Origin of the sequence: Xanthomonas sacchari (genome assembly GCF_024266585.1) — a bacterium.
In the GTDB taxonomy this organism is placed as follows: Bacteria; Pseudomonadota; Gammaproteobacteria; order Xanthomonadales; family Xanthomonadaceae; genus Xanthomonas_A; species Xanthomonas_A sacchari_C.
This window is the reverse complement of sequence record NZ_CP100647.1, coordinates 113,091-343,776: the sequence shown is the minus strand read 5'-3', so window position 1 is coordinate 343,776 and position 230,686 is coordinate 113,091. Positions and strand designations below refer to the sequence as shown.

General features: G+C 68.4%; 177 protein-coding genes and 3 pseudogenes (2 of these 180 only partly in view). 84 read left to right on the top strand and 96 right to left on the bottom strand.

The window, feature by feature from the left end:
• Together NKJ47_RS01385 and NKJ47_RS01380 are read right to left on the bottom strand one after the other, a co-directional pair.
• A protein-coding gene (locus NKJ47_RS01385; RefSeq protein WP_254459798.1) for a type II toxin-antitoxin system RelE/ParE family toxin crosses the window boundary here: on the bottom strand, positions 1–109 show its 5' end (the start). 263 nt of this gene lie to the left of the window's left edge; only the first 109 of its 372 coding nucleotides appear in the window; it begins with the start codon at positions 107–109; its stop codon lies off the left edge, out of view.
• A 3-nt stretch (positions 110–112) separates the two neighbouring features.
• Positions 113–457, bottom strand: a complete 345-nt coding sequence (locus NKJ47_RS01380) for a type II toxin-antitoxin system Phd/YefM family antitoxin (RefSeq protein ID WP_254459797.1) — start codon at positions 455–457, stop codon at positions 113–115.
• Between the two features lie 280 nt (positions 458–737).
• On the opposite strand from NKJ47_RS01380, the gene NKJ47_RS01375 reads away from it, so the two are divergent.
• Positions 738–1,070 carry a hypothetical protein gene (locus NKJ47_RS01375; protein WP_254459796.1) on the top strand — a complete coding sequence of 111 codons (333 nt, stop codon included), beginning with the start codon at positions 738–740 and terminating at the stop codon, positions 1,068–1,070.
• A gap of 47 nt (positions 1,071–1,117) precedes the next feature.
• On the opposite strand, the gene NKJ47_RS01370 is transcribed toward NKJ47_RS01375, so the two are convergent.
• The 4 genes from NKJ47_RS01370 to recC form a co-directional block, all read right to left on the bottom strand.
• Positions 1,118–1,648, bottom strand: a complete 531-nt coding sequence (locus tag NKJ47_RS01370; RefSeq protein WP_254459795.1) for a virulence RhuM family protein — start codon at positions 1,646–1,648, stop codon at positions 1,118–1,120.
• 21 nt (positions 1,649–1,669) lie between these two features.
• Positions 1,670–3,649 carry an exodeoxyribonuclease V subunit alpha gene (gene recD, locus NKJ47_RS01365; protein ID WP_254459794.1) on the bottom strand — a complete coding sequence of 660 codons (1,980 nt, stop codon included), beginning with the start codon at positions 3,647–3,649 and terminating at the stop codon, positions 1,670–1,672.
• A gap of 264 nt (positions 3,650–3,913) precedes the next feature.
• On the bottom strand, positions 3,914–7,750 hold the full coding sequence (gene recB / locus NKJ47_RS01360; protein ID WP_254459793.1) for an exodeoxyribonuclease V subunit beta: 3,837 nt from the start codon (positions 7,748–7,750) through the stop codon (positions 3,914–3,916).
• Positions 7,747–11,154 (bottom strand): exodeoxyribonuclease V subunit gamma, encoded by a 3,408-nt coding sequence (gene recC / locus NKJ47_RS01355; protein WP_254459792.1) that lies wholly within the window; start codon positions 11,152–11,154, stop codon positions 7,747–7,749. Before recC ends, recB begins: the two co-directional genes overlap by 4 nt.
• 231 nt (positions 11,155–11,385) lie before the next feature.
• Here recC and NKJ47_RS01350 point away from each other — a divergent pair, with 231 nt between their 5' ends.
• The 6 genes from NKJ47_RS01350 (at position 11,386) to NKJ47_RS01325 (ending at position 15,594) form a co-directional block, all read left to right on the top strand.
• The gene (locus NKJ47_RS01350) at positions 11,386–12,177 is read left to right on the top strand and encodes an ABC transporter ATP-binding protein (protein WP_254459791.1); all 792 of its coding nucleotides are present in this window, start codon (positions 11,386–11,388) and stop codon (positions 12,175–12,177) included.
• Positions 12,177–12,926, top strand: a complete 750-nt coding sequence (locus NKJ47_RS01345; RefSeq protein ID WP_010341089.1) for an MlaE family lipid ABC transporter permease subunit — start codon at positions 12,177–12,179, stop codon at positions 12,924–12,926. Before NKJ47_RS01350 ends, NKJ47_RS01345 begins: the two co-directional genes overlap by 1 nt.
• A gap of 103 nt (positions 12,927–13,029) precedes the next feature.
• A complete protein-coding gene (mlaD, locus tag NKJ47_RS01340) occupies positions 13,030–13,569 on the top strand; it encodes an outer membrane lipid asymmetry maintenance protein MlaD (protein WP_254459790.1) in 540 nt (179 codons plus the stop codon).
• A complete protein-coding gene (locus NKJ47_RS01335) occupies positions 13,566–14,234 on the top strand; it encodes an MlaC/ttg2D family ABC transporter substrate-binding protein (protein WP_043093983.1) in 669 nt (222 codons plus the stop codon). The genes mlaD and NKJ47_RS01335 overlap by 4 nt, the downstream gene beginning before the upstream one ends.
• Positions 14,224–14,538 carry an STAS domain-containing protein gene (locus tag NKJ47_RS01330; protein WP_254459789.1) on the top strand — a complete coding sequence of 105 codons (315 nt, stop codon included), beginning with the start codon at positions 14,224–14,226 and terminating at the stop codon, positions 14,536–14,538. Before NKJ47_RS01335 ends, NKJ47_RS01330 begins: the two co-directional genes overlap by 11 nt.
• 3 nt (positions 14,539–14,541) lie before the next feature.
• Positions 14,542–15,594, top strand: coding sequence for an MlaA family lipoprotein (locus NKJ47_RS01325; RefSeq protein ID WP_254459788.1), 1,053 nt, complete (start codon positions 14,542–14,544; stop codon positions 15,592–15,594).
• Here NKJ47_RS01325 and NKJ47_RS01320 read toward each other — a convergent pair.
• The 3 genes from NKJ47_RS01320 to rmuC form a co-directional block, all read right to left on the bottom strand.
• A complete protein-coding gene (locus NKJ47_RS01320; protein WP_254459787.1) occupies positions 15,516–15,998 on the bottom strand; it encodes a hypothetical protein in 483 nt (160 codons plus the stop codon). The genes NKJ47_RS01325 and NKJ47_RS01320 overlap by 79 nt on opposite strands.
• Positions 15,999–16,968: 970 nt before the next feature.
• Positions 16,969–17,511: a glutathione peroxidase gene (locus NKJ47_RS01315; protein ID WP_254459786.1), complete on the bottom strand. Its 543-nt coding sequence runs from the start codon at positions 17,509–17,511 to the stop codon at positions 16,969–16,971.
• Positions 17,512–17,678: 167 nt separating this feature from the next.
• The gene (rmuC, locus tag NKJ47_RS01310) at positions 17,679–19,268 is read right to left on the bottom strand and encodes a DNA recombination protein RmuC (protein WP_254461299.1); all 1,590 of its coding nucleotides are present in this window, start codon (positions 19,266–19,268) and stop codon (positions 17,679–17,681) included.
• Positions 19,269–19,657: 389 nt separating this feature from the next.
• Between rmuC and NKJ47_RS01305 the strand changes: the two genes are divergently transcribed.
• The 6 genes from NKJ47_RS01305 to NKJ47_RS01280 all read left to right on the top strand — a co-directional run bounded on the left by NKJ47_RS01305 (position 19,658) and on the right by NKJ47_RS01280 (position 25,452).
• Entirely contained in the window at positions 19,658–19,984 is a 327-nt protein-coding gene (locus NKJ47_RS01305; protein ID WP_254459785.1) for a hypothetical protein, read from the top strand.
• A 127-nt stretch (positions 19,985–20,111) separates the two neighbouring features.
• A complete protein-coding gene (locus tag NKJ47_RS01300) occupies positions 20,112–20,840 on the top strand; it encodes an MgtC/SapB family protein (protein WP_254459784.1) in 729 nt (242 codons plus the stop codon).
• 43 nt (positions 20,841–20,883) lie between these two features.
• Positions 20,884–21,954 (top strand): sensor histidine kinase, encoded by a 1,071-nt coding sequence (locus tag NKJ47_RS01295; RefSeq protein ID WP_254461298.1) that lies wholly within the window; start codon positions 20,884–20,886, stop codon positions 21,952–21,954.
• Positions 21,951–22,571, top strand: coding sequence for a response regulator transcription factor (locus NKJ47_RS01290; RefSeq protein ID WP_254459783.1), 621 nt, complete (start codon positions 21,951–21,953; stop codon positions 22,569–22,571). Before NKJ47_RS01295 ends, NKJ47_RS01290 begins: the two co-directional genes overlap by 4 nt.
• Positions 22,572–23,284: 713 nt before the next feature.
• Positions 23,285–24,727 carry an amino acid permease gene (locus NKJ47_RS01285; RefSeq protein WP_254459782.1) on the top strand — a complete coding sequence of 481 codons (1,443 nt, stop codon included), beginning with the start codon at positions 23,285–23,287 and terminating at the stop codon, positions 24,725–24,727.
• Positions 24,724–25,452: a DUF6882 domain-containing protein gene (locus tag NKJ47_RS01280; RefSeq protein WP_254459781.1), complete on the top strand. Its 729-nt coding sequence runs from the start codon at positions 24,724–24,726 to the stop codon at positions 25,450–25,452. Before NKJ47_RS01285 ends, NKJ47_RS01280 begins: the two co-directional genes overlap by 4 nt.
• A gap of 45 nt (positions 25,453–25,497) precedes the next feature.
• On the opposite strand, the gene NKJ47_RS01275 is transcribed toward NKJ47_RS01280, so the two are convergent.
• The 5 genes from NKJ47_RS01275 to NKJ47_RS01255 all read right to left on the bottom strand — a co-directional run bounded on the left by NKJ47_RS01275 (position 25,498) and on the right by NKJ47_RS01255 (position 30,104).
• Positions 25,498–25,899 (bottom strand): DUF2628 domain-containing protein, encoded by a 402-nt coding sequence (locus tag NKJ47_RS01275; protein ID WP_254459780.1) that lies wholly within the window; start codon positions 25,897–25,899, stop codon positions 25,498–25,500.
• 685 nt (positions 25,900–26,584) lie between these two features.
• Positions 26,585–27,742 (bottom strand): glycerate kinase, encoded by a 1,158-nt coding sequence (locus NKJ47_RS01270; RefSeq protein WP_254459779.1) that lies wholly within the window; start codon positions 27,740–27,742, stop codon positions 26,585–26,587.
• 121 nt (positions 27,743–27,863) lie between these two features.
• Positions 27,864–28,169 carry an antibiotic biosynthesis monooxygenase family protein gene (locus NKJ47_RS01265; protein ID WP_254459778.1) on the bottom strand — a complete coding sequence of 102 codons (306 nt, stop codon included), beginning with the start codon at positions 28,167–28,169 and terminating at the stop codon, positions 27,864–27,866.
• 59 nt (positions 28,170–28,228) lie between these two features.
• On the bottom strand, positions 28,229–28,912 hold the full coding sequence (locus tag NKJ47_RS01260; protein ID WP_254459777.1) for a helix-turn-helix transcriptional regulator: 684 nt from the start codon (positions 28,910–28,912) through the stop codon (positions 28,229–28,231).
• A 10-nt stretch (positions 28,913–28,922) separates the two neighbouring features.
• Positions 28,923–30,104: a class I SAM-dependent rRNA methyltransferase gene (locus NKJ47_RS01255; protein ID WP_254459776.1), complete on the bottom strand. Its 1,182-nt coding sequence runs from the start codon at positions 30,102–30,104 to the stop codon at positions 28,923–28,925.
• 258 nt (positions 30,105–30,362) lie between these two features.
• Between NKJ47_RS01255 and NKJ47_RS01250 the strand changes: the two genes are divergently transcribed.
• The 3 genes from NKJ47_RS01250 (at position 30,363) to NKJ47_RS01240 (ending at position 33,232) form a co-directional block, all read left to right on the top strand.
• Positions 30,363–31,316 carry a TerC family protein gene (locus NKJ47_RS01250; protein WP_254459775.1) on the top strand — a complete coding sequence of 318 codons (954 nt, stop codon included), beginning with the start codon at positions 30,363–30,365 and terminating at the stop codon, positions 31,314–31,316.
• A gap of 102 nt (positions 31,317–31,418) precedes the next feature.
• Complete coding sequence (locus NKJ47_RS01245; protein ID WP_254459774.1) at positions 31,419–32,201, top strand: rhomboid family intramembrane serine protease; 783 nt, start codon at positions 31,419–31,421, stop codon at positions 32,199–32,201.
• A gap of 197 nt (positions 32,202–32,398) precedes the next feature.
• Positions 32,399–33,232, top strand: a complete 834-nt coding sequence (locus NKJ47_RS01240; RefSeq protein ID WP_254459773.1) for an acid phosphatase — start codon at positions 32,399–32,401, stop codon at positions 33,230–33,232.
• Positions 33,233–33,284: 52 nt separating this feature from the next.
• Here NKJ47_RS01240 and NKJ47_RS01235 read toward each other — a convergent pair whose 3' ends face one another.
• Genes NKJ47_RS01235 through NKJ47_RS01225 form a run of 3 tightly spaced genes read right to left on the bottom strand, consistent with a single transcriptional unit; the run spans position 33,285 to position 37,090 of the window.
• Positions 33,285–35,468 (bottom strand): methyl-accepting chemotaxis protein, encoded by a 2,184-nt coding sequence (locus tag NKJ47_RS01235; RefSeq protein WP_254459772.1) that lies wholly within the window; start codon positions 35,466–35,468, stop codon positions 33,285–33,287.
• A gap of 19 nt (positions 35,469–35,487) precedes the next feature.
• Positions 35,488–35,910 carry a phosphate ABC transporter substrate-binding protein gene (locus NKJ47_RS01230; protein WP_254459771.1) on the bottom strand — a complete coding sequence of 141 codons (423 nt, stop codon included), beginning with the start codon at positions 35,908–35,910 and terminating at the stop codon, positions 35,488–35,490.
• 10 nt (positions 35,911–35,920) lie between these two features.
• Positions 35,921–37,090 (bottom strand): hypothetical protein, encoded by a 1,170-nt coding sequence (locus NKJ47_RS01225; protein WP_254459770.1) that lies wholly within the window; start codon positions 37,088–37,090, stop codon positions 35,921–35,923.
• A 281-nt stretch (positions 37,091–37,371) separates the two neighbouring features.
• Between NKJ47_RS01225 and NKJ47_RS01220 the strand changes: the two genes are divergently transcribed.
• Positions 37,372–38,385: a TIGR00266 family protein gene (locus NKJ47_RS01220; RefSeq protein ID WP_254459769.1), complete on the top strand. Its 1,014-nt coding sequence runs from the start codon at positions 37,372–37,374 to the stop codon at positions 38,383–38,385.
• Positions 38,386–38,586: 201 nt separating this feature from the next.
• A complete protein-coding gene (locus tag NKJ47_RS01215; protein ID WP_254459768.1) occupies positions 38,587–39,615 on the top strand; it encodes a patatin-like phospholipase family protein in 1,029 nt (342 codons plus the stop codon).
• A gap of 102 nt (positions 39,616–39,717) precedes the next feature.
• Here the strand turns inward: NKJ47_RS01215 and NKJ47_RS01210 are convergent, their stop codons facing one another.
• Together NKJ47_RS01210 and NKJ47_RS01205 are read right to left on the bottom strand one after the other, a co-directional pair.
• Positions 39,718–41,916, bottom strand: coding sequence for a TonB-dependent siderophore receptor (locus tag NKJ47_RS01210; protein ID WP_254459767.1), 2,199 nt, complete (start codon positions 41,914–41,916; stop codon positions 39,718–39,720).
• Positions 41,917–42,137: 221 nt separating this feature from the next.
• A complete protein-coding gene (locus NKJ47_RS01205; protein ID WP_254459766.1) occupies positions 42,138–42,617 on the bottom strand; it encodes an Lrp/AsnC family transcriptional regulator in 480 nt (159 codons plus the stop codon).
• Between the two features lie 126 nt (positions 42,618–42,743).
• Here NKJ47_RS01205 and phhA point away from each other — a divergent pair, with 126 nt between their 5' ends.
• Positions 42,744–43,634 (top strand): phenylalanine 4-monooxygenase, encoded by an 891-nt coding sequence (gene phhA, locus NKJ47_RS01200; protein ID WP_254459765.1) that lies wholly within the window; start codon positions 42,744–42,746, stop codon positions 43,632–43,634.
• Between the two features lie 63 nt (positions 43,635–43,697).
• Here the strand turns inward: phhA and NKJ47_RS01195 are convergent, their stop codons facing one another.
• The 10 genes from NKJ47_RS01195 to NKJ47_RS01150 all read right to left on the bottom strand — a co-directional run bounded on the left by NKJ47_RS01195 (position 43,698) and on the right by NKJ47_RS01150 (position 52,498).
• The gene (locus NKJ47_RS01195) at positions 43,698–43,901 is read right to left on the bottom strand and encodes a hypothetical protein (protein WP_254459764.1); all 204 of its coding nucleotides are present in this window, start codon (positions 43,899–43,901) and stop codon (positions 43,698–43,700) included.
• Between the two features lie 229 nt (positions 43,902–44,130).
• The gene (locus NKJ47_RS01190; RefSeq protein WP_254459763.1) at positions 44,131–44,787 is read right to left on the bottom strand and encodes an RpiB/LacA/LacB family sugar-phosphate isomerase; all 657 of its coding nucleotides are present in this window, start codon (positions 44,785–44,787) and stop codon (positions 44,131–44,133) included.
• 117 nt (positions 44,788–44,904) lie between these two features.
• Complete coding sequence (gene kduD, locus NKJ47_RS01185) at positions 44,905–45,660, bottom strand: 2-dehydro-3-deoxy-D-gluconate 5-dehydrogenase KduD (protein WP_254459762.1); 756 nt, start codon at positions 45,658–45,660, stop codon at positions 44,905–44,907.
• Between the two features lie 58 nt (positions 45,661–45,718).
• Entirely contained in the window at positions 45,719–46,573 is an 855-nt protein-coding gene (kduI, locus tag NKJ47_RS01180) for a 5-dehydro-4-deoxy-D-glucuronate isomerase (protein ID WP_254459761.1), read from the bottom strand.
• A 159-nt stretch (positions 46,574–46,732) separates the two neighbouring features.
• Positions 46,733–47,122 carry a glyoxalase superfamily protein gene (locus NKJ47_RS01175; protein WP_254459760.1) on the bottom strand — a complete coding sequence of 130 codons (390 nt, stop codon included), beginning with the start codon at positions 47,120–47,122 and terminating at the stop codon, positions 46,733–46,735.
• Positions 47,123–47,587: 465 nt separating this feature from the next.
• On the bottom strand, positions 47,588–48,646 hold the full coding sequence (locus tag NKJ47_RS01170; protein ID WP_254459759.1) for a LacI family DNA-binding transcriptional regulator: 1,059 nt from the start codon (positions 48,644–48,646) through the stop codon (positions 47,588–47,590).
• Positions 48,647–48,826: 180 nt separating this feature from the next.
• A complete protein-coding gene (locus tag NKJ47_RS01165) occupies positions 48,827–50,110 on the bottom strand; it encodes a TRAP transporter large permease (RefSeq protein WP_254459758.1) in 1,284 nt (427 codons plus the stop codon).
• 2 nt (positions 50,111–50,112) lie between these two features.
• Complete coding sequence (locus NKJ47_RS01160; protein ID WP_254459757.1) at positions 50,113–50,631, bottom strand: TRAP transporter small permease; 519 nt, start codon at positions 50,629–50,631, stop codon at positions 50,113–50,115.
• A 10-nt stretch (positions 50,632–50,641) separates the two neighbouring features.
• Positions 50,642–51,637, bottom strand: a complete 996-nt coding sequence (locus NKJ47_RS01155; RefSeq protein WP_254459756.1) for a TRAP transporter substrate-binding protein — start codon at positions 51,635–51,637, stop codon at positions 50,642–50,644.
• A 36-nt stretch (positions 51,638–51,673) separates the two neighbouring features.
• Positions 51,674–52,498 (bottom strand): 2-keto-4-pentenoate hydratase, encoded by an 825-nt coding sequence (locus NKJ47_RS01150; RefSeq protein WP_254459755.1) that lies wholly within the window; start codon positions 52,496–52,498, stop codon positions 51,674–51,676.
• Positions 52,499–52,938: 440 nt separating this feature from the next.
• Here NKJ47_RS01150 and NKJ47_RS01145 point away from each other — a divergent pair, with 440 nt between their 5' ends.
• From NKJ47_RS01145 to NKJ47_RS01135, 3 genes are all read left to right on the top strand, one after another.
• Positions 52,939–53,955 (top strand): alpha/beta hydrolase, encoded by a 1,017-nt coding sequence (locus NKJ47_RS01145; protein WP_254459754.1) that lies wholly within the window; start codon positions 52,939–52,941, stop codon positions 53,953–53,955.
• Positions 53,956–54,070: 115 nt separating this feature from the next.
• The gene (locus NKJ47_RS01140) at positions 54,071–55,726 is read left to right on the top strand and encodes a carboxylesterase/lipase family protein (RefSeq protein ID WP_254459753.1); all 1,656 of its coding nucleotides are present in this window, start codon (positions 54,071–54,073) and stop codon (positions 55,724–55,726) included.
• A 124-nt stretch (positions 55,727–55,850) separates the two neighbouring features.
• Positions 55,851–56,321 (top strand): MEKHLA domain-containing protein, encoded by a 471-nt coding sequence (locus NKJ47_RS01135; RefSeq protein WP_254459752.1) that lies wholly within the window; start codon positions 55,851–55,853, stop codon positions 56,319–56,321.
• Between the two features lie 327 nt (positions 56,322–56,648).
• Here NKJ47_RS01135 and NKJ47_RS01130 read toward each other — a convergent pair whose 3' ends face one another.
• From NKJ47_RS01130 to NKJ47_RS01085, 10 genes are all read right to left on the bottom strand, one after another.
• On the bottom strand, positions 56,649–57,827 hold the full coding sequence (locus tag NKJ47_RS01130) for a GGDEF domain-containing protein (RefSeq protein ID WP_254459751.1): 1,179 nt from the start codon (positions 57,825–57,827) through the stop codon (positions 56,649–56,651).
• A gap of 205 nt (positions 57,828–58,032) precedes the next feature.
• Positions 58,033–59,586, bottom strand: coding sequence for a PepSY-associated TM helix domain-containing protein (locus NKJ47_RS01125; protein WP_254459750.1), 1,554 nt, complete (start codon positions 59,584–59,586; stop codon positions 58,033–58,035).
• Complete coding sequence (locus NKJ47_RS01120) at positions 59,583–59,855, bottom strand: hypothetical protein (RefSeq protein ID WP_254459749.1); 273 nt, start codon at positions 59,853–59,855, stop codon at positions 59,583–59,585. The genes NKJ47_RS01125 and NKJ47_RS01120 overlap by 4 nt, the downstream gene beginning before the upstream one ends.
• Complete coding sequence (locus tag NKJ47_RS01115) at positions 59,845–60,135, bottom strand: hypothetical protein (RefSeq protein ID WP_254459748.1); 291 nt, start codon at positions 60,133–60,135, stop codon at positions 59,845–59,847. Before NKJ47_RS01115 ends, NKJ47_RS01120 begins: the two co-directional genes overlap by 11 nt.
• Positions 60,135–62,387, bottom strand: a complete 2,253-nt coding sequence (locus tag NKJ47_RS01110; RefSeq protein ID WP_254461297.1) for a TonB-dependent receptor — start codon at positions 62,385–62,387, stop codon at positions 60,135–60,137. Before NKJ47_RS01110 ends, NKJ47_RS01115 begins: the two co-directional genes overlap by 1 nt.
• A gap of 900 nt (positions 62,388–63,287) precedes the next feature.
• Complete coding sequence (locus NKJ47_RS01105) at positions 63,288–65,666, bottom strand: TonB-dependent receptor (RefSeq protein ID WP_254459747.1); 2,379 nt, start codon at positions 65,664–65,666, stop codon at positions 63,288–63,290.
• A 184-nt stretch (positions 65,667–65,850) separates the two neighbouring features.
• Positions 65,851–66,333, bottom strand: coding sequence for a nuclear transport factor 2 family protein (locus NKJ47_RS01100; protein WP_254459746.1), 483 nt, complete (start codon positions 66,331–66,333; stop codon positions 65,851–65,853).
• A 313-nt stretch (positions 66,334–66,646) separates the two neighbouring features.
• Positions 66,647–67,087, bottom strand: coding sequence for a hypothetical protein (locus NKJ47_RS01095; protein ID WP_254459745.1), 441 nt, complete (start codon positions 67,085–67,087; stop codon positions 66,647–66,649).
• A 111-nt stretch (positions 67,088–67,198) separates the two neighbouring features.
• Positions 67,199–67,591, bottom strand: a complete 393-nt coding sequence (locus tag NKJ47_RS01090) for a hypothetical protein (RefSeq protein ID WP_254459744.1) — start codon at positions 67,589–67,591, stop codon at positions 67,199–67,201.
• A 131-nt stretch (positions 67,592–67,722) separates the two neighbouring features.
• On the bottom strand, positions 67,723–68,049 hold the full coding sequence (locus NKJ47_RS01085; protein ID WP_254459743.1) for a hypothetical protein: 327 nt from the start codon (positions 68,047–68,049) through the stop codon (positions 67,723–67,725).
• Between the two features lie 541 nt (positions 68,050–68,590).
• Between NKJ47_RS01085 and NKJ47_RS01080 the strand changes: the two genes are divergently transcribed.
• Entirely contained in the window at positions 68,591–69,268 is a 678-nt protein-coding gene (locus NKJ47_RS01080) for a hypothetical protein (protein ID WP_254459742.1), read from the top strand.
• A gap of 107 nt (positions 69,269–69,375) precedes the next feature.
• Here the strand turns inward: NKJ47_RS01080 and NKJ47_RS01075 are convergent, their stop codons facing one another.
• The 6 genes from NKJ47_RS01075 to NKJ47_RS01050 all read right to left on the bottom strand — a co-directional run bounded on the left by NKJ47_RS01075 (position 69,376) and on the right by NKJ47_RS01050 (position 74,199).
• On the bottom strand, positions 69,376–69,834 hold the full coding sequence (locus NKJ47_RS01075; RefSeq protein ID WP_254459741.1) for a T6SS immunity protein Tdi1 domain-containing protein: 459 nt from the start codon (positions 69,832–69,834) through the stop codon (positions 69,376–69,378).
• A 342-nt stretch (positions 69,835–70,176) separates the two neighbouring features.
• Positions 70,177–70,569, bottom strand: coding sequence for a hypothetical protein (locus NKJ47_RS01070; protein WP_254459740.1), 393 nt, complete (start codon positions 70,567–70,569; stop codon positions 70,177–70,179).
• Between the two features lie 379 nt (positions 70,570–70,948).
• Positions 70,949–71,089, bottom strand: coding sequence for a hypothetical protein (locus tag NKJ47_RS01065; RefSeq protein ID WP_254459739.1), 141 nt, complete (start codon positions 71,087–71,089; stop codon positions 70,949–70,951).
• Between the two features lie 428 nt (positions 71,090–71,517).
• Positions 71,518–71,913 (bottom strand): hypothetical protein, encoded by a 396-nt coding sequence (locus tag NKJ47_RS01060; protein WP_254459738.1) that lies wholly within the window; start codon positions 71,911–71,913, stop codon positions 71,518–71,520.
• Between the two features lie 533 nt (positions 71,914–72,446).
• Positions 72,447–72,752, bottom strand: coding sequence for a hypothetical protein (locus tag NKJ47_RS01055; protein ID WP_254459737.1), 306 nt, complete (start codon positions 72,750–72,752; stop codon positions 72,447–72,449).
• A 292-nt stretch (positions 72,753–73,044) separates the two neighbouring features.
• On the bottom strand, positions 73,045–74,199 hold the full coding sequence (locus NKJ47_RS01050) for a hypothetical protein (protein ID WP_254459736.1): 1,155 nt from the start codon (positions 74,197–74,199) through the stop codon (positions 73,045–73,047).
• A gap of 242 nt (positions 74,200–74,441) precedes the next feature.
• Between NKJ47_RS01050 and NKJ47_RS01045 the strand changes: the two genes are divergently transcribed.
• Both NKJ47_RS01045 and NKJ47_RS01040 read left to right on the top strand, forming a co-directional pair.
• On the top strand, positions 74,442–75,143 hold the full coding sequence (locus NKJ47_RS01045; protein ID WP_254461296.1) for a transposase: 702 nt from the start codon (positions 74,442–74,444) through the stop codon (positions 75,141–75,143).
• A gap of 21 nt (positions 75,144–75,164) precedes the next feature.
• Positions 75,165–75,338, top strand: a pseudogene (locus tag NKJ47_RS01040) (IS30 family transposase); the annotation flags it as partial.
• 55 nt (positions 75,339–75,393) lie between these two features.
• Here NKJ47_RS01040 and NKJ47_RS01035 read toward each other — a convergent pair.
• From NKJ47_RS01035 to NKJ47_RS01015, 5 genes are all read right to left on the bottom strand, one after another.
• Positions 75,394–76,038, bottom strand: coding sequence for a hypothetical protein (locus NKJ47_RS01035; protein ID WP_254459735.1), 645 nt, complete (start codon positions 76,036–76,038; stop codon positions 75,394–75,396).
• An 83-nt stretch (positions 76,039–76,121) separates the two neighbouring features.
• Positions 76,122–76,502, bottom strand: a complete 381-nt coding sequence (locus NKJ47_RS01030; RefSeq protein WP_254459734.1) for a hypothetical protein — start codon at positions 76,500–76,502, stop codon at positions 76,122–76,124.
• Between the two features lie 164 nt (positions 76,503–76,666).
• On the bottom strand, positions 76,667–76,876 hold the full coding sequence (locus NKJ47_RS01025; protein ID WP_429002472.1) for a hypothetical protein: 210 nt from the start codon (positions 76,874–76,876) through the stop codon (positions 76,667–76,669).
• A gap of 257 nt (positions 76,877–77,133) precedes the next feature.
• Positions 77,134–80,922 carry a LamG domain-containing protein gene (locus NKJ47_RS01020; protein WP_254459733.1) on the bottom strand — a complete coding sequence of 1,263 codons (3,789 nt, stop codon included), beginning with the start codon at positions 80,920–80,922 and terminating at the stop codon, positions 77,134–77,136.
• A gap of 444 nt (positions 80,923–81,366) precedes the next feature.
• Entirely contained in the window at positions 81,367–84,141 is a 2,775-nt protein-coding gene (locus tag NKJ47_RS01015; RefSeq protein WP_254459732.1) for a TonB-dependent receptor, read from the bottom strand.
• A 297-nt stretch (positions 84,142–84,438) separates the two neighbouring features.
• Between NKJ47_RS01015 and NKJ47_RS01010 the strand changes: the two genes are divergently transcribed.
• Positions 84,439–85,461 carry a sugar kinase gene (locus NKJ47_RS01010; RefSeq protein WP_254459731.1) on the top strand — a complete coding sequence of 341 codons (1,023 nt, stop codon included), beginning with the start codon at positions 84,439–84,441 and terminating at the stop codon, positions 85,459–85,461.
• Positions 85,462–86,218: 757 nt separating this feature from the next.
• Here NKJ47_RS01010 and fabV read toward each other — a convergent pair.
• From fabV to NKJ47_RS00995, 3 genes are all read right to left on the bottom strand, one after another.
• A complete protein-coding gene (gene fabV / locus NKJ47_RS01005; protein WP_254459730.1) occupies positions 86,219–87,424 on the bottom strand; it encodes an enoyl-ACP reductase FabV in 1,206 nt (401 codons plus the stop codon).
• Positions 87,425–88,073: 649 nt separating this feature from the next.
• A complete protein-coding gene (locus NKJ47_RS01000) occupies positions 88,074–88,706 on the bottom strand; it encodes a response regulator transcription factor (RefSeq protein WP_254459729.1) in 633 nt (210 codons plus the stop codon).
• On the bottom strand, positions 88,703–89,800 hold the full coding sequence (locus NKJ47_RS00995; protein WP_254459728.1) for a sensor histidine kinase: 1,098 nt from the start codon (positions 89,798–89,800) through the stop codon (positions 88,703–88,705). Before NKJ47_RS00995 ends, NKJ47_RS01000 begins: the two co-directional genes overlap by 4 nt.
• Positions 89,801–90,023: 223 nt before the next feature.
• On the opposite strand from NKJ47_RS00995, the gene NKJ47_RS00990 reads away from it, so the two are divergent.
• The 3 genes from NKJ47_RS00990 (at position 90,024) to lldD (ending at position 92,712) form a co-directional block, all read left to right on the top strand.
• A complete protein-coding gene (locus tag NKJ47_RS00990; protein WP_254459727.1) occupies positions 90,024–90,605 on the top strand; it encodes a methyltransferase family protein in 582 nt (193 codons plus the stop codon).
• 128 nt (positions 90,606–90,733) lie between these two features.
• The gene (lldR, locus tag NKJ47_RS00985; protein ID WP_254459726.1) at positions 90,734–91,534 is read left to right on the top strand and encodes a transcriptional regulator LldR; all 801 of its coding nucleotides are present in this window, start codon (positions 90,734–90,736) and stop codon (positions 91,532–91,534) included.
• 14 nt (positions 91,535–91,548) lie between these two features.
• Entirely contained in the window at positions 91,549–92,712 is a 1,164-nt protein-coding gene (gene lldD / locus NKJ47_RS00980; protein WP_254459725.1) for an FMN-dependent L-lactate dehydrogenase LldD, read from the top strand.
• Positions 92,713–93,008: 296 nt separating this feature from the next.
• Here the strand turns inward: lldD and NKJ47_RS00975 are convergent, their stop codons facing one another.
• The gene (locus tag NKJ47_RS00975) at positions 93,009–93,986 is read right to left on the bottom strand and encodes a Ku protein (RefSeq protein WP_254459724.1); all 978 of its coding nucleotides are present in this window, start codon (positions 93,984–93,986) and stop codon (positions 93,009–93,011) included.
• Positions 93,986–94,381, bottom strand: a complete 396-nt coding sequence (locus tag NKJ47_RS00970; RefSeq protein ID WP_254459723.1) for a hypothetical protein — start codon at positions 94,379–94,381, stop codon at positions 93,986–93,988. The genes NKJ47_RS00975 and NKJ47_RS00970 overlap by 1 nt, the downstream gene beginning before the upstream one ends.
• Positions 94,382–94,542: 161 nt before the next feature.
• Here NKJ47_RS00970 and NKJ47_RS00965 point away from each other — a divergent pair, with 161 nt between their 5' ends.
• Entirely contained in the window at positions 94,543–94,839 is a 297-nt protein-coding gene (locus NKJ47_RS00965; RefSeq protein WP_254459722.1) for a hypothetical protein, read from the top strand.
• Positions 94,840–94,974: 135 nt separating this feature from the next.
• Here the strand turns inward: NKJ47_RS00965 and NKJ47_RS00960 are convergent, their stop codons facing one another.
• The 3 genes from NKJ47_RS00960 to adh form a co-directional block, all read right to left on the bottom strand.
• On the bottom strand, positions 94,975–95,364 hold the full coding sequence (locus NKJ47_RS00960; RefSeq protein ID WP_254459721.1) for a DUF779 domain-containing protein: 390 nt from the start codon (positions 95,362–95,364) through the stop codon (positions 94,975–94,977).
• Complete coding sequence (adhP, locus tag NKJ47_RS00955) at positions 95,364–96,392, bottom strand: alcohol dehydrogenase AdhP (protein ID WP_254459720.1); 1,029 nt, start codon at positions 96,390–96,392, stop codon at positions 95,364–95,366. Before adhP ends, NKJ47_RS00960 begins: the two co-directional genes overlap by 1 nt.
• Positions 96,393–96,520: 128 nt before the next feature.
• Positions 96,521–98,050, bottom strand: a complete 1,530-nt coding sequence (gene adh, locus NKJ47_RS00950) for an aldehyde dehydrogenase (protein WP_254459719.1) — start codon at positions 98,048–98,050, stop codon at positions 96,521–96,523.
• A 243-nt stretch (positions 98,051–98,293) separates the two neighbouring features.
• On the opposite strand from adh, the gene NKJ47_RS00945 reads away from it, so the two are divergent.
• Positions 98,294–100,189, top strand: a complete 1,896-nt coding sequence (locus tag NKJ47_RS00945) for a sigma-54-dependent Fis family transcriptional regulator (protein WP_254459718.1) — start codon at positions 98,294–98,296, stop codon at positions 100,187–100,189.
• 299 nt (positions 100,190–100,488) lie between these two features.
• Here the strand turns inward: NKJ47_RS00945 and NKJ47_RS00940 are convergent, their stop codons facing one another.
• Positions 100,489–102,615: a TonB-dependent receptor family protein gene (locus tag NKJ47_RS00940; RefSeq protein WP_254459717.1), complete on the bottom strand. Its 2,127-nt coding sequence runs from the start codon at positions 102,613–102,615 to the stop codon at positions 100,489–100,491.
• Positions 102,616–102,746: 131 nt separating this feature from the next.
• Here NKJ47_RS00940 and NKJ47_RS00935 point away from each other — a divergent pair, with 131 nt between their 5' ends.
• Positions 102,747–103,949, top strand: coding sequence for an aromatic amino acid transaminase (locus NKJ47_RS00935; protein WP_254459716.1), 1,203 nt, complete (start codon positions 102,747–102,749; stop codon positions 103,947–103,949).
• A gap of 210 nt (positions 103,950–104,159) precedes the next feature.
• On the opposite strand, the gene NKJ47_RS00930 is transcribed toward NKJ47_RS00935, so the two are convergent.
• Positions 104,160–105,644 (bottom strand): FAD-dependent oxidoreductase, encoded by a 1,485-nt coding sequence (locus NKJ47_RS00930; protein ID WP_254459715.1) that lies wholly within the window; start codon positions 105,642–105,644, stop codon positions 104,160–104,162.
• 50 nt (positions 105,645–105,694) lie between these two features.
• On the opposite strand from NKJ47_RS00930, the gene NKJ47_RS00925 reads away from it, so the two are divergent.
• From NKJ47_RS00925 to NKJ47_RS00910, 4 genes are all read left to right on the top strand, one after another.
• A complete protein-coding gene (locus tag NKJ47_RS00925) occupies positions 105,695–106,180 on the top strand; it encodes a MarR family winged helix-turn-helix transcriptional regulator (protein ID WP_254459714.1) in 486 nt (161 codons plus the stop codon).
• A gap of 119 nt (positions 106,181–106,299) precedes the next feature.
• On the top strand, positions 106,300–107,316 hold the full coding sequence (locus NKJ47_RS00920) for a class 1 fructose-bisphosphatase (protein ID WP_254459713.1): 1,017 nt from the start codon (positions 106,300–106,302) through the stop codon (positions 107,314–107,316).
• 330 nt (positions 107,317–107,646) lie between these two features.
• Complete coding sequence (locus NKJ47_RS00915; protein ID WP_254459712.1) at positions 107,647–107,910, top strand: hypothetical protein; 264 nt, start codon at positions 107,647–107,649, stop codon at positions 107,908–107,910.
• Between the two features lie 349 nt (positions 107,911–108,259).
• On the top strand, positions 108,260–108,967 hold the full coding sequence (locus tag NKJ47_RS00910) for a 2OG-Fe(II) oxygenase (RefSeq protein ID WP_254459711.1): 708 nt from the start codon (positions 108,260–108,262) through the stop codon (positions 108,965–108,967).
• A 113-nt stretch (positions 108,968–109,080) separates the two neighbouring features.
• Here the strand turns inward: NKJ47_RS00910 and NKJ47_RS00905 are convergent, their stop codons facing one another.
• Positions 109,081–110,166, bottom strand: a complete 1,086-nt coding sequence (locus NKJ47_RS00905) for a PA0069 family radical SAM protein (RefSeq protein ID WP_254459710.1) — start codon at positions 110,164–110,166, stop codon at positions 109,081–109,083.
• A 388-nt stretch (positions 110,167–110,554) separates the two neighbouring features.
• On the opposite strand from NKJ47_RS00905, the gene cls reads away from it, so the two are divergent.
• The 3 genes from cls to NKJ47_RS00890 all read left to right on the top strand — a co-directional run bounded on the left by cls (position 110,555) and on the right by NKJ47_RS00890 (position 113,158).
• Positions 110,555–112,027, top strand: coding sequence for a cardiolipin synthase (cls, locus tag NKJ47_RS00900; RefSeq protein ID WP_254459709.1), 1,473 nt, complete (start codon positions 110,555–110,557; stop codon positions 112,025–112,027).
• A 99-nt stretch (positions 112,028–112,126) separates the two neighbouring features.
• Positions 112,127–112,393, top strand: a complete 267-nt coding sequence (locus tag NKJ47_RS00895) for a hypothetical protein (protein WP_010340662.1) — start codon at positions 112,127–112,129, stop codon at positions 112,391–112,393.
• Positions 112,394–112,405: 12 nt separating this feature from the next.
• On the top strand, positions 112,406–113,158 hold the full coding sequence (locus NKJ47_RS00890; RefSeq protein WP_254459708.1) for a pyridoxine 5'-phosphate synthase: 753 nt from the start codon (positions 112,406–112,408) through the stop codon (positions 113,156–113,158).
• Positions 113,159–113,358: 200 nt separating this feature from the next.
• On the opposite strand, the gene NKJ47_RS00885 is transcribed toward NKJ47_RS00890, so the two are convergent.
• From NKJ47_RS00885 to dnaA, 12 genes are all read right to left on the bottom strand, one after another.
• Positions 113,359–113,766, bottom strand: coding sequence for an ExbD/TolR family protein (locus NKJ47_RS00885; protein WP_254459707.1), 408 nt, complete (start codon positions 113,764–113,766; stop codon positions 113,359–113,361).
• A gap of 312 nt (positions 113,767–114,078) precedes the next feature.
• Positions 114,079–114,492 (bottom strand): ExbD/TolR family protein, encoded by a 414-nt coding sequence (locus NKJ47_RS00880; protein ID WP_010340665.1) that lies wholly within the window; start codon positions 114,490–114,492, stop codon positions 114,079–114,081.
• Positions 114,493–114,495: 3 nt separating this feature from the next.
• Entirely contained in the window at positions 114,496–114,921 is a 426-nt protein-coding gene (locus NKJ47_RS00875) for an ExbD/TolR family protein (RefSeq protein ID WP_254459706.1), read from the bottom strand.
• Between the two features lie 40 nt (positions 114,922–114,961).
• On the bottom strand, positions 114,962–115,726 hold the full coding sequence (gene exbB, locus NKJ47_RS00870) for a TonB-system energizer ExbB (RefSeq protein WP_254459705.1): 765 nt from the start codon (positions 115,724–115,726) through the stop codon (positions 114,962–114,964).
• Positions 115,727–115,822: 96 nt separating this feature from the next.
• Positions 115,823–116,497 (bottom strand): energy transducer TonB, encoded by a 675-nt coding sequence (locus NKJ47_RS00865; protein WP_254459704.1) that lies wholly within the window; start codon positions 116,495–116,497, stop codon positions 115,823–115,825.
• A 152-nt stretch (positions 116,498–116,649) separates the two neighbouring features.
• Entirely contained in the window at positions 116,650–117,843 is a 1,194-nt protein-coding gene (locus NKJ47_RS00860; protein WP_254459703.1) for a tetratricopeptide repeat protein, read from the bottom strand.
• Positions 117,844–118,002: 159 nt separating this feature from the next.
• Positions 118,003–118,809: a M48 family metallopeptidase gene (locus tag NKJ47_RS00855; protein ID WP_254459702.1), complete on the bottom strand. Its 807-nt coding sequence runs from the start codon at positions 118,807–118,809 to the stop codon at positions 118,003–118,005.
• Between the two features lie 68 nt (positions 118,810–118,877).
• Positions 118,878–119,729, bottom strand: a complete 852-nt coding sequence (locus NKJ47_RS00850) for a CPBP family intramembrane glutamic endopeptidase (RefSeq protein WP_254459701.1) — start codon at positions 119,727–119,729, stop codon at positions 118,878–118,880.
• Between the two features lie 78 nt (positions 119,730–119,807).
• Complete coding sequence (gene gyrB, locus NKJ47_RS00845; RefSeq protein WP_254459700.1) at positions 119,808–122,270, bottom strand: DNA topoisomerase (ATP-hydrolyzing) subunit B; 2,463 nt, start codon at positions 122,268–122,270, stop codon at positions 119,808–119,810.
• A gap of 113 nt (positions 122,271–122,383) precedes the next feature.
• Positions 122,384–123,484: a DNA replication/repair protein RecF gene (recF, locus tag NKJ47_RS00840; RefSeq protein ID WP_254459699.1), complete on the bottom strand. Its 1,101-nt coding sequence runs from the start codon at positions 123,482–123,484 to the stop codon at positions 122,384–122,386.
• A 499-nt stretch (positions 123,485–123,983) separates the two neighbouring features.
• The gene (gene dnaN / locus NKJ47_RS00835) at positions 123,984–125,084 is read right to left on the bottom strand and encodes a DNA polymerase III subunit beta (RefSeq protein WP_254459698.1); all 1,101 of its coding nucleotides are present in this window, start codon (positions 125,082–125,084) and stop codon (positions 123,984–123,986) included.
• A gap of 274 nt (positions 125,085–125,358) precedes the next feature.
• Complete coding sequence (dnaA, locus tag NKJ47_RS00830) at positions 125,359–126,699, bottom strand: chromosomal replication initiator protein DnaA (protein ID WP_254459697.1); 1,341 nt, start codon at positions 126,697–126,699, stop codon at positions 125,359–125,361.
• A gap of 261 nt (positions 126,700–126,960) precedes the next feature.
• On the opposite strand from dnaA, the gene rpmH reads away from it, so the two are divergent.
• The 5 genes from rpmH to mnmE all read left to right on the top strand — a co-directional run bounded on the left by rpmH (position 126,961) and on the right by mnmE (position 133,541).
• Positions 126,961–127,101, top strand: a complete 141-nt coding sequence (gene rpmH, locus NKJ47_RS00825; RefSeq protein ID WP_003469983.1) for a 50S ribosomal protein L34 — start codon at positions 126,961–126,963, stop codon at positions 127,099–127,101.
• Positions 127,098–127,577: a ribonuclease P protein component gene (rnpA, locus tag NKJ47_RS00820; RefSeq protein WP_429002471.1), complete on the top strand. Its 480-nt coding sequence runs from the start codon at positions 127,098–127,100 to the stop codon at positions 127,575–127,577. Before rpmH ends, rnpA begins: the two co-directional genes overlap by 4 nt.
• 18 nt (positions 127,578–127,595) lie before the next feature.
• Positions 127,596–129,326: a membrane protein insertase YidC gene (gene yidC / locus NKJ47_RS00815; protein ID WP_254459695.1), complete on the top strand. Its 1,731-nt coding sequence runs from the start codon at positions 127,596–127,598 to the stop codon at positions 129,324–129,326.
• A gap of 98 nt (positions 129,327–129,424) precedes the next feature.
• Entirely contained in the window at positions 129,425–132,166 is a 2,742-nt protein-coding gene (locus tag NKJ47_RS00810; RefSeq protein WP_254459694.1) for a polysaccharide deacetylase family protein, read from the top strand.
• A gap of 31 nt (positions 132,167–132,197) precedes the next feature.
• Entirely contained in the window at positions 132,198–133,541 is a 1,344-nt protein-coding gene (mnmE, locus tag NKJ47_RS00805) for a tRNA uridine-5-carboxymethylaminomethyl(34) synthesis GTPase MnmE (protein ID WP_254459693.1), read from the top strand.
• Positions 133,542–133,723: 182 nt separating this feature from the next.
• On the opposite strand, the gene NKJ47_RS00800 is transcribed toward mnmE, so the two are convergent.
• Complete coding sequence (locus NKJ47_RS00800) at positions 133,724–134,566, bottom strand: ABC transporter ATP-binding protein (RefSeq protein WP_254459692.1); 843 nt, start codon at positions 134,564–134,566, stop codon at positions 133,724–133,726.
• A 133-nt stretch (positions 134,567–134,699) separates the two neighbouring features.
• On the opposite strand from NKJ47_RS00800, the gene NKJ47_RS00795 reads away from it, so the two are divergent.
• The 4 genes from NKJ47_RS00795 to NKJ47_RS00780 all read left to right on the top strand — a co-directional run bounded on the left by NKJ47_RS00795 (position 134,700) and on the right by NKJ47_RS00780 (position 139,219).
• A complete protein-coding gene (locus NKJ47_RS00795) occupies positions 134,700–135,896 on the top strand; it encodes a DesA family fatty acid desaturase (RefSeq protein WP_254459691.1) in 1,197 nt (398 codons plus the stop codon).
• A 71-nt stretch (positions 135,897–135,967) separates the two neighbouring features.
• Positions 135,968–136,300, top strand: coding sequence for an EF-hand domain-containing protein (locus NKJ47_RS00790; protein WP_254459690.1), 333 nt, complete (start codon positions 135,968–135,970; stop codon positions 136,298–136,300).
• 135 nt (positions 136,301–136,435) lie between these two features.
• Entirely contained in the window at positions 136,436–137,248 is an 813-nt protein-coding gene (gene mutM, locus NKJ47_RS00785; RefSeq protein ID WP_254459689.1) for a bifunctional DNA-formamidopyrimidine glycosylase/DNA-(apurinic or apyrimidinic site) lyase, read from the top strand.
• A gap of 366 nt (positions 137,249–137,614) precedes the next feature.
• Positions 137,615–139,219, top strand: coding sequence for a glucan biosynthesis protein (locus NKJ47_RS00780; RefSeq protein WP_254459688.1), 1,605 nt, complete (start codon positions 137,615–137,617; stop codon positions 139,217–139,219).
• Positions 139,220–139,412: 193 nt separating this feature from the next.
• On the opposite strand, the gene NKJ47_RS00775 is transcribed toward NKJ47_RS00780, so the two are convergent.
• Positions 139,413–140,177 carry a sel1 repeat family protein gene (locus tag NKJ47_RS00775; protein ID WP_254459687.1) on the bottom strand — a complete coding sequence of 255 codons (765 nt, stop codon included), beginning with the start codon at positions 140,175–140,177 and terminating at the stop codon, positions 139,413–139,415.
• A gap of 164 nt (positions 140,178–140,341) precedes the next feature.
• Positions 140,342–140,962 carry a thymidine kinase gene (locus NKJ47_RS00770; protein ID WP_010340794.1) on the bottom strand — a complete coding sequence of 207 codons (621 nt, stop codon included), beginning with the start codon at positions 140,960–140,962 and terminating at the stop codon, positions 140,342–140,344.
• A gap of 132 nt (positions 140,963–141,094) precedes the next feature.
• Between NKJ47_RS00770 and rep the strand changes: the two genes are divergently transcribed.
• Positions 141,095–143,071 (top strand): DNA helicase Rep, encoded by a 1,977-nt coding sequence (gene rep, locus NKJ47_RS00765; protein WP_254459686.1) that lies wholly within the window; start codon positions 141,095–141,097, stop codon positions 143,069–143,071.
• Positions 143,072–143,601: 530 nt separating this feature from the next.
• On the opposite strand, the pseudogene NKJ47_RS20785 reads toward rep, so the two are convergent.
• From NKJ47_RS20785 to glyQ, 3 genes and pseudogenes are all read right to left on the bottom strand, one after another.
• Positions 143,602–144,180: pseudogene (locus tag NKJ47_RS20785) on the bottom strand (DALR anticodon-binding domain-containing protein); the annotation flags it as partial.
• Positions 144,160–145,890 (bottom strand): annotated as a pseudogene (glyS, locus tag NKJ47_RS00760) (glycine--tRNA ligase subunit beta); the annotation flags it as partial. The pseudogenes NKJ47_RS20785 and glyS, both read right to left, overlap by 21 nt.
• Positions 145,891–146,045: 155 nt before the next feature.
• Positions 146,046–146,954 carry a glycine--tRNA ligase subunit alpha gene (gene glyQ, locus NKJ47_RS00755; protein WP_254459684.1) on the bottom strand — a complete coding sequence of 303 codons (909 nt, stop codon included), beginning with the start codon at positions 146,952–146,954 and terminating at the stop codon, positions 146,046–146,048.
• A gap of 75 nt (positions 146,955–147,029) precedes the next feature.
• Between glyQ and NKJ47_RS00750 the strand changes: the two genes are divergently transcribed.
• On the top strand, positions 147,030–148,850 hold the full coding sequence (locus NKJ47_RS00750) for a GspE/PulE family protein (RefSeq protein ID WP_254459683.1): 1,821 nt from the start codon (positions 147,030–147,032) through the stop codon (positions 148,848–148,850).
• Between the two features lie 261 nt (positions 148,851–149,111).
• Here the strand turns inward: NKJ47_RS00750 and NKJ47_RS00745 are convergent, their stop codons facing one another.
• Positions 149,112–149,918, bottom strand: a complete 807-nt coding sequence (locus tag NKJ47_RS00745; RefSeq protein WP_254459682.1) for a substrate-binding domain-containing protein — start codon at positions 149,916–149,918, stop codon at positions 149,112–149,114.
• Between the two features lie 259 nt (positions 149,919–150,177).
• On the opposite strand from NKJ47_RS00745, the gene NKJ47_RS00740 reads away from it, so the two are divergent.
• Positions 150,178–150,948 carry a glutamine amidotransferase gene (locus tag NKJ47_RS00740; protein ID WP_254459681.1) on the top strand — a complete coding sequence of 257 codons (771 nt, stop codon included), beginning with the start codon at positions 150,178–150,180 and terminating at the stop codon, positions 150,946–150,948.
• Between the two features lie 46 nt (positions 150,949–150,994).
• Positions 150,995–151,894: a BPSS1780 family membrane protein gene (locus NKJ47_RS00735; protein ID WP_254459680.1), complete on the top strand. Its 900-nt coding sequence runs from the start codon at positions 150,995–150,997 to the stop codon at positions 151,892–151,894.
• Positions 151,895–152,036: 142 nt separating this feature from the next.
• On the opposite strand, the gene tatC is transcribed toward NKJ47_RS00735, so the two are convergent.
• The 4 genes from tatC to NKJ47_RS00715 form a co-directional block, all read right to left on the bottom strand.
• Positions 152,037–152,777 (bottom strand): twin-arginine translocase subunit TatC, encoded by a 741-nt coding sequence (tatC, locus tag NKJ47_RS00730; protein ID WP_254459679.1) that lies wholly within the window; start codon positions 152,775–152,777, stop codon positions 152,037–152,039.
• On the bottom strand, positions 152,774–153,301 hold the full coding sequence (tatB, locus tag NKJ47_RS00725) for a Sec-independent protein translocase protein TatB (protein ID WP_254459678.1): 528 nt from the start codon (positions 153,299–153,301) through the stop codon (positions 152,774–152,776). The genes tatC and tatB overlap by 4 nt, the downstream gene beginning before the upstream one ends.
• Positions 153,302–153,316: 15 nt before the next feature.
• A complete protein-coding gene (tatA, locus tag NKJ47_RS00720; protein WP_019798768.1) occupies positions 153,317–153,547 on the bottom strand; it encodes a Sec-independent protein translocase subunit TatA in 231 nt (76 codons plus the stop codon).
• 125 nt (positions 153,548–153,672) lie between these two features.
• A complete protein-coding gene (locus NKJ47_RS00715; protein ID WP_254459677.1) occupies positions 153,673–154,572 on the bottom strand; it encodes a lipid-binding SYLF domain-containing protein in 900 nt (299 codons plus the stop codon).
• Positions 154,573–154,739: 167 nt separating this feature from the next.
• Here NKJ47_RS00715 and hemH point away from each other — a divergent pair, with 167 nt between their 5' ends.
• The 3 genes from hemH (at position 154,740) to NKJ47_RS00700 (ending at position 158,960) form a co-directional block, all read left to right on the top strand.
• The gene (gene hemH, locus NKJ47_RS00710; protein ID WP_254459676.1) at positions 154,740–155,699 is read left to right on the top strand and encodes a ferrochelatase; all 960 of its coding nucleotides are present in this window, start codon (positions 154,740–154,742) and stop codon (positions 155,697–155,699) included.
• Positions 155,696–156,538 (top strand): alpha/beta fold hydrolase, encoded by an 843-nt coding sequence (locus tag NKJ47_RS00705; protein ID WP_254459675.1) that lies wholly within the window; start codon positions 155,696–155,698, stop codon positions 156,536–156,538. The genes hemH and NKJ47_RS00705 overlap by 4 nt, the downstream gene beginning before the upstream one ends.
• Before the next feature lie 232 nt (positions 156,539–156,770).
• On the top strand, positions 156,771–158,960 hold the full coding sequence (locus NKJ47_RS00700) for a methyl-accepting chemotaxis protein (RefSeq protein WP_254459674.1): 2,190 nt from the start codon (positions 156,771–156,773) through the stop codon (positions 158,958–158,960).
• 696 nt (positions 158,961–159,656) lie between these two features.
• Here the strand turns inward: NKJ47_RS00700 and NKJ47_RS00695 are convergent.
• The 3 genes from NKJ47_RS00695 to ttcA form a co-directional block, all read right to left on the bottom strand.
• A complete protein-coding gene (locus tag NKJ47_RS00695) occupies positions 159,657–160,448 on the bottom strand; it encodes a SprT family zinc-dependent metalloprotease (protein WP_254459673.1) in 792 nt (263 codons plus the stop codon).
• 67 nt (positions 160,449–160,515) lie between these two features.
• Positions 160,516–161,421: a recombination-associated protein RdgC gene (locus NKJ47_RS00690; protein WP_242157565.1), complete on the bottom strand. Its 906-nt coding sequence runs from the start codon at positions 161,419–161,421 to the stop codon at positions 160,516–160,518.
• Positions 161,422–161,533: 112 nt separating this feature from the next.
• Positions 161,534–162,409 (bottom strand): tRNA 2-thiocytidine(32) synthetase TtcA, encoded by an 876-nt coding sequence (gene ttcA / locus NKJ47_RS00685; protein ID WP_254459672.1) that lies wholly within the window; start codon positions 162,407–162,409, stop codon positions 161,534–161,536.
• A gap of 133 nt (positions 162,410–162,542) precedes the next feature.
• Between ttcA and NKJ47_RS00680 the strand changes: the two genes are divergently transcribed.
• From NKJ47_RS00680 to NKJ47_RS00660, 5 genes are all read left to right on the top strand, one after another.
• Entirely contained in the window at positions 162,543–163,661 is a 1,119-nt protein-coding gene (locus tag NKJ47_RS00680; protein WP_254459671.1) for a hypothetical protein, read from the top strand.
• 161 nt (positions 163,662–163,822) lie between these two features.
• Entirely contained in the window at positions 163,823–164,185 is a 363-nt protein-coding gene (locus NKJ47_RS00675) for a hypothetical protein (RefSeq protein WP_254459670.1), read from the top strand.
• Positions 164,186–164,218: 33 nt separating this feature from the next.
• The gene (locus NKJ47_RS00670; protein ID WP_254459669.1) at positions 164,219–164,377 is read left to right on the top strand and encodes a DUF2256 domain-containing protein; all 159 of its coding nucleotides are present in this window, start codon (positions 164,219–164,221) and stop codon (positions 164,375–164,377) included.
• Positions 164,378–164,429: 52 nt separating this feature from the next.
• Complete coding sequence (locus NKJ47_RS00665; RefSeq protein ID WP_254459668.1) at positions 164,430–165,980, top strand: cryptochrome/photolyase family protein; 1,551 nt, start codon at positions 164,430–164,432, stop codon at positions 165,978–165,980.
• Between the two features lie 455 nt (positions 165,981–166,435).
• On the top strand, positions 166,436–168,640 hold the full coding sequence (locus tag NKJ47_RS00660; protein WP_343237522.1) for a methyl-accepting chemotaxis protein: 2,205 nt from the start codon (positions 166,436–166,438) through the stop codon (positions 168,638–168,640).
• A gap of 365 nt (positions 168,641–169,005) precedes the next feature.
• Here the strand turns inward: NKJ47_RS00660 and NKJ47_RS00655 are convergent, their stop codons facing one another.
• Entirely contained in the window at positions 169,006–169,584 is a 579-nt protein-coding gene (locus NKJ47_RS00655; protein WP_254459666.1) for a hypothetical protein, read from the bottom strand.
• 164 nt (positions 169,585–169,748) lie between these two features.
• Between NKJ47_RS00655 and NKJ47_RS00650 the strand changes: the two genes are divergently transcribed.
• Together NKJ47_RS00650 and NKJ47_RS00645 are read left to right on the top strand one after the other, a co-directional pair.
• A complete protein-coding gene (locus NKJ47_RS00650) occupies positions 169,749–169,952 on the top strand; it encodes a YdcH family protein (protein ID WP_010342388.1) in 204 nt (67 codons plus the stop codon).
• Positions 169,949–170,527, top strand: coding sequence for a DUF488 family protein (locus NKJ47_RS00645; protein WP_254459665.1), 579 nt, complete (start codon positions 169,949–169,951; stop codon positions 170,525–170,527). Before NKJ47_RS00650 ends, NKJ47_RS00645 begins: the two co-directional genes overlap by 4 nt.
• A gap of 72 nt (positions 170,528–170,599) precedes the next feature.
• Here the strand turns inward: NKJ47_RS00645 and NKJ47_RS00640 are convergent, their stop codons facing one another.
• Positions 170,600–170,848 carry a hypothetical protein gene (locus NKJ47_RS00640; protein ID WP_254459664.1) on the bottom strand — a complete coding sequence of 83 codons (249 nt, stop codon included), beginning with the start codon at positions 170,846–170,848 and terminating at the stop codon, positions 170,600–170,602.
• 202 nt (positions 170,849–171,050) lie between these two features.
• Entirely contained in the window at positions 171,051–172,208 is a 1,158-nt protein-coding gene (locus NKJ47_RS00635; protein WP_254459663.1) for a helix-turn-helix transcriptional regulator, read from the bottom strand.
• Positions 172,209–172,844: 636 nt separating this feature from the next.
• Between NKJ47_RS00635 and NKJ47_RS00630 the strand changes: the two genes are divergently transcribed.
• Complete coding sequence (locus tag NKJ47_RS00630) at positions 172,845–173,987, top strand: hypothetical protein (RefSeq protein ID WP_254459662.1); 1,143 nt, start codon at positions 172,845–172,847, stop codon at positions 173,985–173,987.
• 91 nt (positions 173,988–174,078) lie between these two features.
• On the opposite strand, the gene plsB is transcribed toward NKJ47_RS00630, so the two are convergent.
• Together plsB and NKJ47_RS00620 are read right to left on the bottom strand one after the other, a co-directional pair.
• Positions 174,079–176,751 (bottom strand): glycerol-3-phosphate 1-O-acyltransferase PlsB, encoded by a 2,673-nt coding sequence (plsB, locus tag NKJ47_RS00625; protein WP_254459661.1) that lies wholly within the window; start codon positions 176,749–176,751, stop codon positions 174,079–174,081.
• Positions 176,751–177,689: a hypothetical protein gene (locus tag NKJ47_RS00620; protein ID WP_254459660.1), complete on the bottom strand. Its 939-nt coding sequence runs from the start codon at positions 177,687–177,689 to the stop codon at positions 176,751–176,753. The genes plsB and NKJ47_RS00620 overlap by 1 nt, the downstream gene beginning before the upstream one ends.
• A 568-nt stretch (positions 177,690–178,257) precedes the next feature.
• On the opposite strand from NKJ47_RS00620, the gene NKJ47_RS00615 reads away from it, so the two are divergent.
• From NKJ47_RS00615 to NKJ47_RS00605, 3 genes are all read left to right on the top strand, one after another.
• On the top strand, positions 178,258–179,319 hold the full coding sequence (locus tag NKJ47_RS00615; RefSeq protein ID WP_254459659.1) for a LacI family DNA-binding transcriptional regulator: 1,062 nt from the start codon (positions 178,258–178,260) through the stop codon (positions 179,317–179,319).
• 91 nt (positions 179,320–179,410) lie between these two features.
• The gene (locus tag NKJ47_RS00610) at positions 179,411–182,440 is read left to right on the top strand and encodes a TonB-dependent receptor (RefSeq protein ID WP_254459658.1); all 3,030 of its coding nucleotides are present in this window, start codon (positions 179,411–179,413) and stop codon (positions 182,438–182,440) included.
• A gap of 118 nt (positions 182,441–182,558) precedes the next feature.
• The gene (locus NKJ47_RS00605; RefSeq protein WP_254459657.1) at positions 182,559–184,076 is read left to right on the top strand and encodes a tryptophan halogenase family protein; all 1,518 of its coding nucleotides are present in this window, start codon (positions 182,559–182,561) and stop codon (positions 184,074–184,076) included.
• A gap of 196 nt (positions 184,077–184,272) precedes the next feature.
• Here NKJ47_RS00605 and pyrF read toward each other — a convergent pair whose 3' ends face one another.
• Both pyrF and NKJ47_RS00595 read right to left on the bottom strand, forming a co-directional pair.
• Positions 184,273–185,007, bottom strand: a complete 735-nt coding sequence (pyrF, locus tag NKJ47_RS00600; RefSeq protein WP_254459656.1) for an orotidine-5'-phosphate decarboxylase — start codon at positions 185,005–185,007, stop codon at positions 184,273–184,275.
• Positions 185,004–185,915 (bottom strand): 5'-nucleotidase, lipoprotein e(P4) family, encoded by a 912-nt coding sequence (locus NKJ47_RS00595; protein WP_254459655.1) that lies wholly within the window; start codon positions 185,913–185,915, stop codon positions 185,004–185,006. The genes pyrF and NKJ47_RS00595 overlap by 4 nt, the downstream gene beginning before the upstream one ends.
• Before the next feature lie 563 nt (positions 185,916–186,478).
• On the opposite strand from NKJ47_RS00595, the gene NKJ47_RS00590 reads away from it, so the two are divergent.
• From NKJ47_RS00590 to NKJ47_RS00525, 11 genes are all read left to right on the top strand, one after another.
• A complete protein-coding gene (locus tag NKJ47_RS00590) occupies positions 186,479–188,134 on the top strand; it encodes a ShlB/FhaC/HecB family hemolysin secretion/activation protein (RefSeq protein ID WP_343237521.1) in 1,656 nt (551 codons plus the stop codon).
• Between the two features lie 73 nt (positions 188,135–188,207).
• Positions 188,208–204,506 (top strand): hemagglutinin repeat-containing protein, encoded by a 16,299-nt coding sequence (locus tag NKJ47_RS00585; protein ID WP_302329802.1) that lies wholly within the window; start codon positions 188,208–188,210, stop codon positions 204,504–204,506.
• On the top strand, positions 204,503–204,730 hold the full coding sequence (locus tag NKJ47_RS00575; RefSeq protein ID WP_254459653.1) for an Imm31 family immunity protein: 228 nt from the start codon (positions 204,503–204,505) through the stop codon (positions 204,728–204,730). Before NKJ47_RS00585 ends, NKJ47_RS00575 begins: the two co-directional genes overlap by 4 nt.
• A gap of 62 nt (positions 204,731–204,792) precedes the next feature.
• Entirely contained in the window at positions 204,793–208,065 is a 3,273-nt protein-coding gene (locus NKJ47_RS20690; RefSeq protein ID WP_302329801.1) for a polymorphic toxin type 17 domain-containing protein, read from the top strand.
• Positions 208,062–208,289, top strand: coding sequence for an Imm31 family immunity protein (locus NKJ47_RS00560; protein WP_254459653.1), 228 nt, complete (start codon positions 208,062–208,064; stop codon positions 208,287–208,289). The genes NKJ47_RS20690 and NKJ47_RS00560 overlap by 4 nt, the downstream gene beginning before the upstream one ends.
• A gap of 62 nt (positions 208,290–208,351) precedes the next feature.
• Positions 208,352–211,675, top strand: a complete 3,324-nt coding sequence (locus tag NKJ47_RS00555) for a hemagglutinin repeat-containing protein (RefSeq protein ID WP_254459652.1) — start codon at positions 208,352–208,354, stop codon at positions 211,673–211,675.
• A gap of 2 nt (positions 211,676–211,677) precedes the next feature.
• Positions 211,678–212,172 carry a contact-dependent growth inhibition system immunity protein gene (locus tag NKJ47_RS00550; protein ID WP_254459651.1) on the top strand — a complete coding sequence of 165 codons (495 nt, stop codon included), beginning with the start codon at positions 211,678–211,680 and terminating at the stop codon, positions 212,170–212,172.
• Positions 212,173–212,569: 397 nt separating this feature from the next.
• The gene (locus NKJ47_RS00545; RefSeq protein WP_254459650.1) at positions 212,570–214,297 is read left to right on the top strand and encodes a VENN motif pre-toxin domain-containing protein; all 1,728 of its coding nucleotides are present in this window, start codon (positions 212,570–212,572) and stop codon (positions 214,295–214,297) included.
• Positions 214,290–215,012, top strand: coding sequence for a hypothetical protein (locus NKJ47_RS00540; RefSeq protein ID WP_254459649.1), 723 nt, complete (start codon positions 214,290–214,292; stop codon positions 215,010–215,012). The genes NKJ47_RS00545 and NKJ47_RS00540 overlap by 8 nt, the downstream gene beginning before the upstream one ends.
• Before the next feature lie 350 nt (positions 215,013–215,362).
• On the top strand, positions 215,363–216,730 hold the full coding sequence (locus NKJ47_RS00535; protein WP_429002470.1) for a hemagglutinin repeat-containing protein: 1,368 nt from the start codon (positions 215,363–215,365) through the stop codon (positions 216,728–216,730).
• A gap of 162 nt (positions 216,731–216,892) precedes the next feature.
• Positions 216,893–217,543, top strand: a complete 651-nt coding sequence (locus NKJ47_RS00525; RefSeq protein WP_254459648.1) for a YceH family protein — start codon at positions 216,893–216,895, stop codon at positions 217,541–217,543.
• Between the two features lie 222 nt (positions 217,544–217,765).
• Here NKJ47_RS00525 and NKJ47_RS00520 read toward each other — a convergent pair whose 3' ends face one another.
• Positions 217,766–218,308, bottom strand: a complete 543-nt coding sequence (locus NKJ47_RS00520; RefSeq protein WP_254459647.1) for a DinB family protein — start codon at positions 218,306–218,308, stop codon at positions 217,766–217,768.
• Positions 218,309–218,310: 2 nt separating this feature from the next.
• The gene (locus NKJ47_RS00515; protein ID WP_254459646.1) at positions 218,311–218,847 is read right to left on the bottom strand and encodes a GNAT family N-acetyltransferase; all 537 of its coding nucleotides are present in this window, start codon (positions 218,845–218,847) and stop codon (positions 218,311–218,313) included.
• Between the two features lie 215 nt (positions 218,848–219,062).
• Between NKJ47_RS00515 and NKJ47_RS00510 the strand changes: the two genes are divergently transcribed.
• From NKJ47_RS00510 to NKJ47_RS00480, 7 genes are all read left to right on the top strand, one after another.
• Positions 219,063–220,844 (top strand): autotransporter assembly complex protein TamA, encoded by a 1,782-nt coding sequence (locus NKJ47_RS00510; RefSeq protein WP_254459645.1) that lies wholly within the window; start codon positions 219,063–219,065, stop codon positions 220,842–220,844.
• 8 nt (positions 220,845–220,852) lie between these two features.
• Positions 220,853–224,680 carry a translocation/assembly module TamB domain-containing protein gene (locus tag NKJ47_RS00505; RefSeq protein ID WP_429002512.1) on the top strand — a complete coding sequence of 1,276 codons (3,828 nt, stop codon included), beginning with the start codon at positions 220,853–220,855 and terminating at the stop codon, positions 224,678–224,680.
• Positions 224,681–224,896: 216 nt separating this feature from the next.
• Entirely contained in the window at positions 224,897–226,747 is a 1,851-nt protein-coding gene (locus NKJ47_RS00500) for a hypothetical protein (RefSeq protein ID WP_254459643.1), read from the top strand.
• A 25-nt stretch (positions 226,748–226,772) separates the two neighbouring features.
• Positions 226,773–229,277: an RHS repeat domain-containing protein gene (locus NKJ47_RS00495; protein WP_254459642.1), complete on the top strand. Its 2,505-nt coding sequence runs from the start codon at positions 226,773–226,775 to the stop codon at positions 229,275–229,277.
• Positions 229,278–229,504: 227 nt separating this feature from the next.
• Complete coding sequence (locus tag NKJ47_RS00490) at positions 229,505–229,717, top strand: hypothetical protein (RefSeq protein WP_254459641.1); 213 nt, start codon at positions 229,505–229,507, stop codon at positions 229,715–229,717.
• A 67-nt stretch (positions 229,718–229,784) separates the two neighbouring features.
• Entirely contained in the window at positions 229,785–230,096 is a 312-nt protein-coding gene (locus NKJ47_RS00485; RefSeq protein ID WP_254459640.1) for a hypothetical protein, read from the top strand.
• A gap of 87 nt (positions 230,097–230,183) precedes the next feature.
• A protein-coding gene (locus NKJ47_RS00480; RefSeq protein ID WP_254459639.1) for an RHS repeat domain-containing protein crosses the window boundary here: on the top strand, positions 230,184–230,686 show its 5' portion. 487 nt of this gene lie beyond the right edge of the window; 503 of the gene's 990 nt are visible here — the first part of the coding sequence; its start codon is at positions 230,184–230,186; the stop codon falls past the right edge of the window.

Below are 230,686 nucleotides of genomic sequence, written 5' to 3'. Positions count from 1 at the left end.
ATTCGGCGAGCAGGTCATCAAAGGCCGCAGCGGCATCGGCATCCAGCAGGAACGTTTCGATCGCGTCGAGGCACGCGAGGAAGCTCTCCGTCAGTTCGACGCGATGCAAGGGTCAACCCCGCTTCTTGGTCGCCCGCTTACCGGGGTCCGCGGGATTAGGCGCCTTGGTGGCCGCGCGCCGCTGCTGCAGTTGGTCGATAGCGGCATCGGCATCGACCGTGCGGCCGGCGGCGATGTCAGCCAAGCCGCGCTTCGCATCGTCGAGCAACAGCAGGTGGATGCGCTCGCGCTCGAGCCGGTGGTAGTAGTCCAGCCGGTCGGCGTCGATCAGCGCGACGTAGCTCTCGCCGTTCTTGGTGATGATTTTCTCGGCGCCGGCCTTCGCCTGGTCGGCCAGTTCGGAAAGATTGGCGCGCGCCAGGGTGAAAGGCACCACGTCGTTGACGGAAAAGCCCATGGCAAGCTCCTTTCACTATTGATTACAGGATTCTGTACAGGCTATCACCTGCATGGTGTTGCTGCCAGCGCACAGGAAAACTCCTGCGAACGTGGCAGATAAGTGCGGCTTGGCAATGAATGAGCCCGTGCCACCTCAGCCGACATCCTCCTCCTGAGTCCTACGGGCGCTCCAGCCCCGCCGGCCGGATTTCTGCAGGTCAGACCTTCCCCGCATTCTTGACCTCCCATACATCCAACCCACCGCATCCTCGCCCGATTCCAACACCGGAGGCGGGGACATGACGAAGTGGATGGGGGCGGCGCTGGCCACGGCGATGCTGGTGACCGGCTGTGCCCGGGTGAATGGCGAGAAGTTCGTCGGCCACTGGGTCAACGTGGAGTCGAAGGACGACACGATCGACATCGAGCGCAACGGGGAGTCGTTCATGGTGCGCAACACCACCCCCCGCTTCTTCACCCGCAAGCCCAAGACCGAGAGCTACCCGGCCATCTACAAGGACGGCGTGCTTCAGGTGACCAACGACGGCGAGACGGTGAACTTCGCCATCGACGAGGCCGATGGGCACCTCAACACCGGCAGCGACGAGTACCAGCGCGTGCCGGCCAAGTAGTCCTGCGACGTCGGGCCCGAACACCGGGCTCGCCTGGCCTGCCCGCATCAGCAGGTCGCTGGGGGCGTGGCATAGCTGTCCAGCACCTTGCGCCAGAACATCTTCTCCGACGAGCGGATGTCGCGGATGCGGCCCAGCAATTCTTCGAAATAGCCATCGTCGGGCCCGCGCTTGAGCCGTTCGTCGTCCAGCGCAAAGCCCTTGACCAGGTACTCGGACAGCCGCGCCGTCGCCCACTGGCGGAACTGCGTGCCGCGCGCGGAGCGAACCCGGTAGCCGACGGCGAGGATGGCGTCGAGGTTGTAGTGCCTGAGGTTCCGGCGCACCTCCCGAGTCCCCTCTTGGCGAACTTGTAAGTAATCCTTACATGTTGCCTCTTCACGCAGTTCGCCCTCCTCGTAGACCGTCCTGAGGTGCTGGGTGACGTTCTGCGGGGTCGTCTGATACAGCTCCGCGATCTGCGCCTGCGTCAACCACACCGACTCGCCTTCCAGCCGCACCTGGATCCGCGTCTGCGCACCCTCGCTGCGATACAGGATCAACTCCGAGGTGGAGGCTTCCTTGTCGTCGCTACGCATGCCGGCTCCTGATGCGGCTCGTCAAAACAGCGCGCCCTGGATCGGCGTGCCGGAAGGTTCGGGAAGAATATCGGCTGCAGGCGGTGGTTGCTGCTCCGCCCCACCCAACCGCCACGCCAGCCCCGAGATCCGCGCCGCATGCCGCGCCAGCGCGGCGCGCAGCACCGGTTCGCTGGCGGCGATGTGCAGCGCGCGGCGGGCGCGGGTGATGCCGGTGTAGACCAGTTCGCGGCTGAGCACGCGGGCGTCGCGGGCCGGCAGCTGCAGCCAGACTTCGTCGAATTCGCTGCCTTGGGCCTTGTGCACGGTCATGGCGAAGGCGCTCTCGTGCGCGGGCAGCGCGGCCGGGTGGAAGCCGCGGACCTGGCCGTCGCCGGCGCCGTCGAACCAGGCGACCAGGGTGCCCTGCGCGTCGCGCAGGCAGATGCCGACGTCGCCGTTGAACAGGCCATGGCGGTAGCTGTTTTCGGTGATCAGCAGCAGGCGGCCGTGGAACCAGGGCGCGGCGGCGCCGAGGCGGCGCGCGCCGCTGGCGGTCTCGGCTAGCAACTGTTCGATGCGTGCGTTGAGCCCGCGCGCGCCCTGCGGGCCGGCGCGCACGGCGGTGAGCAGGCGCAGGCGCGCGGCGGCGCGCAGGGCCTGCGCCGGATCGTCGGCGTCGCCGAGGGCGCGCCAGTGCGCGAGCAGGGCGTCGCCGCCGGCGGCGAGCGGGTCGTCGACGCCGTCGTGGAAGCGCACGCCGGCGAGCTGGCCGTCGCGCAGCAGGCGCAGCGCGCCGTCGGCATCGCCGCTGCGTACCGCGTCGGCCAGCGGCGCCAGGGCGAAGTCCTGGGCCTGGCGGTAGCCGCGCAGCAGGTGCACGCGGTGCCCGGCCAGGCCGCCGTGGTCGCGTGCGACCGCGCTGTTGCCGAGCAACGGCTGCAGCGCCTGGGCGTCGTCGGCCTGCAATGCGTCGCCGGGGCCGGCGGCCTGCAGGATCGCGGCGAGCACGTCGCCGGCTTCCACCGAGGGCAACTGGTCGGCGTCGCCGAGCAGGATCAGTTGCGCGCCGTCGGCCACGGCTTCGACCAGCTTGCACATCAGCGGCAGATCGACCATCGAGGCTTCGTCGATCACGATCAGGTCGAACGGCAGCGGGTTGTCGGCGTCGTGACGGAAGCGCGGCAGATCGGGGATGACGCCGAGCAGGCGATGCAGGGTGCTGGCGCCGGCCGGCAGCGCCTCGGCCAGGGCCGGGTCGATGCCATCGGCAAGCGCGCGCGCCACTGCGGCGCGCAGGCTCTCGGCCATGCGCTCGGCGGCGCGGCCGGTGGGCGCGGCCAGGGCGATGCGCGGCGGCGGCAGGCCGGCGGCGCGGGCCTGGGCCAGGCGCAGCAGCAGCAGGCGGGCGATGGTGGTGGTCTTGCCGGTGCCGGGGCCGCCGGTGACCAGCAGCAGGGCGCGGCGCAGGGCCAGGGCGGCGGCCTGGGCCTGGCGGTCTGATGGAGCGTTGGCGGTCGTCCCCTCACCCGCCCTGCGGGCACCCTCTCCCGGGGGGAGAGGGAAGAGCTGGGCGAACAGGGGGGCGAGGGCGGCGAGGTCGCTGTGCGGCAGCGGCTGCGCGGCCAGGCGGCGCAGGCCCAGGGCCAGGCGGCGCTCGTACTCGCGGTAGCGGCGCAGGTACAGCAGGCCGTGTTCCAGCACCAGCGGGCGGTCGGCGCTGGCGGCGTCCGCGGCGGCGGGCTGCGCGACCCAGCGCGAGGCGGCCAGCGCGCGGGTCCAGTCGTCCGCGGTGGGCAGCGCGGGGGCGGCGCCATCGCGGTTGTCGAGCAGGAGGCTGGCGCGGGCCGGGTCGAGGCCGGCGTGGCCGCTGGCGACGGCCAGCGAGGCCAGGGCGGCGGCGGCCAGGACCAGGTCGGGCGTGTCCGGGTCGAGGCGGGCCAGGCTGTGCGCGAAGGCGTGGTCCAGCGTGCGCAGGGTGCCGGTGCGGTGCAGGGCGGCGAGGAGGTTGGATTGGCTCACGGGGTGGCTCCGTGGGCGGACGGACCCTCACCCCAACCCCTCTCCCGGGGGGAGAGGGGCTTGCGCGGGGCGCCGGCGGACAGGGCGTGGTCTGGCGTGCGCAGGGCGGCGAGGAGGTGGGTGGATTGGCTCACGGGGTGGCTCCGTGGGCGGACGGACCCTCACCCCAACCCCTCTCCCGGGGGGAGAGGGGCTTGCGCGGGGCGCTGGCGGACAGGGCGTGGTCTGGCGTGCGCAGGGCGGCGAGGAGGTGGGTGGATTGGCTCACGGGGCGGCTCCGTGAGCGGACGTACCCTCACCCCAACCCCTCTCCCGAGGGGAGAGGGGCTCGAGCGGGGTGCCGGCGAACAGGGCGTCGACGCCTTCGATCAGGTCCGGGTCGAAGCGCCAGGCATGCACGCCCGGCGACGGGTCGCGGGCGGCGTCCAGGCCGCGGCAGAACAGGTAGCGCACGCCGCCGAAGTCGCGGGCGTAGTCATAGCCCTCGCCCAGGCGGAAGCGCAGCCAGCGGTGCAGGGCCACGGTGTAGATCAGCGCCTGCAGGGTGTATTCGCTGTGCGCCATCGCCCGCGCCAGCGCGTCGGGGTCGTAGGCCGGCAGGCGGTTGGACTTGTAGTCGAGCACGTACCAGCGGCCGTCGTGCTGGTAGGTGAGGTCGATCAGGCCGGTCATCAGCCCCTCCAGGCGCTGCCGCGCGCCGAATGCCTGGCGCTCGCCGGCCACGCCGAAGCGGTGCAGCAGCGCCAGCAACGCATCGACGCGGGTCGGGCGCATGGCGAAGTGGAATTCCATTTCGTTGCGCCGCTGCTCCTCCGGCACCGCGGCCAGGCAGGTGCCTTCGGGCAGCGCCACGGTGAGGGTGTTGCCGACCAGGGCGGTGAGCACGGCGGTGCCGTCTTCCAGTTCGTCCTCGGCGTAGCCGCCGCGCTGCAGGGCTTCGACGATGGCGCTGGCCTGCCCGGCCGGTGCCGGCGCGCCCGGGCGCCAGTCGCGCCAGGCGGCGAAGTCGCAGCGCTCGAACACGTCGTGCATGGCCACGCCGAAGCGGTTGCCGACGAAGCGGCGGTCGACCATGTCCACCTCCACCGCGGCGCTGACCGATTCGCTGGCGGCGGGTTCGTCGCTGCCGCCGCTGCTGGGCACGGTGGCGCTGGCCATCGGGTCGCTGCCGGCGTCGGCATTGGCGAGCTGGGTGAAGCTGTACACCCACCACTCCGGCAGCACGCGCCGCTGCGGCACGCGCGCCGGCGGCACCGGCGGCGCCGGCTCCGGCGGCAGGCGCGGCAACTGCGCCGGCGGCGGGGTGCTGTCGATGGCGATGGCGCCGGGACCGGCCGCAGCCTGCAAGGCGTCGAGATCGCGCAGCATCGGCGCCAGCGCGGTGCGCTCGTGCTGCGGGAACGCGCCGGTGGCGATCCACAGCGCGTGCTCGGCGCGGGTCAGGCCGACGTAGAGCAGGCGCGCGTCCTCGGCGCGCTGTTCCTGTTTCCACGCGGCTTCGGCGGTCTCCCAGGCCGGATCGGCGTCGCCGCCGCTGCGGCCGGTGTTCCACTGCAGCTGGCGGCCGCCCTGCGGCGCAGGCACCACGCAGTGGCGCCCGGGGCTGCGCTCGCTGCGGCCGATGCCGGCGTAGGGCAGGAACACCAGCGGATACTCCAGGCCCTTGCTCTTGTGCAGGGTGACGATCTGCACGCGGCGCGCGTCCGACTCCAGCCGCAGCTGCTGCGCTTCGTCGCTGTCGTCGGCATTGGCGATGCGCCGCGCCAGCCAGTCGACCAGACCATGCGGGCCGAGCGCGCGGGTGTCGGCTTCCTGCAGCAGTTCGGCCAGCTGCAGGTAGTTGGTGAGGCGGCGCTCGCCATCGACCAGGGCCAGCAGGCGTTGCCCGTGCGCGGCGCCGAGGTCGCCGATCAGGGCGAGCGGGCCGCCGCGCTGCCAGCGCTCGCGCCAGTCCAGCGCCTGCTGCTGCCAGCGGCGGTGCCGCTCGCCGTCGTGGTCGAGCGCGGCGATGGCGGCGGCGTCCTCGCCGATCAGCACGGTGGCCAGTGCCGCGCGCAGGCGGCCGTCGTCGCCGGGGTCGAGCAGGGCCTGCAGCAGCGCCAGCAGTTCCAGCGCCTCGTCGGTGGCGAACAGGCTGCGGCGGCCGGCGGCGACCGCGGGGATGCCGGCGGCGGCCAGCGCCTGCTGGATGCGCGTGGCCTCGCCGTGGCTGCGCACCAGCACGGCGATGTCGCCGGCCTGCACGGGGCGGCCGAGCAAGGTGGCAGTGCCGTCGCGGGCCTCGGCCAGCCAGCCGCGGATCGCCGCCACGCAGGCGGCGGTGCACAGCTCGCGGGCGCGGCCGGCGTTCCACGGCTTGGGCTTGCCCGGCTTGGCGGTGGCCGGCGGCGGCGGCGGTTCCGGTGCGCGCCACACGGTCAGCGCCGGGGCCGGCATGCCGCCGCGCTGCAGGTCGGCATCGACGCGCTTGCTGCCCGGCTGCACCGGGTGGAAGGCGATGCCGTCGGTGAGGAAGGCGTCGGCGTAGCCGGCCTGCGCGTACAGCGCGTCGATCGCAGCCAGCAGCGCCGGGCGCGAGCGGAAGTTGTGCGCCAGCGGCGGCGCGCGCTCGGCGTCCGCGGCGGCGGCCAGGTAGGTGCGCACGTCGCCGCCGCGGAAGCCGTAGATGGCCTGCTTGGGATCGCCGATCAGGGCCAACAATGGCGGCGTGTCGTCCGCTGTGGACAGCGATGGCGCGATCGCCGCATCGTCCTGTGCCGCGGCGGGGCCGGCCGTCTCCGCGGCGAACACCTTGCGGAAGATCGTCCACTGGCGGTCATCGGTGTCCTGGAACTCGTCGACCAGGGCCACCGCGTACTGCGCGCGCAGCCGCTGCGCCAAGGCGGCGCCGTGCGGGCCTTCCAGCGCGCGCGCCACGCCCTCGACCAGGTCGTCGTAGGTCTGCACGCGGCGCTGGCGCTTGAGATAGGCCAGGCGTTCCGCCGCGTCGGCGCGCAGCGCGTGCAGCAGGCGGATGCGGCGTTGCGTGCGCCAGTGCGCCAGCTGCGCCAGCGCGGCCAGGTAGCCGTCGATGGCGTGACCCAGCGGCGCGGCCGGGGTGCGCTCGGCGTGCTTCTTGTTGGTGCCGGCAGCCAGTTCGGCGGCGGTGAGCTTGACCAGCTTCGGGTGCGGCGGCGCGTCCGCCGACGGCGCTGCGGCGAAGGCGTCCAGCCAGTGCCACAACACGGTCAGCCAGTCGGGCTTGTAGCTGACCTTGCTCAGCACGCCGGCCTCGATCGCCGCGGCGATCGCCTCGAAACAGGCGGTGCCGTGGGTGCGGAACGCCTCGGCCAGCGCGCCGCCGGCGCGCTGCACGGCCTGCTGCAGCACGGCGCCGTCCTCGGCGGCGAAGACCGGCGCGGCCGGCAGCAGGGTCGGATGCCGCACCAGTTCGCGCAGATCGATGGCCATGCCGTCCGGCCCGCCCGGCCACAGCGCCACCAGGTCCTCGGCCATCGCCGCATCGGCGGCGCGTTGCCGCCACAGGTCGGCGGCGACGTCGCGCAACAACTCGCGGTCGTCGGCGAGCAACTGCGGCGCGGCGAAGGCCTGGCCGCTTTCCAGGGCGTGCTCGCGCAGCACGCGCGCGCAGAAGCCGTGGATGGTGAAGATGGCGGCGAGGTCGATGTCCTCGGCGGCCTGCTGCAGGCGGCGGCGCAGGGCGTTCGGGGTTTCGCTGCCGGTGGCCAGGTGCGCGGTCAGGATGGCGCGGGTCAGGGCGACGTCGGGTGGGTCTTGTTGCGGCGTTGGATGCGATGGGTCGGTCGCGGCTGATCCCGAAAAGGGGACAAGAGCCGCTCCTACGAGGCCTCCATCTGTGTCCGAGACCAGCGTCGCCGCCAGCGCCAGGCGCTCGCGGATGCGCCGGCGCAGTTCCTGGGTGGCGGCCTCGGTAAAGGTGACGGCGAGGAGTTGGCCCAGGCGCAGGCCGCGTTCGACCACCAGGCGGGTGAACAGGGTGGCCAGGGTGAAGGTCTTGCCGGTGCCGGCGCTGGCCTCGATCAGGCGCACGCCGTGCAGCGGCAGTTGCAGGTAGGGGTCGCGGTCGGACGTGGCGCTCATTCGGCGTCCTCCTGGGTACCGCGCCAGCGCTGCCAGCTTTCGGCCAGCCGTTCGGGATCGAGCGCGGGGCCGGCGTCGCCCTGTTCCAGCAGGCCGAACACGCGCTGGCTGGTGGCGGCGAACGCGGCGAAGCGCTGCGCATCGGCGAACGGGTCGCGGCCGCGGCCGACCAGGCGCAGTTCCGGACTGTCCGCCTCGCTCCAGCCGAAACCGGCCTGCCATTGCGCGGCGGCGTCCTTGATCGCCTTGTCGAGATCGCCGGTGCGCGCGGCCTGGTAGTACTTCCAGCTGCTGTACGGCGCGAACGCCAGCGGCGCCTGCCGGCCATGCCGATACAGCTGCAGCAACTCGCCCAGCGCATGCTGCGCCTGGGCGGCGGGCAACGGTTCGCGGTCCATCGGATGCGGACCGAGGCTGTCGTCATGGTCGAAGAAACGCACGTAGGGCGCGCGTTCGCCGGCGGCGCGCAGCAGCAGCCATTCCAGGCCGTGGCGGATCGCGCTGCGCCCGCTCAACGCGCCCACCTGCACGCGCGCCACGCCGGGCGCGTACCAGCCCGGCAGGCGGCCGTGCAGCGCGGTGCCGTCGAGGTCCACCTGCAGCCGCGGCGCCAGCGGCGGATCCTCGTTGCCACGCCACTGCCGGAACGCCTCGGCATACGGGCGCAACTGGCGCACGCGTTCGTCGAGCTGGCGCCGGCCCAGCGGCCCGGACGGCAGCAGCGCGCGCGCACGCAGGCGTTCGTACAGGGCCTCGGTGTCCTCGCGCAGCACCGCCTCGAACACCTGTTGCTGCAGGCCGTACTGGTCCAGCCCGCGGCTGGGCGCCAGCAGCGGTTCCAGGTCGCTGTCGGCCTGCGCCGGATCGGGCAGGCGCAGGCCCAGGCGCTGGCGCAGGAACTGCCCGGCCGGATCGGCCAGCAGCCGCCGCAGGTCGTCGATGGACAGCTGCGCCGGCAGCGCGTCGTCGGCCGCGGCCGGCAAGGCGTCGATCCACGGCGCCAGCGGCTGGCGCTGGCCGACCAGGCTGTCCACCGCCGGCCGCCATTGCCGGCGGTAGCTGAAACGGCGCGGATCGGCATCCTCGGCACCGGTGGCGCCGAACGCGGCGGCGGCGAACGGCTGCAGCGGATGCCGCACCACCAGCGCCGCGGCCGCGGCCGGGTCGGCGTGGTAGTGGGCAGCGCAGGCCAGCAGTTCGCCGACCAGCGGCGAGGGTTCGCGCACGCTGCCGTCGCGCGCGTCGGCGCCCAGGTAGCTCAGGTAGAACACCTCCTGCGCCGAGGCGAACAGCTGCAGGAACAGGAAGCGGTCGTCCTCGCGGGTGGAGCGGTCGCCGTGGCGGCGGCGCGTGGTGCCCAGCTCGGCGGTGAGGCGGTTGAGCCCGGCGGCCGGATCGCGGCGCGGGAAATCGCCGTCGTTCATGCCCAGCAGGCAGATGACCCGGAACGGCAGCAGCCGCATCGGCACCATGCGGCCGAAGCTGATGCCGCCGGTGAGCAGCGGCGCGCGCGTGTCCGATTCGCCCAGCACCGCAGCGAAGTGCGCGCGCACCACCTCGGCCGGCACCGCGGCGGCGTAGTCGGCGCGGGCGGCGTCGCGCGCGAACTGGTCGATCAGCGCGCGCAGCCGCTCCAGCGCGCGCTGCTGGCGCGGCGCCGACGGGCTCTGCGGCAGCAGCGCCTCGAGCAGGCCCAGCAGCACTTCGCGCCACTGCGCCGGCGGCATCGGCTCGGCCAGCGCGGCCTGGTGGCGGTCGAGCACGCGCAGCAGGCGCAGCAGCGTGTCCAGCGCGGCCAGCGCGCTGCCTTCCAGTTGCGGCCACGGCGCCACGCCGTCGATATCGTCCTCGGCGCCGCTGGCGTGGCCGAGCAGCAGCCGGTCCAGGGCGAAGCGCCAGGTATAGGCATCGTCGGCCGGCGCCTGGTGGCGCTGCCGGTGCGCCGCGTCCAGGCCCCAGCGCGCGCCGGCGGCGTGCAGCCAGCCGCGCAGGCGGTCCAGCCCGGCCTCGTCCAGGCCGGCGGCCTCGGCGATCGGCGCGCTGGCGATCAGGTCCAGGATCTCGTGCAGGCCGAAGCGCGCGATCGGCAGGCCGAGCAGCGCCAGGAAGACGTCGGCCAGCGGTTCGCTGGCCAGCGGGCTGGCGTCGGCCAGCGCATAGGGCAAGGCGTCGTCGCCGGCGTGGCCGCCGAACACCGCGTCCAGGTACGGCACGTAGGGGTCGATGTCCGGCGACAGCACCGCGATCTCGCGCGGCTGCAGCGGCGGCTCGAAACGCGGATCGTCGAGCAGCGCGCGCAGCTGGTCGTGCAGCACCTGCAGTTCGCGCAGGCGGGTGTGGCAGGCGTGCACCTGCAGACTGGGATCGTGCCGGTCCACCGCGGCCAGCGCTGTCGGCCGCGCCGGTGCGCGGCGATGGAACAGGTCGCTCTGCATGCGCCGCAGCAGGCTGTCGCCGAGGCCGCCGTCGGCCAGCGCGCGCCGGCCCGACTCCAGCGGATCGGCGTAGACCGCGATCTCGGTCAGCGGATGCACCACTTCGTAGTCGCCAATCAACGCCATGAAGTCGCGCCCGGCCGCGCCCCAGGCCTGCAGCAGCGGGTTCTCCTGCACCTGCTCGGCGAACAGGTCCACCGCCCCGCCATCGCGGCGGCGCTGCCACAGCGTCTGCAGATCGCCCCAATAGCCCTGCGTCGGCGTCGGCAGATAGAAGTGCAGCGTGCCGGCGCGCGCCTGCGTGGCCAGCACGCGCAGCACGTCCGGGGAAATGTTGAGCACGGCGAAGGCGAACAGGCGCCGCGGCAGGCCCTGCGGCAACGGCCCGTCGGGGCGCGCGTAGCGGTCCAGGTACTGGCCGATGCGCCGCGCGCGGTAGGCGCGGCCGCTGGCGATGCGCCGCCACAGCCGCGCCTGCGGATCGTCCGGGTCGGCGCCGCCTTCCCAGCGCAGCAGCCAGTCGCGGCGCCAGGCCTGGTACTTCTCGAACACGTTGCTCAGCTCGCCGGCCAGGCTCCACGGCTTGAGCGCATCGCCATCGGCCAGGTAGCCGGCCAGCGGCGCCAGCGCCGCGTCGTTGCCCAGGTCTCCCTGCAGCGCCGCGTACAGGCGCCAGTGCATGGTCGCCATGTCCAGGTCGTCGACCGCCGCGCCGAGATTGCGCTCCAGCGCGCGCGCGACGAACTCGCCGGGGGTGAGGAATTCCAGGTTCGCCGCCACCCCATGCACCGCGGCCAGGGTCGATTGCAGCCAGCGCCGCATCGCCACCTGCGGGATCAGCACCACCTCCGGCGCCAGCAAGGGCTGCTCCGGCGGCGGCCGGCGCAGTTCTTCGGCGAGCAAGGCGGCCAGGGTATCCAGCGCGTTGGACGGATACAGCCGGAAATCGGGCGCGGACGGGGCAGGCATGTGCCGGGCATTGTGCCGGATGCGCCCCACCTGCGCCGGCTCACCCACCTGGATCGCCTCGTTCGATGAGGCGGGAGCGCCGCTAAACGCGACACGCTGTTGCGTAGACGGGCATGGGTGACAGGTGCGCACACGGGCGTGAGCAGTGCCACAATACTGGACGGGCCAGTTCGGTTAAGTTCAGCCGAACGCATCAATCCTAAGCATGTTGTATTTTCGTTAAAGGTCGCGATGGCGTCTTCCGAACCCAATCTGGTGCAGTTGTCGGGCGTGCGCATCGATCGCGGCGGCCGGGCGATCCTGCGCGACGTCTCGCTGAGTGTGCCGCGCGGCAGCATCACCGCGGTGCTCGGCCCGTCCGGCAGCGGCAAGTCCACGCTGCTGGCGGCGCTGACCGGCGAACTGGTGCCGGTGGCGGGCACGCTGGACGTCTTCGGCAAGCCGCTGCCGCGCGGCAGCCGCGCGCTGCGCGAGACCCGCAAGAGCATCGGCGTGCTGCTGCAGGGCAATGGCCTGCTCACCGACCTGAGCGTGGCCGAGAACGTGGCGCTGCCGTTGCGCGCCCACACCCGCCTGCCCGAGCCGGTGTTGCAGCGGCTGGTGGCGCTGAAGCTGCACGCGGTGGGCTTGCTGGCCGCCGCCGATGCGTGGCCGCGCGAGCTGTCCGGCGGCATGGCGCGGCGCGTGGCGCTGGCGCGGGCGCTGGCCCTGGACCCGCCGCTGATGATCTACGACGAACCGCTGACCGGCCTGGACCCGATCGCCTCCGGCGTGATCATGAGCCTGATCCAGCGGCTCAACCACACCCTGGGCCTGACCAGCATCATCGTCAGCCACCATGTCCACGAGACCCTGCCGATCTGCGACCAGGCCGTGGCCATCGCCAACGGCGGCGTGGTCTTCGCCGGCACCCCGCAGGCGCTGCAGGCCAGCACCGATCCGCTGCTGCAGCAGTTCCTGCACGGCCGTCCCGACGGCCCGATCCCGTTCGATGCGCCGCAGCGCGCGCGGAGCGCCGCCTGATGGCCATCGTTGCCCCGATCCGTTCCCTGGGCCGTGCCGGGCTGTTCTTCCTCACCGTGCTGCGCGGCTCGCTGCCGACCCGGGACCTGCTGGCCGAGCTGATCCGCGAGATCTACAAGGTCGGCGCGCGCTCGCTGCCGATCATCGCGGTGGGCGGCGCCTTCGTCGGCCTGGTGCTGACCCTGCAGGGCTACCGCACGCTGCAGACCTACGGCGCCTCCGATGCGCTGTCGACCCTGCTCGGCCTTTCGCTGTACCGCGAGCTGGCGCCGGTGCTGACCGCGTTGCTGTTCATCGGCCGCGCCGGCAGTTCCATCGCCGCCGAGCTCGGCCTGATGCGCGCCACCGACCAGATCAAGGCGCTGGAGCTGATGGCGATCGACCCGGTGGCCAAGGCGGTGGCGCCACGCTTCTGGGCAGCGGTGCTGACCGTGCCGCTGCTGACCGGCATCTTCTGCTCGCTGGCGATCAGCGCCAGCTATTTCGAGGCGGTCGGCGCGCTCGGCCTGGATCGCGGCACGTTCTGGTCGGCGCTGTCGAGCAGCGTGGATTTCTGGGACGACTTCGGCGTGGCGATGCTCAAGTCGGCGGTGTTCGGCGGCACCGCGGCGCTGGTCGCGGCCTATGTCGGCTTCCATGCCGAGCCGACCATCGAGGGCACCTCGGTGGCCACCACCCGCGCCGTGGTCAACGCCTCACTGCTGGTGCTGATGTTCAATTTCGTCATGTCGGCGCTGCTGTTCCGCTGAGCGGCGCCAACGCGGGACCGGCCGGCGACGGCAGGCTCCGCGGCAACATCCCGGTCGCGGCACTGGCGCCGCGGCCACGCTGAATCAACAAGGTAGACACGTTATGGCTCTCCGTGGTCCCCGTCTCGAGTTCGCCGTCGGCGCCTTCCTGCTGCTGGGCCTGGCCTCGCTGCTGGTGCTGGCGCTGGCTTCCACCAACCGCCAGTGGGGCTTCGGCGGCCACCGCTACGACCTGATCGCGCGCTTCTCGCAGATCGGCCAGCTGCGTGCGCAGGCGCCGGTGAAGATCGGCGGCGTCATCATCGGCCAGGTCGCCAAGATCGACCTGGACCCGACCAAGTTCGATTCGGTGGTCACCCTGTCCATCGACGACAAGTACAAGGACCTGCCGGCCGACACCTCGGCGGCGATCCTGACCAGCGGCCTGCTGGGCGAGAGCTATGTCGGCCTGCAGCCTGGCGGCGACCCCGACACGCTCAAGCCCGGCCAGGAAATCGCCTTCACCCAGCCGGCGGTGGACCTGATCCAGCTGGTCGGCAAGTACATGTTCGGCGGCGGCAGCGCCAGCGGCGACAAGAACACAACGCCTGCTGCCGCACCCTCGGCCGACCCCACCACGCCCGCAACGGAACCCAAGCCATGACGATCAAATTGCTTTCCGCCGCTCTCGCCGCCGCGCTGGCCGTGGCCGCGCCCTCCGCCGCCCTGGCCCAGGCCGCCGCGCCGGCCGCCGCCGCCACCCAGGCCGGTTCGGCCAGCAAGGTGGTGCTCGAGAACAGCACCCGCATCCTGACCACGCTGGAACAGCGCCGCAGCGAGTTCAAGAGCAACCCCACCGCGCTGCGCCAGTTCATCGACAGCGAGATGAACAAATCCTTCGACCGCGACTACGCCGCCCGCCTGGTGCTGGGCGTGCACGGCCGCGGCGCCTCCGACGCCGACGTCAAGCTGTTCGGCGACGCGATGGCCGACAACCTGATGCAGCGCTACGGCACCTCGCTGCTGACCTTCGAAGGCAAGCCGCAGGTGCGGGTGAAGTCGGAAACCCCGCTGCCGGGCGGCCGCGGCGTCAAGGTCTCCACCGAGCTGCTGCGCAGCGGCGGCGACCCGGTGCCGGTGGACTACCTGCTGCGCAACACCGGCGCGGGCTGGAAGATCTTCGACGTGATGGTCGAGGGCGTGTCCTACGTGCAGACCTTCCGCAACCAGTTCGACACCCCGCTGCGCAACAAGTCGATCGCCGAGGTCGCGGCCGAGCTGCGCAACGGCACGCTGCAGGCGGCACCGGCGGGCAACAGTGGCAAGTGATGCGCAACTGCGCCGCGATGGCGACACGCTCGCGCTGAGCGGCGTGCTCGACCGTGCCGCGGCCACCGCGCTGTGGCCGGCGGCGCTGCGGCTGCTGCCGGGCGCGCGCGCGCTGGACCTGCAGGCGGTGTCGCGGGTGGACAGCGCCGGTCTGGCGCTGCTCGCCGAACTCGCCGCGCGCCTGCGCGCCCAGGGCCAGGCCGAGGTCGCCATCCACGGCGCCCCGGCCGGCCTGACCGACTTGAGCGCCGCCTACCGGCTGGCCTCGACCCTGGACTTCCACTCTCCCCCTGCGGCGAGCTGACACATGAACGTGCTGCGTATCCTCACTTCCCTGACCCTGGCCGCCGCCCTGGGCGCCTGCGCCGGTGCCCCCAAGCGCACGCCGCCTCCGCCGCCGGTGGCGGAAACCGCGCCGGCCACGTCCATCCAGGACCAGGCTGGCAGTGGCGCCGCCACGCCGGCTCCCGCACCGGCACCGGTGGACACGGCGGCCGACACCGCGCAGGCGGCTACGACTGCGCCGGCCACGACGACTACACAGGACCCGACCGATTCCGCCGATGCGGACTACGCCGCGATCTACGGCAGCGACCCGTACAACCCGGTCGCCGATCCGACCCTGCCGGAGGGCGTGCAGGCGCCGCAGAGCTACGATCCGTGGGAGAAGTTCAACCGCAAGGTGCATGCCTTCAACAACGTGGTCGACCGCGCCGTGGCGCGGCCGCTGGCACGCGCCTACGTCAACGTGGTGCCGCGGCCGGTGCGGCTGGGCGTGACCAACTTCTTCGACAACCTCAGTTCGCCGCTGACCATGGTCAACCAGTTGCTGCAGGGCCGTCCGCTGCAGGCGGGGCAGACCCTGAGCCGGTTCCTGATCAACAGCACGCTGGGCATCGGCGGCATCTTCGACCCGGCCACCGACGCCAACCTGCCGCGGCGCAGCGAGGACTTCGGCCAGACGCTGGGCGTGTGGGGCTGGCGCCGCTCGCGCTACCTGGAACTGCCGCTGTTCGGCCCGCGCACGGTACGCGATACGTTCGGCCTGGTCGGCGACGCGCCGCTGTCGCCGCTGCAGCAGATCGAGGAGGACCAGGTCCGCATCGGCCTGCAGGGCCTGCAGTTGGTCGACACGCGTGCGCAGCTGTTGTCGCTGGACAGTCTGCGCGACCAGGCGCCGGACGAGTATCAGCTGACCCGCGATGCCTGGTTGCAGCGGCGCAACTACCAGATCGAGAGCGACATGCGCGGGCACAAGCGCCAGGACGACGATCTGCCGGCCTATCTGCGCGAGGAAGAGACCAACCCGACGGTGCCGGTGGACGCGATGCCGGTGCCGGAGTGGCGCGGCGGGCGCTGAGTCGAGCGCACGATCCACCTACGAAAAGCCCGGCCTCGGCCGGGTTTTTTGTGTCTGAAGCTTTTGCTGGTATCGCCTGTGGACGCAGCGCGATGTGCGGGAATGACCGCTCGGTTTGCAGTGGGTGATCGAGGGTCGCGGCCGACGTCATTGTGCAGCCGGCTTCGCTGTTGCTCCTGCTCCTGCTCCTGCTTCTGCTCCTGCTCCTGCTTCTGCTCCTGCTTCTGCTTCTGCTCCTGCTTCTGCTCCTGCTTCTGCTCCTGCTTCTGCTTCTGCTTCTGCTCCTGCTTCTGCTCCTGCTGTTGCTCCTGCTGTTGCTGTTGCTGTTGCTGTTGCTGTTGATTTACCGGGGTCCCCTCGGCGCGGCAGCCACGGCGGGGAAAAACCCGAAGGGCGGCGCACATGGATGTGCGCCGTTCGCGGCAGGGGCAGGGCTCGCCGGAAAAAGGCGAAGCACTGCTTCGCCCCGGCGGGCGGGCTGGCGCCGTGAGGCGACTGCCCCGGACTTGGCTGCGAAGCAGACAAGCCCCTTCCGCGAATCCCCGTCGTGGCTGCGGACCCGGAGCGCGCAGCGCGGAGGGCGCGCTGCGGGGTGTGCTTTCTTTTGGTTACTTTTCTTTGCACAAGCAAAGAAAAGTAACTCGCCGTCAGGCGAAAGCTTTGCTCTTGCTACTGCTCTTGCTACTGCTCTTGCTACTGCTCTTGCTACTGCTCTTGCTACTGCTCTTGCTCTTGCGGCGGCGGCGGCGGCTGGATTGTAGAGCGGCTTCAGCCGCGACAGGCACTACCACCTGTGGGTCGTGGCTGAAGCCGCTCCTACAGCTCACTCCGTCTGATACATCAGTCAAAAGCAAAGGCTTTCGCCCTGACGGGCGAGTTACTTTTCTTTGCTCGCGCAAAGAAAAGGTAACCAAAAGAAAGCGCGCCCTGCCTTCGCGCCCTCCGCGCTGCGCGCTCCGGGTCCGCGTCCATCACGGGGATCCGCGGAAGGGGCATCCTGCCCCTGCCGCGGACGGCGCACATCCTTGTGCGCCGCCCCTTCGGGGTTTTTCCCCGCGCTGGCCGCCGCTTCGTAAGGGAACCCGGTAAGTCAAAAGCCGAAACAACAGCCACAGCCAAAGCACAGAAGCACAGCAACAGCCAAGGCAACGGCAACGGCAACGGCAACGGCAACGGCAACGGCAACGGCAACGGCAACGGCAACGGCAACGGCAACCGGTATGGTGCTGCAAACCTTGCGCAGGAGCGGCTTCAGCCGCGACAGGCGACGCCGGACACTACAACCCCGCCGGCAACCTGTTCCGCCTTAGACGCCCACAACAGCACCTTCAACTCGTCCAAGCACCGCCTCACGGCATCGAACGCCGCGAACCGTTACCCCAACGCGGCGTCGATCGCCGCACGCAGGCGCGGATCCTCGGCGGTGACGTCCGGGGCGAAACGCGCATGCACCTTACCGTCGCGGCCAATCAGGAACTTCTCGAAGTTCCACAGCACGCCCGGCGCCGGGTTCGGCTCGATGCCGTAGCCGGCCAGCTTCTCGCGCATCGGGCCCTCGCCCTCGGTCTGCGGCTGCGCGGCGATCAGCGCGCGATACAGCGGATGGGTCGCTTCGCCGGTGACCGCGATCTTGGCGAACATCGGGAAGGTGACATCGTAGGTGAGCTGGCAGAACTGCTGGATCTCCGCCTCGCTGCCCGGCTCCTGGCCCTTGAAATCGTTGGCCGGGAAACCGAGCACCTCCAACCCCGCCGCCTGCTTCTCGCGGTACAGCGCTTCCAGGCCCGCGTACTGCGCGGTGAGCCCGCACTTGGAAGCCACGTTGACGATCAGCAGTACCTTGCCGTCGAACTCGGCGAGGGTGGCCGGCTGGCCGTCGATGCGGGTCAGCGGAATGGCGGTCAGCGACGCGGACATGGGGCATTACCTCGATCGAAAGGGAATGCCAGCATAGTCGCTGCCGACGCGACGTGCGGAGCGCGGCGACCGCGTGACTCAGCGCACCGACAGCTCGCCTTCGCGCCGACGCAACCGCCATGCCCCTCACCCCAACTGACGACGCCCCGCCGCGCACCGCACGGGGCTCACTCCCGGTCGTCGCCCGCCACCTCGTCCGCCTCGGCCTCGTCCAGCGGCAGCGACAGGTCCAGCAGCGGCGCGGCCTGCGCATCGGCCAGGGTCTCGACCCCGCGCAGGCGGCGCTCGATGGTGCGGGTCTTGCGGCTGGCCTCGCCCAGGCTCTTGCCGACGGTGCTGATCTGCTTCTCGGCCTTTTCCAGGATGCCGGCGAACTTGCCGAACTCGCTCTTGACCGCCGCCAGCACCCCCCACACCTCGCTGGAACGTTTCTCGATGGCGAGGGTGCGAAAGCCCATCTGCAGGCTGTTGAGCAGGGCGGTGATGGTGGTCGGCCCGGCGACGACGATGCGGTGCTCGCGCTGCAGCAGGTCGGCCAGGCCGGGACGGCGCAGGGTCTCGGCGTACAGGCCTTCGGTGGGCAGGAACATCACCGCGAAGTCGGTGGTGTGCGGCGGGGCGATGTACTTGTCGCCGATCGACTTGGCCTGCACCCGGATCGCGCGTTCCAGTTGCGCACCCGTCGCCTGCACCAATTCCGGATCGCCCTGCTCCTGCGCGTCGAGCAGGCGCTCGTAGTCCTCGCGCGGGAACTTGGCGTCGATCGGCAGCCACACCGGCGTGTCCTCGTGGCCGCGGCCGGGCAGGCGCACGGCGAAATCGACCATTTCGTTGCGCTCCGGGCGCACCCGCACGCCGCGTGCGTACTGCTCCTGGGTCAGGGTCTGCTCGAGGATGTTCTCCAGCTGCACTTCGCCCCAGCCGCCGCGGTTCTTGACGTTGCTCAGCACGCGCTTGAGGTCGCCGACGCCGGTGGCCAGCTGCTGCATCTCGCCCAGGCCGCGCTGGACCTGCTCGAGCCGTTCGGAGACCAGCTTGAACGAGGCGTCCAGGCGCGTGTTGAGGGTGGTCTGCAGCTTCTCGTCGACGGTGCCGCGCATCTGCTCGAGCTTGGCCGCGTTGTCGGCCTGCAGTTCCTTCAGCCGCTCCTCCAGGGTGGCGCGCATCTCGCCCAGGCGCTGCTCGTTGCGCTGGACCAGCTCGCCCAGGCGCTGGCCGAGCGTGTCGGCGAAGCGCTGCTGCGCGTCGGCACCTTCCTGGCGGCCCTTGCGCGCATCCTCGAGCAGGGCCTCGCGCAGCGCGCCCAGTTGCGCGTCGATGCGCGCGATCAACTCGGCCTGCTGCTGGCCGAACTGGGCCATGCGCGCATCCTGCTGCTGGCCGAAGGCATCGAGCTGGCCGCGGATCTCGACCAGGCGCTGGCTCAGCAGCTCGGCCATGCGCTGCTGCGCTTCGCCGGCTTCGACCCGGCCGCGTCGCGCGTCCTCGGTCAGCGCTTCGCGCAGCAGGTCCAGGCGCTGGTCGGTGCGGGTGGACAGATCGGCCAGATGGCGGGCGAAGCCTTCGCTGCGCGCGTCCTGCTGGCGCGCCAGGCTGTCGAGCTGCTCGCGCAGTTCGCCACGGCCGCTGCGCTGCTCCTCGCGCAGGGCCGCCTCCAGCGCGGCATGGTTGCCCCGCCGCAGCAACACGGCCAGCAACAGGGCGATGACGGCGCACAACAGGCCGGCGAGGATCAGGAAATAGACATCGTTCTGCATGCGGCCAGTGTAGCCGGCCACGTCTCAATCGCTGCGCCACGCGCCAGCGGGCGGACAGCGCCGGATATACCTTGGTATCGCCGCCATGGCCTCATGCAGGCTGGTGCGGGCAGGGGCCGCGTGCCAAGCTTTGCGCCACCCGCTCCTGGCCCGGCCAGTGGGCGCTGCCGCGGCATCAGGCCGCACCAGGCCATCGCGCCCCGCGCGATCCGTTCCCCTGACACCGGAGGCGCGCATGGACCCCGATCCGCATCGACGCGGCGTCAGCGCCGCAGTCCCAGTCCCCCGCCATTCTCCCCGCCTGGTCGCTGCCCGGCGCTGAGCCGGAAGACGCCCGCCGCCCGCACGCTGCGACGTCCTTGCCGGCCACGCGCCGCAAGGAGGTCGTCATGTTCGCGTTCTCGCTGTTCTCCCGCCGTTTCCGTCTGCAGCGCGGCCTGCAGCGCGCGCTGCGCGCCGCCGTCGCCATGCGCCGTCCCGAGGCGCTGCGCCATCTGCTCGCCGCCCACGGCGCCCGCGCCTTCGCCCTGGCGCTGGCCGCGCAGTCGCCGCGGGTGATGGCCGACGCGCTGTCGCTGCTGTCCGTCGCCGACCGCATCCGGGTCCGCGCACGCTTGCCGCACGCGGCGCAGCGGCGCCTGCACGCCGCCGGGGAAAGCGCCCCGGCGGCGCATTGGCGGCATGCCGCGCTGGCCTGGTGGCCCGGGGTGCGCTGAAACCCGCACACCCACGCCCGTGGTGTCGAATGCCATCTCGCCCCGGCATCATGCGCACCCCACCTCCGCTCATTCCCTTTCCCGGAGCCGCCATGACCGCGCCCTTCGCCCACCGGAACGCCCCCTGATGGAAGCCCTGCGCCTGTTCAATCTCGGCTCGCTGCTCGACACGCTGGTGAGCCTGACCGCCGCCTTCGTGCTCGGCGCGATCATCGGTTTCGAGCGCCAGGTGCGCCAGCGCACCGCCGGGCTGCGTACCAACACCCTGGTCGCGGTCGGCGCGGCGATCTTCGTCTCGCTCGGCGACCGCCTGTTCGAGATCCACGGCGGCACCCAGGGCGCGGTGCAGGTGGTGGCCTACGTGGTCTCCGGCATCGGCTTTCTCGGCGCCGGCGCGATCATGAAGGAGGGCGCCAACGTCACCGGGCTCAACACCGCGGCCACGCTGTGGGGGTCGGGCGCGGTCGGCGCCTGCGCCGGCGCCGGGCTGGTCGCCGAGGCGGTGCTGGCGGCGATGTTCGTGCTGCTCAGCAACACCCTGCTGCGGCCGATGGTGAACCGCATCAACCGGCATCCGCTGAAGGAATCCTCGCTCGAAGCCACCTACATGTTCTATGCGATCTGCGCCCGCGAGGTGCACGGCGACGTGCGCGAGCGGCTGATCGAACTGCTGGAGGAGGCGCACTACCCGGCGCGCGAGGTCGAGCAGCATCCGTTCGGGCACCAGGACGTGGAGATCGCCGCCACCCTGTACGCCACCGCGGTGCGCGCCGAGGAACTGGATGCGGTGGTGCAGCGCCTGGAAGGCGAACCGGGTGTACAACAGGCGTTCTGGAACGCCGGCGCCGAAGCCTGAGCCGGCCATGCCCCGCCCCCCTCGCTCCCACCCCGCGCTGCCGATGATCGCCTGGTTCAAGCCGCTGCCGCCGCACCGCCGCCTGCTCGGCCTGGCCGCGCTGGGCCTGGCGCTGGGCGCGATCTTCGTCGCCGACACGGTCACCGACTACGCGGTGGCGGCGGCGTTGTTCTACACGGTGGCGATCCTCGGCGCCGTGCGCTTGCTGGCCCCGGCCGGGCTGGGCGTGCTGGCCGGCATCTGCGTGGTGCTGGTCGTGCTCAGCTTCCATCTGACCCATGCCGGTGCCTACCACGTGGGCGTGATCAACTCGGCGATCAGCATCGTGGTGGTCGCGGTCACCGCCTCGATCGCGGTGCGCATGGAGCGCGCCAAGGCCGCCGCGCACGCGGCGCAGGCGCAGTTGCTGCGGCTGGCGCGGGTGCGCAGCCTGGGCAGCCTGACCGCGTCGATCGCGCACGAGGTCAACCAGCCGCTGGCGGCCATCGTCACCAGCGGCAACGCCTGCCAGCGCTGGCTCGACCAGCAGCCACCGAACCTGGACAAGGCGCGCGCGGCGCTGGCGCGCATCCTCGCCGACGCCGAGCGCGCCGGCGAGGTGATCGCGCGGGTGCGCAGCCTGACCCGGGGCGAGGCGCCGCAGCAGCGCGCCTTCGACCTCAATGCCGCGGTGGCCGAGGTGCTGGCGTTGTCGCAGGGCGAACTGGAGCGCAGCGCGGTCAGCGTGCACACCGAACTGTCGGCGCTGCTGCCGCCGGTGTCGGCCGACCCGGTGCAGATCCAGCAGGTGATCGGCAACCTGCTGCTCAATGCGATCGAGGCGATGGCCGCCACGCCGCCGGCGCAGCGCACGCTGCGCATCGTCACCGCGCGCGAGGACGCGCGTTCGGTGCGGCTGAGCCTGGCCGACAGCGGCGAAGGCTTGTCCGCGCAGGCGCAGGCGCATCTGTTCGATGCGTTCTGGACCACCAAGCAGGGCGGCATCGGCATCGGCCTGAGCATCAGCCGCAGCATCGTCGAGGCCGGCAGCGGCCGCATCTGGGCCGAACCCGGGCGGCCGCGCGGTGCGGTGTTCCACGTCTGCCTGCCCACCGCCAGCGGGGCCCGGCCATGAACGCCGAGGCGACCGCGCGCCCGGTGGTGTACCTGATCGACGACGACGCCTCGATCCGCGCCGCGCTGGAAGACCTGTTCGCCTCGGTGGACCTGCAGGTGCACGCCTTCGCCTCGACCCGCGAGTTCCTGGCGCATCCGCGCACCGATGCGCCGAGTTGCCTGGTGCTGGACATCCGCATGCCCGGGCAGAGCGGCATGGATTTCCACCGCAACATGCACGAGGCCGGGCTGGCGCTGCCGACCATCTTCATCACCGGCCACGGCGACATCCCGATGAGCGTGGAGGCGATGAAGAACGGCGCGATCGAATTCCTGACCAAACCATTCCGCGACCAGGACCTGCTCGACGCGATCGGCCAGGGCATCGCCCGCGACCGCGCGCGCCGCGCCGCCGCTGCGGCCCAGGCCGACCTGCAGGCGCGCTGGGCGCGGCTCAGTGCCGGCGAACGCGAGGTGGTGGAGCTGGTGGTGCAGGGCCTGTTGAACAAGCAGGTGGCGGCACGGCTGCAGCTCAGCGAGATCACGGTGAAGGTGCGCCGCGGCAATGCGATGCGCAAGCTGGAGGTCGGCTCGCTGGCCGAACTGGTGCGGCTGGCGGAGCGGCTGGGGCTGTAGGGCGGCGCGGATCGTGCGCCGGTGCCGCGGCGGAGCAGGATGCGTCTCCCGGACAGGCGCGGCGCTAGTCCCCCGGAATCAGATGCGACCGAGCGCTATTGGGAACGCGCGTCGCAGCTGAAGCCGCATCGACCAGGCAGTAGTTCCTCCCGCAGGCTTTGCTTCTGCTGTTGCTTTGCTGTTGCTTTGCTGTTGATTTATGGGGATCCCCTCGGCGCGGCAGCCACGGCGGGGAAACACCCGAAGGGCGGCGCAGATGGATGTGCGCCGTTCGCGGCAGGGGCAGGGCTCGCCGGAAAAAGGCGAAGCACTGCTTCGCCCCGGCGGGCGGGCTGGCGCCGTGAGGCGACTGCCCCGGACTTGGCTGCGAAGCAGACAAGCCCCTTCCGCGAATCCCCGTCGTGGCTGCGAACCCGGAGCGCGTAGCGCGGAGGGCGCGCTGCGGGGTGTGCTTGACCAGCCTTCGGCTGTGGTGAAGCGCTTCTTTTGGTTACTTTTCTTTGCACAGGCAAAGAGGCGCTTCTCAGCAGCCGAAGGCTGATCAAAGTAACTCGCCGTCAGGCGAAAGCTTCTGCTTTCCGGCTCAACTGCACCGAACGCACGCTTTCGGCAGGCCTGCCCCCATCAGCGCAAGCGCCGCACCGCGGGCATAGCTTTGCTGCACTGCATTCGGCGACACTGCCGGGCTTGTCACTTCCGCACCCGAGGCCCGCATGTCGTTCCTGTTCCGGCGCAAGTCGCTCGACCTGGTCACCGTCCACGAGGCCGGCCGCCGGCTGGTGCCCTCGCTGAGCTGGCCGCACCTGGTGGCGCTGGGCATCGGCGCGATCGTCGGCACCGGCATCTACACCCTGATCGGGGTCGGCGCGCAGCTGGCCGGGCCGGCGGTGCTGGTGTCGTTCGCGGTGGCCGGGGCGATCTGCGCCTGCGCCGCGCTGGCCTATGCGGAGATGGCGACGATGATGCCGGCCGCCGGCAGCGCCTACACCTACAGCTACGTCGCGCTCGGCGAGGCGATCGCCTGGGTGGTGGGCTGGAGCCTGATCCTGGAGTACTCGCTGGTGGTCAGCACGGTGGCGGTGGGCTGGTCCGGGTACTTCGTCGGCTTCCTGCACTGGGCCAGCGCGCAGACCGGCATGGACCTGAACCTGCCGGCGGCGCTGACCGCCGGGCCGCATGCCGGCGGCATCGTCAACCTGCCGGCGGTGCTGATCACCTTCGCCGTGGCCGGCCTGCTGATGGCCGGCACCAAGGAGAGCGCCACGCTCAACGCGGTGCTGGTGGTGCTGAAGCTGATCGCCCTGGGCATCTTCGTGGCGGTGGCGCTGCCGGCGTTCCAGAGCGCCAACCTGCACCCGTTCATGCCCTACGGCTTCCCCAAGACGGTCGGCGCCGACGGCGTCGCGCACGGGGTGATGGCGGCGGCGGCGATCATCTTCTTCGCCTTCTACGGCTTCGACGCGATCTCCACCGCCGCCGAGGAGACCAAGAACCCCAAGCGCGACCTGGCGATCGGCATCGTCGGCTCGATGGTCGGCTGCACCCTGATCTACATCCTGGTGGCGCTGGCCGCGGTCGGGGCGATGCGCTACGACGTGTTCGGCGCCAGCACCGAGCCGCTGGCGCTGATCCTGCGCGAACTCGGCCACGCCAAGGCGGCGGCGGCGATCGGCGTGGTCGCGGTGATCGCGCTGCCGACCGTGCTGTTGGCGTTCCTGTACGGGCAGAGCCGGATCTTCTTCGTGATGTCGCGCGACGGCCTGCTGCCGCGCGGGCTGTCCAAGGTCAACGCGCGCACCGGCACGCCGGTGGCCACCACCCTGTTCACCGCGGTGCTGGTGGCGGCGCTGGCCGGCGTGGCGCGGCTGGACGAGATCGCCGCGCTGGCCAATGCCGGCACCCTGGCCGCTTTCATCGCCGTGGCCGCGTGCATGCTGGTCCTGCGCCGCCGCGAACCGGGCCGCGCCCGTACCTTCCGCACCCCGCTGGCGTGGGTGGTCGGGCCGCTGGCGATCGGCGGCTGCCTGTACCTGTTCTGGAGCCTGCCGCACACCACCCAGATCTGGTTTGGGCTGTGGAACCTGCTGGGCGTGATCGCCTACCTGCTGTACGGGCGCCGCAACAGCCTGCTGCAGCGCGCGCAGCCCGCGCGATGAGTCCGGCGTTCCAGGCGGCGCTGGCGCGCCACATCGGCAATGCTTACGCCCGCCAGCTGGCGCTGGCCGACGTGCTGGCCGAGCGTCGCTGGCAAGTGGACCTGGGCGAAGGGCGGGTGTCCTTCGGCGAGGATCTGTCGTTTCCGATGCAGCTGCTGGGCACCGCCGCCGAGGCCAGCGCCAGTTGGCGATGGGCCTGGGCCAACACCGCCAGCAAGCTGCCGCCGGCGCTGCTGACCGAAGCGAGCGCGCTGCGTGCGCACGGCGAACGCGAGGGCATCGAGGAACTGGTCGCGCCGTCCTCGGCGCTGGGCGAGGACGGCGGCCACCAGTTCGCGCTGCTCGCTGGCGCCCTGCGCGGGCGCTGCTACTACCGCGCGCCGTACGATGGCGGCGCGCTGTTCTTCCTGCTCGATGACGTGCCGGCCGCGGTGTTCGCGCCGTGCGACGACGCCCGCGTGCTGCGCCTGCTCGGGGAACTGCCGATGCAGTTCGCGCTCGACAACCGCGTCATGAGCGAAGGCTTTCTGGCCGACCAGGGCTTTGCGCTGCAGCGCGAACCCGCGCAGACGGTGGCGACCCGCGGCAACACCCGCATCGTCCTGGCGTTCGATGCTCAGGAACGGTTGACCGGCGTGCAGGGCCAGCTGGCCCCGGCGCAGGCCGCCGCCGCGGTCATGCCGACGCCGGTCCCGGCCTGGCAATTCTGGAAACGCAAGCGCTGAACACGGCGGCGGCGCGTCGCACCTGCACGCCGCCGTGCCCGGCCATTACCACCAACGCAGGCCTTCGAACGGGTTCCAGCTGACGCTGCCCTTGCGCTGGTCCAGGTAGTAGGCGTAGTTGGCGGTCATGCCGACCAGCAGCGAGTAGGCGATGCCCAGGCCGCGGCCGACCGCGTCGGGCAGGAACGCCGCGATCACGCCCAGCGCCAGCGAGATGCCGATCAGCGCCAGCGCCTTGCGCCACAGGCCGAGGATGAAGAAGTAGATGAAGCCGAAGAACAGGGCGAAGAAGTTCATGTTGATCTTCAACCGATCCATGAACGGCAGCGCCTTGAACGCCGCCTTGTACTCGGGCGTGGACGGTGCACCGTAACGGTCGAAGAAATCGAAGCGGAACTGCCACTTCGGGCTGAGCGGGGCATGTTGCGGGAGGTTTGGCGTTTCCATGAGGGCGAGCTTCCGTGTTGTAAACGTTTTCAGTTTAACTGAATGGACACTGCGCGCCAAATGGGGGCTTGTCGATGCACCAGCCTGGTGCGGGTTCGATCGCCGGGGATTGGGGATTGGGGATTGGGGATTGGTAACAGCGTGCGCCGCGCCTGGTCTCGGAACAGGCGCCCCTCCCCGCATTGCGACAGCCGCCGGTCATCGCGTCGGGACTGAAGTCCCTCCCACAAGGTTTGCCTGCGCGTGGCGCATCCGCTGGCGAGTCCCCACTTGTGGGAGCGGCTTCAGCCGCGACGCGCGGGGCAACGGCCTCGCGGGGTTCTGCGGCGACCATCGGTCAGCGCGTCGCGACTGAAGTCCCTCCCACAAGGCGTGCCTGCGCGTGGCGCATCCGCTGGCGAGTACCCACTTGTGGGAGCGGCTTCAGCCGCGACGCGCGGGGCAACGGCCTCGCGGGGTTCTGCGGCAACCATCGGTCAGCGCGTCGCGACTGAAGTCCCTCCCACAAGGCTTGCCTGCGCGTGGCGCATCCGCTGGCGAGTACCTACTTGTGGGAGCAGCTTGAGCCGCGACGCGCGGGGCAACGGCCTCGCGGGGTTCTGCGGCGACCATCGGTCAGCGCGTCGGGACTGAAGTCCCTCCCACAGGGGGCTTACCGACGCCGCGGAGCCGACGGCGCAGGCCGCTATTGCGCCCGGGCGCCGCCCAGCCGCTGGCCGAGCGCGAGCGTGGCGGCCACGTTGCGCGCCGCCTGGCGCAGGGCCTCCGTGGCGTCGGCCAGCGCGGCCTCGCGGGTGGAGATCCGCTGCACCGCGCCGAACAGCGCGTCGATCCCCTGCGCATGCAGGTCCGCCGCCCCCTCGCCCAGGCCGCCGGCGATGGCCAGCACCGGCACGCCATGGCGCCGGGCGATACGGGCCAGGCCGACCGGCACCTTGCCCTGCGCGCTCTGCCCGTCCAGGCGTCCCTCGCCGGTGACCAGCAGGTCGGCGCCGGCCAGGTGCGCTTCCAGCCGCAGCGCCTGCGCGACGATCTCCACGCCCGGACGCAGGCGCGCGCCGAGGAAGGCGACCAGGGCCGCGCCGATGCCGCCGCCGGCACCGGCGCCGGGCAGCTGCGCCACCGCCACGCCCAGGGTGCGTTCGATCGCCTCGGCGTAGTGCTGCAAGCCGGCGTCGAGCTGCGCCACCATCGCCGGCGTGGCGCCCTTCTGCGGCCCGAACACCGCCGAGGCGCCGGCCGGGCCGGTCAGCGGATTGTCGACATCGCAGGCGACCTCGATGGTGCAGCCACGCAGGCGCGGGTCCAATCCATCCATCTCGATGCGTGCCAGCACGCCCAGCGCCGCGCCGCCGGCGGCCAGGTCGCGGCCGTGCGCATCCAGCAGGCGCACGCCCAGCGCCTGCACCATGCCGGCGCCGCCATCGTTGCTGGCGCTGCCGCCGATGCCGATCAGCAAGCGGCGCGCGCCGGCGTCCAGGGCGGCCAGGATCAGTTCGCCGACGCCGCGGGTGCCGGTCAGGCGCGGGTCGCGCTGTGCCGGCGGCACCAGCATCAGCCCGCTGGCCGCGGCCATCTCGATCAGCGCTGTGCCGCCATCCTCGCTCAGGCCGAAGTGCGCGGCCACCGGCGCGCCCAGCGGCCCGGTCACCGTGCAGGCGACCCGGTGCCCCCCGCCGCCGGCGACCAGCGCCTCGACGGTGCCCTCGCCGCCGTCGGCGAACGGCAGCAGCACGTACTGCGCGTGCGGGAAAACGTCGCGGAAGCCGGCCGCGATCTGCGCAGCGGCCTGCGCCGCGGACAGGCTTTCCTTGAACGCGTCCGGGGCGATGACGATCTTCATGCAGCGTGCGCGGCGATCGACCGCCGCCTCGCACCGGGCGAGGCGGGCCGCTTCATGCGCGCGTTCGAGGAGACCATCGGTCGATCATAGTCGCGGCCGGCGTCACCGCGCACGCCGCGCTTCAGGCCGGCACCAGGTGCCGCATCACCTGCAACTCGGCGATGGCCGCGGCATAGGGCGCAAAGCGCGCATCGCCGTTGGCGAAGGCGTCGGCCGCCGCCTGCGCGCTGGCCAGGTCGCGCCAGTGCGCGAGATCGACGAACTGCTCGTCGCCGTCCAGCGGCGCATACGCGCGGTAATCGAGCAGACCGGGAAAATCGGCGAGCGCCGCACGCAGCTGCTGGCGCAGCGCCGGCATGCGCTGGCGGGCGTCGGGCTTGACGGTGAAGACGGCGAGTTCGAGAACGTAGGTGGCAGGGGTGGACATGCAGGTACTCCGTCGTGAAGGAGCCGGCAGTCTGCGGAGGTCCTGCTGACACCGGGGTGTCAGTGCCCGCGCTGCGCCCAGGCCGCGCGTTGGTGTTGCAGATAGGGCTCCAGCGCCACGTGGGCCGGCACCGGCAACGGCGTCGCGCAGGCGTGTACCGCCTCGATCCGATCCAGGCGGAAATCGCGATAGGCGGCGCGCAGCCCGCACCAGCTGCCCAGCGTCCAGTGCTGCCCCCAGTGGAACAGCCCCAGTGGCAGCACCGTGCGCTCGCTGGCCTCGCCCTGCAGGCTGCGATAGCGCAGTTGCACGCTGCGGCGCTGCACGGTGGCGGCATGCAGCGCCTGCCAGCACGGCAGCGCCACCGGCACGGCGCGCAGCGCGCGCGCCACCCGCGGCACCGCCGCCGGCATCGGCAAGGCCGCCTGCAGCTTGTGCAGCACGCTCCGCGCGGCCGGCTGCAACTGGCCGCCGCCACTGCAGGCGAGGATCTCCACCGCCAGTTGCAAGGCCTCGACTTCCTCGCCCGACAGCGCCAGCGGCGGCAGGGCGAACGCCGGGTCCAGGCGATAGCCGATGCCGGCCTCGCCGTAGACCGGAATGCCGCCGAGCGAAAGATCGTCGAGGTAGCGGTAGATGCTGCGGACCGACAGGCCCAGTTCGGCGGCGAGCACGGCGGCCGTCACCGGCTGGCGCACCCGGATCAAGTTGACCAGCTGGAACAGCCGCTCGGCCTTGCGCATGCGCGGCCGGTCAGTCCAGCACGCGGCAGAACACCGCCTTGAGGTAGCGCGATTCCTGCACGTGGGCCATGAACGGGTGGTCGGCGCCGGCGCCGGCCACCTTCAGGATCTGGATGGTGCGGCCGGAGAAATAGGCGGCGCGGCGCAGCATGTCCAGGAACTCGTGCTCGGCGACCAGGCCGGTGCAGGAGAAGGTGGCGAACAGGCCGCCCGGGGCGACCACGCCCAGCGCCAGCTTGTTCATGTCCAGGTACTTCTTCAGCGCCGGGATCACCTGGTCGCGGTCGCGGGTCATCTTGGCCGGGTCCAGGATCACCACGTCGTACCGGTCGCCGCGGGCGGCGGCATCGCGCAGGTACGGGAAGATGTCGGCCTGCACGAACTTGGGCCGCACCTCGTTGAGGCGGGCGTTGCCCTTGGCGATCTCGATCACGTCCTCGTCGATGTCCACGCCGACCACCTCGGTGGCGCCGCGGACCTTGGCGTAGACCGCGAAGCCGCCGGTGTTGCAGCACAGGTCGAGCACGCGCTTGCCCTCCACCTGCTGGCTCAGCCACTGCCGGTTCTCGCGCTGGTCGGCGAAGAAGCCGGTCTTGTGCGCGCCGGCCGGATCGGCACGGAAGCGCACGCCGTATTCGCTGATGATCGCCGGCTCCGGGCGTTCGCCGCTGCTGGACACCGGCCGGTAGTCGAAGCTCTCCTGCTTCTGCACGTGCTCTTCGGCGAAGCTGTAGAAGCGCGCACCCGGGAACTGCGCGCGCAGCGCGGCATAGATCCACTCGCGGTGGCGGAACATGCCGGCGCTGAAGAACTCCACCACCAGCAGGTCGCCGTAGCGGTCCACCACCAGGCCGGACAGGCCGTCGCCCTCGGCATGCACCACGCGCCAGGCGTCGCTGACCGCGTCGAGCTTGAGCACGTCACGGCGCAGCGACACCGCCTCGGCGATCTTGCGCGCGAACCAGTGCTCGTCGACGGCGATGTCGGGGTTGGTTTCGAGGATGCGCACGGCGATGCGCGAGTGGCCGTTGTAGAAGCCGCGGCCGATCCACTCGCCGTCCACCCCGACCACGTCCACCAGCGCGCCCGGCTTGGGCTTGGCGGCGGGTTTTTCGACCAGTTTCTGGAAGATCCAAGGATGGCTGGAGCGCCAGGCGTTCTTGAGACGGACAACGGGCAGGGGACTATTCATGAACGCCATTGTAGCCGCCCCGATTGACGGCACCGCCTGCAGCCGCAAGAATGCGCGCAGAAGGGGAGTAGCTCCCGACGTTGTCGCCGTCAATTCGAGCCCGCGGGCTCCGGTGCAACGGCAGCCGGTTCGCCGGCTGCGAGCGAGACCTTCGCCGCAGTGGCGAAGGCACCCTCTGGACGACATCCGTCGTCTCCGTCCGGAACGCCTCCGCCGCCGCGGCCCCGAGGTTCCCTGTTCACTGACGGAAGATTCCCAATGGAAACGATAGGCAACGTGTGGTTGTGGGGCGGTTTCGCGATCGTGGTGGTCGTGGCGCTGCTGGCGGACCTGGTGCTGATGCGCCACGGCGGTCCGCACAAGGTCACCTTCAAGGAAGCGCTGTGGTGGAGCATCGGCTGGATCGCGCTGGCGCTGGCATTCAACGCGGGCCTGTGGTGGTACCTGCGCGAGACCATCGACGTGGCCGCCGGCAACCGCCTGGGCCTTGAGTTCCTGACCGGCTACCTGGTCGAGAAGTCGCTGGCGGTCGACAACATCTTCGTGTTCCTGATGATCATGAGCTACTTCGCGGTGCCGGAGGAGCAGCGCCAGCGCGTGCTGGTGATCGGCGTGCTCGGCGCGATCGTGCTGCGCGCGGTGATGATCTTCGCCGGCTCGGTGCTGCTGACCAAGTTCCACTGGCTGCTGTACGTGTTCGGCGCGTTCCTGTTGCTGACCGGCATCAAGATGTGGTTCTCGGCGGGCAAGGAGCCGGACCTGGAGGCCAACCCGGTGCTGCGCTTCATGCGCAAGCACCTGCGCCTGACCCCGCAGTACCACGGCAACGCGCTGAGCGTGACCCAGGAGGGCAAGCGCTGGTTCACCCCGCTGTTCGCGGTGCTGATGCTGATCGCGATCACCGACGTGATCTTCGCGGTGGACAGCATCCCGGCGATCTTCGCGATCACCACCGACCCGTTCATCGTGCTGACCTCCAACGTGTTCGCGGTGCTGGGCCTGCGCGCGATGTTCTTCCTGCTGGCGGGCATGGCCGACCGCTTCCACCTGCTGCCTTACGGCCTGGCGATCGTGCTGGTGTTCATCGGCACCAAGATGCTGATCATCGACCTGTACAAGATCCCGGTGCTGGTGTCGCTGCTGGCGGTGGCGGTGGTGATCGGCGCCACCGTGGTGCTGAGCCTGCTGCGCCCGGCCAAGCCGGCGCACTGACCCGGCGCCTGCGCCGCGGCCGCGGATTGTCCCGCGGCCGCGGCCAGTCCCTCCCATCGGCGGCGCCTTGCCTTGGCGGCCGGGCGCCGCCATCCAGGGACCATGGACACTTCTTCGCTCCCCTCGCCCCCGCCCGTGCACGAGGCGCAGGGCCGCTTCGACCGCGCGCGCATCCTGCGTGCGTTCAACGCCAGCCTGGCGCTGGTGGCGCTGCTGGTGGCGGTGTTCGCCAGCCAGGGCCTGTTCGACTGGCGGCCCTGGGCGGTCGCCCCGCACACGGCGGCCGGCCTGCTCGGCGTGCTGACCGCGCCGCTGCTGCACGGATCGCTCGAACACCTGGGGGCCAACGCCGGCGCGCTGCTGATCCTGGGCACCCTGGCCGGCAGCGTGTATCCGCGCGCCACCCTGGCCGGGCTGCCGTTGCTGTGGCTGGGCTCGGGCCTGGGCGCGTGGCTGCTGGGCGACCCCGGCAGCCATCACCTGGGCGCCAGCGGCGTCGCCCACGGCCTGCTGTTCCTGGTGTTCGTGCTGGCCTTGCTGCGCCGCGACCGCGCCGCGATCGCCGCCAGCATGATCGCCTTCCTGTTCTACGGCGGCATGCTGGTGACGGTGCTGCCGCACGAGGACGGGGTGTCCTGGCAGTCGCACCTGGGCGGCGCGGTGGGCGGAGTGGTCGCGGCGCTGCTGCTGCGCCATCGCGATCCGCTGCCGCCGCGGCAGCGCTACAGTTGGGAGGACGAGGACGACGCCGACGACATCCGCGTCGCCGACGACGAACTGGAACCGCCGCCGCCGGCCCAGGTGCCGGCGCTATGGCAGCCGCCGCAGGCCTCACGCGGCGTGGTGCTGCGCTTCCCGCCGCGCGACGAGCAGGACCGGGGCTGAGACGGGCAGAGCAGTGCCCGGAATGCGCCGATCGGCATCTGCAGGAGCGGCTTCAGCCGCGACGGGCCTTCGCCAGAACGCCCGTCGCGGCTGAAGCCGCTCCTACGGCAATCGGGCGCCGTGGCAGGCCGCCATGGGCGACCTGCCGCTGCGTCGCGCCGTACACTGACCGGTCCACCCTCGCTGTCCGAGTTCGCATGTCCGTGCTGTCCGCCCGTCATTCCCGCTCCGCCGCCGCCGCCGCGCTGGCGCTCGCCCTGGCCGCCTGCAGCGGTCCCGCGCTGCGTGCGCCGGCGCCGGCGCCGACCAAGGCGGTGGGCTATCTGCCGGCCGCGGCGCTGCCGGACAGCCTGCAGTTGCTGCCGGCGCCGCCGGCGGCCGGCTCGCCGGGCGAGGCGCTGGATCTGGCGGTCAACCGCGAGGCGCTGGCCCTGCGCGGCAGCGCGCGCTGGCAGCAGGCCGCGCGCGATGCCGACCTGAGCTTCCCGAGCGGCGCCGGCCAGTTCGCCTGCGCGCTGGGCGTGGCGATCGACGCGCAGCACACCCCGCACCTGTACACCTTGCTGGAGCGCAGCCGCATCGACGCCAGCGCCGCGACCAAGGCGGCCAAGCGCCAGTACCAGCGCCCGCGGCCGTTCCTGCGCAACCAGCAGGCGGTCTGCACCCCGGGCGATCTCGACGACCTGCGCCAGAGCGGTTCCTATCCCTCAGGACACAGCGCCATCGGCTGGGCCTGGGCGCTGATCCTGAGCGAGATCGCGCCCGAACGCGCCGATGCGCTGATCGCGCGCGGCCGCAACTACGCCGAGAGCCGGCTGGTGTGCAACGTGCACTGGCAAAGCGACGTGCTCGCCGGCCGCTTCATGGGCGCGGCCACGGTGGCGCGGCTGCACGACGATCCGGCCTTCCGCACCGACCTGGCCGCGGCACGCGGCGAGATCGCCGCCGCGCGCGCCGCCGGGCGGATCCCGGGTCGCGACTGCACCGCGGAAGCCGACGTGCTGCAGGTCCACCCGGCCAGCGCGCTGTAGGGCCAGCGCGGCCCGCGGCCGCGCCAGCGGCCACGGGCGCGGTTCCGGCGGCTCACGCGTCGAGCGCGTCCTCCACGGCCGCGGCCGGCGACGCCGCCGCGGTCTCTTCCGCCACCGGTGCCGCGTGCGCCAGCTGCACCGGTGGCGGTGCCTGTACCGACCCGGGCGCGCCCAGGCGGAACAGCGCGACCAACTGGCTCAGCTGGCCTGCCTCCTCTTCCATCGCCCGCGCCGAGGCCGTGGCCTCTTCGACCAGCGCCGCGTTCTGCTGGGTGGCCTGATCCATCTGCGCCACCGTGGTGTTGACCTGCTCGATGCCCGCCGACTGCTCGCGCGAGGCAGCCGAGATCTCGCCCATGATGTCGGTGACGCGCTGCACCGAGGCCACGATCTCCTGCATGGTGGTGCCGGCCTGGCCGACCAGGGCCGAGCCATCGGCCACGCGGTCGACCGACTCCTCGATCAGGCCCTTGATCTCCTTGGCCGCATTGGCCGAGCGCTGCGCCAGCGTGCGCACCTCGCCGGCGACCACCGCGAAGCCGCGGCCCTGCTCGCCGGCACGCGCGGCTTCCACCGCGGCATTGAGCGCCAGGATGTTGGTCTGGAAGGCGATGCCGTCGATCACGCCGATGATGTCGCCGATGCGCCGGGACGAGGAGGCGATGCCCTCCATCGTGCTCACCACCTGACCGACCACGTTGCCGCCCTGCATGGCGACCGCGGCAGCGCCGGCGGCCAGGCGGTTGGCCTGCTGCGCGTACTCGGCGTTCTGCTTGACCGTGGAGGTCAGCTCTTCCATCGACGCGGCGGTCTCCTCCAGGCTCGCCGCCTGCTGCTCGGTGCGGCGCGACAGGTCGTCGTTGCCGGCGGCGATCTCGGCGGCGGCCGCGTCGATCGCGGCGGAGGAGTGCTGGATGCGGCCGACGATCTCGGTCAGGCGGGCGACGGTGGCGTTGGCGTCGTCGCGCATCCGCGCGAACACGCCCTCGAACTCGCCGTGCATGCGCCCGGTCAGGTCGCCGCTGGCCACCGCCTGCAGCAGCGAGGACAGCGCGTTGAGGTTGCGGTCGGCCGTGCTCATCAGTTGGTTGAGATCGACCAGGATCTGCCGGAAGTCGAAGTCGAAGGCGGCCTCGTCGCTGCGCGCGGTGAAGTCGCCGGCCGCCGCGGCCGCGGCCATCCGCTGGATCTCGCCGTTGATGCGCAGCAGGTTGCGGCGCACGTCGTTGAGCGACTGGGTGATCACCGCGCGTTCGCCCGGCAAGGTTTCCAGTTCCTGCGACAGGTCGCCGCGCGCATAGCGCTTGATCAGCTCGACCACGCGCAGGGTCACCGCGATGTGCCCCTCGACCAGGGCGTTGCTGGCCTGGACCATGCTGCCGAACTCGCCGGGGAAGTCACCGGCGGCGATGCGGTGGCTGGTGACGCCGGCCTCGTGCTGCGCCCCCATCTCGGTCTGCGCCTGGATCACCCGGCGCAGCTGGCGCTGCATGCTGTCCATGGCCTGCAGCAGCTGCCCGACCTCGTCGACGCTGTCGATCGCGATCGGGTTGTCCAGCTTGCCCTGCGACACCGCATGCGCGGTGCGGATGGCGCGGCGCAGCGGACGGGTGATGGCGCGCGCGACGATCCAGCCGAAGGCGATGCAGGCCAACGCGCCGAGCACGCCCACCACAAGACCGCCGACGCTGGCGGCGATCGAGCTGTCCACCGCGTTCTGCACCGTGGCGCGGAAGCGCGCGTCGGCGCTGTGGTGCATGGCGTTGAGGTGGGTGCGGTAGCGCTCCAGCGACGGCGCCATCGCCTCCAGTTCCGCCGCGTCGGGTTCGCGCTGCTGCGCGAACGCCGCGGCCACGGCCGAGGCGTGCGCGTAGTACGCGTCGAACTCCTTGCCCAGGCGCGCCAGCTCCGGGGCATTGCCCGGGTCGGTCTTCTGCAGCTTCAGGTAGGACGCGTGGATCTGCTCGGCGATCGGACGGGTCGCGTTGAGCATGTCCATGTCGCCGGCGGCCGCCGCGCCGTTCAGTCCGTTGATGATCTTGTCCAGCGCGGCGACATTGCGCGTCATGGTGTCCAGCACCGGGAAGTGCACGTCGCGGATCGCCTCCAGATGTCCGTTGTTGCGCTGGAACACCACGGTGCTGAAGCCGATGTAGCCCAGCAGGCACAGGATCGACACCGCCGCCGGCAGCAGGATCTTCCAGAACAACGGCAGAGAAAGCAGACGTCTCATCATGGAGGCTCTCCGGTGGCGGTCAGGGCTTGAAGACGACCTTGACGCTCGCGTCCTGCGTGCCGGCATCGATGTAGCCGATCGCGCCAGGCGACGCCGCGACCGCCTTCTTGACCGCATCGTCGCCGGCCACGTGCTTGGGACGCTGCGCCTTGCCGGTGAACATCAGCTGCGACCAGTACGACTTGAGCTGCGCCGCGTCGCGGCCGGTGACCTTCTTGTAGAACTCCTCGCGCGCCTTGGCGCCCTCTTCCTGGTCGATCGGCGTGGCCTGCGCGCCGCCCGGCAAGGCGTTGGACTTGGCCAGGAAGATCTGCGCCACCTGATCCTTGCTCAGGCTGTCCACCGGGCTCTTGGACGACATCACCACCACCACCTCGGCCTGCGCGGCGGTGGAGAACAGCAGGGCCAGCGCCGCAGCACCGGCAATCTTGTAAGCATTCATGGCGTCGTCCTCAGAACACGAAATCGAAGGAGGCCGACAGCAGGTTGTAGCTGCCGCCAGGACGGAAACCCGGCTGGATGTTGCCGAGGCTGCCGTACGAGCCGGCGTTGTTGACGATGTGGCTGGCCTGGAACTTGAAGGCCACGTTCTCGTACACGTCCCAGCGCAGCGAGGCGGTATAGCTGTGGCGGCCGTTCTCGGCGAGCGCGACGGCGCGGGTCATCAACCCCAGCGGATCGGCGCCCGGCGCGATCACCGGCGCCTTCTTGTCGACGTTGGCGTAGGTCAACGACGGGGTCAGCGCGCCGAAGCGGGCGCCGGCGCTCACGTAGCCGGCGGTGTTCTTGCCGTTGAGCGAGGGCGAGTAGTCGGCGCGGATGACTTCGGCGCGCGCGAACCACGGACCCGGATCGTAGCTGTAGCCGACGCTGGCGAAGCTGCCGGCGACGCCGACCGTGTCCAGGCGCTCGGCCAGGGCCGGGTTGATCCGGCGGTAGAGGCCGAACAGCCGGTCCAGGTCGGCGGTGCGGTAGTCGGCATTGCCCTTGATGTAGGCCACGCGGTAGGTGGAGGCGCCCTGGTCCAGCACCAGCGACAGGCCGCGCATCGCGTGCACTTCGGCCTTCTTGGAATCGATGCGGCCGTAGAAGCCCTGCACGCTGAGCACGCTCTGGCCGACGTTGCGCGTGTACACGCCTTCCACGCCGTCCATCGCCATCAGGTAGTTGTAGACCTCGTAGGGCGGACGCACCCACGGCGTGGCGTAGCCGACGCGCTGGTACTCCGAGAGCATGTACAGCGGCGCGGTGATGCGGCCGAGGCGGACCGCGAAGTCCGGGGCGAACTGGTACTTGACGTGGGCCAGGGTGACCTTGGGCGTGTACGAGGCGCGCTCGGCGTACTCGCTGGTGACCTGCAGCACGCCGCTGAACTTGTCGGTAAAGGTGGCGTTGACCTGGCCGGCGATGCGCGAGTCCGGGCGCGGCGAGGTGCGCTGGCTGGCGCCGGCGCCTTCGGTGGTCTGCAGGTCCGGCGTGAAGTCGGCGCGGTCCTCGGTGGAGTGCACCAGTCCCAGGGTGCCGAAGCCGCTGAAGGACAGCTCGGGGCCGTCCTGGGCTTGCACGCGGCCGGAACACGCGAGCGCGAGCGCGCCGCTCAACAGTAAAACATTGAATTTCATTGAATTTCCCCAAATCTATTGCGGGCTGGCGATGATGACTGCCCGGCCCCGCATCCCTTCCCGAAGGACACGGCCGTGGCGGCAGTGAGCTGAGTAGCGGCGATGCGCCTGCATTCTTGAGCACCGTCATGTTTTTTGCGACGAACGGTTTGCAAAACGCCGTCCCGCGCCCCGGCCTCGACGGCAACGGCCGCGCCGGCCGCCCCCTGCCGATGGGCAGGTGTCTGCCGTTGCGGCGGACCGTTAGACTCGCCGCGACTTCCCGCCAAGGACCCGCACCCATGAGCCAGTGGTATTTCCTGACCGGCAGCGAACAGACCCGCTCCGGCCCGTTCGACGATGCCGACGCGGTCGCCTTCGCCCGCAACAACCCCACCGCGCTGGCCTGGTGCCAGGGCCAGAGCGGCTGGCTTCCGGTGGCGCAGATCGCCGCCCTGCAGGGCGGCGCGTCCTTCCTGCCGCCGGGCCTGCCGCCGCCGCCCGCTGCCGGCGGCCGCGCCGACGAGATCGACTACCGCATCGTCGGCCACGAGATGCAATTCGTGGAGATCGAACTGGACCCGGGCGAGAGCGCGGTGGCCGAGGCCGGCGCGCTGATGTTCAAGGACGCGGCGGTGCAGATGGACACCGTGTTCGGCGACGGCTCCGGCGGCAACCAGAGCGGCCTGATGGGCAAGCTGCTGTCGGCCGGCAAGCGCCTGGTCACCGGCGAGAGCCTGTTCACCACCGTGTTCACCCACCAGGGCCAGGGCAAGGCCAAGGTCGCCTTCGCCGCGCCCTACCCCGGCACCGTGCTGGCGATGAAGCTGGACCAGCACGGCGGCCGCCTGATCTGCCAGAAGGACAGCTTCCTGGCCGGCGCGCGCGGGGTGTCGCTGGGCATCCACTTCCAGCGCAAGATCATGACCGGCCTGTTCGGCGGCGAAGGCTTCATCATGCAGAAGCTCGAGGGCGACGGCTGGGTGTTTGTGCACGCCGGCGGCTGCGTGGTCGAGCGCGAACTGGCCGCCGGCGAGCGGCTGGACGTGGACACCGGCTGCGTGGTCGCGTTCCACGCCTCGGTGGACATGGACGTGCGCCCAGTCAGCGGCATCAAGAGCATGTTCTTCGGCGGCGAGGGCATGTTCCTGGCCACCCTCACCGGCCCGGGCAAGGTGTGGCTGCAGTCGCTGCCGTTCTCGCGCCTGGCCGGGCGCATGTTCGCCGCCGCGCCGCAGGGCGGCGGGCAGAACCGCGGCGAAGGCTCGGTGCTCGGCGGCTTCGGCCGGATCCTGGACGGCGACAACAACTTCTGAGGCCGCGTGCTTTCGCCCCTCTCCCATCGGGAGAGGGGTTGGGGTGAGGGTACGGCGCGCAGCGCCTCACAGAAGCAGGCGCCCAAGCGGGGCCTCCGCTGAAGCGCCCGGACCACCCACGGCATGACCTCCGGTCGTGGGCGGTGCAGGAGGATGCGGCTATGCTCGCGCCGGCTCCTTCCACCTTTCCGCGACGCTGCCATGACCGTGTTCCGCTCCCCGCGCCTGCTGCTGTCCCTGTCCCTGTTCGGCCTGCTTGCCGCCTGCGGCGGCGAACCCAAGCCGGCGCCGCCGGCCCCGGTGGTGAACGGACCGGCCCCGACGCCGGCCGCCAAGCCGCTGCGCATCGGCATCGCCCTGGGCGGCGGCGCGGCCAAGGGCTTCGCCCACATCGGCGTGATCAAGATGCTGCAGGCCAACGGCCTGGAGCCGACGGTGGTGTCCGGCACCAGCGCCGGCAGCGTGGTCGGCGCGCTGTACGCCAGCGGCATGGACGCGTTCCAGATGCAGCAGGCGGCGGTGGCGCTGGACGAGAGCAGCATCCGCGACATGCGCCTGTTCTCCGGCGGCCTGGTGCAGGGCCAGGCGCTGCAGGACTACGTCAACGCCCAGCTCAAGGGCAAGCCGATCGAGAAGCTGGCCAAGCCGTTCGCCGCGGTCGCCACCCGGCTGGAAGACGGCGAGCGCACCGTGTTCGTACGCGGCAACGCCGGCCAGGCGGTGCGCGCGTCCAGCAGCATCCCCGGCGTGTTCGAGCCGGTCGCCATCGGCAAGTTCCACTACGTCGACGGCGGCGTGGTCAGCCCGGTGCCGGTGGACGCCGCGCGCCAGCTCGGCGCCGACTTCGTCATCGCCGTGGACATCTCCAGCAAGGCCAGCGGCAAGAACCCGGGCAGCATGCTCGGCACCGTCAACCAGTCGATCGCGATCATGGGCCAGCGCCTGGGCCAACAGGAACTGGGCCGGGCCGACATCGTGATCCGGCCCAAGGTCAACGATATCGGCGCGGCAGACTTCGCCCAGCGCAACGCCGCGATCCTGGAAGGCGAAAAGGCCGCGCTGGCGGCGATGCCGCAGATCAAGGCCAAGCTGGCGCAACTGCAGCAGCAGCGCGCGGAGGCCGCGGCGGCCGCCGCGAAGGCGGCGCAACCGGCGCGGCCGCCGTGCGAACCGCCATCGCGGCTGAGCCGCCTGCTGCGCCGCGACGATCCCTGCAAGCCGAAGGACTGAGGCTTCCCTCCCCTCTCCCACCGGGAGAGGGGCCGGGGGTGAGGGTCCGACCGCCAGCGCGCATTCCTGCTAGGCGCAACCCCACCGGCACCACACCGCAACTCAGTACCGCCAGCGCAGGGTGAAGCTGACGAAGCGCGGTTCGCCGTAGTTCTGGTAATCCAGGTTCGCCCAGTATTTCTTGTTCAGCGCATTGGTCACCGCCAGCGTCGCGGTCCATTGCGTGCTGAGCTGGTAGTTGGCGTTGAAGTGCACCAGCGCGTACGGGTCCTGCACCACGGTGACCGGGCGCGTGGCGGCGCTGCCGTCGCCGAGCGGGCGCTGGATGTTGTAGCCGCGCACCGCGCTCTGCCAGCTCACGCCGCCGCCCAGGCTCAGCCGCTGCCAGGCGCCGGGCAGGCGCACCTGGGTGGACAGCTGCAGATAGTCCTCCGGCAGGTTGGCGTAGATCGCATCGGTCGGCGCGCGGGTGACCTTGGCGCGGGTGTAGCCGGCGTTGAGCGTCCAGCCCGGGCGCAGTTCGCCGTTGTACTCCAGTTCCCAGCCGCGGCTCTTGGTGCCGTTGACGCCGATGTAGGCCGAGCTGCCGTCGGGCAGCGAGGCTTCGGGCTGGGTCATATCGCGCACCGCGTAGTTGTCCTGCTTGGCCTCGAACACCGCCGCGCTGAGCAGCCCGCGGCCGTCGGCCAGCTGCGCCTTGACGCCCGCTTCCAGGTTGGAGCCCTGCACCGGCGCCAGCAGGTTGTTGTCCTTGTCCTTGTAGTTCTGCGGATTGAAGATCTCGGTGTAGCTGGCGTAGGTGGAGATGTCCGGGGTGATGGCGTAGACCAGGCCGACGTAGGGCGTGACCTCGTCGCTGACCCGGTAGCGGCCGCTGGTGCCGGTGTAGGCGCCGTTGGCGGCGAAGGCCTGCGTGCGGGTCTGCCAGGAACTCAGCCGCGCGCCGGCGATCAGCGACAGCGGCTCGGCCAGGCGCAGCCGGGTGGAGGCGTACACGCCGCGCTGGGTGGTGCGCGCCTCGCGCCGCGCACCGGTGCGGGCGGCGCTGATCTGCGACACGTCGCCGTGCCAGTCGTAGACGTTGGGGATGTAGTAGCAGCGCTCGCGGCCGCAGCTGGCCCAGTCGCCCGGATAGCGCAGCACCAGGGTCTGCGTGGTCGACTGCAGGTCCTGCCAGCTGCCGCCCAGCACCAGGTCGTGGTCGCGGCCGAACAGCGGGAACGAACCGGACAGGTACACGTCCAGGCCGTCGCGGGTGTCGCTGGTCTGCCCGGCGGCGGCGCGCAGGTAGAGGCCGCTGCCGTCGCGCTTGGGATAGCCGCTGCCATAGACGCGCAGGTTGTCGACCGCGCCTTCGGTGCGCGCCAGGTTGACCTTCAGCAGCCAGTTCTCGCCGAAGCGCTGTTCCAGGTTGGCGAAGGTGGTGTGGGTGTTGCGCTGCCAGCGCGTCCACTTCGGCGCCAGGTTGGTGGACGTGGGCAGGTCGGCGAACGCGCCGTCGGCGAAGAAGTACGGCACCGTGCCCCAGGTCGCGCCGACCGGGTCGTTGTCCTGGCGCTGGTAGCCGACGGTGACCGTGGTGGCCTCGGTCAGGTCGCCTTCCAGCACCGCCATGCCGGACATCTTCTGGTCGCTGTAGTGGTCGTAGTAGTAGCCGCGGTCCTGCCAGGCGGCGACGAAGCGGCTGCGGAAGCGGCCGTCGGCGCTCAGCGGCGCGGTGACGTCGGCCTGGGTACGGCGGAAGTCCCAGCTGCCAAGCGAGGCCGCGAACGACGCATCGAAGGTCTTGCCGGGACGCTTGCGCAGCAGGTTGACCGTGGCCGAGGGGATGCCGGCGCCGCTGAGCAGGCCGTTGGCGCCACGGATCACCTCGACGCGGTCGTAGAAGACCATGTCGTATTCCTGATTGGTGGAGCCGCTGTAGGTGGGCAGGCCGTCGACCTGGAAGTCGGTGATCTGGAAGCCGCGCGCGAAGTACAGCGGCCGCTGGGTGTCGTAGAAGGACACGTTGACGCCGGTGACGTTGCGCATCACGTCGTTGATGCTGAACAGCGATTCCTCTTCCAGGCGCTGCTGGCCCAGCACGCTCACCGATTGCGGCGTTTCCTGCAGCGTCAGCGGCAGGCGGGTGGTGGTGGACGGCTGCGCGCGGCTCGGGCTGCCGCTGACCTCCACCTTGTCCAGCGTGGTCGGTTGATCGGCCGCGTCGGCCACCTCGGCGGCCAGCAACGGCGCCGGCGCGCCGGAGAGCGCGGACAGCAGGGCGAGGTAGAGCAGACGGTGGGAAACGGAAGGACGCATGGAGTGATCTCGCGGGGGTGGCGCGGCGGCGGCGACGCGGTGGAAGAAAGCGACAGGCGCAGCCAGCCCCCACGGCCGGGATCCGGCGCGGCTCGCCTATCGTGCTGGCGGAGGGGTTGTGGCCGTGGATGGCCGTCGCAGAATGCAAATGTAAATCGTTAGCAACAACTTAACAAGGGTTGTCACACACCGACACGCGGCGACACATCCGCGTCGGGCCGCTAGCCGCGCGGCAGCGGCAGGCCGGCGAAGTCCTTGACGGTGCGCAGCACGAAGCTGGAATTGACGTCGGCGACGCCGGCGGCGTTGAGCAGCTTGTCCAGCAGGAACGCGGAGAAGTGCGCCAGATCGCGGACGTAGACGTGCAGCAGGTAGTCCATGTCGCCGGTCAGCGCATGGCAGGCGACCACCTCGTCCCAGCCCTGCACGCTCTCGGCGAAATGGGCGATGCCGCTCTGGCCGTGCTTCTCCAACTGCACGCGGACGAAGGCCTGCAGGCCCAGGCCCAGCGCCGCCGGCACCAGCCGCGCGGCGTAGCCGGCGACCACGCCCTCGGCTTCCAGCCGCTGCACCCGGCGCAGGCAGGCCGAGGGCGACAGGTTCACCTGCGCCGCCAGTTCGGCGTTGCTGGCCCGGCCCTGCCGCTGCAGCAGGGCGAGCAGGCGCAGGTCGGTGCGGTCGAAGGTCGGCGATCCGGTCATTTATTGCTCTGCAACATGCGTTTGACGCAACAATGTTGCGCACAGCGCGCGGATCCGCGCAACTTCGCAAGCCCATTGCGCGCCGGCACGCCTACCATCGTGGCATCCCTTCCCGGAGCGTCGACCATGGACACCGCACCGCGCCGCGTCGAACACCAGCAGACCGACAAGGGCTACGTGCCGGTCTACACCACCGCCGTGGTGGCCCAGCCGTGGGACAGCTACAGCGCCGACGACCATGCCACCTGGGGCACGCTGTACAAGCGCCAGCGCGACCTGCTGGTCGGCCGGGCGTGCGACGAGTTCCTGCAGGCGCAGGACGCGATGGGCATGAGTCCGCAGGCGATCCCGCGCTTCGACCAGCTCAACGCGGTGCTGCAGGCGGCCACCGGCTGGACCCTGGTCGGTGTCGAGGGACTGCTGCCGGAACTGGACTTCTTCGATCACCTGGCCAACCGCCGCTTCCCGGTGACCTGGTGGATCCGCCGGCCCGAGCAGATCGACTACATCGCCGAGCCGGACCTGTTCCACGACCTGTTCGGCCACGTGCCGCTGCTGATGAACCCGCTGTTCGCCGACTACATGCAGGCCTACGGCCGCGGCGGAGTGAAGGCGCACGCGATCGGCCCGGAGGCGCTGCAGAACCTGACCCGGCTGTACTGGTACACGGTGGAGTTCGGCCTGATCGACACCGCCGACGGCCTGCGCATCTACGGCGCCGGCATCGTCTCCTCCAAGGGCGAGTCGCTGTATTCGCTGGAGTCTGACGCGCCCAACCGCATCGGCTTCGACCTGCAGCGGATCATGCGCACCCGCTACCGCATCGACACCTACCAGAAGACCTACTTCGTCATCGATAGCTTCGAACAGCTGATGCAGGCGACCTCGCCAGACTTCACTCCGCTCTACGCGGCGCTGGCCGACCAGGCGCACCTGCCGGCCGGCCAGGTACAGGCGCAGGACCGCGTGTTCCATGCCGGCAGCGGCGAAGGCTGGGCGGACGGCGGGGACGTGTGAGGTCCCCACGACGGCCGCGGCGGGCGTGCCCGCACGCGACCGTCGCCTGGCCGCACCGCGCGCTCAGTCATCGCCCATGACAGCGATGCCGGTCACGCTGGCCGGTTTCAGGTTGCAGCCGTTCAAGTAGTTGTAGAGGGCGCTGCCGCCGACCTCGCTCCCGCGAATCTGCGGCGTGGTCAGCTTGAACGGCCCCTGCGGACCCGCAGGCAGCCGGGTGCCGACGACGCTGCGCGCCGGCACGCAGCCGAGGATGTGGTTGCGCATGTTCGCGACGGTGGGCCGCCCCCCGGCGTTCTGGACCTCGAATTCGAGGTCCCAGATGTGCGACCGGACGATCTGGGCGGCTGGGCCTTTTGCATTTCGGACCGAAGCCGCTGCAGCGCGACGCCACAGGAGCGGCGCGCGCGGAAGCGTGATGCGCTCTGGTCGCTTCCTTCGGCGCTCGCCCTACCCCCTCTCCACCGGAGAGGGGCTCGAGCGGAGCACTATGCGATCAGGCCGCAGCCGCCTCGGCCTTGCCCAGCACCCCGGCGACGAAGGCGCGCAGCTCGGCGTCCTGGGCGTTGTCGAAGAAGCACTGCTGGAAGCGCGGGCCGCCCACGGCCTGCTTGACCAGTTCCGGATCCAGCGCGCGCAGGCCGTCCAGGTAGGACTTGGCCAGGGCCTGCTTGACCTGGGTCAGGATGCCGGCGTTGGCCTGCTGCGATTCTCGGCGCTCGGCCGGGTAGCCCATGCCGCGCTCGCCGCCGAAGGCCTTCTCGAAGATGTAGCGCACGTTGATCTCCGCGCCCCAGCCGTAGCCCTTGGCGAAGGCCAGCGCCAGCGCGTTGCCGTTGTTGACCTGGGCGAACAGGTAGGCGTCGGTCGGCTCGATGCAGTAGCCGCAGAACACGCCCGGGTGGGCGTTGAGCGACATCATCGCGCCCTGGCCGGTGCCGCAGCCGGCGACCACGAAATCCACCGCGCCGGCATTGAGCAGCAGGCCGGCGCAGATGCCCAGGTGGATGTAGGTCAGGCGGTGGTCGGCGTCGCCGTCCATGCCGACGTTGAACACGCTGTGGCCCTGGGCGGCGGCGACGTCGTTGAGCTGCTGCAGGATCACCGGGTTCTTGGCGGCCTGGCTGAACTCGTTCATTAGGGCGATTTTCATGGGGGGTCCTTTGGTGGGGGATTGGGTGATGGAAGGGTTTGGCTGGGATGGGTCGGCGGTGGGCGTACCCTCATCCGCCCTGCGGGCACCTTCTCCCGGGGGGAGAAGGGACGGCTGTTAGCGCGCGAGCCAGCCGCCGTCGACCGGGATCACGGTGCCGTTGACGTAGTCCGAGGCGCTGCTGGCCAGGAACACCGCGGTGCCGCCCAGGTCCTCCGGCACGCCCCAGCGGCCGGCCGGGATGCGCTCCAGGATCGCCTGGTTGCGCGCGGGGTCGGCGCGCAGCTGCGCGGTGTTGTCGGTGGCCATGTAGCCCGGGGCGATGGCGTTGATGTTGACGCCCTTGGCGCCCCACTCGTTGGCGAGCAGGCGGGTGATGCCGGCGATGCCGGACTTGCTGGCGGTGTACGAGGGCACGCGGATGCCGCCCTGGAACGACAGCATCGAGGCGATGTTGATGATCTTGCCGCTGCCCTGGGCGATGAAGTGGCGGCCGGCGGCCTGGCACATGAAGAACGCGGACTTGATGTTGACGTTCATGACGTCGTCCCAGTCCTGCTCGCTGAAGTCCACCGCGTCGGCGCGGCGGATCAGCCCGGCGTTGTTGACCAGGATGTCCAGGCGGCCGAGGCCGGCCAGGGTCTGGTCGAGGATGCGCTGCACCGGCTCGATGCTGATCAGGTTGGCCTCGATGGCGATGAAGCGCCGGCCCAGCGCGGTGACCTTGGCTTCGGTCTCGGTCGGCGCCTGGATGCCGGCGGCGGCGATGTCGGCGCCGGCCTGCGCCAGCGCCACGGCGATGCCTTGGCCGAGGCCGGTGTTGGCGCCGGTGACCAGGGCGACCTTGCCTTCGAGACTGAACGGATGGGGCATTGCGGGGGCTCCTAGAAGGGATGCGGACGGCGGGGACGGGGCACGGCGCGGACGGCGCCTACTTGAGCTGGCAGATGTCCAGCACGTGCATGTCGGTGTAGTCGAGGTTCTCGCCGCCCATCGCCCAGATGAAGGCGTAGTTGGCGGTGCCGGCGCCCATGTGGATCGACCACGGCGGCGACACCACCGCCTCGTTGTTGGCGACCACGATGTGGCGCTGCGCGTCCGGCTCGCCCATGAAGTGGTAGACGCGGTCGTTGGCGCCGAGGTCGAAGTAGAAGTAGACCTCGCTGCGGCGGTCGTGCAGGTGCGGCGGCATGGTGTTCCAGACGCTGCCCGGCTTGAGCACGGTCAGGCCCAGCAGCAACTGCGAAGACTGGCAGGTGGCCGGCACGATGTACTGGTAGATGGTGCGTTCATTGCTGGTCTCCAGCGCGCCGCGGTCCAGCGCCACCGCCTCGGCGATCGACAGGCGCTTGGTGGCAAAGCGCGCATGCGCCGGTGTGGAGGCCAGATAGAACTGCGCCGGCGTTGCCGCGTCGTCGGAGGCGAACAGCACCTCGGCGCTGCCCATCGCCACGTACAGGCCGTCCTTGGGACCGAGCGGATACGCGGTGCCGTCGACGGTGACGGTGCCGCTGCCGGCGCCGACGTTGATCACGCCCAGCTCGCGCCGCTCCAGGAACGGGCGACCGGCGGCGGAGGCCGGCTCGGTCTGCGCCGGCAGCCGCACCGGCCCGGTCAGCGGCGCGGCGCCGCCGAGCACGAAGCGCTCGTAGTGGGTGTACTTCAGGGTCACCGCGTCGTCCACGAACAGGCCGTCGAGCAGGTACAGGTCGCGCAGCTGGTCGTTGCTGGCGCCCTTGATCGCGTCGGGATGGGTGGCGTAGTGGGTCTTGCAGTACAGGGACATGGGCCTCTCCAGTGCAGGCGACGGCATGCGGCAGCCCGCCACGGAGGACAGTCTAGCGGGTCTGGTAAACCGGTGTCATTCCGCAGTGCACGAACGGCGGGGATTGGGGATTCGGGATTGGGGATGAAAGGCGCTGCGCCGCGGGGGCAGCGCAGCGGCTCAGCGCGGCAACGGCTGGCCGACGTCGATGCGGTTGCCGTCGGGGTCGGCGAAGACGAAGCAGCGCAGGCCGAAGTCCGCGTCGCGGATCGCCTTGACGATGCGCACGCCCTGCGCCTGCAGGCCGTCGTGCAGCGCCGCCGCGTCGTCGACCAGCAGGTGGGCGACGTTGCTGGTGCTGCCGCGGTGGCCCGGGCGCAGGGTCAGGTGCAGTTCGGCGGCGTCCTTCTTCAGGATCACGAAGCCGACCGGGCTGCCGTTCTGGAACACGCTGCGGAAGCCCAGGCGTTCGGTGTAGAAGGCGACGGCGCGGGCGATGTCGGCGACGGGCACGGTCGGCGCCAGGCGGCCGAAACGGACCGCGGTGGCGGCAGGGACAGGGGACGACATGGCGAAGGCTCCTCGCGGGAAGGCCGCGTGGGTCCGCCCGGGCGGTGCCGGAACGGAGCGGGCCTTCGATGGGCGGAGCGGTGTCCGCACGGTCTGACGCAGTGTAGAGGGTTTGCGGCGGGCCGGGAGGGGTGCGGTGGCAGGACACGTACCGTGCGGGCGCAATGCATGGATGGCATCGGAACGGGCAGGTCCCACGGCCAAGCGGGCGCCGCGTTGCGGCGCGGAGCGTTCCCGGTCCCTGGAGGATCCGCCGCCACGGCAGTTCCGTTCGTGCGCGTCGGGGCTGAAGCCCCTCCCGCAAATGCGCCCCACACCTGGATTGGAGATGCGCTGAAGCCGCTTCGGCAGCGGCGAATCTCGACCGACGGATCGCGCCGTTGCTTCGCAAGCGCATGGCAGGCCGCAAGCGCCGCTCGCCCCGACACGTCGCGCGCGCGCCGGTCGCCGGCCGCGCCGCCGCGCTCAGTCTTCCGGCGGCTGGCAGGAGTCGCGCACGATCAGGTGCGGGCGCACGCTGGCCACCGCCAGCGACGGCGTGCCCTCGGGCTGGATCAGCATCGCCGCGGCGGTGCGGCCGGTGTCGCGGGTATGCCGGCGCACCGAGGTCAGCGACGGCCACAGCCGCGAGGCCAGCGGGCTGTCGTCGTAACCGATGATCGAGAGCTGGCGCGGGATGTTGATGTTGGCGCGCAGCGCGACCTTGTACACGCCGGCGGCCATTTCGTCGTTGCCGGTGAAGATCGCGCTGGGCCGTTGCTTGCCCAGCAGCAGCTTTTCCGCCGCGGCCACGCCCGATTCGAAGGTGTAGCCGGCCTCGACGATGCGCGCCGGCGGCAGTTCGATGCCGCGCCGGGTCAGCGCGTCGATGAAGCCGGCGGTGCGCTCGTGCGCGGAGCGGTAGGCGCTGGGGCCGGTGATCAGGGCGATGTCGCGGTGGCCCAGCGACAGCAGGTAGTCGGCGGCCTCGGCGGCGCCGTCGCGGTCGTGGGTGACCACCATCTGCGAGGTGCTATCCAGCGGCAGCGAGGCGATGCGGGTGTAGCGCACGCCGATGCCGGCGAGCATGTCCGCCAGCGCCTGGTCCTCGGAGGCGCGTGGCACCAGGATCACCCCATGCAGCTTCTGCTGCTGCACGAAACGGCGCACGCCCTCGATGTAGCCGGGGCTGCGGCTGTCGCAGGGATGCACCACCAGTTCGAAGCTGGAGCCGCGCAGCGCGTCCAGCGCGCCGTACTGCATGTCCACGATGTACTGCGCGGTGGGGTTGTCGTAGACCATGCCGATCAGGAACGAGCGGCGGAACGCCAGCCCGCGCGCCAGCGGGTCCGGCGCGTAGCCGACCTCGCGCATCAGCGCCTCGACCTTCTCGCGGGTGTCTTTGCGCACCAGCGGCGAGTTGTTGATGATCCGCGACACGGTCTTCTTCGACACCCCGGACAGGCGCGCGATGTCGTTGATCGTCGCGGCCTTGCCGTGGGCGGAGGCGGGAGCATCGGCGGGACGGGGCTTGTTCGGCGCCATGGACGGAAAACCGGGCGAAAGAGAGGAGATTCTACTGGGTGTCATGTTGGCTCCCGCGCACGGTCACGCAAGCGGTGTAGACGCACCGCCCCGGCGCGGGCCGCTGGGCCACCGACGCCGGCAGCGGCGATCTGCGTGGACGGCCCGCGGTTGCGGCCTGTCGCACGCCGCCGGGCCGGCTCACGCGCGCAGCGCGCGCGGCAGCCACAGCGACAGTTCCGGGAAGAACGCCACGATCAGCAGCACGCACAGCGCCGCCAGCCAGAACGGCCAGATGGTGCGCATGCTCTGGGCGACGGTGATCTGCCCGATCGAGGTACCGATGAACAGCACCGAGCCCACCGGCGGAGTGATCAGGCCGATGCCGCCGGCCAGCACCATCACCAGGCCGAAATGGATCGGGTCGATGCCGTAGGCCTTGGCCACCGGCAGGAAGATCGGCGTGCAGATCAGGATCTTCGGCGCCAGGTCCAAGAACATGCCCAGCAACAGCAGCATCACCACGATCATCAGCAACACCGTGTGCTGGCTGTGGGCGATGGACTGCAGGAAGTGCACCGCCGCCGCCGGCACCTGCAGGTAGGCCAGCAGCCAGCCGAACACCGCCGCGGTGGCGATCACGAACAGGATCACCCCGGTGGTGCGCGCGGCATGCGTGACCGCGGCGAAGAACTCGGCCCAGCGCAGTTGCCGGTACAGCAACGCGGTGACCAGCAGCGCGTACACCACCGCGATCGCCGCGCTCTCCACCGCGGTGAAGATGCCGGCGCGGATGCCGACGAAGATCAGCGCGACCAGGCCCAGGCCCGGCAACGCCCCGACCAGCCGCAGCGCCACCGCGCGCCAGCCCGGGAACGCCTCGGTGCCGTAGCCGCGCGAGCGCGCCACCGCGTAGCCGGTGAGCATCATCGCCGCGGTCATCAGCAGCGCCGGGACGATGCCGGCGGCGAACAGGTCGGCGATCGACAGGCCACCGCCGGCCGCGGCCGAGAACAGGATCAGGTTGTGCGAGGGCGGCACCAGCAGCGCCACCAGCGCCGCGGTCATGCTGACGTTGACCGCGTAGTCGCGGTCGTAGCCGCGGTTGATCATCTGCGGAATCATGGTGCCGCCGACTGCCGAGACGTCGGCGATGGCCGAGCCGGACACGCCGCCGAAGAACAGCGAGGACAGCACGCTGACCTGGCCCAGGCCGCCGCGCATGCGCCCGACCAGCGACGACGCCAGCGCGATCAGGCGGTCGGAGATGCCGCCGCGCAGCATCAGTTCGCCGGCGAAGATGAACAACGGGATCGCGATCAGCGACGCCGAGCCGCTGCCGGCGGAGATCTGCTGCACCAGCACCACCGCCGGCAGGTCCAGGTACAGCAGCGTGGCCAGCGCCGCCGCGCCCAGCGCGTACGCCACCGGCACGCCGATCAGCAGCAGCACCACGAACAATCCCAACAGGATGGCGATGGCCATGCTCAGTTCCTCCCCACGGTGGTGCCCGGGCGCAGCACCCGCCAGGCCTGGTACAGCGCGAACACGCTCATCAGCGCGCCGCCGATCGACAGCGGCAGGTAATTGATGCTCTGCGGCATCCGCGCGCCGGCCATCTTGATGTCCAGCCCGTCCAGCAGCAGCACCGCGCCCCACCACGCGATCACCGCACCGATCGCGGCCACCAGCAGCGGGCGCAGCAGGTCGATGACCCGGCGCAGGGTGGCGTGCAGCGTCTCGGCCAGCAGGAAGAAGCCGAAGTGGCGGCGGGTGTGCACGCCGGCGGCGGCGCCCAGGCTCATCGCCGTGCTCAGCAGCAGCAGCGTCACCGGCTCGGTCCAGCTCGGCGAGTCGTTGAGCACGTAGCGGGTGAACACCTGCCAGCCCTGCACCACCACCAGCCCGAGCAGGGCCGCGGCGGCGATGCCGATGGCGAGGTGGGCGATGCGGTCCAGCAGCCGCTGCAGCGGCGACACCGGGGGGGCGAGGTCGTGGTCGGTCATCGGCATGGGCTCAGGCGAAATCGCGAATGCGGCGGTAGAGGGCTTCGATGTCCGGCTGCTGCCGGTACTCGGCCAGCAGCGGCGCGGCGGCCTTGCGGAAGGCCGGCATGTCGACCTCGTTGACGGCCACGCCGTAGTCGATCACCTGCTGCCGCGCCTGCGCCTCGGAGGCGTCCCACAGCCGGCGCATCACCGTCACCGATTGCCGTGCGGTCTCCAGCACCAGCGCGCGCTCGTCCGGCGCCAGCGTCTCGAAGCTGCGCCTGGACATCACCAGCACGTCCGGCGCGTAGGAGTGCTCGCTCTGCGACCAGTAGTGCGCGGCTTCGAAGTGGCGGCTGGACTGGAAGCTGCGCATGTTGTTCTCGGCGCCGTCGATCATGTGCGTCTCCATCGCCGAGAAGGTCTCGCCCAGCGACATCGGCGTCGGATTGGCGCCGAGCATACGCATCAGCTTGAGGAAGATGTCCGAGGACGCCACGCGCAGCTTGAGCCCGTGCAGGTCCTTGGGCTGCCGCAGCGGATGCTTGGTGTTGTAGAAGCAGCGCGCGCCGGAGTCGTAGATCGCCAGCCCGACCAGGTCGCGCTGTTCGAAGCTGCGCAGGATGCTGTCGCCGACGTGGCCGTCGATCGCGCGGCGCAGGTGCGCCACCGAGTCGAACACGTACGGCAGGCACAGCGCCTGGGTCAGCGGGAAGGTGTTGTTCAGCGCGCCGGAGTACACCCGGGTGATGTCGATGGCGCCGAAGCGCGCCATGTCGATCGCCTCCGCCTCGCGGCCGAGCTGGCCGGAGTGGTACTGGCGCAGGCGCAGGCGGCCGCCGGTCTGCTGCTCCAGGGTCTGCCCGAACCAGCGCACCGCCTCCACGGTGGGATAGTCGGCCACGTGCACGTCGGTGGCGGTGAGCAGGCGGGTGTCGCCGCGCTGCGCCAGCGCGCCCAGCGGCACGCTGGCCGCCGCCGCGGCGGTGATGCCGGCACCGAGGAATCGTCTACGAGTGATCATGCTGCGCCCTCCCGCGCGTCGTGGTCAGCGCGCAGCCTAGGCCGCGACCGCCCTGCAATGAAGTTCGCCGTAGCCGTCGAAGCGGATCGTCGCCTGCTGGCCGATGGCGATGTCGTGGATGCCGGTGGCGTTGCCGGTGGCGATCAGCTCGCCGCGGCGCAGCGGGCGCCCGCGCCGGGCCGATCGCGCCAGCGCGAACGCGAACGCCGCACGCAGCCCTCCTGGCAGCAGCGTGGCGCCGCCCGTGCCTACGCACTGGCCCTCGATCCAGGTCTCGGCGCGCAGCGCGGCCTCGTCCAGCGCGGTCCAGTCCGGCACCTGCGGCCCCAGCAGCAGGCCGTTGTTGTTGCCGAAATCGGAGATCACCACGCGCGGCCCGAGCTGGTTGATCGTGGCCAGCGGGCTGCTCGCCACCTCGACCCCGACGAACAGCGTCGCCGGCACCTGCGCGGCCTGCTGCGCGGTCCAGTGCAGCTGGTCGGCGGGCGCGTCCGCATCCAGGCGCAGCACGTACTCGGCCTCGACCGCGCCAAAGCCGCCGTCGAACACCGGGATGTCCGTTGTTCCACCGGTGGCATTCCACAGCGCAGCGGCGAAGATCGGGCCCAGCAGGCGCTCGTCCCCGGAATGGTCGCGGCGCTCGGGGGCGATGTAGCCGACCTTCCAGCCGACCACGCGGTCCGGCCATTGCGCGATCGCCAGGTCCTGCACGCGATAGGCGGTCTCCAGATCGTCCGGGATGACGCCGGGGAAATCGGGCAGTGCGCGCCCCTGGCGGCGGGCCTGGACGAAACGGGCCGCGATGTCGGCCAACGCGGGCGGTGGCGTCTGCGACGGGCCGGAAGGAAGGCTCAAGGGCATCTCCGCAAGGAAGGTGGAGGATCGGAATTGCTGCGCCGCGCATCGACAGCGCGCTGCGCCGTTGTATATGGTAAACCGGTGTCATTGGCAATGTGCGGTGCGGCATTGGGGCTGGGAATCGGGAATCGGGAATCGGGAATCGGGAATCGGGAATCGGGAATCGGGAATCGGGAATCGGGAATCGGGAATCGGGAATCGGGAGGCGGCAGCGGCAACAGCAACAGCAACAGCAACAGCAACAGCAATACAGCGTCATGCGTTGGCGCAGGCCGCGCGCACACTGGAGGCCACCGGCCGCGCCGGCCATGCGCGCCGCGCGGGCTTCTTCCACCCACCACGAGATCTCGACGATGTCGGCCCAACACCATCTCCTCCGCCTACGCCCCGCCGGCGCCCTGCCCACGCCCTGCGGCAGGCGCCGGTCCCGGCCTGGCATCGCCTTGCTGGCGGCGCTGGGGCTGTTGCTGGGTGCCCTCGGCCCGACCGCGGCGGCCGAGCGCCCGGCCAGCGAGAGCGCCGCCGAGCTGGCGGCGCGGCTGCCGCTGTGGTCCGGTCCGGCACCGGGGTCGGCGGCCGGCCCCGAGCAACCGCATCTGGTCGAACGCAGCGACGACCCGGCCCTGCCCGATCGTGCGCTCAGCGGCCGCTACCAGCCCTACTTGGTGGTGTACCGGCCGAAGCACCCGAACGGCAGCGCGCTGCTGGTGGCGCCCGGCGGCGGCTATGCACGCCTGGTACTGGACAAGGAAGGCACGGCGCTGGAACCGATCTTCGCCGAACAGGGGGGTATCACCCTGTTCCTGCTGCGCTACCGGCTACCGGACGCCGCTGCCGACGGCAACGCCGCGGCGCGCGACCAGCCGCTGGCCGACGCACAGCGCGCGCTGCGCCTGATCCGCGCGCATGCCGCCGACTACGGCGTGGACCCGCACCGCATCGGCGCGATCGGCTTCTCCGCCGGCGGCCACGTCGCCGCCAGCCTCGGCACCCGCTACGACGACCCGGTGTATCCGGCCCGCGATGCGGTCGACCGGGTCAGCGCGCGGCCGGACTTCCTGCTGCTGCTGTACCCGGTCATCGACATGGGCAGCGGCACCGCGGCGCACACCGGCTCGCGGCTGCGGCTGCTCGGCCGCCACCCGGATGCGGCGACCATGGCCGCCTACTCGCTGCAGAACCGCGTGCACGCCGGCATGCCGCCGACCTTCCTGGTGCAGGCGCAGGACGACCCGGTGGTGTCGGTGGAGAACAGCCTGCTGTTCTACCAGGCGCTGCGCCAGGCGGGGATACCGGCCGAGCTGCACCTGTTCGCGCACGGCGGCCATGGCTTCGGCGTCCGCGGCATCGCCGGCCTGCCGTTGGCGGCCTGGCCGCAGCTGGCGCTGAGCTGGATGCGCAACGTGCAGGACGATCCGCGCGCCCGCGCGCCGATCCCGCCGCCAGCGGAGGGGAAGTGAGCCACGTGGCCTGCGCGCCGCTGCGTGCCCCGCCACGCGATCGCATCGCCGGTGGCCGCCGCGTCGCCACGCCGCACACGCGTCCCCGATCGCCTCGTCAGGAGTCCGTCCACGCATGACCGCCCGTCCCCACCTGCCCGGCTCGCACACCGCCGTATCCGCCGCGGCCGCTCCCGACGACCGCAGCCGGCGCCGCTTCCTGCGCGACGGCGCGCTCGGCGCGCTGGCGGTGAGCGGCGCGCTGCCCGGGTTCGCGACCGCGGCGGCGCCGACGCCAACGGCGCCGCTGGCGCGCACCCGCAGCGGCCGCATCCGCGGCGTGCGCGAGCAGGGCGTGCTGGCGTTCAAGGGCATTCCCTACGGCGCCGACACCGCACCACGCCGCTTCCAGCCGGCGCTGCAGGAGCGGCCCTGGCACGGCGTGCGCGACTGCGGCGCCTACGCCGCGTCGGCGCCGCAGCGGGGGGCCGAGCCGGTCAGCGAGGACTGCCTGTTCCTCAACGTCTGGACCCCGGGCCTGCGCGATGGCGCGCGCCGCCCGATCCTGGTCTATATCCACGGCGGCGCCTACAACAACGGCTCCGGCAGCGACCCGCTGTACGACGGCGTGCGCCTGTGCCAGCGCGGCGACGTGGTGGTGGTCAGCGTCAATCATCGCCTCAACGCCTTCGGCTACCTGTACCTGGCGCCGTTCGGCGGGCCGGCCTATGCCGCCTCCGGCAACGTCGGCCAGCTCGACCTGGTGCAGGCGCTGCACTGGGTGCGCGCGCACGCGGCCGAGTTCGGCGGCGATGCCGGCAACGTCACCGTGTTCGGCCAATCCGGCGGCGGCGCCAAGATCGCCACGCTGATGGCGATGCCGGCCGCGCAGGGCCTGTTCCACCGCGCCTGGACCATGAGCGGGCAGCAGGTCACCGCCGCCGGGCCGCGTGCGGCCAGCCAGCGTGCGCAGCTGCTGCTGCAGGCCCTGCAGCTGGAACCAACGCAACTGGACGCGCTGCGCACGCTGCCGCTGCAGCGCCTGCTCGAGGCCACGCGCACGCCCGACCCCTCGCGCGCCGAGACCGCCGCGCTGTACCTGGGCCCGGTGCTGGATGCGCAGGTGCTGCACCGGCATCCGTTCTGGCCGGACGCGCCGCCGCAGTCGGCGCGCATCCCGTTGGTGATCGGCAACACCCGCGACGAGACCCGTGCCTTCCTCGGCCACGATCCGGCCAACTTCGCGCTGAGCTGGGACGCCCTGCCGGACAAGCTGGCGCAGGAACAGTACGTGGACCTGTCGCCGCAGGTGGTGATCGCCGAGTACCGGCGGCTGTATCCGCACTACACGCCGAGCGAAGTGTTCTTCGCCGCCACCACCGCCGGCCGTTCCTGGCGCGGCGCGGTGGAGGAAGCCGAGGCGCGGGCGCGGCAGGGCGCGCCGACCTGGGTCTACCAGCTCGACTGGGGCTCGCCGCTGGACGGCGGCAAGTTCGGCGCCTTCCACACCCTGGACATTCCGCTGGTGTTCGACAACATCCGCCAACCCGGTTCGCGCACCGGCGACGGCGCCGACGCGCAGCGCATGGCCGATGCGATGAGCGCGGCGCTGCTCGCCTTCGCCCGCCACGGCGACCCCAACCACGCCGGCCTGCCGCGCTGGGACCCGTATTCGCTGGCCCAACGCGAGACCCTGCTGTTCGACACCGACAGCCGCCTGGCGCACGACCCGCGCGGCGGCGAACGCCGGCTCTATGCGCAGGTGCCGTTCGTGCAGCGCGGGACGTTCTGAGCGCCTGCGCCACGGGGCCGCGCCGTCACCGGCGTGGCGCAGGCGCAGACCAGGGCCGGGGTCACGTCCGCGAGCGTGCGTATCCGCGACAATGCGGGCTCCCGCAGGCTGCCAGACCGCCACCATGCCGCCTTCCGCACCGCAGACGACCCTGCTCGCGCGCATCGACGACTGCTACCGCGCGCTCAGCGGTCGTGGCCTGTATTGCCCCGACGCCGTCGCCGACCGCTACCACTGGCTGCATGCGCAGGCGCCGTACGCCATCCTGGCGCATGACGCCAGCGCCGACCCGGTGTTCTTCTACGCCAATCGCTGCGCCTTGCGCTGCTTCAAGTACAGCGAGGACGAGATGCTCGCACTGCCGTCGCGGCTGAGTGCAGCCCCGGCCAACCGCGCCGAACGGCAGCGGCTGCTCGATGCGGTCGCCCAGCGCGGCATTGCCGATGGCTACAGCGGGCAGCGGGTGGACAAGCAGGGAAACCGCTTCGTGATCCACGATGGCGAAGTCTGGCAGTTGGGCTTCGGCAGCAGCGCCGGGTGGGGCCAGGCCGCGCTGTTCTGGCCCAGCCCTCGGCATACGGTGGTGCTGGCGTAGCGGCAGGCAACGTGCCTCGTGGGAACGGCTTCGCGGCGACGCGCATTGCCGGTAACCCCTGTCGCGGCTGAAGCCGCTCCTACAACCGTGGAGCGCGCATCGAGGCGTCGGCCGGGCCGTGGTGAGAGGGACTTGCACTGCGGCGCGCTGCGCACGACGCACACGGATCCGCCACTGCCTGGCGCGGCGGAACGCACGGCGTTGCGCGCGGCGTAACGAGCCTGCGCCGCACCAAACGGCCAAGCACATCCGCCCCTGCCCGCAACGTGCGCAGGGCATCGTCGCCGCCCGCCATGGCCGTACCGGTACATGGCGGTCGCCGCATGCCTACCAGCCGGTGTCCTCGGCCAGCACCACCCGGTTGCCGACGGCACGCGCTGAGTCCAGCAGCGCCTCGGCGCGCTGCATCAGCGTGGCCGGGGTGTCCTCCGGCGCGGCCAGCAGCGCACCGACGCTGACCGTCAGCGCCGCCGCGTCCGCCGCGTCCTGCGCGATCGCCATCACCTCGACCATGTCGCGCAGCGCCGGCGCCACCTGCCGCAGGTGCGCGCCGCTGGCGTCGTACAGCACCAGCGCGAAACGATCGGCCCCGATGCGCATGGCCACGTCCAGCGGCCGCAGCAGGCATTGCATGGCCTCGGCCACCTCCAGCACCGCACGGTCGGCGGCAGCGGCGCCGCTGCGCTGCACCAGCGCGGCGAAGCCGTCCAGTTCGACCAGGATCAGCGCCAGGCCGCGCTGCAGGCGCCGGCGCTCGGCCAGCGCCACCGCCAGGTGTTCGTCGAAGCGGCGGCGGTCGCCCAGCCCGGTGAGCGCATCGCGCAAGGCCTCGTCGTCGCGCACCCGGCGCTGCAGGAAGCCTTCGCGGCGCGAGTGCTCGCGCAGGTAGCCGCCGACCGCGCCGACCGGTACCGCCGTCCACAGCAGCCACTGCAGGCGCAGGTAGGCGTCCCGCGCCGCGCCGTCCAGCAACAGGTGGCCGGCGGCGGCGCTGATCGCGCACAGCAGCAGCGCCACCGCCACGCTCTGCCACAGCGCCAGGCCCAGCGGAAAGAAGCCGGCCACCAGCACCAGGGTCATCACCGCGGCGGCGTAGCGCAGTTCCTGTGGCGGATAGCCGATGCTCGACAGCACCAGCCCGGTGCCGCCGACCAGCAGCAGCAGCGCTGCACGGCCGGGGCCGTGCGTGTCGGCGCGGTGGATCGCGGCCGCCACCCACAGCAGCGCCAGCAGCGTCGCCGCGCGCACCGCCACCGCATAGCCGAGCAGGCCACCACCGCCGCGCCAGCCGAAATGCACCGCGTCCCAGCCCAACAGCAGCAGCGCGATCAATACGCCCAGCGAGGCCGCCACGCGCTGCGCGAAGCCCAGCGTGGCGGCGGTGTAGTGGCGGTACGCCCGTTCCAGCGGAGGGTCGAACCGCAGCGCGGCGAACCCCTTGCGCAGTTGCGCCGCGTAAGCCTCGCCCGACGGCGCGTCGTGTGGCTCCTGGTAACGCTCGTGCATGCAGTCCCCTGTCGACGGCAGCGCAGTGCGAAACGCGTAACAGGTCACATCACATCCTGTCACTCGAACCCGTTTCGCGCGAACGCTGCGGTGCCTACGTCGAGACCATGAAAAAGCACCGGCGCGCGATTGTCCACTTTCGGGATGACCGGTTGCGTGACAGCGGTGCCATACGCGCCACCGGCCTGGCCTCGCCTCCCGCGCGTCAGCGCGGCGGCGGGAACGCCCACACGCTGTGCGGATCGCCACCCTGGCCGCGGCGATAGGCGGCGCGCGCCATCTGCCAGTAGGCCCAGGCCAGCGCCAGCGCACAGGCATCGATCGCCAGCAGCGTGCCGCTGCTCCACGGCGCCACCCAGCCGGCGGCGCCACGCAATCCGGCCAGCGGCACCAGCGCGGTCAGCGCCGCGCAGGCCAGCAGCAACTCGTAGGCGCCGCGGGCGGTGGGACGCAGCAGTGCCCAGGCCACGCCGAGCGCGAACACGGCGTAGTACGCGCCGCGTTCCATGCCCGGCGGCAGCAGCCGCGCGGCCACGAACAGCGCCGACACCCCGGCCACGCAGCCCAGGCACACGCCGGTGGTGAGCCGCGCCATGACGTGGGTGCGCCGCGGCTGCGCGTGCTGGCGGCGCTTGCGCCGCGCTTCCACCCACAGCAGGTTGCCGCTGTAGAACAGGAAGGCGCCGCCGAGCCCGAGCAGGAAGTACAGCCACTGCAGCGGCCAGCGCCCGTAGTTGCCGAAGTGCAGGGTCTGCAGGCCGCGCAGCGCGGCCACGCCCGGCGACATGCTCTGCGGCGACAGCACCCGCAGCACCTTGCCGTCGGCCGCCCGCAGCGCCACGCCGGCGAGCGTGTTGAGCCGCCGCTGGTCCTGGTGGCCGTACAGCTCCACCTGCGCGTTGGCGTCGCCGGCATCGTGGAAGGACAGGCTCTCCGGCACGAAGCCGGGGTTGGCCGCGCGCGCCCGCGCCACCAGCTCCGCCACCGGCAGCATCGGCGCAGGCACGTGCGCGGGCTGCACGTGCGGGGCCAGTTCGAAGTCCGGCTGCAGCACCTGCATCAGCTTGCCGTCGAACACCAGGTACTGGAACGGCGCCAGCAGCAGCACGCCCAGGGTCAGCACCGCGCCGGACCAGGCGAAGATCACGTGGAACGGCAGCGACAGCATGCCGATGGCGTTGTGCGCGTCCTGCCACAGGCGCTTGACGTTGCGGCCGCGGCGCAGCGCGAACAGGTCCTTGAGCAGCACCGGCGCGTACAGCACCACGCCGCTGACCAGCGCCAGCCCGTACAGCAGGCAGACCACGCCGAACAGGTAGGTGCCGAAGGTACGCGGCAGGCCGGCGGTGAAATGCAGGTCGTACAGGAAATCGACGAAGCCGCTGCGCTGCGGCAGTTGCAGCGGTTGCCCATCGGCCCCGGGCTGGAACTGCACGATGCCGCCGAAGGCCTGCTGCGCGGCCGGCCCGAACGCATAGAACTGCGGCAACGTGCGGCCCTCGCCCGGCAGCATCAGCGTGTAGGACTCGGCCAGCGCCGGATGCCGCGCCAGCACCACGTCGGCCAGTGCCTGCGCGGCCTGTTCCGGCGACAGCGTCGGGGCCAGCGCATGCGCCGCCGGCGGCCGCGGCCACTGCTCCAGGTCGTGGGTGAACACGTTGATCGCCCCGACGTAGAAGGCGATGAACAAGGCCATGCCGGCGAGCAGGCCCATCCAGCTGTGCGCCGACAGGAACTGGCGCAGCGTGGCGGCCTTCATGGCGTCACCTGCACGAGATGGGCGGCCTTGAGCAGGAACAGCGCGGCGTAGCACAGTGCGGTCGCCGCGCCCAGCCACAGCCAGGCGCGCGCGCCGCTGCGGAACACGAAGGCCAGCGACATCGTGCCGACCCATGCCGGGAACACCAGCAACAGCCACGGCAGCGTATGCACCTGTAGATCGCCCGGCCACAGCAGCACGCACAGGCCGATCGCGCCCACCGCCAGCGGCAGGCCCAGCACGATCGCCGCCAGCCACCTAGCCCACATCGGCGTCGCCTCCGCGCAGTTGCCGCCAGGCATCCAGGTAGGGCAAGGCCACCGCCGCCAGCATCGTCGCGCTCAGCGCGGTGAAGACGCCGGCCCACATGCCCAGCGCGGCGATCGCCGCGCCCAGCGCCGCCACGCACAGCAGCGTGCCGGCCACGCGCAGCGCGCGCGCATGCCGGCGCCAGGCCGGGCGCAGCCGCTGGTGCGCGGTGGCCAGGTAGAACGCCAGCGCCGCCAGCGCGGCGGCCAGCAGATAGCCGGCGGTGGCGAGGGCGGTCATCACCAGCGCGCCTCGAAGCCGATGCCGACCACGCGCGGCGCGCCCAGGATGGCGACCGGATCGGTGGCCCAGCGATACTGCACGTAGTTCCGGTCGAGCAGGTTGTTGGCGAAGATCCACGCGCTCCAGTCCAGGTTTTCGTAGCCGAACTTGGCGTTGACCACGGTGCGCGAGGCCAGTTGCACGGCGCCGGCCCCGATGTCGGTGTACACGCGGTCGCGGAAACTCGCGTTGAGGTTGGCCAGCCAGCCCTCGGCGAAGCGCCAGTTGGCGCCCAGCGCCGCGGTCCAGTGCGGCGCGTAGGCGAACTCGCGGCCGGCGTAGTCGATGACCGAGGCGCCGGCGATGGTGGCGAAGCTGTCGTAGCGGGTGCGCGCATAGCCCAGCGAGCCGTACCAGTCGAACGCTTCGTTGGGGCGGTGGCTGGCCTCCAGCTCGGCCCCGTACAGATGCGCGCGGCCGGCGTTGACGGTGTTGTAGTCGAAGCTGTTGAGGCCGAAGTAGGCGGTGGTCTGCTTGTCCTTCCAGTCGATGTAGTAGGCGTTGGCGTTGAGGGTCAGGCGCCGGTCCAGCCACTGCGAGCGCAGCGAGGCCTCGTAGTTCCAGGTGTATTCCGGGTCGTAGGGGAAGGCCTGGCTGCGCGCCGAGTTGAAGCTGGAGCCGCCGGAGCGGTAGCCGCGCTGCACCACCAGGCTGCTCGACAGGTCCGGGTTCCAGTCGTAGCGCACGCCGAGCTTGGGCAGCAGCGCGTCGAAGTCGCGCGTGTTCCAGGCCACCTCGCCGTTGGCCGAGCGCACGATGCCGGCCACGCCCTGGTTGATCGCGGCGATCGCCCGGTACAGCGCGGTGCCGCTGGCGGCGAAGGCGGCCGGGTCGGGATAGCGGCCGGCGAAGGCGGCGGTGGTGTCGGAGGCCATCGCGTAGCGCTGGCGGTCGTAGCGCAGCCCGCCCAGCAGCGAGAACCCGCGGCCGACCTGCCACTGGCCGTCGGCGAACAGCGCGCGGTTGCTGGAGCGGGTCGGGCTGGCGCTGACGTAGTCGACCGGAATCACCGGCAGGACCTGCGCGTAGCGGGTGGCGATCGCGGTGGCGGTGGCGGTCGGGAAGCCGGCGCTGCGCAGCAGGCCGGCAATGGTCGTGGTCGGCGTGGCGACGTTGTTCAGCAGTTGCGCGTCGTTGTCTTCCACGTGCCGCGCCCAGTACGCGCCGAGCAGGCCCTGCACCGCGGCGCCGGCGTAGTGCAGGCGTAGCTCCTGCGAGGCGGTGGTGTCGTCGAGCTGGCGCTGCGCGTAGCCGGCGTTGTCCGGGCCATGGTCCATGTCCCACATGCTCGACGAGGTGACCTTGTTCCAGGCGCTGACCGAGGACAGCGACCAGGCATCGGAGAGCGCGTAGTCGGCCTGCAGGGTGACGATGTCGCTGTCGCTGCGGGTGCGGTCCGGGGTGTTGTTGGTGGCGTAGCGGTGTTCGAAGTAATCGGGCAGGTCGGTGCGCACGTAGGTGTACATGTACGGGCCGGTGCGGTGCGAGCGGGTGTAGCCCAGTTGCACCTTCAGCCCGGCGATCGCCGATGGCGTCCACAGCAGCTTGCCGCGGTAGATCGCCGAGACCTGCGCGTCGTCGGCGGCCTGGCGGGTGAGGTTCCAGGTGTAGCCATCGAAGCTGCGCTGCTCCACCGAGGCGCGGAACGCCAGTTCGTCGGCGACGATCGGGCCGCCGACCGCGCCGGCCAGGCTGCGGTCGGACGGATCGGAGGCCAGCACCCGCAGCTTGCCCTGCCAGTCCATGGTCGGCTCGGCGGTGCGCAGGACGATGGCACCGGCCAGGGCGTTCTCGCCCTGCAGGGTGGACTGCGGGCCGCGCAGGACCTCCACCTGCTGCAGGTCCCACAGGCTCAGCGGCGCCCAGCTGATCGCCTTCCACGGCAGGGCGGCGCCGTCCAGGTAGATGGTGGCCAGCGGCGCATCGCTGCCGCCGTCGATGTTGCGGATGCCGCGGATGCTGAAGCCGGCATCGCCGTAGGTCTGCGCCATGTTGGCGGTGCGGTTGAACACCTCGTAGGCGTTCTGCAGGTTCTCCTGCTCGATGCGCGCCTCGGTGGTGACGGCGACCGAGCTGGTCGTGTCCTGCACGCTGCGGCCGCTCTTCTCGCCGGTGACGACGATCTGGTCGAGGGTGGTGGGATCGGGGGGAGGCGCGGCCTCGCCGTCGGCTGCGCGCGTTGGCGACGCCCAGCCCAGCACCACGGACATCACAGACAAGGACAACATCGATCGCGCGACGCGCATGCACCATTCCCCCGAAAGACTCACGGATGAAGGCATGGCGGCGGCTGTGCCCGGCTGCCGGACCCGGCAGCGCTGGGCGCGGACTTTAGCAGAGCGTGAACGGCGCCGCCACGGGATTTGGGATGAGCGGCAGGTTTGCGCGGGGATCCGGAACCCATAGGGGCGGCTTCAGCCACGATGGGCATTCCCGGTAGAGCCCGTCGCGGCTGAAGCCGCTCCTACGAGTGGGCATCGCGCCAACGTATGCGTCACGCGCAGACACGTGTTGTGGGAAGGACTTCAGTCCCGACGCAGCGACCGGCGGCTGCCGCAATGCGGGAGGCGATCGTCCCAGGGGACTAGCGAGGCTGGCGCGTCGCGCGTCGCGGCTGAAGCCGCTTCTACAGTTCTTCTTGTCCGGCACTCATGCTTGAAGCAACAGCAAAGGCTTTCGCCCTTGCGGGCGAGTTACTTTTCTTTGCTTGTGCAAAGAAAAGTAACCAAAAGAAAGCACACCCTGCCTTCGCGCCCTCCGCGCTGCGCGCTCCGGGTCCGCGTCCAGCCCGGGGATCCGCGGAAGGGGCATCCTGCCCCTGCCGCGGACGGCGCACATCCCTGTGCGCCGCCCCTTCGGGGTTTTTCCCCGAGCTGGCCGCCGCTTCGTAAGGGAACCCGATAAGTCAAAAGCCGAAACAACAGCCAAACCAAAGCAGAGCAACGGCCAAGGCAACAGCGACAGCAATAACCGCGATGGCAACGGCAACGGCTATGGTCACAGCGACGGCAACGTGCTCCTACCAAACGCAAACGGGCGGAAGGACCATCGCCCTCCCGCCTGCTGGCACCGGCCTGCGCTGCCGGCGCGGTGTGCTGCGATGCCTGCGATCAGTGCCAGTGCAGGTTGAACGAGACGCCGACGATACGCGGTTCGTTGTACACGGCCGCCATGTAGTTCTCGATCACGCCCTTGAGGTTCTTCTCGTTGGTGATGTTGCGGGCGAATGCGGCCACTTCCCATGCGCCATAGTCGCCGGTGTAGCCCAGCTTCAGGCCGCCTTCGAAGTTGCCGTTGGAGGTGAACTCGGTGGAGTCGTACAGCACGAAGCTGGTGTAGCCCTGCTTGTTCCAGTCGGTGGCGACGAAGAACGCGCCACCATCGTTGACCGGGATGTCGTAGCGCGCGGCCAGGTTGACGTTGTACTTGGGCGCGTTCGGCAGCGGGTTGCCGTCGATCTGGGCGAAGGTGTTGTTGCCGATGCGGATCGTCGGATCCTTCACCGTGCACACCACCACGCCGTTCAGGCCGCACACCTGTGCATAGACGCGCTTGTCCTGGATCTCGCTGTGCAGCAGGCTCAGGCCGGCGGTCAGCGACAGGTTGGGGATCGGGCGCCAGTCCAGGTCCGCCTCCATGCCGTAGGCCTTGGCCTTGTCGGCGTTGAACAGCACGCCGTTGCCGTTGGCGTCGTTGCCGTTGAGCTGGATGTCGTCGACGGTGTAGGTGAAGCCGGTGACGTTCAGGCGCAGGCGGTTGTCGAACAGGTTGCTCTTGATGCCGGCTTCCCACGACAGGATGGTTTCCGAGTCGGCGGTGGTGAAGTCGGAGTTGAACACCGCCGAACGGCCCTGGATGGTCGGGCCGCGGAAACCGCGGGCGACCTTCGCGTAGACGTTGACGTTCGGGTTGATCGCATACATCGCGCTCAGGTCCCAGCTCGGCTGGGTGTCGGCCAAGCGCACGTCGCGGCGGCCCTTGTAGGTGACCACGCCGGCGGCGGTGTCGGCGGTCTTGAGCAGCCTGGTCTCCTTGCTGTCGCGGGTCTGGCGTACGCCGGCGGTCAGGGTCAGCGCGTCGGTAACCGCGTAGGTCAGCTGGCCGAAGCCGGCCCAGGAAGTGTTGCTGTTGTGCAGGCGCACCCAGTTGTTGGGATTGTGCGCGGCGGTCTGCAGGAAGTAGGCGCGCTGGTAGAAATCGGTGGTGTCCTTGCCGTCGAAGTAGAACGCGCCGGCCTGCCACTGCAGCGGGGCGTCGCCTTCGCTGGCCAGGCGCAGTTCCTGGGTGTACTGGTCCAGGTCGCGCACCTGGCCCATCGACTGGCCGTAGCCGTTGGGCACGCCGTTGACCGGGAAGTTGGCCGCGGCGCCGCCGTCGGTGTCGCCACGGCTGTAGCCGGAGGTGGTCTCGTAGGCGCTGATCGAGGTCAGCGATACGCCGCCGAAGTCGTAGATCGCCTTCAGCGAGGCGCCGTGGGTCCTGTACGCCTGCGGGTTGTCGTGGGCCTCGTCGTAGGCCACCTGGTCGCGCGGCACGTCGACCTTGTTGGAGCCCTTGGTCAGCGCGCCGCGCAGGAACAGGGTGGAGGTGCCGTCGTAGTCGCGGGTGTGGAACGCGCCCAGCAGCGAGAAATGCTCGCTCGGCTTCAGCAGCAGCTGCAGGCGCGCGTTGCGGTCGTCGTAGCCACCCATCGCATCCTTCTTCGGGGTAACCGTGCCGTCGTCGCTGGGCCCCGGGAACGTGTTGTCCACCCAGTTGTCGCGGTGCTGGTACAGCGTGGACACACGGAACGACAGCACGTCGTTGATTGGGCCGCCGATGCCGCCGTCGACCGAGACGGTGTTGTCGCTGCCGTAGCTGGCGGTGACCCGGCCGGTGTAGTCGTCGCTGGGCTTGATGCTGTCGAACTTGACGATGCCGGCGGTGGTGTTGCGACCGAACAGCGAACCTTGCGGGCCGCGCAGCACTTCCAACTGGTCCAGGTCATAGACCGGGTTGGACTTCAGCACCACGTGCTCCAGCACCACGTCGTCCTGGATGATCGACACCGGCTGCGAGGCGCCGAGGTAGAAGTCGATGTTGCCCAGGCCGCGGATGTAGAAGCGCGGGAAGATGCGGCCGGTGGTGGTTTCGGCATAGAAACTGGGCACGCGGCCGGACAGCGCCAGCAGCGTGTCGTCGCCGCCGGCGGTGAAGTCGCGCATCGCCTCGCCCTGCACCACGCCCACCGACACCGGCACCTCCTGCAGGTTCTGCTCGCGGTGCTCGGCGGTGACGATGATGGTGTCCAGCGAGGTCGCCGCGTCGCCGGTACCCGCGGCGTTGGCCGGGCGGGACGCGCTGCCGGCCAGCGACGGCGCGCTGTCCTGCGCGGCGGCAGCGCCGGCAATCGAGGCCAGCAGCAGGGCGGCGCAGGCCTGCGCCAGGCGGGTACGGGCCGGCGCGGCGCGCGCGGTCAGCGGCCGCGGGGAGAGATGGGAATGCAGCATGTCGTGTCCTTGTGAGCGCGCGAAATCGAGTCCGTTCGGCTTGCGCAGCAGCACGCGACGGCATGCGCCAGACTGTGGCGCAGCGCGGCACGATATGTCGTTCGTGTTGCATCGCCATTGCAATGACGGCGCGATGGCTGTTCCTACAGGTAGGCCATCCGTTCTCTCGTCTGCGCCGGCGACCTCACGGCGTGCAGCGCTGCGCCGCGAATGCGGCCAGGCGCTGGGTCAGCGTGCCTTCCTGCCAGACGATGTCGAGGATCACCCAGCGATCGTCCTGGCGACCCAGCATCACCGTGTCCGTCCACTGCAGGCCATCGACGGCCAGGCGGGCGCGCACCCGCGCGGTGTCGCCCTCGACCTGTGCGGTCGTCGAGACCAACGCGGTGGGCTGGTCCGGCCACAGGAAGAAGGGGCTCTGGTCCAGCATGTGCGGCTTGACGTCGGCCGGGACCAGCCTGGCGCAGGCCGCCTCGTAGGCGCGCTGCGCCTCCAGCGCCGCGAACAATTCCCGCCCCAGCAGATGCCGCACCTGCGCAACGTCGCCGTTGCCCTGCTCCGGCGCGATCGCCCACGCATAGAACGCCTGGACCGTGCGTGCCGGCGGCTCGCCCGCGGCGGCGGCGAACGCGCCCAGCCACAGGCCCACCGCGCACAGAAAACGCATTCCCCTCATGGATCGCGGATCCCTTGGGCCGCCAGGCGCGGCATGGCGATCCTCGGTTAGCCGCTGCGCGCCGTCAATGCGAGCGCTTCCCCGAGCGCGCCGGCGGCCAGCGTGGGCGCAGAACCAGCTGGGCCTGGGCAACAGAAACATCCGGTCTCACCGAGCCTCCACCTCACGGCAAGAGGCCCCCACGTAGGAGCGGCTTCGGCCGTGACAGGCTTTACCGGGAACACCCGTCGCGGCTGAAGCCGTTCCTACGCAGCGACGACACATGCCATTGAGTCGCAGCAAATGCCTCTGTCCGTCCGGCTCTTCAATCGCTGTCCACACCGAGCACGGTCAGGCGCAGCGGCGGTGCATCCGGGCCGGTCGGCGCATGCGCCAGTGTTCCGGTGACCCGCACCACCTGGCCGGCGCCTTCCTCCCGCAGATGCGCCGCCTGGTCCGCGGTGACCGCCAACCGCAGTCGGCGCACTTGCTCATGCCGCGGCTGTTGCCCGTCTGCCGACGCCGCCACGCATAGCGGCTGCGGCAGGATCAGCACCTCTTCCTGGGTCGCTGCCGCGCCGGCATCGGCGTGCGTGTGCGAGTGCGGCGCAGTAGGCGAGGCGGTGTCAGTGGAAGACGGCGCCAGGGTACCGGACAAGGTGACCTGGGTCGGCCCATACGGCAGGCAGTGCCTGGGCGCCGCCATCAGCTCGGGCGCAGTGCCGATCAGCAGCAACGGGAACAGCGACAGGGAGCGGATCGGCATCGTGGCAACGCGGACGGAGAGGGGCCGCCGAGCATACCCAAGTGCGATGACGCGTGTGCTGCAGTCGGCGACAGCACGCCACTCAGCGTTGCCACGAGACCGCAGCGGTCCTCAGCGTTCGCGCTCCACCACCAGGTCGGTGAACCGCGGTTCGGCGGCGATCAGCGCATGCAACCGGACAAAGCACGGATCGTCGTCGCGCATCGCATGCCGGCCGAGCAGGCGCTCCCAGAACGAACGCTGCTTCTCGATCTGCAGCATCCAGGTATGGTTGCCGTCGACCTCCTCCTCGGCATAGGCGCCGACCAGGTAGGTGCGCCCCTGGCATTCCGCCTCGGAGGCCCAGCCCCAATCCTCCGGGTCCGGTTCGGACAGCACCATGGCGTCGCCGACGCGCACGCGCAGCCAGTCCAGCAGCGAGCTGCCGTGGATCGGATTGATCGGATTCTCCGGCTCGGCGCTCACCTCGAGCAGGCGGGAGCGGAAGTGGATGACAGGATGCATGCGGTAGCTTAGCTCTCTAGCGATCGGATGGCGGACGCGCGCATCGGCGCGGCATGCGTGACGGCATGCAGGCGCGGATGCGCAGTCCCGGAGGGTAAACGCACGCACGTCGGTCCAGGTGGACAGCGGCGTCACACGTCATGCGGCCCGGTGCGTCCGGCGCAGTCGCCTGCGGCACGCGGACGCGGCGCGTGCGTCGCTCGCAGCGCCAGCCTGCCGGAACCGGATACAGCCGCGCCGCAACGGGCCAGATCGATTGCAGCACGCGTGCATGACAACTCGTCGGCTCCGGCGTAGACAGGCACGCGTGCCGAGAACGCCCAGAGGCTGACGGCGACGGCGAGCCACACGCTGGCGACCTTGAAGCAGGTCGAATCGAAGGTCGGGTAGGGGAAGGAGTCGCCGGGAAGACCATGCTGCAGCAGCGCCCCGCCTGGCGTTGCCAGAACGTCAGCCACGTCTCCACGCCGCACCACAGCGGCAGCACCCAGCCGGCGGGGAGCGGGGTGACCGCGAGGGCGAGCACGCGGTGCTTCATCACGCGCCGCCATGCGCCGGCAAGCAGGGCGGCTGTTCGACGGATCCGGGAGGCCGGTGAGGATATCAAGAAGGTCGACCGTCGCTGCAGCACTGAAGCAGTCATTGCGACGCGGCGGCGGCACAGCCTCATGGTGTTTGCTCGGGCTCCGGCTCCAGATTCGGCTCGAACGGATGATCGGGCGGCGCTGCTCGCATCACGGATAGAACCGCACGCAGATCGCGTCGTTGAGATACCAAGTGGGGTCCTTTCCACGGAACAGCTCGAACACGACCCGCATCGTTTTCTCCGGCTTGGTCACTGCCTCGAACATGCAGAAGCAGCAGTATCGAGCGAGGCCAACACTACACTCCGCAGCGTAGAGGTCGGATAAGGCCCGACACGTCCTCGGTCACCAACTCGCTCGCCACCGGTTCACCCCCATTGGCCCACACTGTTGCCCCACCTTTGGAGCGACTCCGATGCACACGACCTGGCTGCTCGCCTTGCTGGCGATTCCCGCACTGGCCCACGCGGCACCGGACGAGGACGCGGCGATGTGCCGCAATGGCGGCTTCCCCATGAGCACGGCCAAGTTCTCGCTCGCCAAGGTCGTAGTGCCGCGCCTGTACCTGCTCAACGACGACGACGGCTGCCCGGCCAAGGGCGAGGCCGCATGCCGGCAGCGCGCCTATGTGGTCAAGGACGACACAGTGATCCTGGCGCAGCGCCAGGGCGGCTTCGTTTGCGCGTTCTACCCCAACAAGGTCGGCGGCAGCGCCGGCTGGGTGGCGGCGTCGAGCGTGCAGCCACTGCCGGCGACCGCCGCACCGAAGCCGCAGGCCTGGGTCGGCCACTGGCACGACGGCGACAACGAGCTTCAGCTGCTCGCCAACGGCGACGGCACCCTCACTGCCAACGGCGATGCCTACTGGCCAAGCGCCAACCCGAGCCCCGAGGAAAGGCCCGGCGGCCCGAACCTCGGCGCCGTCACCGCACGCGGCTTTCCGGAAGGCAATCGGCTGGAACTCAGCGAGGACGACTGCAAGGTCCGCCTGCAGCTGGTCGGCGACCTGCTGGTGGTCTCGGACAACCTGCAGTGCGGCGGCGCCAATGTCAGCTTCAATGGCGTGTACCGGCGCAATGCGGCGAAGCACTAAGGCGCGGCCTCTGCGGTTCTCGCGTTGCGTGTGATCCGGGCGGCGATGTGGTGCCGCCCGGGTTCTCACTTAGAAGATCGCGTCCCGCGGCGTGATTCCAGTTTGCGTCACAGACCCACGCTTTGCGCGACAAGCTCCGCAAAGACCCACACATCGCCCTTGTCATAGGTCTCGGGTGCTTCCGTTCCGCCTAGCGTCGGATAGGGTTGCGGGATATAGATCTGCCCGGGCTTCAACGGGCCAAGACGCGCAGCGATCGCGCGGACGTGGTCGCCGCGCAACACGTACTCCTCGAAGCCCGCATCGCGCAGGATGGCCGCCTCGAACACCGCAGTGGAGGCGTGCGCGCCATATAACTTGCCCGCGGCCTTGAACGGATGCAGCACCGCGTAATCCTGGCTGGTTGGATCATGCAGAAAGAAGTGGCCGAGACTCGAGTAGCCGACCACGACGGTATACGCCGGGAACGCGTCCGCCCACGGGCCGAGCACCTCGTGCGATTTCGGCGTGATCAGGTGATACAGCGGGACGTTAGTCGCGTCAGCGCGCTCTGCACTCTGGCTCATTGGAGACCTTGCTGCAATGGCGCGCCAGGATACCAAGCCACGCGCGTCCGCCTGCTGTCACCGTGTTCACCTAGGCCTTGGTGCTGGCTCCGTAACACCTGGCCGATCCATCCAGAAAGAACTGCACGTCAGCCGCTTGGCACCAGGCTTCCAGCTCGGCCTTGAACACCGGCCACAAATCGCGCGCCCATGCAGGTGTACTCTACGCCCAGGCATGCGCGGTGGGCACGTAGACCGTCGGCACGCCCATCGGGAAGTCCAGCACGAACTCGCCCACCCGGCCCAATGCAGACGAGTTCTTCTTTCCAGCGGGGTTGGTATTGGAATGTGGTCATGGGACCGTTAGAGGCAGATACATTTAAGATGTCCTGAGCGCATATAACGCTCAATATTGTAAACCTTGTCGGTAATGTAAGGCTGAAGTGTTGCTACAACCGATCTCGTTGCTAGTATTACCGCGCGCTCAAAAGAGCACATATGCTTCTCATCTTCCTCCCAAGGATCAAGAATATCCTTCCAGTGCGGGAGCTTGGCACCTCCATGGACAAATTTTGATCGCATGTCATACAGGTGACCCACAATATTCTTTGGTTCTTCCCAACAGCCAACCCAAAGAGCGGATTTTTCAGCCAGCTGCTTACGTAGATCACCTATGCCATCGCAATAAAATGCCTCCAGAGACTGCATAGCACGAAATTGGATTTCACCTTCTTTGTAAGGACCGAGATGAACCATGTGAGTGAACGCCGCAAGGGAGCGTTCAATGCGAATAACTGCTAGTGCCTGATTAAAGAAGGAAGTGGCATGTATTCATGCAACTACATCTGGCAGCATCAACGTTGTGATTAATGGCCATTTTGGATCGTCTTCCTCCGGATGCCACAATTGGAAAAAGCTTTGCTTACCAGAAATTCCTGGGAACGTGACGCGCTCAAGGACGCCAGTGAGCCGAGCCGTCGCCGGCTGACCTGGTAGACACCTGGCGTTCGCAACATTCGATGCCGCAAAGAGCAAAGGCAGTAAAAGAGCAAGATGTCGTGGCATGGGCGTCAACTGCTATTGGACCGATAATACGGCGGTCGAAGATCCTCGCCGAGCTATCGAGCGCCGTCAATCAGCCTAATGTGCTGCCCGGCTTCTCGGGGAATATGACATAGCCGCTTCCTGATGCTTCGGCATCGAGGAATGCTTCGCGCAGCAGCGGGTCGTTCACCGCCTCGATCTCGTGAACTTCCTTATAGCGCTCGATGGTCATCGTGGCCCAACCTCGAGCCGCCAACATAGGCACAAGCATATCTTCTGCTTGCTCGAGGGACATCGTCGCCGCGAACAGGACGGCTCCTACATGCTCCCCTGCATGGAATTTCTCGTGAGCGGATCCCGCGATAAGGGTTGCCTTAATACACAACATGGTCGGCGGCGTCCTAATTGAATTCGGCGAAGCGAAAAACCAGGGTCGGTCGGAAAACCAAGGTCAGGGAAAACCTGGTCAGAATGATCTTTTAAAGGTCTCGCAGACGAGAAAGTGCACTCTGCCCCCAATTAGCTTGCTCATGTCGCTCCTGTCCATCCAAACGCTGCGCTACATTGTAGTGCGATGCGAGGTAGGTATGGATTAACCGTACCCCATGGTTGAGTGCCCTTCCAGCGCGCTGCCGGCTGCGTACATTGGGGGACTGGCGGCTAGCGCCACGCCGAGTAGGTCGTTACATGGGTGCGTTCGAGCCGTCCGTCCGCGTCCGTGTCCATCTCTATCACGTAGCCCGACTTTCGCAGCAGCGATTCTTCGGTGGCGATGACGCATCGCCACCGCCGGGGCGCCGTTTCCTGGCAGGCGTCGAAGAAGTAGTCGCTCGAACCGACGACGGTCGATCCCGCAAGATGGCGGTCAAGGCCATGCTGCAACTGCGCCGCGTCATAGGTCCGATAGGGGCGATCGACCGGCAAGCCGGAAGCGGCATACACCAACTGCCATGGTGTCTCGCAGGCGCACGGCATCGGCGAGTAGCCGAGGAGCGTGAATCCGACGACACACGCCACGATGATCGCGGCTCCAAGAGTTTGGATACGTCGCAGCATGCCGTAGGTGCCTAGGTCGCTCTGCGATACGGTAGAAGTGATGTTGCATCATCGCACAGGAGCTCCGTTCGCGAGCAGCCGTCATCTTCGCCGGGCTTGGGGGACTGGCGTAGTCCTTTCGTTCCGGTGCGCCACTACTTCCTCTATCTAGTTCGAAAACGTATCGGCCCTGCTTCATTCGGATCGCATTTCAAATGACGGGGCGGCTACGGCACGTTTCCTACGTCTCCATCGATAGACAAGATAGGCCGAACCGTTGAGGAGCACCCAACACAACGCCGGAAACCAGGCACTGACGGCGACACGCGAGGCCGCCTCCATCCCATGCGATGTGACCGCGTCCGGTCCCAACCCATCCCACAGGAACCAGTCGACGCAAAGCAGACAGAGAAAGGTCGTGGTCGATGTGAACAGGGACAGCCACAACGCCAGGCGGGAGGGAAGACAATCGCCACGACGAAGGCAGGGCCGGCGCACGCAACCAGCGCAAGGAGTCCGATCACAGATGCCTGCATGACATCCATTAGCGCCGCTCACCACTTCCCAAAGTAGGACGAAATGTCGAAGTAGACCTCGCGCTCCTCGCCGGAGGGCAACACGATCGTGATGAGGTCCATGGCCGATGGCTCGAACAACAGGGACTGCGATTTGATGCGCGCGCCGGGGTAGTGCTGATCGAGCCATGTGCGTTGCGCCGCGATGCCGGCGCCTTCGCTATGCGCCGCGGACAGATCGACGGGATGGTCCGGCGACGCGCCGTCCCCATGTGCGACGGCCGGCCGCGGCGAGGGTGCGGATTGACATGCCACAAGACCCGCCAGCAGGACCAAAGAAAGCATTCCACACTTCATCACACCCCCTAATGTGATCAACCAAACAGCTGGATTAGAGTAGACCTGTCGGTTCATTGCGCACAACAGCGTGCTTTCTGGCTAGGACTTCGCTTGATGCACCACCCGCTCAACTGGGCAAGCGAGTCGCAGCCACATCAGATGTATCGACACTGAGGTCTAAGCCAAGAACAGTAGCTAACTCAAACTGTTCTTGCGAAGGGCGGAATTGGCTCAGATTTCCTGGAGGGTAACGCCTGAACTAGGCCGTACCACGAAGTGGCGCGGCTTGATTGAATCGTTAGATCTTGCCGTCAGTCTCGGCGAGGATTGACCTCATAAACGAGTCAATTTCTAACCCGTAAGGCTGATATGGGTCTCGAGCCATTGCCGGGTTTATATCGATAACAGAAGAAAGCCAGATAACGAGATCGCGGAATGCTAGCTCAACCTTCTCCCGAGTTGGGCTGGAATGAAGTCCTGAGTTGAAAAGCTCGATAAGGCGGTCTGCCTCCTTTCCAAGTATCTTCAGGCGATCAGCTGGTGTGTCGACGCTAGAAATAGCTTTTTCAATGTACGCCCAAAGGCGATTTTTGTATTGAGCGGGACCGACTTTGCGCCCGTTCCAGTCAGCCTCTTGAGGAGGAAACAGAGCGTCTGCTGTTCGTTCGAGCATCCGTCTACCCGAAAGAGCTGCTTGAGCATAGTCTTCTTCAGTCTCAGCTCGTTCTAGTGTTCGCGCCGCTGCTGCTAATGCGTCAAACAGTTTTGGATGAAGCTCCTCCAAGCTATGCGCAATTGCCGACGCATCATCATCGCTTAGGGCAGGTAGCTTGGAGCAGAAGAACTTAAATGACTCTACCCGCTTGAAATGCTCTAGAGAGTCATAATTGTCGAAAATTGTCCGACGAGCACCTTGGTCCTCGTACTCAACTTCAAATCCCTCTCGTTCAAATGACTTCTTCAAGCAAGTATCGGGTTCTTCGTTATGATCCATATCATAGAAGATGGCGCACCTTCTGCCCGTCAGCCTGTACGTCTCGATCAAGCTGTTTCGGAATAGCTGCAGATGAAGCGGCCTAGAAAAAATCACATCCATGCAGCCTAAATAAAATTCATTAGTTTGCAACTTATGGTTGAGCTTTTCCGCTACTGCCTGCGTCATGTTCTGAAACAACCAGCAGTAGACAGTCGCAGTATTGTATGTCACCTCCAATTGAGGCTTTTTCAGCCGATCGAATGATATGGGTACATACACATTGCGACATAGTTTCTCGAGAGCATCATAAGTCCGGTCTTTACTTTGACTGAAAGTGAGGATGTCCCCCACGGAAACTCGCATCGGGCGGGACTCACCCTGTAGGATATTCGAACCTAAAATCAAGTCCATTACCCGGCCGCCGTAGCAGCTTCCCAAGTCAGGATGATCTGAATTGAAGAGGAACGCTACGTTCATGAGGCCTCGATTGGATGACGCAGTTCTAACTACTATTGCACCGCCTAAAAGCGGAATAGTGCAATCCTCACTGAATCAATGAGCGCCGTCAATTAGGCCAAAACATCGGTGGGTCCTTGCTTCTGCCAGCAACCTAGAATGGGGTCAGGTTCACTTCCTACAGGCCGACACTTCGATGCCTGACAATAGTCACGGAGCTTGCTCGATGTCGGTGATCGCGATCGGTGACCACGCTCGTCGGCATGGCTCGCCTTCCTCGCCTTGATCTTCCTGGCATACCACAGCATATCGTACAGCGCGGCAATAATCGCCTTCCCTGTTTTCTGGATGACGGCGACCGCAGGCGCTATCTGCACCTCCTGCGTGGTGCCCTGCATGCCACCGGCTGCCAGCTACATGCCTACGTCCTGATGGACAACCATGTGCACCTGCTCGCCACGCCGCCGGAGGCTGGAAGGATCGGACAGCTAATGCAGCGACTCGGTCGTCACTATGTGGCCATCTTCAATGGACGTCACGGCCGTACCGGCACGCTCTGGGAAGGGCGCTACACGTCATGCCCTGTGGACAGTGCCGACTACGTGTTGCGCTGCTATCGCTACATCGAACTCAACCCGGTACGCGCTCGTCTCATAGACGATCCGACCACGTATCGCTGGTCCAGTTGCGCGGCTAATCTCGGTCAGCGGGAACACTCGACACTAACGCCCCACCCTTCCTGGCCCGCTCTGGGGAATGATTCAGCCGAGCGATCCAGCGCTTATCGCGCCTTGCTTGATGAAGTCCTAAGCGACGAACTGCTTGCCGACATCCGCATTCACCTTCAGCAACAGCGGGCTCTCGGCCACGATGCGTTTCACGGCATGGTCGAGGCCAAGACTGGCCGCTTCGCTGGTGTAAGGCCAGCCCATCGGCCACGCAAACCCACCACGATCAATGAATAAGTCAACCTAACTCCGTTATCCAGCAATGAAACCGCCAACCGCCTGCTGCGCAAGTTCCTGCCCAAGGGCGCGGACCTGTCATTGGTCAGCCAGACCATGCTCAACGACATCGCCCGCCTACTCAACGGCAAGCCGCATCAGACACTGGGGTGGAAGACCCCCGACGAAGCGTTGTGCCATAACTGCGCCGTGTGAGGGATAACACCTGGATTAAGCGGCGCCGCGAAGCGGCGTCGGCTTGAATGTATTGTTAGGCGGCAATGTCTTTGAATTGCACACCTGCCACGTCCATCAGCGACTTTAGAACAATGCCACAACTGATATCTGTATCAAGCAAATGCTCTGTCACTTGTGTGTACGCATCGGGAGAATCATTCAAGCTGATTTCGCGGAGTTGAGAGATTGAAAGTCGTGTTTTTAGAGATGCTTCCAGAATATCTGGATTTAAGCTCCAGCCCGCAAGTCTTGAAAGCTCGGTGAGGGATTCATCAAGATTCAGTAGGTACTTCTGCATTGTTTGGTCGCCATTATAGAGATGGTATATCTCTTTCCTCGTGGCCTCGCTCAACGCAATAGGTTTGCCGCCCGATCCCAAGTATTCTTTCGCGATTTGCCCAAAGCGGTCCTTTCCGAAGTGCGCCCAGCACGTGCTGATCCAGTGATTGTGAAATGCGGCGACATGGTGCTGCGTAACACTGAGTAAGGCGAGTACCGCCGATCTCTTCGACTTATTCTCAAGATAGAGATTTACTATCAATATTCCGAGTGCTAAAGATAGTAAGTTTCCAGCCAGTCCTGACAGGAATCCGGCCGTGGTTGTATTGGTGACCCGGTAGGCGACAACGAGAGCAGCAACACCAAAGATAGCTGCTATGGCAGCAAAACGCTTTTTCATCTCAAAACTCCACTGAATGTATGGTTGCCGCCTAATGCCTGAATTAAGCCGCACCGCGAAGCGGCGTCGGCTTGAATAAACTGTTAGCCCTCTGGCGACGTAGCCAGATAGCCAAAATGGAAACCGGCAACATCAGATAGCTTGATACGACACGATACATAACCGGTACCTGGGATGGGAGGCTGCCCGGGAGAGAAGTATTGCGCATCGCGAAGATGGATGTATCGGCGCTTTCCGTCGTCGTCTGGCTTAGATGCATCGTCAGGTTCTTCATTCTCTTCCTCCTGCTTGGCTCCGATCTCTTTTATCCAAGCGGTCACAGGATTGATCTCAATGAACTTCTCTTTGCTGATGATATGCCCGGACACTAAGAAACCGCCAACAATGAGCGTAACAGCAGACTCGATTGGATTCTCATCATACTCCGAGAACTTTACGAATAGCTCAAGAATTCCGTCGCGCATGTCTTTCCTCCTGAGCACTAACTACTCTTGGACCACCTAAACGCGGCGTAAATAAAATCGTGGTCAGAGTGCATTTTTAGAAAAGCGAAAACGGCGTATAAACCATTCAACTTCGACGGCTTCACTCAACTTATATCTTTGCCATTAACCTCTTTGATTAGAAATCAAGGTTTATGTCGGCGGTATTGATTGTTGGTACTCGAGCTACGGTAGCTCCCCCCCTTATGCGAAGAACCATGGCCCGACGCGTAATGCCCGCCATGACTGGTCGTGTGGTGTGAACCAGACGCACGCACACGTGCATCCACAGATGTGGCGGCCAGGCAGATGGCAAAGCCGGCCAGCGCCGCGATGATCGAGACTTTGGTAAACATCGATTTCCCCTTAGAAAATGTTGCGTCCTGTGTGGCGTCCCAGCTTTCCCATTGCAGACTGACGCACTGCACCGCGCATCCCCGCAGGCGCAACCGTCCAATCAGGTCCGATGGAAGTCCGTTCTCCCCACAGACGATCCTGTTCTAGCACGGCGTCACACTTTATGGGGAGACAAATGCAGCTGTCGGCCAGGAGCATTCCAAGGCGAAGGCGCCTGCTCCCCAAGGACGCGTCGTTGACGTGAGTCCCGATCAACTCAGGGCACGTCCCCCGCGTTGTTACGCTGGGTCAGTTCGGCCACTTCGCCCGCGGTGACGATGCGCACTCGGCCTCCCTTGGCACTCTCGCCACCAGCCACCACCAGCCGCGCCAGCGCCGTCTTCGGCTCCAAATCCCGCGGCGCCTCCAACGCAGGAAACGCCGCCCGCGCCATTTCCCGACCCCGCGCATCCTCCAACACCACAAACCCCGCCGGCGCATCCACGTGCCCCAGGCTATGCACGGTCACCTCGATGGCATCACCTATCACCCGCACATCCCCACGCCCGATCCCCAAATCCGGCCGCTGCTCGACCGGCACCGCGGCAGGCGCAACCAGTTCGAGTTCCATCACCACCGTCTTGCCGGCCGAGAACTCCACCTCCACCGCTCCGCTCTTCTCGAACGCGAACTCGCGGGTGGCAGCCTTGCCATCGATCTTCCCATCGCCATCGCGATCCACGCCCACACGCATGCGCCATTGCCCGGCGGTGACATTCCACCCTGTCATCTGCGCCCGCTGCACCTTGCCGCTGGTGTTGTAGCCAATGACGGTAAAGCGATCCTGCCGCGGCTTCGGCAACAGTAGGGCCACCTGCACCGCGCCTTCCGGGTCGGCGAAGCGCCAGCTGACGGTGTGGCCGGGGTAGGTCTGGTTGCGCTTGAGGGCGACGCCGCCGAGGCGGGCGCGCTGCAGGTTCACGGTGGGCGATTCGACGCGGTCGCTCCACCAGTGGCCATCGGTGTTCATGTAGAAGGTCTGCAGTTTGTCGCGGGTCTCGGCGCGGTACAGGGTTTCCAGCCAGCGCGGGTCGCCGGTCTGTTCCCAGGCGACGTGGTGGGCGAAGTCCGGGGTGGCGTCGGGGTCGGCGTCGGCTGCCGCCTTGACCAGGCTGGCGCCCCAGCTGTCGCGCTTGTCGAGCACGTCGAGGAAGTTTTCGTTGAGCATGGACAGGCCGCCAGGGCCGGCCTTGGCGACGCGGTAGTCGATGGCCTTGAGGTAGCGCGCATCGCCGGTCCAGCGGTACGCCGCCCAGAAGGTATGCAGGGTGTCAGGGCCGCCGCTGCCGTCGAACAGGCTGCCGCCGCGGGTCTTGCCGGTGGCCCAGTTGATCTCGTTGGGCAGCGCCCACTGGCCCTTGGCGTCGGTGTAGGCGTGGGCCAGGTAGCCGTCGGCCAGGCCGGTGACGATGCGGCGGCTGTTGGGGTCGGCGTTGTAGCCGCCCAGCAGCAGCGCCGGGTGCAGGATCGGGAACGAATAGGGTTTTTGCCACTGCCAGTTCGGTTCGCGGTAGACCTTGCGCCCGCCGAACCAGTTGCTGGCGAACAGCAGGTGGCCCTGCGGGTTGACCTGGATGATGCGGTCGAACGCCTTCACCGTGGGCATCAGCCGCTCCACCGTCAGCGGGTCGCCCCAGTTGAGGTAGAGCATGGCGCTGTTGATGTTGATGCCCTCCTCGTAGGAATGCAGTTCGTCGGTCTCGATGGTGGAGAGGCCGTCGGTGAACATGCCGTTGCGGTAGTTGGCGTCGGACAGGGCGGTGAGCGAAGCGTTGAGCTTGTCCGGGTCCACGCCCATCAGGGCGACGCCGGGCCATTGCTGGGTAAGGTCGGAATCGTCGGAGATGCCGCCGCCGAAATCGCCGTAGTCGACCTGGCGTTCGTCGATCCACCAGTTGATGTAGCGGCGCGTGGCCTTCAGGTCTTCCAACTGCCAGAACGCCCAGCCCGGCACGCCCTTGGGCGGCTGCGGCAGTTGCACCGGCAGCGGGCCCTGGTTGCCGTAGCTGATGTCGGCCCAGTATTGGCGGCCCAGCGCGTTGTCCGGGTCCACCCGCAGCAGGTCGTGGATGTCGGCATCCAGGCGCGCGTACAGGCGCTGGCGCTTGGAGGTGGTGTGTTCCTCGACCAGGAAGCCCCAGTTGTCCTTGACCTGGTTGAAGCGGTCGGCGATGTGTTCGGCCTTGGCCTGTTCGCGCGGCTTGAACAGCAGGCGGAGTTGCGCGCCATCCAGCGCGCGCGCGTCGAAGCCGGGCGCGGCCGAGGCGATGCTGAGCATCAGGCTGTCGTCGCCGAGGATGCGGTCGCGCAGGTCCAGCCACAGCGTGCGTGCCTGTCCCGGCACGACCGAGACCGACACGTCGAGCATGTCGCGGCCCGGCCAGATGGGGTCCTTGACGCGGATGTTGAGCGGGATCAGGCCGTTGTGCGTGGCCGGCAGCTGCAGCGCCGGCAGGTCGATGGCGATGCCGTCCAGGCCGTCGTGCATGTTCTCCCAGCCGTACGACCAACTGCGCATCAGCGGCTGCGCGGCCGGCGCATCGCCGAGATTGGACGGAATGAGCACGTGCACGATGGGCAGCGGCGGCACCGCGGTCTTGTCGTCGGCACGCTTGCGCGACGGCGCCTTGCTCGGCAGCGCGACCACGATGCTGCGCTCGTCCGGCGGGTAGCGCCCGGCGATGTAGGCGCGCAATGCGGCGAGGTTGGCGTAGTCCGGGGCGATGTCGCTGCGCACGGTGTAGCGCAGCGTGGCGCTTGGGTTGGCCGGCTCGGCGCCGGCGCCGACGTCGTAGGCCCAGATCTCCTGGATCGGGGTTTCCTGGGCGACGTTGCTGAAACGCAGGTGGCCGCCGCGGCGGCGTTCGAACTGATCGACACTGCGCACGGTGCCCTGGGCGCGGGAGAACAACGGCGAAGGCGTGGCGCCATCGGCGGCATAGGTGGCCTGGCCGTAGGCGGCGCCGCGCAGTTCGATGCGGTTGAACGGTTCGTCGGGCAGGGCCAGGTCCAGCGCCTTGCCGCCTTCGACGTAGACGTTCCAGTCAGGCAGCTGGAAGTAGTCGTTGCGGCCGGGCAGGCGCGAGCGGTTGTAGACGCCGGGCCAGGTGGTCTCGGCGATGCCGTCGGTCGCCTTCCACATCCATTCCTTCAGGTCCTTGGCATCGGCGAGCTCGACCTTGCGGATGCGCGTGGACGGCGCGTCCAGCGCCGGCGGGGCGCGGCCGTGGTCCCAGCCGAAGCGATGCAGCCAGGCGTTGCGCGCGGCGCTGTCGGGCACGGCCTCGGCGCTGCGCGGTTCCTGTTGCCGGGCCAGCGCGGCGACGCCGGCGGCATCGAGCATGCGGTCGTAGACGCGGATCTCGTCGACGTCGCTGCCGCGCAGGAAGTTGTAGCGGCTCTGCACCTGGTGCGGCGCCAGCACGCGTGCGGCCAGGCCGAGCTGGTCCAGCGCGGCGTCGAAGTCGAGCGAGCCGCCGTCGGCGCAGGCCTGCGTGCAGTCCACGCGTGCGGCTTCCTTGCCGTCCACGTACAGGCGCACGCCGCGGGTCTCGTCCCAGGCGAAGGCCAGGTGGGTCCAGGCGCTGGGCGCGGGGTTCTTGTCGAGCGTGAAGGAGACGCGGGTGCGCGCCAGGTTGGCGTCGGTGACGAAGGCATCGAAGCCGTGGCCGTTCCAGTCGATACGCAGCCACGCCATGTCCCAGCTGGTGTGGTCGGCGTAGCCGACGCGGAAGATCACGAACGGCGCTTCGCCCACCGGGGTGCGCGAACGCCAGAAGAACGACAGTGTGCCGCGTTGGGTGTAGACGTTGCCCGGGGCGTTCCAGGACAGCACGCCGTCGTCGGCCCATTCGATCGCCTGCCCGGACACGCCGGTGGGCACCAGGGCGATCTTGTCGCGGAAGTTGGGCTGCGGGTCGCCGTGGGCGACGTCGGCGTCCAGGCCTTTGTCGGCGGAGACGCGGAAGAGGAGTTCGGGGGTGGCGGCTGTGGCGATCGCTGGCAAGGCGAGGGAGCACAGCAGGATGACGCGGTGTGCAATGCGGCGCGTGCACTGCGTGTTGGAGGCGTATGAAGTAACGCCTTGCCTTGTCGACGTGTGTCGGTGCAGCGCGTCGCGGCTAAAGCCGCTCCCACAGTGCAGTACCGCACATGTGGGACCGGCTTTAGCCGCGACGCGCGGTGCCCGCACATTCGATGACGCGCGTACGAAGTCGATGGCTGTCAGGCATCGCATCGCATGTGCCCCCAGGCGCTGCCATCCCCAGACACCCATTGCGGCCAAACCACGCGCAGCGCGCATGGCGCTGCGGCACATTGCCTGTTTCATCTCGCTCCTTTGCGATCGGCGCGCACCATGCAGCGCGCGGCGATCTCCCTCCCCGACCCGCGAGTATGCGGGCAGCGCGGGGTTGCCGATGCCGCAGCGCGGCAACGGCGAACGCACGCCTCAGAACTTGTAGCGCACCCCGATCGCGTACTGGCGGCCGGTCTCGCTGTAGGTCAGCGGCAGTTGCGCGCCGCCCGCGCTGGTCTGCACCCACTCGTAGTACGGCACGTTGGTCAGGTTCTGCCCTTCCAGGCTGATGTCGATCTTCTCGTCGATCTTGTAGGTCAGCTTGGCGTCGACGACATTGGTGCCGCGCATGCCGTGCATGTCGAAGCCGGTCTCGGTGGCCGGCACCTGGGTCAGGTAGCCGTCGCGGTGGGTCAGCGACACGCGGCCGCTGAAGCGCTCGCCTTCGTAGAACAGCGTGGCGTTGTACGCATTCTTCGACAGGCCGGTGAGGTCGGTGTTGAACGACAGCGCGCCGCTGCCGGTGACGTACTGGATCTTCGACTGCACGTAGGTGTAGTTGAGCTGGGTGCCGAAGTTGGCCCACTTGCCCGGCAGGAAGCTGAAGGGCTGGATGTAGTTGAACTCGGCGCCCTTCAACTTGCCGCCCGGCGTGTTGAGCGGCACGCTGAAGACGAAGTCGTCGCTGGCCGCCGCGCCGGTGCCGTCGAGCAGGCTGACCGGCAGGCCGCTGCTGGAGTACGGGGCGATGGTGCGCGTGGTCTGCACGAAGCTGTCGATGTCCTTGTAGAACAGCGCCAGGCCCAGCATCGCGCCTTCCTGCAGGTACCACTCGAAGCCGAGGTCGGCGGTCTTGGCGCGGATCGGATCCAGGTTCGGGTTGCCGCCGCTGACCGTGCGCGCGCCGCCGGCCACCGCGACCGTCACGCCCGGGGTCAGGCTGCCCAGGCCCGGCCGCGTCATCACCTTGGCGGCGCCGAAGCGGATCAGGAAGTCCGGGGTGATCTCGGCGACCAGGTTCAGCGACGGCAGGGTGTCGCTGTAGTCGCGCTCGACCGTGGTGTTGATCAGGTTCGCGCCGACCAGGGCGTAGCCGGTGGAGGACTGGTTGGTCTTCACGTAGCGCACGCCGATGTTGCCGGAGAACGGGATCGCGCCGATGTCGAAGGCGAAGTCGCCCATCAACCAGGCGCCGCGGTCCTTCTCTTCCACGCTGCGGGTGTTGACCGCGCGCTCGGCCAACGCCCAGGTGCCGTTGCCGCTGTAGATGTCCAGCGCATCGGCAATGCCGTTGAGGTCGGGCACGGCCCAGTTCGACGGCGTGCCCTCGATGCCCTTCAGCCCGGCCAGCGCGACCAGGTCGGTGGGCACGATGCGGTTGCCGGTGGCGAAGGCCGGCACGCTGGTCTCGGAGGCGCGGCGGAACTCCTTGGTGTCGAAGCCGTAGTTCTTGGCCAGCACGCCGCCCTTGAGGGTGAAGTTCGGGCCCAGGTTCCACTCGAAGTTCAGCGAGCCGGTGTCGAAGTCGTTGTTGGCCGACTGCGGGCGCATGCGCACTTCGGCCAGGGTCCAGCCGGTGGCGGCGGTCGGGTCGATGCCGTAGTTGAACACCGGCGAGGTGTAGCTGTTGCGGTAGTCGTAGCTGTAGCCGGCGACGTTGTTCTTGTCCATGATCACCGTGGTCTGGATCGGGTTCCGGTGCTTGGAACTGGAGGTGCCGATCTCGCCGGTGATCTTGAAGGTGTCGCTGAAACGGTGCTCGCCGCTCAGGGTGAGCTGCTTGAAGACCGTGTTCCACTCGTCGTGGCGGTTCTCCGAGCGGATGTCGACGTTGTCGAAGCGGCCGTACAGCAGCGCGCCGGAGGCCGGATCGACGTAGCCGTCGCGCACGATCATCTCCGGCTTGCCGTTCTGCGAGCGACCGCGGCTGAAGCTGATCGCCTCGATGTAGTGCTCGTCGCGCTTGGCGTCGATCTTCGAGTACAGCCCGTCCAGCGAGAACTCGGTATTGTCGCTGGGCTTCCACTGCAGCGAGCCGGTCACGCCCAGGCGGTTCTGCTTGTGCTCCATCTGCGTGTAGCGCGGGATGCGCGGGCTAAACACGTTGGCGCTGTTGGCCGCGGCGAACGGCGAGGTGGGGCTGTAGCCGTTGTTGCTGGGGCCGTTGGCCCAGCGCGTGGTGCCGCTGCCCTCTTCCAGCACCTGGCGCTCGGAATAGGCCACCGACATCAGCGCGCCGAAGGTGCCGTCGGCCCAGGTGTTGGCGACCAGCGCGGCGATGCGCGGATCGGCCTTCTCCGACATGCCGTTGTAGGTGGCCTGGCCGTTGGCGGCGAAGGTGAAGCCGTCGTAGTCGAACGGCCGCGCGGTGCGCAGGTCGACCGTGGCGCCCAGCGAGCCTTCCTCGACGTCGGCCGAGGCGGTCTTGCGCACCACCATCTGGGTGAACAGGTCCGAGGCGAACACGTTGAAGTCGAAGCCGCGGCCGCGGTTGGTGCCGCCGCTCTGGTCGCTGGCGCCGACCGTGGTCAGCGCCTCCATGCCGTTGATGCGCACGCGGGTGAAGTCCGGGCCGAGGCCGCGCACGGAGATGTTGCGGCCTTCGCCGGCGTCGCGGGTGATGACCACGCCGGGGATGCGCTGCAGCGACTCGGCCAGGTTGGTGTCGGGGAACTTGCCCACGTCCTCGGCGACGATGGCGTCGACCATGCCCTTCTCGGCGCGCTTGATGTCCAGCGCCTTCTCCACGCTGGCGCGGTAGCCGGTGACGACGACGGTATCGAGCTCGGTGGTGGCATCGGCGGAGGCCGTGGCCGGCGCCTGCGCCGGGGCTTCCTGCGCCTGCAGGGCGCCGGCCTGCAGGGCCAGGCCGATCGACAGCGCGAGCAAGGTAACCGGTGTCTTCCGGCGTTCGGTACGTGATTGCATGTCCTCCCCTCCCAAGGGTTACATGACGGCGTGGAACTGCGGGCGTTGTCGCGAATGACACCGCTAGTCAAAAACAACGTTAACAGTTGCGAAACATCGCGGCATCTTGCAGCGCAACAGAGTACCCACTCGCCGAATGGTCTTTTTTGTCAATGACATAGCGCAGGATCGCGACCGCGGACAGTGGCGAAAGGCCTGGCTGCGCACAAAAATGACACCGATGGTCAGTTCATCTGGCCGACACGCGCGTTTCACGGCATGCTTGGCGTCCCTTCGGCCGCCCGGACCCGCCCCGCCATGACCGCTTCCCGCTTCGTCTGCTTCGGCGAACTGTTGCTGCGCCTGGGCGCGCCCGGCCACGAACGGCTGCTGCAGACGCCGCGGCTGGAGGTGCAGGTGGGCGGCGCCGAGGCCAACGTCGGCGTGGCGCTGGCGCATTTCGGCCATGCCGTCTCCGTGGTCAGCGTGCTGCCGGACAACCCGCTGGGCCAGGCCGCGGCCGGCGAACTGCGGCGGCATGGCGTGGACACCGGCGGCATCCGCTTCGTGCCCGGGCGCATGGGCCTGTATTTCCTCAGCACCGGCGCCGGGCACCGGCCCAGCGAAGTCACCTACGACCGCGCCGGCTCGGCCTTCGCGCAGGATGCCGGCGACCGCCACGACTGGCCGACGCTGCTGCAAGGCGCGCAGTGGCTGCACCTGTCCGGGGTGACCCCGGCGCTGGGCGAGCCCGGCGCGGCGGCGGCGCTGGCCGCGGCGCAGGCGGCGCGCGCGGCCGGGGTGCGGGTGTCGTTCGACGGCAACTACCGTCCCAAGCTGTGGGAGGCCTGGCACGGCGACGCGCCGGGCATCCTGCGACAGCTGCTGGCCCAGGCGGACGTGCTGTTCGCCGACCACCGCGACCTGGAGGTGGTGCTGGGCCACCGCTATCCGCAGGACAGCGTGCAGGCGCGGGTGGAGGCCGGCGCGCGCGACGCCTTTGCCGCCTTCCCGCAGCTGCAGGCGATGGCCTGCACCCAGCGCGTGGCGCACAGCGTGGACCGGCACAGCCTGGGCGCGATGCTGCTGCGCCGCGCCGGCGGCGTCGCGCACGCGCCGGCCGAGGAGCTGAGCGGCATCGTCGACCGCATCGGCGGCGGCGACGCCTTCGCCGCCGGCGTGCTGCACGGGTTGAGCCAGGGGTGGGACGACACCGCCACGATCCGCTTCGGCCTGGCCGCCGGCTGCCTCAAGCACTCGCTGCCCGGCGACGTGCTGGCGCTGAGCGAGGCCGAGGTGCAGGCTTGCGTGGGGGCGACGCGGTTCGATGTGAGGCGGTGAAAAGCCGGGATTGGGGAATGGGGATTGGGGAATCGTAAAGGCGCTGGCGCTGCGGGTTTCGCGGCGCGGGGCAGCGCTGCGATATGGAACCGACTCATTTCCCGACGCGGGTTTGGTCAACGCACGCATTGCCGCTTCGCTTGTCGCGGGTGAAGCCCGCTCCTACATGGGAAGCCGCCGCACGGATGGCTGGGCTCTCTGTGGGAGGGACTTCAGTCCCGACGCGATTTCGGTCAACGCACGCATCGCTGCTTCGCTTGTCACGGCTAAAGCCGCTCCTACGGAGAAAGCTGCCGCGGGATGGCTGGGGTACTTGTGGGAGGGACTTCAGTCCCGACCCGGTTCGGTCAACGCGCGCATTGCCGCTTCGCCTGTCGCGGCTGAAGCCCTCGCCTACAGGGGAAGCCGCCGCACGGATGGCTGGGGTCTTTGTGGGAGGGACTTCAGTCCCGACGCGGTCTCGGCCAACGCACGCATCGCCGCTTCGCTTGTTGCGGGTGAAGCCGCTCCTACGAGAGCGTGCGCTGCACCTGTAGAAGCGGCTTCACCCGCGACCGGCAGGCGAGCGCTATGGCACACATGCCGCTGCTTCGGTGGTGCGGGTAGCGCCGCTAATCCACTGTACGGCCTTGGTCTGCCTCAACTGCACAGCCCTCGCCTGCCATCGCTTCGGCCACCACCAGAAAAGAAAACGGCCGACATCGCTGCCGGCCGCATCTTCTGTGCGGGATCAACACGACTCCCGAATCCCCGCCCCTCAGAGCTCCACGCAATCGAAGGTCACGTCCGGATCGACGTCGGCGTCGTAGTCCACGTCCTGGCGTTCGAAGCCGAACAGCTTGAGGAACTCGTGCTTGTAGCCGGCGTAGTCGGTGAGCTGGAACAGGTTCTCGGTGGTCACCTGCGGCCACAGCGCCTTGCAGGCGTCCTGCACGTCGTCGCGCAGTTCCCAGTCGTCCAGGCGCAGGCGGTTCTCGTCGTCGGTGGCCGCCGGCTGGCCGTCCTCGCGGTACAGGCGCTCGCGGAACAGGCGGTCGGCCTGTTCGATGGTGCCTTCGTGCAGGCCCTTTTCCTTCATGATCTTGTAGACCATGGAGATGTACAGCGGCATCACCGGGATCGCGGCGCTGGCCTGGGTCACCACCGATTTCAGCACCGCTACGTTGGCCGTGCCGCCCTGCGGCTGCAGGCGCGCGTGCAGGCGCTGCGCGGTCTGGTCGAGGTCGACCTTGGCCTTGCCCAGCGCGCCGTGCCAGTAGATCGGCCAGGTGATCTCGGTGCCGATGTAGCTGAAGGCGACGGTGCGCGCGCCCGGGGCGAGCACGCCGGCGGCGTCCAGCGCATCGATCCACAGCTCCCAGTCCTGCCCGCCCATCACGGTGACGGTGTCGGCGATCTCCTGCTCGGTGGCCGGCTCGATCGAGGCTTCGATGATGGTGTCCTTGTTGGTGTCGATCGCGGTGGCGGTGTAGGTCTGGCCGATCGGCTTGAGCGCCGAACGCTTCACTTCGCCGGTGCTCGGCAGCTTGCGCACCGGCGAGGCCAGCGAATACACCACCAGGTCGACCTGGCCGCCCATGTCCTGCTTGATCAGCTCGATCACCTTCTCGCGCGCCTGGTCGGAGAACGCGTCGCCGTTGATCGACTTGCTGTACAGGCCGGCAGCCTTGGCCTGCTTGTCGAAGGCGGCGGCGTTGTACCAACCGGCGGTGCCGGCCTTCTTGTCGCTGCCGGGCTTTTCGAAGAACACGCCGAGGGTGGCGGCGCCGAAGCCGAACGCGGCGGTGATGCGCGAGGCCAGGCCGTAGCCGCTGGACGCGCCGATCACCAGCACATTCTTCGGGCCATCGTGGCGCACGCCGCGCGCGCGCGTGGCGGCGATCTGCTCGAGCACGTTGCGCTCGCAGCCGAGCGGGTGCGTGGTGGTGCAGATGAAACCGCGGACTTTCGGATGGATGATCAACGTGAATTCCTCGTCGGCACAATGCCCGCGGCATCTTAATGTCTGCGGCGGGCATGCAGAAGTCCCGGCGGCAGCACACGGCAGGGTATGGAGCGTGTTTTGGGGGTAAGCGCGCGCGTTGGGGTGGCGTCGCGTCGCGACTGAAGTCGCTCCCACAAAGGGCGGCGTCGCGGTGGCGGATGCTGTGCTGGCGGGAGGGGGAAGAGCGCTGATCGGCGAGCCGTGTACCGCGACGTCGGTTGTCGCGGCTGAAGCCGCTCCTACGGTATGGGGACGGTGCCGCCGGTAAGACGGTGCCGCCATGTCGGATGGAGGCAGTGTGGGAGGGACTTCAGTCCCGACGCGCTGTCGGTGATGGAGCGTGGTGTGGGGGTAAGCGCGCGCGTTCGGGGGTGTCGCGTCGCGACTGAAGTCGCTCCCACAAAAGGCGGCATCGCGGTGGCGGATGCTGTGCTGGCGGGAGAGGGAAGAGCGCTGATCGGCGAGCCGTGTACCGCGACGTCGGCTGTCGCGGCTGAAGCCGCTCCTACGATATGGGACGGTGCCGCCGGTAGGACGGTGCCGCCATGTCGGATGGAGACAGTGTGGGAGGGACTTCAGTCCCGACGCGCTGACGGTGGATGTCTCAGCGAGATCGCCTGCGGGCGCATCAGATGATGCGCAAGGTGATCGCCTTGAGCACGGCGCGGGTGCGGTCGCGGGTGCCGAGCTTGTCGAGGATGGTGGAGACGTAGTTCTTCACCGTGCCCTCGGCCAGGAACACGCTGCGCGCGATCTCCTTGTTGGAGTAGCCGCCGGCGAGCAGGCGCAGGATCGCTACTTCGCGTTCGTTGAAGGTGTCGCGCGGGGCGTCCTCGTCGCGGTAGCGGTAGCGCGCGCGCACCGGGTCGGTGCTGACCGGCTGCAGCAGGGTCTCGCCGGCGGCCACGCGCGCGATCGCTTCGCGCAGGTCCTCCGGCGCGGCGTCCTTCAGCAGGAAGCCCTGCGCGCCGGCGGCGGTGGCGCGCAGCAGCAGGTCGGACTCGTCGAAGGTGGTGAGCAGCAGCACCGGCGTGCGGTCGCCGCGCGCGCGCAGCTGCTGCAACGCCTGGATGCCGTCCATGCCCGGCATGCGGATGTCGCTGAGCACCACGTCCACCGGCGTCGCCGCCACCGCGTCGAGCAAGGCCTGGCCGTCGTCGGCCTCGCAGGCGACGGCGATGCCCTGGGTCTGCAGCAGCGCGCGCAGGCCGGCACGCACCAACACCTGGTCGTCGGCCAGGGCGATCCGCAGCGCGCTCACAGCGGCAGCCTCGCGCTCAGCTGCATCCCGCCGTGCGGCGTGCGGCCCAGTTCCAGGCGCCCGTGCAGCGCCGCCAGGCGTTCGCGCATGCCGGCGATGCCATTGCCTTCGCGGATGCGCTCGGCGCGGTGGCCGTCGTCCTCGATATCCAGGCACAGCTGCTGCCGGTCCTGGCCCAGGCGTACCCGCACGTGCGCGGCATCGGCATGCCGCGCGGCGTTGGTCAGCGCTTCCTGCACCAGCCGCAGCAGGGTCTCGGCCAGGTGCGGATCGGTGATGCGCAGCGCCGGGTCGATCTGCACCTGCAACTGCGGCCGCGGGAACGGCGCGGCCAGGGCGCACAGCGCCGTCTCCAGGTCCACGCCACGTTCGTCGCGCAGCGACTGCACCACCGCGCGGATGTCGGCCAGCAGCTCGCCGGACAGCCGCTCCACCGTCGCCACCTCGGCGCGTGGCGCCAGCGCCGGATCGGCCAGCAGCAGGCGCAACTGGATGCGCATGGCGGTGAGCTTGTGCCCGGCCACGTCGTGCAGTTCGCGCGCCAGGCGCAGGCGCTCGGCATCGCGGGTGCTGTCGGCGAGCAGCGCGCGGGTGGCCAGCAGGTCGGCGTTGACCCGCGCCAGCGCCTCGCGCGCCAGCTCGGCGGTGCGCGCGTAGTGCGCGCTCAGGCCGGCGAAGGCATGGAAGCCGGCGTAGATCAGCGTGGTCAGCAGCGGGTGCCGGATCCCGGCGGCGGACAGCGCCAGGAACGTGCCCAGGTTGGCCAGCACGGCCAACAGCAGCACCTGCCGCGGCGGCCATTGCAGCGCCACCTGCGCGACCACCACCACCAGCAACACCGGCGCGGTGCCGACCTGCGGCTCCAGCCAGACCAGGGCCATCGCCGCGACGGCTTCGAGCCACAGCGCGGCATCGCGCCAGCGCGCGGGCAGATAGTGCGCGCCTAGCAGCGGCAGCAGGAACAGCGTCGCCGCGATCCAGCGCCAAGCCGCCTGGGCATGCGGCGCGAACTGGAACGACCACAGCACCGTGGCCACGGTCAGCAGCCCGGCCAGGCGCTTGGGCTCGATCAGGTCGCGCAGGAATCGGTTCATGCGGCCGATGCTGACCGCCGGCCAACCCCGCGGCAATGGGGCGGGCAAAGAAAGTGACTTCCGGCAGGCCGACGCGGTGACCAGCGGCCACTGCCGCGCCACCACGATGGCGGCACACTGCGTCCATGCCCTGCTGCGTCACCGCCGATCGGCGCGCAGGATGGGCCCGGTTCATCCGCCCTGCCACGCAATGCGGCGTACATGCCGCCACGAGGACGTCGCCATGCCCCTGACCCTGCACCATCCGGATCTGCTGTTCCTGCTGCTCGGCCTGGGCTGGGGCGCCTACGAACTGTTACTCAGCCACCGCCGCCGCGCCGCCGACGGCGGCGCCCGCGACCAGGGCACGCTGCGCCTGCTGTGGCGCGTGCTGTACGCCGCGGTGGCGCTGGGCGTGCTGCTGTCGATGCTCGGCGTGTGGCGCTATGCGCCGCACCTGCGCGAACCGCTGCGCTGGCTCGCCTGTGCACTGCTGGCCGGCGGGCTGGCGCTACGGCTGTGGTCGATCCGCGTGCTGGCGCGCTGGTTCACCGTTGACGTGACCATCCAGGAAGGCCACCGCCTGGTCCGCCACGGGCCGTACCGCTATCTGCGGCACCCCTCCTACACCGGCGCGCTGCTGGCGTTCTACGGGCTGGCGCTGGGCATGGGCAACGTGCTGTCGCTGCTGGTGATCGTGCTGCCGGTGACCTGGGCGTTCCTGCGCCGCATCCGCGTCGAGGAGGCGATGCTGACCCAGGCCTTCCCCGAGGAGTACCCGGACTACGCCGCGCACAGCTGGCGGCTGTTGCCGTGGGTGTGGTGAGTCCGCGCTGCTGCCGCCTACCTTTATTGGTATTACCAATAATCGCAAGCATCGCATTGCAGTGATTGACGTCGCCCGAGTTCAGGCGCCTAATGCCGCTGCATCGCTTCCCTCTCCGCGAAATTGGTATGACCAAACGTTCCATCGCCGCCAGCGCGCCGGCGGCCGCCGAGCCCCCTGCCCGGCTCAGCGACCGGGTCGCCGCCCAACTGCGCACGCTGATCGCGCAACGCGGCCTGGCGGTCGACGCGCGCCTGCCCGCCGAGCGCACCCTGGCCGCGGAACTGGGTGTCTCCCGCCCGGTGCTGCGCGAAGCCATCGCCCAACTCGCCAGCCAGGGGCTGCTGCGCGCGCGCGCGGGCGGCGGCACCTACGTGCAACGGCCACCGACCCCGGAGGACCAGGTGGTGGCGCCGCTGCAGCCGTTCCTGCCGCTGCTGCACGCCGACCCGGAATACCGCTTCGACGTGCTGGAGGCCCGCCACGCCCTGGAAGGCGCCACCGCCTGGCACGCGGCGCTGCGCGCCACCGACGAGGACCGCGCGCGCATCGACGCGGCATTCGAGGCGCTGCTGCAGACCCATGCGCAGGCCGATGCGGCGGCCCAGGCGCACGCCGACGCCGATTTCCACCTGGCGATCGCCGAAGCCACCCACAACCGCGTGCTGCTGCAGGTGATGCGCGGCCTGTTCGACCTGCTGCAGGCCAACATCTCGCAGAGCCGGCAGCAGCTGTTCGCCTCGCCGCGCATCTTCGCCGCCCTGCACGCCCAGCACCGCGCGCTGCGCGACGCGATCCTGGCCGGCGACCCCGAGCGCGCCCGCGCCGCCGCGCACGCCCACCTGGAATTCGTGCACAGCGCGCTGCGCACCCTCGACGAGGACGATGCGCGCCGCGCCCGCGCCTCGCGCCTGCCCTCCTCTCCCTGACCGGCCTGCCCCGCATGATCATTTCCGCTTCCACCGACTACCGTGCCGCCGCGCAGCGCCGGCTGCCGCCGTTCCTGTTCCACTACATCGACGGCGGCGCCTATGCCGAGCACACCCTGCGCCACAACGTGTCCGACCTGAGCGACATCGCCCTGCGCCAACGCGTGCTGCGCGACGACATGTCGGCGCTGGACCTGCGCACCGAGCTGTTCGGCGAACCCCTGGCGTTGCCGGTGGCGCTGGGGCCGGTGGGCCTGACCGGCATGTACGCGCGCCGCGGCGAGGTGCAGGCGGCGAAGGCGGCGGCGGCCAAGGGCGTGCCGTTCACCCTGTCCACGGTGTCGGTGTGCCCGATCGAGGAAGTGGCGCCGGCGATCGACCGGCCGATGTGGTTCCAGCTCTATGTGCTGCGCGACCGCGGCTTCATGCGCAATGCACTGGAGCGGGCCAAGGCGGCCGGCGTCACCACCCTGGTGTTCACCGTGGACATGCCGGTGCCCGGCGCGCGCTACCGCGACGCGCACTCGGGCATGAGCGGCCCCAATGCGCCGCTGCGGCGCATGCTGCAGGCCGTCACCCACCCGCGCTGGGCCTGGGACGTGGGCCTGCGCGGGCGCCCGCACGACCTGGGCAACATCTCCACCTACCGCGGCCATCCCACCGGACTGGCCGACTACATCGGCTGGCTCGGCGCCAACTTCGACCCGTCGATCACCTGGAAGGACCTGGAATGGATCCGCGAATTCTGGTCCGGGCCGATGGTGATCAAGGGCATCCTCGACCCGGCCGACGCGCGCGATGCGGTGCGCTTCGGCGCCGACGGCATCGTCGTTTCCAACCACGGCGGGCGCCAGCTCGACGGCGTGCTGTCCAGCGCGCGGGCGCTGCCGGCGATCGCCGATGCGGTGAAGGGCGAGCTGAAGATCCTGGCCGACTCCGGCGTGCGCAACGGCCTGGACGTGGTGCGCATGCTGGCGCTGGGCGCCGACGCGGTGCTGCTCGGCCGCGCCTTCGTCTACGCGCTGGCCGCGGCCGGCCAGGCCGGGGTGGAGCATCTGCTGACCCTGATCGAGAAGGAGATGCAGGTGGCCATGACCCTGACCGGCGCCAAGTCGATCGCGGCGATCTCGCGCGATTCGCTGGCGCAGGTGACGCGCGAGGCGATGCTCTCGGCGTAGGCCGCCGCTCTTCCTGAGCGGCGCGGCGCTGGCGTGTGCGGGTGGCAAGCGCGCGCAAGGAAGTAGGCGACCATCCACGCCCTGGCTGTGACGCGACGGTGTCGAAGACGGGGCCATAGGCGCGCAACCATGGCTCCCGGGATTGGCATCGGCCCATTCACCGCCGATGCCGCACGGCGTGGCCCCGACGTCGCGTCAGGCGCCGCGCAACGCCACGGCAGCGGCGCGGCGGGCGAACACGACACGGCTGCCTGGGACAAGACGACGCACCCGGGCGCCGCCGTGACCCGCCTGCCCTACCCCGCCTTGCGCCGCGCCGGCGCCTTGCGCGCGGCCGGCTTGGCCTTGGTCGCCGCCGGCTTCGCGCGCGTGGCCTTCTTCGCCTTGCCGGCCGCCGGCTTGGCCGGCTTGGACGCCTTCTTCGCGGTCTTGCGCACCGGCACGCTGGCGTCCTGCCTGGCCGGCGTGCGCTTCTTGGCATCCAGGCTCTTCTGCAACAGCGACATGAAGTCGACCACGTTGGTGGCGGCGTCCTCGCGCTGCGGCGCCTCGGCGTCCTCGTCGACCTGGGTGGTGCCCTCCTGCGCCTCGATCCGCTTCTGGATCACCGCATGCAGGCGCTCGCGGAACTCGTCGTGGTAGGCACCGGGATCCCAGCGCCCGGACATCGAGTCGATCAGCTGCGCCGCCATCTCGGTTTCCTTGGCGCTGATCCGATAATCGGTGGCCTTGCCGCTGGGCAGCGTGTAGTCGTCCAGCTCCACCAGTTCCTGCGGATAGCGCAGCAGGATCAGCACCAGCGCGTCCTGCAGCGGCATCACCGCGGACAGATACTCGCGGGTGCGGATCACCACCCGCGCGATGCCGACCTTGCCGGTGTTGCGCAGGGTTTCGCGCAGCAGCACGTAGCCCTTCTCGGCCTTCTTGCCCGGCACCAGCACGTAGGGCTTCTCGAAGTAGCGCAGGTCGATCTCGGCGGCGTCGACGAAAGCCTCCACTTCCACCGTCTCGTGGCTTTCCGGCGCGGCCGAGGCGATGTCCTGCTGCTCGACCACCACGTAGTTGCCCTTGCTGTATTCGTAGGCCTTGACGATGTCCTTCCACGGCACTTCCTCGCCGGTGTCGGCATTGACCCGCTCGAAGCGGATCGGGCGCTTGTCGCGCGCGTCGAGCATGCGGAAGTGCAGGTCGATCCGGCGTTCGCCGGACATCAGCGACACCGGCACGTTGAGCAGGCCGAAGGACAGCGTGCCGGTCCAGATCGGGCGCGGCATCAGTGCGGCTCCGCGCCGGTCGCCTGCGCCGGCAAGTGGTCCAGTGCCTGCCAGGCGTCCTCGACCACCTGCCGCGCCTGATCCCAGTCCAGCCGCGAGTCGCCGCGCACCAGGTCCCAGTGCGCGGCCAGCTCGCCATCGGTCTCGGCCTGCGGCCCGCGCGGCCAGCCGCTGGCATGGGTCTGCAGGGCGAAGGCGTAGGCCGGGCACAGGTCGCGCCACGGCGTGCGATGGCGGGCACGGCGCTGGCGGTAGTCGGCCAGGCTGTAGCGGCGGTAGTCCGGCGCATCGTGCGGGCGCGGCGCGGCGCCGCGGCGATGAGGCGGCGGGACGCTAGGCAACGGATCCAGATGGGCGTTGAACAGCAGCGGGTCGGGGCGGTCGCTGGGGCGCATGGCAAGGCTCCGGGCGGCAACGGCGGCGGGGGGATCGGCAGCAGTAGCGCCGGGGCCGTTAGCGATGCGTGACCGCGCCGTGCAGGGTGCGCGATTCGCAGTGGCTTCACCGCTGCGGGGGTGAACTGGACCTCCGCCGTACTTCCCTGGAGGAACCGGACATGTCCACGCCCACCGATCCGCTGCGCCGCGCGGCGCCCATCCCCGGCGAACAACGCGGCAAGCGCGAGACGCAGCGCAACGAAGACCGCGGCGCCGGCGACCGCCCCGAGACCATCGTCGAGCAGGAACCGCGCACCGGCGAAAACCGTCCTGCCCCGCAGGACACGCCGGCGCATTCCACCCCCGACACCGCGCACGCGCGGCACGCCGACGCCAACCAGGACGAAGCGCTGGAAGAAACCTTCCCCGCCAGCGACCCGGTCTCGCCGTTCGTGCCGGCGAAGCCGCCAAAGTGAGGCGACGCTATCGCCGCTGCGCGAAACACCTCCCCTGCCCTAGGAGCGGCTTCAGCCGCGACCGCGTCGCCAGCGGGGCCACCCGTCGCGGCTGAAGCCGCTGCTGCGGCTGCATGCAGCCACCTGCGTCCGCGACTACACCTTCCCCGCCGCCTCCAGCGCGGCGTACTCGCTATCCTCGAACAACCGCGAACGCACCAGGAAGCGCACGCCCTCGCCGTTCTCCAGCGAGAACATGCCGCCACGGCCTGGGACGACGTCGATGATCAGCTGGGTGTGCTTCCAGTAGGCGAACTGCGACGGGCTGATGTAGAACGGCGCTTCGCCGATCTCGCCCAGCAGCACGTCGCGGTCGCCGACGATGAAGTCGTCCTGCGGGTAGCACATCGGCGAGGAGCCGTCGCAGCAGCCGCCGGACTGATGGAACAGCAGCGGGCCGTGCCGCGCCCGCAGCCGCGCGATCAGCTGCAGCGCCGGCAACGTCGCCAGCACCTGCGGCGGCGGCGCGGCAGCGGGCGCGTCCATCAGGCGGCCATGTCCAGCACGATGCGGCCTTCGATCTTGCCGGCATGCATGCGCGCGAACACATCGTTGATGTTGTCCAGGGTGTCGGTGGCCACCGTCGCGGCGACCTTGCCCTGCTCGGCGAACTCCAGCGACTCCTGCAGGTCCAGGCGGGTGCCGACGATGGAGCCGCGCACGGTCACGCCGTTGAGCACCATGCCGAAGATGTCCAGCGGGAACTGGCCCGGCGGCAGGCCGTTGAGCGAGACGGTGCCGCCGCGGCGGACCATGCCGATGGCCTGCTCGAACGCCTTCGGCGAGACCGCGGTGACCAGCGCGCCGTGCGCACCGCCGATTTCCTTCTTCAGGTACGCCACCGGGTCGGTGGTGCGCGCATTCACCGTCACCGTCGCGCCCAGGCGCGTGGCCAGCGCCAGCTTGGCGTCGTCCACGTCCACCGCGGCCACGTTCATGCCCATCGCCTTGGCGTACTGCACCGCCATGTGGCCGAGGCCGCCGATGCCCGAGATCACCACCCAGTTGCCGGGCTTGGTGTCGGTGACCTTCAGGCCCTTGTACACGGTGACGCCGGCGCACAGGATCGGCGCGACCTCGACGAAGCCGATGTGCTTGGGCAGATGGCCGACGTAATTGGCGTTGGCCAGCGCGTACTCGGCGAAGCCGCCGTTGACCGAGTAGCCGGTGTTCTGCTGCGTCTCGCACAGGGTTTCCCAGCCGCCCAGGCAATGCTCGCAATGGCCGCAGGCCGAGTACAGCCACGGAATGCCGACGCGGTCGCCCTCCTTCACGTGGTCCACGCCGGCGCCGACCGCCACCACGTGGCCCACGCCCTCGTGGCCGGGAATGAACGGCGGGTTCGGCTTCACCGGCCAGTCGCCTTCGGCCGCATGCAGGTCGGTGTGGCACACGCCGCAGGCCTCGATCTTGACCAGGATGTCGCCGGCCTGGGGCCGCGGCACCGTCACTTCCTCGATCGCCAGCGGCTTGCCGAACTCGCGTACCACGGCGGCTTTCATCGTCTTGTCCATTGCAACGCTCCTGAGAGAAAACGGGTGATGTCACCATCGCGCGACCGGCGACGGATTGCCTTGATCCAGATCAGTTGGCGGGCCAGGCGGGGACACGCCGCAGGCGTGCCGCCGCCCCGCCCCGCGCGTCAGAAAAAGCCCAGCGCCTTCGGCGAGTAGCTGACCAGCAGGTTCTTGGTCTGCTGGTAGTGGTCGAGCATCATCTTGTGGTTCTCGCGGCCGATGCCCGACTGCTTGTAGCCGCCGAACGCGGCATGCGCCGGATAGGCGTGATAGCAGTTGGTCCACACCCGCCCGGCCTGGATCGCACGGCCCATGCGGTACAGCCGCGCGGCATCGCGGCTCCACACGCCCGCGCCCAGCCCGTACAGCGTGTCGTTGGCGATCGCCAGCGCCTCGGCCTCGTCCTTGAAGGTGGTCACCGACACCACCGGCCCGAAGATCTCCTCCTGGAAGATGCGCATCTTGTTGTGGCCCTTGAACACCGTCGGCTTGACGTAGAAACCGCCGGCCAGCTCGCCATCCAGCGCGTTGCGCTCGCCGCCGATCAGCACCTGCGCGCCTTCCTGCTTGCCGATGTCGATGTAGGACAGGATCTTCTCCAGCTGCTCGCTGGAGGCCTGCGCGCCGACCATGGTGTTGGGATCGAGCGGGTTGCCCTGCTTGATCGCCGCCACCCGCTTGAGCACCTTCTCCATGAAGCGCTCGTAGATCGATTCCTGGATCAGCGCGCGCGACGGACAGGTGCATACCTCGCCCTGGTTGAAGGCGAACAGCACGAAGCCTTCCACCGCCTTGTCCAGGAAGTCGTCGTCCTCGGCCATCACGTCGGCGAAGAAGATGTTGGGCGACTTGCCGCCCAGTTCCAGCGTCACCGGGATCAGGTTCTGGCTGGCGTACTGCATGATCAGCCGGCCGGTGGTGGTCTCGCCGGTGAAGGCGATCTTGGCGATGCGCGGGTTGCTGGCCAGCGGCTTGCCCGCTTCCAGGCCAAAGCCGTTGACCACGTTGAGCACGCCCGGCGGCAGCAGGTCGCCGATGACCTCCATCAGCACCAGGATCGAGGCCGGGGTCTGCTCGGCCGGCTTCATCACCACGCAGTTGCCGGCGGCCAGCGCCGGCGCCAGCTTCCAGCACGCCATCAGCAGCGGGAAGTTCCACGGAATGATCTGCCCGACCACGCCGAGCGGCTCGTGGAAGTGGTAGGCGATGGTGTCGTGGTCGATCTCGGAGATGCCGCCTTCCTGCGCGCGCACCGCGCCGGCGAAGTAGCGGAAGTGATCCACGCACAGCGGCACGTCGGCGTTGAGCGTCTCGCGCACCGGCTTGCCGTTGTCCCAGGTCTCGGCATAGGCCAGCAGTTCCAGGTTCTGCTCGATGCGGTCGGCGATCTTCAGCAGCACGTTGCTGCGCTCGGTGCTGGAGGCCTTGCCCCAGGCGTCCTTGGCCGCGTGCGCGGCGTCGAGCGCGGCCTCGATGTCCTCGGCGTTGGAGCGCGCCACCGAGGTGAACACTTTGCCGGTGATCGGCGTGCTGTTGTCGAAGTACTGCCCGCTCTTCGGCTCCACCCACTTGCCGCCGATGAAGTTGCCGTAGCGCGACTTGAAGATGGACTGCGGATCGGTGGCGTGCGGCTTGGCGGTGCTGACGGCGTTCATCGTGTTCTCCTTCGACGGTCGGAAAGGACGGGCAGGGCCGTCCGGTAGCGGCATATGCGCAAGTCCGATGCCAGGTTTTGCGTGCTGCGCCGCGTCACGCGGTCGCACCGCGACACGCCGTCGCACCCCTGCCGGTTTTGCTGCGTCGCATCACATCTTTCGATTGCACCGCGCCAACGGATGTGCTGTTTATCGGAACACCCGTATCAACAGGTGTCGCAATCTGCGACAGCGGAGCCGGACATGGCGCAGCAACCTTCCCAACATCAACTCGGCCTGGCCCGCCGCGCGTTCTTCGAACGCGGCGGCGCGCCGGTGGGGCAGGTGCCCGACACCATCCTGCAGTCGTGGCAGCGCTGCCAACGGCTGGGCCTGGCCGCGGACGCGAAGCCGGCGATCGAGCCGCTGGAAGCCTCGCGCCTGCGCGCCCTGCGCGAGGCGCACGAGCGCCTGTGGCGGCTGGCCCGCGCCGAACTGGAAGGCCTGGCCGGCGACGCCACGGCCACCGGCAGCATCGTGCTGCTCACCGACGAGGCCGGCTGGATCCTCGACGCCGAAGGCAGCCCGCGCTTCCTCGACAAGGCGGGCAGGGTGGCGCTGATGCCCGGCGCGTGCTGGAGCGAAACCCAGGTGGGCACCAACGCGATCGGCACTGCCATCGTCGAAAGCCGCTCGGTGGAAGTGCGCGGCGGCGAACACTACTTCGCCCCGCACCAGATCCTCAGTTGCGCGGCGGTGCCGATCTTCGATCCGTACGGGCACCTGGCCGGCGTGCTCGACATCTCCGGCGACGCCAGCGTGCAGCACATGCATGCGCTGGCGCTGGCGCGGATGGCGGTGGCCAACATCGAACACCGCTACTTCGACGACGGCATTCCCGGTTGCGAGCTGCTGCGCGTGCACCACGACCCGGCGCTGCTCGGCACCGCGCGCGAAGCGCTGCTGGCGTTCCGCAACGGCCGCCTGGTGGCGGCCAACCAGGCCGGGCTGCGCCTGTTCGGGCTGGAGCGCCACGAACTCGGCCGCGCGCCCTACGAAGCGCTGTTCGAGGAACCGCTGTCGCGGCTGCGCCAGCAGGGCAGCGTGTTCGACCTGCAGGGGCGGGCGCTGCACGGACGCATCGACAGCCCGGCCGACGACCGCCCGCGGCGGCGCCCGCAACAGGCGCCGATCACCGTCACCGCGTCGCGCTCCTCCGCGGCGGCGGCATCCGACGCACCGCTGTTCGACGCCGCACAGGAGCTGGCGCTGGAGCGCGCGTGCCGCGTGCTCGACGCGCAACTGCCGGTGCTGGTGCAGGGCGAGACCGGCACCGGCAAGGAAGTGTTCGCGCGCGAACTGCACCGGCGCAGCGCGCGCGCCGGGCGCCCGTTCGTGGCGGTCAACTGCGCGGCGCTGCCGGAAGGGCTGATCGAAGCGGAACTGTTCGGCTACGAGGACGGCGCCTTCACCGGCGCGCGCAAGCACGGCAACCCGGGCCTGCTGCGCCAGGCCGACGGCGGCGTGCTGTTCCTGGACGAGATCGGCGACATGCCGCTGGCCCTGCAACCGCGGCTGCTGCGCGTGCTGCAGGAACGCGAACTGCTGCCGCTGGGCGGCGGCAAGCCGGTGAAACTGGATTTCGCGCTGATCTGCGCCACCCACCGCGACCTGGACGCGGCGATGGCCGAACAGCGCTTCCGGCCCGACCTGTACTACCGCATCGCCCATCACTGCGTGCAGGTGCCGCCGCTGCGCGCGCACCCGGACCGGCGGGCGCTGGTCGGCGAGCTGTGGGCGCGGCTGGGGCAGGGCAGGCGCCTGACCGAGGCGGCCCTGGCGACGCTGAGCGCCTACGCCTGGCCGGGCAACCTGCGCCAACTGGTGGCCTGCCTGCGCACGCTGGTGGCGCTGAGCGAAGCGGATGCGCTGGTCGATGCCGACGCCCTGCCGGCCTACCTGCCCGGCATCCGCGTGGCGGAGCAGGGCGGCAACGGCGGCGCGGTGATGCCGTTGCCCGATGCCGACCTGGACAGCCTGGCGCTCGGCGCCATGCGCCAGGCATTGGATGCCTGCGACGGCAATGTGTCGCAGGCCGCGCGCCGGCTGGGCATCAGCCGCAGCACGCTGTACCGGCGGCTGCAGTTGGGGACGCACTAACGGGGCGCGACGCCACGCTGGTTCCGGCGTTGGTGCGCGGCAAGCGGTCTCTGCCGATCTCCGACACCCTGGGCGTTAGCTGTCCTGCAGCCGCGACGAACAGCGCTTGCTGCTACCCGACCCTGCAAGGCGTCGGGACTGAAGTCCCTCCCACAGTGCACCCAGCCACGTATCGCAAGTCCCGGCTGAAGCCGCGTGTGTCGAAGCGGGTCTAGCGTTGTAGGTGAGAGCGGAGTGCGGCAGGTCGTGACGCGGACGAATGCAGCCCCTACAACGAACCGCCCGCGCGGACTTGCCGCTCAGTGCGGCAAGTCCCACTGCAACCCGACCGTGTAGCTGCGGTCGGGGCCGGGCTCGTAGTAGCGGCCGTTGCCGTCGTTGACGATGACCGAGCCGATGTAGCGGCGGTCGAACGCATTGTCGATGCGCGCGAAGGCGCGCAGGCTGCCGTGCGCGGTGGTCCAGCGCCGCGCCGCTTCCAGGTTGAGCAGCGCATAGCCGGGCGCGGCCTCGCTGGCCAGGTCGTTGACCACGGTGTCGCCGGCGGCCACGCCTTCCACCGCGAACTGCCAGGCGCGCGGCTGCCACTGCCAGCGCGCGAACAGTTGCTGCTGCGGCACGCCGGGCAGGCGCGTGCCGGCGGCCACCACCGCGGTGGGCGTGGCGCAGCCGCTGCTGGCGCAGGTCAGGTAGGCCTGGCGCACCGTCGCCTGCAGCCAAGTGTAGGCCAGTTGCAGTTGTGCGCTGTCGCCCAGCGGCAGGGTCAGGCTGGTCTCGGCGCCCTGGCGGCGGGTGCGGCCGATGTTGCGGTAGGTGCTGCGGCCGTTGGTGTTGCTGGCCACCGCCAGTTCGTCGTCGGTGCTGGCGCGGAACAGCGCCGCGTCCCAGCTGGCGCCGGCGGCGTTGCGCCACTTTGCACCCAGTTCCAGGTTCTGGCTGCGCGCCGCGGCCAGGTCCAGCGCCAGGCCGGCGCCGCCGTCGCGGCGATAGCCCAGTTCGTTGAAGGTCGGCGTCTCGAAGCCGCGCCCGGCCGAGGCGTAGAGCCGCAGGTCGTCGGCGACGCGGAACACCAGCCCGGCCACCGGCGTGGTCGCGGCGTAGTCGGTGCGGCCGCTGTCGTCGGGATTGCGGCCGACGATGTAGGCATCGTCCGAACGGAAGCGCACCTGGCTGTGGCGCAGCCCGGCCAGCAGCGACCAGCGCTCGGCGAACTGCCACCAGGCCTGGGCGAACTGGTCCACGTTCTCCACCCGGTCCTGCTGGTCGCGGCGCAGGCGGCCCTTCACCCCGAGCGTGCTGCCGACGAAGTTCTCGTAGCCGGTGCGGTGCTGTTGCTGGCGGTCGGCATTGGCGCCGACAGTGAACTGGAACGGGCGTCCGCCCAGCTGGCCCTGCCAGGCCCAGCGCGCGTCGAGGCCGCCGTAGTCGCCGTCCAGGTCGATCACGCCGCCGGCGTTGAGCGGATTGCTCTGCGCGCCCACCGGCACCGAGAGGTATTGGGTGACGTCGCGGCGCCCGGCGTAGCCCATCAGCCGCCAGGTCTGCTGCTCCACCTGCTGGGTGAAGATGGCGCCGGCCTGCACCTGGCGGGTGGACTTGCGGGTGTCGAACTGGCTGGCCGCGGCGGTGGCCTGGCGCGGGTCGGCGGCGGCCTGGGCGCGGCTCAGGCCCAGCGGATCCTGCGCATCGGGCGCCTCCAGCGCGTTGAGCAGCAGGTCCAGGCGCCGCCCGGGCGCCAGGTCGATGCCGATCTTGGCGTTGAAGGTGGTGCGCTGCGCGTGGCTGTGGTCGCGGTAGCCGTCGGTGCTGAAATGGGTGGCAGCAAGGTTGTAGTGGACATCGCCCTGCTGGCCCAGCGCCTGCGCGCTGAGGACCGCGGTGCCGTGACTGCCGATCGCGCTGCGCAGCCGCCACGGATCGCCAGGCTGGCCGTCGGCGCTCCACAGCTGCACCACGCCGCCGGAGGAGTTGCCGTACAGCGCCGAGAACGGCCCGCGCAGCACCTCGACCCGCTCGCTGCCGAACAGGTTGAAGTTGGACAGCTGGCCCTGGCCGTCCGGCATCGTCGCCGGGATCCCGTCCAGCAGCAGGCGCACGCCACGCACGCCGAACGCCGAGCGCGCGCCGAAGCCGCGGATCGACAGCTGGGTGTCCTGCGCATAGTTCTGGCGGTCGCGCGCGAGCAGGCCGGGCACCCCGACCAGGGCCTCGGACGCCTGCGCGCCGAGGCGGTCGCTATCGCCCAGATCGGTGCTGGTCAGCGACGCCGGCAGGTCGAAATCGGCCACGCCGCCGACGCGGGCGGCCTGGACCTGCAGCGCCGGCAGGGTGGTGGCGGGTTCATCGGCGGGGGCGGCGCGGAGCAGGGGCGGCAGCGCCAGGGCGCAGGCCCCGCAGAGCAGGGCGGAGAGCAGGGGAGCAGACATGCGCCATCATCGCCGATGTGGCGCCGGGCCGCACCCGGCCAAGCGCGACAGCGTTTGTTACGATGAGGCGTTTGACCGCGCCGGCTCCGGTCCCCCCGGCCCCCACCCACCGCCACCGAACGAGTACCGCCGTGTCCTTCTTTGCAAACGTGGAACAGGTCCCAGGCGACCCGATCCTGGGCCTGACCGAGGCCTACAACGCCGACTCCCGCCCGACCAAGGTCAACCTCGGCGTGGGCATCTACTACGACGAAAACGGCCGCATCCCGCTGCTGCGCGCCGTGCAGCAGATCGAACAGCAGCTGGCGCAGGACGCCAAGCCGCGCGGTTACCTGCCGATCGACGGCCTGCCCGCCTACGACCTGGCCACGCAGAAACTGCTGTTCGGCGCCGAGTCGCCGCTGCTGGCCGCCGGCCGCGTGGCCACCTCGCAGACCATCGGCGGCAGCGGCGCGCTGCGCGTGGGCGCGGACCTGCTGAAGAAGCTGCTGTCCACCTCGACCATCGCCATCAGCAACCCGAGCTGGGAGAATCACCGCGCGGTGTTCACCGCCGCCGGCTTCGACGTGGTCGACTACACCTATTTCGATCCGGCCAGCCATGGCCTGAACTTCGACGGCATGCTCGCCGACCTGCGCGCGCTCCCGCCCGGCAGCGTGGTGCTGCTGCACGCCTGCTGCCACAACCCGACCGGCGCCGACCTGGGCCAGGCGCAGTGGCGCACCGTGGCCGAGCTGCTGAAGGAACGCAACCTGTTCCCGTTCGTGGACATCGCCTACCAGGGCTTCGACAAGGGCATCGACGCCGACGCCTACGCGGTGCGCCTGCTGGCCGAGGTCGGCATCGACAACTACGTGGTCGCCAGCTCGTACTCCAAGTCGTTCTCGCTGTACGGCGAGCGCGTCGGCGCGCTGTCGGTGGTCTCGGCCAACGCGGCCGAGAGCAAGGCGGTGCAGTCGCAGGTCAAGCGCATCATCCGCACCATCTACTCCAGCCCGTCCACGCACGGCGCCGCGCTGGTCGCCGGGGTGCTCAACAGCCCGGAACTGCGCGCGATGTGGGAGCAGGAACTGACCGAGATGCGCGAGCGCATCCACGCCCTGCGCGCCGGCATGGTGCAGAAGCTGGCCGCTCTGGGCGCACCGGAGTTCGGCTTCATCCAGCAGCAGGCCGGCATGTTCTCGTACTCGGGCCTGAGCAAGGCGCAGGTGGACCGGCTGCGCGAGGAGTTCGGCATCTACGCGGTCGGCACCGGCCGCATCTGCGTGGCCGCGCTGAGCCAGAAGAACCTGGACTACGTGACCCAGGCCGTGGCCACCGTGCACAAGGGCTGAGTGCCGCAGGCGAGGCCGCCGTCTGGCGGCCTGGATGCGGTCCGGCCAGGACATCGCACCGGGAGCGCGCAAGCCTCCCGGTTTTTTGATGCCCGGCGGACGGCGCGGACGGCGGCTGGATCGCGCAGGCGGCGCTGTGCCGTGTGGCGCGCGATCGATCGGGGCACCGCGCGGCATGCCGTGCCACCTGCGCAGGCATGCCAGCGCAGGTCACCCCGCGTGCCGTTGGAAATGGCCGATCAGCGCCGCCAGGTGCGGGGTCGCCACCCGTGCGGCGACATAGCCGTCCGGCCGCACCAACAGCCACTCGCCCGGGTGCGGTGCGTAGGCGTCGGCGAAGTGACCGTACGCATCGCGCAGTTCCGCGGCGGGACCGATGATGTGCACGTGCAGGTCACGGCACGCGGGAGCGAGAGCGCGATCGGCGACATAGCCGAGCAGGGTCCAGTGGGTACCGCGCAGGACGTCGAACAGCCGCAGCGGCTGCCCGCCCGCACCGCGCAGGGGCGCGTCCGGCGCACGGTCGCCGGGCTGAATCCTGCGCTCGCCCGCGTCGGCCTGCAGCGACAACGACGAATCGCGGTAGTGCAGGTCGAGCTGCTGCACCTCGCGACCGCGCCGCTGGTCGCCGTGGCGGGCGCGATCGAGCAACCGCGTGGACAGGCCCAGCATCGCGGCGGCGATCGGCCGCCGCTCTTCTTCGTAGGTGTCGAGCAGGGCGGCCGGCGCGCCGCGCAGCACCGCGGCCAGCTTCCAGCCCAGGTTGTACGCATCCTGCGCGCTGGTGTTCAGCCCCTGGCCGCCGGTCGGCGGATGGATGTGCGCCGCATCGCCGACCAGGAACACGCGCCCGGCGCGGTAGCGATCGGCCAGGCGCGCGTTCATCTGGTAGACCGAGGCCCAGCAGACGCGTTCGATCACAAGGTCCTCGCGGCCGGTGCGCGCGCGCAGCATGGCCGCCAGACCCGCGACCGACAGGTCCACCTCGTCGTCGGGCGGCACCGGCGCCTGCAGCTGGAACAGCGCTGTGCCCATCAGCGGGCACAGCGAAATGCGCCGCGCCGTGTCGTCCTCGTGGAAGGAATGCCAGGCGTCGCGCGGCAGCCCGTGCAGCACGATGTCGGCGACGACGGCGCGCGCGCCCAGAGTCTGGCCGGGAAAGCCGATGTCCAGCGTGCGGCGCACCGCACTGCGGCCGCCGTCGGCGCCGATCAGGTAGCGCGTTGCGATGGTCTGCTCGCCGGCCTGCGTGGCCACGCGCACGGCGACGCCCTCGGCGTCCTGCGCGACATCGAGCAAGGCATGGCCGAACTCCACCTGGTGCCCCAGTTCCGACAGGCGCGCGCGCAGCACCGCTTCGGTCAGGAACTGCGGCACCATCAACGGGCTGCGGTACGGTTCGGCCGGGGTGGCGGGACCGCCTTCCACCACGACCGTGTCGACCCAGCTGCCGTCGGCGCGATGGGTGCGCAAGACCGGGTAGAGGCCGCCGGCGGCGAACAGTCGGTGGATCAGGCCCATGTCCTCGAACATCTCCTGGCTGCGCGGCTGGATGCCCTTGCCGCGGGAGCCGGGGAAGGGCTGGTCGCGCTGTTCCAGCAGCCGGAACGCGACACCGCGGCGGGCCAGTTCGATCGCCAGGGTCAAACCGGCCGCGCCGGCACCGCAGATCACCACCTCGGGGGACATCGTCATCGCTGCAGGCTCCAAAAATGTGCAAAATGCACTCAACTGGAGAGAACGATATGCCCACCGATAAGAAGGTGCAAGATACACATATTTCGCCCGAACTGAAGTCGCTGCACCTGTCCATGGTCGGCATCGCCAGCGTGATGAACCGCCCGCGCAACGACGCGCGGCTGCTGGAAGAAGCCGGCGTGACCCTGGACCAGGCGCTGTTCCGGCTGCTGGTGGTGATCGAGCGGTTCGGGCCGATCGGGGTGGTGGACCTGGCCGAGCGCCTGGGCCGCGACTACACCACCATCAGCCGCCAGGTCGCCAAGCTGGCGGCGATGGAGCTGGTCGAGCGCCGCGGCAACGCGCAGGACCGGCGCCTGCGCGAGGCCACGGTCACCCCCAAGGGCAAGGACATGACCGACCGTCTGGATGCGGCGCGCGAGCGCATCGGCCGGCGGATCTTCGCCTCCTGGGCGCCGCAGGACGTGACGGATCTGGTGCGGCTGATGGCGAAGTTCGCCGCCGCCCTCGAAGCCGGCGAGCGCACGCCATAGCGGCACGCGCGCGTCGGCCGCTACGCGGCGTTTCGACGCGCGCGCATCACGGCGCATCGAAATCCGCGGCGCAACCCGCGACAATGGCGGTCCCCTTCTCACGCAAGGCCGTCCTGCCCATGTCGCGAACGTCGCTGACCCGCTTCCTGATCGAAGAACAGCATGCCGGGCGTATCGGCCCGGAACTGCGCCAGCTCATCACGATCGTGTCCCGCGCCTGCAAGCGCATCTCCATCGCGGTCAGCAAGGGCGCGCTGGGCGGCGTGCTCGGCGATGCCGGCACCGGCAACGTGCAGGGCGAGGCGCAGAAGAAGCTGGACGTGCTCAGCAACGACATCCTGCTCGAGGCCAACGCCTGGGGCGGCCACCTCGCCGCCTGCGCCTCGGAAGAGATGGACCACAGCCAGCCGGTGCCCGACAAGTACCCCAGCGGCGATTTCCTGCTGCTGTTCGATCCGCTGGACGGCAGTTCCAACATCGACGTCAACGTCTCGGTCGGCACCATCTTCTCGGTGCTGCGCGCGCCGCCGGGCACCGACAAGCCCGGCGATGAGCACTTCCTGCAGCCGGGCACCGCGCAGGTCGCCGCCGGCTACTGCATCTACGGCCCCAGCACGATGCTGGTGCTGACCCTGGGCCACGGCACCCACGCCTTCACCCTGGAGCGCGAGGAGGGCAGCTTCCTGCTGACCCAGGCCGACATGCGCATCCCCGAGGACACCACCGAGTTCGCGATCAACATGTCCAACCAGCGCCATTGGGAAGCGCCGATGCAGCAGTACGTGGCCGACCTGCTCGCCGGCAGCGAAGGCGTGCGCGGCAAGAACTTCAACATGCGCTGGATCGCCAGCATGGTCGCCGACGTGCACCGCATCCTCACCCGCGGCGGCATCTTCATCTACCCGTGGGACAAGAAGGACCCGGGCAAGGCCGGCAAGCTGCGGCTGATGTACGAAGCCAACCCGATGGGCATGCTGGTGGAGCAGGCCGGCGGCGCCGCCAGCACCGGCCGCGCACGCATCCTCGGCCTGCAGCCGGAGCAACTGCACCAGCGCGTGCCGGTGTTCCTGGGCTCGAAGAACGAGGTCGCCGAAGCGGTGCGGTATCACCTGGAGCACGACAGCCGCCAGGGCTGAGCGTGGTGGCGCAACGGCCACAGGTGCGTTGCGCCACACGGACGATGGCGGACGCCGCGGGGCGTCGGTGCCTGATCGTCTGCGGTGGCGGCGGCAGGCACTTGCCGCCGCGCATTCCGCTGGGCCTGGCCGGGATCGCCGCGTAGCGTCGCGCGTCCGCCGCCGGCCTGCCGATCCTGCGCCCCGGCAGGCCCTGTTGTCGCGACAGCGGGGGCCGATGGCATGGCGTGCCGACTGCGGTAGGGTAGCGCTCGTCCGGCGGAGGGCACGGAGGGCGACAACCGCAGCGGTTCGTCGCGCGCACCACGCCGTTCGGGACGGGAGACATCCATGAACCAGACCCTCGTCGTGCTGTTCTTCTTCGCCACCGCCCCGGTCGCGCTGATGCCCACCGTCATCGCACTGTTCACCCGGCACCGCTGGCGGCGGCGGATCGTGCTGATCAACCTGGCGCTGTGGACGCTGCTGTTCTTCGCCGCCCGCAGTTTCACCCTGTACAACTCCAGCCGCTTCGAACTGCCCACGCTGCTGGCGCTGGCGGTGTGGCTGGTGCTGCTGGGCATCGCGATCCGCGGTAATCCTGCGCCCCCGTAGCCACCGGCACCACCCGCGCGGGCGATCTGGTCGACGCGCGATCGCGGGTCAGGGCAGATTCCAGTGGCGGCGTTCTGCCGAGGATCCCGAAAGGGCGTGCCGGCACCCTCCAGACCGCCGCCAGCAGGGCCGTGATCTGTGCAAGGTCAATCCGTCCGCGCCGCCGCGGCCCTGATCATGGTCGCCGTGGGACGCGCCGGGCGCGACCGCGGCGGGCGAACGAATACCCCCGCGACGACGCGCCCGGATGCATCGCCTCCCGCGCACGCTGGCATCGACGCGACGCCCGCTGTCGCATCCGGCGTCGCCCATGGCTGCGGCGGCGCGGAATCGCTGGTAAGGTCGCGCGATGTCCGACACGCATCCCGATTTCATCGAAGTATTCGAGGGCGCCATGTCCCGTGAGGACTGTGCGGTCATCCTGCGGCGCCTGCGCGGCAGCACCCAGTTGCGGCCTGGCGAGGTCGGCAGCGGCGTGTTTCCCGAGCTCAAGCGCAGCCGCGACCTGCGCATCAGCGGCCTGGAGCCGTGGCGCGACGTGGAGGAGCGATTGCAGCAAGCGGTGTTCGGCGGGCTGCTCGGCTACCTGCGCAAGTACCCGCAGACGCTGATCTCGCCGCTGATGCTGCAGGTGCCTGGCGCCGACGGCCAGCCGCACCGGCTCAGCGCCGAGGATTTCGCCCTGCTCGACGACGCGGCGCTGTCCAACCTGGTGCGCACCTGCCTGCGTCCGGGCGCGATCAACCTGCAGTGGTACCAGGCGGGCGAGGGCGGCTATCCGTACTGGCACTGCGAACTGTACCCGCGCGATCCCGGCGCCGAGACCCTGCACCGGCACCTGCTGTGGACCCTGTACCTCAACGACGATTTCGAGGAAGGCGAGACCGAGTTTCTGTTCCAGCGCCGCAAGATCGCCCCACGCGCCGGCAGCCTGCTGATCGCCCCGACCGCCTTCACCCACACCCACCGCGGCAACCGCCCGCAACGCGGCGACAAGTTCATCGCCACCAGCTGGATCCTGTTCCAGTCGGCGCAGGCGCTGTACGGCCGGGAGTAGGGAATGGGGAATGGGGAATCGTCAAAGCGGCGTTCCTGACAGTTGGAGTGCGATGGCGGCGGGCGCGCCGTGCCGCGTTTACGACTCCCCAGTGCCGACTCCCCAATCCCCGCTCAAAACAGCTCGCCCTGCGGCGATGGCGGTCGTGGCGGCAGCGGTTTGACGAAGCGGCTGCAGTCCAGTTGCCGGCGTGAGAACGCGGCGTAGCCCAGCCGCTTGTGCGCCAGCGCGAAGCGCCGCGCCAGCAGGTCGGCGTACACGCCTTCGCCACGCATGCGCTTGCCGAAGGTGCTGTCGTAGTCCTTGCCGCCGCGCAGTTGCTGCACCGTGCTCATCACGTGCGCGGCGCGGTCGGGATGGTGCGCCTGCAGCCAGTCGCGGAACAGCGGCGCCACTTCGTGCGGCAGGCGCAGCAGCACGTAGCCGGCCGATTCGGCGCCGGCGTCGCGGGCCGCCTCCAGCACCGCTTCCAGCGCGTGGTCGTTGATCCAGGGGATCACCGGCGCCACCATCACCCCGACCGGCACCCCGGCTTCGTGCAGGGTGCGCATGGCGCGCAGCCGCGCATGCGGGGCCGACGCGCGCGGCTCCAGGCGGGCCGACAGCCGCGGGTCCAGCGAGGTCACCGAGAAGTGCACGCTGACCAGGTTGTCGCGGGCCAGCGGCGCCAGCAGGTCCAGGTCGCGCTCGACCAGCGCGTTCTTGGTGATCAGCGAGAACGGGTGGCGGGTTTCGGCGAACACCTCGATCAGGCGCCGGGTCAGCTGCAGCTTGCGTTCGATCGGCTGGTAGGCGTCGGTGTTGATGCCCAGCGCGATCGGGCTGGGCACGTAGCCCGGCTTGGCCAGTTCGCGGCGCAACAGTTCCGGGGCATTGGTCTTGGCGAACAGCCGCGTCTCGAAGTCCAGCCCAGGCGACAGGTTCAGATAGGCGTGGCTGGGACGGGCGAAGCAGTAGCTGCAGCCGTGCTCACAGCCGCGGTAGGGGTTCACCGACTGCGAGAAACCCACGTCCGGCGACTGGTTGCGGCTGATGATGCTGCGCGCGGTCTCCTCGCTCACCTGCGTGCGCAGGCGCGGTTCGGCGAATTCTTCGCTGTCGTCGGGATGCCAGCCGTCGTCCTCGGCCTGGCTGACGGTGCGTTCGAAGCGGCCGGGCAGATGGCTGCCGGCGCCGCGGCCCTTGATGGCAGTGCTCATCGGCATAGGCTACGCGCCGACCGTCTCGGCGGATGCGACGGCGCCTGCCGCCGCACTGAATCTTTCAGGCCGACGCATGCGGCATGGCCGGCGCCGCAGCGGACGCAGGCAGCGAACGCGTCGGTAGCGCCGCCGCCCGCCGCGCCGAGCCACACCGCCGCCGCGGCTTGCCGAATCGGAATCTCGCCACGGGCGCGCGCGAACGCCGACACCTTGGCGTCACGCGGTTGCCGCCAACGCGTGTCATACCCCTTTGCATTCCTGCGCTGGTCGGCGGTGTGGGTCGCGTCGGCACGCTAGGCAACTGCGCGGGCGATCCGACCGGTCACGGACGCCGGGCCGGCACCGCGTTCGCCGCAATCGCCACGCCACCCTCTAGAATCCGTCGATGCTCGTCATCGCAACTCTGCAGAACACCTGGGACCGGCTGACCGGGATCCCGCACATCGGCGCCTATCTCACCGCCGCCTACCTGCTGTACATCCTGTGGCTGAGCGGCTGGATCGTGCTGCAGAAGCGCGAACCGGCGGCGACGCTGAGCTGGGTGCTGTCGCTGGCCGCCTTGCCCTACCTGGGCTTCATCATCTACTACCTGCTGGGCCCGCAGAAGGTGAAGCGGCAACGCCTGCGCCGCGGCCGCTCGCGCTCGGGCATGGAGCACTATAGCAGCGTGTGCCCGCCGGACGCCGACTGCACGGAGCTGGCCAAGATCGCCCAGGCCACCACCGGCCTGGCGCCGAGTTCGGCCACCGCCGTGCAGTGGCTGGTCGACGGCGCGGCCACCTACGAGGCGATCGTGCGCGACATCGGCGCCGCGCAGCACCACGTGCACCTGGAGTACTACATCTTCAATCCCGACCGCACCGGCACGCGCATCCGCGACGCGCTGGTCGAACGCGCCCGCGCCGGCGTGCGGGTGCGCCTGTTGCTGGACGCGGTCGGCTCCTCGCACGTGCGCAAGCGCTTCCTGCGGCCGCTGCTGGAGGCCGGCGCCGAGGTGGCCTGGTTCCATCCCACCCAGTTGCTGCGGCCGTTCAAGTTCAAGCGGCCCTGGGTCAACCTGCGCACCCACCGCAAGATCGTGGTGATCGACGGCCGCATCGCCTTCACCGGCGGCATCAACGTCACCGACGAAGAGAACGAGGCGCTGCGCGCCGATGCCTACCGCGACCTGCACCTGCGCTGCGAAGGCCATGTGGTGCGCAGCCTGCAACTGGTGTTCGTGGAAGACTGGCTGTACGCCACCCGGCAGGGCCGCGACGCCTTCGACATGGCGCGGATCTGGCCCAGCGACATGCCCAGCCGCGCCGACGGCACGATCCAGGCGCAGGTGCTGGTGTCGGGGCCGGATTCGTCGTGGGAGAGCATCCACCGGCTGCAGGTGGCGGCGATCTACGAGGCACAGCGGCGGGTGTGGCTGGTCACGCCGTACTTCGTGCCTGGCGAGGCCGCGCGCATGGCGCTGACCTCGGCGGCGCTGGGCGGGCTGGACGTGCGCCTGCTGGTGCCCAAGCGCAGCGACTCGCGGCTGGTGACGCTGGCCGCGCGCTCGTACTTCGACGAACTGCTGCAGGCCGGGGTCCAGATCTACGAGTACGGCCCGCGCATGCTGCACACCAAGGCGCTGGTCACCGACGAGGATCTGTGCCTGGTCGGCAGCGCCAACTTCGACAACCGCAGTTTCCGGCTCAATTTCGAAGTGGCCACGCTGTTCCGCGACCGTGGGCTGACCCGGCAACTGACCGAGTTGCTGGAGGGCGAGATGGCCAACGCGGTGCGCGTGCGCGACGACCGCAAGCGCTCGCTGTGGCGCTACCGGCTGCCGGAGGCGGTGGCGCGGCTGACCTCGCCGCTGCTGTAGCCGCGGCCGGCGTGGCGCCCCTGCACCCGGACTGCGCGGCGCCACGTGGAACCGGCACGCCCGCCGGCGCTACACTGCGCCATCCTTGGGGAGATCGTCATGTACTGGCTCTTTCTGCCGCTCGCGCTGGGTGCGTTCGTTCTGGCGTTCACGACGCCGCACATGTGGTTGCTGGTGGTGAGCCTGCTGGCCGCCCTGGCCTTCCTGCTGGCCTGGGCGCGCGGCTGGTACGTGGCCAAGATCGGCGACGCCAGCCAGCGCGACGCGATGCCGATGATCGATCCGGCCGAACTGCGCCGGCTGCGCGAGCAGGCCGAGGCGCGCCGCGCCGCGGCCGCCGCCAGCGACGACGCCGCGGCGCCGTAAGCGGCGCCGGCGATGACCAAGCTCAGCGTCAACGTCAACAAGATCGCGGTGCTGCGCAATTCGCGCGGCGGCGACCTGCCCAGCGTGCTCGAGGCCGCGCGCGCCTGCCTGGACGCCGGCGCGCACGGCATCACCGTGCACCCGCGCCCGGACCGGCGCCACATCCATGCCGAGGACGTGCTGGCGCTGGCCGCATTGACCGGCGAGCGCGGCGTCGAATTCAACATCGAGGGCAACCCGTTCGCGCCGCCGCGGCCCGGCTATCCGGGGCTGATCGCCCTGTGCGCGCAGGCGCGCCCGGCGCAGGCCACCCTGGTCCCGGACAGCGACGCCCAACTGACCTCCGACCACGGCTTCGACTTCGGCCGCGACAGTGCGCGCCTGCGCCCGCTGATCGCCGAACTGAAGGCGCTGGGCTGCCGGGTCAGCCTGTTCGTGGATGCCGACAATCCCGACCTGGCGGTGGCGGCCGAACTGGGCGCCGACCGCATCGAGCTCTATACCGGCCCCTATGCCGCCGCGTGGGAGCAGGGCGACAGCGCCGCGGCAGCGCCGTTCGCCGCCGCCGCACGCCGCGCGCAGGCGGCCGGGCTCGGCGTCAACGCCGGCCACGACCTGGCCCAGGCCAATCTCGGCGCGTTCCTGGCGACGGTGCCGCAGGTGCTGGAAGTGTCGATCGGCCACGCACTGATCAGCGAAGCCCTGTACGCCGGGCTCGATGCCACGGTGAAGGCGTATCTGGCGGTGCTGGCCGGCGTCCGCTGAGCGAAGCCGACAGCGCGGGGCTGGCGCTCCCCTGGGAATCCTGCGCTCTTCGCAGGCGCAGCGGTCGCGATCCGCGAGGGGGCCGCGATCCGCGCAATCCGATCAACGTGCGTCTTGCGCCCTCCCAAGCGGAGCGACGCGAGCAGTGCCTGTGCGCACGACGCCATCGGCGACGATGGCGTCGCATCGCGGGGCGCCTGTTACTGCACGAAGCCGATGCGCTGCACGTCGGCGTTCTTCGCCGCCGCCAGCACCTTGGCCATGGCATCGTAGTCCGCATCCGGGCTGGCATCGATGCGCAACTCAGGCGGATTGTCGCTGGCCTGCGCCATCGCCTCCTGCAGGCGTGGCTGCAGATCGCGCAAGGGCAACGGCGCGGCGTTCCAGAACAACTGACCCGAGGCGTCCAGGCGCAGCTGGATCGGGTCGGGCGGCGGCAACGGCCGCGATGGCGCGGTGGTGTGCTGCGGCAGGTCCATGGTGATCGTCCGCGTCAGCATCGGTGCGGTGACGATGAAAATGATCAACAGCACCAGCATCACATCGACCAGCGGGGTGACATTGATCTCCGCCAGCGGTCCCCGATTCCCTGCAGCACTGAACGCCATGGCCAGCCTCCTGTGGGTGTGGTGTCGCGCCACCAGCCTACACCCGTGCCGCGGCGGTGCGCGAGGGGCGGCGACGAGGATGGCGTCGGCTCGCAGGCTCGCGGCGGCGGGGAACGGGCAGGGCCGCCCGGTCGAAGGACATCCGCGGATCCGGCGCATCGGGCGGCGCGTCGCTCCGCCGCGCTCGACCGCAGGCGTACCGGGCGAATGCAGCCGCACCCGACGCGCGCATAAAAAAACGCCACCGTTGCCGGTGGCGTTTGCAGTCGCGTCATGACTGAGGTGTTGCGGTAAAGCGTATTGCGTTGAAGCTTATTGCTGCACGAAGCCGATCTTCTTCATGTCCGAGTTCTTGGCGGCGGCCAGCACCTTGGCCATCACTTCGTACTCGGAATCCGGATTGGCATCGATGCGCAGTTCCGGCTGGTTGGTCGGATCGCGCTGGACTTCGTTTTCCATCATCTGCGGGAGCGCACTCACCGCCACCGGGCTGTTGTTCCAGAACACCTGGTTCGACGCATCGATCCGCAGATCGATCGGCGGCGGCGGATCGCGCAACTGCGGCGGCGGGTTGATGACCCGCTGCGGCAGATCCACGTCGATCGGGTAGGTCATGATCGGCGCGGTCACGATGAAGATGATCAACAGCACCAGCATCACGTCGACCAGCGGCGTGACGTTGATGTCGGCCATGGGACCACGGCCGCCTCCTGAGCTGAACGCCATGGCTCAGTTCCCCTTCTCTTTGGTCGCAACGAAGCCGACGTCCAGCATGCCCTGACCCTGCGCGATCTTGGTGATCTCGTTGATCGTGCGCATCTTGGTGGTGCGGTCGCCACGCAGGTTGAGCGGCGGCTGCGGGGTCTGCTGTGCAGCGGTCGAGAAGCGCGACTCCAGGGTTTCCTTGGAGATCGGCTCATCGTTCCAGTACAGCGACCCGTCTTCCTTGACCGCCAGCGTGATCGGATTCGAACGCTTGTCGTCCTTGTCCGGATCCTGCTTCAAGTTGGCTTGGGGCAGATCCACCTTGACCTTGTGGGACATCAGCGGTGCCGTGATGATGAAGATGATCAGCAGCACCAGCATCACGTCCACGAGGGGCGTGACGTTGATGTCGGCCATGGGGCCGCCGCTGTTTCCACTACTGAAAGCCATAACGGGCTCCGTTAACGTTGCGTGGACGACTTAGCCGGGATCAGCGAACGCGCGAGCCGGTGGCGAAGAAGTCGTGCAGGTCGTGCGCGAAGGTGTCGAACTTGGCGATCACCGAGCTGTTGACCTTGCTGAAGAAGTTGAAGGCGAACACGGCCGGGATCGCGACGAACAGACCGATCGCGGTCATGATCAGCGCTTCACCCACCGGGCCGGCCACGGCGTCGATCGAGGCGGAGCCGGTGGCACCGATCTTGATCAGGGCGCCGTAGATGCCCCACACGGTACCGAGCAGACCGACGAACGGCGCGGTCGCACCGACGGTCGCCAGCAGGGTCATGCCCGACTGCAGCTTGGTGCTTTCGCGGGTCACGGCCTGACGCAGGGCGCGGTCGACGAACTCCGAACGGCTCAGGCTCTCGCCCAGGCCGGTGCCGGTGCCGGCTTCGGCGCGCTGGTGGTGCGCGGCGGCCTGCGCAGCGTCCAGAGCGATCTTCGAGAACGGCTCGGAGGCCGGCTGCTCTTCCATCGCACGGATGGCGTCCTGCGCGTTCGGGGTGTCCCAGAACAGGCTGGTGACGCGGTCGGCCTGGCTCTTCAGGCGGGTGGCGCGGAAGATGTTGATGATCGTCCAGTACCAGGACGAGGCGGACATGATGATCAGGGTGATGAGCACCACCCAGGAGACGGCGAAGTCACCCGGCTTGGAGGTCATTTCGGTGATCAGGTGCTCGAAGCCCATCTGCGACAGGGCGTTCGATGCGTTGTTGCCCCCCGCAGCAGCGGCGATGAAAATTTCCTGCAGCATGACGCTTACCTTTGTTGTGTGTGGTGGTGATGAGGGTGGTGCAAAGAGTAGACAGGCCGTGCGGACCGGCGGTGCGCCGGCCCGCGGACCTTTGTATCAGTTCAGCGCGAAGTTGACCGGGACGCGGACGCGGCCGGCGGTCTTCTGTCCATTGACGACAGCGGCATTGAACCGCCACTTGCGCGCTGCTTCCATGGCGGCGCGGTCCAGGTCGCGGTTGCGGCTGGATTTCTCGACGGCAACGTTCGTGACGTTACCACTGGCATCGACATCGATGATCAAGATCACTTCACCCTGCGCGCCCGACCGGAATGCAGCCGGCGGGTACTTCGGCGGGTTCATGTTCTTCGACGAGATATCGACGCTAGCGCTGATGTCGGACGGTGCGGCCGGCGGCGCGGGCGGCGACGGCGGCGTGGCGATGTCGTTCGGGCGCGGCTCCGGCACGTCGATCACCGGGGCTTCCGGCGGCGGCGGCAGCGGGGTCGGCTTCGGCGGCGCCAGGTTCTTCACCGGCGGCGGCGGGGTCTCCGGCGGCTTCGGCGGCGGCGGCGGCGGCGGGGGAGGCGGCGGCGGTGCGTCCACCAGGGTGACCATGATGTTGCGTTCCTTCTCCGCGACCGCCTTGGGCGCCACGGCCGGAATCAGCAGCAACATCAGCGCTGCGAGGTGCAGCGCGATTACGAAGGCAATACCGATGATGCGCGGCCAGCTGAGGCCGGAGGCGTCATCTTTGTCGTAATGCCGATGGATGACCAGTTGTTCCGTCATGCGCCAATGACTCGATTAAAGGGGGGCGGATTTCGCTGGGGAGCGGAACCCAAGTTCACGCGGTGATGACACCGCAGGAACCTCCAAGCTTATACCAATCCCTGTTACCTGCACTACTTTCAGCACTGGTCTTCGGGGGCTTTTTTTGCGTGCTACTTCAGGTTGATGATCTTCTTCGCGTCTTCGGGCTTTTTGACGCCCTTGGCCAGCGCCTGCTGGGCCGCCTGCTTGGCTTCGGCGACACGGCCTTCCGAATGCAGCACCTTGGCCAGGTTGAGATAGGTCTCGCCGTCCTTGGACAGCGGCGCGGCCTTCTGCCAGTTCTCGATCGCCTGCGGCAGCTGGTCGGTGTAGTAGTACGACTGCGCCAGCGCCAGGTAGGTCTGGTAGTCCGGCTTCAGAATGCCCTTCTGCATGCCTTCGTTGATGACCGCGATGACGTCCTTCTCGTGGCCCTCGGTGTTGGCGTAGATCGAGTACAGCTGCTTGTACTCCTTCTCGTCGGTCAGCTGACCGGCAGCACGCAGCTTGTCCATCACCGCCGCGGCCTTGTCCATCTGGTCGGCCTGCATGTACATGCTGGCCAGGTTGAGCTGGGCCTTCTTGTCGTTGGGCGACTTGGCGGCCAGCGCCTCGGCGGCCTTGACCGCTTCGCCGGTCTGGCCGGCTTCGGCGTAGGACGCCATCAGCAACTGGTTCCAGCTGTCCTTCGGATCCGGCGATGCGGCGATCGCCTGCTTCAGCGCCGGGATCGCTTCCTGGTAGCGCTGCGCCTGGTACAGCGCCTGGCCCTTGAGGATCAGGTCTTCCGGGCGGGTCGACTTGGATTCGGCGAGGAACTTGTCCAGCGTGGCCAGGCCTTCGGCGGTCTGGTCGTCCTGCAGCTGCAGCTGCGCCAGCATCAGCATCGACTGGAAGTGGCCGTTGTTGTCCAGGCCGTTGAGCTGGATCGCCTGCTTCAGGTACGCCTGCGCGGCCTTGCTGTCGTCGAGGTTGTAGGCGGCCTGCGCGGCCAGCTGCGCGGCGACCGACTTGTCGTAGTCGTTGGCGCCGCCGTTGGCCAGGATCTCGTCGGCCTGGGCGCGCACCGACGCGTAGTCCTCGCCCTTGTTGTAGGTGTCGATCAGCTTCTGCAGCTTGCTGCCCACCTTGGAGGACGGCTTGCCGTTGGGCTCCTTGCGGTCGGCATTCGGGAACAGCACCGCCGCCTTCTCGTTCTTCGCGTTGCGCGAGGAGCGGTGGTCGGTGCGATCGCTCTGCGCAGCGGCATCGGTCACCACCGCGCCACCGAGGGCGGAGGCGATCACCAGGGACAACAACGCTTGCTTGCGGATGCGGAATTTCATGGGTCACCTCGGTGGAAACCGCCCGGAGCGGCACGGAAGACGGAGCGGCCATCCCTCGGCCGAGCCAGCAAACCTATCAGAAACCTGTACGCCGTGAAAACGTTTTTGGATGCGTTTTCTGTGACAGTGCCGGCGACAGGTGCGGGGACGACGGCCGGCTCAGCCGCACTTGGGCGTCCTGCCGGCGCTGCGCGCCTGCGCGTACACCGGTTCGAGCGCGGCGACGTCGCGCTGCAGCTCGCCGATGCGGGCACTGGGATCGGGGTGGGTGGAGAGCCATTGCGGCGGACGTTGGCCGCCGGCGGCCATCATGTTCTTCCACAGGTCCACCGCCTGCGCCGGATCGAAACCGGCCTGCGCCATCAGGCGCTGGCCGACCACGTCCGCCTCGGTTTCCTGCTGGCGCGAACCCGGCAGCAGGAACAGCGTCTGCGCGGTCATGCCGCCGACCTGGCCGATGGTGTCGGCCGCGCCCTGGCCATAGCGTGCGCCGGCCAGGGCGCCGATCACGCTCAGCCCCGCCTGCGCGCCGAGCTGGCGGGTGATGCGTTCTTCGTGATGGCGCGAGATGACGTGGCCGATCTCGTGGCCGAGCACGGCGGCGAGCTGGTCCTGGTTCTTGGCCACGCTGAAGATGCCGCTGTTGACCCCGACCTTGCCGCCGGGCAGGGCGAACGCGTTGGGTTCCTTGTCGTTGAACAGCGCCGTTTCCCAGCCGGTGCCGCGCCATTGCGCGGGCAGCTGCGCGACCAGCGCGTTGACCACGCAGCGCACGTAGGCATTGCGCTTGGGATCGGTGTCCAGCGGTTCCTTGGCCTTGGCTTCGGCGAACGCCTGCGCGCCCATCTGGTCGAGTTGTTGCTGCGAAATGCCCCCCACGACCTGGGTGCGCCCGGTTGGCGACGTCGTCGTCGCACATGCTGCCAGCAGCATCGCGAGCGATGCGCCAAGTACCCCTTGCTTCATACGGTCCCCCCTCCTAACACGCGTCGCAGTGTGGGGTGACGCGTCTTAACATTTCGTCAAACAAACCTTCAGGTTGCGCCAAACCAGTACAGTCCGGCGACCGCGATGGCATTGTTGAGCCCGTGCGCGGCGATCGGCGCCCACAAGGTGCCGGTGCGCTTGTACAGCCAGGCGAACGCGACGCCCATGCCGCCGTAGACCAGCCACAGCTGCGCGGTCTCGGCCAGGCCGTTGCCGGTGGTCCCGGGCACCTCGTGCACCAGGGCGAAAGCGGCGCCGCTGAGCAGCATGCCCAGCCGCGGCCGGCCCGCATCCCACAGCCGCCCGAACAGCACGCGGCGGAACAGCAGTTCCTCGTAGGCCGGCGCGATCAGCACCGCGAACACGCACAGGAACAGCGGCATCTGCGCCATCGCCTCCTGCATCAGCGGCAGGTTGGTCGGCACCGGCTTGACGCCGATCTGCGCCGACACCGCGGAGATCGCCGCGCTGCCGACGAACACCCCGACCGCGACCAGCAGCACCCAGCCCCAGGTCGACGGCGTGCGCGCGGCCTGCCACGAGGCACGGCGCTCGGCGGCGCTGGCCGGACGGCGCAGGAAGTACAGCAGCAACGCCGCGGACAGGGTACTGACCAGCGCGATCAGCAGTTGCGCCAGCGCCCCGGGCTGGCCGACCTGCTGCGCGACCAGCGTGGCGAGGCGATCGGCGGGAATGCCCTGCGCCTTCAGCTGCATGGCCAGCTGGAAGCCGCGCAGCACGCCCCAGACCAGGCCGCACAGCACGCTCACCGCCAGCAGCACCACCGCCGCCAGCAGCACGTCGAGGAAGAAACCGAGGATCGGCCGGCGCGGACGGGTCGGCGCCTGCGGGGAGGACAAAGACAGCGGAGCGGCGGGCAACGGCGGCGGTGCGGTCATCGCGGTCCTGCGCGGAAGCGGGCGGAAGGCACGGAGGGCAGCCGGCCCCGGCACGCGCCGGGGCGGCCGCCGCCGCGGTCAGATGTCGAGGTTGGCGACCTTCAGCGCGTTCTCCTCGATGAAGTCGCGGCGCGGTTCGACCACGTCGCCCATCAAGGTGCTGAAGATCTGGTCGGCGGCAACCGCGTCCTCGATGCGCACCTGCAGCAGGCGGCGCGTATCGGGATTCACCGTGGTCTCCCACAGCTGCTCGGCGTTCATTTCGCCCAGGCCCTTGAAGCGCTGGATCTGGCGGCCCTTCTTGGCCTCCTCGAACAGCCAGGCGTAGGCCTGGGCGAAGCTGGTGATCGCCTGGGTCTTGTTGCCGCGCACGATCTGCGCGCCCTCGCGCACCAGCCCGTTCAGCGCCAGCGCGACCTCGCGCAGCGGCCGCAGCTCGCCGCTCTCGAACACCGCCATCGGCAACACGTAGGTGGTTTCCTCGCCCATGTGCCGGCGCTCGACCAGCAGGGTGGCCGGGCGCTGCGCGTTGGCCGGCTGGAAACGCAGGCTGTAGCGGGCCGAGCCCAGGCTGCCGCGGTTGAGCACCGCCTGCAGCGCCTCCAGGCTCGGATGCGCCTCGCCCTCGGCCTCGAGCTGGGCCACGTCCAGCGGCGGCAGGTCGATCAGCGCGCTCAGCAGCGCCGGGTCGTAGCGGTGCGCATTGCGCGCCACCGCCTCGTTGGCGCTGGCGAACAGCAGCAGCAGCTTCTCCAGCGCCGCGCCGGTGATCGGCGGCTCGTTGCTGGCCGGGACCAGCGCCGCGCCTTCGACCGCGCTGCTGGCCAGGTAGGCGTTGAGCGCGTTGTCGTCCTTCAGGTACAGCTCCTGCTTGCCCTGCTTGAGCCGGTACAGCGGCGGCAGGCCGATGTAGACGTAGCCGCGCTCGATCAGCTCCGGCATCTGCCGGTAGAAGAAGGTCAGCAGCAGGGTGCGGATGTGCGCGCCGTCGACGTCGGCGTCGGTCATGATGATGATGCGGTGGTAGCGCAGCTTGTCCGGGTTGTACTCGTCGCGGCCGATGCCGGTGCCCAGCGCGGTGATCAGCGTGCCGACCTGGTCGGAGGACAGCATGCGGTCGAAGCGCGCGCGCTCGACGTTGAGGATCTTGCCGCGCAGCGGCAGCACCGCCTGGTTCTTGCGGTTGCGGCCCTGCTTGGCCGAGCCGCCCGCCGAGTCACCCTCGACGATGAACAGCTCCGACAGCGCCGGGTCCTTTTCCTGGCAGTCGGCCAGCTTGCCGGGCAGGCCGGCGATGTCCAGCGCGCCCTTGCGACGGGTCAGGTCGCGGGCCTTGCGCGCGGCCTCGCGGGCACGGGCGGCATCGACGATCTTGCCGGCGATGGCCTTGGCCTCGTTGGGGTTCTCCTGCAGGAACTCCTCCAGGCGCGCGCCGAAGGCGTTTTCCACTGCCGGGCGCACGTCGGAGCTGACCAGCTTCTCCTTGGTCTGGCTGGAGAAGCTCGGATCCGGCACCTTGACCGACAGCACCGCGATCATGCCTTCGCGCATGTCGTCGCCGGTCAAGTTGATCTTGGCCTGCTTGGCGATGCCGTTCTGTTCGATGTAGGTGTTGAGCACGCGGGTCAGCGCGCCGCGGAAGCCGGCCAGGTGGGTGCCGCCGTCCTTCTGCGGGATGTTGTTGGTGAAGCAGTACATCGTCTCCTGGTAGGAGTCGGTCCACTGCAGCGCCACGTCCACGGTGATGCCGTTGTGCTCGCCGGTGACCGAGATCACGTTCGGGTGCAGCGGGGTCTTCAGCTGCGCCAGGTGCTCGACGAAGCTGCGGATGCCGCCCTCGTAGTGGAAGTCGTCGCGGCGGCCCTCGCCGCGCTCGTCGGCGAGCACGATCTTGACCCCGGAATTGAGGAAGGACAGCTCGCGCAGGCGCCGGGCCAGGATGTCGTAGTGGAATTCCACGTTGTTGTGGAAGGCCACCACCGACGGCCAGAAGCGCACGGTGGTGCCGCGCTGGGTGGTCTCGCCCAGTTGCTTGAGCGGCGCCACGGCCGCGCCGTTGCTGAATTCCTGCTGGTAGTGGAAGCCGCCCTGGAACACGTCCAGCAGCAGCTTCTCCGAGAGCGCATTGACCACGCTGACGCCCACGCCGTGCAGGCCGCCGGACACCTTGTAGCTGTTGTCGTCGAACTTGCCGCCGGCATGCAGCACGGTCATCACCACCTCGGCCGCCGAGACCTCGCGGCCGAGCTTGGCGCTCATCTGCGCGTGCTTGCCGACCGGGATGCCGCGGCCGTTGTCGGACACCGACACCGAACCGTCGGCGTGGATGGTCACCGTGACATGGTCGGCGTGCCCGGCCAGGGCTTCGTCGATGGAGTTGTCGACGACCTCGAACACCATGTGATGCAGGCCGGTGCCGTCATGGACGTCGCCGATGTACATGCCGGGCCGCTTGCGGACCGCCTCCAGCCCTTCCAGGGCGGTGATGCTGTTGGCGTCATAGTTGCCGTTGCTTGCCGGGGTGTTCTGTTCGTCGGTCATTGCGCGTGCCGTAGGCTCCACGAGGCGGCGAAGACGGGCCGGGGCCGGTTCGCGCCGCTGGATAGGGGATTGGTGGAAATTATAGCAGCCCGGGCCGCCCGGCCCGCGGCGGCCTAGGAAACAGCCAGGATCTGGCCATGTTCCACGTGGAACCGAGCGATCGGCAGCGTGGCATCGGCCAGCGCCTGCGGGGTTTCGGTGGCGGTGACGAAGACCTGCGCCGGCCCGGCACGCAGCCGCTCCAGCACCCGGCCCTGATGGTGGCGGTCCAGTTCAGAGGCCAGGTCGTCCAGGGCGATCACCGGCCATTCGCCGCGTTGTTCGGCGTAGTCCTCGGCCTGGGCCAGCAGGCAGGCCAGGGCGGTGAGCTTGGCCTGGCCGCGGGACAGGGCGTCGCGGCCGGGAATCTCGGCGAAACTCAGGCTCCAGTCGGCACGATGCGGGCCGGCCGAGGTATAGCCCAGCTGCCGGTCGCGCTCGCGGTTGAGCAACAGCGCATCGGCCAGGGACACCTCCTGGCGGCGCCAGCCGGGCGCGAACTGCAGATGGGAGATGCCTAGCGCCGGCGCCAGATCCGGGGCGAGCGCGAGCAGGCGGTGCAGCAGCCGATCCAGGTAGTCCTGGCGCCGCGAGGTCAGCGGCTCGCCGGACTCGGCCAGTTCGTGATCCCAGGCGTCGAGCGCCGCGCCGCTGCCGCCGCTCTTGAGCAGGGCGTTACGCTGCTTGAGCGCGCGGGCATAGCGCCGCCACAGCGACAGGAAATCAGGTTCCACGTGGAACAAGCCCCAATCGACGAAGCGGCGGCGGGGCTCGCCACCGCCGCTGACCAGCAGATGGCTGCCCGGCTCGAAGGTGACCACCGCGAGCGCTGCGCACAGCGTGCCGAGATGGGCGACGTCCTGGCCATCGAGACGTCCACGCCAGTCCTGGCCGCTGTGGCGCAGTCCGGCGCGACGCCGACGCGGCGTGCCTGCGTCGCCCGCCTGTTCCTGCCATTCGACGAAGACGTCCAGCGCTTCCTGACCCTGGCTGACCAGTCCATCGCGCACACGACCGCGGAAGCTGCGGCCGTAGGCCATCAGGTGCATGGCTTCGAGGACGGTGGTCTTGCCGGCGCCGTTGTCGCCGGTGATCAGGTTCAGCCCGGGCGCGGGCGCCAGCTCGAGCGACGCGAACCGGCGCAGGTGATGGAAATCGAGGCGGGAGACGTGCATGCGGGGATAGAGGCGAAGGCGCTCGCACCGGGCGCACGCAGATCGGGGTTGAGGGCAGGGCGGCAGCATACCTAAAACGACCGTCAGGCGTTGGTAGGGCAGCCATGTTCGGGACCCAGCCACTGGGTGGCCTGCTGCGATGCCTACGGAGGCGGCCGGGCGGGCCATCGGACGCGGGCGGAAGACGTGCGCGAAAGCAGAGGACGCCTGGGAGCAAAGGCGCTCTGCGTCTCGGCTTCGTCCCGTCGATCGTCAGCGCGAGGCTCCGGGCGCCTCGAATGCCATTCGATTCGCGGGCGATGCTGCGGCCATGCGGGGCGCGGTTGGCTTCCCTCGACGGCATATCAGTGCCTGTTGGATCTGCATCAACCGTCCTAGCTGGCATGGACTTGCGTACTGCGGCGGTTTCCAGGCTTCCTGGCACGGCAAAAAAAGAAAACCCGGCACAAGGCCGGGTCGCTTTTCGCGCGTGTTCCACGTGGAACACGAAACGAGGATGTCAGAGACGCAGCGGCATCACGACGTGGCGCGAGCGGGCGCTGCTGGCTTCGCGAACGAGGGCGGAGGAGTTGGCGTCGCGCAACTGGATCACCACGAACTCCTCGCGCAGCGCGGACAGCGCGTCGAGCAGGTAGTTCACGTTGAAGCCGATCGCCAGGTCGCTGACCTTGGTGTCCGCTTCGACTTCTTCCTGCGCTTCTTCCTGCTCCGGGTTGTGCGCGCTGATCTTCAGCTGGCCCGGGGAGACTTCCACGCGCACGCCGCGGTACTTCTCGTTGGACAGGATCGCCGCACGCTGCAGCGCCGCGCGCAGGATTTCGCGATCCAGCTTGACCTCACGGTCGGCCCCGATCGGGATCACCGCTTCGTAATCGGGGAAGCGGCCGTCGATCAGCTTGGAGGTGAAGGTGACATCGTCGCGCTTGACCCGCACGTGCGCGCGGCCGACTTCCAGCTCCACTTCGCGCTCGCCGCCTTCCAGCAGGCGCTGCAACTCGGTCACGCCCTTGCGCGGCACGATGATCTGGCGCTTGGCGCCGCCGGCGTTCTCCAACTCGGTCTCGCACAGCGCCAGGCGATGGCCGTCGGTGGCCACGCAGCGCAAGGTCTGGTCGCGCAGGTCGAACAGCAGGCCGTTGAGGTAATAGCGCACGTCCTGCTGCGCCATCGCGAAGGCGGTGCGCTCGATCAGTTCCTTCAATGCGGCTTCCGGCACCACCACGCGCTCGGTGGCTTCCACTTCGTCGACGGACGGGAAGTCGTTGGCGGGCAGCGTGGCCAGGGTGAAGCGGCTGCGGCCGGCCTGCACGGTGATCTTGTCGCCGGACTGGGACACGGTGACCTTGCTGCCGTCGGGCAGGGCACGCACGATCTCGAACAGCTTGCGCGCCGGGATCGTGGTTTCGCCGTCCTGGGCATCGTCGACCGCAATGCGCGAGACCATTTCCACTTCCAGGTCGGTACCGGTCAGCGACAGCTGGCCGCCGTGCACCTGCACCAGGAAGTTGGCCAGAACCGGCAAGGTCTGGCGGCGTTCGACCACATTGACGACTTGCGCCAATGGCTTGAGGAAGGCTTCGCGCTGCAGTGTGAAACGCATGTGGTTCCGTGCCCCTATGCTTTAAAAGATGTGGAATAAATCAAAAGCTTGGTGGTGATGGTAGAGCGAAATTCGGTGCAAATGTAGCTCAAGCCACTGAAAACAAAGAATTTTTAACGCTCCCAATCCCGTGTACTACTTCCCTGGAACTGGTGGGGAAACCTGTGGATAGTTTTGCCGTCGCCGCCGCGTCGCGCGTTATCCACAGTTTCTCCCGGATTTGTCGCGAAGTCATGCACCGATTTATCCGGCGCCCTCCGCAGCGGCCGTCGCACTACTCGCTGAGCTTGCGGATCAGCTTGTCCCAATCCTCGCGCAGCTTGCCGTCGGTCTCCATCAGGTGCTTGATCTGCCGGCAGGCGTGCAGCACAGTGGTGTGGTCGCGCCCGGCGAACGCGTCGCCGATTTCCGGCAGGCTGTGTTCGGTCAGTTCCTTGGTCAGCGCCATCGCCACCTGCCGCGGCCGTGCCAGCGAGCGCGTGCGCCGCTTGGACAGCAGGTCCTTGATCTGCAGGCCGTAGTAATCGGCCACGGTCTTCTGGATGTTGGGGATGCCGATCGCCTGCTGCTGGGCGCGCAGCAGGTCGCGCAGGGTCTCCTGGGCGAACTCGGTGGTGATCGCGCGGCCGGTGAAGTTGGCGCGCGCCGCCAGCGTGTTGAGCGCCCCTTCCAGGTCGCGCACGTTCGAGCGCATCTTCTTGGCGATCAGGAACGCCACGTCGTCGGGGATCTCGGCACCGCGCTCGCGCGCCTTGGCCAGCACGATCGCCGCGCGCGTCTCGAAATCCGGCGGGTCGATCGCCACCGACAGGCCCCAGGCCAGGCGCGACTTCAGCCGCGGCTCCAGGCCCTCGACCTCGCGCGGATAACGGTCGCAGGTCAGGATGATCTGCTGGCGGCCGTCGAACAGCGCGTTGAAGGTGTGGAAGAACTCTTCCTGGGTGCGGTCCTTGCCGGCGAAGAACTGGATGTCGTCGATCAGCAGCGCGTCCACCTGCTGGAACTGGCGCTTGAACTGGTCCATGGTCTTGTCCTGCAGCGCACGGATCATCGCGCTGAAGAACTGTTCCGAACGCAGGTACATCACCCGCGCGTTCGGATTCTGCTCGCGCATGGCATTGCCGGCGGCGAACATCAGGTGGGTCTTGCCCAGGCCGGTGCCGCCGTACAGCAGCAGCGGGTTGTGCGCACGGTCGCCGGGCTTCTGCGCGGCCTGCACCGCCGCGGCCAGGCCGAGCTGGTTGCTGCGGCCTTCGACGAAGTTGGCGAAGGTGTAGTGCGAATCGAGGTTGCCGGCGAACGGCTCCAGCAACGGCGGCGCCGGCGTGCGCGCCGCCGCCGGATCGCTGGCGGGTGCCGCGGCCGGTTCCGGCGCGCGCGGGCGCGAGCCGACCTGCAGCAGCACCTCGCCGCTGCCGGCGAAGTAGGTCAGCAGCTCGCGGATGCGCGGCAGGTAGCGATCGCGTACCTGCTCGACGATGAAGGCGTTCGGGGCGTACAGCACCATGCTGTTGTCATGGCGCTGTTCGGCTTGCAGCGGTTTCAACCAAGTGTGAACGTCCTCGGCTGGAAATTCGGCTTCCAGACGTTCCAGGCAACGGGGCCAAGCATCCATCAGATCTAAATTCGTCGATAGACCGGGCATGAAGGGCGCGCTCGGGCGCGGCGCATTCGGCCGGTGGGAGAGGAAAGCGGATGGATCAGACTACCACCGGCGCGCAGGGTCGGGAATGGTTTTCCCATGGCTATTCACAGATCCATCCACAGGCCTGGCGCTGCCGGCCTCTGCCGTGGTGGAGACAGGGAGTTGACCGCGGCGTGAGTGGTCCTATAGAATTTCCGGTTCTTTCCGCCCCATTCAGATCAGAGCGCCCCGATGGCCACCAAGCGCACCTTCCAGCCCAGCAACCTCAAGCGCAAGCGCGACCACGGCTTCCGTGCCCGTATGGCCACCGCCGACGGCCGCAAGATCCTGGCCCGCCGCCGCGCCAAGGGCCGCAAGCGCCTGAGCGCTTGATTGCTTCGCCGCCCCAGGCGGCGCCTGCAATCCGGACCGTGAATCCTCCCGACCCGCGTAGGCGATTTCCTCGCTCTGCGCGGGTTCGCACGTCTGCGGAATACCGCGTCGTGTTCGATGCCGCGCGCCGCTGTTCCGAGCCGCTGATGAGCCTGCACTGGCACAGTGCGCCGCACCCGGCGCGGCTGGGTCTGGCGGTGTCGCGCAAGGTCGACAAGCGTGCGGTCGTGCGCAACCGCATCAAGCGCGTGATGCGCGAGGCCACGCGGCAGCTGCTGCCGTGGCTGGCGCCCGGCGATTACGTGGTGGTGGCGCGCAGCGCCGCCGCCCAGGCCAGCGGCGCGCAGCTGCGCCAGGCCTACGAGCGCCTGCTGCGCCGCGCCGGCGCATTGCCGGCCCCGGCCGCGGACGGCACAATGCCGCCGCCCGATCGTCCTTCTTCCCCCACCTCCACGTCAGAAACCCTTTCTGGCTGAGCCGAGCTTGCCTGTCCGATGAACCAGACCCGCCTTTTCCTGATTTTCGCCTGGCTGATGGTCGCGGCCCTGCTGTGGATGGAGTGGAACAAGGAACACGCGCCCAGCGCCAATGCGGCGACGGTCGCGGCGGCGACCACGGTGCCGCCGGCGCAGGACGCCGATGCCGGCGCCACGCACGCGCCGGCCGTTCCGCAGGCCTCGGTGCCCGGCGCCACGCCGGCCAGCGGCACGCCTGAGACCGCCGCGGCCAGCGCCGCGCCGCGGGTCACCGTCACCACCGACGTGCTGCGTCTGACCCTGGACGGCCGCAGCGTGTTCGACGCCGACCTGCTGCAGTTCCCGCAGACCAAGCAGCCCGGCAGCCCGCCGGTGCAGCTGCTGACCGAGGACCCGGCGCATCCGTATACCGCCACCAGCGGCTGGGTTGGCGAGCACAATTCGCCGTCGCCGGGCCCGGGCGGGTTCCGTCCTGAGGAGCCGGGCAAGAACTACGTGCTGGCCAAGGGCCAGGACAGCCTGCAGGTGCCGTTCGTGTGGAACGGCCCGGACGGCGTCAGCATCCGCCGCGTCTACACCCTGCAACGCGGCCACTACGCGATAGAGGTGCACGACGAGGTCGTCAACCATGGCAGCAAGCCGTGGCAGGGCTACGTGTTCCGCAAGCTGAGCCGGGTGCCGACCATCGTCAGCCGCGGCATGACCAACCCGGATTCCTTCAGCTTCAACGGTGCCACCTGGTTCAGCCCGGCCGACGGCTACCAGCGCCGCGCGTTCAAGGACTACCTGGAAGACGGCCCGCTCAACCAGACCATCTCCGGTGGCTGGATCGCGCTGCTGCAGCACCATTTCTTCACCAGCTGGATTCCGCAGGCCGACCAGCAGGCGGTGTACGTGTTGTCCAACGACGGCCCGCGACATGTGATCGAAGCGCGCGGCCCTGGCTTCACCGTGGCGCCGGGCGCCAGCGCCAGCACCGAGGCGCGCCTGTGGGTCGGGCCGAAGCTGGTCAGCCAGATCGCCAAGGAGAACGTGCGCGGCCTCGACCGCGTGGTCGACTACAGCCGCTTCTCGCTGATGGCGCTGCTCGGCCAGGGCCTGTTCTGGATCCTCAGCCACCTGCACAGCCTGCTGGGCAATTGGGGCTGGTCGATCGTCGGCCTGGTGGTGCTGCTGAAGCTGGTGCTGTATCCGCTGTCGGCCGCGCAGTACAAGAGCATGGCCAAGATGCGCAAGTTCCAGCCGCGCATCCAGCAGCTCAAGGAGCGCTACGGCGACGACAAGCAGAAGTTCCAGACGGCGATGATGGAGCTGTACAAGAAGGAGAAGATCAACCCGATGGGCGGCTGCCTGCCGGTGCTGATCCAGATGCCGATCTTCTTCGCGCTGTACTGGGTGCTGGTGGAGTCGGTGGAACTGCGCCAGGCGCCGTGGTTCGGCTGGATCCAGGACCTGACCGCGCGCGATCCGTACTTCATCCTGCCGGTGATCAACGTGGCGGTGATGTGGCTGACGCAGAAGCTGACCCCGTCGCCGGGCATGGATCCGGTGCAGGCCAAGATGATGCAGTTCATGCCGCTGGTGTTCGGCGTGATGATGGCCTTCGTGCCGTCCGGTCTGGTGCTGTACTGGGTCACCAACGGATCGCTGGGCCTGTTGCAGCAGTGGTGGATGACCAAGCGCCACGGCGAACCGGCCAGCGCCGGCGGTGGCGGCAGCGGCAAGCCGCCGGCCAAGGCCAAGAAGTAAACCCGACAACGCCCGCCCTCCGGCGGGCGTTGCGCATGCGGCCGGGGAAGGCGCCGGCGTGTGCGTCCCCGCACCGCCTTGCTCGCGAGTCCGTGGTCATGCGCAAGCGTCGTCGTCCGTTGTCGCCGTCCGTGGCCGTGATCGGCCTGCTTGCCTTGGCGCTGGCCGCCTGCCAGCGTCCGCCCACCGGTAGCGAGACCACTGCAGCCAAGCCCGCGTCGCCCGCGTCGGCAATCGCCATTCCCGGCTCGCCCGCACTGCAGACCCAGGCAACGACGCTGTTGCAGGGCCTGCAGGCGCAGCTGGCGGCGCAGCGCAAGATCATCGTGCTGCTGGCCGACGAGGCCAAACAATCGCCGGCCGACCGCCAGACCTCCAGTAGCGTCGGCCAGCAACTGTTCCACGAGGGCCTGGAGCGCCGCGAGGCGCTGGCCAAGCAGTTCGATGCGCTGCTGGCGCTGCCGGACCCGCAGCGCTTCGCCGCGGTCGGCAGCTTGCTGGACTACGTCGAATCGGCGCCGGACCTGTACGACGCCGACCGCCTAGCGTTCCGCGAACTCCTCGCCGACTGGCAGGTCCGCATCGGCAAGGATTCCTCGCTGCCGGCGATCAAGCTGCACCAGCGCATCGGCGAGGACCTGGACGCGCTCGACGAGATCGAACGCACCTACAACCGCGAGATCACCGCGATCTTCAGCCGCTTCGACCGCACCCGCGCGATCGTGCAGAAGCGCGAGAAGTGGGAGGACTACGTCGCCCACCTGGGCACGCTGTACACGCGCGAGGCGATCCTGCGCGACTACGGCGTGATCACCCCGTACCCGATGTCGATGCAGGACAGCGACCGCGAGGTGTTCGGCCGCGACCTGCCGCCGAAGACCGTGGTGCTGAGTTTCGACGACGGCCCGCACCGCGAATACACCGACGAGATCGTCGCCATCCTCAAGCGCTACGACGTGCCGGCCACGTTCTTCGAGGTCGGCCGCAACCTGGGCAAGCTCGAGCCGGATGGCAAGGTCGACTTGTCGCCGCTGGCCAGCGTCAGCCGCAGCCTGATGGAGCAGGGCTACACCGTCGGCAACCACAGCCTGACCCATGCGCAGCTGTCCAAGGAAACCGGCGCCGCGCTGCGCAGCCAGATCCTCGACACCGACCGCATGCTGCGCGCGGTCGACGCCAAGCGCGCGCCGCTGTTCCGCTTCCCCTACGGCGCGCGCAACGCCGAGGGCATGCAGATCCTCGGCGAGGCCGGCCTGAAGTCGGTGATGTGGAACGTGGATTCGCTGGACTGGGCCGATCCGGTGCCGGAGTCGATCGTGCAGCGCGTGCTCGAGCAGGTCGGCCGCGAGCAGCGCGGCATCCTGCTGTTCCACGACATCCACGCGCGCACGGTCAAGGCGTTGCCGCAGATCCTGGACCGGCTCAGCGCCGACGGCTACCAGTTCGCCGCCTGGAACGGGCGCGACTTCAGCGTCGCGCGCGCGGCCAGCAACGCCGCCGCACCGGCGGTGACCAGCGGCTACGACACGTCGTGGGCCATCGTGATCGGCATCGACGACTACGCGCACTGGCCCAAGCTGCAGTACGCGGCCAACGATGCGCAGGCGATCGCGCAGACGCTCACCGGCAGCTTCGGTTTCCCCTCGTCGCAGGTGATCGTGCTGAAGAACCAGGAGGCCACCCGCAACAACATCCTGGCTGCCTTCCACGATCGGCTCGCACACGGCGGCGTGGGCAAGAACGATCGTGTGTTCGTGTTCTTCGCCGGCCATGGCGCGACCCGCAAGCTGGCCTCCGGACGCGACCTCGGCTACATCGTGCCCGCCGACTCGGACCCGGCGCAGTTCGCCACCGACGCGATTCCGATGACCGAGATCCAGGACATCGCCGAGAGTCTGGAAGCCAAGCACGTGCTGTTCGTGATGGATGCGTGCTACAGCGGCCTGGGCCTGACCCGCGGCGGCGGTACCAGCGCCTACCTGCGCGAGAACGCGCGGCGCATCGCCCGGCAGATGCTCACCGCCGGCGGCGCCGACCAGCAGGTCGCCGACAGCGGCCCCAATGGCCATTCGGTGTTCACCTGGGTGCTGTTGCAGGCGCTGTCGGGCAAGGCCGATCTCAACGGCGACGGCCTGATCACCGGCACCGAGCTGGCCGCCTACGTGGCGCCGGCGGTGTCGAGCATTTCGCAGCAGACTCCGGCGTTCGGCAGCCTGCCGGGGTCGCAGGGCGGCGAGTTCGTGCTGCAGGTGCCGGAGGGCGAGGAATTCCTCACCGCCAGCACCCAGCAGCTGTCCTCGGCGGCGATCGCGATGAACGATCGCGTCGATGCCGCCGCGCCGGCGTCGACCGCGACGCCGAAGGCCGGCGGCGGCAGCGCAGCTGCCCCGGCCGCCGCGGCCAAGCCGGCGGTGGTGGTCAAGGACCTGCAGGGCGGCGAACGGCCGCTGGCGGTGCCGGCCGCGGCCGGCCCGGTGTCCGACCGGCAGCGGGCGCAGCGCGCCAACGACCGCGGCCTGCAGCTGTACAAGGAGAAGCGCTACGACGAGGCCGAGGCGCAGTTCACCGAGGCGCTGAAGCTGCGCCCGGACTTCGCGCTGGCGGCCAACAACCTGGGCTTCATCTACTATCGCCAGGGCAAGTACGCGCAGTCCGTGCGCTGGCTGGAGAACACGCTGAAGATCGATCCCTCGCGCGCGGTGGCCTACGTCAACCTGGGCGACGCCTACCGCCAGCTGGGCGATGCGGCCAAGGCCAAGCGCGCCTTCCAGACCTACCTGGCGCTGCAACCCAACGGCGCGTCGGCGGCCTACGTCCGCGGCCAGTTGCAGACGCTGTAGTCCTCCTCACCGCAGACCTGCCGCCTTCGCCATGCCGTCTTCCGCCACCGACACCATCGCCGCCATCGCCACCGCTCCCGGCGCGGGCGGGGTCGGCGTGGTGCGCGTGTCCGGCCCGGCGGCGGCGGCTATCGCCGCGGGCCTGGGGCTGGGCGCACTGGTGCCGCGCAGCGCGCGCTACGCGCGCTTTCGCGACGCGCACGGCGAGGTCGTGGACGACGGCATCGCGCTGTGGTTTCCGGGGCCGCGCAGCTTCACCGGCGAGGATGTGCTGGAACTGCAGGCGCATGGCAGCCCGGTGCTGTTGCGGCACCTGGTGGCGCGCTGCTGCGAACTGGGCGCGCGGCCGGCGCGCCCGGGCGAGTTCAGCGAGCGCGCCTTCCTCAACCGCAAGCTGGACCTGGCCCAGGCCGAGGCGATCGCCGACCTGATCGCCGCCGGCGACCTGCGCGCCGCACGCGCGGCACGTCGCTCGCTGGACGGAGTGTTCTCGCGCCGCGTCGACGACCTGGCCGAACAGCTGATCCGCCTGCGCATCCACGTCGAAGCGGCGATCGATTTCGCCGACGAGGCGCTGGACACGCTGGGCGGTGCGCAGGTGCGCGCTGGCCTGGCACAGGCGCGCACGGACCTGGCGCAGCTGCGTGCCGACGCCGAACGCGGCCGGCGCCTGCGCGATGGCCTGCACGCAGTGCTGGTCGGCCCGCCGAACGCCGGCAAGAGTTCCCTGCTCAACGCGCTGGCCGGCAGCGACCGCGCCATCGTCACCGACATCGCCGGCACCACCCGCGACACCTTGCACGAGACCGTGCGCCTGGATGGTGTGGAACTGACCCTGGTCGACACCGCCGGCCTGCGCGAAGGCGGCGACGCGATCGAGCGCGAGGGCATGCGCCGCGCGCGCCAGGAACTGCAGCGCGCCGACCTGGCGCTGATCGTGCTCGATGCGCGCCAGGCCGAGGCCGGCCAGGCCGCGATCGCCGACGCCATCGCCGACGTGCCGCAGCGCCTGTGGATCCACAACAAGAGCGATCTGCTCGCCGCGGTGCCCGCGGCCAGCGCCGAGCGCGTCTACGTCTCCGCCGCCACCGGCAGCGGCCTGGAGCAGCTGCACGCGCAGCTGCGCGCGATCGCCGGCGCCGCGGCCGGCGAGGGCAGCGACGGCGAGTTCTCCGCACGCGCCCGCCACGTCGACGCGCTGCAGCGCGCCGCCACGCACGTCGACGCGGCCGCCGCCGAGCTGGAACACGAACGCCTGGAACTGGCGGCCGAGGAACTGCGCCTGGCCCATGCCGCGCTTGGCGAGATCGTCGGCACGCTCAGCGCCGACGACCTGCTCGGGCGGATCTTCTCCAGCTTCTGTATCGGCAAGTAGCGCGCACTGGCGCGCTGCCGAGTGCAGCGTAGGAGCGGCTTCAGCCGCGACGGGCTTGACCGGGAACGCCTGTCGCGGCTGAAGCCGCTCCTACAGAAAGCGCCCGCCGCCACCGCGCCGGCGCTCGGAAGCCCGCCATTTCATCCGCAGTCGCAGCTGGCACCCGGCTTGCGTTGCCCCGATCAGCCATCCGCAACCACCCGCGCGCTGTAGCTGTCGCCGTCGCGCTGCACCCTCACCGGTCCGCCGAACACCGCCGACAGCGGCGCATCGGCGAGCAGGTCCTCGCGCGCGCCGTCGGCGTACACCTGGCCCTCGCGCAGCAGGATCACCCGCGCGATCTCGGGCACGATCTCCTCGATGTGGTGGGTGACCAGCACCAGGGTGATGCCCTGGCGGGCGAGGTCGCGCATCGTCGCCAGCAGGTGCTCGCGTGCGACCAGATCCAGGCCGGTGCTGGGTTCGTCCAGCAGCAGCGCCTGCGGCCGGTTGACCAGGGCGCGCGCGATCAGCACGCGCCGGGTCTCGCCAGCCGACAATTCCGCATACGGACGCCGCAGCAACGGCAGCGCGCGTGCGGCCTGCAGCGCCTCGCGTGCGCGCCCGCGCATCGCCTCGGTCACCTCGCGGTGCGGCGGCACCACATAGCTGGCGAAGAACCCCGACAACACCGCGCTTTCCACGTCCAGCCCGGGCATGTCGGCGAGATTGACGCTGAGGTCGCCGGTGACGATGCCCAGTTGGCTGCGCAGCCGGTCCACCTGCCAGCGGCTCTGGCCGAGCACCCGCACCGCCGGTTCCTCGCCGGCGCGCGCCAGCGGATACAGCTCGCGGGTGATGAGCTTGATGAACGAGGACTTGCCGCAGCCGTTCGGGCCGAGGATGGCGGTGTGCTGGCCGAGCGCGATGCGCAGGCTCAGCGCGTGCAGCACCCGCACCTGGCCGCGGACGACGCTGGCGCGGTCCAGTTCGATCAACGGCGCGGCCGCTGGCATGGGGGTTGCTTGGGGAAAGGCGGCTGACATGGAACGGACACCGTTCTGTGATCGGAAGCGCTTGGCGGCTGAATACCATACGCGAGCGCCGGGTGAAGTTTGCGGTCGCAACCCCCATCATGTCGTTACCCCCACGCCGTCCTACGCTCTGGAGCTTCTGGCAATGTTCGACGCGATCCTCGACTTCCTCGGCAATGGCCTGCTCGGCGTCGGCTGGTGGGGCATGCTGGCCGTGCTGCTGCTGTTCACCCAGCTCACCATCTTCGCGGTGACCTTGTACCTGCATCGCAGCCAGGCGCACCGCGGCGTGGATTTCCATCCGCTGCTGGCGCACTTCTTCCGCTTCTGGACCTGGTTCACCACCTCGATGATCACCAAGGAGTGGGTGGCGATCCATCGCAAGCACCACGCCAAGGTCGAGACCGAGGAAGATCCGCACAGCCCGCAGACCAAGGGCATCGCCCGCGTGTTCTGGCGCGGCGTGGAGCTGTACCGCGAAGCGCGCACCCAGCGCGGCGACATCGAGCAGTACGGCAAGGGCGCGCCGGACGACTGGATCGAGCGGCACCTGTACACCCCGTACGCGAACCTGGGGCCGGTGGCGTTGTTCGCGGTCAACTTCGCGCTGTTCGGCCTGCCCGGCATCGCCTTGTGGGCGCTGCAGATGGCGTGGATTCCGTTCTGGGCCGCCGGCGTGATCAACGGCCTGGGCCACTGGTGGGGCTACCGCAACTTCGAGTCCGCCGACACCTCGACCAATCTCACGCCGTGGGCGCTGTGGATCGGCGGCGAAGAGCTGCACAACAACCACCATGCCTTCCCGAGCTCGGCGCGTTTCTCGATGCGCAGGTGGGAGCTGGACATCGGCTGGATCGCGATCCGCGCGCTGGCCGCCCTGCGCCTGGCCAGGATCCTGCGTGTAGCGCCGACCCTGGACGTGCGTCCGAACATCGCCGTGCCCGACGCCGACACCCTGCGCGCGCTGTTGTCGCACCGCTTCCAGGCGATGACCGATTACCAGCGCAACGTGTTCACGCCGGCGCTGAAGGAAGAAGCCGCGCAGGCCGGCGCCAAGCTGCGCAAGCTGCTGCCGCGGCGCCTGCGCAAGGGTCTGGTCGACGACGGCCGCTGGCTCAAGCCCGACGCCCGCGAGCAGCTGCAGCACTGGGTGGCGCAGCGCCCGCGCATGCGCACCCTGGTCGAGCACCGCGCGCGCCTGGCGGCCCTGCTGGAAGCGCGCACCCATGACGCCAGCGAACGCCTCAAGCACCTGCAGGCCTGGTGCCACGACGCCGAAGCCAGCGGCATCGCTGCGCTGCAGGCGTACGCAGCGCGACTGAAGGGCTACGCCCTGGCATGAGCCGCGGCGCAACGCTTACTCCGCCGCACGAACGCCGCCTTGCGCGGCGTTCGTCGTTGATGGCGTGGCGGATGCTGAGCATCGCCTGCGCCCTGCTCGCTGGTGGCATCGCCAACGCCCAGGCGCAGGCGATCGACAGCACCGCCAGCTACCTGCAGCGCATGGATCGCGACGGCGACGGCCGCGTCAGCCTGGACGAATACCTGGCCTGGATGAGCTACGCCTTCTACGCGCGCGACCTCGACCACGACGGCGTGCTCAGCCCGGCCGAACTGCCCGGCGGCCGCGGCCCACCGATCACACGCGCACAGCACCTCGCCACCCTGACCGCCCGCTTCCGCAAGCAGGACACCAACGGCGACGGCTACCTCAGCGCGCGGGAGCTGGCGGCGCCGCCGCAGTGAGGGCCGCCAGCGCGATGCGCGCTATGCGTTTCGTCGCGCAGCCCGGGCGGGTCCCCTCGGCGATCCCCAGCTTCAGCGGAAGCGCACCTTGCGCCGGCTAAGCTTGCCCATCTACCTGCGACATTCGACGAACCCATGCCCGAACTCCCCGAAGTCGAAACCACCCGGCGTGGCCTGGAGCCGCATCTGTCGGGGCGGCGCATCCATGGGGTGATCCTGCGGCGGCCGGATCTGCGCTGGCCGATTCCGCCGGAGGTGGCGGCGCAGTTGCCGGGGCAGCGCATCGATGGCATTCGCCGGCGCGCCAAGTATCTGTTGCTCGATACCGCGGTCGGCAGTGCGTTGCTGCACCTGGGCATGTCCGGCAGCCTGCGCGTGCTGCCCGGCGACACGCCGCCGCGGGCGCACGACCATGTCGACATCAGCCTGGAAGACGGCCGCGTGCTGCGCTTCAACGATCCGCGCCGGTTCGGCTGTCTGCTGTGGCAGGCGCCGGGCCAGACCCATCCCTTGCTCGCCGAGCTGGGGCCGGAGCCGCTGTCGGATGCGTTCGACGGCGATCATCTGTTCCGGCTCAGCCGCGGCCGCACCGCGCCGGTGAAGACGTTCCTGATGGATCAGCGCATCGTGGTCGGGGTGGGCAACATCTACGCCGCCGAGAGCCTGTTCCAGGCGGGCATCAGTCCGCTGCGCGAGGCCGGCGAAGTCTCGCGCGCCCGCTACGCGCGCCTGGCCGAGGCGGCCAAGGCGATCCTGGGGTATGCGATCCAGCGCGGCGGCACGACCCTGCGCGATTTCATCAGCCCGGACGGGGCACCGGGCTACTTCGAGCAGGAACTCTCGGTCTACGGCCGCGAGGGCGAGGCCTGCAAGCGCTGCGGGCGCACGTTGCGCCATGCCAGCATCGGCCAGCGCGCCAGCGTCTGGTGCGGCCACTGCCAGCGCTGAGCGACGGACCTGAGAAAGGCGGTTCGGCGCCTGCAGTGCACCTCCCCAACAACGTGTTTTTGCAGCGGCTCGGCAAGCGATGCCGTGGCGACCGCAAGCGCGACGTCAGCCGCGACGGGCACCCGGTAGCGCCTTTGCTGAAGCGCTCCCCCCATTGGACTTTCTCGCGTCACCAGAAACTCCCCGATACCTGCCGACTAGCGCGTCGCCGCCGCGGAGATGCCTGGGTCGGCAAGCTGCGTCGCCAGCGCCAGTGCGCCCGGCTCCGGCGCGTCTGTGCCAGGGATGCGACCCGCGGGCGCCATCACCGCCGCCTTCGGCGCCGCTTGTCTATGATGAGCGTCCTTTTCCGTTTCGATCCCGGCCATGCAACGACGCGATTTCCTCAAGAACGCCGCCGCCGCGTTCGCCGCCATGGGCTTGCCGGCGATGCCGATGCTCGGCCAGGCCGCCCCCGCGGTGGGCCTGCGCCGCCTGGGCAAGCCGCAGCCGTTCGACTACGCCTGGCTCAAGGGCCACGCGCGGGCCATGGCCGAGGCGCCGTACCAGAGCCACAAGCGGGTGCTGCCGGTGCCGGTGGAGGGTTTGACCTGGGACCAGTACCAGTCGATCCGCTACCGCCAGGATCACGCGCTGTGGGCGGCCGAGCAGGGGCCGAAGTTCCAGGCCAAGTTCTTCCACCTGGGCCTGTACTTCAAGACGCCCGTGCACATGTTCGACCTGGTTGACGGGCAGGCGCAGGAACTGGCCTACGACAGCGCGGCGTTCGACTACGGCAGCAGCGGGCTGAAGGGCAAGCCGCTGCCGAAGGAGTTGGGCTTCGCCGGCTTCCGCCTCAACACCAAGCAGGACACCGAGCGCGACTTTGCCGCGTTCCTCGGCGCCAGCTATTTCCGCGCGGTGGGCAAGGAAGGCCAGTACGGGCAGTCGGCGCGCGGGCTGGCGATCGATACCGGTACCGGCGGGCCGGAGGAATTCCCGGACTTCATCGCCTACTGGCTGGAGCAGCCCAAGGCCGGCTCGGACACGGTGGTGGTGTACGCGCTGTTGGATTCGCCCAGCGTGGCCGGCGCCTACCGCTTCGCGATCACAAACGGCGACGTGCTGCTGATGGACATCGACAGCGCGCTGTATCCGCGCAAGACCATCGAGCGCCTGGGCCTGGGTCCGTGCACCAGCATGTACCAGGTCGGCGAGAACGATCGCCGCATGGATTGGGACTGGCGCCCGGAGATCCACGACACCGACGGCCTGGCGATGTGGACCGGTGGCGGCGAGTGGATCTGGCGGCCGCTGTGCAATCCGCCGCACCTGCGCTTCAACATGTTCGTCGACGAGAACCCGCGCGGCTTCGGCTTGCTGCAGCGCGACCGCAACTTCGATCATTACCAGGACGACGGCGTGTTCTACGAGAAGCGCCCGTGCCTGTGGGTGGAGCCGAAGCAGGGCTGGGGCAAGGGCTCGGTGCAACTGGTGGAGATCCCCACCGTCGACGAGACCTTCGACAACATCGTGGCGTTCTGGAATCCGCAGGACAAGCCGCAGCCGGGCCAGGAGCTGCTGTTCGGCTACCGCCTGTACTGGGGCGCGCAGCCGCCGGCGTCCTCGCCGCTGGCGCACTGCGTGGCCACCCGCACCGGCCTGGGCGGCGTGGTCGGGCAGAAGCGGCACTATTTCTCGTGGCGCTTCGCGGTGGATTTCGCCGGTGGCGAACTGGCGAAGCTAGGCAAGGAGCAGGACGCCAAGGTCGAGGTGGTGCTGCAGCTCAACCGCGGCCGCACCGAAATCGTCTCGGCGCGGCCGCTGCACGAGATTTCCGGCTATCGCGCGATGTTCGACGTGGTGCCGCCGGACGACGGCAGCGAGCAGATCGACATCCGCCTGTACCTGCGCAGCGGCGAGCGCCCGCTGACCGAGACCTGGCTGTACCAGTGGACGCCGCCGCCGGCGGCCGAGCGCAAGCTGTACTGAGCCGCGAACGCGCTCGGTGCCGGGCCGGCATCGGGCGCTCGGTTGGATGAGCGTTGCGCTCGTGTTTCATTTCCGACGCAATCGGACGTGCGAGTGTGGTGCGCCTTCCGGGTCGCGGCCGACGCCGCTCCCACAGGGACGCACAGGCCGCTGTGGGAGGGACTTCAGTCCCGACGCGAGGATGGACCTGCACTCAGTGCTTGGCCGGCTCCTGCGGTGGCGGTGGCGGCGCGCCTTCCGTACTGATGTCCTCGACATCGCCGATGTCGACCCGGCCCGGGGTGCGGCCGTCCCATACCTGGTCCTGCAGCTTCCAGTACGCGCTCGGCTCCCAGAACTGCTTGGCGTAGAACACTTCCGGATCGATGCTGCCGCCGCGCGGGCCGTTGATCGACAGCGGGCCGGCCGCGCCGGAGTGGCCGAGCAGGCCGCCGGTGCTGCGCATCGCCTCGCGCCGCAATACCGCTTCCTGGCGCGGCTTGGCGACCTGGTCGCCGTACTCGGCGAGCATGGATTTGTCGAGCTTGGCCGCGCGCTTGCGCTCGTCCGGGGTCAGCTGGTTCCAGTACTCCATCTTGCGCGCGCCGAACTGGTCGTAGCCGCGCTCGGCGGCCAGCGCCATCCACAGGAAACCCATCGTATGGTCGGCAGCGCCACCCTGGCCTTCCCAGTACATCTCGCCCAGCCGCGCCTGCGACGGCTTGTCGGCATAGCGGGCGGCCAACTGGTACTGCTTCCGGGCCTCGGCGTACTCGCCCTTCTTGTCGGCGCGAATGCCGGCGCGGCGATAGAACAGGTCCAGGTGCGCGTCGAGGAAGCCGTCGGTCAGGACCTGCGCCGGGATGTCCTGGAAGGTGTGGTCGCCCGGGGCCGCAGTGGCGGGGCCGGGCAGGGCGAGCAGCAGGGCACAGGCCAATGCAGCGCCACTGCCGGCGAAAAATCTCTTCAACGAAAGCATGTTCCCCCTCCCATGAATGTGATCGGCGCGATTCTAGGCATGCCGCCTGGGGACGCTCCATAGACTGATGGCATAGGCGTGCGCGCTTGCGCGGCACGTGCCAGCCACGACTCATCGCTCCTGGTACGACGCACCAGTGCGGTGCGTCGGCGGTGGCATCCGGGTTACAGCGGCAACGCGATCTGCAGCGGATCGATGCGGCCTTCGCCGCGCATGATCTTCTTGAACTCGGGGCGGCTGACCGACACGTAGCGCTCGTTGCCGCCGATCTCCACCTGCGGGCCGTCCTGCACCGCATGGCCGTTCTCGTCCACGCGCACGGTCATCGTCGCCTTGCTGCCGGTGTGGCAGATGGTCTTGATCTCCTGCAGCTCGTCGGCCCAGGCCAGCAGGTACTGGCTGCCCTCGAACAGCTCGCCGCGGAAATCGGTGCGCAGGCCGTAGCACAGCACCGGGATGCGCAGCCGGTCGACCACTTCGCTGAGCTGCCAGACCTGCGCGCGGCTGAGGAACTGGGCCTCGTCCACCAGCACGCAATGCAACGGCCCGTGGCTGGCGATGTCGGCCTCGATGGTGGCCAGCAGATCGGTCTCGGCGACGAACGGCATGCCGTCGGCGCGCAGGCCGATGCGCGAGGCGACCACGCCGCTGCCGGCGCGGTGGTCCAGCCGCGGCGTCAGGATCGCCGTGCGCATGCCGCGTTCGCGGTAGTTGTGCGCCGACTGCAGCAGCGTGGTGGTCTTGCCGGCGTTCATCGCCGAATAGTAGAAATACAGTTTCGCCATGCCGCCGATTCTAACGCGGCGGCCGCGCGCCCCGGCCGCCGGCCGGATCGCGAACCGGTTCAGCGCCGGCACGGTGGCGGGGCGTCGGTGCCGGCCGCCGCCCGGTACAATGCGCGGCCAAGGGAAGTTTTCATGCACGGTCTCAATCCTCCCCAACGCGCCGCGGTCCTGCATTGCGAGGGTCCGTTGCTGGTGCTGGCCGGTGCCGGCAGCGGCAAGACCCGCGTGATCGTGGAAAAGATCGCGCACCTGATCGCCAGCGGCCGCTACCCGGCCAAGCGCATCGCCGCGATCACCTTCACCAACAAGTCGGCCAAGGAAATGCGCGAGCGCGTGGCCAAGCGCATCCGCAGCGAGGCCGCCGACGGCCTGACCATCTGCACCTTCCACGCCCTGGGGCTGAAGTTCCTGCAGATCGAACACGCGGCGGTGGGCCTGAAGCGCGGCTTCTCGATCTTCGACGCCGACGATGCCGCCGCGCAGATCAAGGACCTGATGCCCGGGGCCAAGCCCGACGCCATCGAGGACGCCAAGAACCTGATCTCGCGCGCCAAGAACGCCGGGCTGTCGCCGGAACAGGCGATGGCGGCGGCGCGCAGCACCCGCGAGCAGGAAGCGGCCAGCCTGTACGAGCGCTATCAGGCGCGGCTGAGCACCTTCAACGCGGTGGACTTCGACGACCTGATCCGCCTGCCGGTGCAGGTGCTGGAGGAAAACGAGGACATCGTGATGGCCTGGCGCGAGCGCATCGGCTACCTGCTGGTGGACGAAAGCCAGGACACCAACGACGCGCAGTACCGGCTGCTGAAGATGCTGGCCGGCCCGCGCGGCAACTTCACCTGCGTGGGTGACGACGACCAGAGCATCTACGCCTGGCGCGGCGCCAATCCGGAAAACCTGATGCAGATGGGCCGCGACTATCCGGCCCTGCAGATCATCAAGCTGGAGCAGAACTACCGCTGCTCCAATCGCGTGCTGCGCGCGGCCAATGCCTTGATCGCGCATAACCCGCACGAGCACCTGAAGACGCTGTGGAGCGACCAGGCCGACGGCGAGCGCATCCGTGTGTGGGAATGCCGCGACAGCGAGCACGAGGCCGAGAAGGTCGCCGCCGAGATCGCCTACCTGGGCACCGCCAAGCAGGTGCCGTGGAGCGACTTCTGCATCCTGTTCCGCGGCAACTTCCAGTCGCGGCCGCTGGAAAAGGCGCTGCAGATGGCCGGCGTGCCGTACCACATCACCGGCGGCACCGCATTCCTGGAGCGGCAGGAGGTCAAGGACGTGCTGTCCTGGCTGCGCCTGCTGGTCAACCCCGACGACGACGCGGCGTTCCTGCGCGCGGTACAGGCGCCCAAGCGCGAGGTCGGCGCGACCTCGCTGGCCAAGCTGGCCGAACTGGCCTCGGCCAAGCACCTGCCGATGTCGCGCGCGGCCGAGTCGGTGGGCGCGCTGCAGCAGTTGCCGCCGCGCGCGGCCAACGGCCTGAGCGATTTCGTCGACATCCTGCACGAACTGCGCGCGGCCTCGACCACGCTGTCCTCGGCCGATGTGGTGCGCCAGCTCGCCGAGCAGTCGGGGTTGATCCGCGAACTGCGCAGTCAGTGCAAGGACGAAGCGAGTTTCCAGCGCCGCCGCGGCAACCTGGAGGAGTTGGCCAAGTGGTTCGAAGGCGGCCCGCGCGGCGCCACCGTCGGCGACCTGGCCGCGCAGTTGGCGCTGCTGTCGCGCAACGACAAGGACGACGGCGGCAACCAGGTGCGGATGATGACCATGCACGCCTCCAAGGGCCTGGAGTTCCGCTACGTGTTCATCGTCGGCTGCGAGGATGGCGTGCTGCCGCACGAGGTCAGCCTGGAAGAAGGCAATCTGCAGGAAGAGCGGCGCCTGCTGTATGTGGGCATCACCCGCGCCAAGGAGCAGCTGTGGATGAGCTACAGCAAGCTCACCCGCAAGTTCGGCGAGCACATCCGGCTCAAGCCCAGCCGCTTCTTCGACGAGATCCCGGCCGAGGAGATGCAGCGCGACGGCGCCGACCCGGTGGCCGACGCGGCGCGCAAGAAGGAGCGCGCCAATGCTGGGTTGGCGGCGATCCAGGCGTTGTTTGATTAGAAGCCGGGATTGGGGAGTCGGGATTGGGGATTGGATGCGTCGCGGCGGTGTGCGGTGCGTTGCGGGTGTTGAGGCTCGGGTTAGTGCGTGTAGTGCGTGGACTCGCGCTGTTCCTTCTCCCACCGGGAGAAGGTGCCCCGAAGGGGCGGATGAGGGTACGGGCGAAGCCTCGTGCACCCACACTCCGCGAGTCGCTTCGCGCCGTACCCTCACCCCAACCCCTCTCCCGGGGTGGGAGAGGGGCTTAAGCAGGGGGTTGCACTGTTGGCTGTATGCGCACCGCGGAGCGGACCTAGTCAGGCGCTTCGTTGTTTTGCTGTGGAGGTTGCCGGCGTTCGCTCGTCGCGACTGAAGTCGCTCCCACAGTGAGCTTGCGGAGAGTCGGCTGGAGACCCTGTGGGAGGGACTTCAGTCCCGACGCATTGCAGTGTGCCGAAGCCAATGGCGCCGCGCAGTGCCGCAGGAGGCTCCACCCGCAAACGAGAACGGGCCGCGCAGGCGGCCCGTCTCGGGTTCGACACTGCTGGCGCTTAGGCCGACAGGTGCTCGATCGCGGCGACGCTGCCCAGGCGATCGCCCAGCCGCTTGAGCAGGGCCAGGCGGTTGCGGCGCAGCGCCGGGTCGTCGGCGTTGACCATCACCCCGTCGAAGAACGCATCCACCTGCGGGCGCAGCCGTGCCAGGAAGTTCAGCACGGTGACGTAGTCGTGTTGGCGCAGCGCGCCGTCGGTTTCGGCGATCGCCGCTTCCACCGCCTCGGCCAGCGCGCGCTCGGCCGGCTCGCGCAGCAGGCCCGCATCGACCTGCGCCGGAATCTCGCCCTCGGCCTTGCGCAGGATGTTGCGGATGCGCTTGTTGGCCGCGGCCAGCGCCTCGGCTTCCGGCAACGCGGCGAAGGTGCCGATCGCGTCGATGCGGCGGTCGAAGTCGTACAGCGAACCGAGCGCCGCGGTCGCGGTTGAAACCGCTCCTACGGACGCCGCCGTGTCCTTCGTAGGAGCGGCTTCAGCCGTGACCGAGAACAGCGCGGCCACCGCATTGAACTGCGTCGCCGGCACGCCCTTGTCGGCGTAGTAGCCGCGCAGGCGGTCGAGGATGAAGTCGAATAGCGCATCTGTTGCATCAAAGAGAGCGCTAGTGGGGCCTGCCTTAACCTTCTGATCAGCGAACAATTTATAAAGATCGTCGCCTTTGAAAATGCCCGCAGACTCTGTCTGCCCAATCAGGCTGTTTATATTCTGCAGAAGCGAGACCGAAACCTGGGTTGTCATTGAATTGTGGACGAGCAAGCTAGCGAACCAGCCAAGCCATCGCAGATCCACATCAAACCCACTCTCAATCACCGTCCGCGCCAACCCCAGCGCATTGCGCCGCAGCGCGAACGGATCCTTGTTGCCGGTGGGCTTCAACCCGGCGGCGAACCCACCGGCCAACGTATCCAACCGTTCGGCGATCGCCAGCACCTTGCCCAGTGGCGACAGGGCGATGTCGTCGCCGGCGAAACGCGGCTGGTAGGCCTCGTCGATCGCCAGGGCGATCTCGCTGGGTTCGCCCGCGGCGAGCGCGTAGTGGCGGCCGGCGATGCCCTGCAGTTCCGGGAACTCGTTGACCATGCGCGACTGCAGGTCGTTCTTGCTCAGTTCGGCGGCGCGGCGCGCCTGCGCCGGGTCCACGCCGACCTGCGCGGCGATCGCCTCGGCCAGCGCGGCCACGCGCTGCACCTTGTCGGCGATGCTGCCGAGCTTGGCCTGGTAGGTGACGCTGGCCAGGCCGGCACCCATCGCCTCCAGGCCCTGCTTGAGGTCTTCGTCGAAGAAGAACTTGGCGTCGGCGAAGCGCGGGCGGATCACCCGCTCGTAGCCCTTGGCCACTTCGGCGACGTCGCGCGAGACGATGTTGGCGATGCCGATGAAATGCTCGGTGAGCTTGCCGCCGGCATCGAGCACCGGGAAGAACTTCTGGTTGCTCTCCATGGTCTCGATCAGCGCTTCCTGCGGCACCGCCAGGAACGCCGGTTCGAACTGGCACAGCACCGCCGACGGCCACTCGACCAGGTTCACCACCTGCTCCAGGTTGTCCTCGGCGATGCGCGCGCTGCCGCCGGCGTCGCGTGCGGCCTGCTCGACTTCGGCGACGATGCGCGCCCGGCGCAGGTCCGGGTCCACCAGCACCTGCGCGGCCTGCAGCGCGGCCACGTAGTCGCCCGGCTGCGCCAGCGGCACCGGCGCATCGTGCAGGAAGCGATGGCCGCGGCTGTCGCGGCCGGCCTGCACGCCGAACAGCGGCATCGGCACCACCTCGCTGCCGAACAGCAGCACCAGCCACTGCACCGGCCGCGCGAAGCCGTAGTCGTGATCGCCCCAGCGCATCGGCTTGGGAATCGGCATCGCCGCGATCGCCTCGCGCAGGATCTCCGGCAGCAGCGTGGCGGTGCGCGCGCCCGGGTTCACCGCGCGGTGCACGAAGCGCTCGCCCTTGGCGTCGCTGGTGCGCTCCAGCGCGGTCCAGTCAATCCCGGCCTTGGCGGCGAAACCCTGCAGCGCCTTGGTCGGCTGGCCGTCCGCGTCCAGCGCGATGTTGAGGTAGGGGCCGAGCACTTCCGCGCGCTGCTCCGGTTGCTCGACGGCCACGCCCGGCAGCAGCACCGCCAGCCGGCGCGGCGTGGACAGCGGCTTGGCGTCGCCGCGCTCGACCGCGATGCCGCGCTTCTCCAGCCCGGCGATCACGCCGTCGAACAGCGCCTGGGCCAGGCCCGGCAATGCCTTGACCGGCAGTTCCTCGGTGCCCAGTTCGATCAGCAGGGGAAGGTGTTCGCTCATGTGTCAGACCTTGCTAGCGGTGCCTTCTCCCTGCGGGAGAAGGTGCCCCGAAGGGGCGGATGAGGGTGCGGGCGCCTGGGGAGTCGGGAGCATCCGGCCGTTCGTGCCGGCTTACCCTCACCCCAACCTCTCTCCCGGAAGGAGAGGGGCTTGGCTCACTTCTTGACGCCGGGGAAGCCCAGCTTCTCGCGCTGCGCGTAGTAGGCCTTGGCCACCGCCTGCGCCAGCGCGCGCACGCGCAGGATGTAGCGCTGGCGCTCGGTCACCGAGATCGCGCGGCGGGCGTCGAGCAGGTTGAAGGCGTGGCTGGCCTTGGTCACCTGTTCGTAGGCCGGCAGCGGCAATCCGACCTCGACCAGCGCCTGCGCTTCCCGCTCGCAGGCGTCGAAGCGGTGGAACAGTTCGGCCACGTTGGCGTGTTCGAAGTTGTACGCGCTCTGCTCCACCTCGTTCTGGTGGTAGACGTCGCCGTAGGTGACCGGCGTGCCGTCGGGGCCGTAGGTCCACACCAGGTCGTAGACGTTGTCGCAGTTCTGCAGGTACATGCACAGGCGCTCGAGCCCGTAGGTGATCTCGCCCAGCACCGGCTTGCACTCCAGGCCGCCGGCCTGCTGGAAGTAGGTGAACTGGGTGACTTCCATGCCGTTGAGCCACACCTCCCAGCCCAGGCCCCAGGCGCCGAGCGTGGGCGATTCCCAGTTGTCCTCGACGAAGCGCAGGTCGTGCACCAGCGGGTCGATGCCCAGCGCGCGCAACGAATCCAGGTACAGCTGCTGGATGTTGTCCGGGTTGGGCTTCATCGCCACCTGGTACTGGTAGTAGCGTTGCAGGCGGTTCGGGTTCTCGCCGTAGCGGCCGTCGGTGGGGCGCCGGCTCGGCTGCACGTAGGCCGCGTTCCACGGCTCCGGCCCGAGCGCGCGCAGGAACGTGGCCGGATGGAAGGTGCCGGCGCCCACTTCCAGGTCCAGCGGTTGGATCAGCACGCAGCCGTGCTGCGCCCAGAACTGGTTGAGGGTCTGGATCAGACCCTGGAACGTGATCGGAACGGACCGGGAAACGGACATCTCGCAGGGGCCGGTTGAGGGGTGCGCTAGTATAGCGACCGACTCGCGGGGACTTCCGCGCACCGGACCTGGACCATGGATTCGCGCCCCGCCGCGCCACCCGTGTCGTTGCCCGCCGAGCCCGCCGTGGCGTTGCCGCTGGGCCGCCTGAGCTTCGAACGCGTGGCCGCCGCGCTGCTCGCCGACGGCCTGGTCGCACCGGCCGAACGTGGCCGCGTGCAGTTCTCGGCGCAGACCGCGCGCACCGTCAGTGACGTGCATCCGCTGGTGCTGCTGTCCAACCTGAAGCTCGCCGCGACCCGCCCGCCGGGCAGCGAACTGAGCCTGGAGCGGCTGACCGAGTGGCTGGCGCAGCGCTGCGGCCTGCGCTACCTGCGCATCGATCCGACCCGGGTCGACGTGGCCGCGGTCACCGGTGTGGTCTCGCACGCCTACGCGCGGCGCCATCGCATCCTGCCGCTGGCGCTGCAGTCCGAGCGCCTGCTGGTGGCGACCAGCGAACCGCTGGCGCTGGATTGGCTCGGCGACGTGCAGCACCTGGCGCGGCGGCGCATCGAGGTCGTGGTGGTCAACCCGCTGGACCTGCATCGCTACACGATGGAGTTCTTCGGCGTGACCCGCTCGGTGCGCGGCGCCAGGGACGGGCGCACCGAGCAGAGCAGCGGCCTGCCCAGCTTCGAGCAACTGGTGGAACTGGGCCGCGGCGGCGACGTCAACGCCGACGACCAGCACATCGTGCACATCGTCGACTGGCTGCTGCAGTACGCCTACGAGCAGCGCGCCAGCGACATCCACCTGGAGCCGCGGCGCGAGGCCGGGCGCATGCGCTTCCGCATCGACGGCGTGCTGCACAAGGTGCTGGAAGTGCCGCCGGCGGTGATGACCGCCATCGTCAGCCGTATCAAGGTGCTCGGGCGCATGGACCTGGCCGAACGGCGGCGGCCGCAGGACGGGCGCATCAAGACCCGCTCGCCGGGCGGGCGCGAGACCGAGATGCGCCTGTCGACCATGCCCACCGCGTTCGGCGAGAAGTGCGTGATGCGCATCTTCGACCCCGACGCCGCGTTCAAGAGCGTGGACCAGCTCGGTTTCAGCGCGCAGGAAGCGGCCGGCTGGAACGCGCTGGTGGAACGTCCGCATGGGATCGTGCTGGTCACCGGTCCCACCGGGTCGGGCAAGACCACCACGCTGTACTCCACGCTCAAGCGCCTGGCCACGCCGGACGTGAACGTGTGCAGCGTGGAGGACCCGATCGAGATGATCGCCACCGAATTCAACCAGATGCAGGTGCAGCCGAACATCGACCTGGACTTCGCCAGCGGCGTGCGCACGCTGCTGCGGCAGGACCCGGACATCATCATGATCGGCGAAATCCGCGACCTGGAAACCGCGCAGATGGCGGTGCAGGCTTCGCTGACCGGGCACCTGGTGCTGTCGACCCTGCACACCAACGACGCGCCCTCGGCGATCACCCGCCTGCTCGACCTGGGCGTGCCGCACTACCTGGTCGCCTCCACCCTCAACGGCGTGCTGGCGCAACGCCTGGTGCGCACCCTGTGCGGCCACTGCAAGCGTCCGCACACCCTCGAAGCCCACGAGTGGGACGCGTTGCGTGAGCCGGGCGAGGCCTTGCCCGAGGTGCTGCAACCCTATGCCCCGGTGGGCTGCCTGGAATGCCGCCGCACCGGCTACCTGGGCCGGGTCGGCCTGTACGAATTGCTGCCGGTGACCCCGCGCCTGCGCACCCTGATCCGCGCCGACATGGACCTGGCCGGCTTCAGCCGCGCCGCCCAGGCCGAAGGCGTGCGCACGCTGCGCCGCGCCGGCCTGGAGAAAGTGGCCGCCGGGCTGACCACCGTCGAGGAAGTGCTGTCGGTGCTGCCGCCGCGGGAGTGAGCGGGCCGGATGCGGCGTCGGCATGCGGTCCCTGGTCCGATGGCCTGCCGCGCCCGACGCAGGTGCGGGAACGTCCCATCAGATAGACCGCATTGCCGCAGGAGCGGCTTCAGCCGCGACCAGGCGTCCCCGGAAACGCCCCGTCGCGGCTGAAGCCGCTGCTACGCGGCAATGGCGCGTTTGGCCGAACCGCGGCGAGGGAATGCGGCGCGGTGCCCCCGCGTTTGCGGGCCGGACGCAGCGCCGTGGCCCGTACCGCGGTTATTGCTTCCCGGCGAGCGGTGTCAGGCCGCTGTCGGCGATGGCCTTGGCGGCGGCGGGCGACGCCAGGTAATCCAGCAGCGCCTGCGCCGCCTGCGGTTGCGTGCTGGCCGTGGCCACGGCGCCGGCGTACAGCGTCATCTGCTGCGCCTGCTTGGGGATCAGGCCGACGATGGCGATGCCCGGGACCGGCTTGAGTTCGCTCAGTTGCTGGAAGCCCAACTGCGCGTCGCCGCGCGCGACCACCGCGCCGACCGGCTCGGCGGGAATCATCCGCGCCTTGGCGGCAAAACCGTCGCCCAGCCGCATCCGCGGGAACAGCGTGCGCGACAGATAGACGCCGCTGGCGCTGTCGGAATAGGCCACCGAGCGGCTGTCCAGCAGGGTCTTGCGGAAGGCGTCCATGGTGGAAATGTCCGGCTTGGGCGCGCCCTGCTTGACCGCCATGGCGATGTAGGACTCGCCCAGGTCCACGCGGCTGGCCTGGCGCGCCTGGCCGTCGGCGATGAGCTTGTCGAGCGCCGCGCCGACCATCAGCAGCACGTCCGCCGGTTCGTGGCGGGCGAGGCGGTTGGGAATGGCCTGCGGCGTGTCGCCCATCGACGGAGCCGCTTCGATGTGCAGCTTCACCCCGGTGGCCTGCTCGTAGCCGGGGGCGATGGCGCGGATCGCGCCCATGATGCCGCCGGAGCTGAGCACGGTGAGCGTGGTCGGTTCGGCGGGACGAGTGGAACCCGGGGCCGCTGCCGCCGCGCCGGAGGCGATCAGCAGGGCGGCCAAGGTCAACGGAATCAGGGAACGGCGCATGTCTGTCCTCTTCGGGGGAGAGGCGAAGAGCGTGCACGCGCCGCGCTGAAGCGGATGGGAAGCCGCTGCCGGCACGCCGGCAGCGGCCACACGGCGCGCTGATCGCCCGCGCAGGCACCTCGCCGCCGCCGCGCCGCTCCCAGGCGCCGCCTGCCCGGGGACAGGGCGCCGCTGCATGGCTTGCTCGCAGTTATATGCTTATGCCATCGGCAGCATGCGCGCTTGGAAAAAGCCGCGCGCCGCCGTCTAGAATCCGGGCATGCCGTTGGCTTCTTCCGTCCGTCGCCGTGCTGCGCCCTTCCTGATCCTCGAAACCGGCGAACCGGTGGCGACGATGCGGCGCTACGGGCGTTTTCCGCACTGGATCCGCGTCGCCGCCGGCCTGGCCGAGGGCGACACGGTGGTGGCCAACGTTGCTGCCGGCGCGGCCCTGCCGGCGCGGACGGAGTTCGCCGGGGTGATCGTCACCGGCTCGGCGGCGTTCGTCACCGACCGGGCCGACTGGAGCGAGCGCTCGGCGGCCTGGCTGCGCGAAGCCGCCGAAGAGGGCACGCCGCTGCTGGGCATCTGCTACGGCCACCAGCTGCTGGCGCACGCGCTGGGCGGGGAGGTGGCCTACAACCCGGCCGGGCGCGAATCGGGCACGGTGCACATCGAACTGCATCCGCCGGCCGCCGAGGATCCGCTGTTCGCCGGTCTGCCGGCGCGCTTCCCCGCGCATGCCACGCATCTGCAGACGGTGCTGCGCGCCCCGGCCGGCGCCACGGTGCTGGCGCGCTCGGCGCAGGACCAGTGCCACGCCTTCCGCTGGGGCGAGGCGACCTGGGGCCTGCAGTTCCATCCGGAGTTCGCCACCCACCACATGCGCGGCTACGTGCAGGCGCGTGCAGACTGTCTACGCAGCGCCGGACGCTGCGCACGTACCATCGCCCGCGAGGTCAGCGCCGCGCCGCTGGCGCGCAAACTGCTGCGGCGCTTCGTTCAGCACGCACGTGGGCAGCACAGCGGCGGCCAGGCAAAACCGCGATAATCTGTGCAGTCGCCGCGCTGACGGCGTCCCCCACTTCGGATTGGCAATGATCGAGATTCGCAAGCTGCCGGCCTCGGCCGGCGCGGAATGGCTGTTGGCCGGCATGTCGCTGCTGCGACGGGCGCCGTGGACGTTGGGCCGGCTCGGGCTGATCTGGGGCCTGACGGCGCTGATCGCCCTGTTCCTGGGGGTGCTCAACCCGACCCTGGGCATGCTGGCGCAACTGCTGATGGGGCTGGCCGGCCCGCTGCTGTTCGGCGGGCTGGTGTGGGCGGTGCGCGAGGTCGACCAGGGCCGCAGCGCCGAGCCGGCGCACCTGCTGCAGGGCCTGCAGGGTGGCCGCACGTTGAACCTGCTGGTTGCATTGCTGCCACAGGCGATCGCCTTGTTGGCGCTGTCCATCCTCGCCGTCGTGGTGATCCGTCCGGAAGGATGGATGCAACTGACGACGGTGATGAACAAGCTCAACGAACTGGGCCAGTCCGGCGCGCAGCCGGATCCGGCGCAGGTGGAGCAGCTGGTCGCGACCCTGCCGGCGCTGCGTATCCTGCTGTGGCTGATGCTGGTGGCGGTCGGGTTCGTGGCGGTGGCGCTGACCCTGTTCCTGTTCGCGCCGCAGGTGATGTTCGACGGCCGCAACGGCATCGCCGCGATCGGCCACGGCCTGCGCGCCTGCCTGCACAACCTGCCGGCGATGCTGGTGTTCTTCGTCCTCGCCTTCCTGGCCATGTTCGCGTTCTATTTCGCGCTGACGGTGGTGATGCTGGTGCTGCAGTTCCTGGTCGGCACCGCCGTGGCGGCGCTGGTCGGGCAATTGCTGCTGATGGCGCTGCTGATGCCGGTCCTGGCCGGGGTCGTGTATGCGGCCTGGAAGCAGATGTTCGTGCATGCCGGCGACGCCGCGCCGGCGGTGCCGCCGCCGCCGTCGAACGTGTTTGTGGCGTAGGGCCGGGAGTCGGGAATCGGGAATCGTAAGAGCGACAGCAACAGCAAAAACGGCCCTTCGGGGCCGTTTTTGCTGTGTGCGGCAGATTGCCGTCAAGCTGCGTGGTGATGGCGGGTATGCAGCGAACCGCTGTTCCGATTCCCTATTCCCGTGCCTCGATTCCCGGCTTCTTGGTCACCGCTGCCGCGGCGATGATGCCCAGTTCGTACAGCAGGCACATCGGGATCGCCAGCATCAGCTGCGAGACCACGTCCGGCGGGGTCAGGATCGCGGCCAGGACGAAGATGCCGACCACCGCATAGCCGCGGCCGTCGCGCAGCTGCTGCGGGGTCACCCAGCCGAGCAGGGCCAGGATCACCAGCGCCACCGGCAGTTCGAAGCTGGCGCCGAAGGCGAAGAAGATCGCCAGCACGAAGTCCAGGTAGGCGCCGGCATCGGGGGTGAGCTGGATCACGTCCGGCTTGAACGTGGTCAGGAAGTGGAACACCGCCGGCAGCACCAGGAAGTAGGCGAAGCCGCAGCCGAGATAGAACAGCAGCACCGCCGAGGCCAGCAGCGGCAGCGCCAGGCGCTTCTCGCGCTGGTACAGGCCGGGGGCGACGAAGGCCCAGGCCTGGTACAGCAGCCACGGCGCGGACACGAACAGGGCCAGGAAGAACGCCAGCTTGAGCGGGGCGATGACCGCGCCGGCCGGGTGCGTGGCGATCACGCTCTGGCCCACCGGCAACTGCGCCAGCATCGGCTCGGCCAGCCAGGAATACAGGCGCTTGGAGAAGGGCAGCAGCGCCACCACCACCACGCCCAGGCCGATCAGCGCGCGCATCAGCCGCGCGCGCAGTTCGACCAGGTGCTCGATCAGGCTGCTTTCGGCCTCGACGTTCATCGCGGCGCCTCCGGGTCACTGGCGGGAGGCTGGCCGCTGTGCGCGGCCGCGCCAGTGGAGGCCGGATGCGGCGCGGCCGCACCGCGTGCGGCGGCCGGCACCGTGGAGACCGGGGCCGGCGTGGCCGACGGCGCCGCCAGTGGCGTGGCCGGGTCGGCCGCGTGGCCCGTCGGGGCGTCGGTCGTGGCGGTGGACGCCGGCGGCACGCTGTCGGCGGGCGGCACCGGCGGGTTCGGATCGATCTCGCGGCGCAGCGCCTCGGTCTGCCGCTGCAGCTCCTGGCCGCCGTCGCGCAGCTGGGTCTCGGCCTGGCGCAGCGAACTCTGCACGTCGTGCAGGCTGCGCTTGAGTTCCTCGGCTTCCAGTTCGCGTTCCAGTTCCTGCTTCACCGAGTCCCACTGCGCGCGGGCGCGGCGCACCCACAGCCCGGCGAAGCGCGCCGCCTTGGGCAGGCGCTCGGGGCCGAGCACCACCAGTGCCACCACCGCGATCACCAGCAGTTCGCTGAAGCCGATATCGAACACGCCGGCGGTGTCCCGTCAGTGCGCGTCGCGGTCGCGTTCGGCCTGGGTCTGGCGGGACGGCTCGCTGCTGCTGCGCGTCTCGTCGCCGAGCTGGCCGGCGGGCTTGTCCTCGTCGCGCATGCCTTTCTTGAATTCCTTGACCGCATTGCCCAGATCCTTGGCGCCGCTCGTCAGCCGCTTGGTGCCGAACACCAGCAGCACGATCACCAGCACGACCAGCCAGTGCCAGATGCTAAGACTGCCCATGATCCGCTCGCAGAAAAGTCGTAAGGAACCCGCAGGATAACGCACCGCGCCGCGTGGCGTTACCTTCCCCGGCCATGCAGGCGCGCCTGCACGGCGAGAGGGACAGGTGGCGTTGGGAATGGCGCTCAGCGATCGCCGTCGAGCTTCTCGGTGCGGATCTCGCCGTCGGACACCGGCTGGAAGCCCTGCTGCGGCGCCGGCTGCGCCTGGCCCTGCAGGGGCGCGGTGCTGGCGGCGGCCTCGGGCGCGGCGGTCGGTTCCGGCGTGGCCTGCTGCGCCGGCATGGCCGGTGCCGGCGCAGGGGCCGGGTTGCCGCCGCTGTCGGTGCCGCGGCTCTGCCGCGCGGCGTAGGTGGCTTCCTCGAGCTTGTCGCGGAAGGCGACGATGTCGTTGGACGGCCGGTTCGGAGTGCGGCCCTCGAAGATCATCCGCGGCGTGGTGTTGGGGCCGTAGGCGTTGAGGTCGGCGGCATCGTCGATCTGCAGCGCGGCACCGTCCAGGGCGACGCCGGCGAACAGGCCGCGGGCGCGCGACCACGACCAGATCTCGGCCTTGAGCTGGCCGTCGGTGGCGGCGGCGGCGTTGCGCCCGACCGGGCCGGCGGCGACGCCGGCATCGGCGCCGAGGGTGAACTTGCCATTGACGATGTTGTCCAGGCTGCGGTCGTTGCGGAACACCAGCACCACGTCGGAGGACTGCACGCCGACCTGGAAGCCGATGCTGCCGCCGGTGAGCTTGACGAACACCGGGTTGGACCAGGTGCCATCCGGGCGCTTGACCGACATCAGGCCGTGGCCGCGGCGCCCGCCGATCACCAGGCCGGCCTTGAGCGTGTCCGGGATCACCACGATGGCGCGGCCCTCGTCGAGCAGCTTGTCGGGGATGGACTGTTCGGGGATCTTCTGGATGTCGGTCAGCACGCGCAGCGCGTTGCGGGCGCGCTCGTCCTCTTCCGGACCGGCCACGGCGTGGCCAGCGAACAACACAGTGCTCAACAACAGGGCGAGGCGCGGCAGGAGGGGCATGGCGGGCTCCGAAGTAGGTCCGCAGCAAGATACTGCAAGCGCTCGAACTTAGTCACAGGGCAATGAATCGGCAATGAGTGGTGCCGGCGCCGTGCGCAGGCGCCGTCGATCGCCGCGATCGAGCGTATCGACACGCCGCGGCGCGCGCGCTCTGCCACAATGCGCGCATGGCAGACGCACCCGAGACCGCCATCCTGGTGGTGAATCTAGGCACGCCCGAGGCGCCGACCGCGCCTGCGGTCGCCCGTTACCTGGCCGAGTTCCTCGGCGACAAGCGCGTGGTCGCGATCCCGCGGCTGGTCTGGTGGCCGCTGCTGCACTGGGTGATCCTGCCGCGGCGTTCGCCGAAGTCGGCGGAGAAGTACGCCCAGGTGTGGCTGCCGGACGGCTCGCCGCTGGCGGTGTATACCCGGCGCCTGGCCGAGGGCATGCAGCGCGTCCTGCCCGGGCACCGCGTGGTCTGGGCGATGCGCTACGGCGCGCCGGCGCTGGCGCCGGCCCTGGACGCGCTGCGCGAGGCGGGCGTGCGCCGGATCGTGGTGCTGCCGCTGTACCCGCAGTATTCGACCACCACCACCGCCTCGATCGAGGACGTGGTGCGGGCCTGGCAGGCGCGCCATCCGCAGCTGCCGGTGCACCTGATCGAGGACTACCCGACCGATCCGGCCTGGGTCGAGGCGGTGGCCGACAGCGTGCGCGCGCACTGGGCGCAGCACGGCCGCGGCGAGCGGCTGTTCTTCTCCTTCCACGGCCTGCCGCAGCGCGTGGCCGACAACGGCGATCCCTACCCGCAGCGCTGCCAAGCCAGTGCGCAGGCGATCGCCGCCGCCCTGGGGCTGGAGGCCGGGCAGTGGGAACTCGGCTACCAGTCGCGTTTCGGCGCCGAGCGCTGGCTGCGCCCGTATGCCGAACCACGGCTGTGGGAACTGGCCGCGCAAGGGGTCAAGCAGGTGGACGTGATCTGTCCCGGCTTCGCCACCGATTGCCTGGAAACCCTGGAAGAAGTGGCGATGGGCTTCGTCGAGACCTGCGCCGAACGCGGCATGCAGGTGCGCTACATCCCTTGTCTCAACGACGCCCCGGCGCACGCGCGCGCGCTGGCGCAGCTGGCCGCCCGCGCCGCATGAGCGTGCGTCCCTTCGCCTGCCCGTCGCGGGTGGGCGCGCTGGCCGGATTGCGCAGCGGCGACCCGAATGGGCCGAAAGCGCTGGCCCTGCACGGCTGGCTCGACAACGCCGCCAGCTTCGTGCCGCTGAGCCGGCACCTGCCGCGCCTGGACCTGGTGATGCTGGACCTGCCCGGCCATGGCCACAGCAGCGCCTTGCCCGATGGCGCCGAGTACCTGCTGGCCAGCGCCCTGCATCCGGTGCTGGACGCGGCCGATGCGCTGGGCTGGGACCGCTTCGTGCTGATCGGCCATTCGATGGGGGCGGCCATCGCCAGCCTGCTGGCCGCCGCGGCGCCGCAGCGCATCGACAAGCTGGTGGCGATCGAGATGCTGGGCGGCCTGGCCGAGCGAGAGGCGGGGGCGGTGGAGCGGCTGCGCAACAGCGTGGCCAGTACCCGCCGCGCCAGCGCCACGCCGTTGCGGGTGTTTCCCGACCTGGCCGCGCCGGTGCGCGCGCGGATGCTGGCCAACCAGCTCAGCGAGCCGGCCGCGCGGCTGCTGGTGGAGCGCGGCGTGCGGGCGGTGGACGGCGGTTACGTGTGGCGTAGCGACCGCCGCCTGACCCTGCCCACCGCGATCCGCCCGACCGAGACGCAGATGCAGGCGCTGCTGGCCGGCATCGAATGCCCGACCGCGGTGGTGTTCGCCGATCCGGCCCAGGACATCCTGCCCGAACCGCTGCGCCTGGCGCGCGCCGCGTGCCTGCGCGACGGCCGCGTGCACACGCTGCCCGGCACCCACCATCTGCACATGGAACAACCGGCGGCGGTGGCTGCGCTGCTGCACGACTTCCTCTGAGGCGAGCGCGGCGGCCACCGCGTCGCGGTGCGCCCCTGGCCCTGGGGCGCCGCCGTCCCGCCGCGCATCGCGTAGGCACACTGCGACGCAGTGACCGCTGGCGGTGCGCAGCGTGCCGCGGTCGAGCTCGTTCCGGCGTCACAGTTCGGCATGTTGTCGCCGCGCCGTCGCGTTTCGGAAAACTTCGGCGCACAGCGTAGCGCACACCCTTCCGCCCTACGCCGCCCTTCCGATGATCCGCCTCCTTCGCCGCTACCGGGTCGGCCCACGCCTGACCTTCGCCTTCGCCGCCCTGTTGTCGATCTGCGGTGCCCTGATCGTGGCCAGCCTGGCGTCGATGGCGCTGGCGCGCCAGCAGCTCGACGACATCGCCCTGGACAAGATGGAGAAGATCCGCCTGTCCAACGCCATGGTCGCGGCGCAGGCGCGGCTGGAGATCGGCCTGCTCAACGACGTCATCCTGACCAACCCCGACGAGAAGCAGGCGGTGGTGCGCGCCATCGGCGACGCCCAGCGCGACTACGCGCAAGCGCGGCGCAAGCTGTTCGCGCTGCGCCTGGACCCGGCCGACCGCACCGGCGCGCAGTTGCGCGCGGCCATCGACAAGGCCTACGCGCAGGTGCAGCCGTTCCAGTCGCAGGTGCTGGCGCTGGCCGCCGACAACCAGAACCTGGATGCGCAGACCCTGCACCTTTACACGCTGCAGCCGCTGCTGGCGCAATGGCAACAGGCGATCCAGCGCAATGCCGCGCACCTGCGCACGCTCAGCGACGGTTCCTATGCGCAAGCGGTGGCCACCATGGCCCGCGCGCGCTGGATGCTGCTGCTCGGCGGCGGCCTGTTGCTGGCGGTCAGCGCCTGGCTGGGCTGGTGCATCACCCAGAGCCTGGTGCGGCCGCTGCGCGAAGGCACCCGGGTGGCCGCGGCGATCGCCGCCGGCCAGCTCGATGCGCTGGTGCCGGTGCAGGGCAACGACGAGGCCGCCGACCTGCTGCGCAGCATGCAGACCATGCAGACGCAGCTGCGCGCGGTGCTGGCCGAACAGCGGCGGATGGCGCAACGGCATGCCGAAGGCGCCATCGCCTGCCGCGGCGATGCGGCCGCGTTCCCGGGCGACTACGGGCAACTGCTGCGCGATGCCAATGCGCTGGTCGACCTGCACGTGGGCACCGCGCAGTCGACGGTGGCGCTGATGCGGCGCTACGCCATCGGCGACCTCGGCGAGGACATGCCGCGCCTGCCCGGCGAGCAGGCGGCGATCTCCGAGGCGATGGATGCGATCAAGGCCAACCTGGGGGCGCTCAGCCGCGACATCTGGAATCTGGCCGAGGCCGCCGCGGCCGGCGACTTCAGCGCACGCGCCGACCTGGGCGCGCACCAGCACGATTTCCGCATCATGCTCGAGAGCCTCAACCAGTTGATGGCGACGGTGGACGGCAACCTGGTGCAGTTGTCCGGCTTGCTGCGCGCCATCGCCAGCGGCGACCTCGGCGTGCGCATGCACGGCGACTTCCACGGCGTGTTCGCCGACATGCGCGACGACGCCAACGCCAGCGCCGACCAGCTGGCGGCGATCGTGGCCGGCATCCAGCAGGCGGCCGCGGCGATCGACGCCGAGGCCGGCGCCATCGCTGGCGGCCACCAGGACCTGTCGCAGCGCAGCGCGGAACAGGCCGGCACGCTGGAGCGCACCGCCCGTGCGACGGCGCGCCTGACCGACACCGTCCGCCAGAACGCCAAGGATGCGCACCACGCCAACCAACTGGCCGACGCGGCGGCGACGGTGGCCGGCCAGGGCGGCACGGCGATCGACGCGGCGGTCGGCGCGATGCAGGGCGTGGAAGCGGCCTCGCGCAAGATCGGCGAAATCATCGCGGTGATCGACGGCATCGCCTTCCAGACCAACATCCTGGCGCTCAATGCCGCGGTGGAAGCCGCGCGTGCCGGCGAGCAGGGCCGCGGCTTCGCCGTGGTCGCCAGCGAGGTGCGCGCGCTGGCGCAGCGCTCGGCCGATGCGGCCAAGGAGATCAAGCGCCTGATCGAGGCATCGGTGAACCAGGTCGCGATGGCCTCGGCGCAGGTGCACGATGCCGGCCACACCATGGGCCGCGTGCTGGCGTCGGTGAGCGAGGTCAATACGCTCATGGCCGCGATCGCGGCGGCCTCGCAGGTGCAGGCCGCCGGCATCGACGAAGTCGGCCAGGCGATGACGCAGATGGACCGCAGCACCCAGCAGAACCTGGCGCTGGTGGAGCAGGCCACCGCGGCCTCGCGCGCGCTGGAGCAGCAGGCCGGCGCGCTCAACGAGGCGGTGGCGGTGTTCCGCCTGGCCGACGCGGCGCCGGCCGCGCATGCGGAGGAATCGCCGGCGCTGGCGATCCAGCCTGCGCCGGTCGGCTTCGACTACGCGCGCAGCGCCTGACGCCGGACGACGTGGGGGCGGATCGGGCGCTGCGTGCGCTGCGCGTGCGACGACCGACGTGGGATCGATCGCCAGGCCAAACGCCTCGCGTCAGGGGTGTGCGGACAGGCGTGTAGGTGTGCGCCCTACACGCCCGACGTGAAGCTTGTGTGTAGAAAAATTTTCGCTTAAGTTGCGCCCACGCCTGCCGTCAACAGGCGTAGACGCGATACGTCCTGTGTTCGCGGCTCGATCCCGGCGTCCTGACATGCCGGCGTAGTGCCGCCCGGACCGTACCGCCTCGCTGGCGCCGGAGGCCGCGCCTGATTTGCGGTAGGCGGGAGGAGAGGGGGCCTACCGGGCGCTGCATGGAGTTCTGCTTCCGCAGCGCTGGGCCAACACACCGCGATGCGCTCGCAGCGGCGCGCCCAGAACCCATCTTCCGTTCATGCCTCTGCAGCGTCGGCCTGCGCGATAACGTGCGGCGGCGCAACATTTCTCTCCCGCTGGTTCCCGCTCCGCGCCACACCGCGCCGGCGCCAGGCGCGCGAACGCCGCAGCGTCTTCGTGGTCCCCGAAGAATGTGCTTCGCCCGATCCGATCGGGTGCAGCGTGTCCCGTAGGAGCGGCTTCAGCCGCGACGGGCGTTCCCGGTGAAGCCTGTCGCGGCTGAAGCCACTCCTACGCAACGCGTCCCTGCGTGCGTGGCTATGCCCTTCAGTCGCGCTCCGGCTGCAGCAGCCAGCGCAGACGCGCCTTGAGCTGGCGGCCGTGCTGGTGGAACCAGGTGCGCTCGGCGCGCCAGTCGGGGAAGCGCGCTTCCACCTCGTGCCAGAACGCCGGCGAGTGGTTGGCCTGGATCAGGTGGCAGAGTTCGTGCACCAGCACGTACTCGAACGCCGAGGGCCGCCCCAGCACCAGCGCCAGGTCCAGCGCCATGCTGCCGTCGGGCGCCAGCGAGCCCCACTGCGAGGACATCACCTTGTAGCGCACCGCGCGCGGGGCACGCGGCAGCGACGGCAGGTAGCGCGGCAGCCAGCGGCCGACGTCGGCGCGGGCCTGGGCCTCGTAGAAATCGCGCAGCGCGCGGCGCAACGCCGCATCGCCGCCGCGCGGCGGCAGGTGCACCTGGGCCACGCCATCGACGAGGTCGATGCGCGCGTAGTGGGCGTCGTGCCAGGCCACCGGCAACGTCTGCCCGTGCAGCGGCAGTTCGCCGGCCTCGCCGGGCCGCAGCGGCGCCAGCGTCTCGGCGGCGACATAGCGCGACAGCTGCTGCGCCAGCCATTGCCGGTTCTCCAGCAGGAAGCGCTCGCCGGCGACCAGGCTGGCGCGCAGCGGCAGGGTCAGCCGCGCGCCACGTTCGTCCACGCTGAGCTTGATGCGCCGTGCGCGCGGGTCGCGCACGCGCAGCACTTCGACCTCGCGCTCGTCCAGGCGGAAGCGGACGAGGTCGCGTTCGACGGCCGCCGGGGGCGGCGCGATCAGGCGACGGAGCAGATCGGGCATGGGCACAGCATACCGCCGACGCGGGTGCGCACGGTGACAGCCGCGTACGGCCGCCTCCGCCGTGGCATCAGTCGGCCTTGCTCAGCTTCAGCGCGTCTTCCAGCAGCAGGAACAGGCGCCGCACCTCGGCGCTCATCAGCGCGAAGCGCGCGTCCAGTTCGGCGCGCACGCCGTCCTGGTCGGCATGCTCGAGCTGATCCAGGGCGCCGTCGAGGAACTTCAGCTTGCGGATCACCAGGTCGTCGCCGAGCACGAAGGACACGTGGTCGTCGAGCACCAGGGCCAGCTTGGTCACCTGCTTGCCGGCCTCCAGGTGCTTGTCGATCTCGTCGCAGCGCAGTTCCTGATGCTGGCACTTGACCACCGCGCCGCCCTCGATGGGGTCCTTCATCTCGCACTCTTCGCCCAGGCTCAGGCCCTCGGGCAGCGGCTCGCCGGCGATCCAGCCGGTGAGGATCGAGCGCGGTGCGACCTCGGCGTTCAGCGGCAGCGCCGGGAAGCTGCCGAGCAGGCCGCGGATCTCCGACATCACGTTCTCGCCTGTCTTGCGGCTGGAGGTGTCCACCGCGACGTAGCCGTGCTGCAGGTCGAGCATGGCGTCGGTGCGCGAGGACTTGACGAAGGCGCGCGGCAGCAGCTCGTGGATCAGGTCGTCCTTGAGCCGCTTGCGCGCGCGGCCGCCGGGGCGCCGGCCTTCCTTCTCCTCGATCTCGGCGACCTTGCGTGCGAGCAGGTCGTTGACCACCGAGCCGGGCAGGATCTTGTCCTCGCCGCCGACGGTCAGCCACAGGAAGTCGGCGATGCGGTGCGACAGCGCTTCCTGCTCGTCGCGGCCGAACGGGGAGATGAAGCCGCGCGAACTCATTTCCAGCGGGCCGACCGACTTGAGCAGGGCCTCCGGCAGGAGCTTTTCGACCTCGGAGAAATCGAGCGTGGTGGGGAAGCGGAACAGGGTCAGATTGCGAAAGAACATCGAGCATCCAGCGGAAGGAAACGGAACGGTCCGGCGGCACGCGCCGGGGAGCGGCGGCCATTGTCGCATCGCGCCCGCCCGGGCACCGCATCGGGCGGTTCAGCGAGGGGCCTCAGCCCGGCGCGTCGCCTGCCCAGGCGCCGGCCGCGACCGTGGCGGCGCCACCGAGCGCGGCGAAGTCGAACAGCGCGCGGTCGGCCAGTTGCGCGGGGTGCACGTTGCCCAGCGCCCGGGCGATCTGCTCCACCCGCCCCGGATGCTCCCGGTCCCACTGTTGCAGCAGTTGCCCGACCTGGCGGCGCTGCAGCGTTTCCTGGCTGCCGCACAGCGTGCACGGGATCAGCGGGAAGGCCTGCGCCTGCGCGTAGGCGGCGATGTCGTCCTCGCGCACATAGGCCAGCGGCCGGATCACCACGTGGCGGCCATCGTCGCTGCGCAGCACCGGCGCCATCGCCGCCAGCTTGGCGTGGAAGAACAGATTCATGAAGAAGGTGGCGACGATGTCGTCGCGGTGGTGGCCCAACGCGATCTTGGTGAAGCCGTGCTCGGCGGCGTAGCGATACAGCGCGCCACGGCGCAGCCGCGAACACAGCGAACACAGGGTCTTGCCCTCCGGCACCACCCGGGTGACCACCGAATAGGTGTCCTGCTCGATCACATGCCAGGGCACGCCGCGCTGGCGCAGGTAGGTCGGCAGCACGTCGGCGGGAAAGCCCGGCTGTTTCTGGTCCAGGTTTACCGCCACCAGTTCGAACGGCACCGGCGCCTTGCGCTGCAGCTGCAGCAGGATGTCCAGCAGGGTGTAGCTGTCCTTGCCGCCGGACAGGCACACCATCACCCTGTCGCCGGCGCCGATCATGCCGAAATCGGCGATGGCCTGGCCGACCTGCCGGCACAGGCGCTTGCCCAGCGCGGCCGCGTTACGGGGCGCGCTGGGTGCGGGATCGGCGAGCGGCTGCAGCGACGGCAGGGGCAGGGGCGAGGTCATCGGCGGTAGTGTAGTCGGCGCCTGTTGGACGCTGTGCTGTTTGATCACCAAAACTCCTTGTAAGCGAGCTCTCATCGATTAGGTAATACTCCAGTTCGGGATCGAGCTAAACCCAATTTTACAGGGAGGTCAGATGCTAACCGTGTATCTCGACAGTCAAGATTTTTCGCATTTCTCGGCGAAGCATAAAGATCACGAGAAGTATTCATCGCTAAAGGCGGAGTTGCTCCAACTAAAGAAAGATGGAGTTGTAAGGTTTGTATTTAGTGATATTCACATATACGAGACATTTCCTACTAACGCTGCTGCAACCGGAGAAGGACTTGACCGCATCCGTACGATAGCGGAGTTCTGCGGTAGGGAAAGTATGCCCTCTTTCGTATCTTTGGTTGAATATGAAGTTCGTTCCTTGATATGTAAAAGGACAGGTGAAGCTACACCCGCTCTGTCATCCAACTGGTTTCCCGATCTGGGTATCGCCAATCAGCCCTTGGAGCGGCCATCCAATTCTCCGAATAGGAAGGAGCGACGTGCCATGGAAAGCCAACTGCGCAAAAATAGCAGCCCGCTAGTAGCTGAGTTCCGCGAGAAGTATCCTTTCCTCAAAGACACTAATATCCTAATTAAATATTACGGACATGAAGTAGAATGGCCTGACGTTGTAGCGATGATTGAGAGAAGCATACAGGACGTAAAGTCATTCACCGCATGGCTTGCTGCTTCTAATGAGAGCAATTTGAATTTTCCCGAAATATTGCGTGGCGGCTATGGAGCTTACGTCGAGTCTGTAACGGCTATTAAGGAAGAAGTGCTAAGGTGGGCCAGCGGCATGGACACCTCTGAACAAAAGAAAGAGCTTGCCAAGGAAGTTGGCGCCGGGCTCGACAAGTCCCTTGTGGAAATGCGTTCCTCAATAGCCCGTCGTCTCTTAGATGAATCTAAGAACTATGATGGTCCTTTGATTGTAGATGAGTCCATGCCTTCGCTTGACGCTCTTTTGCGGTATTTGGCGGAAATGCTTCGGCGTTCATCGCAGTTGTCCACTCCGCGTAGGCCGAAGGGGAGTGACTTCGCTGATGCGTTGCACATCTCTTATTTGCCGAGAGTAGATGTTTTCCGTATGGACGCGGATGCTGTCAGCGCACTGGCGTATATTTTCCCTGGCCGAAAAAGTGACATCGTGGCGGATGTTTTTAAGCTCCCAGCGCTTATCAGGGCTAAGTCTGATATTTCCATTCAACAAGCCAAATGATATTCAATGCTTTCAGGGCGTGATAGCAGCAGGAAAGGGAGCGCTAGGATTTTCTCAGGTCCGCAGTTGTGTCCATGCAAGTGTGTACCGATCTTCCTCTGCCATGCCGCCAGCGGGACAAGGCCGTACACTCGCCGCTGGCCACGCACGCAGGGTCTCGCATGTTCAAGAACCTCATCCCCACGATCTTCTACGCGCGCATGCAGGACGGGCTGGACTTCTTCGTCGGCGGCCTGGGATTCCACGTGCTGTACCAGGACGCGACGATGGCGGTGATCGCGCGCGACGGTGCCAAGGCCTATCTGGTGGAAAACGCCGAGTGGGCGGCCAAGGACCGGCCGGAACTGGGCGTGGAGACCGACAGCATCGACGCGATCTACGCGGAGTTGTCCGCACGCGCGCCGCAATGGCTGCATCCCAACGCCCGCACCGTCGCGCTCAAGCCCTGGGGCGCGCGCGAATTCGCGATGCTGGATCCCACCACCGTCTGCGTGGTGTTTCGCGAGTGGCCGGCGCAGCCGTAAGCGACGGCGAACCTGGGCGAGCCGAGGCGGGGCATGCGCAAGAAAGGCTATCTGCCGCAGAAGCCCTGCCTGCACTGCGGCCGGCCGTTCCGCTGGCGCAAGAAGTGGGAGAAGGTCTGGGACGAGGTGACGTATTGTTCCGATCGCTGCCGTGGCGAGCGCAAGCGTATGCGCGCGCCGGGGGCGCCATGAGCCACCGGGTGCCGCGCGGTCGCCTGGTTTGGCCGCAGGCTTGCTGCGCAGCATGACTCCGCAGCCGTCCACCGCCCACACCTTGCGCCTGGTGCTGGGCGACCAGCTCGATCCCGACCATGCCTGGTTCGACGTGCGCGATCCCGGCGTGGTCTATGTGCTGATGGAAGTGCGGCAGGAGACCGACTACGTCCTGCACCACGCGCAGAAGATCCTGGCGGTGTTCGCCGCCATGCGCGATTTCGCCCGGCACCTACGCAGCGCCGGCCATCGCGTGCGCTACGTGGCAATCGACGCCGCCAGCAACCGCCAGTCCATCCCCGCCAATCTCGCTGCGCTGATGACGCACTACGGAGCGCAGCGCCCGCAGTACCAGGACCCCGACGAATGGCGCCTGGACCAGCAACTGCGACAGTGGAGTGCGACGCAGGCCTTCGCCACCGAAGCGGTGGACAGTGCGCACTTCTACACCCGCCGCGGCGAACTGGCGGAGTTTTTCGGCGGGCGCCCGCAGTGGCTGATGGAGCACTTCTACCGGCACATGCGCAAGCGCCACCGGATCCTGCTGGCCGCGGACGGCACGCCGGAAGGCGGGCAGTGGAACTACGACCACGACAATCGCCAGCCTTGGCATGGCGAACCGGCGCCGCCGCCGGATACGCGCCCGAGCCACGATCACCGCGCGCTGTGGGCCAGCATCCAGGCCGCCGGTGTCGCCAGCTTCGGCCAGCCGCAGGCGGACGCGGTGCGCTGGCCGTTGAACCGCGCCGAGGCGCTGGCCTGTCTCGATCGCTTCATCGCCGACGCCCTGCCGCACTTCGGCCGCTACGAAGATGCGATGAGCACGCGCAGTCCGCGCCTATTCCATTCGCAGCTCTCCTTCGCCCTGAACACCAAGATGTTGCGGCCGCAGGAACTGGTGCAGCACGCGCTGGCCGCCTACGCCGCCGGCGCTGCGCCGCTGGCGGCGGTGGAGGGCTTCGTGCGGCAGATTCTGGGCTGGCGCGAGTACGTGCGCGGCATCTACTGGACGCATATGCCCGGCTACGCAGCGCGCAATGCGCTCGGCCACGACACGCCACTGCCGGCCTGGTTCTGGACCGGCGACACGCACATGCGCTGCCTGCAGCACGCCATCGGCCAGTCCCTGCAGGATGCGTACGCGCACCATATCCAGCGGCTGATGGTCATCGGCAACTTCGCGCTGCTGGCCGGCCTGGATCCGGCTGCGGTGCACCGCTGGTACCTGGGCGTCTACATCGACGCGTTCGAATGGGTCGAACTGCCCAACACCGTGGGCATGAGCCAGTTCGCCGACGGCGGCCTGCTCGCGACCAAACCCTATGTCAGCAGCGCGGCCTACATCGACCGCATGAGCGACTACTGCCAGGGCTGCCGCTACGACCGCAAGCGGAAGACCGGCGCGCGTGCGTGTCCGTACAACGCGCTGTACTGGGACTTCTTCGCGCGGCACCAGCATACGCTGGGCCGCAATCGCCGCCTGGACGTGGTGTACCGCCAGCTCGACACGCTGCCGGCCGCGCACGTGCAGGCTTTGCGCGCGCACGCGCAGCACCTGCGCGAACGCCTGGACACGCTGTAGCGTAGCCGCGCTTCTTGCGCCGATGCGACGATCCGGCACCGGGCGGCGCGACGGTGCAGTCGTGCCGCCCGGCACGCTGGTGTCGGGGCGCAGACCAGTCCGTGCCGCATGCGGAGGTCACGTCGCGCGATCGCGCCGCGACCGTGCGCTCGGCATGCGCCGCACGCTATCCGCTGCGCCTGGCGCCGTGTGCGAGGCTGCGGCCGACGCCGCGCAGACCTCGCCATTGCAGGCATGACGCGCTGTACGGCGTGTGCCACCTGCGGTTGAGCCTGCCGCGCGCGCCGCGTGCGATACGGTGTGCACGGTGACGCATTTTCCATGCTGCGCATCGGCGGCGCCGGCGACGTCTGCGCATGCGGCTTTCCGAATTTGCGACTTGGGTCGCTCGCCGGGGGTCAAGTTCGCGATGTCGATACCGATAGAAGTACCCCCCCTCGCGAATCCCCCCCCCAATGCACTTCTTTCACTCCTTCAAGGTGAGTCAGCGCCTTGCGCTGTCGTTCGGCCTGCTGATCGTGCTGCTTGGCGCTTCCTCTACCCTGGCGCTCTACCAGTTCCACAACGTGCGCCAGGCGGTCGACAAGATCGTCCACGAGAACAATCTGAAGACCGAACTGCTGTACACCATGCTGCGCAACAACATGAGCGCGGAGCGCTACCTGCGCGACATGATGCTGTCGCCGGCCGACAAGCGCCCGGCGCTCGTCGCCAAGATCCAGGAGATCCGCGCCGACAACGACCGCCGTCGCAAGGCCCTGGACGCGCTGCCGGGCACGGCGGAAGGGCTGGCCATGCGGAAGGAGATCCAGGCCGCGCAGGCGGCAGCACGCTCGGTCAACAGCCGGGTGCTGGCGCTGGCCAGTTCCGGCGAGATCGAGGCAGCCAGGCAGCTGCTGTACGGCGATGCCGCGCCGTTGCTGGCGCGGCGCGTGGAGGTGATCCAGAACGCGGTCGATCTGCAGATCCGGCAGAACGCGCTCAGCTCCGAGCAGATCCAGGCGGCCCTGGTGTTCAGCAATCGTGCCTTGATCGGATTCGGCCTGCTGGCGGCAGTGCTCGGCGCGACCTTGAGCGTGCTGATCACCCGCAGCCTGGCCGGGCCGCTCGGGAACGCTACCGAAATCGCCGAATCCATCGCCCAGGGCCGGCTGGACCATCGGATCCCGCCGCAGCCCAAGGACGAGACCGGCCGCCTGCTGACCAGCATGGACCGCATGCAGACGCAGCTGCAGGCGGTGATGGCGGCGCAGTCGCAGGTGGCCAGACACCACGAGCGCGGCGACGTCAGCCAGCGCATGGACGAACACGCGTTCCCCGGCGAGTACGGGCGCATGGTGGGGGAGAGCAATGCGTTGCTTGACATGCACGTGAACCTCCAGCAGCGCCTGCTCGAGATCATGGGGCGCTATGCGATCGGCGACCTGTCGCAGGACATGGATCGCCTGCCCGGCGAGCAGGCCGCGCTCACCGAGACCATGGACCAGGTCAAGCGCAATCTGTCGGCGATGCATGCCGAGATCGGACGGCTGGTCGACGCCGCGGCCGCCGGCGACTTCGCCGTGCGCGGCGACACCGCGCGCTTCCAGTACGACTTCCGCGACATGGTCGAAGGGTTGAACCAGTTGATGGCCACCACCGACGGCAATCTGCAGGCGCTGTCCAGGCTGCTGCAGGACATCGCCCGCGGCGACCTGACCACGCGTATGGAGGGACAGTTCGAGGGCGTGTTCGCGCAAATGCGCGACGATGCCGATGCCACCGTGGCCCAGCTGACCCAGATCGTCGGCCGCATCCAGCATGCGTCCGGGCAGATCACCGGCGCCGCCGGCGAGATCGCCGCCGGCAACGCCGATCTGTCGCGCCGCACCGAGCAGCAGGCGGCCAGCCTGGAGGAAACCGCCGCCTCGATGGAAGAGCTGACCTCCACCGTGCGCCAAAATGCCGAACGCGCCAGCCAGGCCAATCAGTTGGCCATCGGCGCGACCGCGGTGGCGTCGCAAGGCGGCACGGTGGTGGCCGAGGTCATCGACACGATGAACGACATCCAGACCTCGTCCAGCCGGATCGCCGACATCATCAGCGTGATCGACGGCATCGCCTTCCAGACCAATATCCTCGCGCTCAACGCCGCGGTGGAGGCGGCGCGCGCCGGCGAGCAGGGCCGTGGTTTTGCCGTGGTCGCCAGCGAAGTGCGGGTGCTGGCGCAGCGTTCGGCCGAGGCCGCCAAGGAGATCAAGCAGCTGATCGACGACTCGGTGAGCAAGGTGGACGCAGGCGCGCAGCTGGTCAACAGCGCCGGCAGCACCATGCACGAGATCGTCGTCAGCGTGCAGCGCGTGACCGACTTCATGACCGAGATCTCGGCCGCCTCGCAGGAGCAGTCGAGCGGCATCGAACAGGTCACTCAGACCATCACCCACATGGACCAGACCACCCAGCAAAACGCCGCCATGGTGGAAGAAGCCTCGGCGGCGGCCCAGGCGATGGAGGAGCAGGCCATCCAGCTCGGCGACGCGGTGAAGATGTTCATCCTGTCCGGCGGCAACGCGGACCTGGCGGCGCCGAGCCAGGCCAAGCCCCTGGGCACGGCCGGTGCCTTGCCCTCCAGGCGTGGTCCGCAGCGGGTGGCCCCGTTGCAGGTCGAACACGCCTGCTAGGGACGCCGAGCCGGTGCGCGCTGCTGGTCGCAGCGTGCGTTCGCAGGAACGCGGCCCATGGTCGCGACGATGTTTCATGGCAACCGCCGGTGTCCGTCGGGCCCCGGCCAGCTGCTGTTCCGTCGTGGTGCAGCGCCGAGCGTGGGCCAAGTGCGCGTGCAAGACGAGGCCATGCAGGCCTCTCGCAGCAGGCGCCGATGCGGGCTGATTCTCCGCAGGTGCTGAGCCGCTGAGCGCAGCAGCGCGCGTCCTGCCGGCGCCGTGGCCTCGGTTGTGCCAGGGTCGCGGCAGGCCGCGACCATGGCACGAGGTGCGCGCCGCCGGGTTGGGAGCGCGGCGCGATGGCGCGTGGTTGCGCGCCAGGGTTACGGCTGCCAGACCAGGTTCTGGGTCTGCGGATCGGCGGTGACCTTGTCGACCTTGCCGGTGCCGTCGAAGGACACCTGGAACTCGCTGAAGCTGCCGAGCCAGTAGCGCCACAGCGGCGCGTCCAGGTTCGGATTCTCGCTGCTGATCGGATAGCCCAGCGCCATCAGCACCTGCTCGCGGGTCATGCCCTTGGTCACGCGGCCGGCGGCGATCGCCTCGCGGATCTTCGGCGGGTAGGCCGCCAGTTTCGTCTTGGGATCCTGCGCGACCACGTAGCGCTGGGCGAAGGCCTCGTTGCCGAGGTCGCGGCTGTAGTCGTTGCCGATCGACTGCTTCTTGCCGTCGATCAGCACATTGACCCGGTAGCGGCCGTAGCCGGTCACCTGCACCGGCGTGCCGGCCGGGATCACCCGCTTGCCGTCTTCGGCGTAGTTGCTGTCGCTGATCCAGCTGCCGTCGCTGCGCATGTTGCAGCACAGGAAGCCGGAGAACTTGGGATCGGCCGCAGCGGCCAGGTGCGGCAGGGCCGCTGCCAGGGCGAGGGCGAGAACGAACGGGGAACGGAACGAACGCATGCTGACTCCTTTCGGCGCGGCGATCCTGCCGCGGGTGGCACGAGGGTGGGAGGGGGCCGCCTCCGCCGCGGCCCCCGCGCGCATTGTGCCGGCTGGCCTGCGCCCGGCATAGCGGCGCGGTGCACGGTGACGGCGGACCAGTGGCCTGTGTATGCTCGAACCTCGTGGACACCCTGACGCCCGCCGAGATCTCCCTGCGCATCGACGCCCTGCGTCGCGAGCATCGCGCGCTCGACGAGCAGCTGCAGCGCATCCCGGCCAATCTGGACGACGAGCTGGAAGCCAAGCGGCTGAAGAAGCGCAAGCTGCAACTGAAGGACTGCATCATGCGCCTGGAGCATCTGCTGATCCCCGACGAACCGGCGTGAGCGCGGCGACCTTCTTCAGCGTCGGCCATTCCACGCGCAGCCTGGAGACCTTCCTGCAGATCCTGCGCGGCGCCGGCGTCACCCGCCTCGCCGACGTGCGCGCCTTTCCCTACTCGCGGCGGTTCCCGCAGTTCGACGGCAGCGCGCTGGCGCCGGCGCTGGCCGCCGCGGGCATCGTCTACCGGCATTTCCGCGCCCTGGGCGGGCGCCGCGGCAAGCAGCCGGGCGTCGATCCGCAGCGCAACGGCCACTGGCGCAGCGTCGGCTTCCACCACTACGCCGACTACGCGCTGGGCAACGAATTCGCCGAGGCCTTGACCGCGTTGCAGGCCTTCGGCGAGGACGGCGCGTGCGCGGTCATGTGCGCCGAGGCGTACTGGCGGCAATGCCACCGCCAGATCATCTGCGACCACCTGCTGCACCATGGCCACCCGGTGGTGCACCTGGTCGACGTCGGCCGCCAGGAACCGGCCATGCTCAACCCGGCCGCGCGCAGCGACGCGCAGGGGCAACTGGTCTATCCGCCCGATGCGGCGGAGGCAGGGCCGCGCACCGGGGATCTGTTCGACGCCTGAGCCGCGCTGCGGTGGGAGTAGCGCGCCAGGATTCCACCTCCTCGTATCGCGACACGCGCTGCGGCGTCGGACTCAATGCTGCAGGACCGACGGTACCGCGACCCCGTTGCCGCGCGGGGCATGCTCGGTGGTGATGCGCGCGGCGGTGCTCTGCCCGCGTGCACCGTCCTGGGTGGCGGCGAGCAGGCGCAAGGGCTGGCCGCGATCGCGAGACGCCAATGCCGGCTGCAGCGCATCCAGCCGCGCCTCGAGGGCGGCGTCCCTGCGGTCGGCGTGGTCGCCGATGGCGTCCGCGCGGCCCGTCACGATCTGCCAGAGCACGTGCCGCCGCCGTCGGCCAGCACGTTGAATGGCGTGCTCGGAGCGCACCGGCGCGAGGATACCTGCGGCAGATGGTCGTGCTTCCCGCCCTAGTCGTCCTGGTCGGCCCACGCGGATCCACGGGCGGCGGCGAGCAGTGCCAGCGAGAGGAAGGGGGCTACGTGCATCGCAGGAAGTCACGAGCATGCTCGCAGGTCGGAAGTCATTTACCCCGGTTCTCGTGGGCGATGGTTGGCATGGTCCGCGCGCCCTCCTTCTCGAACGCATGCGCCAGTCCGGCCAACAGACGCATCAGCGCCACCTGTCCGGCTTCTCCGGTCTTGGCATAGATCGCCTTCATGCGGGTGCGCGCGGTGGCGGCGGTGATGCCGCAGCGTTGTGCGGCGTCGTTCAGATCCGCGTAGACATACAGCGCCTGCGCCAAGGTCGCTTCGGCAGGGGTGAGTTGGAACAACTGCCGAAGCCGCGACCGTAGGTCGGTGGCCGGTTGCAGATCGCTGACGAATAGCAGCACGCGCGCGCGCTGCCGTGCGCTGGGCAGACGATGCGCGGACAGCGCCAGCGCGGCCGTTCCGTCCGCATGTCTGAGCAGGCCCTGGCAAGGCCTGCCGTCGGCGGAGGCGGGATTGGCACAGCGCAGCAACAGCGTCCGCAGCTGCTGGCCGTTGGTCTGGTCGCGGCATGCCAGCGCGCCGCCACGGCACTGCAAGGCACCCTCTGCTTGCAGTCGGTGCGCGGCCGCGTTGCCATGGATGACGCGGCCATCGGCCTCGAGCAGGAAGGCGGCGCTGGACAACCGGTCCAGCATCGCATCCAGCGATTGCGCTCGCGCTTCCGTCTCCGCCAGTCGGCGGTGCAACGCGTAGACATTGACCCAATGCGGCGCGACCTGGCGAAACAGCGCCATGTCTTGCGCACTGTAGGGTGGCAGGCGACCCGACCTGCTCATGGTCGCCACCACGACCGTGTCGCGGTCGCGGTAGGCGCAGAGCGCCACCGACTGTTCGATCTCCGACAGGCGCAGGTAGTCCTGGTAGTAGCGCGTCCGCCGGAGCAGGCCGCGCGGCACGACCGTATCGCTGTCGCAGACGGCGCCGGTACGCAGCACCGCATCGCCGTGTTGCATCCACACGTTCTCGCTGGCGATCTCCTGTTCGTAGCGTCGTACGAAATCGGGATCGGCGCCGAGCAGCAGATCCAGGCGACCTCCGTTTCCGCCCGCGTCGTGCGTCATCACCGCCGCGATATGGCTATCGGTCGCAGTGGCCAGCCGCTGGCTGAATTCGGCCAGTTGCCCGCTGTCGTAGAGCGAGTCGTACAACGGCTCCAGTAGTCGCCAAAGCGGTTCGTGCCTGTCCATGGTCGCGTCCTCACTCCGCGCCGTCAGGCGGCGCCCCTGCGGAGATGCGCCGACAGTACATAACGGATTCGCCAGATCTGCAACTTGCGCCTTGTCAAGCCCCGGATGGGGCCTGCTCTCCTGGGAGGCGTACTTCAGGATCGGTGCGGGGGTTCCGGGACAGCGGTATGCCGGAGTTGAGGTTGGATGCCGGAACATCCCGACCTTCCATCAGGGGCTTTCATCGGGAGCAGGCATATGCGCAAGGACTCGGAAGTCGCCGATCGCTGTGGAACGCGTCAGTTTCACGAGCTTCTCGGGGGGCTGTTGCTGGTGTCGGCTGTCACCGGCTGTGCTGGGATTCGACCGACTGGCACATCGCCATCCCACCCCTCGCCGGTTGCCGAGGCGCCAGCAACGCCTGCCCCGCCTCCCTTGCCGGTTGTCGAGGTGCCTGCGGAGTCCGCCCTACCCCCATTGCCGCTTGTCGAGGCGCCTGCTGAGAGTGCGCCGGCCACGCCCGCTTCCACGCACAATTCCGACAGCCGAGCTTCCTCGTCGACAGCTGCTGTCGGAGCCCAAAGTGCCACGTCAGGGCGGACCGGAGATAAGCCACGACCTGCGGTCAATCTGCTGCCGTTGTTGCGGATCGACACCATGGCCGCCCCGGCTGCGGCGTCAACGACAGCATCGACGCGGCTCGGTGCCTATACTCGCTTCTATGTCGTCGGCATTCATCCGCCGCATGAGCCGCTGCCTGACCTTGATCGCAAGGACAGTCGAGAAAAATGCCAGGTCCGCCGCTGCTATGCGCAAGAGAGCCGCCCGACCTGGCAACGCGTGATGACGGGACGCGAACTGGCGCGCGTGCTTTCGGTCAAGATCGACCTGCGCAATCCCTCAATCACTACGACCACGACGTTGGCTTCGGCATCGTACGAGAGCACCTTCAGTCGCGGCGAATCTTGGACGACCGAACTCAACGGGAAATTGTTGCTGACCCCTTACTTCCGGATTGGCAACAACAGCGTGGTACGCGTCGAGGCCAACATCAACGCATCGGCCAAAGGGAAAGACCAGGTGAGCGGAAAGTTGCTGGCGATCCTGCAAACTGCCAGTGAACTGGTGGCGCCGACATCCGCTCTGCTGACCTCGCTCAATGCCCCGCGCCTGAATCAAGCATCACAGTTCGTCGAGCAGTCGTTGTCCGGCTTGTTCTCCAACGCGGTGGTGGAGAAGTCCAGCAACGAGTTCGATCCGGCGAGTTGGGCCGATGACAGGCCGCTGGTGACCATCAACGCCGATTTCCCGATGGGCAAGAACGAAGTGACTACCGCGCTGACCCGATCCATCGGGACCTGGCAGATATATGCCGCGACACCGATCATTTCGATCTTCAGCGATGTTGCCGCATGTGCCCCGTCAGGGAACGGTCGGTGCGACCACAAGCAACAGGCCAAGGTGGCATTCCTGGATCTCAACCCGAGCGAGGTGTTGAACTTTCCGGTCGCCGAGAACCTCACGCTGCGGCAGGCGTTGATTACCGACAGCGGCGTCCTGAACGCATTCGACGACTTGAGCAAAGGCACGGGCGTGGCCGAAGCGGGACTTGCTGGGCAACTATGCCGGCGTCTGGACGAACGTGCTCAGGCATTGGGCTTCAACCGCTACGATGCCGCAGCCATCGTCTGGGCGTTCTCCCATAGCGCGGGTATGGAGGCGGCGAAGGGTGGACGACTGCGCGACGCTGGCAGCAAGTGTCCTGCTGCCACGCTCGCAAAGGCGGTGGATTTGCGCTGACGCTGTGCCCCAATCGCCTAGGGTCTGTGGCGCGTCGCCACGCGCCAGGACCCGACCTCCGATCGCGCCACGCGCGGCGGTGGCGTCAGGCTCAATCCTGCGGTACCGGCGGTTCCTCAACCTTGGCCGCTTCCGGGCTGACCCGTTCGATGGTGTGGCGCAACTCGCGGCCAAGAATGAACTTGGCATCCTTCGCCCATGCATCCAGCCGCTCATCGAACACCAGCTTGCTGTTCTCGTCCGGCCACACCAGCTTCAGTTCGCGCAGCTTCTGGATGAAGCCGCGGAACAGGGTCTTGTCGAAGAACTCCGGCGCGGCCGGTGCGTACAGCAGGCTCAGGCGTTGTGCGGCCTGCTGGCACAGGCTTTCCAGTTCGCCGGCGCCGAGCTTGCCCGGGCCGTTCTTCACCAGCACCGAGATGGCGATGTAGTAGCGCTCGAAGGCCTGTTGCAGCGAGTGACCGATGGCGCGCAGGCGGAATACCTCGTCGGTCTGGCCGGTGTTGCGCGCCAGCACGCTGCCGTCGTCCTCGTTGAGCTGCAGCAGCAGGCCCTCGCGCACGAACACGTCGATGGTGCGCTCGATGCGCTCGGCGAATTCGTCCTCGCTCCACGGCAGGAACAGTTCCGCCTGCAGGAACGGGTACACGGTGCGGCCCAGCCGCAGCAGGCCGGCGCGGCTCATGCGGCGGTTGTTCTGGAAGCAGCACGCCACCCACGAGGAGGCGGTGAACAGGTGCAGTACGTTGTTGCGGAAGTAGCTCAGCAGTACCGCGTTGTCGCCGTTGACGCTGAGCACGTCGCCCAGCGGATGCGGCGTGCGGGTGAGCACGTTGATCTCTTCGGCATGGGCGATGATGCGCTCGGGCGAGTGCGGGGTCACCGTGACCCGGTCCGAGTACGGCAGCTCCACCAGCAGCTTCTTGCACAGTTCGATCTGCGCGATCAGGTCGGCCTCGCCCATGGCGTGCTTGGGCGTGGACAGCAGCGCCAGCGCCAGCAGGTTGACCGGATTGACGTCGGCGGCGGCGTTGATATGGACCTGGATCTGCTGCGCCAGCGCATCGACGGTGCCGCTCAGCCAGGCCGGCTTCTCGTCCTCGTCCAGCGGCCGGCCGTCCCATTCCGGCGCGCGCCGCGCCAGCACCTGGCTCAGCGCGATCGGCTCGCCGAAGTTCACCACCACCTGGCCGTAGTTCTGCTTGAGCACTTTGGGGATGCCCCACAGCAGCGCCCAGATCGATTCCTTCTCCTTGGGCCGGCCGCTGAGCTCGTCGAGGTAGCTGTTGCCCTCCATCAGCTTCTCGTAGCCGACGTAGATCGGCTGGAACAGCACCGGCTTGCGCGGCTGGCGCAGGAACGCGCGCAGGGTCATCGCGATCATGCCGCCCTTGGGCTGCAGCAGGCGGCCGGTGCGCGAGCGCCCGCCTTCGACGAAGTACTCGATCGAATAGCCGCCGGCCACCAGTTGCGCCACGTACTCGCTGAGCACCGCCGAGTACAGCGCATTGCCCTTGATCGAGCGGCGGATGAAGAACGCGCCGCCCTTGCGCAGCAAGGTACCGACCACCGGCAGGTTGAGGTTGATGCCGGCCACGATGTGCGGCGGCACGATGCCGCGTTCGTACAGCAGGTAGGACAGCAGCAGGTAGTCCATGTGGCTGCGGTGGCTGGGCACGTAGATCACTTCGTGCCCGGGCGCGGCGTCCTTGAGCTTGTCCAGGTGGTGGACCAGCACGCCGGCGTAGATGCGGTTCCAGACGTGGGTGAGCAGGAAGCTGGCCGAGCGCACCACCGGGCTGGAATAGTCGGCGGCGATCTCCCAGGCGTAGGCATGCGCCTTGCGCCACGCGTCCACCGGCTTGCTGTTGTCGCGCTTGGCCTGCGCGGCGATCGCCTCGCGCACCGGTTCGGCGGCCAGCACCTGGTCCACCAGCAGGCGCCGGGTCGACAGGTCCGGGCCGATCACCGCCTCGCGGATGCGCCGGAAGTGGGTGCGCAGCACCCGCTGCAGCTTGCGCACGGTGCGTTCGGGCGGCAGGCCTTCCTCCACCGTCTGCCGCATCGACACCGGCGGGGCGAAGCGCACGATGGTGCTGCGGCCGTTGAGCAGCACGCCGAGCAGGCGCCGGAAGCTGCCCACCAGCGCCCAGTTTTCCGAGAACAGCACCGCGAACCAGCCGCTCTGCTTGTCCGGGGCGCGGCCGACGAAGATCGACACCGGCACCAGGTGGATGTCCAGGTCCGGGCGCACGCGGTGCGCCTGCAGCAGCTTGGCCAGCGAGTCGGAGTGGGTCTTGGCGCCGCGCTGCTCCGGCAGCAGCGCATGGTTGCTGCTGCGCCGGGACAGCGCCAGGTAGGCGCGCTTGCGGCCCAGCGGATCGCCGGGCAGCGGCACCAGCGGCGAGGGCAGGCCGGATTCGCGGCAGGCCTTGTCCAGGATCAGCGCGTTGGACAGGCCGTAGTCCTCCAGCACGTACACCACCGGGCGGCCGTCGTCGTACTGGCCGGGCTCGGCCGGCTCGATTTTCAGGCCCAGCCAGGGATCGGCCAGGCGGCCGAGCAGGCGCGCCCACAGCGGCCCTTTGGCCTGGCGCGCCGTCGCCGGAGCCACCGGCAGGGTGGAGGAAACGGCGGTCGGAGAGGGGGAGGCGCCCGGGTCGGCCGGAGAGGCGTCGGCGGGTGCAGGTGCCGCGTCGGCCGCGCGTGCAGCCGCGGCGTCGTCGGGGAACGGGAGGGGATTTTGTTCTGGCATCGGGGCCATTATCGCTTAGCCGGCGGGGCGGGGTCGGCGGCGGGTGCCGCGGCCGGGGCGGCGGCGCCGGCGCTGGCCGCCAGCAGCGCCTCCACCTCGCTGAGGGTGTCGCGCAGGTACCAGTGCCCGTCGCGGCGCACCAGGACCGCGGTGGTGTCGATCTGTTCGCCGTCCAGCGGGTACTGGATGCGCACCACGGCCTGGTCGCCCTGCTGGTTCACCAGGCCGGTGCGCAGCGCGCCGGCGCTGGCGTCCAGGTCCAGGCCGTAGTCGGCCAGCACCGCCTTGAGGTCGGCCAGGAACGGGCCCAGCCGGCGCAGGCTCTCGTCCATGCCCAGGCGGCGCAGGTCGGCGTCGCTGCGCACGCCGGTGCGGCGCGCGCCGGCGCACAGCCGTGCGATCGCCGCCTGGGCGCGCTTGCGCTCGGACAACGGCGCGCGCGCGGCCCAGGCGCTCAGCGCCTGCACCAGCTGCACGTAGTGGCCGCGCTGTTCCGGCGTGTAATGGCCCTGGTTGCGCAGGAACTGCACGCCGAACAGGCCCAGCGAGTGCGCCGCCTGCTTCAGGCTCGCCGCCTGGCCGCCGAACTGCGCGTCGAAGGCGCGTTGCAGCTGGCGCTCGGCGCCGGGCGCGGCGAGGGTGTCGAGCACCGCGGGCAGGCGTTCGGCCAGCGGCAGTTCGGTCAGCGGCCAGCGGCTGCGATCCTCGCTCCAGGCCTGCTGCAGGCGCTGGTACTGGGCCGGCGGCACTGCGGCGTGGGCGTAACCGAGCAGGTCGTTGCGCTGTAGCGCGTGCGCCAGCGTGCGCACCGCCGCGGCCGGCTCGGCGCTGGCGCCGGGCAGTTCGGCGGGCGTGCGCGTGCACCCGCCCGCAGCCAGGGCGAGCATCGCCAACAGTAGGCCGCACAGCGCGCGTGAGGAGATGACCCGGGTCGGGCAGGACGACATATGGTGCGGGCTCGTTCCCCAAAACGTTCCGCATCTTGCTGGGCGCGGACGATTCCGGCAAGCCGGGCGGGTCGGCGGGGCGGGGGCGACCCGGCAGGCACCCAGGGGTGGGCCTGTCGCGGCAGGACATTGCATGACCCGGCTGGGCCCCCCCGGGACAGGCTTGTCGGCGTGTGGCCAGATGTGCCAGGGGATTGCGCATGTTGCGACGCATCATGTAACCGCTTGCAGTTGCTGCTAACGTCCGCCCACCTCGATTGAGGCGGTACTGGCCGGGGGACCCAGTGCGATATTCGTCTGAGATCATCCGAGTGCTCGGTCACGGTGGCGCGCGCCGCTGCCCCTGGGTGCTGTCTGCCGTCCTGTGCGGACTTGCGATGACGGCGCCGGTGCAGGCGCAGGACGGCCGCCGGCCGCCGCGTGCGCATCGGCAGGCGGCCCGTTCGTCCCGTGCGCCGCTGGGCACCGACACCGCGTCCTCCGCGCCGCGCCTGCGCGCCGCCACGCGCGGGTCCGACCGGTCCCCCGCGACCCTGTCCACCCCGTTCCGGACCCTGGAGGCACGCCGGTGAGCCCACCCCCCGTCCCGGCGCCGGATCCGCGCGCCAACATCACCATCAAGGACGTGGCGCGCCTGGCCAACGTCTCGGTGGCCACCGTCTCGCGCACCATGAACGGCCACCAGCACGTGGCCGAGACGGTGCGCGCGCGGGTGCTGGAAGCCGCGCGCACCCTGCACTACGTGCCGCACCATGCCGCGCGCAGCCTGAGCAGCCGCCGCACCCACACCATCGGCGTGGTGCTGCCGGACCTGCACGGCGAGTTCTTCTCCGAACTGATCCGCGGCATCGACACGGTGGCGCGCGAGCGTGGCCTGCACCTGCTGGTGTCCAGCTATCACGGCGAACCGGAGCAGCAGCGGCTGGCGGTGCGGCGCATGCCCGGCCGCGTCGACGGCTTGCTGATCATGTCGCCGTCCCTGGCCAGCGATGCCGAGGACCCGGCCGACATGCTGCCCGGCGCGCTGCCGACGGTGCTGATGAACTGCGCCGAGCGCCTGGGCGAGGCGCAGGTGCTCAACGTCGACAACTACGGCGGCGCGCGCGCGATGACCCGCCACCTGCTGGACGTGGGCCATCGCCGCATCGCCTTCATCGCCGGGCCGGACGACAACTTCGACGCGCACGAGCGCCTGCGCGGCTACCGCGACGAACTGCGCGCGTGCTGCCCGCAGGTGGCGCCGCTGGTGCTGCCCGGTGCCTTCGACGAGGCCTCCGGCTACCGCGCCGGCGAAGCCCTGCTGCAAGGCCAGCGGCCGGACGTGGTGTTCGCCGCCAACGACATGATGGCCCTGGGCTGCCTGTTCGCCTTCACCCATGCCGGGTTGCGCGTGCCCGAGGACATCGCCCTGGCCGGCTTCGACGACGTGCCGATGGCGCGCTACGTGCATCCGGCCCTGACGACCATGCGCGTGGACATCGCCGGCTTCGGCGCGCGCGCCATGCAGCTGCTGCTCGCCGCACTGGAGCCGCACGCCGCGCCGGCGGCAGCGGCAGCGGCGGCCGGCGCGATCGCCCCGCAACTCATCGTTCGTGCTTCCAGTGCCAAGCGAGGGACCGCCATGGACTGACACCGACGCATGCAGCACCGATGTCGTTTTTTTGCAGCACCTAAAAGAACACAACAATGATCCTGTTGAGCGCCCTGGGAGGGCTTTTGTCATGAAGAAACAGCGTTCCGCTTCCAACCTGCCCGCACGCAGCCTGCTGTGCTGCGCGCTGGCGACCTGCCTGTTCGCCACGATGCCGGCGATGGCCCAGTCCAGCAATGCGACCTTGCGCGGTCAGGTCGCCGCGGCCCAGGCCGGCAGCGAGGTCACCGTCACCAACATCGCCACCGGCTCGGTGCGTCGCGCGCCGATCGCCGCCAACGGCAGCTATACCGTGGTCGGCCTGCCGCCGGGCACCTACAAGGTCGAGGCCAACGGCGTCACCAAGACCGTGACCCTGCAGGTGGCGTCCTCGTCCACCGTCGATCTCGATGCCGCCACCCCGGCCGCCGGCGGCAATGCGACCACGCTGGACACCATCACCGTCAGCGCGCCGTTGCTCAAGGACGTCAAGACCTCGGAAGTGGGCAACGTGGTGTCGCTGCACCAGATCGAGCAGCTGCCGCAGGCCACCCGCAACTTCCTGGAGTTCGCCGACACCGTGCCGGGCATGGTGTTCCAGATCGATTCGCAGGGACACACCACCTTGCGCGGCGGCGCCTCCAACAGCAGCGCCGGCAACCTCTACATCGACGGCGTCAGCCAGAAGAGCTACGTGGCCAAGGGGGGTATCGCTGGGCAGAACGACAGCCAGGGCAACCCCTTCCCGCAGCTGGCGATCGGCGAATACAAGGTCATCACCTCCAACTACAAGGCCGAGTTCGGCCAGGTGAGCGGCGCGGCGGTTACCGCGGCGACCAAGTCCGGTACCAACGAGTTCCACGGCGAGGTGTTCTACCGCTATACCGACCAGGATCTGCGCGACAAGAGCCCGGCCGAAGAAGCCACGGGCAAGAAGGTGGACTCGCAGACCAAGGAATACGGCTTCGCGATCGGCGGTCCGATCCTGCAGGACCGCATGCACTTCTTCTTCGCCTACGAAGGCAAGGACAACGTCGTGCCGCGCACGATCTATCCCGACGCCAAGGCGGCACCGTATGTCGGTTTCCTGCCGGCGAACCTGTCCGGCCAGTACGGCGCGGCCAACCTGCCGTTCACCGAAGACCTGTACTTCGGCAAGATCGATTTCGAGCCGACCGATCGCGACCGTTTCGAACTGAGCGCCCAGGTCCGCGACGAAACCCAGACCGACAACGTCGGCGGGCAGAACGCGACCGATCACGGTCTGGACAAGATCAACAAGGACAAGCGCGTCGCGTTGCGTTGGGCGCACAGCGCCGATGCCTGGTACAACGAATTGATCGTCAGCCGCGAGGACGGCCGCAACGATCCGTTGCCGATGAGTGTTGGCAACGGCGTCATCTACAACTACCTGGACTACACCGATCCGAACATCGGCGAGTACAACTTCCTGTCCACGGGACCGGCCGGTGGCGCCAGCGTGCAGAAACGCCAGCAGGAGGGCTGGTCGCTGCAGAACGACCTGACCTTCACCAGCTTCCAGTGGCATGGCGACCACACCATCAAGATGGGCGTGAACTACAAGGACATCAAGCTGACGGCGCAGGATGCCGCCTCCTTGAACCCGCAGTTCAGCTACTCGGTCGACGCCAACGGTGTCGCCGCCACGCCCTATCGCGTGGACTTCTATTCGCCGTACGCCACCCCGGGCCAGAGCGCGGTGGTCTCCACCAAGGCCAAGCAGTACGGCATCTACCTGCAGGACGACTGGGCGGTCAACGACAAGCTGATGCTGAACATCGGCGTGCGCTGGGATTACGAGGACAACCCGGCCTACACCGACTTCGTCACCTCGGCCGCCTTCGTGCAGGCGCTGTATTCCGACGATCCTGCCAACCCGGGCCAGCCCTGGGCCAACCGCCTGCTGCCGAGCGGCGTCAATGCCGCCGACTACATCAGCAACGGCCACAACCGCAAGAACTTCAAGGATGCATGGCAGCCGCGTCTGGGCTTCTCCTACGACTTCTTCGGTGACCAGTCCGCCGTGCTGCATGGCGGTGCCGGGCGGTCCTACGACCGCAACCTGTTCGAGCAGATGGCGTACGAAACCAGCAAGGCGGCGCTGTCGCCGGTCGCGGTGTTCTTCCAGAATCCCGCCACCGGCCAGTGCTACCGCAGCGATCGCGTGTGCGTGCCGTGGGATACGAAGTACCTCAACGGCATGGACAATCTCAATGCCATCGCCGGCGTCAGCGGCAGCGGCGAGCTGTTCATGTTCAACAACCATCTGAAGACCCCGTACAGCGACCAGTACAGCATCGGCATCAGCAACCAGGTCGGCGACTGGCTGACCGACGTGACCGTGCAGCGCAACCTGAGCTACGACGGCTTCGCCATGTCGCTGATCAACCGTTACCCGAACGGCGCGTACTTCGAGAACGGCAGCGCGCCGTGGGGCGAGCCGGTGCCGGGGTACAAGAACACCATCATCGGCATGAACGGTCTGGAGCAGCGCACCACCCAGGTGCTGCTGTCGGCGGAGAAGCCCTACACCAAGGAATCCGGCTGGGGCCTGACCCTGTCCTACACGCACACCAATGCGCGCCAGAACCGCAACATCGACGAGCCCTTCGGCTTCGACAAGGCCACCATCCACGACTATCCGTTCGTGAAGTCCGACGCCGTGGCGGGCCACCGCTTCGTCGCCTCCGGCTCGATCGACGGTCCGTGGGGGATGACCTTCGGCGCCAAGGTGGTGCTGGCGACGCCGGAGCCGATCAACACCATCGCGTGCTATGGCCACACCGATCCCGATGGTGCGACCTGCCAGCAGGTCGCGGCGATTCCGCCGGGCAATGGCAAGTTCCTGGTCGGCGGCAAGATCTGGGGCTACCGCACGGTCGACTTCCAGGCGTCGAAGGACTTCACCGTGTACAAGGACTTCAAGCTGTCGGCGCGCGTGAACCTGCTCAACGCCTTCAACTTCAAGAACTACAACACGTACGTCTACAACGACTTCGGCAGCAACGGCCGGTACGATCCGAACATCAGCATCAACAAGACCGGCGACATCATGTACGTGCCGCGCACCGTGACCTTCGAGATCGGCGCCAAGTTCTGATCCACTGCATGACCCACGCGCGTGCCCGACCGGCGCGCGTGGGGTTTCAACGGACGGGGCCGTGTGGCCCCGTCCGCATATGCGGTCGCCCCTTTTTCCGGTACAGGACCACGCACGCATGATCGCCGCCCCTCTCCGCAACCTGGTCATCGTCGGCGGCGGCACCGCCGGCTGGATGGCCGCTGCCGCGCTGGCGCGTGTGCTGGGCCCCGAGTACCGCATCACCTTGATCGAGTCCGAGCAGATCGGCATCGTCGGCGTCGGCGAGGCCACCGTGCCGCACATCAAGGCCTTCAACAACCTGCTCGGCATCAACGAGGCCGAGTTCGTGCGCCACACCCAGGGCAGCTTCAAGCTCGGCATCGAGTTCGCCGACTGGCAGCGCCCGGGCACGTCCTACGTGCATGGCTTCGGCACCGAGATCGGGCACTCGCTCGGGCTGCTGCCGTTCCAGCAGTACTGGTTCAAGCAGGCGCTGGCCGGCAAGGCCCGGCCGCTGGGCGCCTACACGCTCAACACCGTCGCCGCCAAGCGCGACAGGTTCATGACCTCGGCCACCGACGTGCCGCCGAATTCGCCGCTGGCCAACATCGCCTACGCCTACCATTTCGATGCGGCGCTGTATGCGGGCTTCCTGCGCCGCTACGCCGAACAGCGCGGGGTGACCCGGCGCGAGGGCATCGTCGAGCAGGTGCAGCTGCATCCGGAATCGGGCGACGTGAGCGCGGTGCGCCTGGCCTCGGGCGAGGCGATTGCCGGCGACCTGTTCATCGATTGCTCCGGCTTTCGCGGCCTGCTGATCGAGCAGGCGCTGCACACCGGCTACCACGATTTCAGCCGCTGGCTGCCCTGCGACCGCGCGCTGGCGGTGCCCTGCGCCAAGGTCGGCCCGCCCACGCCGTACACCCGCGCCACCGCGCGCGCGGCCGGCTGGCAGTGGCGCATCCCGCTGCAGCATCGCACCGGCAACGGCTACGTGTACTGCAGCGCGCACATCAGCGACGACGAGGCCGCGGCCACGCTGCTGGCCAACCTCGACGGCCCGGCCCTGGCCGAGCCGCGGCCGCTGCGCTTCGTCACCGGCCGCCGCAAGCAGGTGTGGAACCGCAACGTGGTCGCGCTGGGCCTGGCCAGCGGTTTCATGGAACCGCTGGAGTCGACCAGCATCCACCTGGTCCAGTCCGGCATCTCCAAGCTGCTGGAACTGTTTCCGCGCGAGGGCATCAGCCCGGTGCTGGTACGGCGTTACAACGACCGTATCGCCTTCGAGTTCGACCGCATCCGCGACTTCCTGCTGCTGCACTACCACGCCACCGAGCGCGACGACAGCGCGTTCTGGCGGCACTGTCGGAACATGCCGATCACCCCGGAGCTGCAGGAGACGCTGGACCTGTTCCGCGACAGCGGCCGCTTCTACCGCAACGGCGATGAGATGTTCGCCGAGATCAGCTGGGTGCAGGTGATGGTCGGGCAGGGCATCCTGCCGCGCGCCTACCACCCGCTGGTGGACCAGGTGCCGCAGGCCGACCTGGAGCGCTTCATGGCCAGCGTCGAGCAGACCATCGGCCATTGCGCCGACGCGATGCCATCGCACCAGGCCTTCATCGACCGCTATTGCGCGGCCCGGCCCGCCTGAGCGGGCCACGCGTGCGCAAAACGCGTGCGCAAAAAAAGAGGCCACGCGCACCAGGCGCGGGCCTCTCCAAATCCGACCGAAGCCGGAGAACGGTATTGGCACATCTCCGGCAAGGCCGGACGCTGGGCATGCTACCGGCATGCCGAAGCTAATGCAATGGTTTAATAATTACCACGCAAGTTGTTGATTTTAATGGTCAGGCGCTGGTGCGGCCATCCAGCGTCGCCGCGATCTCCTGCTGGATCGCCTCGGCCGCGGCGCGCGGATCGGCGGCCTGGCGGATCGGCCGGCCGACCACGATCGCGTCGGCGCCGTCGGCGAAGGCCTGGGCCACGCCCACGGTGCGCTGCTGGTCGTCGCCGACCGGGCCGCCGGGGCGGATGCCGGGGCAGACGATGGAGAACCCGGCGCCGGTGGCGCGGCGGATCGGCGCCGCTTCCTGGCCGGAGGCGATCACGCCGTCGATGCCGGCGGCCTGCGCGGCCAGCGCGCGCTCCACCACCACGTCTTCGGGCGCGCGGTCGATGCCCATCGATGCCAGGTCGGCGCGGCCCATCGAGGTCAGCACGGTCACCGCCAGCAGGCGCATGTCGCTGCCGTTGGCCTCGGCCGCGGCCTGCATCATCGCCGGGTGCCAGCCGTGGATGGTGCAGTAGTCCACCGGCCACTGCGACAGCCGCCGGATCACCCCGCCCACCGTGGCCGGGATGTCGAAGAACTTCAGATCCACGAACACGCGCTTGCCGCGCCCGGCCAGCGTGTCCAGCACATCGAAGTACTCGCCCGAGGCCAGCAGCTCCATGCCGATCTTGTAGAACGCCACCGCATCGCCGAGCCGCTCGACCCACTCCAGCGCCTCGTGGCGCCCGGGCACGTCGAGGGCGAAGATCAGGCGCTCGCGCGGCGCCAGCGCCAGCGGCGCGCGGCTCACTGCGCCAGCTCCAGCGCCTGCACCTTGGCCTGGTGGCGCGCGGCCCGCGACTGGGCGAAGTCGTTGTTGAACAGTGCCGGTTCCCAGGAGCCGTAGCTGGGGTTGGGCAGCATCCACCAGCGCTCGCCGAACCAGTCGTGGTACTGCTGCAGCAACTGCGCGCGACCTTCCGGGGTGTTGGCCACCACCTGCGCGAAGTCGCCGAGCTGGTCGCCGAACTGCATCAGCACGCGGTACTGCTGGCCGACCAGCTTGCGCCGGCAGTTCTTCTCCGAGCCGTTCTGCTCGCAATCCTTGACCACCGTGCCCAGGCCCAGCAGCACGCTGTTGTCGGCCACCGGCAGGCCGGCGCTGCGCAGGTTGGCCAGGGTCGCATCGGTGAGGTGCACGGCGCGGTTGGTCACGTACAGCACGGTGACGCCCTTGGCGGTGGCGGCCTTGGCGAAATCGACCACGCCGGGGATCGGCTTGGCCTTCTTCTCGGCGACCCACTGGTCCCAGCTGACCTCGTCGTATTCCTTGCCGTTGCGGATCAGCCGCGCCTGGTACGGCGAGTTGTCCAGCACCGTCTCGTCCACGTCCATCACCACCGCCGGCTTCAGCCCGGCCGCGGCGTTGCCGCGCTCCTCCGGCACCAGCGCGTCCCAGTTCGGTTCCTTCAGCGCCGCATCCAGGCGATCGGCAGCGGCACGGTAGGTCTGTTCGGTCAGCGCCCGGTACTCGGCCGAGCGCTGCATCCACAGCACCGCGTTGAGGTTGTCGTCGGCGGCGCCCGGGGTGGCCGCTGTTGACGCGGCGGCGGCAGTGGCGGCCGGCTTGGCGGCGGAGTCGGTCACCTGTGCCTGCGGCTTGCAGGCGGACAGGGCGAGCACGGCGCAGGCCAGTGCGGTGCGGGCGATCGGAGTCATCGGGCGCGGGAACCTAGGCAAATGAACGCGGATTTTAGCCGGTTGCGATGACAGGCGCCGGGCGTCCGGTACGGCTGCGCAACGGGCGGCAGCCCGCGCGCTGCGATCGTCCAGGCTGTTTCGGTCCGGGGGCGCGATGGCGGTCTGCAGCGTGTCGGTGCCGGTGTCGGCGCCATCGCTGCGCCGGCACCACAGCGGGGCGGCCTCGCAGGGCAAGGCCTGGCAGGTGGACGAGGGCCTGCCGCGTTCGGTGCGACATGCCGCTGCGCACACACCGGCCAAGGCCTCGGCGGAGTGCGTGACGGCCATCGCCATAAAATCCGGCAGACATCACGTAAGTGCTTGGGATGAAGGGAATTTCCCGACATCACGTGGGGAGATTCCCGATGCTCCCTCGCTGTGGTTTGAACCAGACTTCGTTCACCAAACACCCGCAAAATGCGGCGCCCAGGCGCCGGGATGCGATCGTGCCCTGCGTGCAGGGAAACGCCGGAAGCGTGACAGGGGATGTAGCAGTGCGTAGCTGGAGAAAGGGAGCTTCTCGGGGCGTTGTGACGGCGTGCGTGCTGGGCTGGAGCTGTGCGGCCTGGGCGCAGGAACCGACCACGCTCGACCGCCAGGAACAACTGCGCCAGGCCGAGCAGGTGCAGCGGCAGCAGGAGCAGGACCGGCAGGCGCCGTTCGCCGGCCCGCGCCAGGCCGAAGCGCCGGCGGACATGCACAGCACCAGCTTGCCGACCGAAGCCCTGTGCTTCCCGATCCAGCACATCCGCCTCAGCGGCGCCGGCCCGGACGCGGCGCGCTTCGCCTGGCTGTGGCGGTGGCTGCGCCGCTACGAGGGCCGCTGCATCGGCACGGCCGGCATCGACCTGATCCGCCGCCGCGCGCTGGACCAGTTGGTCGCGCGCGGCTTCGTCACCACCCGCCTGGGCGTGCCGGCGCAGGACCTGTCCAGCGGGCAGTTGCGGTTCGAGTTGCTGCCCGGACGGCTGCGCCAGGTGCGGGTGCAGTCGGCGGACGGGCGCGTGTTCTGGCGCGGGGCGCTGCCGCTGCGGCCGGGCGATGTGCTCGACCTGCGCGCGATCGAACAGGGCGTGGAGCAGTTCAAGCGGGTGCCCTCGCAGGACGCCAAGATCGACATCGCCCCGGGCGAGCAGCCGGGCGAGTCGGATCTGCTGATCACCGTGCAGCGCAGCCGGCGCTGGCGCGCGGTGCTCAACGCCGACGACTCCGGCGTGCAGGCGACCGGCCGCTACCAGGGCGGCGTCGATTTCGCATTGGACGCGCCGCTGGGCATCAACGACCTGCTCTCGATCGGCTACACCCACGACCTGGTCGACGACGGCGCCGAGCGCGGCACCCGCGGCAACAGCCTGTCCTACAGCGTGCCGTGGGGCTGGTGGACGTTCTCCCTGTCGCTGTCGTCGTACCGCTACCACCAGCGGGTGGACGGCTTCCGCCAGAGCTTCCAGTCCAGCGGCAACTCCGACAGCGCACAGCTGGATCTGCAGCGGGTGATCCACCGCACCGGCACCAGCAAGACCACGCTGGGCATGGTGGTGGCCAAGCGCGCGGCGCGCAGCTACCTGGACGGGGTGGAGATCGGCATCCAGCGCCGCCACACCACCAGCGCCGAGCTCTACCTCAGCCACCGCCACTACCTGGGCAAGCTGCAACTGGACACGCGCCTGGGCCACCGCCGCGGCACCCCGTGGTTCGACGGGCAGTGGACCGGCTACGACCCGGCGGTGGGCTTCCCCGGCTATCGCTACGGGGTCACCACCCTCGATATCAGCGCCGGCCTGCCGTTCACGCTGGGCCCGGTGGCGCTGAGCTGGGACAGCAGCCTGCACGCCCAGACCTCGCCGCAGCTGTTGCTCGGCTCGGAGTTCATCACCCTGGGCGGGCGCTACAGCGTGCGCGGCTTCGACGGCGAACGCACCCTCGGCGCCGAGCGCGGCGCGTACTGGCGCAACACCCTCAACCTGCCGCTGCAGCGCCTGGGCATCACCCCGTACCTGGGCGTGGATGCCGGCCGCATCGCCGGCCCCAGCGCCGACGCGCAGGCCGGGCGCAGCCTGGTCGGTGGCTTCGCCGGCGTGCGTGGCGCGCACGGCGGGCTCAGTTGGGATGGCTTTGCCGGTTGGGACCTGCACGCGCCGCGCGACTTCCACAGCGCGCAGCCGGCCTACGGCGTGCGCCTGATCTACCAGTTCTGAATCGCTGCCGCCGTTCGGCGGCAGGGATCGCAATGTGTTTGCCGCCGCTGGCGGCACAAAAGAGACGACGACGATGCACACGGACCGTACTGACCGCCGCCACCCCCTGATCGACGCGCTCAAGCGCGGCCTCGCCGCGCTGCTGTGCTGCACGGTCACCTGGACCTCAATCCCGCTGTACGCGCAGGTCGCCCCGGTCGCCAATCCGGATGGACGCCAGCCCGGCCAGCAGGCCGCGGCCAACGGCGTGCCGGTGGTGGACATCGTCGCTCCCAACGCGCGCGGGGTCTCGCACAACCGCTACTCGCGCTTCGACGTCGGCAGCAACGGCCTGATCCTCAACAACAGCGCGCAGATCTCCAAGACCGAACTGGGCGGCTACATCGCCGGCAACGACAACCTCAAGAACAGCGGCGCGGCCACGCTGATCCTCAACGAAGTCACCTCCACCACCAGCCGCCTGCAGGGCTATACCGAGATCGCTGGAGCCAAGGCGCAGCTGGTGATCGCCAACCCCAACGGCATCGTCTGCGACGGTTGCGGCTTCCTCAACACCTCGCGCGTGACCCTGGCCACCGGCACGCCGCAGCTCGGCGCCGATGGCGCGTTGAACGGCTTCTCCATCACCGGCGGCGCGCTGAGCGTCGGCAGCAACGGCCTGGACGCCTACAACGTCGACCGCCTGGACCTGCTGTCGCGGCAGTTAAGCGTGGGCGGTTCGGTGTGGGCCAAGGACCTGCTGGCCAGCGCCGGCGCGCAGCGCATCGGCTACGACGGCATGCTGCTGGACGTGCTGCCGGGCAGCGACGGCGCACCGCCAGCGATCGGCATCGACGTGGCGTACCTGGGCGGCATGTACGCCGACCGCATCCGCCTGATCGCCACCGAGGCGGGGGTGGGCGTGGTCAGCCGCGGCACCCTGTCCGCGCAGAGCGGCAGCCTGCAGATCGACAGCGCCGGCCAGCTCAGCCTCGGCGGCACCGCGGTGGCCCGCGACGCCGTCGACCTGCACGCGGCCGGCACGCTGAGCCAGCAGGGCGTGCTCGGCTCGCAGCAGGCCGGCGTGCGCCTGCGCGCGGCGCAGTTGAGCCTGAGCGGGGACACCATCGCCCACGACACGCTCGATGCCGCGGCCAGCGGCGCACTGACGCACAGCGGCCGCAGCAGCGCCGGCGCCATCACCCTGTTCGGCTCGGAACTGGACGCCGGCGGCAGCCTCTACAGCGGCGGCGACCTGGCGCTGGGCGCCAGCGGTGCGTTGCGCAGCAGCGGCAGCGCCTACGCCGGCGGCGCGGCGCAGCTGCAGGCCGGGGCGGCCTGGTTGCAGGGCGGCGGCATCGTGCAGAGCGCCGGCCGCCTCACGGTCCAGGCGGCGCGGATCGAGGCGGCCGGCGTGCTCGATGCCGGCACCGACCTGAGCCTGCGCAGCGATGCCGACATGCGCCTGTCCGGCCTGGCGCAATCCTGGCAGGACGCCAGCGTGCAGGCTGGCGGACGCCTGGACACGCTCGGCCAGCTCAGCGCCGGCGGGCGCCTGGACCTGGCCGCGGCGTCGATCGGCAATGCGGCCGGTGCGGTGGTGTCGGCCGGTGGCGACATCGCCGTGGCCACGCCGGGCGCGCTCGACAACGCCGGCACGCTGTACGCCGGCCGCGATCTGCGCATCGACGCGGCCAGCGTCGGCAACAGCGGCGGCAGCTACGCCGGGCGCAACGCCACGCTCGCCACGACCGCGGCGCTGAGCAACAGCGGCAGCCTGGTGGCCGGCGCGGCGCTGAGCGTGGACGCGGCGCAACTGCGCAGCAGCGGCGAACTCGGCAGCCAGGGCGGCGACGTCGCCCTGCGCAGCCGCGGCGACCTGGCCCTGACCGGGCAGGTGGCGGCGAAGGGCGCGTTGAGCGCGCAGGCCGGCGGCGCGCTGCTGCAATCGGGCACCCTGGGCGCGGGCAGCGCGCAGCTGCAAGCCGCCGGCGACGCCACGCTGGACGGCGTGGTCCGCACCGATGGCGACTTGCAGTTGAGCGCCGATGGTCAGTTGCGCAGCAGCGCCACGCTGGCCGCCGGCGGCAACGCCACCTTGCACGCACAGGGGGCGTTGGCGCAGCGCGGGCAGGTGCAGACCGGCGGCGCGTTGGCGCTGGACGGCGCCAGCATCGCCCAGGCCGGCGTGCTGGATGCCGGCACGACCCTGGCGCTGCGCAGCGCCAACGATTTGCAACTGGCCGGCACCGTGCAATCGCGTGGCGATCTGGTCCTCACCAGCGCCGGGGTGCTGCAGAACCAGGCGCAGGTCGTGGCCGGTAGCGCGCTCAGCGCCAACGCCGGCACGCTGAGCAATGCCGCGGGCGGCAGCTTGTCGGCCCTAGGCGACGCCAGCCTGACCAGCGCCAGCGCGCTGTCCAACGACGGCCAGCTGTACGCGGGTGGTGCGCTCCGCCTGCGCGCCGGCAGCCTGGCACAGACCGGCTCGGCCAATGCCGGTACCACGCTGACCCTGACCGTGGATGGCGCCGTTGCCAACCAGGGCGACCTGGTCGGCGGTGGCGACGTGCAGGTCGAGGCCGGCAGTCTGGTCAGCAGCGGCCAACTGGGCAGCCAGCAGGGCCAGGTCGCGCTGAACAGCCGCGGCGATGTGCAGCTCGACGGCGTGGTCGCTGCCGCTGGCGCCTTGCAGGCGCAGGCGCTGGGCGATCTGCAGCAGCGCGGCAGCCTGCGTGCGGCGGGCGTGCAGCTCAACGCCGCGGGCAACCTCGATGTGGCCGGCACCGTGCAGAGCAGCGACACCCTGCAGCTGCAGGCGCAACGTGCGCTGCGCGTGGACGGCCAGGCCAGCGCGAGCGGCGCGCTCGGCGTCAGCGCGGCCAGTGTCGCGCTGGGCACCGGCGCGCTGCTGCAGAGCGCCGCCGCGCTGCAGGTGGACAGCGCGGCGCTGGACAGCCAGGGCACGCTGGATGCGGGCACCGATCTGCGCCTGCACAGCACCGGCGACCTCACCCTGGCCGGCATCGCCCAGGCCGGGCGCGACGTCGCGGTGCTGGCCGACGGCAACCTCGACACCCAGGCCAAGGTGTTCGCCGGGCGTGCCCTGCAGCTCAGCGCCGCCAGCGCCAGCAACCAGGCGCAAGGCCAGTTGCTCGCGCAGGATGCGCTCGACACCAACGTGCAGGGTAGCTTCGACAACGCCGGCCTGGTGCAGGCCGGCCAGGCCGCGAGCTTGAACGTCGGCAGCCTGCAACAGAGCGGCCGCACCTATGCCGGCGACACGCTGACCGTGCAGGCGGCCACCGCGCTGGGCAACACCGGCGATCTGATCGGCAAGCGCGACGTGGCGATCACCGCCGGCAGCGTCGCCAGCAGCGGTCAGCTGGGCAGCCAGGACGGTCAACTGAGCGTGACCAGCGCCGGCGATCTGCAACTCGACGGTACCCAGATCGCCGGCACCGCGCTGCACCTGCAGGCCGCGGGCGATCTGCTGCACGGCGGCACCAGCAAGGCGCAATCCGTGCAATTGGATGCCGGACGCGACCTGAGCCTGGCCGGCACCGTGCAGAGCGCATCGACCCTGCAGGCGCAGGCGCAGCGCGCACTGAGCGTCGATGGCCAGGCCCTGGCCACGGGCGACCTGCAGTTGCAGGGCACCAGCGTCGCCACCGGCAGCGCGGCGGTGCTGCAGAGCACGGCCGGCGCGATCGCCCTGCAGGGCGGCAGCCTCGACAGCCAAGGTACGCTGGACGCCGCCACCGACCTGACCGTGCATAGCCAGGACGCACTGCGCCTGGCCGGCATCGCCCAGGGCGGCAACGACGTGCGGCTGAGCGCTGCGGGCGCGTTCGACAACAGCGCCCGTGTGGTGGCCGGGCGCGACCTGCAGGTGCAGGCGGCCAGCGCGGTCAACCGCGCCGCCGGCATGCTGGCCGCCGGTCGCGGACTGGACCTGCACGTCGATGGCCTGCTCGACAACGCCGGCCTGCTGCGCGGCGAGCAGGCGCTGCAGTTGCAGGCCGGCAGCCTGCAGCACAGCGGCACGCTGTCCACCGGCCAGGCGCTGACGCTGCGCAGCAGCGGCGCGATGGACAACCGCGGCAACGTGATCGCCGGCGGCGACCTGCTGGTGGATGTGGGCAGCCTCGGCAACAGCGGCCAGCTCGGCAGCCAGAACGGCCAGGTGACGTTGACCAGCCAGGGCGACCTGACGCTGGGCGGCAGCGTGATCGCTGCGCAGGCGTTGAACGCCACCGCGCTGGGTGACCTGCGCCTGGATGGCGCGGCCAAGGCGCGTGCGATCGCGCTGAGCGGGCGCGATGTGGGGGTTGCCGGTGCGTTGCAGAGCGCGACCGGCGCGACGCTGCAGGCACAACGCGCATTGAGTGTGGATGGCCAGGCCTTGGCCGCCGGCGACCTGCAACTGCAGGGCGCCAGCGTCGCCACGGGCAGCGCCGCGATCCTGCAGAGCACGGCTGGCGCGATCACGCTGCAGGGCGGTGCCATCGACAGCCGCGGCACGCTCGATGCCGCCACCGACCTGACCCTGCGCAGCGACGGCACTTTGGCCCTGGCTGGCGTGGCCCAGGCCGGCCGCGATGTGGCGCTCACTGCGGGAACGCAGCTGACCAACGCCGGGCAGGTTCTGGCCGGGCGCGACTTGAGCGTCGCCGCCAGCGGCATCACCAACGTGACCGGCACCAGCCTGGCCGCGCGCGGCGCGCTGGGCCTGACCACCGCGGGCACCCTCGCCAACGCCGGCACCCTGCAGTCCGGCCAGGCCATGACCCTGGACGTGGGGACCCTGCAGCACAGCGGCCAGGCCTACGCCGGCGACACGCTGAGCCTGCGCGCCAGCGGCGCCATCGACAGCCAGGGCGACCTAATCGCCAAGCGCGACCTGCAGCTCGATGCCGCGCGCATCGCCAGCACCGGCCAACTCGGCAGCCAGAACGGGCAGGTGACGTTGACCAGCCAGGGCGACCTGCAACTGGGCGGCAGCGTGATCGCCGCGCAGGCGTTGAACGCCACCGCGCTGGGTGATCTGCGCCTGGATGGCGCGGCCAAGGCCGGTTCCATTGCGCTGAGCGGCCGCGATGTCGGCATCACCGGGACGCTGCAGAGCGCCGCCGATCTCGCGCTGCAGGCGCAGCGTGCGCTCAGCGTCGATGGCCAGGCGCTGGCTGCCGGCAGCATGCAGTTGAGTGGTGCAACGCTCGCCACGGGCAGCAATGCGATCCTGCAGAGCACGGCTGGCGCGATCACGCTGCAGGGCGGCAACCTCGACAGCCGCGGCACGCTCGATGCCGCCACCGACCTGACCCTGCGCAGCGACGGCACCCTGGCCCTGGCTGGCGTGGCTCAGGGTGGCCGCGATGTGGCGTTCACTGCGGGAACGCAGCTGACCAACGCCGGGCAGGTCCTGGCTGGGCGCGATCTCACCGTCACCGCCGCCGGCATCGCCAATGCCACCGGCGCCAGCCTGGGCGCGCGCGGCGCGCTGGGCCTGACCACCGCCGGCACCCTCGCGAACGCCGGCACCCTGCAGTCCGGCCAGGCCATGACCCTGGACGTGGGGACCCTGCAGCACAGCGGCCAGGCCTACGCCGGTGACGCGCTGACCCTGCACGCCAGCGGCGCCATCGACAGCCAGGGCGACCTGATCGCCAAGCGCGACCTGCAGCTCGATGCCGCGCGCATCGCCAGCACCGGCCAACTCGGCAGCCAGAACGGCCAGGTGACGCTGACCAGCCAGGGCGACCTGCAACTGGGCGGCACCGTCGCCGCGGCCACCGGGTTCAGCGCGCAGGCGCAGGGCGATCTGCTGCAGGCCGGCACCCTCAGCGCGCAGGCGCTGGACCTGCGTGCCGGTCGCGACCTGACCCTGGGCGGCCAGCTCGCCACCACGCAGGGACTGCAGGCACAGGCGCAGCGGGACCTGCACGTGGACGGCAGCCTCAGCGCCGGCCAGGACGCCACCCTGCAGGCCGGCCGCACCCTTGGCAGCGGCAGCCAGAGCGTGCTGCACAGCGCCGGTGCGCTGCGCCTGAGCGGCGCCGCCATCGACAGCCAGGGCACGGTCGATGCCGGCACCACCCTGGCGATGACCAGCACGGGCGATCTCGCCCTTGGCGGCCCGGTGCAGGCCGCCTCCACCGTTGACCTGCGCGCCACTGGCGCGCTCAACAACGCCGCCCAGGTGGTGGCCGGCACTGACCTGAGCCTCACCGCCGCCAGCGCCAACAACAGCGGCAGCGGCATGCTCGCCGCCCTGGGCAATGGCACCTTCACCGTGAGCGGGCTGCTCAGCAATGCCGGCGCGCTGCGTGCGCGCCAGCGCCTGCAGCTGGACGTCGGCTCCCTGCAGCAGACCGGCCGCAGCTACGGCGTGCAGCGCCTGGCGCTGACCGCCAACGGCGCGGTCGACAACCGCGGCGACCTGATCGCCGGCAACGCCTTGCGCGTGCAGGCGGCCAGCGTCGCCAGCAGCGGCCAGCTCGGCAGCGAAACCGGCGACGTGGCCCTGGTCAGCCAGGGCGATCTGAACCTGGGCGGCACCCTGGCCTCCGCCGGTGCCTTCAGCGCACAGGCCGGCGGCACGCTGACCCAGAACGGTGCCTTGAGCGCGGCGACCACGCTGCAGCTGCAGTCCCACGGCGACCTGACCGTAGCCGGCACCCTCAACGCCAACCAGGTCGTGCTCGGCAGCGACGCCGGCGTGCTCCAGCGCGGCACCGTCAGCGGCGCCGACATCGCGCTGCAGGGCCAGCGCATCGACAACGCCGGGCAGACCCTGTCCAGCGGCAACCTGCGCCTGAGCGGCGGCAGTGTCGCTATCGGCGGGGTGGCCGCGGCCGGCGTGCGCAGCGATGGCAGCCTCGGCAACAGTGGTTCCCTGACCCTGCATGTCGACGGCACGCTCAGCGCCAGTGGCCGCCTGATCGCCGCCGGCAACCTCGCCGCCGATGCCGCGCAACTGGCGCTGGCCGGCAGCACCACCCGCGTCGGCGGCAACGCCACCCTGACCGCGAGCGGCGACGCGGATCACCGCGGCGCCGACCTGCTGGCCGGCGGCCTGCTCACCGTGCGCGCCGGCGGCGCGCTGGACAACAGCGCGCTCAACGGCGTCAGTGGACAACTGCAGGCCGCGGGTCTGGACCTGGGCGTGGCCACGCTGCGCAACGGCAATGGCAGCCTGGTGCAGAGCGGCAGCGGCACCACCCGCCTGGCTATCGGCGGCACGTTCGACAACGGTGGCGGCCGCCTGGTCAGCAACGGCAGCGACCTGCAGCTCAGCGCCGCCTCGATCAACAATGCGCAAGGGCGCATCGAACATGCCGGTGGCGGCACCTTCACGGTCAGCAGCACCGGCGCCCTCGGCAATGCCGGCGGCCGGATCCTCACCCAGGGCCAGCTGCAGCTCAGCGCCGGCAGCACGCTCGACAACCAGGGCGGCACCATCGCCGCCGCTGGCGATGCCAGCGTCACCGCGGCGGGCCTGGGCAACGTCGGCGGCAACGTGTCCGCGCGTGGGTTGACCCTGCAACTGGGCAACGGCGCGCTCGACAACCGCAGCGGCGTGCTGCAGGCAGCCGGCGGCAGCCTCGTGCTGCGCGCCGACAGCCTCGACAACCGCAGCGGCACGCTGCAGGCAGTCAGCGTCAACGGTGCCGGCGGCGACCTGCGCGCCGACCTGGCGCACGCCCTGACCAACGACGGCGGCCTGCTCGGCGCCAGCACCGATCTGACCCTCGGCGCGGAGAACGTCAGCAACGCTGCCGGGACCGTGCAGGCCGGGCGCGACCTGGCGCTGACCGCGCGCGGCCAGCTCGACAACCACCAGAGCGGGCGCATCGGCGCCGCGCGCGATCTCACCGTGGCGGTCAGCGGCGCGCTGCTCAACAGCGGCGGCCAGCTCGACAGCGGCAACGCCATGACCCTGTCCGGCGGCCGCATCGACAACAGCCAGGGCAGCATCGTCAACAACGGCGGCGGCCTGACCCGGCTCACCACCGGCGGCGAGTTGCGCAACGTCGGCGGCAGCCTGGGCGGGCGCGGCAGCGTCGTGCTCGATGCCGCCAGCATCGCCAACGGCAGCGGACACCTGGTGGCCGGCGGCGACCTGGTCGCCAACACCAACGCGCTCGACAACCAGGGCGGCAGCGTCTACGCCGGCGGCAGCATGCTGCTACAGCGCAATGGGGCCAGCCTCGACAACCGCAACGGCAAGATCAAGGCCGAGCAGGCGGTGCGCCTGAGCCTGCAGAGCCTGAGCAACAGCGGCGGCCAGATCGGCGCCGGCAGCAGCGCCGGCGGCGCGGGCGATGTGGTCATCGACACCGTCGGCTTCGACGGCGGCGGCAGCATCCTCGGCCAGAACCTGCTCGACCTGACCATCCGCAGCGACTACACCCACCGCGCCGGTGCCGACATCACCAGCAACGGCGACTTCCGCCTGGCGGTGGGCGGCAACTTCGTCAACGCCTCGACGCTGCAGGCCGGACGCAGCCTCGGCATCAACGCCGGCAGCATCAACAATCTTGCCGGCGCCGCCATGCGCTCGGGCAACGTGCAGTTGAACACCGGCGGCAGCGTCGGCAATGCCGGCGACATCTCCGCCAGCGGCAACCTGCAGATCACCGCCGGGTCGGTGGCCAACACCGGCAGCGTGGTCGGCGGCAACGTGCTGGTGGACACCGGCACCCTGGTCAACGGCGCCGACCTGGGCGGCGCGACCGACAATGCCGCCTACGGCAGCGCGCTGATCGGCGCCACCAACGGCATGACCCTGCTGGTGCGCGACCAGCTGGTCAACCGCGACGCGAAGATCTTCAGCCTCGGCAACATCGCCATCGGCGCCGCGCGCGACGGCAATGGCACGCTCACCGCGCGCACCGGCACGCTGGACAACGTCTCCGGCAGCATCGAGGCCGATGGCAGCATCCTGATCGCGGCCAATCAGATCAATAACCGCCGGCGCGCCATTACCACGGCGACCTCGGCCATGACGGCGGACGAGCGCGCCGCGGCGAACCAGGCGATGCCGGAGCAGGAACTGCGTAACGACCCGGAACCTTCGGGCCATCGCGGTCACAATCTCGGGTTGTTCCGGACCTTCGACGCGCAGTCACGCGAACGTGTGACGGCGGCCAGCGCCGAAGGGCGAATCGTGGCCGGCGGCAACGTCGCGCTGTCCGGCAGCGTCGCCAACACCGCTTCCACGATCGCGGCGGGCGGCGGCCTGTGGGTCAACCAGCAGGGCGTGTCCGGGCTGGCCGACGGCATGATCGGCGGCAGCGAGAGCGTACTGAACCAGGCGCTGGCGTTGCAGCAGACGGTCAACTACACCGATACCGAGTACACCGACAGCCCGCGTTCCCGTCCTTGCACGGTGTCGCCGGGCAAGAAGGTGTGCAGTATCGACGATAACGAAGAGCAGGCGGGCAGCGGTAGCATCGGCGGCACGCAAGCCACGGTCGTCGCAACCGGCACCCTGCAGAACACCTATGTCGCCTTGGCCGCCAACATGACCGGCGGGCAGGGCGTGGCGATCAATGGCGCCACCATCAGCAACGGTGCGGTCGGCAGCGATGGCCGCAGCATCAGCGGCGCTGCCTTCAATGCCACCCAGGGCGCGACCCTGAACCGCCGCGGCACGCAGAGCGCCAGCGGCGCTGGGAATACCGCCGTGCAGGCGCAGACCGCCGCCGCGACCGGCGGGGCTAGCGTCGGCAATCGCATCACCGCCGCCGGACTTGGCCAGATCCGGATCGATGACGGCCAGCGCAACCTTGTCGGCACGGCGGATGCCAGCGCCGCCACCGTGCAGGCGCAGGGTGTCCAGACCGCATTGACCGGCGCCAGCGCGGTCAATGCGTCGCAGGTGCAGGCCGGCAGTGTGCAGGCCCAGCTCGGCGGCGCCGGCAGCGGCAGCCGCAGCCAGGTCCAGGCCGGCACCGCGCAGGCGGTGCTCACCGCCGGCACGGTGCCGGGCCAGTACCAGCAGATCGACCCGGGCACCGGCCAGGTGCCGCAGGTGGTCGGCGGCGTCGGCGCGCCGCTGGGCAACATCGTGCTGCCGATGGGCGGGCTGTACCGCCTGGTCGGCAGCAATGGCGCCAGCGTCAGCACGCTGGGCCGCGCCGCCAACGGCCTGGGCGGGGTCAATGCCAGCAACGGCGCCTCCGGCCGCCGCTACCTGATCGAGACCGATCCGCGCTTCGTCGACTACAACAACTTCATCAGCAGCGACTACCTGCTGGACAAGCTCGGCGTGGATCCGCAGTGGACCCAGACCCGCCTGGGCGACGGCTTCTACGAGCAGCGCCTGGTGCTGGACCAGATCACCCAGCTCACCGGCCGCCGCTACCTGGGCAACTACGCCGACGGCGTGGCCCAGTACCGCGCACTGCTGGATGGCGGCGTGGCCGAGGCGAGCGCGCTGCACCTGAGCGTGGGCGTGGCGCTGACGGCCGATCAGGTCGCCGCGCTGACCCACGACATCGTGTGGATGGTGGAACAGGAGGTCCAGGGCCAGAAGGTGCTGGTGCCGGTGGTGTACCTGGCGTCCAAGACCGCGCTGACCCTGCGCAGCGACGGCGCACTGCTGGCCGGTGGTGTGGGCGACACCGTGCTCAATGCCACGGCCGGCTTGACGAACACCGGCACCATCAGCGGCGCCAACGTCAGCGCCACCGCCGGCAACCTGCTCAACCAGGGGCGCATCGTGTCCAGTGGCACCGTGGCGCTGCAGGCCAAGCAGGATCTGCTGAACCTCGGCGGCCAGATCGCCGGCCGCGACGTGCTGCTGAGTGCCGGCCGCGACCTGACCAGCAGTACCAGCGGCGATGCGATGAATGGGCGCTCCAGCATCGTGGCGCAGGACAACCTGCTGCTGACGGCAGGACGCGACATCAGCTTGACCGGGACCACGGTCCAGGCGGGCAACAACGCGGCACTACAGGCCGGGCGCGACCTCAGCCTCGCCGGCACCACCGTGCAGGCCGGCAACAGCGCCGCGCTGCAGGCCGGCAACAACCTCACGCTGCAGCCGACCGCGCTGCGCAACGAATCCGGCTTGACGCGCGGCGGCGATAGCACCAGCCTGACCGTCGGCAACAACCTGTCCCTGCAGGCCGGCAACGACCTGCAACTGCACGGCGTGGCGATCGCCGCCGGCGGCGACGCCGCGCTGCAGGCCGGGCACGACCTGTCGCTGACCCCGGTCACAGACGCCAACGGCAAGGCCACGGTACGCACCAGCATCGCCACCGGCGGCAGCCTGCAACTGGCCGCCGGCAACGATCTGACCATCCGTCAGGCGCAGGTGAAGGCCGATGGCAACCTGATCGCCGCCGCCGGCCACGACCTCAACGTGACCTCGGTGCTCGGCGACAGCCGCACCGTCACCGACCAGACCCGCCAGGGCAAGACCAGGGTCGTCACCACCACGACCACCCAGGACATCGACCAGCAGGCGCTCACGGCCGGCGGCAACCTGGTGCTCAGCGCCGGCCACGACGTCAACTTGACGGCGGCCAAGCTGGATGCCGGCAATGGGCTGGCCGTGTTCGCCGGTAACGACCTCAACAGCACCACGCTGACCACGGTCGACAGCAGCACCACCCTGGAGACGCGCAAGCGCTTCAAGCAGACCACCAGCACCCGCGACGAGACCGTCCACGGCACCGCGTTCACCGCCGGTGGCGACATCGCCCTGCAGTCCGGCCACGACGTGAACCTGGCCGCAGCCAATGTGTTCACCGACAAGGGCGCGCTGAGCTTGTCCGCCGGCAACGACGTCAACCTGCTCGCCGCCCAGGAGCAGCACGACGCCGTGCAGGACATGCAGAAGAAGAAAAAGGGCTTCCTGTCCAGCAAGACCACGACCACGCACGACGAGTGGCACGACAGCCTGGCCGTCGGCACCTCGCTGGACGCTGGCAGCGTGCAGATCAAGGCAGGCAACGACATCGCCGTGGTCGGTTCGACCGTGCTGGCGCAACAGGACGCGCGCCTGATGGCCGGCAACGACGTGGCCATCGTCTCGGCGCAGGACCAGAGCAGCGAAGCGCACAGCAGTGCCCAGAAGAAGTCCGGCTTCAGCGCCAGCTTCTCCGGCGGCGTGGCCAGCCTCGGCTACGGCAAGTCGCGCAGCAGCAGCGACAGCAGCACCGAGAGCACCACCCAGGTGGCCTCGGCGGTCGGCGCCAAGAATGGCAATCTGCTGATCAGCGCCGGCGATCAACTGACCATCGGTGCCTCCGACGTCGCCGCAGGCAAGGACCTGACCCTGGCGGCCAAGGACATCGCCCTGCTCGCTGCCCAGGACACGGTGGACAACCAGTCCAATCAGTCGAGCAAGTCCAGTGGCTTCTCTATCGGCGTGACCTACGACCCGGCCGCGGCGTATCGCAGCGCACGCGATTCGGCGACCAGCAACATGCCCGACAGCGGCTCGACCATGGGCAAGCTCAGCCGTCGTGCCGAGGGCGATACGGCCGGCACCGCGGCCGCGCTCACGCCGGTGGTGATCCAGGCCGGATCGCACCGCTCCACTGCCGGTCAGAACGACAGCACCAGCACCGCGCGGGTGAGCCAGGTCAGCGCCGGCGGCAACCTGACCCTGCTCGCCAGCGACGGCTCGATCACCAGCCAGGGCACGCAACTGTCGGCCGAGGGCAACGCGCTGTTGCTGGCGAGCCAGAACATCGACCTGGGCGTTGCGCATACCACCGCGTCCAGCGGCAACGACAGCCGCGGCAAGGGCTGGAGCTTCAACAATGCGACGGGCCTACCGTTCGGCAACTACAACCAGAAGGGCAACGGCAACGGCCAGACCGACACCATCACCGGCACGCAACTGTCGGTGGGCGGCAACGCCAGCCTGAGCACGACCAAGGGCGACATCACCCTCACTGCCAGCAATGTCGCCGCACAGGGCAACGTGGCGATGCACGCGGCGGGCGACCTGACCATCCAGAGCGGGCAGGACACCGCCGGCAACGCCAACGTCTCGGACAACAAGACGATCGGCACGGTGGTCATCTCCGACACCGAGCGCTTCTCCGGCTATCACACCGAGAAGCACCGCGACGACAACGCCACGGTGACGCAGGTGGCCAGCAGCGTCGGCAGCCTGGGCGGCAACGTCAACCTGAGCGCGGGCGGCACCTATACGCAGAGCGCCAGCAACGTGGTCGCGGCCAAGGACGTGGATGTGACTGCCGCGTCGATCCAGTTGCTCACCGCCAACGACAGCCACGCCGCGTCCTCGCAGGACGACACGCTCAAGATCGGTGCGTTCGCGCGGGTGAAATCGCCGCTGATCGACCTGATCAACAACGTCGATGCGGCACGCAATTTCGACGGCAGGTTGTCGGCGATGCAGGGCATGGCGGCAGCGGCCAACGGCTATCAGACCGCCAGCGCGATCAGCAGCATGGCCGGCGGCGCGGGCAGCGGCGCGCTGGTCAGTGTGGAAGCGGGCGTGGGCTACGCCACCAGCACGGAGAAGTACAAGGCCGGCAGCCAGACCGCGCAAGGTTCGACCATCAGCGGCGGCGGCAACGTCAGCCTGACCAGCACCAACGGCGACCTGCACGTGGTGCAGGGCAACCTCAAGGCCGGCGACACCCTGAGCCTGGACGCGGCACGCGACCTGGTACTGGAAGCAGGCAAGTCCTCGGGCTCGGAACAGAGCAAGGGCAGCAATGCTGGTCTGGAAGTGGGCGTGGGTGCCTCGGTTGGCGCGCAGACCGGCGTCTATGCCTATGCGCAAGCCAGCGTCGGCAGTCATTCCTCCAACGCCGACAGCGCCACGTGGAAGAACACGGAGCTGGCCGCGCAGAACATTTCCCTCACCTCGAAGGGCGATACCACGTTGCGTGGCGCGGTGGCCAAGGCCGACCGCATCGACGTGCAGACCGGCGGCGACCTGACCATCGAGTCGCTGCAGGACACCTCGAACATCCAGTCCAAGGAGAGCGGCTACGGCGGCCGTATCCAGGTGTCCTTCGGTACCGCCTGGGACGCCAGTGGCTACGCCAGCACGGCCAAGGCCAACGGCAACTCCACCGGCGTGATCGAACAGTCGGGCCTGTTCGCCGGCAAGGGCGGCTACCACGTCGATGCGGGCAACGTGAACCTGGTCGGCGGCGCGATCGCCAGCACCAACGCGGACAACAGCGAACTGACCGCAACCTCGCTGACCTTCAGCGACTTGCAGAACCGGATGGGCTACTCGGCTAGCTCCGGCAGTCTCGCTGGCGGGTTCGGTAGCAGCGGCACACCGGCCACCGATGCCAATGGCAACCCGGTGGCAGTGAGCGCGGGCGACCAAGCCAAGAACATCGGCAGCAACATCGCTAATGGGAACTATGGCGCAGTCAACAGCGGCGGGCTGGGCGGCGGACTGCCGATGTCCCAGAGTGGCAACGACAGTACGACCACGCGCGCCACGCTGACCGAGGGCAACATCACGATCGGCGGCAAGCGCACCACGGCAGCGGAGACGGGCATCAACACCGATGCCAGCAAGGCGAACGAGGCGCTGGCGATGCTGCCGGACGTGCGCAAGGTGCTGGCCGAGCAGCAAGCCATGGGCGCGGCTGCTGGGACAGTTCTGGAGACCAGTCGCCAGGTGGCTGGCGACATCGCGGCGAATGCGGCGAAGAAGACCGCCGAGGCGCGCGGTGCCTACCTGGAAGGGCTGAACGGCGATCAGCAAGCGGCGTTCGCGAAACTGGATCCAACTCAGCAACAGGATCTTTTGCTGAGCCAGAGTGCAGCCTACCGAGATGCCTATACCAGCCAAACCCAATGGGGCACCGGCGGTGAGTACAGCCGTGCGTTGCAGGCGGTGACCACTGCACTGGTCGGTGGCGTGTCCGGTCAGAGCGGCACGCAGGTGGCGAGCAATGCGCTGGCGCCGTATGCGGCGCAACTGATCGGACAGACCTTCGACGCCAACCATGGCAGCGATCCGAATGCGGCAGCGCAGTTGCTGTCGCATGCACTACTAGGCGCTGTGCTGGCCGAAGCCAACGGCAGTTCAGGCGCAGGAGGTGCGCTGGCTGGAGCGGGCGGCGAAGCTGCAGCGCAATACCTGACCAAGACGCTCTATGGCGCCGACACCAAGCCGAGCGACCTCTCCGAGCAGGACAAGCAGACGATCCTGGCGTTGTCGCAAGCGGTCGGCGCGCTGGTGGGCGGGATGACGGGCGGGAGCTTGAGCGATGCGGCGGTGGGAAGCATGGTTGCCAAGAATGCAGCCGAAAACAATTTCCTAGGTGATGAGCAAAAGAAGCAGCTTGAGGCGCTCCGTGCCAAAGCCAAGTCGGGCGAACTGACCGCGCAGGAAGCAAGAGATCTCGTCATCCTCGATGTCAGCGACCAAGTCAGCGATGGCTTGCTGCAGGAGTATCGTTCGGGAGAACAGCTGACCGCAGCGCAAATGCAGGATCTGCAGACCTATCTTGGCGCATATGCGGCACAAAATGGTGCCGACGCAGCATGGGAACTCGTTAGAAATGGTCCGAGTCCAAGTTATGGCTATCCGTATGCTGGTTTGAGCAGCGACAAGCGCGACTATGTCGATGCTAATTTCACATGGAGAGACATGCTGGTCGGGCACGACAAGAGCGTTAACGAGCAGGCATTTGTTGATGCGCGAAACAAGTCAGGTCTGTACTACAACACCGCCCCGAATGAGAGCTTGACCCCTAGCGGGATGCAGTTCTCAAACAATATGGCCATTCTCGATACGCTCGGGAATAGCGCTGCAGCGGGATTGGCCTATCTCGGCGCGACGGCGGTTGGCGCGAGTGACAGTACTCGCAATGCATTGACCCTTACGGTCGGGCAGCTAGCTGAGATTGGATCGGCGTTTGTTCTTCCGAAAACAGGGATTTCGCCTATCTTTGGCCAAACATCTGTCGATGCACTGCCCTTCAAAAATCTGCCGCCGATTAGTGCGGTTGTTGATGAAGAAGCCGTAGCATTAAATAGTGGGAAACAGAGTAACCTGGGAAATAATCAAATATTCAGATACGTTGATGAACCTCCATTCGATCCATCTGGCTCAGCTGGTTCTGCCAAGGTTTGGTCAATGAAAGGGCGTATAAAGTATGTGGATTTGCCAGTTCAAGGTAAGATTCGTTATGTTCCCCCTCAAAACTATGATCCTTCAAGTCCACTGCCGCGCGGTCCAAACAACGGATATATTGATAGATTTGGTAACGAATGGACAAAAGGACCATCCCGCACGGAAGGTCAGACTTTTGAGTGGGATGTACAGTTGTCTAGGACGGGTAAATCTCAACTCGGCTGGGCTACTCGCGACGGGTCCCACTTAAATGTTTCATTGGACGGAAGGATCACGCACAAATGACAGAAGAGAAATTTGAATTCTATCAAGAGGTTGAAGTTCGCGCGGGATTAGACCTGGAGTACCAGGGTAAGAAAGGGGTTGTCATGGGAGTTAGTGAGGAAGATGGGGTTGTATACGGGTATGCAGTATTAATTCATGGACATGAGGCTGTGGTTTATTTTGATAAGAGGAAGTTGATTCCAACCGGGAATTTATTCTCTCGGGAAGACTTTTATGAGAAGTAACTTGTAGTATTTTAATATAATAGAGGAGTCCGCGTAGGTAAATTGTCGCTGGGCCACGGTGAGTGGCCAGCAGCGTCGGCAGCCTGGGCGGCAACGTCAGCCTGAGCGCGGGCGGCACCTACACGCAGAGCGCCAGCAACGTGGTCGCGGCCAAGGACGTGGACGTGATTGCCGCGTCGATCCAGTTGCTCATCGCCAACGACAGCCACGCCGCGTCCTTGCAGGACGACACGCTGAAGATCGGCGCGTTCGCGCGGGTGAAGTCGCCGCTGATCGACCTGATCAACAACGTCGATGCGGCGCGCAACTCCGACGGCAGGCTGTCGGCGATGCAGGGCATGGCGGCAGCGGCCAACGGCTACCAGGCCGCCAGCGCGATCAGCAGCATGGCCGGCGGCGCGGGCAGCGGCGCGCTGGTCAGCGTGGAAGCCGGCGTGGGCTATGCCACCAGCACGGAGAAATACAAGGCCGGCAGCCAGACCGCGCAAGGCTCGACCATCAGTGGCGGCGGCAACGTCAGCCTGACCAGCACCAGCGGCAATCTGCACGTGGTGCAGGGCAACCTGAAGGCCGGCGACACGCTGAGCCTGGACGCGGCACGCGACCTGGTGCTGGAAGCAGGCAAGTCCGCGGGCTCGGAACAGAGCAAGGGCAGCAATGCTGGCCTGGAAGTGGGCGTGGGCGCCTCGGTCGGCGCGCAGACCGGCGTCTATGCCTATGCACAGGCCAGCGTCGGCAGTCACTCCTCCAACGCCGACAGCGCGACATGGAAGAACACGGAGCTGGCCGCGCAGAACATCTCCCTCACCTCGAAGGGCGACACCACGTTGCGCGGCGCGGTGGCCAAGGCCGACCGCATCGACGTGCAGACCGGCGGCGACCTGACCATCGAGTCGCTACAGGACACGGCGAACATTCAGTCCAAGGAGAGCGGCTACGGCGGCCGTATCCAGGTGTCCTTCGGTACCGCCTGGGACGCCAGTGGCTACGCCAGCACGGCCAAGGCCAACGGCAACTCCACCGGCGTGATCGAACAGTCGGGCCTGTTCGCCGGCAAGGGCGGCTACCACGTCGATGCGGGCAACGTGAACCTGGTCGGCGGCGCGATCGCCAGCACCAACGCGGACAACAGCGAACTGACCGCAACCTCGCTGACCTTCAGCGACTTGCAGAACCGGATGGGCTACTCGGCTAGCTCCGGCAGTCTCGCTGGCGGGTTCGGTAGCAGCGGCACACCGGCCACCGATGCCAATGGCAACCCGGTGGCAGTGAGCGCGGGCGACCAAGCCAAGAACATCGGCAGCAACATCGCTAATGGGAACTATGGCGCAGTCAACAGCGGCGGGCTGGGCGGCGGACTGCCGATGTCCCAGAGTGGCAACGACAGTACGACCACGCGCGCCACGCTGACCGAGGGCAACATCACGATCGGCGGCAAGCGCACCACGGCAGCGGAGACGGGCATCAACACCGATGCCAGCAAGGCGAACGAGGCGCTGGCGATGCTGCCGGACGTGCGCAAGGTGCTGGCCGAGCAGCAAGCCATGGGCGCGGCTGCTGGGACAGTTCTGGAGACCAGTCGCCAGGTGGCTGGCGACATCGCGGCGAATGCGGCGAAGAAGACCGCCGAGGCGCGCGGTGCCTACCTGGAAGGGCTGAACGGCGATCAGCAAGCGGCGTTCGCGAAACTGGATCCAACTCAGCAACAGGATCTTTTGCTGAGCCAGAGTGCAGCCTACCGAGATGCCTATACCAGCCAAACCCAATGGGGCACCGGCGGTGAGTACAGCCGTGCGTTGCAGGCGGTGACCACTGCACTGGTCGGTGGCGTGTCCGGTCAGAGCGGCACGCAGGTGGCGAGCAATGCGCTGGCGCCGTATGCGGCGCAACTGATCGGACAGACCTTCGACGCCAACCATGGCAGCGATCCGAATGCGGCAGCGCAGTTGCTGTCGCATGCACTACTAGGCGCTGTGCTGGCCGAAGCCAACGGCAGTTCAGGCGCAGGAGGTGCGCTGGCTGGAGCGGGCGGCGAAGCTGCAGCGCAATACCTGACCAAGACGCTCTATGGCGCCGACACCAAGCCGAGCGACCTCTCCGAGCAGGACAAGCAGACGATCCTGGCGTTGTCGCAAGCGGTCGGCGCGCTGGTGGGCGGGATGACGGGCGGGAGCTTGAGCGATGCGGCGGTGGGAAGCATGGTTGCCAAGAATGCAGCCGAAAACAATTTCCTAGGTGATGAGCAAAAGAAGCAGCTTGAGGCGCTCCGTGCCAAAGCCAAGTCGGGCGAACTGACCGCGCAGGAAGCAAGAGATCTCGTCATCCTCGATGTCAGCGACCAAGTCAGCGATGGCTTGCTGCAGGAGTATCGTTCGGGAGAACAGCTGACCGCAGCGCAAATGCAGGATCTGCAGACCTATCTTGGCGCATATGCGGCACAAAATGGTGCCGACGCAGCATGGGAACTCGTTAGAAATGGTCCGAGTCCAAGTTATGGCTATCCGTATGCTGGTTTGAGCAGCGACAAGCGCGACTATGTCGATGCTAATTTCACATGGAGAGACATGCTGGTCGGGCACGACAAGAGCGTTAACGAGCAGGCATTTGTTGATGCGCGAAACAAGTCAGGTCTGTACTACAACACCGCCCCGAATGAGAGCTTGACCCCTAGCGGGATGCAGTTCTCAAACAATATGGCCATTCTCGATACGCTCGGGAATAGCGCTGCAGCGGGATTGGCCTATCTCGGCGCGACGGCGGTTGGCGCGAGTGACAGTACTCGCAATGCATTGACCCTTACGGTCGGGCAGCTAGCTGAGATTGGATCGGCGTTTGTTCTTCCGAAAACAGGGATTTCGCCTATCTTTGGCCAAACATCTGTCGATGCACTGCCCTTCAAAAATCTGCCGCCGATTAGTGCGGTTGTTGATGAAGAAGCCGTAGCATTAAATAGTGGGAAACAGAGTAACCTGGGAAATAATCAAATATTCAGATACGTTGATGAACCTCCATTCGATCCATCTGGCTCAGCTGGTTCTGCCAAGGTTTGGTCAATGAAAGGGCGTATAAAGTATGTGGATTTGCCAGTTCAAGGTAAGATTCGTTATGTTCCCCCTCAAAACTATGATCCTTCAAGTCCACTGCCGCGCGGTCCAAACAACGGATATATTGATAGATTTGGTAACGAATGGACAAAAGGACCATCCCGCACGGAAGGTCAGACTTTTGAGTGGGATGTACAGTTGTCTAGGACGGGTAAATCTCAACTCGGCTGGGCTACTCGCGACGGGTCCCACTTAAATGTTTCATTGGACGGAAGGATCACGCACAAATGACAGAAGAGAAATTTGAATTCTATCAAGAGGTTGAAGTTCGCGCGGGATTAGACCTGGAGTACCAGGGTAAGAAAGGGGTTGTCATGGGAGTTAGTGAGGAAGATGGGGTTGTATACGGGTATGCAGTATTAATTCATGGACATGAGGCTGTGGTTTATTTTGATAAGAGGAAGTTGATTCCAACCGGGAATTTATTCTCTCGGGAAGACTTTTATGAGAAGTAACTTGTAGTATTTTAATATAATAGAGGAGTCCGCGTAGGTAAATTGTCGCTGGGCCACGGTGAGTGGCCAGCAGCGTCGGCAGCCTGGGCGGCAACGTCAGCCTGAGCGCGGGCGGCACCTACACGCAGAGCGCCAGCAACGTGGTCGCGGCCAAGGACGTGGACGTGATTGCCGCGTCGATCCAGTTGCTCATCGCCAACGACAGCCACGCCGCGTCCTTGCAGGACGACACGCTGAAGATCGGCGCGTTCGCGCGGGTGAAGTCGCCGCTGATCGACCTGATCAACAACGTCGATGCGGCGCGCAACTCCGACGGCAGGCTGTCGGCGATGCAGGGCATGGCGGCAGCGGCCAACGGCTACCAGGCCGCCAGCGCGATCAGCAGCATGGCCGGCGGCGCGGGCAGCGGCGCGCTGGTCAGCGTGGAAGCCGGCGTGGGCTATGCCACCAGCACGGAGAAATACAAGGCCGGCAGCCAGACCGCGCAAGGCTCGACCATCAGTGGCGGCGGCAACGTCAGCCTGACCAGCACCAGCGGCAATCTGCACGTGGTGCAGGGCAACCTGAAGGCCGGCGACACGCTGAGCCTGGACGCGGCACGCGACCTGGTGCTGGAAGCAGGCAAGTCCGCGGGCTCGGAACAGAGCAAGGGCAGCAATGCTGGCCTGGAAGTGGGCGTGGGCGCCTCGGTCGGCGCGCAGACCGGCGTCTATGCCTATGCACAGGCCAGCGTCGGCAGTCACTCCTCCAACGCCGACAGCGCGACATGGAAGAACACGGAGCTGGCCGCGCAGAACATCTCCCTCACCTCGAAGGGCGACACCACGTTGCGCGGCGCGGTGGCCAAGGCCGACCGCATCGACGTGCAGACCGGCGGCGACCTGACCATCGAGTCGCTACAGGACACGGCGAACATTCAGTCCAAGGAGAGCGGCTACGGCGGCCGTATCCAGGTGTCCTTCGGTACCGCCTGGGACGCCAGTGGCTACGCCAGCACGGCCAAGGCCAACGGCAACTCCACCGGCGTGATCGAACAGTCGGGCCTGTTCGCCGGCAAGGGCGGCTACCACGTCGATGCGGGCAACGTGAACCTGGTCGGCGGCGCGATCGCCAGCACCAACGCGGACAACAGCGAACTGACCGCAACCTCGCTGACCTTCAGCGACTTGCAGAACCGGATGGGCTACTCGGCTAGCTCCGGCAGTCTCGCTGGCGGGTTCGGTAGCAGCGGCACACCGGCCACCGATGCCAATGGCAACCCGGTGGCAGTGAGCGCGGGCGACCAAGCCAAGAACATCGGCAGCAACATCGCTAATGGGAACTATGGCGCAGTCAACAGCGGCGGGCTGGGCGGCGGACTGCCGATGTCCCAGAGTGGCAACGACAGTACGACCACGCGCGCCACGCTGACCGAGGGCAACATCACGATCGGCGGCAAGCGCACCACGGCAGCGGAGACGGGCATCAACACCGATGCCAGCAAGGCGAACGAGGCGCTGGCGATGCTGCCGGACGTGCGCAAGGTGCTGGCCGAGCAGCAAGCCATGGGCGCGGCTGCTGGGACAGTTCTGGAGACCAGTCGCCAGGTGGCTGGCGACATCGCGGCGAATGCGGCGAAGAAGACCGCCGAGGCGCGCGGTGCCTACCTGGAAGGGCTGAACGGCGATCAGCAAGCGGCGTTCGCGAAACTGGATCCAACTCAGCAACAGGATCTTTTGCTGAGCCAGAGTGCAGCCTACCGAGATGCCTATACCAGCCAAACCCAATGGGGCACCGGCGGTGAGTACAGCCGTGCGTTGCAGGCGGTGACCACTGCACTGGTCGGTGGCGTGTCCGGTCAGAGCGGCACGCAGGTGGCGAGCAATGCGCTGGCGCCGTATGCGGCGCAACTGATCGGACAGACCTTCGACGCCAACCATGGCAGCGATCCGAATGCGGCAGCGCAGTTGCTGTCGCATGCACTACTAGGCGCTGTGCTGGCCGAAGCCAACGGCAGTTCAGGCGCAGGAGGTGCGCTGGCTGGAGCGGGCGGCGAAGCTGCAGCGCAATACCTGACCAAGACGCTCTATGGCGCCGACACCAAGCCGAGCGACCTCTCCGAGCAGGACAAGCAGACGATCCTGGCGTTGTCGCAAGCGGTCGGCGCGCTGGTGGGCGGGATGACGGGCGGGAGCTTGAGCGATGCGGCGGTGGGAAGCATGGTTGCCAAGAATGCAGCCGAAAACAATTTCCTAGGTGATGAGCAAAAGAAGCAGCTTGAGGCGCTCCGTGCCAAAGCCAAGTCGGGCGAACTGACCGCGCAGGAAGCAAGAGATCTCGTCATCCTCGATGTCAGCGACCAAGTCAGCGATGGCTTGCTGCAGGAGTATCGTTCGGGAGAACAGCTGACCGCAGCGCAAATGCAGGATCTGCAGACCTATCTTGGCGCATATGCGGCACAAAATGGTGCCGACGCAGCATGGGAACTCGTTAGAAATGGTCCGAGTCCAAGTTATGGCTATCCGTATGCTGGTTTGAGCAGCGACAAGCGCGACTATGTCGATGCTAATTTCACATGGAGAGACATGCTGGTCGGGCACGACAAGAGCGTTAACGAGCAGGCATTTGTTGATGCGCGAAACAAGTCAGGTCTGTACTACAACACCGCCCCGAATGAGAGCTTGACCCCTAGCGGGATGCAGTTCTCAAACAATATGGCCATTCTCGATACGCTCGGGAATAGCGCTGCAGCGGGATTGGCCTATCTCGGCGCGACGGCGGTTGGCGCGAGTGACAGTACTCGCAATGCATTGACCCTTACGGTCGGGCAGCTAGCTGAGATTGGATCGGCGTTTGTTCTTCCGAAAACAGGGATTTCGCCTATCTTTGGTAAAACCTCAATAGGGAATAATGGAGGTGTAGACGAGACGATTTCATCTGCGATAGATGTAAAAATAGGTGCTGACGTTGTAGATGGTATCGCTACTGGAGTGAAATGGGGGCAGGGCATTAAAGAGCAGGGCAAGCCGTTTGAACAATTCGTTCAGTCGAAGTTGCCGCCAGGGACAATAGATCTAAATTTGATCAAAGAAAATTTTTCAACATTTGATCATGTCACACCAGATGGCGTTGCTATTAGTGACAAAACCTTGGACACCATGTCTCCAACGTATTTCTTGCGTCCTGATAGTATTACCCGGACTTTGAATGCATACGTAGATAAGATGGTAAACTTTGTTGAAGATGGGAAAGGTAATTTTGTTCTAAAAAGTTCCGCCATCAACTCAAAAGTAATGGGGCTTGGGATACCCACTGAATCAACGGCGGCACAAATGGAGGCCATTTATAAGTCGGTTGAATACGCAAATAGCAAGGGCATTAAGATAAATGTGACAAAGGTAAAATAAATATGCGCACTCTAATCGCTTCTGCTTTGGCGAGGTTTAACGGAGATTTTTTTTGTTTAACTACTATGTCTCAAGGAATTCTCGGATTTGCGGAGCCCGATGTTCTACCGATATATCTTCCGGCCAACATAAGTGATTCAGAGTTGGGTATTGCTCTACGATCTTCTTTTGCAGGAAGTAGAAAAGTAAGCGCTGAAGAGTTCCAAAGGATATTTAGTTCCGGAATTATCCAGGAGAGATCTAAGGATCAAGACCTTTGGATCATTAAGAATTATGGCTATAAGTCACGTAGTGCGGCCTATAAAAAAATGGATACTTGTGACGTCAGCATGTTTGAGGATGAGATTGAAATTCAGCCAACGCATAAAAAATCAATAGATGGATTTACAGTTAGAAAAGACAAAGGTCCTTTTGCTTTTTGTTTGCCATCAAATGTATCTAATGCAGAACTTGGTGCGGCTCTGCGGAAAGGTTTTAGCTATTGTACTAGAGGATGACGCCTCAGAAACATTTTCGCGACTAGCGGAAACAGACTGGCTCCGGTAACGGCGAGGTGCGGAAGGTGGGCCGCGACTTCGGCGCGCCAGTTGGGTCTGGCTCCCCGAAGAATTCAACGACCACGATGTTCAGTGGAAATAAAGTTGTTAGAAGGTGGGAGTGATGATTTTTGATCCGGTGAAGTCAAGAGCTAAAGGATTTGAGCCGGTCATGTTCAATTTCCATTTTGGAGGAGAAGTATGATGAAAATAGGTCAACGGTCAATCATGCTCGCCCCAAAATTGGGACCGTTTTAGATGCTTGGCTGGTAGGACTTCACAAAGAAATAGAGCCCGCCATTAGTCGCGCTAATCAGTGCTGCATGGAAGCTCTGATCCGGGGCTGGTTAATCTGCAGGTGGCTGGCGACATCGCGGCCAGTGCGGCGAAGAAGACTGCCGAGGCGCGCGATGCCTACCTGGAAGGCCTGAACGGCGATAAGCAAGCGGCGTTCGCGAAACTGGATCCAACTCAGCAACAGGATCTGTTGCTGAGCCAGAGTGCAGCCTACCGAGATGCCTATACCAGCCAAACCCAATGGGACACCGGCGGTGAGTACAGCCGTGCGTTGCAGGCGGTGACCACTGCGCTGGTGGGTGGTGTGTCCGGGCAGAGCGGCACGCAGGTGGCGAGCAACGCGCTGGCACCGTATGCGGCGCAACTGATCGGGCGGACCTTCGATGGCGACCACGGCAGCGACCCGAACGCGGCCGCGCAACTGCTCTCGCATGCGCTACTGGGTGCTGTGCTGGCCGAAGCCAACGGCAGTTCAGGTGCAGGCGGTGCGTTGGCTGGAGCGGGCGGCGAAGCTGCAGCGCTATACCTGACCAAGACGCTCTACGGCGCCGACGCCAAGCCGAGCGATCTCTCCGAGCAGGACAAGCAGACTATCCTGGCCTTGTCGCAGGCGGTTGGCGCGTTGGTGGGCGGGATCACGGGCGGGAGCTTGAGCGACACGGCGGTCGGCAGCGCGATCGCGCGCAATGCGGTCGAAAACAACTGCATGCTGACGGACATAGAAATCAATCGGATCAAGGAACTAAGTAAGGGCGATGTGTCCGAAGAGGCGCGGCTCACTGCTGCTGCATGCGCATTGGTGAAATGCTCCGCCCAGTATGCGGACGGTAGCGAAGATCAAAAATTCTGGGCTGCTGTTGAGGCTGCAGGTGCACCGCTCAAAGACGAGCAAGAGCTGCTGTCAACGCAGACGTACAAGAATTTCGGCACAAGTCTCGCAGCAAAAACGGGCAAAGCACCTGACGAGCAGCTGTTCGGCTATGGATTCTTGGACGTAGGGACAGATGCCACGACAAAATGGGATAACAGCAATGGACATCCCTTTGCGCGCTTTGGCGGTCTGTTACAAACAGGAGCGGGCGCAGCAGCCATGCTTGCGGGTGGTGGAGGATGCGCAGAGACCGCGATCTCTTGTGTGCTGGTACCTTGGGGCGCGGATCAGACTGCTGCCGGCTTAAGCACGGTGGCGACGGGTGAGACGACTTCCACGCTTGGTGGCATGCTGCTGAGCAAAACAGGGCTGCCCTCTCCTTATGCAGAAGCGCTCTATTCCCTGATTGGATTTGTTCCGTCCGGTGCGGCTGCTGGTCTGGGCAGGTCAGCCACGGCGTTGCCTATTAAAACCCTTGAGCCGGTAAATGCTGTAGTTGGGCCTGCTGACGATGTTGCGCGAGCCACCTCCAACGTGGTGGTTAACAATGCGATGGGAAATAGCTTTGATGACTATGTGCTTGCGACAAAGCTTTCTGGACTTGATGCAAGGGGCTTAGTTGCGACACAGGAAAGGTTGCCAACACCCGAATTGGCTGGAATGGGAAAGAACTATGTCAAGCCTGATTACACTCTTTACACACAGCAAGGAAAGGTGGCCGCGTATGCGGATGCAAAGACTGGAGAAAGCATCCCGTTCGACTTGCAGGCGCGTGGGCTAATAGACTGGTCAGTTGGAACTGAAAGTAAGACATTGATCTATTACACCCCAGGTGGGGATACGCCCATAAGCGATCTTCTGCTAAATTACGCACGCCAACGTGGTGTAAAGATCAAGCAGGTAAAATTTCATGAGTAATTTGATACAAGGCATAACCTTTTCATTGTTCTCTGCAAAGAGCAATTTTGAAAGAGAAATGGTGTCGAAGATTATAGAGGAATTGCTCGGTGCGCCGGAGGAGATAAGGCCTAGAAGCTTTGGTTTTTTTAGTGGCGATAAGCCAATCCGCGAATCGGCTGAAGTGCTTGATTTAATTTTCAAGAAAAGCCAGGTTCAACCCGATGCCATAAGTCTGGTGTTGGAATTTGGTGGGGGGGGCTATCAGTTGCAATGGAATAAAACTGAACCTCCGGAGTTTTGTTTCATTGGTGGAACATTGCGGAATAACTTAATTTCAAGTAAGCCTGGCGCGTTGGATTGTTTTATCGATCTATTCAAAGGGTTGGCGACTATCTTTGATGTCTCCTATGGTGAAATACGAAGTATGGCTGTAAAAAACTGGGACAATCCGGTTGATCTCTGGAAGAGGCTTCCTGATATACCAAGTATTTCCATCTACGGAAAAGATTACATTGATATGTTCGGGAGATGCAGAATAGAATCCGCGCCTTTCTTGAAGGTTAAAATATTGTCTGAAGAACTATACGTGCTTTATGCAGCGGATGATGTCGTGTCACCTGTTGACGAGAAAACGAAAGATCAAATTCGTGCCCATCTTGGTGAAGATTCTTTCATGTCCGGTGGCAAATGGCGCTATAAGGATGGGGTGCATCCTCATTTTAATTTTTCATGATGTAAAGGCGAACGCAAAAAGGAGATAGCAAAGGTGCAGAAAAGCAGCCCCGGCGGCTGCATCCAACTCTCGTTCGCACCGCCTGGAACGCCAGCGGCTAAGCGAGCACAGCTAAGGCCAGTGGCAACTCCTCCGGCGTGACCGAACAGTTGGGCCTGTTCTCGGGCAAGGGCGGCTACCTATCGGCCCGGCAACGTGGACATCGCCTCGACCCTCAACGTTTCGGCTGCGGATGCTGGCATCGCGCTTGGTGCCTTCATCGACGGATTGGTCGCGGATTCCCGACTGGGGCTGGGGGCAACACCGTGGGTTGGCGGCCTTATGGCCGGCATTGGCCTTATGTTGACGGTGTGGAGCAGCTGGCTCACTCGCTGGTGAGCCAGGTCAGCGCCGGCGGCAACATGACCCTGCTCGCCAGCGACGGTTCGATCACCAGCCAGGGCACGCAACTGTCGGCCGAGGGCAACGCGCTGTTGCTTGCGAGCCAGAACATCGACCTGGGCGTGGCGCATACCACCGAGTCCAGCGGCAACGACAGCCGCGGCAAGGGCTGGAGTTTCAATAATGCGGCGGGCCTGCCGTTCGGCAACTACAACCAGAAAGGCAACGGCAATGGCCAGACCGACACCATCACCGGCACGCAACTGTCGGTGGGCGGCAACGCCAGCCTGAGCACGACCCAGGGCGACATCACCCTCACTGCCAGCAATGTCGCCGCACAGGGCAACGTGGCGATGCACGCGGCGGGCGACCTGACCATCCAGAGCGGGCAGGACACCGCCGGCAACGCCAACGTCTCGGATAACAAGGCGATCGGCACGGTGGTCATTTCCGACACCGAGCGCTTCTCCGGCTATCACACCGAGAAGCACCGCGACGACAACGCCACGGTGACGCAGGTGGCCAGCAGCGTCGGCAGCCTGGGCGGCAACGTCAGCCTGAGCGCGGGCGGCACCTACACGCAGAGCGCCAGCAACGTGGTCGCGGCCAAGGACGTGGACGTGATTGCCGCGTCGATCCAGTTGCTCATCGCCAACGACAGCCACGCCGCGTCCTTGCAGGACGACACGCTGAAGATCGGCGCGTTCGCGCGGGTGAAGTCGCCACTGATCGACCTGATCAACAACGTCGATGCGGCGCGCAACTCCGACGGCAGGCTGTCGGCGATGCAGGGCATGGCGGCAGCGGCCAACGGCTACCAGGCCGCCAGCGCGATCAGCAGCCTGGCCAGCGGCGCCGGCAGCGGCGCGCTGGTCAGCGTGGAAGCGGGCGTGGGCTATGCCACGAGCACGGAGAAGTACAAGGCCGGTAGCCAGACCGCGCAAGGTTCGACCATCAGTGGCGGCGGCAACGTCAGCCTGACCAGCACCAGCGGCGATCTGCACGTGGTGCAGGGCAACCTGAAGGCCGGCGACACGCTGAGCCTGGACGCGGCACGTGACCTGGTACTGGAAGCAGGCAAGTCCGCGGGTTCGGAACAAAGCAAGGGCAGCAATGCCGGTGTGGAGGTGGGGGTGGCGCTTCGGTTGGTGCGCAGACCGGCTACTACGCCTATCTGCAAGCCAATTTCGGCAGCCATTCCTCCAACGCCGACAGCGCGACATGGAAGAACACGGAGCTGGCCGGCCAGAACATCCCTCTCACCTCAAAGGGTGACACCACCTAGCGCGGCGCCGTGGGCAGCCTGCTCGCCGCGGCAGGGCACGACCTCAGCGTGACCTCGGTGCTGGGCGACAGCAGCACCGTCACCAGCCACTCCGCCAGGTTAAGACCAGCGCTTCGAGGGAACGGCATCATGCCATGCATGGTGTGACATCAGCCTGCAGAGCCGAGCCTATCAAGCAGTATGCTTCGCTCCTGACCAGCAAGAAGCCCAAACGATGACCGATACCCCCGCCGTTCCCGTCCTTTCTGCCATCGAAGCCCGCGCACTCGGCTGCCTGATCGAGAAGGAGGCGACCACGCCGGACGCCTATCCGCTCACGGTCAATGCGACGGTGGTGGCGGCCAATCAGAAGACCTCGCGCGAGCCGGTGATGGCGTTGAGTCCGGGCGATGTGCAGCATGCGCTGCGTCAGCTCGAAGGGCGCGGTTTGGTGCGGCAGCAGTTCTCCTCGCGCGCCGAGCGCTACGAGCATCGGCTGGCCACGGCAATGGACTTGACCCAGCAGCAGGTGGCATTGCTCGGCCTGCTGCTGTTGCGCGGCCCGCAGACGGCCAATGAGTTGCTGACGCGCGCCGAGCGCATGGCGCGCTTCGCCGATGCGGACGACGTCCGCCACCAGTTGGAACGGCTGGCGCAGCGCCAGTTGGCGGTGCAGTTGCCGCGTGCCAGCGGGCAGCGCGAGGACCGCTACATGCACTTGCTTGCCGGTCCTGTGGATGCGGAGGCGCTGGCGGCCACGTTCAAGGTGCGGCCGGCGGCTTCGGGCCATGATGAGTTGGAAAGCCGGGTGCAGGCGCTGGAGGCCGAGGTGGCGGAGTTGCGCGGGATCGTGGCGCAGTTGCAAGCGCTGCTCGGATCCGCATGACGCGGTGCGTGTCTGTCCTCTAAAAGGAGCTTCCCGTAAACACGGAGGCTCACGGGTAGGAGCGGCTTCAGCCGCGACAAGTACTCCAGGCAACGCGCATCGCGGCTGAAGCCGCTCCTACAATCATGAAGACATAGCCCGCTAAGCCGCCGAAGGTGCGTCGCTAGCTATGCACTAAAGCGCCAACGCACTCACCAAGCGCAGCGCCCCGCGATCGCAAGATCACCCCATCTCCACCTGCGGAATCACCGCCAACATATCAGTCACGCCGACATCCACGCCCGCCTGGCTGAGCAAGGTAGTGGCCTGGCCACGATGGTGAGTCTGGTGATTGAAGAAGTGCAGCAGCAGGTCGCCGAAGCGCCTGCTGTGCGACTCGCCACGGGTGTTGCGATAGCGCAGTGCCACGTCCAGGTCGTCGGGCTGCAGTTGCGCCATCCAGGCGGCGATCGTCGCGTCCAGGGACTCGCGCTGCGTCCGCAGGTCCGCCAGGCAGTCGGCCCGTGGCGCGTCCAGCGCGGCCGGGACCGGTGTGGCCGCGATGGCCTGTAGCGCCGGATGACGTGCCGGGTGCTGGGCGAAGCGCTGCAGCCAGATCGTGTCGGCCACCACCAGGTGGTTGAGCGTGCCCAACAACGACCCGAAGAAGGCGCCGCGCGGCTCGGCGATGGCCGCGTCCGGCAGGGTCGCGACCGCGGCATACAGGCGCTGGTTCATCCACTGGCTGTAGTCGGCGAACAGCCGCAGTGTGTGCAAGGTCTCCATGCTCAGGTGTGCTCTTGGGGCGCGTGCAGTTCGCACAGATGGAGTTCGACCTCGGCGGCCTCTGGGCTCAGGCGCACGCGCCCCTGGGCGACGAAGCCCAGCGCGGCGAGCAGCCGCAGCGAGCGCGTATTGCCCGGCGCCACGATCGCGTAGACGCGCGGCAACGCCAGCATGGTGTGCGCGTACTCCAGCACCGCGCGCGCCGCCTCGCTGGCGTAGCCCTGGCCCGCATAGGGTTCCAGCAGGGCATAGCCCAGATCGGGCGCGGGCAGGGTCGGCCGCAGCACCAGCCCGGCCACGCCGAGCCAGGCGCCGTCGTCGCGGCGCTCCACCGCATACAGGCCGAAGCCGTGCTCGGCGTAGCTGCGCACCGAGCCGTCGGCGAGATAGCGGCTGGCCTGCGCTTCGTCGCGCACGCCGCGGTCGCCGATGTGCGCCAGGAAGCCGGGATCGTTGAGCAGGGCCAGCATCGGTGCCGCGTCGCGCTCGGGGTCCAGCCGGCGCAGCACCAGACGCGCGGTCTCGATCACGGTGGACATGCGGCGCTCCTGTGGGTCGGGCCGCCAGCGTGGCGCCGCCGCCGCGGCTTGGCAAGCGGAGCCGGCGCCTGCGCTTCGTGGCGTAGACACCTCGTTGCCTTAGCGCGGAAAGCGCGAAGCATCACTGCGCTGCGCCTGCCGCATCCGACATCCCGGTCACGGTTAACAAACGTCTAGTTAACAGCTTCACATGGGGTGCCGGTATTCTGACGCCCATGCGACCCATCCCCCGTCTCGCCACCCTCCTGTCCCTGCTCTCCCTGGCCGGCCTCGCCGAGGCCCGCGGCGTCATCGAGAAAGTGCAAATCGAGGGGCTGAACAAGGACGCAGACGAGGCGATGATCGAGAACATCCAGGCCTCGCTGTCGCTGTACGACGCCATCGGCAAGGACCAGGGCGAGTCGCGCCTGGAGTACCTGCTGAGCCAGGCCGAAAGCCAGACCCGGCAGGCGCTGGAGCCGTTCGGCTACTTCACCCCCACCATCACCGTCGAGGCGCCGCGCCAGGACGACAAGCTGACCGTGGTGGTGCACGTGGACAAGGGCGAGCCGGTGCGGGTGCGCAATTTCCACGTGGGCATCACCGGCCCGGCCGAGGACGACCGCTACCTGAGCGAGGATCTGAAGAACTTCCGCCCGCGCAAGGGCGACATCTTCGTCAGCAGCGTCTACGAGACCAGCAAGGTCACCATCACCCGGCGCCTGGCCGAGCGCGGCTACTTCGATGCCGACTTCACCCAGCGCAAGGTCGAGGTGACCCGGGCCGACCACGCCGCCGACATCGATCTGAGCTGGGACAGCGGCCGCCGCTACAACATGGGCCCGATCCGCTTCCACCAGGACTACTTCAACCAGAAGCTTTTCGATCCGCTGGTGTACTGGAAGGAAGGCAGCTACTACCACGAGGGCAAGCTCGACCGCCTGCGCGAGTCGCTGGTCAAGCTCGACTACTTCAGCGTGATCGACATCCAGCCCAAGCCGGAACAGGCCGACGCCAACGGCGACGTGCCGGTGGACGTCAACCTCACCCGCGCCAAGCGCAGCATCTACACCGCCGGCCTCAGCTACGGCAGCGAGAGCGGCGCCGGCGTGCGCCTGGGCGTGGACCGCCGCTACGTCAACGCGCGCGGGCACAAGCTCAGCACCCAGCTGGACTATGCGCAGAAGCGCAAGAGCTTCATCACCAGCTACCGGATCCCGGCGTTCCGCTGGCTCGACGGCTGGTACACCACCTCATTGCGCGTCTACGACGAGCAGACCGACTACATCGACCTGCGCAACGTCAAGCTCACCGGCAGCCGCAGCGGCCAGATCAACGAGCACTGGATCGCCATCGCCTCGATCAACGCGCTGCGCGAACGCTGGCGCTATGCCACCGACGAAGTCTTCGACGGCGCGCTGTACCAGACCTCCACCCTGTTCTATCCGCAGATCGAAGCCGATTACGTCGGCGTGGACGACAAGGTGTTCCCGCGCAAGGGCTTCAGCGGCAACATCAGCCTGCGCGGCGGCGCCGAGGGCGTGGGGTCGGATGCCAGCTTCGTGCAGGCGCACATGCGGGTGAACTGGTTCCACGGCATCGGCGACAACGACCGCCTGATCCTGCGCGGCGAAGCCGGCAGCACCTGGACCGATGCCCTGGTGGCGATGCCGCCGAGCCTGCGCTTCTTCGCCGGCGGCGACAACAGCATCCGCGGCTACGCCTTCCGCGAAGTCGGCCCGCGCACGCCGCGGCCGGACCGCTTCGCGCTCGGTGCCAAGCACGTGCTTACCGGCAGCGCCGAGTACGAGCATTACTTCAAGGGCGGGCCGTGGGGTGGGGCGGTGTTCGTCGACAGCGGCAGCGCCTTCGACGATACCCCTGACTGGCACACCGGTGTCGGCGTCGGCCTGCGCTGGCGCTCGCCGGTCGGCCCGGTGCGGGTGGACATCGCCCACGGCCTCAACGATCCGGATTCGCAGTTCCAGCTCTACCTCAACATCGGAGCCAACCTGTGAGCGCGCCGCTGGAGCCGACGTCGCCCGCTACGCCGCCACCGCGGCGCCCGCGCTTCTACCGGCGCAAGCGTTTCTGGTGGGGCTCGGCGCTGACCGTGGCCGGCCTGGTGCTGCTGGCCGCGATCGCGCTGTACTGGCTGCTGCAGACCGTGGCTGGGCGCGACGTATTGCTGGCGCAGGTGGTGGCGCGGTTGCCGGCCGGCTCGACCCTGACCTGGGAGCGCGCCGAAGGACCGCTGGCCGGCCCGCTGACCCTGCACAACCTGGATTTCCGCTACAACGAGATCCACTTCACCGCCGAGCGCGCCTACCTGGATCCGGACATCCGCCCGCTGCTCGGGCGCAAGCTGCAGCTGGATGCGCTGGAGCTGACCAACGCCACGCTCAACCTGGCCAAGAGCGACGAACCGTTCGAGCTGCCGCGCTGGCCGCAGTCGCTGCCGCAGATCGAAGTGCCGCTGGCGCTGCAGGCCGACCGCATCGCCATCGACGGCCTGCGCATCACCCAGGCGCAGCAGCCGATGATCGACATCCGCACGCTGCGCGGCGGCGTGGAAGTGGCCAACGGCGAGTTCCGCGCCACCCAGATCGTGGTGAACAGCGACCGCGGCGATTTCCGCGTCGATGGCGACTACCTGCCGGGCCAGGACTACAAGGCCGACCTCACCGCCAGCGCGGTGCTGCCGGCCGCGCGCGGGCGCACCCCGGCGCGCCTGGGCCTGGTCGCGCGCGGCGACCTGGACAAGATGGAAGTGGCCATCGCCGGCAATGCGCCGGCGCCGCTGCGCGCCACCCTGGTGTTCACTGGCCGCACCGATCCGGCGTGGGAGTTCGCCGCCAGCAGCAAGGCGCTGGATCCGTCGCTGCTGGTGCCGCCGGCCGAGGATGCGCCTGCGGCCGTGCCGCTGGCCTTCGACCTGCATGCGAACGGCAAGGGGGGCAACGCCGATCTGCGCGGCGAACTGTCGCGCGACGGGCAAAAGCTCGTGCTCGATCCCTCGCACCTGAGCCTGGACAACCAGGTGCTCACCGTCGCGCCGCTGCAGCTGCGCGCGTTCGACGGACAATTGCGTTTGCGTGGCACCGCCGATCTGCGCGATCCGGACAACGCGCAGTTGCGCTTCGCGGTCAACGCCAGTGGCATGACCTTCACCACCGCGCCGGACCCGTCCACCCCGGACGCGCCGGCGGTGCCGATCAAGCTGGTCGAGGCCAACCTGGGCGTGGCCGGCACGCTGAAGCAATGGGCTACCTACGGCGAGGCCACCGTCGCCCGCGGCAAGGACAGCGCCAAGCTGCAGCTGGACGTGCGCGGCGACGATCGCCAGGCGCAGCTGAAGCAGGTGCGCGCGACCATGCCCAGCGGCACCCTCGATCTGGGCGGCAACGTGGCCTGGGTCCCTGAGTTGAACTGGGACGTGCAAGGCACGCTGGCCGGCTTCGACCCCGGTTACTTCGCACCGGGCTGGGACGGCAAGCTCTCCGGCACCTTCGCCTCGCAGGGCAAGCAGTTGCCGGCGCGGCCGGACGGCAGCGCCGCCGGCTACCAGGCCACGCTCGACATCCCGCGCTTGAACGGGCGCCTGCGCAGCCGCGCCCTCGACGCCAACGCCAAGCTCGCGCTGCAGGGCAGCCAGGGCGAGGGCAAGCTGCAACTGAGCCTGGGCGACAGCCGCCTGCAGGCGCAGGGCAAGGTCGGCGACCAGCTCGACGTGGACGCACAACTGCAGCCGCTGCAACTGGCCGACCTGCTGCCCGGCGGCGCCGGCAGCCTGCGCGGCAGTGTGCAGATCAAGGGCCGCCGCGACGCGCCCGACGTGACCGCCGACCTCACCGGCAGCGGCCTGAAGTGGGACGGCTACGGCGCCGACAGCCTCAGCCTGCGCGGGCGCCTGCCCTGGCGCGGCAACGGCGGTGAACTGGCCCTGCGCGGCAGCGCCATCAATGCCGGCGTGCTGCTGCAGACGCTGAGCGTGGATGCGCGTGGCGCGGTGGAGAACCTGCAACTCGATGCCAAGACCCAGAACGACATGGGCGCATTGGCCCTGGCCGGGCAGGTGCGCCGCGACGGCGCGCGTTGGCAGGGCGCCTTGAACACGCTGCGCATCGCCCCGGCCAAGGGCGAACCGTGGCAGTTGCGGCAGGCAGCCAATTTCAGCGTGGCCGGCAGCGCCTTCAGCCTGTCCGAGAGCTGCCTGGCGCCGGGCAGCGGCGGCGCGTTGTGCGTGTCCGCCGACTGGCCGAAGCAGGGCCTGACCCTGCGCGGCGATGCCTTGCCGCTGGCCCTGGTGCAGCCATGGCTGCCGCCCAACAGCGGCCGCAAGATGTACCTGCGCGGCGACCTGTCCATCGACGGCAACTTCAAGCCGGCCGGCAACGCCTGGCAGGGATCGCTGCGCCTGGCCTCGCGCGAAGGCGGCCTGCGCCTGGGCGACAACGCCCGCGGCGAACTGCTGCGCTACGACCAGTTCAGTTTCGTTACCGACTTCAGCGCCCAGCACATCCACTCCAAGCTCGGCATCGGCTTCCAGGGCGACGGCTTCGTCGACGCCACCGTCGACACCGGTTGGGACACGTACGCGCCGCTGACCGGCGAGATCTACATGAACATGGCGCGGCTGTATTGGCTGGAGCTGTTCTCGCCCGACCTGGTCCGGCCCAAGGGCCTGGTCGAAGGCCACGTCAGCCTGCGCGGCACCCGCTCGCAGCCGGCGATGGGCGGCGACGCCACGCTGAGCAACTTCACCGGCGAACTGCCGGCGCTGGGCCTGACCCTGAGCGAAGGCAAGGGCCGCTTCGACGCGCAGCCGGACGGCTCGGCGCGCATCGTCGCCTCGGTCAAGTCCGGCGAGGGTACGCTCAATGTCGATGGCGGCTTGTCCTGGTATGGCGACCGCACACCGCTGCAGTTGAACATCCGCGGCACCAACGTGCTGGTGTCCAACACCGCCGAGTTGCGCGCGGTGGCCAATCCCGACCTGCAGTTCGGCATCGCCAACAAGACCATGATGCTCAGCGGCCAGGTCACCGTGCCATCGGCCGACATCGACCTGGAGCGGCTGGATCGCGGCACCTCGCTGTCCGAGGACGTGGTGGTGCTGGACCCGGCCGATCCCGAGGCCGCGCCGAGTTCGCCGCTGGAGATGGATCTGCGCGTGACACTGGGCGACCAGGTCAAGATGGCGGGCTTCGGCCTCAAGGGCGCCCTGACCGGCGCCATGCAGGTGCGCTCGCGGCCGGGCCGCGAGATGACCGCCACCGGCGGGCTGGACGTCAGCGGCAAGTACAAGGCGTACGGGCAGGACCTGACCATCACCCGCGGTCAGCTCACCTGGAGCAACAACATCGTCTCCGACCCGCGCATCAACATCCGCGCGCAGCGCCAGGTCGCCGACGTCACCGCCGGCATCGACGTCACCGGCCGCGCCACCGCCCCGCATGCGGATGTGTGGTCGGACCCGTCGATGTCGCAATCGGAGGCGATGTCCTATCTGGTGCTGGGCCGCAGCCTCAGCAACACCAGCAGCGCCGAGGCCGACCAGGTCACCGCCGCGGCCAGCGCCCTGTCGGCCGGCAGCGGCCTGCTCGCCTCGCAGCTCGGCGCCAAGCTCGGCTTCGACGACGCCGGCGTCAGCCAGTCGCGCACCCTTGGCGGCTCGGTGGTGGGTTTCGGCAAGTATCTGTCGCCGAAGCTCTACGTCAGCTATGGCGTGTCGTTGATCGGGAGCGGCTCGGTGTTGACGCTGAAGTATCTGCTGGGCAGGGGTTTCGATGCCGAAGTGGAATCGAGCACGGTGGAGAACCGTGGGTCGGTGAATTGGCGGAAGGAGAAGTAGGGACGCAACGGTCACAAAAATCTCCTTGACAAGCATCTAGCTGGTTTAGGAAAGTGAAGCGCTAAAAACGACGCCGCCCTCGGGGACTTGGCCGGCCTGCGGTTGCTCATTTTCTTTTTCAGTCAAAACGTTACGCGACGTGTAATCTGTTCGATGTGACCACAATTCGCTGGTCATGCCGCAACATGGGGCGGCGCGCACGCCACAGGGGGAGTTTTGAACAAGTTGCTCTGTCAGGTCGCACTGGTCGGTGCGGCGCTTTGTGCATTTTCGCTTGGTCATGCGCAGTCGGTCATCGATCAGTACAACAGATCGGTGAAAACCAGTATGGAAATTGCACCGCTAGGCCCGGATGCTTTCGGAGAGCAGGTCTCGATGCTGGATGGCGCGCTGTCCTTCCGCCAAGTCGACGTGTCCGTGAAATTGAATAGCGGTCTTCCTATGTCAATAGGAAGAACGCTGAGCATTCAAGATCAGACACCGGATCAGCAGGGCCGAAGTACATATCGAGATGGTTCCCCATTTGGACTGATGTGGGATCTGGATGTCCCTTACTTGAAAGTAGTAGCTGATGCACGCAGCGGTTGGACTGGCGTGGATGGAAGTGGGAGCCGCTGCAGCAAGGGCGATGCGGCGCCTCCAGTACAGGGCGTTACGCCTTTCAGTATGGTCTCTTACAGTTCGGAATATTACTACACAGGCGTTTACGCCAATATACCCGGGTACGGCGCGGAGTTTCTGAGAACCCCTTTTGGCCACACGATGCCAAATGATGGCAATGCTTATAAGAAAGTTTCAAGATCTAACTGGCGCGCCTCTTGTACGTCCAGCATTAAAAATGGTGCGGGTGAAGGTTTCGTGGTGCTTCTTCCGGACGGAACAAGATTGACGTTTGATTGGCTGGTGAGTAGGCCAACCACGTATTTGCTTGAAACCAACTGCCCCCATGATAACGGTTCGGTTGTGGCAAGCACTTTGGCTTTAAATAACATGCCAAATGTTCCTTCCACTCCTCAGTGTCAGATCTATGTTTCGGTTCCGCGCAATGAATATTTTCTATTTGCCACCAAGGCCGAGGATCGATTTGGTAACGCGGTTTATTATGATTATAATCCCTCCAGCCCTTGGAGATTGACTGCCATCCGAGCCAGTGAGGGGCCGAATATAAGTTTGACTTACAACGGCTCGGGCCAAATTGCCTCCGCATCTTCGAATGGACGAAGCTGGGTCTATGGGTATGATACTTACGGCTCGGCCAATAGATTACGTTCGGTAGCCCTGCCGGACGGAAGCTCTTGGGCGTTCGACTATGAATCCGATTTCAAACATGTTCTTACAGCAAATACGAATGAACTGTGGGGGCACTGTAAGCTTAATCTCGGAACCAAATATTCCGAAACGGCTCCGGGAGCTGGCGAGGACGCGTGGCTACAAATCAAGCATCCCTCTGGACTAGTGGCAAAATATTGGATCAGAAAATTGATCCACGGTACGAGGCAGACGCAGGATGAGCCATACGCATGTACCTTACAGCCGAAACAGGAAGGCCCGTACGGCATCGTTAATTTCTATCTTTATTTAAGCGAGTCAAGCGCTTATCAAATTGCCTCTTTGTATAAAAAGTCCTTGTCCTCCTCGACCACGGGCACACAGGAGTGGACCTACAACTACAGCCCAGGTTGGCAAGCGCCGTACACTTCAATGACGGCTGTGACCGATCCAACCGGAAAGATCCATCGCTATTACTATGGAACCGACAGAAAGATCAACTACGGTCAGCTGCAGCGTGAGGAAACAGTCAAGGATGGTAATGTCGTTGGCTCCGTATCTTACGAGTATGCACCGACCAGTTCGTCGCAGAAGTACCCCAAGCACGAGGGAGGCGGCTACTCCGTTGACAGCCGCGGCTGGGCCGGGCCCTTCACCGGTCAAATGCATCCGCTGATCAAGAAAACGATCGTGCAGGACGGCGGCACCTATGTGTGGGAAGTCAGATCCGACTGCGATAGTGGTTACTGCTTCGATCAATTCATGCGCCCGACGGCGGTCAACAGCTATTTCCAGTAGGTCAAGGACGCTCACAGGGGCGCATATGCGAGCAATTTCTACCTTCATCGTGCTGACGGTTGGTGCATGCGGATTTGCATGCGCCGCAAGCAAGCAGGAAAAGACGACGTACTACGACAATCTATCGTCATGGGTATTGGGCCAGGTTGCCGATGTCACCGATGTCCAAACCTCCATCGTGGAGGTCAAGTACACCTATGATGCGGCGTCGTCATTGCCCATCCAGGAGTATCGCTTTGGCAAGTTGGTCAATACGTCGAGTTACAACGCAGATGGCACATTGGCGTCGTTGAAGGACGGAAACGGCAATGTCACTGCAATGTCCAGCTGGAGGCGTGGGGTACCGCAAACTATCACATTTGCTGATGGGACGAGGCTTTCGGCCTCGGTCGACGACAATGGCTGGATTCGGTCGGTGGCCGATCAGCTCGGTAATGTGACGACCTACGACTACGATGCGGTCGGGCGGCTGACGAACATTGCTTACCCTTCTGGAGATAATGTGGCGTGGAATGCTACCGCTCTGTCGTTTTCGCAAGTCAACGCAACGGAGTATGGTCTTGCGCCCGGCCACTGGAAGCAGACCGTATCGACGGGCAATGCGCGCAAGGAGACGTACTTCGATGCGCTCTGGCGACCGATCGTCACGCTCGAATACGACGCCGGTGCGGGTGGCACACAGCGGTTCCAACGCTTCGCTTACGATCAGGATGGCAGGCAGATCTTCGCTTCCTACGCGGGTGTGTCGGATAACCTGACCGCTGGTAAATGGACGACCTACGACGCATTGGGGCGCATCGTGTCGGTGTCGCAGGATTCGGAACAGCAGTTGCTCACAACGCTGACGGAGTATTTGCAGGGCAATCAGATCCGTGTCACCGATCCGCGCGGCAATCAGACGGTGACCGGCTATCAGGTGTTCGACAAGCCCGATTACAGCGCACCGATCTGGATCCAGCATCCGGAAGGCGCTTACACCGACATCAACCGCGACATCTTCGGCAAGCCCTTGTCCGTCCGCCGCCGTGACGCCAATGGCACGGTGTCTGTGACCCGCAGCTATGTCTACGACGGCTATCAGCAACTATGCAAAACGGTGGAGCCGGAAACCGGCGCTACTGCCAACGGTTACGATGCTGCGGGCAACCTCGTTTGGAGTGCGTCGGGCCTCTCTTTGCCCAGCAGCACGTCCTGCGATGCGGATGCCGCGTTTGCCTCTGGCCGCCGTGTCGATCGCAGCTACGACGTGCGCAACCGAATCAAGGCGTTGAGCTTCCCGGACGGCAACGGCAACCAGGCTTGGAGCTACTGGCCCGATGGCGCGGTCAAACAGATCACTACGCTTAACAATGGTATTGCCACCTACAACAGCTACGCCTACAACAAGCGTCGCCTGCTGATTGCCGAGAGTCAGGGCCAGGCCGATGGCGAAACTTGGGCGATCGGCTACGGCTACAACGCCGATGGCCATCTGGCGGCGCATCGCTATCCGTCTGGGCAGACCGTGGATTACGCGCCTAATGCCTTGGGCCAGCCGACCCAGGCCGGCAGCTACGCCACCGGGGTGAGCTACTACCCGAATGGCGCGATCAAGCAGTTCACCTATGGCAACGGCATCGTCCACACCCTGACGCAGAATGCGCGCCGGCTTCCCGAGACCAGCCAGGATGCCTATAACGGCGTCGCGTTCCTCAGCGATAGCTATAAGTATGACGTCAACGGCAACGTGGCCAGCATCAGCGACGGCGCCACCGGACGGGGTGGCCGCGGCAATCGCAACATGACCTACGACGGTCTGGATCGCTTGGTCAGGGCCGAGTCCCCGATGTTCAGCGTCGCGACCTACAGCTACGACGTTTTGGATAACCTGACCCACGTCGTGGCGCCGGGTCGGGATCACTACTACTGCTATGACGTCAACTGGCAGCTCACCAACGTCAAGACCGGTGGTTGCGGCGGCAGCACGGTCATCGGCATGAGCTACGACCCGCAAGGCAACCTCAGCAACAAGAACGGCCAGGCCTTCCTGTTCGACTACGGCAACCGCTTGCGCCAGGCGACAGGCAAGGAGACCTATCGCTACGACGGCAACGGCCGCCGCACGCTGGCGCTGCAGAGCGCCGGCAATATCGGCTCGCTGTACGACCAGTCTGGCGTGCTGCGCTTCCAGAAGAACCAGCGCCAGTCCAAGTCCACCGACTACATCCTGCTGGGCGGCAGCCTGGTTGCCGAAGCCGATTGGCCGCTGGATCAACTCGCCTCGGTCAAGGACTATGTCAACTGGAACCCGGTCTCCGGCGCGACCCGCTACGTGGTCGAAGAGAGCGTGGATGGCGTCACCTGGACCGCGGTGTACGACGGCAGCCAGGGCAATTGGACCTCGTTGGCCAGGCCGGCAGGCACCTACTCGTACCGCGTGACTGCATGCACGGCGGACGGTAACTGCACCGCGGCTTCGAACGTGACGCATGACCAGCGGCCTGCGGTGGATATCGTGCCGTTGCTGTATCAGCTGCTGTTGAATGGCTAAGTCCAGCCGGGTGCGGTTGAGCTCTTTGCTGTCGCGGCCTGAAAGGCTGTAGGCACTAAGAAACGGCGAACAACGGATTGAAAAGAGGATCAAATGAGCTTGAAGATGATAGGTCTGCTGTTGGCGATTGCAGCATGCCGCTTTTCTTACGAGGCGCACGCTGCCATGCAGGTGTTCTCGGGGGGGGGGGAATCACCTACGTCGAAAACGGCTGGGACGGTGAAGGTATGGCGATCCATACCTCTAACGATGGCCCATCTGGATGTACGGCTCCCCTGAATGATTTCGCGATTGACAAGAATCATCCGGCCTACAAAGAGCTGACGGCGTTGGCGCTGGCGGCTTACACCAGCAATACGGATGTCGAACTCCTGGTTGACTCGGGCGTATGCATTTTCGGCAATCGCACCAAAGTCATTTCAATACGGCTGAAGAAATAAGAGATTACGATGAGGTCGCGCTGATTTGCATGGCGAACATCGATCCAATTACAGGAAGGGAAGCAATATGAAATATGAAAGAGGCTTGCTGTTGGTGTTCGCTTTGCTGAGTTGGCAAGCATCGGCAAACGAATCGATGCAGAACCTCGACGTCGTGCAGTTGGGCACATACCAGGCCCATACCGACCATTTTGTCTGGCTGTCGGACACGCCGGCGGAATGCAAGGCAGCCGTCCCCGGAAACGCTGTCTTGCATTTTCAAGACGACCAACCGGGTGGAAAGGCGTTGCTGGCCGTGTTGATGACGGCATTGGTGAACAAGCGCAAGATCGATGTGCAGGCCAATGTCTGCGACATCGTCGAGGTCTACTTGAAGTAAGCCACTCTGGCGAAGCCTGCACCGTAGACTTCGTTGGGTACGTTCCGCCGTAATGTTGTTAGGGGAAGCGTTGTCGATCCGACTTCCATGAGTAAAGTCGACTCTACATTCGTATCTATGTTCCAACTCGCAAGGACGAGTGATGTCAAATCTCAGGAGATTAGTGCCCCAATGCGACCTATGATTGCAGCTATCATTTTACTGCTTGTCACATTCAGCTCGCCTGCGCAGACAGTTCGTTATGTCCACACTGATGGACTGGGTTCGGTTGTGCTGACGACGGACAACAACCGAAATATCGTAGAGCGCAGTGAATATGAGCCATACGGCAGTTTGCTGAATCGTGCAGCGTCTGATGAACCGGGTTATACGGGTCACGTAATGGACGCCGCCACTAGGTTAACGTACATGCAACAAAGGTATTATGATCCAGAGATTGCTAGATTTCTCTCTGTTGATCAGGTAACCGCATACGGAAATGCCTCTAATTTTAACCGTTTCACTTATGCGAGAAATAACCCTTACAAGTATACCGATCCTGACGGCAGGGATGTAAAGTGTAATGGTAGAGATTGCCATATCCATAGCCA

Coding starts and splice junctions, on each gene's coding strand:
- NKJ47_RS01380 (WP_254459797.1), bottom strand. CDS start 457: ATGGGCTTTTCCGTCAACGACGTGGTGCCTTTCACCCTGGCGCGCGCC.
- NKJ47_RS01375 (WP_254459796.1), top strand. CDS start 738: ATGACGAAGTGGATGGGGGCGGCGCTGGCCACGGCGATGCTGGTGACC.
- NKJ47_RS01370 (WP_254459795.1), bottom strand. CDS start 1,648: ATGCGTAGCGACGACAAGGAAGCCTCCACCTCGGAGTTGATCCTGTAT.
- recB (WP_254459793.1), bottom strand. CDS start 7,750: ATGAGCGCCACGTCCGACCGCGACCCCTACCTGCAACTGCCGCTGCAC.
- recC (WP_254459792.1), bottom strand. CDS start 11,154: ATGCCTGCCCCGTCCGCGCCCGATTTCCGGCTGTATCCGTCCAACGCG.
- NKJ47_RS01350 (WP_254459791.1), top strand. CDS start 11,386: ATGGCGTCTTCCGAACCCAATCTGGTGCAGTTGTCGGGCGTGCGCATC.
- NKJ47_RS01345 (WP_010341089.1), top strand. CDS start 12,177: ATGGCCATCGTTGCCCCGATCCGTTCCCTGGGCCGTGCCGGGCTGTTC.
- mlaD (WP_254459790.1), top strand. CDS start 13,030: ATGGCTCTCCGTGGTCCCCGTCTCGAGTTCGCCGTCGGCGCCTTCCTG.
- NKJ47_RS01335 (WP_043093983.1), top strand. CDS start 13,566: ATGACGATCAAATTGCTTTCCGCCGCTCTCGCCGCCGCGCTGGCCGTG.
- NKJ47_RS01325 (WP_254459788.1), top strand. CDS start 14,542: ATGAACGTGCTGCGTATCCTCACTTCCCTGACCCTGGCCGCCGCCCTG.
- NKJ47_RS01320 (WP_254459787.1), bottom strand. CDS start 15,998: ATGTGCGCCGCCCTTCGGGTTTTTCCCCGCCGTGGCTGCCGCGCCGAG.
- NKJ47_RS01315 (WP_254459786.1), bottom strand. CDS start 17,511: ATGTCCGCGTCGCTGACCGCCATTCCGCTGACCCGCATCGACGGCCAG.
- rmuC (WP_254461299.1), bottom strand. CDS start 19,268: ATGCAGAACGATGTCTATTTCCTGATCCTCGCCGGCCTGTTGTGCGCC.
- NKJ47_RS01305 (WP_254459785.1), top strand. CDS start 19,658: ATGTTCGCGTTCTCGCTGTTCTCCCGCCGTTTCCGTCTGCAGCGCGGC.
- NKJ47_RS01300 (WP_254459784.1), top strand. CDS start 20,112: ATGGAAGCCCTGCGCCTGTTCAATCTCGGCTCGCTGCTCGACACGCTG.
- NKJ47_RS01295 (WP_254461298.1), top strand. CDS start 20,884: ATGATCGCCTGGTTCAAGCCGCTGCCGCCGCACCGCCGCCTGCTCGGC.
- NKJ47_RS01290 (WP_254459783.1), top strand. CDS start 21,951: ATGAACGCCGAGGCGACCGCGCGCCCGGTGGTGTACCTGATCGACGAC.
- NKJ47_RS01285 (WP_254459782.1), top strand. CDS start 23,285: ATGTCGTTCCTGTTCCGGCGCAAGTCGCTCGACCTGGTCACCGTCCAC.
- NKJ47_RS01280 (WP_254459781.1), top strand. CDS start 24,724: ATGAGTCCGGCGTTCCAGGCGGCGCTGGCGCGCCACATCGGCAATGCT.
- NKJ47_RS01275 (WP_254459780.1), bottom strand. CDS start 25,899: ATGGAAACGCCAAACCTCCCGCAACATGCCCCGCTCAGCCCGAAGTGG.
- NKJ47_RS01270 (WP_254459779.1), bottom strand. CDS start 27,742: ATGAAGATCGTCATCGCCCCGGACGCGTTCAAGGAAAGCCTGTCCGCG.
- NKJ47_RS01265 (WP_254459778.1), bottom strand. CDS start 28,169: ATGTCCACCCCTGCCACCTACGTTCTCGAACTCGCCGTCTTCACCGTC.
- NKJ47_RS01260 (WP_254459777.1), bottom strand. CDS start 28,912: ATGCGCAAGGCCGAGCGGCTGTTCCAGCTGGTCAACTTGATCCGGGTG.
- NKJ47_RS01255 (WP_254459776.1), bottom strand. CDS start 30,104: ATGAATAGTCCCCTGCCCGTTGTCCGTCTCAAGAACGCCTGGCGCTCC.
- NKJ47_RS01250 (WP_254459775.1), top strand. CDS start 30,363: ATGGAAACGATAGGCAACGTGTGGTTGTGGGGCGGTTTCGCGATCGTG.
- NKJ47_RS01245 (WP_254459774.1), top strand. CDS start 31,419: ATGGACACTTCTTCGCTCCCCTCGCCCCCGCCCGTGCACGAGGCGCAG.
- NKJ47_RS01240 (WP_254459773.1), top strand. CDS start 32,399: ATGTCCGTGCTGTCCGCCCGTCATTCCCGCTCCGCCGCCGCCGCCGCG.
- NKJ47_RS01235 (WP_254459772.1), bottom strand. CDS start 35,468: ATGATGAGACGTCTGCTTTCTCTGCCGTTGTTCTGGAAGATCCTGCTG.
- NKJ47_RS01230 (WP_254459771.1), bottom strand. CDS start 35,910: ATGAATGCTTACAAGATTGCCGGTGCTGCGGCGCTGGCCCTGCTGTTC.
- NKJ47_RS01225 (WP_254459770.1), bottom strand. CDS start 37,090: ATGAAATTCAATGTTTTACTGTTGAGCGGCGCGCTCGCGCTCGCGTGT.
- NKJ47_RS01220 (WP_254459769.1), top strand. CDS start 37,372: ATGAGCCAGTGGTATTTCCTGACCGGCAGCGAACAGACCCGCTCCGGC.
- NKJ47_RS01215 (WP_254459768.1), top strand. CDS start 38,587: ATGACCGTGTTCCGCTCCCCGCGCCTGCTGCTGTCCCTGTCCCTGTTC.
- NKJ47_RS01210 (WP_254459767.1), bottom strand. CDS start 41,916: ATGCGTCCTTCCGTTTCCCACCGTCTGCTCTACCTCGCCCTGCTGTCC.
- NKJ47_RS01205 (WP_254459766.1), bottom strand. CDS start 42,617: ATGACCGGATCGCCGACCTTCGACCGCACCGACCTGCGCCTGCTCGCC.
- phhA (WP_254459765.1), top strand. CDS start 42,744: ATGGACACCGCACCGCGCCGCGTCGAACACCAGCAGACCGACAAGGGC.
- NKJ47_RS01195 (WP_254459764.1), bottom strand. CDS start 43,901: ATGCGCAACCACATCCTCGGCTGCGTGCCGGCGCGCAGCGTCGTCGGC.
- NKJ47_RS01190 (WP_254459763.1), bottom strand. CDS start 44,787: ATGAAAATCGCCCTAATGAACGAGTTCAGCCAGGCCGCCAAGAACCCG.
- kduD (WP_254459762.1), bottom strand. CDS start 45,660: ATGCCCCATCCGTTCAGTCTCGAAGGCAAGGTCGCCCTGGTCACCGGC.
- kduI (WP_254459761.1), bottom strand. CDS start 46,573: ATGTCCCTGTACTGCAAGACCCACTACGCCACCCATCCCGACGCGATC.
- NKJ47_RS01175 (WP_254459760.1), bottom strand. CDS start 47,122: ATGTCGTCCCCTGTCCCTGCCGCCACCGCGGTCCGTTTCGGCCGCCTG.
- NKJ47_RS01170 (WP_254459759.1), bottom strand. CDS start 48,646: ATGGCGCCGAACAAGCCCCGTCCCGCCGATGCTCCCGCCTCCGCCCAC.
- NKJ47_RS01165 (WP_254459758.1), bottom strand. CDS start 50,110: ATGGCCATCGCCATCCTGTTGGGATTGTTCGTGGTGCTGCTGCTGATC.
- NKJ47_RS01160 (WP_254459757.1), bottom strand. CDS start 50,631: ATGACCGACCACGACCTCGCCCCCCCGGTGTCGCCGCTGCAGCGGCTG.
- NKJ47_RS01155 (WP_254459756.1), bottom strand. CDS start 51,637: ATGATCACTCGTAGACGATTCCTCGGTGCCGGCATCACCGCCGCGGCG.
- NKJ47_RS01150 (WP_254459755.1), bottom strand. CDS start 52,498: ATGCCCTTGAGCCTTCCTTCCGGCCCGTCGCAGACGCCACCGCCCGCG.
- NKJ47_RS01140 (WP_254459753.1), top strand. CDS start 54,071: ATGACCGCCCGTCCCCACCTGCCCGGCTCGCACACCGCCGTATCCGCC.
- NKJ47_RS01135 (WP_254459752.1), top strand. CDS start 55,851: ATGCCGCCTTCCGCACCGCAGACGACCCTGCTCGCGCGCATCGACGAC.
- NKJ47_RS01130 (WP_254459751.1), bottom strand. CDS start 57,827: ATGCACGAGCGTTACCAGGAGCCACACGACGCGCCGTCGGGCGAGGCT.
- NKJ47_RS01125 (WP_254459750.1), bottom strand. CDS start 59,586: ATGAAGGCCGCCACGCTGCGCCAGTTCCTGTCGGCGCACAGCTGGATG.
- NKJ47_RS01120 (WP_254459749.1), bottom strand. CDS start 59,855: ATGTGGGCTAGGTGGCTGGCGGCGATCGTGCTGGGCCTGCCGCTGGCG.
- NKJ47_RS01115 (WP_254459748.1), bottom strand. CDS start 60,135: ATGACCGCCCTCGCCACCGCCGGCTATCTGCTGGCCGCCGCGCTGGCG.
- NKJ47_RS01110 (WP_254461297.1), bottom strand. CDS start 62,387: ATGTCCGTGGTGCTGGGCTGGGCGTCGCCAACGCGCGCAGCCGACGGC.
- NKJ47_RS01105 (WP_254459747.1), bottom strand. CDS start 65,666: ATGCTGCATTCCCATCTCTCCCCGCGGCCGCTGACCGCGCGCGCCGCG.
- NKJ47_RS01100 (WP_254459746.1), bottom strand. CDS start 66,333: ATGCGTTTTCTGTGCGCGGTGGGCCTGTGGCTGGGCGCGTTCGCCGCC.
- NKJ47_RS01095 (WP_254459745.1), bottom strand. CDS start 67,087: ATGCCGATCCGCTCCCTGTCGCTGTTCCCGTTGCTGCTGATCGGCACT.
- NKJ47_RS01090 (WP_254459744.1), bottom strand. CDS start 67,591: ATGCATCCTGTCATCCACTTCCGCTCCCGCCTGCTCGAGGTGAGCGCC.
- NKJ47_RS01080 (WP_254459742.1), top strand. CDS start 68,591: ATGCACACGACCTGGCTGCTCGCCTTGCTGGCGATTCCCGCACTGGCC.
- NKJ47_RS01075 (WP_254459741.1), bottom strand. CDS start 69,834: ATGAGCCAGAGTGCAGAGCGCGCTGACGCGACTAACGTCCCGCTGTAT.
- NKJ47_RS01070 (WP_254459740.1), bottom strand. CDS start 70,569: ATGGTTCATCTCGGTCCTTACAAAGAAGGTGAAATCCAATTTCGTGCT.
- NKJ47_RS01065 (WP_254459739.1), bottom strand. CDS start 71,089: ATGACCATCGAGCGCTATAAGGAAGTTCACGAGATCGAGGCGGTGAAC.
- NKJ47_RS01060 (WP_254459738.1), bottom strand. CDS start 71,913: ATGCTGCGACGTATCCAAACTCTTGGAGCCGCGATCATCGTGGCGTGT.
- NKJ47_RS01055 (WP_254459737.1), bottom strand. CDS start 72,752: ATGCTTTCTTTGGTCCTGCTGGCGGGTCTTGTGGCATGTCAATCCGCA.
- NKJ47_RS01050 (WP_254459736.1), bottom strand. CDS start 74,199: ATGAACGTAGCGTTCCTCTTCAATTCAGATCATCCTGACTTGGGAAGC.
- NKJ47_RS01045 (WP_254461296.1), top strand. CDS start 74,442: ATGGCTCGCCTTCCTCGCCTTGATCTTCCTGGCATACCACAGCATATC.
- NKJ47_RS01035 (WP_254459735.1), bottom strand. CDS start 76,038: ATGAAAAAGCGTTTTGCTGCCATAGCAGCTATCTTTGGTGTTGCTGCT.
- NKJ47_RS01030 (WP_254459734.1), bottom strand. CDS start 76,502: ATGCGCGACGGAATTCTTGAGCTATTCGTAAAGTTCTCGGAGTATGAT.
- NKJ47_RS01025 (WP_429002472.1), bottom strand. CDS start 76,876: ATGTTTACCAAAGTCTCGATCATCGCGGCGCTGGCCGGCTTTGCCATC.
- NKJ47_RS01015 (WP_254459732.1), bottom strand. CDS start 84,141: ATGCAATCACGTACCGAACGCCGGAAGACACCGGTTACCTTGCTCGCG.
- NKJ47_RS01010 (WP_254459731.1), top strand. CDS start 84,439: ATGACCGCTTCCCGCTTCGTCTGCTTCGGCGAACTGTTGCTGCGCCTG.
- NKJ47_RS00995 (WP_254459728.1), bottom strand. CDS start 89,800: ATGAACCGATTCCTGCGCGACCTGATCGAGCCCAAGCGCCTGGCCGGG.
- NKJ47_RS00990 (WP_254459727.1), top strand. CDS start 90,024: ATGCCCCTGACCCTGCACCATCCGGATCTGCTGTTCCTGCTGCTCGGC.
- lldR (WP_254459726.1), top strand. CDS start 90,734: ATGACCAAACGTTCCATCGCCGCCAGCGCGCCGGCGGCCGCCGAGCCC.
- lldD (WP_254459725.1), top strand. CDS start 91,549: ATGATCATTTCCGCTTCCACCGACTACCGTGCCGCCGCGCAGCGCCGG.
- NKJ47_RS00975 (WP_254459724.1), bottom strand. CDS start 93,986: ATGCCGCGCCCGATCTGGACCGGCACGCTGTCCTTCGGCCTGCTCAAC.
- NKJ47_RS00970 (WP_254459723.1), bottom strand. CDS start 94,381: ATGCGCCCCAGCGACCGCCCCGACCCGCTGCTGTTCAACGCCCATCTG.
- NKJ47_RS00965 (WP_254459722.1), top strand. CDS start 94,543: ATGTCCACGCCCACCGATCCGCTGCGCCGCGCGGCGCCCATCCCCGGC.
- NKJ47_RS00960 (WP_254459721.1), bottom strand. CDS start 95,364: ATGGACGCGCCCGCTGCCGCGCCGCCGCCGCAGGTGCTGGCGACGTTG.
- adhP (WP_254459720.1), bottom strand. CDS start 96,392: ATGGACAAGACGATGAAAGCCGCCGTGGTACGCGAGTTCGGCAAGCCG.
- adh (WP_254459719.1), bottom strand. CDS start 98,050: ATGAACGCCGTCAGCACCGCCAAGCCGCACGCCACCGATCCGCAGTCC.
- NKJ47_RS00945 (WP_254459718.1), top strand. CDS start 98,294: ATGGCGCAGCAACCTTCCCAACATCAACTCGGCCTGGCCCGCCGCGCG.
- NKJ47_RS00940 (WP_254459717.1), bottom strand. CDS start 102,615: ATGTCTGCTCCCCTGCTCTCCGCCCTGCTCTGCGGGGCCTGCGCCCTG.
- NKJ47_RS00930 (WP_254459715.1), bottom strand. CDS start 105,644: ATGACGATGTCCCCCGAGGTGGTGATCTGCGGTGCCGGCGCGGCCGGT.
- NKJ47_RS00925 (WP_254459714.1), top strand. CDS start 105,695: ATGCCCACCGATAAGAAGGTGCAAGATACACATATTTCGCCCGAACTG.
- NKJ47_RS00920 (WP_254459713.1), top strand. CDS start 106,300: ATGTCGCGAACGTCGCTGACCCGCTTCCTGATCGAAGAACAGCATGCC.
- NKJ47_RS00915 (WP_254459712.1), top strand. CDS start 107,647: ATGAACCAGACCCTCGTCGTGCTGTTCTTCTTCGCCACCGCCCCGGTC.
- NKJ47_RS00910 (WP_254459711.1), top strand. CDS start 108,260: ATGTCCGACACGCATCCCGATTTCATCGAAGTATTCGAGGGCGCCATG.
- NKJ47_RS00905 (WP_254459710.1), bottom strand. CDS start 110,166: ATGAGCACTGCCATCAAGGGCCGCGGCGCCGGCAGCCATCTGCCCGGC.
- cls (WP_254459709.1), top strand. CDS start 110,555: ATGCTCGTCATCGCAACTCTGCAGAACACCTGGGACCGGCTGACCGGG.
- NKJ47_RS00895 (WP_010340662.1), top strand. CDS start 112,127: ATGTACTGGCTCTTTCTGCCGCTCGCGCTGGGTGCGTTCGTTCTGGCG.
- NKJ47_RS00890 (WP_254459708.1), top strand. CDS start 112,406: ATGACCAAGCTCAGCGTCAACGTCAACAAGATCGCGGTGCTGCGCAAT.
- NKJ47_RS00885 (WP_254459707.1), bottom strand. CDS start 113,766: ATGGCGTTCAGTGCTGCAGGGAATCGGGGACCGCTGGCGGAGATCAAT.
- NKJ47_RS00880 (WP_010340665.1), bottom strand. CDS start 114,492: ATGGCGTTCAGCTCAGGAGGCGGCCGTGGTCCCATGGCCGACATCAAC.
- NKJ47_RS00875 (WP_254459706.1), bottom strand. CDS start 114,921: ATGGCTTTCAGTAGTGGAAACAGCGGCGGCCCCATGGCCGACATCAAC.
- exbB (WP_254459705.1), bottom strand. CDS start 115,726: ATGCTGCAGGAAATTTTCATCGCCGCTGCTGCGGGGGGCAACAACGCA.
- NKJ47_RS00865 (WP_254459704.1), bottom strand. CDS start 116,497: ATGACGGAACAACTGGTCATCCATCGGCATTACGACAAAGATGACGCC.
- NKJ47_RS00860 (WP_254459703.1), bottom strand. CDS start 117,843: ATGAAATTCCGCATCCGCAAGCAAGCGTTGTTGTCCCTGGTGATCGCC.
- NKJ47_RS00855 (WP_254459702.1), bottom strand. CDS start 118,809: ATGAAGCAAGGGGTACTTGGCGCATCGCTCGCGATGCTGCTGGCAGCA.
- NKJ47_RS00850 (WP_254459701.1), bottom strand. CDS start 119,729: ATGACCGCACCGCCGCCGTTGCCCGCCGCTCCGCTGTCTTTGTCCTCC.
- gyrB (WP_254459700.1), bottom strand. CDS start 122,270: ATGACCGACGAACAGAACACCCCGGCAAGCAACGGCAACTATGACGCC.
- recF (WP_254459699.1), bottom strand. CDS start 123,484: ATGCACGTCTCCCGCCTCGATTTCCATCACCTGCGCCGGTTCGCGTCG.
- dnaN (WP_254459698.1), bottom strand. CDS start 125,084: ATGCGTTTCACACTGCAGCGCGAAGCCTTCCTCAAGCCATTGGCGCAA.
- dnaA (WP_254459697.1), bottom strand. CDS start 126,699: ATGGATGCTTGGCCCCGTTGCCTGGAACGTCTGGAAGCCGAATTTCCA.
- rpmH (WP_003469983.1), top strand. CDS start 126,961: ATGGCCACCAAGCGCACCTTCCAGCCCAGCAACCTCAAGCGCAAGCGC.
- yidC (WP_254459695.1), top strand. CDS start 127,596: ATGAACCAGACCCGCCTTTTCCTGATTTTCGCCTGGCTGATGGTCGCG.
- NKJ47_RS00810 (WP_254459694.1), top strand. CDS start 129,425: ATGCGCAAGCGTCGTCGTCCGTTGTCGCCGTCCGTGGCCGTGATCGGC.
- mnmE (WP_254459693.1), top strand. CDS start 132,198: ATGCCGTCTTCCGCCACCGACACCATCGCCGCCATCGCCACCGCTCCC.
- NKJ47_RS00800 (WP_254459692.1), bottom strand. CDS start 134,566: ATGTCAGCCGCCTTTCCCCAAGCAACCCCCATGCCAGCGGCCGCGCCG.
- NKJ47_RS00795 (WP_254459691.1), top strand. CDS start 134,700: ATGTTCGACGCGATCCTCGACTTCCTCGGCAATGGCCTGCTCGGCGTC.
- NKJ47_RS00790 (WP_254459690.1), top strand. CDS start 135,968: ATGCTGAGCATCGCCTGCGCCCTGCTCGCTGGTGGCATCGCCAACGCC.
- mutM (WP_254459689.1), top strand. CDS start 136,436: ATGCCCGAACTCCCCGAAGTCGAAACCACCCGGCGTGGCCTGGAGCCG.
- NKJ47_RS00780 (WP_254459688.1), top strand. CDS start 137,615: ATGCAACGACGCGATTTCCTCAAGAACGCCGCCGCCGCGTTCGCCGCC.
- NKJ47_RS00775 (WP_254459687.1), bottom strand. CDS start 140,177: ATGCTTTCGTTGAAGAGATTTTTCGCCGGCAGTGGCGCTGCATTGGCC.
- NKJ47_RS00770 (WP_010340794.1), bottom strand. CDS start 140,962: ATGGCGAAACTGTATTTCTACTATTCGGCGATGAACGCCGGCAAGACC.
- rep (WP_254459686.1), top strand. CDS start 141,095: ATGCACGGTCTCAATCCTCCCCAACGCGCCGCGGTCCTGCATTGCGAG.
- glyQ (WP_254459684.1), bottom strand. CDS start 146,954: ATGTCCGTTTCCCGGTCCGTTCCGATCACGTTCCAGGGTCTGATCCAG.
- NKJ47_RS00750 (WP_254459683.1), top strand. CDS start 147,030: ATGGATTCGCGCCCCGCCGCGCCACCCGTGTCGTTGCCCGCCGAGCCC.
- NKJ47_RS00745 (WP_254459682.1), bottom strand. CDS start 149,918: ATGCGCCGTTCCCTGATTCCGTTGACCTTGGCCGCCCTGCTGATCGCC.
- NKJ47_RS00740 (WP_254459681.1), top strand. CDS start 150,178: ATGCCGTTGGCTTCTTCCGTCCGTCGCCGTGCTGCGCCCTTCCTGATC.
- NKJ47_RS00735 (WP_254459680.1), top strand. CDS start 150,995: ATGATCGAGATTCGCAAGCTGCCGGCCTCGGCCGGCGCGGAATGGCTG.
- tatC (WP_254459679.1), bottom strand. CDS start 152,777: ATGAACGTCGAGGCCGAAAGCAGCCTGATCGAGCACCTGGTCGAACTG.
- tatA (WP_019798768.1), bottom strand. CDS start 153,547: ATGGGCAGTCTTAGCATCTGGCACTGGCTGGTCGTGCTGGTGATCGTG.
- NKJ47_RS00715 (WP_254459677.1), bottom strand. CDS start 154,572: ATGCCCCTCCTGCCGCGCCTCGCCCTGTTGTTGAGCACTGTGTTGTTC.
- hemH (WP_254459676.1), top strand. CDS start 154,740: ATGGCAGACGCACCCGAGACCGCCATCCTGGTGGTGAATCTAGGCACG.
- NKJ47_RS00705 (WP_254459675.1), top strand. CDS start 155,696: ATGAGCGTGCGTCCCTTCGCCTGCCCGTCGCGGGTGGGCGCGCTGGCC.
- NKJ47_RS00700 (WP_254459674.1), top strand. CDS start 156,771: ATGATCCGCCTCCTTCGCCGCTACCGGGTCGGCCCACGCCTGACCTTC.
- NKJ47_RS00695 (WP_254459673.1), bottom strand. CDS start 160,448: ATGCCCGATCTGCTCCGTCGCCTGATCGCGCCGCCCCCGGCGGCCGTC.
- NKJ47_RS00690 (WP_242157565.1), bottom strand. CDS start 161,421: ATGTTCTTTCGCAATCTGACCCTGTTCCGCTTCCCCACCACGCTCGAT.
- ttcA (WP_254459672.1), bottom strand. CDS start 162,409: ATGACCTCGCCCCTGCCCCTGCCGTCGCTGCAGCCGCTCGCCGATCCC.
- NKJ47_RS00680 (WP_254459671.1), top strand. CDS start 162,543: ATGCTAACCGTGTATCTCGACAGTCAAGATTTTTCGCATTTCTCGGCG.
- NKJ47_RS00675 (WP_254459670.1), top strand. CDS start 163,823: ATGTTCAAGAACCTCATCCCCACGATCTTCTACGCGCGCATGCAGGAC.
- NKJ47_RS00670 (WP_254459669.1), top strand. CDS start 164,219: ATGCGCAAGAAAGGCTATCTGCCGCAGAAGCCCTGCCTGCACTGCGGC.
- NKJ47_RS00665 (WP_254459668.1), top strand. CDS start 164,430: ATGACTCCGCAGCCGTCCACCGCCCACACCTTGCGCCTGGTGCTGGGC.
- NKJ47_RS00660 (WP_343237522.1), top strand. CDS start 166,436: ATGCACTTCTTTCACTCCTTCAAGGTGAGTCAGCGCCTTGCGCTGTCG.
- NKJ47_RS00655 (WP_254459666.1), bottom strand. CDS start 169,584: ATGCGTTCGTTCCGTTCCCCGTTCGTTCTCGCCCTCGCCCTGGCAGCG.
- NKJ47_RS00635 (WP_254459663.1), bottom strand. CDS start 172,208: ATGGACAGGCACGAACCGCTTTGGCGACTACTGGAGCCGTTGTACGAC.
- NKJ47_RS00630 (WP_254459662.1), top strand. CDS start 172,845: ATGGCCGCCCCGGCTGCGGCGTCAACGACAGCATCGACGCGGCTCGGT.
- plsB (WP_254459661.1), bottom strand. CDS start 176,751: ATGGCCCCGATGCCAGAACAAAATCCCCTCCCGTTCCCCGACGACGCC.
- NKJ47_RS00620 (WP_254459660.1), bottom strand. CDS start 177,689: ATGTCGTCCTGCCCGACCCGGGTCATCTCCTCACGCGCGCTGTGCGGC.
- NKJ47_RS00610 (WP_254459658.1), top strand. CDS start 179,411: ATGAAGAAACAGCGTTCCGCTTCCAACCTGCCCGCACGCAGCCTGCTG.
- NKJ47_RS00605 (WP_254459657.1), top strand. CDS start 182,559: ATGATCGCCGCCCCTCTCCGCAACCTGGTCATCGTCGGCGGCGGCACC.
- NKJ47_RS00595 (WP_254459655.1), bottom strand. CDS start 185,915: ATGACTCCGATCGCCCGCACCGCACTGGCCTGCGCCGTGCTCGCCCTG.
- NKJ47_RS00585 (WP_302329802.1), top strand. CDS start 188,208: ATGCACACGGACCGTACTGACCGCCGCCACCCCCTGATCGACGCGCTC.
- NKJ47_RS00575 (WP_254459653.1), top strand. CDS start 204,503: ATGACAGAAGAGAAATTTGAATTCTATCAAGAGGTTGAAGTTCGCGCG.
- NKJ47_RS00560 (WP_254459653.1), top strand. CDS start 208,062: ATGACAGAAGAGAAATTTGAATTCTATCAAGAGGTTGAAGTTCGCGCG.
- NKJ47_RS00550 (WP_254459651.1), top strand. CDS start 211,678: ATGCGCACTCTAATCGCTTCTGCTTTGGCGAGGTTTAACGGAGATTTT.
- NKJ47_RS00540 (WP_254459649.1), top strand. CDS start 214,290: ATGAGTAATTTGATACAAGGCATAACCTTTTCATTGTTCTCTGCAAAG.
- NKJ47_RS00525 (WP_254459648.1), top strand. CDS start 216,893: ATGACCGATACCCCCGCCGTTCCCGTCCTTTCTGCCATCGAAGCCCGC.
- NKJ47_RS00520 (WP_254459647.1), bottom strand. CDS start 218,308: ATGGAGACCTTGCACACACTGCGGCTGTTCGCCGACTACAGCCAGTGG.
- NKJ47_RS00515 (WP_254459646.1), bottom strand. CDS start 218,847: ATGTCCACCGTGATCGAGACCGCGCGTCTGGTGCTGCGCCGGCTGGAC.
- NKJ47_RS00510 (WP_254459645.1), top strand. CDS start 219,063: ATGCGACCCATCCCCCGTCTCGCCACCCTCCTGTCCCTGCTCTCCCTG.
- NKJ47_RS00495 (WP_254459642.1), top strand. CDS start 226,773: ATGCGAGCAATTTCTACCTTCATCGTGCTGACGGTTGGTGCATGCGGA.
- NKJ47_RS00490 (WP_254459641.1), top strand. CDS start 229,505: ATGGCGATCCATACCTCTAACGATGGCCCATCTGGATGTACGGCTCCC.
- NKJ47_RS00485 (WP_254459640.1), top strand. CDS start 229,785: ATGAAATATGAAAGAGGCTTGCTGTTGGTGTTCGCTTTGCTGAGTTGG.